Below are 168,994 nucleotides of genomic sequence, written 5' to 3'. Positions count from 1 at the left end.
TACTGACGAATGATTCATCTGTCCGAAGACAGAAAAACCTTCCTTTCATTACTGTGTGAGACTTGATACTTTTGCTTTGCAGCAGACCCCGAAAGATCCACTCGCATCGCGCATCAAGCGCCCACACTTATCGGCTGTTAATTTTTAAAGATCGATCCGCTCACAAAACTGCGCCCACTTCAACCACCCGGCACCGCTTCGTTCTGCGTCGCTGCGTCTGCAGCAGAGAAACGAGATTATGGCGATCGGACCGAACCCCGTCAACCCTCTTGTGCAATTATTTTCTAAAAAATACGAGCGCTATAAAAATAGGCACTTTCGCACCAATTGCAAATTAGTTAGTCATCCGACTCAATTTGAGATGCGCTGTTATAGCGTGCCTAAAACGACAGCACATCCGTAACGACATCCCGAGCATCGGGACATGGACACGTGGCCGACCGAGAATGAACGTCAGCCTCGTCACGAGTCCGGTCGGACGATGGCAGGTAGCTCAGGGCGCTCACGCCGTCTATATGTATAGAGATCGCCGCCGCTCCCACACGCAACTGCTATTTGTCCACCGCAGTCCGCAACCAATCCGCGCGCCGCGAACCAGGAGCCAAAGAGCACCACGGTCCCCAAATATTCGCCGCCTCAATTTTGACAAGCTATCATCCGGGAAAACCCGAACCCGCTGATGTGCTGCCCCACCCTTTGCAGCGCGTCCGGCGTGCCTGTTCGAGGTTATCGCCCGTCGTCGGACGGGGCTTTCAGCCGGTGATCCCGGCACGAGGGTCCAATCCGGCGATACAAAGGTGGCGGGTCCCGCGTGATCCGCCCTGCCGCGATCGGCCAAAAGCCGATGGCGGCCACTTAGCCTGGACATCATCGATCATGATTGCTGCCGCGTTTTCGCGCGTCGCCGACCGTCTGCTAGCCGCGGACCCCGGACTCGTGCGCCTCCACACCGCGCTGCGCGTCGCGCTTGCCTGCCTGCTGACTGGCGTGGCGAGCATCGCGTGGACCGTCGCCCATCGCCAACCCGTCATCCTCGCTGCGCCCGGCGTCCTGTTCGCGATGGTCGCGCCGCTGTTCCTGCGCGACGCCCGGCGCTCCGCCTGGTTCGCCACACTCGCTTACCTCTATCTGTGCGCTTGCGCGTGCTTCGCCGTCGCGGCCGTGCTGAGTCGCTACCCGTTGGCCGCCGACGCGGGCTTTCTGCTCGTGATGTTCATCGGCATGCTTTGCCAGGCCTGCGGCCCGCGTGCGCTGGGTTGCGCGATGCTGGGCGTCGTGTGTTTCTACCTCGGCCTGTATCTACATCCGTCGATCGCGCATCTCACGCAATCGCTGATGTTGTCCGCCTTCGGCCCGTTGATGGTCGTGCTGATCGGCCGCGTGGTCTTGCCGCTGCGTCCTGCTGCCACGTTCCGGCTCGCCATTCACACGCTGACGCTGCGTGCGTCGCGTGTGCTCCATACGCCAGCCGCCGCCAATCTCTCCGCGTTGAACGAAGCCGCGCTGTCGCTGGAGGAGCAGCTCGCGTTGCTCAACCCATCCGACGCGGACACGGTTCGCGAGCGGATCGTCGAAGTCGAAGTGGCGGCCGGGCAGCATGCCTTCGCGTCGAGCCACGCCGCCAGGGACAACGCCCCGACCACGGCCGACATGCTTCGTCACGCGATGACGCGGCTCAGGGAACTGACGCATCGGCGCGCTTCGTTTGTGCCGGCCAGCAACAACGCGATCGCTTCGCCGTTCTCCCGACGCCTCGCCGACATGCGCGCCAAACTCTGCTGGCTGCCTGCCACACGCGCCACGACTGCGGCGTTTCTGGCGATGCTGATCGGCCATTCGCTCTCCCCCGAGCGCTGGTTCTGGGCCGTCATCACGACATTCGTCGTGTTTCTCGGTACGCGATCTCGCGCCGATACGGTCTATCGCGGCGCGCAGCGTCTGGTCGGCACGCTGGCTGGCGCGCTGGTCAGCGTCATGCTGGTCGCGCCGCTGCACGACTCGCCGACACTATTAGTGGCAGCGATGGTGCTCTGCGTGTTCGGTTGGGCGTACTTCATCCTCAGCGCTTACGCGCCGGGGGTGTTCTTCATTACCGTGCTCGTGGGGTTGGTCTACGGCGAACTGGGTTTCGCCATGGGACCGCTGGTCGAGTTGCGGATCGAGGAAGTGCTGGTGGGCTGCATCGTGTCGTTCGCCGTCGCCATTCTGATGATGCCGCTTTCGGCCACCCGTCATGTCGAGGTTCGGTTGGGCGCTGTGCTCGGAGCGCTGCGCGAGGTGGTCCGGCTTGCGGCAGGTGCTGGTGCTGGTGCTGGTGCTGGTGGTGCTGCTAGCGTGAGCGCGTCTGAAACGCGTGCTGCCATGCGTCGGCTGGATCGTGGCTGGCACGATCTTCGGATTGCATTAAAGCCGCTGCAAACCCAGCGTGTAGTGACGTGGAATCCCGATGTCGAACTAGCCACGGGTTCGCTGCTGTGCTGCCTGCATTGGGCGCGGGTGTTGAGCGATCCGGCGCGGCGCGGGACGCCGTCTAACGAGGAAGCGGCGGCGCTCAATGCGGCGGATATCAGCGCGGCCCATGTCGAATCGATCGTGGCGCGACTGGACTCGCTGATCGCCCGATACAACGGACAGCCGAGCGGTTCGGCGCGTGATGCAACGAACGAGCGTGCGTCGGCTGCAGTGGGGATCGAGGTCGATCCAGCAAAATCACCGGCGCTGGCTCAACTGGATGGCGCGGTCTCACAACTGTTCGACCGGTTGACGCAGCCGGCCGGGAAAGCGCGACGCGTGTTCAACTGGGCGCTGCGAGGAAAAGGGGTGTGAAACGAGGGCGAGTTGCCGCGTCTGCGTGCTTATCGCGGCAATTCGCGGCAACTACGGAGACGAATACAGGAACAACGACCGGCCAACAGGAGAAACCCGTCGAACTTGTCCACAGAAAATGTTCGCAAGCCTGTGGATAACCTATCCACAACCGGGTCAAGTCCTTGATAGCAAACCAAAGTCGAGCCTTGCGCACCTGGCGCGACCGCTTGCACAGTCGCGCCGTAAGCACCGGAGCGCCAGTAGTACCGACAAGCGCCCCAGAGCCAAGCCAGCCTCAAGCCGACTTCGCCACGCCACGCACATTCAGCCGTGCGAAATCGCTGCGCTCGACCAGCGCGCCGAACAGCAACCCGATCGTCGTCCACATGATGACCTGCATGCCGATCGCGGCCACCCGGAACTTCCACAGCAGCACCGCCGGGAAAGCCGCCGGCACTTCGTTGATGACCGGCATCGACAACTGCACCGCCGCGATGATCACGATAAACACCAGTCCCGCGACAATCGAGCCGTTCCACGCGCCCAGCTTCAGCACCGCGCGGCGTCGCACCTTCAGCGAGAACACCATCGCGGCGATCGAGATCGCGATCATCAGAAAGAACAGGCCCGTGCGCATCCCGATCGTCTCGGGGTCGCCTACCGATGGCGGATTAGCCGGGTACTTGATATTGGGCACGATCACCAGCGCAATGAACGCCGCCAGCGCGAGCCACGCGGACAACGCGCGCACGCCCAGCACGCCGACACGTCCGTACGCATACGCGAACACCAGCGAGAACAGACCGCCGACCGCCGCGCCGAACGTCACCACGCCGGTCAGCAATCCGAGGCCCGCCTGGGTCTCGCGGCTCACGAGTTCAGGCTCGGGCGCTTCGCCTTTGGCGGCGTCTGCCTTTTCTTCGAACGAAATGGCCTGATCGACCTGCGGCTCGCCTACCAGTCGTGCGAAGCCGAACGTGAGCAGTCCCGCGGCGATGCCGGCGAGCATCCCGCGTACCAACAATTTACCAACCATGTCCGGCTCCGTTAGTGGCAGGGAAAGCCGAGCAGATGGCGACCGTCGTGCACGAATTCATGCACGTACATGCCGGGCACCAGCGACGTGGCACCTTCTTCTGCACCAACGAAGTAAATCGCGAGCAATAACAGCAAGCCGCCGAATACGACCCAAGGCAGCAACTCACGCAACGGGATAGGCGTGGGTTGCGCAACGGGCTGGGTCGCGGAATTGAAAACGGTGTCGTTCATAGTGACATCTCCTGGGGGTAGCGCGCCCCGAAAGTCGATTGCAAAGGAATAGTGCGAAGCTCAGGTCTGGCTTTCGGCTTGTGATGCCGATTACAGTGGCGCGACCGCGCCGGGCTCTCACCGGCTTCCGTGCTTCGCAGTCCCGCTATTCTACGCGCTAAACTCGGGCCTCCGCGACCCTGGACGTGCCGTCCGCGCCGCGTTTCGGCATCGTTTGAACGGAAATGAAAAGAATGGACCTACGACTGTTACTGGTCAGCCACGCGTCGACGGCCGCGCAGCGCGCAGGCCGCTTTCCCATCGACGACGACGCGCTCGACGCCCGTAGCATCGGCGAAACGGAAGCTGTGCGGGCGCGTATGGCCTTTTCCGGCGATGCCGCCGCGTTCGTCAGCCCGGCGGTTTGCGCGCGCGAAACGGCTTCGGCGTTGGGACTGGCCGCAACGGTCGACGAAGCTCTGGCGGATATAAATTACGGCAGATGGCGTGGCCAGCGGCTCATCGACATAGCCAACGAAGCGCCCCAGGAACTCGCCGCATGGACACGCGATCCCGACGCCGCGCCGCCCGGAGGCGAGTCGTTCGCTGCGCTCGTGAAGCGGGTGGGAGCGTGGCTCGACGCGTTGAACCCTACGACTGCGGATCACGCATCGAACCATCCGCGCCATGTCGTTGCCGTCACGCATGCCCCGCTGCTGCGGGCCGCGATTGTGCATGCGCTGGGGGCATCGCCCGAGATATTTGCGCGGATTGAAATCGCGCCGCTGTCGCTGGTCGAATTGCGGCGCTCGTCGCGCGGCTGGACATGGCGGCCGTCGGCGAGCTGACTGTCGCCGCCGTTCAACTTCAATTTATCGGGACACAGCAGCTACTCATTAACTAGCCCGCCGGTCACTGACCCGATACCACCAGCCGCAGTTTGTTCGAACCCGTGGGCGTCAGCGTGATGCCGGTCCGCTTGCCTTTATCGCCGACATAAAAGTGCTGGCGTCCCGGTGAATTCTGATCGTGAGTCGCTTCGGGCAGACACGACGCGATGTCGGCTGCGACCGCCTGCAACGCGGCGGCATTCGAACCGGCGTCGTGATGCGGCGTCCACGTGCACTGGTAGCTGCCTGGGCTCGCAGCACATTGGGCATCGTCGCCGTAGGGTTGCGCGATGCCTTTGCCATCCTCGGGTGTCATTGAAGCCAGGCCGCCCGGCGCCGCCGCCACGATTCGTTTGAGCGACGCGCACGGGCTGGGGGCATCGTCGGCCTGTGCGCTGCAGGGCAACAGCGCACCTAGCGATGCAGCGGCAAGCGCAGTGGCGAGTATTCGGGTTTTAGTCATGTCGACACGCTCCTCGGACGGTGGCGTGCGGATCATCAACATCGATCCGCGTGGTCACTGCTGCGGTAGCAGGCTTTGTGCCCATGCTGGCCCGACCGACGTGATCGCCAAGGCTCGTCGCGAACACCGTCAGACGCCAAATACCGCCGCCAGCCCCTGCTCAGAAGCAAACATCCCGTTCGCATCGTGCCCGACGCCATCGATCACGAACGTCCGGTGGGTCGCCAATCCTTGCGGATGCCGCAACGCCATATACCGCGCGTACGCGAGCCCACGCTCAAGCCGGTTCGTGCCCTGGGTCATCGCTGCACATGAGCGGTCGAGCGCGGGATGCTGCGGATCGCAATCCGCGCCGCCCAGCAGCACGGTGACATCGGAGCGCGCATAGCGTGCTTCGAGCCCGTCGGCGGATGCCGAGCCATCTTCGCCACGCGTGTAAGCGGGCAAATCTTCGAGCCCATATTTCCAGCGATTGAACGACGGACACCGAGCCGCATCGAACGCAGCGAACTCGCCGGATGCCGTCGGACGCATTGCATCGAAATACACATACGACGACGGATTCGCGACCACATACCGCAGCCCGACACCCCGCGCGGCCAGCGACGCCTGCTCGCGCGCCACCACCGCATAGCGATGCACGACCTGCGCGCCGCCCGAATGCCCCGCGATCACGACCTCGGTCAGCGATGCAAACCGGTCGTCCGAAGCGAGCGTCTGCACGATGGCGTCGAGCACGTCGAACGAACTGAGCGGCGCCGGACCTTCGGCCTCGCCACCGCCCATCCAGCTGGTCCACTCCCAATGCAAGGTGGATGGCGGGACATCGTGCGCGGCCACATCGGCGGTCGCGAGAAACTGCGGCACGATCAGCAGCGTATCGGCGGCGCTACCGCCCGCCAGCGCACAGGCCCGCTGTGCGAGGTCGAAATACGTATCGGCATTGCGCAGGCGGCCGTGAATCAGAATCACCGCGCGTTCGATGCCGCGCGCGGGGAGAAGCCAGTCGCCGTTCGCGAACACCGGCACGGTGCCGCTGCCCGCATCGGTCGTGACAGTCAGATGCCGGTTCGCGACGACCGCCACCGGACGTTCATTGGGCGCGCGCTCGTCGTCTGTAATCAAAGGCTGGGTCATGCAATAAGCTCGTGGTTAATCTGCCAGGCGGCGCCGCGCGCCACCGTGCTAATGAGCGGCGGGTCGCGCCGCCGTGCCGCGCGGCTCGCGTCCCGAGCGCGTGAAGTACACCATCGCGAGCGAAACGAAGCCGGCAAAAATCAGGTAGAACGCGGGCGTGAGACTGCTGCCGGTCACGCGCGTCAGACCGGTGATGGTGAGCGGCGCCATGCCGCCGAACAGCGTCACCGCGATGTTGTACGACAGCGCCACGCCCGCCGAGCGGCTGCGCACCGGGAACAGCGTCGCGAGCATGCCGGGATGCGAGCCGGACATCGCCGCGAGAAACACCGTGGCAACGAGTTGCGCGATGAACAGATGCCCCGGCGTCGGATTCGTCACGACGAACTGATACAGCGGATACACGCAGACCATCCACGCAATCACGATCGGATAGAACAGACGGTAAGCGCCGTAGCGGTCGGCAAGCTTGCCCGACAGCGGGAACAGGAACAGATTCAGCACGCCCGACACGAACGCGCCGAGCAGCGCGGTGGATAACGGCAAATGCAATTGCCGCTCGACATACACCGACAGATACGAGTGCCACACGTAATTCGTCGCCGCGCCGACGATGATCACGCCCATCGCGCAGATCGCCGCATCGCCGTTGTCGCGGAAAAACTGCCGGACGGTGACGCGCGGCGGCTTGTCCTTGCTATCGCGCAGGCGCTCGAATTCCGGCGACTCCGCCACGCGATGCCGGATATAAAACCCGAACGGCCCCGCCAGCGCGCCGAACAGAAACGGCAGACGCCATCCCCACGACACCAGTTGTTCATGCGTCAATTGCGTGGTCAGCAGGTAGCCGACGCCCGACGACAGCAGCAACGCAAACGCCTGCGCCGACATGTTGAAGCTGCAATAGAACATCTTCTTGTGCGGCGGGGCGTACTCGACCAGCATCGCCGACGCGGTCGCGAACTGTCCGCCGACCGACAGCCCTTGCAGCAGCCGCGCGAGCACCACCAGCAACGGCGCCGCGATACCGATGTGCGCGTAACCGGGCGTGAGGCCCATCAGCAGTGTGCTGGCGGCCATCGAGATGATCAGCAGCGACAGTGCCTTGCGACGCCCGGCGCGATCCGCGTAAATGCCGAGCAGAATGCCGCCGATCGGCCGCACGATGAAGCCGACCGCGAACGTGGCCAGCGTCAGCATGATCGACACGAAGCCGTTGCCGCCGGGAAAGAACACCTGCGCGATGATCTTCGCGAAGTAGCCGTAGATCAGAAAGTCGAACCACTCGAGCCCGTTGCCGAGCACTGACGCGAAGATCGCGCGCCGCACCATCGCCGGACTCAAAGCGTTTGGCGTGTGATCGTTGGCGGAGCTTGCGCCTTCGCGTCGATGGAAAGTCGCTTCGCTCATGGCTCGCATCCTTGGGTATCGAACATCGCCGCGAGTGCGCAGACCGACGTCAGCATCCGCGCGCCGTTGTGGCCGACGCCCGGCACGATATGAAAACTCTGTTGCAGATGATCCGTATGACGCGCGCGGATATAACGGTAATACGCTTCGGCACGCGCGACGCGCTGCGGCCCCTGCGCCTCGGCGGCACAGGTTTTATCGAGCGCGCTTTGCTGCGGATCGTCATCGTCGCCGCCGACCAGATAATCGATCCGGCGCGCGGCGTAGGCCGCTTCGAGTTGCGCGGGCGAGCGGTCGTCGAGATACGGCGGCCGCTGGTCCATGCCGTATTTCCATTGATTGAAATCGGGGCACTGTGCTGCATCGAACGGCGCGGCGACGCCTTGCGCGTTGGGCCGCTGCGCATCGAAATACGCATACGTGGACGGGCTCGCCACCACATAACGCACGTCGATGCCCTCATCGGTCAGCGCGGCGATGTTGCGTGCGGCGACCGCGTAGCGCTGCACGACCTGCGCGCCGCCCGAGTGTCCGGCGAACACGACGTGCCGCAGATTCGGGAACAGCTTCCGATCGGCGAGACGCGTGACGATCGCGTCGAGCACGTCGTACGAACTGATCGACACAGGCGCTTGCGCCGCTTCGCCGCCCATCCAGCCGTTGCCGCTCCAGCGCAGCAGATCGGCGGGCTCGTCGTGAATGCGCAGATCGAGCGTGGCGAGAAATTGCGGCGCGATCAGCAACGTCGCGTCGGGGTCCGCGTGCGCCGCGTCGCGGGCCTTCTGCGCGGTGCGGAAATACACGTCCGCATTGCGCAACTTGCCGTGAATCACGATCACCGCGCGTGTTATTTGCGGCTGCGCGACGCTCCAGTCTTTCGACAGATACAACGGAAATTCGGCGTGCCCTTGCGGTGTGTCGAGCGTGAAGCGCGTGTCCGCGATCGTCGCCACCGGCTTCAGATGCGGCTCGTACGCATGCACCGCAAGTGCAGGCTGCGCGAACGACAGCAGCATCGCGCCGCTCGCCGACGCAGCCGCGCACAGTCGCGCGAGATATCGAGAGAAATTGATAATCATCCAGCCTGACTCCTGATCACCGTGCAGTGGGTTAAACGCAGCGCGTCGCCGAATCCGTCTATGGAAACGAAAGTTAGAAACGATGCCGGATGCCGAGCGTCACGCCGGTCTGATCCGGACCGAACGCGGTGTCGCTCGTCACGCCGACCGGCGTGTACTGGCCATCGGCATAACGGGTGGCCGCGGCGTAGGCGACGGTCGCGTACACGTCGGTTCGTTTCGACAGAATATAGTCCGCGCCCAGCACGCCCATCAGCGCGTTCGACACGTTGTCCGCCTTGTTGCTCTGGTAGTAAGCGGCCAGCGTCACGCGCAGTTCCGGCTTGACCAGATAACGCACGCCGCCAAACCACAATGCCGACGACACAGACTTGCCTTTAGTCGGGTTATACAGATAGTGCTCGTAGCCGCCCATCAGCGTCGCGTCGCCGATCTGCTCGCGAGCCGACGCGCTCCAGTTGCGCGATTTGGTCCACAGGTTGCTCGAATTGATCGCGCCGTTGCGGTAGTCGTACGCGAGCGCCGCCGCGAAGCTGCCGATGTTGTAGTCGAGCGCGCCGCCATACGCGGCACTGCTCTGAAACGAATCCGCCGAGCCGCCGAAACTGTAGACGCCGGTCGCCGTCAATCCGCCGAAGTGGCCTACATACTTGACCGAATTGTTCACGCGCGCCTTGAACGAAAAGCTGTCCGACAGGCCGGTGCTCGGCATCCACGTGTATTGCTGGCCGAACACCATCGGATCGTATTTGATCAGCGTGTCGTACATGGCTGTGTACTGCAAACCCGCCGACACCGCGCCGTACGCATTCGCCAACCCGACCGCTGCCGTCCGGTTGAACAGCACGCCGGCGCTCGCATTGGTGCCGTCGTTGCCGTTGAATCCCCCTTCGAGAATGAAGAACGCGCGATTGCCGCCGCCGAGATCTTCGTCGCCCCGGAAGCCGAAGCGCGAATTGCTCAGGCCGCCGGAATTCTGACGCACCAGCGAGCCCCCGTCCGCGCCCGCATGGTTGAGAAATTCGAGGTTGGTGTCGATTACGCCGTACAACGTCACCGACGACTGCGCGTGCGCGCCTGCGCAACTCACCATGGCCAGCGCGGCCGCTGCATATTGTTTTTTCACCGAGGTCGTCTCCATTTCGTTTTGTTCTTCGCATGTCGCAGCGATCCCCCTGGAAGGGCTGGATCGATGCGATGGACGAGATCGTAGGAGCGCCGCTGGTAAATGTAAAATACCTGTTTTATGCACTGTCCATATTTATTAGATATGGCATTGAGTCGTGTCGAAACGGACGACGGCCTCTGCCAGCAAGGAGACGGAACGCCATGGAACTGCGGCATCTTCGCTACTTTTTGACGGTCGCCGAAGAAGGCCAGTTCACGCGCGCCGCCGAACGGCTGTCGATGCAACAGCCGCCGCTTTCGCAACAGATCCGCGCGCTGGAAGAAGAGATCGGCTTCGAGCTGTTTATCCGCATGCCGCGCGGCGTGACGCTCACACCGGCAGGCCACGCATTCGCGGACGACGCGCAACGTCTGCTGCAAAACCTGCAAGCCTCGGTCGACAAAGCCAGCCGGATCGCGCGCGGCGAACTCGGCACGATCTCTATCGGGTTGACCAGTTCCGCTGCGTTCCATCCGTTCACGACTGAAGTCATCCGCGAGTTCCGGGCCGTGTGTCCCGAGGTGTCGGTGGAACTCGCCGAACTCAACGCGGCGGAGATTATCGAGCGCCTCGCGGCGGGCCAGATTCAGGCGGCGTTTCTGCGCAAACCGGTCGATGTGCGCGAGGGCGTCGCGTTCGAACTGTTGCTCGACGAACCGATGGTCGTCGTGCTGCCGGTCGGGCATCCGCTGCTCAAAGGCCGCGGGAAAGACGGCAGGAAGCCGCCGCAAATTTCGCTGAAGGCGCTCGCGCACGAAGACTTCATTCTCGTGAGACGCCCCGGCGCGCCAGGCATGTACGCGGATATCCTCGCCGCGTGCCGGCAGGCGGGGTTCGTCCCGCGAGTCGCGCGCGAGGTGCCGCGCATGGTGTCGGGTATCAACCTCGTCGCGACGGGCATGGGCGTGACGCTGGTGCCCGCGTCGATGCAACGTTACGACCAGCTCGGCACCGTGTATTGCACGCTGACCAACCCGTCCGGGTTGAGCGCGCCGCTGCATCTCGCTTACCCCGAAGCGCTGCACAACAGCGCGGCGACGCGGTTTATCCAGTTAGTTCAGGAGCGCGTTCGCAGTTGAATGGCACGTAAATTGCAATCTCGCCGTACCGGACGGGCAAACGCCCGCCATTCCAATACGACGCAGACCGCTACGCCATGTCAAACAAACCTGCCGCTGGTACGCCCGGCCGCCTTTCCTCCGGAATCGACGGGATCGATAACATTCTGGGCGGGGGCCTGACACCTCGTCGCATGTACCTCGTGGAAGGGGCGCCCGGCACCGGCAAAACTACCCTCGCGTTGCAATTCTTACTTAAAGGTGTCGAGGAAGGACAGCGCGGCCTCTATATCACGCTGTCGGAGACACGCTCCGAGTTGATCGCGGTCGGCGAAAGTCATGGCTGGGACGTCAGCCGCTTCACGATTCTCGAACTGCTTTCGGACGAAGGCCTCGATCCGCAGTACGAGCAGACCGTGCTGCATCCGGCCGAGGTCGAACTCGGCGAGACCGTGCGCAACGTGATCAAGCAGGTCGACGACCTCAAGCCCACGCGGATCGTGCTGGACAGCCTGTCGGAATTGCGGCTGCTGTCGCAGAATCCGTTGCGGTATCGCCGGCAGATTCTCGCGCTCAAGCGCTATTTCGCGACCCGCGAATGCACGGTCCTGCTGCTCGACGACAACTCGTCCGAGCCCGGCGACGTGCAGTTGCACAGCATCGCGCATGGTGTCATCAGCCTCGACAACATCGCCCACGATTACGGCGGCAACCGGCGCCGCGCGCGCATCGCGAAGATGCGCGGCATCAAGTTCCGCGAGGGCTACCACGACTTCACGCTCGACACGGGCGGCATCAATGTCTATCCACGCCTGGTGGCGGCGGAGCATCACGCCGAGTTCGACACGCAAGTCGTCAGCACCGGCACCGACGGACTCGATGCGCTGCTTGGCGGCGGCCTGATTCCGGGCACCAACGCGCTGATGATCGGCCCGTCGGGGGTCGGCAAGACGACCACCGTGGTGTCCTGCCTGATCGCCGCGCTCGAACGCGGCGAACGCTGCGCTTACTACGTGTTCGACGAAACGCTCACCACACTGATGATCCGCTGCTCGACACTCGGCATGCAGCTCGCGCCGCACGTCGAAAGCGGCTTGCTGACGCTGCGCCAGATCGATCCCGCCGAGATTTCGCCGGGCGAGTTCGCGAGCAACGTGCGCACCGCGGTTGAGAAAGACAACGTGCGCTACGTCGCGATCGACAGTCTCAACGCCTATCTGCAGGCGATGCCCGGCGAGCGCTACCTGCTGCTGCAGATGCATGAACTGCTCGGCTATCTGAACCAGCAAGGCGTGATCACAATGCTCGTGCTGGGGCAGCACGGCATCATCGGCGAAGTGCAGAACGATATCGACATCAGTTACCTCAGCGACGTGGTCGTGCTGTTCCGCTACTTCGAACACCACGGCGAAGTGCTGACCGCCGTCACCGCCGTGAAAAGCCGCGCCAATGCGCACGAGCGCTCGATCCGCCAGTTCCGTCTGGGCGTGCGGGGCGTGGAGGTCGGCGAAGCGTTGCGCGACTTCGAAGGCGTGCTGTCCGGACTGCCTTCGTATCGCGGCAGCACTGCGCTGCTCGGCGCGACGGAGCGTGTCATCGAAACGGTCCGGCAGTAATGGCGATGGAGCAACGCGTCCTCATCCTGGCGCCGTTCGGCCGCGACGCCGATGTGATTGCCGAAGTGCTGCAAAAGGACTCGCGGATCTGCGTGACCTGCCGCGACGCCGACGCGCTTTCCGAGGCGCTCGACGTCGGTGCGGGTGCCGCGCTGATCGCCGAGGAAGCGCTTGCGGGCAATCATGCGTCGCGTCTGTTCGCGTGGCTCAGGCAGCAGCCGGCATGGTCCGATTTTCCGTTCATCCTGCTCGCCGCGTCGCGGCTCGGGCATCGTTCGGCGAGCGGACTCGACGTGCTCGAACAGCTCGGCAACGTGGTCGTGCTCGAACGTCCGCTGAATTCGGAGACGCTGCGGCGCGCGGTGGCGTCGTCGCTGCGGGCGCGCGCGCGGCAGTACCAGTCGCGCCGCCATCTCGCGGAGCGGATCGAGGCGCAAGAGGCGCTGGTGCAGTTGAACGATTCGCTCGAAAGCCGCATTGCCGAACGCACGCACGAACTCGCATCCGCGAACAACCGTCTGATGATGGAGATTCACGAGCGTGCCAAGGTGCAGGCGGTGCTGGTGCAGTCGCAGAAGATGGAAGCGCTTGGGCAGCTCACCGGCGGCATCGCGCACGACTTCAACAACCTGTTGAACGTGATCATGGTCAACTCGGAGTTGATCGCGCGGGTCAGCAGCGATGAGCGGATTCGCGGCATGGCCGCCACCGTCAAGCGCGCGACCGAACGCGGCGCGAAGCTTACCGGCCAGTTGCTGACGTTCTCGCGCAATAGCAATCTCGATCTGAAAGCGGTCAACGTGGTGGCGCTGCTGCAAGGCATGCGCGACATCATCACGGTGTCGCTGGGGTCGAGCATTCGCTACGCCAACGAATTCGACGCTGACGAAATGTGGACCCAGGCCGACGCCAACCAGCTCGAACTGGCGATCCTCAATCTGGCGATCAACGCACGCGACGCGATGCCGGGCGGCGGTCAGCTCGGCATCCGCGTGAAGGAGCGCACCGCGCCCGATCAGACACTTGCGGATGGCCAGTACGTCGTGCTCGAAGTCGCCGACACCGGTACGGGGGTGCCGCCCGACGTAGTGTCGCGCGTGTTCGACCCGTTTTTCACGACCAAGCCGATCGGCAAGGGCACGGGCCTCGGTTTGAGCCAGGTCTACGGAATCGCGCGGCAGGCGGGCGGCACCGCGCGCCTTTTCAGCGAGGAAGGCGCGGGCACCACTGTCGAAATCTGGCTGCCGTTGCGCGAACCGGTCGCGCCGCAAGCCGAAGCGGCGTCCGACGCCGAGGCGAACGCGGTCGGCGAAAAGCGCGTGCTGGTCGTCGAGGACGACGGCGAGGTGCGGGCGATGCTGGTTGAGTCGCTGAGAATGCTCGGCTACACGGTGACCGAGGCAGCGGACGGCCAGTCGGGCTTGAACCGCCTGAAAGACGACAAGCCGGATCTGCTGATGGTCGACTTCGCGATGCCGGGGATGAATGGCATCGACGTGATCGCCGAGGCGCGCAAGATGCGTGAGGATCTGCCGGTGATTCTGGCAACCGGTTACGCCGATGTCGACATTTCAGGCCTGGCAGTGAAACGCTGCACGATTCTGCGCAAGCCTTTCCAGCTCGACGATCTGGCGCGTACGGTGCGGTTGGGGCTGGCGGCCTGATTTGCGTTGGGCCGCGGGCTTTTGGCGGGCAAAGGCGGGCGCGCCTGTCACTGACAGTTAGTTGCATCATTGACGGCGCCCAGCTTTGCGTTGCTCATCACTTCGCGCGTGACACACGTCGCGCTGTCAAATTCCGCAGTCACACTGCCTTCCAAATCCCGTCGATCCCCAAAGTCGCGTAATTCAATACGCATGCGGCCACCGGCTTGTCATGCGTGCGGCGTCATGTCCATCTGAATGCCGTTGTTGCGTTCCCGCCGCATCCCGTCGCCGTCACACAAAAATTTCCAATTCAATAGCTTGCTAACGAATCTTTTGGAAATACAATACCGGCCATGCCGAACCTCGATACCCTGCGCCGGACTGTCAGCAGCACCCTGGTCGTCGCTGCCAGAAAATGGCGGCGCACGAGCCATGGCGTGCTGGCGGCTTTCAATGTGTCAGAAGCGTGCGCCACCCCGCTGCTCACCGCCAGCCGCCTCGGCTCGGCGGTGCGCCAGGTTACGCTGGCCGATCACGTCGGCATCGAGGGGCCGTCGCTCGTGCGTCTGCTCGATCAACTGTGCGCGGCCGGCCTGATGCGTCGTGACGAAGATCCCGAAGACCGTCGCGCGAAAACCGTGGTGCTGACCGACGAAGGCCGCGCCGTCACCGCGAAAATGGAAGAAGAACTCGTCACGTTGCGCGCGCAAGCTTTGAAAGACGTGTCGCGTAGCGATCTCGAAGCGGCGCTGCGCGTGCTGGCGGCGTTCACCGCAGACCATGCCGAGACTGGCCGTGCCGATACTGGCCGTGCCGATCCGGGCAGCGTAGAACGCGAGCCACGTCAGCCACGCAGTCAGACGCATGACCGGCGCACGGAGCGCACTGAACGCAGCGCCCCCGCCAAAATCACACGAGCCGCCAAAGCGCGAAACAATCAACGCGACGCAGACAAAGCGGCGCCGCAAGACGCCGACGATCCGGCGTAACGGTTTATGGTCTATCCCACCCTTCGCGACTGGCTGTTCTCCGTCAAGACCTTCGCTGCGGCGATGATCGCGCTCTACATCGGCCTCTATTTCGAACTGCCGCGTCCGTATTGGGCGATGGCCACCGTCTACATCGTGTCGAATCCGTTCGTCGGCGCGACCCGCTCGAAGGCGCTGTACCGGGCGCTGGGTACGGCCCTCGGCGCATCGGCGGCGGTGTTGCTGGTGCCGCCGTTTGTCGAATCGCCGTATCTGTTCAGCGTGATCGTCGCGCTGTGGACCGGCACGCTGCTGTATCTGGCCGTGTCGGACCGCACTGCGCGGAGTTACGTGTTCATGCTGGCCGGCTACACGATGCCGATCATCGCGCTGCCGTCGGTCACCAATCCGGCCGGCGTGTTCGATCTCGCCGTCAGCCGTACCGAGGAGATTCTGGTCGGCATCGTGTGCGCGAGCGTGGTGGGGAGTGTGCTGTTGCCGAGCCGGCTGGCACCGACCATCATCGAGCGGACCGATGCGTGGTTTCGCGACGCCGCGTTCTACGCCACCGAAACGCTGTCCGGCCGGATCGCCGGCTCGGCGATTTCCGGTGCGCGGCAACGGCTGGCGGGCATCATCAACGGTCTGGAGCTGCTGCTGAGCCAGCTCGCCTACGACCACACGCGACCCGACGTAGTGGGGCGCGCGCACGAATTGCGCGGGCGCATGCAGCTGTTTCTGCCAATCATGTCGTCGCTGGCCGATCCGCTGGTGGCGCTTTACAACAGCGGCCGGCAGACCTGGCCGGAAGGTCTCGAAGCGCTGCTCAACGATGTGATCAAGTGGTTCGGGCAGCCGCTGCCCGCGCCCAGTCAGGGCTATCACGCCGACGAAACCGCCAACGCATTGCGCGCCCGCATCGCGGCGATGAAGCCGCCCGCCGCCGCGCTGACCAGCTGGGACGGCGCGCTCCTGTCGAACGCGCTGTGGCGCATGAGACAGGTGATCGACGTGTGGCAGGACTGCCGCTCGCTGCGCGTCATCATCACGCGCGAAGAGGGTTCGTGGCGGCCGCATTTCCGTCATTGGCGGCTGGGCGGCACCGAACGTTTCTACGATCGCGGCATCATGCTGTTCTCGACCGGCTCGGCGGCGGCGGCGGTGATACTCGCGTGCAGCATCTGGATCAGCTCCGGCTGGAACGACGGCGCGGGCGCGGTGACCCTGGCCGCCGTGGCCGTCTGCTTCTTCGCCGCGCTCGACGAACCCGCGCCGATGGTGATGCGCTTTTTCCTCGCGACCGGCATCAGCGTGGTCGCGGCGGGTATCTATCTGTTTGCGGTGCTGCCGCACGTGCACGACTTCCCGATGCTGGTGATCCTGTTCGCCGCGCCGTTCATCCTGGTCGGCACGCTGATTCCGCGTCCGCAGTTCAATATGGCGACGGTGCTGGTCGCGGTGAACACCGCCACCTTCATCAGCATTCAGGACGCGTACGACGCCAACTTCCTCGTGTTCATGAACAGCAATCTCGCGGGCCTGGCCGGGTTGCTGTACGCGTATCTGTGGACCCGTGTGACGCGCCCGTTCGGCGCAGAACTCGCGGCGTCGCGTCTGTTGCGCTCCAGCTGGGCGGACGTGGCGCTCACGGCCTCGACGTCGCCGATCGAAGATCCGCGCAATCTGGCCGCGCGCATGCTCGACCGCCTGATGCAGCTGATCCCGCGCCTCGCCGCCACCGACGACCACCGCCATCCGTCGATCGAAAGCTTTCGCGATCTGCGCATTGCCTTCAATGCGCTTGATCTGCGGCGACTGACCCGCAAGCTCGGCGGCGAATCGCCGGCCGCGATCGCCAACGTGCTGGATGGAGTGCGTATTTACTACGAAGACTGCGTCAACGACCGCAAGCGTGTCACAGTGCCGGAAAGTTTGATGACGTCAATCGACACCGCGCTCGCGCGCGTCGTCTCGCAAGGGCTCGCCAACGCCGCCGCGCCGACCGCGACGTCGCCCACCTCGGCGCGGCTGTTGCGCGAGGCGCTGCATGCGCTGGTCGGCTTGCGTCTTTCGCTGTTTCCGGCCACGCTGGTAAAACCGACGCCGCCCGAACCGGAGGCCGCTGCCTGATGCACGCAACCCGCCCCCGCTCCCCCCTCTTTTCCAGTTATCGCGATGATCGGTGAAATCGATATCTTCGGCGTGTTCGTACCGGCCATTCTCGTGCTGATGCTGATCGCCTATCTGATCAACCTGGTTATCCGCACGGTGCTGGCGCGCGTCGGTTTCTACCGGCTCGTCTGGCATCGCTCCATCTTCGATCTCGGCATCTATGTGCTGGTGCTGGGCCTTGTCGTTGTTGTTTCGCACAGACTAATAACGTGAAAAAAACCTGGTTCTCTCTCGGTCAGATTCTGCTGACGCTGATCGTCGTCGTGGTGGCAGCCCTCGTGCTGTGGAAGCTGGTCGCCTATTACATGTTCGCGCCGTGGACCCGCGACGGACACGTCCGAGCCGACGTCATCCAGGTCGCGCCGGATATCTCGGGGCTGATCTCGTCGGTCGAAGTGGTCGACAATCAGCAGGTCAGGCAGGGCCAGGTGCTGTTCGTCATCGATCAGGCGCGCTACACGCTGGCGCTGCGCCAGGCGCAGGCCACCGCGCAGCAGCGTCGCGCGACGCTCGATCAGGCGCGTCGTGAAGATGCGCGTAACCGCAAGCTCGGCAACCTGGTCGCCGCCGAAGTCGCGGAAGAAAGCCGCTCGCGTGTCGAAGCCGGTGAAGCCGCGCTCGCCGACGCCAACGTCGCGATCGACACCGCGAAACTGAACCTGCAGCGCGCGACGATCATGAGTCCGGTCGACGGCTATCTGAACGATCGTGCGCCGCGTGCGGGCGAATTCGTGTCGGCGGGACGCGCGGTGGTCGCGGTCGTGGACATGCATTCGTTCCGCGTCGACGGGTATTTCGAGGAAACCAAGTTGCGCGGCATCGATATCGGCCAGCCGGTCGATATCTCGGTGATGGGCGAGCCGACGCCGCTGCGCGGGCACGTGCAGAGCATCGTCGCCGGTATCGAAGACCGTGACCGGACGCAGGGCACGAATCTGCTGCCGAACGTGAATCCGGCGTTCAGCTGGGTGCGGCTCGCGCAACGGATTCCGGTGCGGGTCGCGCTCGACGAAGTGCCGGCCGACTTCCGGATGATCGCCGGACGCACGGCGACGGTGTCGGTGCGAGATCTGTCGCCGGTGAAACGGCGGGCGACGCCGGAGGCGTTGGGCACAGTGGATGCGTCGGGGGCGTCGGCTGCTGCTTCAGGGTCGTCAGCAGGTTCGGCTTCGGCTAGCCCGGTGACTCCTTCGGCCTCCTCCGCGCAGCCTGCTTCGGCAGCTACCGTTACTTCGGGCGCATCGCAATGAAGCTGTCGCGCTCCCTGCCCTCATTGCCGTGGCTGCCGCTTCTGCCACTTTTGCCGCTGGCCGTTGCGCTGAACGGCTGCACGACCGTCGGCCCGAACTACGCGCTGCCGCAGCAGGCGCTGATCAACGCGCCGCTCGCCAACGGCCCGATCGACGGCGCCGACACCGCGCTGACTTCGCACGCGAACGTGCCGGCCGTCTGGTGGAAGATGTACGACGATCCGGTGCTGAACAGTCTCGTCGACGAGGCGCTGCAATCGAACACCGACCTGCGCGTCGCCGCCGCGAATCTCGCGCGCTCGCGTGAGGCGCTGGGTGTTGCGCAGGCGCAGGGCGGCTTTTCCGGCAGCGCGTCGGCGGCGGTCGAGCGCGCGCAGGAATCGGCGGAACAATACCTGTTGTTCGAGAAGCTGCCGGTCGCCAACGAAGGCAACTTCGGCATCAGCATCTCGTACGAATTCGATCTGTTCGGCAAGCTGCGGCGCGGCGTAGAAGCGGCGCAGGCGGACACCGAATCGGTCCAGGCCGCGGGCGATCTCGCGCGAATCACCGTGGTCGCGGACGTGGTGCGCTCTTACGTCGAGGAATGTTCGGCTGCCGAAGAACTGCGGATCGCGCAGCAATCGCTCGCGTTGCAGAAGCAGCGCGTGGATGTGTCGCGCCGTCTGCGGGATGCGGGCCGTGGCAATCAGCCCGACGTGACGCGCGGCCAGACTCAGGTCGATACCTTGACCGCCGATATTCCGCGCTACACGGCACGCCGCAAGATCGCGCAATACCGGCTCGCCGCGCTGCTCGCACGCGCGCCGTCGAGCCTGCCGCCGGCCGTGCTGGCTTGCGACCGGCTGCCGCAAATTCATCAGCCGATTCCGGTCGGCGACGGTGCCGGGCTGCTCAAGCGCCGTCCGGACGTGCGCGAGGCCGAGCGCCAACTGGCGGCGTCGACGGCACGCATTGGCGTGGCGACTGGCGCGCTGTATCCGACCATCAGCTTCGGGGCATCGGCGGGATATACGGGGATTCTCGAAGACATCCCGACCTTGCCGACCGCGCGCTGGGCGTTCGGTCCGCTGCTCAACTGGAATTTCCCGACCAACGGCGCGCGCGGCCGCGTGCGCGAGGCGGAGGCGTCGAGCAACGTCGCGCTCGCCAAGTTCGACGGCGTGGTGTTGACCGCACTGCGCGAAACCGAAACCAATCTCGCCACTTACGCATCCGACTATGCGCGCGCCGAATCGCTGCGCGCGGCGGTGAAGTCGGCGAGTGAATCGGCGGATGAAACGCACCGGCTGTATCTGGCGGGACGCGAGTCGTTCATCTCCGATCTGGACGCGACGCGCACGCTGACATCGGCGAAATCGCAAGTGGCGGCAGCGGAAGGCCAGGTGGCGGTCGATCAGGTGAATCTGTTCCTCGCGCTGGGTGGCGGCTGGGAGACGGATGCGCAGGGTGCGGCGGCGGCTTCCGCGAAGAGTGTTCCGGCTTCGGCTTCAATTTCGTCGCCGACGACAACACCGCCAACCGCGCCAACCACAGCAGCCGCGACACCCGCAAAAGCGCCCTGACTGGCCGACAAATTGTTTTTGAAAAGCTTTCTTTTAGCTTTCAATTCCGATTAAATACGAGCCACCAATCACGCACTTTCGGGGGCACGTATGTCGGATTTCATGCGCGGCGTAGTTTCTTTGGGCGGCTGCATCGGCATCTTCACAGCGGTGGTTGCTGTCGTGGAAATGCTGGCGAATTGAGCGGGTTTAGCCGGGCGGCCGATTCCCCGCCGCCTGGTGAATCGCCGCCCGCACTCGCGGATACGTGCCGCAACGGCACACAATATGGCTCATGGCCGCGTCGATATCCGCGTCAGTGGGATGCGGTTTTTGTTTGAGCAGCGCGCTCGCCGCCATCAGTTGAGCGCTCTGGCAATAGCCGCACTGCACCACGTCGAGGTCGATCCACGCGGCTTTGAGCGCCTGTGCTTCAGGGCCCTGTACGCCTTCGATGGTCGTGATCTTCTGCGTATGCAGACTCGACATCAGCGTCTGACAGGCGAGGCACGCGGCGCCGTCCAGATGAATCGTGCACGCGCCGCAAATCCCCACGCCGCAGCCGAACTTGGTGCCGGTCATGCCGAGGTCGCAACGCAGCACCCATAACAGCGGCATGTCCGGGTCGGCCTGCACGGCGACGGCCCGTCCGTTGATATTGAGCGATCCCATGCTTGTCTCCTGAGTGGCTATTTTTCAGTCGCCTTGAATCTTCCAGCGCTTATGCAAGCTTCAGCGGCAAGCTGCGCAAGCGCTTGCCCGTCAGCGCGAATACCGCGTTCGCAACCGCTGGCGCAACCGGCGGCACGCCCGGTTCGCCGACACCCTGCGGATGCATCTGACTCGGCATGATGTCGGTTTCGATCACCGGACAATCGTTCATGCGCACGACCGGGAAATCCACGAAGTTTTTCTGCTGCACCTGGCCGCCGACAATCGTGATTTCATCCTGCAGCGCGGTCGAAAGACCGAACACGATCCCGCTCTCCATCTGCTGCCGGATCAGGTTCGGATTCACCGGCAAACCGCAATCGATCACGCACACGACCCGGTGCACGCGAATCTTCTTATCCGGCCCGATCGACACTTCCGCCACCTGCGCGACGACGCTGCCGAACGCCTCGTGCAGCGCAACACCGCGCGCTCGCGGAGCGCCGTCGGCGGCATGCGTCAACGGATGCCCCCAGCCCGACAGCGCAGCAACACGCTTTAACACCGCCACATGCCGCGGATGCTGCGCGAGTAGCGCCACGCGAAACGCAATCGGATCCTGGCCGGTCGCGACGGCGAGTTCATCGGTGAAACTCTCGGTGAAAAACGCCTGGTGCGAATGGCCGACCGAGCGCCAGAAACCGACCGGCACCGGCAATTCGACGATCTTGTGCGCAACCCGCGCGGCGGGCCATTCGTACGGTTGATCGAATGCGCCTTCGCAGGTGGTTTTGTCGATCGGAATGCGCGGCACGCCGTAATAGCGCGCGAGCGCTTCCGGCACGATCGCCTGACTCGCCGACGTGCTGCGCCACGCAACCAGCTTGCCGCCCGCATCGAACCCCGCCGTCAGCCTCGACACGCAGGCGGGACGGTAAAAGTCATGAGTGAAATCCTGCGCCCGCGACCAGATGGTCTGCACCGGACGGCCGCCGCCCTCGCGCGCAATCACCGCAGCCTGCGCGATGAAATCGAGTTCCAGCCGACGCCCGAACGCACCGCCCAACAATTGCGTTTGCACGTCGACCTTATCGGCGTCGATGTCCAGCGCTTTCGCCACATGCTGACGCGCGAGCGCGGGCACTTGCGTCGACACCCAGACCGTCGCCGCGCCGTCCGCGACCTGCACCGTGCAATTGACCGGCTCGACCGCGCCATGCGCGAGGTACGGCGCGTGATAGTCGGCGGTGACGGTACGCGCCGCGCCGGTCATCGCGGCATCGACATTGCCCCGATGAAAGTACGCGTGACCGTCGTTGTCGTCGAGCGCCCTGGTGAGCCGCTGATCCACGTCCGCGCTCGATACTGCCGACGCCGCGCCGTTCGCCCACTCCACGTTGATCGCGCTGACGGCGTTCATCGCGCGAAACGGGTTGTCCGCAATGACCGCGACGCCGCCCGTTCCGCCACCGAACGGCGGCACGGCGAACGCCTTGATGAAACCCGGCAGCGCGGCAGCCGGTATCGCGTCGAAATGCGCGACCGCGCCGCCCAAGGTCGGGCACATCACGACGCTGGCATACAGCAGCCCATCGGGCAGCACGTCGATGCCGAAACGCGCCGTGCCGTTGATCTTCGACGCCGCTTCGAGGCGGCGCACCGGCTTGCCGATCAGCTTGAAATCGGCGGGATTTTTCAGCGTGACGTGGCGCGGCAGTGCCTGTTGCGCGGCCATCGACGACAACTCGCCGAAGCTCGCTTTGTGGCCCGACGCATGCAATACGTGGCCGCTTTCGGCGCGGCATTCGTCGGCGCGTACGTGCCATTGCTCGGCCGCCGCGCCGATCAGCATTGCGCGCGCCGACGCGCCGGCTTCGCGCATCGGCGTCCACAGATCGTTGATGCTCGACGACCCGCCGGTCATCATCGTGCCCGCCTCGCGCACGGCTTTGCGGGTGAACCAGACCGTCGTGCGCTTGACCAGGCTGTCGTCGTCGGGACGAAACGGCAGGTCGTCGATAATGCTCTGCACGCTGTTGTAGATATTGTCGATCGGCGAATCTTCGACGCGCACCTGCGACCAGTCCGCGTCCAGTTCCTCGGCGAGCAGCATGGCGAGCCCCGTGTGAATGCCCTGCCCCATTTCCGCCTTGCACATCATGATCGTCACGCTGTTGTCGGCGGCGATCTTGACCCAGCCGTTCAGCGCGGCCTGCGTGCCCTCTGCGGGCAGCGGCGTCGAGGTGGTCAAACGCTGACCCGGCGGCAGCACCGACCAGCCGACCAGCAGCGCGCCTAAAGCGCCGGCGCCGCCGAGCAGGAGAGTTCTGCGCTTCAACATGACGTGACTCGATCCGCTTTCGCGAGAGCAGGAAAGCTGTGCCAGGCGCGCGCAATGAATTGCGTCGCGCTGTTTCTTCGGAATGGTAATAAGACGGCTGAAGGCGCGGGAGACTTAAATTCGCGCGCTCAGGCCGAGCGGGCTTGGGACGGGGGATGAGGCGATTGGTGCGGAAGGACTTAAATCGCGGGGCGTTTCATTAAATCGCGCGGTGCGTCGGCCCCGGTTTCGTGCCAACGCACCGTCGTTTACTTCATTCGATCAGCGGCGGTTCGATCCCGACACGACGTCGATCCACACGGCCAGCACGAGAATGCCGCCCTTCACGATCATCTGCCAGTACGCGTCGACGTCGAGCATCGACATGCCGTTGTCGAGGCTCGCCATCACCAGCGCGCCGATCAGCGCCCCGTACACGGTGCCGGAGCCGCCGCGCATCGAGGTTCCGCCGATAAAGCACGCGGCGATGGCATCGAGTTCGCCCATCGATCCCGCCGACGGCGAGCCGGCCGCGAGCCGCGCCGTGTTGATGATCCCGGCGAACGCGCACATCAGCCCCATCAGCGCGAAGATCGCGAGCTTCACGCGGTTCGTGTTGACGCCCGACAGACGCGTCGCTTCGAGATTGGAACCGACCGCGTAAATGCGGCGGCCGAACACGGTTTGCGTCGCGATCCACGTGAAAATACCGAGCAGTGCGAGCAGCAGCAGAACCGGCACGGGAATGCCGCCGTAACGGTCAAGCGTCGCGACGAAGCCCGCCAGAATCGCGCCCGCGCCGACCACTTTCGCGACGTCCTGCCAGACCGGCACCACGCGCAATTGATAACGCTCGCGGTTTTGCCGCTGACGTACCGTCAGGAACGCGAGCAGCAGGAACAACACGACCGCCAGCGAATCGCCCGCGAGACGCGGCAGGTAGCCTTGTCCGATGAATACGAAATCGTCCGAGACCGGCGCGATCGTCGAACCGCCGGTCACGCCGAGCAGAATGCCGCGATACGCGAGCATGCCGCCGAGCCCGACGATGAACGACGGTACGCGGCGGTAGGTCGACCACCACCCGTTGAACATGCCGACCAGCACGCCGAGCAGCATCACGACAGGCACCGTGACGCCGATCGGCCAGTGCCGGTTCACATCGAGAATCGCCGCGACGCCGCCGAGCAGACCGAGCAGCGAGCCGACGGAGAGATCGATTTCGCCCGCGATGATCACGAACACCATGCCGCACGCGAGCATGCCGGTGATCGACATTTGCCGCAGCAGGTTCGACAGATTGCGCGGCGTGACGAACGCGCCATGCGTCAGCGCGGAAAAGAAAATCCAGATCACGGCCACGGCGATCAAGAGCGCGAGAATCTTGTAGCGCGCGAACAGTTGCTGGATGCGCTGCGAACTGCCGAATGCGCCTCGGGGAGCAGTCGCGTCGGCGCGTTGGGTAGTAACGTCGGGGGTCATGCGGCACTCGCTGCGGTTGGGTTCGGGAATGGCTGCACGGGGCGGATTGCCGCGCTGAGAATGTCCTCTTGCGTGAGGCCGTCGTTGGCGAAGTCACCGCGCAATTCGCCCTCGCCGATCACCAGCACGCGATCGCTGATGCCGAGCACTTCGGGCAATTCGGACGACACCATCACGATCGACATGCCGCGCTGTGCCAGCTGGAAAATCAGTTTGTAGATTTCATACTTTGCGCCGACATCGACGCCGCGTGTAGGCTCGTCGAGGATCAGCACCTTCGGATCGGTCAGCAGCATGCGGGTCAGCACGGCCTTCTGCTGATTGCCGCCCGACAGGCTCGCAATCGACAGCATCGGTGTTGCGGCGCGCACCGACAGCCGCTTCATTTCCGTGTGAATCGTGTCGAGTTCGGCGGCGGAGTCGATCCGTCCACCTTTCGCAAAACGCTGCAACACCGCCAGCGTGATGTTGTGCCCGACGCTCAGGCCCGGCACGATGCCATGACGTTTGCGATCTTCCGGCACCATGCCGATGCCCGCGCGAATCGCGTCGATCGGCGCGCGAATTTTTTGCGGCTTGCCTTCCAGCACGACCGTCGCTTCGCTCACACCGGGATACGCGCCGAAGATCGCCTGCATCAGTTCCGTGCGACCCGCGCCGACCAGACCGGCGACACCCAGAATCTCGCCGCGCCGCAGCGAGAACGACACATCGTTCACGCGCTTGCGGCGCGGATTGGTGACGTCGAAACAGGTGACGTTGCGCGCTTCGAAGATCACGTCGCCGATCGGATGCGGCTCACGTGGGAACAGGTTCTTGATTTCGCGGCCCACCATCAGCGAGATGATGCGGTCGGTTGTGAGCGAGTGCATGGGTTCGGTCGCGACATGCCGGCCGTCGCGAATCACGCTGATCGTGTCGCACACGGCGGCCACTTCGTCGAGCTTGTGCGAGATATACACGCACGCCACGCCGCGCCGCTTCAGATCGCGCACGATGTCCAGCAGAATGGCGATCTCCGACGACGTCAGCGACGACGACGGCTCATCGAGAATCAGCAGTTTGGCGCGCTTGTTCAGCGCTTTGGCGATCTCGATCAACTGCTGATGACCGCCGCCGTAGTTCATCACCGGCTGCGCGGCATTGATGCCGCTGATACCGAGTTCGCGCAGCAATTCGTCGGCGCGCTGATACATCGCGGCGTAATTCATCCGGCCGCCCGGCAGCGTGATTTCATTGCCGAGAAAAATGTTCTCCGCGACCGACAACTCCGGCACCAGCATCAATTCCTGGTGAATGATGATGATCCCGGCACGCTCGGTGTCGCGTACGCTGGAGGCTTTTAATGTTTCGCCTTCCCAGGTTATTTCGCCATCCCAGGTACCGTGCGGGTACACGCCGGACAGCACTTTCATCAACGTCGATTTGCCTGCGCCGTTCTCGCCGCACAAGCCGACGCACTCGCCCGGCGCGACCGTCAGGTCGATGCCGTCGAGCGCTTTCACGCCTGAAAAAGTTTTGACGATGCCACGCATCGTCAACAGAGGTTGCGTCATTCGAAGTGCCTCGCTGCAAGGCGCGCGATCGATTGCGACAGATCGCAATATGCCGCGATACGCGTAGTGCGTATCGCGGCTGATCGCACGCGCGTTACGGTTACTGGCTCGCGAGCTGGGCCTGGGTGTAGAAACCGTCCTTGACGACGATATCGGCGTTGGCCTTGGTCAGCAACGTAGGTTGCAGCAGAACCGTGTCGACCTTCTTCTTGCCGTTGTCGTATTGCGCATTGAAGTTAGGCTTTTCGCCCTTGGCAAGCGCCACCGAGAGTTTCGCCGCTTCGCCGGCGATCAGCTTCAGCGGTTTGTACACGGTCATCGTCTGGGTCCCGGCGATCACGCGCTTGACGGCCGCGAGGTCCGCGTCCTGACCCGAAACCGGCACCTTGCCCGCCAGATGCTGCGCGGCCAGCGCCTGGATCGCGCCGCCCGCCGTGCCGTCGTTCGACGCGACGATGGCGTCGATCTTGTTGTTGTTCGCGGTCAGTGCATCTTCGGCGATGCGCAGCGCCGTCGATGCGCTCCATTCAGGCACCCACTGCTGGCCGACCACTTTGATGTCGCCCTTGTCGATAGCCGGTTGCAGAATCTTCAACTGGCCTGCGCGCAGCATCTTCGCGTTGTTGTCGGTCGGTGCGCCGCCTAGCAGGAAGTAGTTGCCCTTCGGCTGTACGTTGTACACGCCTTGTGCCTGCATTTCGCCGACCTTTTCGTTGTCGAACGAGATATACGCGTCGACATCGGCGTCGAGAATCAGGCGGTCGTACGACACCACCTTGATGCCCGCCTTCTTCGCTTCGGCGACCACATTGCCGAGTGCTTTCGAATTGAACGGCACGATCACGATCACGTCGACGCCGCGCGAGATCAGGTTCTCGATCTGCGAAACCTGACGCTCTTCGCTCGCGTCGGCGGATTGCACCGACACCTTCGCGCCGAGCTTTTCCGCTGCGGCGACGAAATAGTCACGATCGCGCGACCAGCGCTCGACGCGCAGATCGTCGATACAGAAGCCGATTTCCGGATGGTCCTTGCTCGCATGCGCGAGCGGCGCGGCAAGGCTCAGGCTCGCGAGCACGGCACCGCTCACGAGAGTACTCAGTACGGCACGACGTTTTGCAAATTTCATGTCTCTCTCCATTTTCTAATAGCCGGAATACCGGATTGGACGGCCTGGGCATCAAGCCACAAACCGGACAGGCGACAACCCCAAACTTCTCGTTTCACGCGATCAACGTGTCCGCGTGCTTTCTTGTGGTGCTTCGTTTTTATTACGCACGCTGCGTGTTCTCAGCGTCCGCTATAAATAGCCTGATTCACGATGTTTTCCATCCGCTCCTGCTGACCGCTGACATGCTGCGGACTGATACCGCGCGCCAATGTTTCGGTTGCGAGCGTGGACAACGAATAGTCGCCGGACATGATCTGGCGGCCGAACTCCGCATCCCAGCCTGCATATCGCTGACGTTTGAACCGGTCGAGCCGGTCGCTTTCGATCAATACCGCAGCGCGCTCGACTGCTAGCGCGAGGTTATCGATTGCACCCACATGGCCGTAGAACAGATCTTCCGGATCGACGCTCTGGCGCCGTACTTTCGAATCGAAGTTCATGCCGCCCGTGGTAAACCCGCCGTGCCGGAGAATCTCGTAGAAAGCCAGTGTGAGTTCTTCGACACTATTTGGGAATTGATCCGTATCCCAGCCGTTTTGCGGATCGCCGCGATTCGCATCGATGCTTCCGAATATACCCAGCGCATAAGCAGTGGCAATTTCGTGATGGAAGGAGTGTCCAGCAAGTGTCGCGTGATTGGCTTCGATGTTTACCCGAATGTCTTTCTCGAGTCCGTATTGCAATAGAAAGCCATGCACACTCGCGACGTCGTAATCGTATTGATGCTTGGTCGGTTCCTGCGGTTTCGGCTCGATCAATAGCGAGCCTTTGAAGCCGATCTTGTGCGCGTGCTCGACGACCATATGCAGGAAGCGCGCGAGTTGATTGCGCTCGCGCACGAGGTCGGTATTGAGCAGCGTGTCATAACCTTCGCGACCGCCCCACAACACATAATTCGCGCCGCCGAGTTGCTGTGTCGCTTCAAGTGCGTGACGCACCTGGGTCGCTGCGTAAGCGAAAATTTCCGGGTCGGGACTGGTCGCCGCGCCAGCCGCATACCGTGGATGTGAAAACAGATTAGCCGTGCCCCATAGCAGTTTTATGCCGGTCTCCTGCTGCTTGCGATCAAGGTAGTCGGTCACGCGCAGGAAGTTCTCGCTATAGTCTCTCAGGTTCGTGCCTTCGGGCGCGACATCGGTATCGTGAAACGTGTAGAACGGTGCACCGAGCTTCGAGAAGAACTCGAACGCGGCATCGGCTTTTTGCAGCGCGCGCTCCATCGCATCGCCGGGTTGCTGCCAGGGTCGTGTGAAGGTTCCGTGACCGAAGATATCGACACCCGGCCACACGAACGTATGCCAGTAGCACACGGCAATCCGCAAATGTTCTTCGAGCGTCTTGCCGAGTACCCGTTTGTTTTTGTCGTAATGACGATACGCAAGCGGGTTATCCGATTGCGGACCTTCGTAACGAATCTCGGGAATGTGCTCGAAGTAGGACATGGGCGTCTCCGTTTATGTCGACGGGAGTTAGCGCTTTAGCGCTTACTGCCGTCCCATGCAAAGCTGTCGACGGGAGTTAGCGCTTTAGCGCTTACTGCCGTCCCATGCAAGGCTGTCGACGCGAGTTAGCGCTTTCTGCCGGTCCCATGCTGCACCGCAACTCGCGCGATAAAGATCGTACCGGTCGACAAGGTGACGCCATGCTGCCGCTTGCCAGATGCATAGGCAATTGCGAAATTGCGCAGCACGCTTGATGTTTCTTACCGCCCGCGCGTTTGTTTCGTCCCGTCGCGCGATTCGCAGCCTAGAATAACCGGACGCTTAAAAAACGGTGCTGCGTAAAGCGCCACCAACAGGAGACACAGGCGCTCGGGTTTGTACTGACTGTCAGTACGCGCCGCGCGCCGCCCATCGCCATGACCCGCCCGCCAACTCCACAGACGACCCACCGGATCGCGCTGCTGTTCAACGCGAACAAAGTCTACGACCGCGAGATCATCGCCGGCATCGGCAACTACCTGCTGTCGACGCGCGTGGCATGGGACCTTTTTCTCGAAGAAGATTTCCGTTGCCGGCTGGCCGGTATCGAGCGTTTCGACGGCGACGGGATCATCGCGGATTTCGACGATCCCGCCGTGGGCGAAGCGCTGCGCGATTGCCGCTTGCCGGTGGTCGCAGTGGGTTCGTCGTTTGAGGATCCGGCGCACTATCCCCCGGATTTACCCTATATCGCCACCGATAACAGCAAGCTCGTTTCACTCGCCTATACGCATCTGATCGGCGCGGGTCTCGAGCATTTCGCTTTGTACAGCTTGCCGCAGGCGCAGGAAAACCGTTGGGCACAACAGCGTGAACTCGCATTCGCGCACTTGCGCCGCGCCGATGGACGCAGCGCCGCGCAAATCGACGCCGAGGTCTATCGCGGCCTGTCGACCAGCGCGCCGTCGTGGAACCAGGCAATTGAACAGCTCACCGCATGGTTGCAGCAATTGCCCAAGCCCGTCGGCATCATCGCGGTGACCGACGCGCGTGCGCGGCATCTGCTGCAGGCGTGCTTGATGGCGGGCATTTCCGTACCGGAAGAAGTCGCGATTATCGGCATCGACAACGACCCGCTTACGCGCACGCTCACCCGTATTCCGGTTTCGTCGGTGATTCAGGGGACCGGCGAAATGGGCCGCACCGCTGCGCACATCCTGCATCAGATGCTGCACGGCGCGCGCTTTCCGGGGCGGCGCATTCTGGTGCCGCCGGTCGGCATCAACGTGCTCGAATCGACTCAGCATCAGCCGCTGACGAGTCCGTATGTGATGCGCGCGCGGCATTTCATCCGCCAGTACGCGTGTCAGGGCATTCGCACCGAACAGGTAGCGGATTACGTGGGCGTGTCGCGTTCATCGCTCGAAGAGTACTTCCGGCGCGAACGCAAGTGCACCGTGCATCAGGAAATCCTGCGCCATAAGCTCGACGTCGCGAAGGCGCTACTCGCGAAGCGCGATGCGTCGAGTGCCGAAGTGGCGATTCGTTGCGGCTTCACGTCGCTGCAATACATGTACGCGGTATTTCGCCGCGAACTGGGTTGTACGCCGCGCGAATATCAGGAGCGCGCGAACGCCCCTGCAACGCCGACGACGCCCGCGACACCCGCAGCGCCCACACCCGGTTAAGCCTGCCCTTTCTCTTTTAATCCCACCGACGACATGATCAGCATCGCACAACTATCTTCCGAGCCGTGGGGCACATTGCATGGCGGCGATCGCGTCCGCCTCTATACGCTGCGTAATGCGCACGGGATGAAAGTCGCCATCAGCGACCTCGGCGCGACGCTGGTTTCATGGCACGCGCCGGATCGTGCGGGACGTCTCGGCGATATTCTGCTCGGCCACGACACGCCCGCCGACTACGTGGCGGCGACCACTTACATGGGCGGCCTGATCGGCCGCTGGGCGAACCGCATTGCCAATGCACGCTTCCGGCTCGACGGCATCGAATACACGCTCGACCGCAACGAAGGCACCAACCTGCTGCACGGCGGCACGGTGGGTTTTCATCGTGCGCTGTGGGACGTGAGCGAAGATAACGGCGCGTTGGTGATGCGGCTGGAGTCGCCCGAAGGCGACGCGGGTTTTCCGGGCAACGTCACCACCCAGGTCCGTTATTCGCTCGATGACGACGGCACGCTGACCATCGAATACGAAGCGATCACCGACGCCGCGACGCCGCTCAATCTGACCAATCATGCGTACTTCAACCTGACGGGGCGGCCGGGCGCGGACGTGCGCGGCCATATGTTGTCGATCGACGCCGACCGGTTCTACGAGGTCGACGCCACGATGATCCCGTGCAACCTGGCCGAAGTCACGGGCACCGCTTTCGATTTCCGGCAGAGCGCGCCAATCGGCGCGAGGCTCGACTGGCCGCATTCGCAACTGGCGCGAGCCGGCGGCTTCGATCATTGTTATGTGCTGCGCGAGGCGTCCGGTGCGACGGGTGCGGAAAGCTCGCCATCGGTGCGCGAAGTCGCGCGCGCTTACGATCCGGGCAGCGGCCGCGAATTGACGGTGCTCACCGATCAGCGCGGCTTACAGTTTTACTCCGGTAACTTCCTGAACGGCGACGCGGGACGCGGCGGCATCAAGTACCAGACACATGCCGGTTTGTGCCTTGAAGCAGGCGGATTTCCGAATCAGATCAATATGGACGGGCAGGAAGAGGTGATCGTACGTCCCGGCGATACGTACCGCCAGGTCACGGCCTACCGCGTCGACGTGCGCAAAGGCGTTTAACGCGATTCGTCGTATTTTTACAGCGCACATTACATCGCCCCGACTTACTGTTTGAAGCAATACTGAATTAGCTGACCAATGGTTTCCCCCAACTCGCACACTTCCTAGACTCCGTAAACAGGTACTGGAAAGTGTCGCAGTGCCGGACAAAACAATCCCGGAGGGAAGCATCATGAAATCGTTGATCAAAGCAGTAGCGCTAGCTGTCGTTGTCATGGCGCCGGTAGTGTCGTTTGCACAATCGGAGCAGCCGCTCACGCGTGCACAGGTCACGGCTCAGTTAAAGCAACTCGAAGACGTGGGCTACAAGCCCGCTGTCGCGACGGATGCAGTCTATCCCGCCGACATCCAGGCAGCCGAAGCGCGCGTCGCGGCGAAAAACGCGGCACAAGCGGATACAACTGGCTATGGGACGACGGCGACCGGGTCGTCGCAAACGGGTGGTAATGGCGCCGCAAGTCCGGCTCAATAACGGGCGGTTGATCGACAGTTCATCGTTTCGCGATGGTGCGGCGAGTGCGGGTTTTCAGCCCTGCACTCGCTTCTGTTTTTTTGGAGCATGTTTTTTCGGCATGCTTTCTGACGACTCTTTTCACGTATCTCCCCGCTTTAAGCCCCTCTTTTTGCACCCTCTGCTGCTGCGCGTTCAACTCTTTTACAGTGCAAAATTCCCTCCTCGCGCGGGTGGTTTTTAATCGCCCGAAAATGGTTCGATGAGAACATCGTCGAATTCATCACGCTGAACGCGCATTACACGACGGCGATTTTCATCAACCATTGCGTTCGATACGAAAATAGACTTCCCAGTGGTCAATACCGCAGTTGCCTGATCCACGCGGAGCGTCGCCTCCGCCCATACCAGGAGACACGTCATGTCCCGCACCACCGCCGAGAAACGCGCCGCTTTCCGTGAATTGCATCGTGCCGGTTGTTTCGTGCTGCCCAATCCGTGGGATGCGGGCAGCGCCCGCTATCTGGAATCCCTCGGCTTCAAGGCGCTTGCCACCACCAGTTCCGGCTTTGCATGGTCCACCGGACACGCGGACAACTCGCTGCCCCGCGAAGCCATCCTCGCGCATCTGCGCGAGCTGGTCGAAGCGACCGACCTGCCGGTCAATGCCGACTTCGAGAACGGCTTCGGCCGCGATCCTGCGGAGGTCGCCGAAAGCGTCAAGCTGGCAGTCGGAACCGGCGTGGCGGGTTTGTCGATCGAAGACTCGACCGGTGACGCCGACGCTCCGCTTTTCCCGATCGATGTCGCGGTTGCGCGGCTCGGCGCGGCACGCCGTGCGATCGACGAAACCGGCGGCGATACGTTGCTGGTGGGTCGGGCGGAGAATTTCGTCGCCGGCCGCCCGGATCTGGAAGACGCGATTGCGCGGCTCAAGGCCTATGCCGAAGCCGGTGCCGATTGCCTCTACGCGCCCGGCATCCAGACCCGCGAGCAGATCGAGGCGGTGGTGGCGGCGGTCGCGCCCAAGCCGGTCAACCTGTTGCTCGGCTCGTCATCGACATTCACGTTGCAGGACGTGGCCGCGCTCGGCGTACGGCGGATCAGCGTCGGCGGCGCGCTGGCCCGCGCGGCGTGGGGCGGCTTCATACAGGCTGCGAAAGTGCTGGCCGAAGGCCGCTTTGACGGTTTCGACGGCGCGGCGCCCGGCTCACAACTGAACGATCTGTTCAAGGACCACGCGTGAGGAGCGGTGTCCTTTTAGTGCTCGCCGCGGCGCACACGCGCGGATCTTCGTGAACGTGCCGGCATAGCGGAGACGAGTAAAGCGGTAAACGTTTCCGATGAGAGAAAAGCGCGTGGTCGCTGCAGGTCCGAACCACGCCTTTTCTCGCCTCCTGCAGAGATTCAATCGCGATGGCCGATGTTATTATCGGAAACACAATCCGCCATCGAAAAAGCGCGTACTGGACAAGCAGCAAACCCCATGGACACCCACCTCACGAAGCCCGCCGAGCCCTCGACCACCGACCTCGGCCGCCGCGTGCGCGCCGCGCGCCAGGCGCAGGATCTGACGCTGGAGACCGCAAGCCGCCTGTGCGGCGTCTCGCGCTCCACGCTCTCGAAAGTCGAAAACGGCCTGATGTCCCCCACTTTCGACGTGCTGCAGAAAATCGTCCTCGGATTGAAGATCGAAATTGGCGAGTTGTTCGGCTCCACGCCTAAAGTCAGCGCGAATGGACGCCGCGCGCTGACCCGCAAAAACGAAGGTCAACGCCACGCGTACCGCGGCTATCAGATGGAATTGCTGGCGACCGATCTCGCGCACAAGGCAATGCTGCCGTTTCGCATCCGCATTTCCGCGCACACGCTAGACGCATTCGACGACTGGGGCCGCCACGAAGGCGAAGAATTTCTATATGTGATCAGCGGCAGCGTGTGTCTTTATTCGGAGCTATATGCGCCGACCCATCTGAACGCGGGAGACAGCCTGTACTTCGACAGCCGCACCGGGCATGCGGCCGTTTCAACCAGCGAAGAAGACGCCGAAGTATTGTGGATGGCGACCAGCGCGGACATTCCGCAAGTGCCCGCCACGGGCGCGGTCGAGTCGTCGAAGAAATAACGCGGGCGCGGGCTGCAGCGTATGCATGCAGCCCTGTGTTTCCGACTCAGGTCCCGGTCTGTTCGCGGGCTCGCGCCAACGCGCTCAGATTGCCTTCGCCAAACCCATGATGTCCTTTGCGTTGCACGATCTCAAAGAAGATCTCGCCGGTTCCGCGGCGCACGAAGGTCTGGAAAAACAGTAACGGCGCGCCGTCCGCGCCAATTTCGCCATCCACCAGCACGTGTGTGCGCTTGAGCCGTTCCACGTCGAGTCCGTGACCCGGCAGACGCGCGTCGAGTTGCTCGTAATAACGCGGCGGCGGCTCGACGAACTGGACGCCGTTCGCGAGTAGCTGCTCGACACACGCGAAGATGTCGTCGGTGGCTAGCGCGATGTGCTGCACGCCTTCGCCCGGATGATCCGGCAAATACTCGTGCATCAGACTGGTCCGGCGCGTGCCCTCTTCATAGAGCGGCACGCGAATCGCGCCGCACGGTGACACCATCACCCGCGATTCCGCCGATACATGCCAGTTCGCGTGCAACTCGTGAATCTCGCGGAAATTGAGCAGGTCGCGATAGAAGTCGATCCATTCCTGCATCCGGCCTTCGCCGACCGTTTGCGTCAGATGATCGACCGCAATGAGGCCGTTGCCCGCATGACTCAGATCGGCGTGCGCCGTGTCGATTTCGATGGGCCGGAAATCGATGTCGAAGATCGAGATATCGCCGAGCCCGCCGCGCTGGCCGCCACGGCCGCGCCAACGGTCGACGAAATAGATGTGCGAATCGCCAATGCCCTGGATCGCCGGAATCAGCAACTCGCCTATGCCGAGTTTCTCGCCTTCGAACGCCCACGCGCCGAGTTCGATCGCGCGGTCGAACGCGCGCTGCGCGTCGGCCACCCGAATGCCGATTGCACAAATGCCGGCGCCGTATTCCTCTGCATAGCGCGCGGCGAACGAGTCGGGTTCCGCGTTGAGCAGGAACTGCATCTCGCCCTGCCGGTAGAGCGTGACGTCCTTGCTGATATGACGTGCGACCGCCTTGAAGCCGAGCTTGGCGAAGGTTTCGCCGAGCGCCTGCGGATCGCGCGCGGCAAACTCCACGAATTCGAGGCCGGCAGTGCCGAGCGGATTGTGCTCAGGCGCCGACACGGCGCGCAGCGCGGCGTCTGGTGTGGGCAAGTCGCTGGGCATGGCAATCTCCTTGTACAGTCTTTCGACGCTAAATCCGGTGTTTCCGATGATCGGTGCGTACCGTCGATCTACCTGCCCTACGGCAGTTCACGCATGGTGTGCCGCAGCAAACGCGGCTACCGACGGCTTTTGCACCGTGTTTGTACACCGGGTAGCAGGGCATTCGCAACTTTCATTTTGTACTGAATGGTTCATGCGTGATGAATCGGACGCGCTGGCGCACACGCACCACCGCTGTCTACTTCAACTACTCGCCGACCTGGCCCGGCTGCGCTTGCGCTGATCTTTCCCGGCAACCTTGCCTGCCATCTTGCCCGCGATGGCCGCCATCCGCTGCTGCGCGACCTCGCGCACCGCGTCGATAAAAGCCCGTCCCACCGGAGACGGTTGCGTGTCCGAGCGCCGGATCAGCCCGACCGGCTCGCCAGTACCGGCAAAGGGCAGCGGCAAACGCACCAGCATGCCGTGCGCCAGCTCATATTCGACCGCGCTCAACGGCACGAACCAGACCGCGCCGTTTTCGAGCGTCAGCGCCCGCCCTGTGGAAACCGACAACACTTCGACGAACGCCGACAACGGCGGCACGCCCCACGCACTCAGCAAACTCTCCGCCGACTGCCGGATCAGCGTGCCGAACGGCGGCAGAACGACCGGAAAATCTTCCAGCGACGTCGCCGGCAAGCTGAGACCCTGCGTCAGCGGATGCCCCGCTCTCACCACCGCGATCATCGGCTCGGTAAACAACTGTTCGAAGCTGAGGCCGACCATGCGCTCGGGATCGGCCAGACGCCCGACCGCGAATTCGATCGTGCCTGCTTTCAGACGCTCGAGCAATTCCGGATTCGCGCCGGTCGCGAGGCGCACGATCACGCGCGGCCACAGCGTGGCGAACTGCTTCAGCACCGGCGGGATCAGCGCGGCCGCGACGGTCGGCAAAATGCCGACCTCCAGCGTGGCGGCCGCCGCGCCTTCCGCGCGCGCCAGCAGATCGACGCCCTGGCGTAGCGCGCTGACGCAAGCGCTTGCGTGCGGCATGAAAAGCTGACCCTCGCGGGTCGGCACGGCGCCGTGCCGGCCGCGCTCGAACAGCTTCACGCCGAGAATCGCTTCGAGTTCCGCGACCGTCTTGGAGACGGCGGGCTGGGTGATGGACAGACTGTCGGCCGCCCGCTGGACGCTGCCGAACTGGGCGACGGCCAGAAAGCACTGGAGATGGCGAAATTTGACGCGGCTATCCGCGAGACTGCGTTGCATAACGGAAGGTTATATGAAACGGGCGAAAACGTCATTTTTCATAACCGCGCAGGTTAGATACAGTCGCAGCCATAACGCCTTATCCCACAATTCCTCGAAGGAGACACTGATGGACGATTCCTTGCTCAGTCCGCGCGACTTCCCATCCCACCCCGACTACGTCTATCCCAGCTACGGTTCTTCGGCCAAACGCGGCCCGAAACTGCCGCTGATCCCCCTGAAAGAGAAACTGCGCGACCAGCGCGTGCCCGTCTACGGCACCGACGACCTCGGCGCGCTCGACCACGATCTGACGAAAAACGCCGTGCGTAACGGCGAGCCGCTCGGCGAGCGCATCATCGTGACGGGCCGCGTGCTCGACGAAAACGCCCGCCCGGTGCGCAATACGCTGGTCGAAATCTGGCAGGCGAATGCAGCCGGCCGCTATGTGCACAAGGCCGACCAGCACGACGCGCCGCTCGACCCGAACTTCCTCGGCGCGGGCCGCTGCATCACCGACAACGAAGGCCGCTACCGCTTCCTGACGATCAAGCCGGGTGCATATCCGTGGGGCAATCATCCGAATGCATGGCGCCCGAACCATATTCACTTCTCGCTGTTCGGCGATCACTTCGGCTCGCGTCTCGTCACGCAGATGTATTTCCCCGGCGACCCGCTGCTCGCGTTCGACCCGATTTATCAGGGCACGCCGGAAGGCGCGCGTGAACGCATGATCGCGAATTTCTCGCTCGACACCACGCAAGAGGCCTATGCGCTCGGCTACGATTTCGACATCGTGCTGCGCGGCCCGAACGAAACGCCGATGGAGCGCTAAGCCATGACCACTCTCAAGCAAACGCCTTCGCAAACGGTTGGACCGTACTTCGCTTACGGTCTGTGCCCGCAGCAATACGATTTCGACTACAAGAGCCTGTTCACGTCCGTTCTGGCCGACCGCGAAGCGGCTGGCGAGCATATTTCGATCGTCGGTCAGGTGTTCGACGGTGACGGCAAGGTGATTGGCGACGCGATGATCGAGATGTCGCAAGTGGACGCCAACGGCCACTATCCGCAGTCGCGCGAGGAAATCCTGAAGACCGGTTTTCACGGCTTCGCGCGCATGGGCACGGGCACGGACCCGCACAAGCGCTTCATCATCGAAACGGTGAAGCCTGGCCGCGCGAACCCGGACGAAGCGCCGCACATCAACGTGATCCTGACGATGCGCGGCATGCTGCTGCATACGTTTACGCGCATCTACTTCGACGACGAAACCTCGGCGAACGAGCAGGACCCGGTGCTGGCAGCGGTTCCGGCGGAACGTCGCGGCACGCTGATCGCGCGTCGCGAGCCGGACAGCGCCAACGTGTATCGCTTCGATATCCACATGCAGGGCGACAAGGAAACCGTTTTCTTCGACCTGTGATGTGAAGCCGGCGAAAGCTATTCCGGGTATTTCTATACTTTCATATAGCTTTCACATACACTGGCTACGATTCAGTTTAGCGACTGGATCGCGATACTCCGAGTAGAGTAGTTAAGCCCGCCTCGCGCGGGCTTTTTTTTGCGCTTTTTCCGCTCAATGTGCCAGTGAGCAGCGCAGCCAGCCGCGAATCCTGATCACGTCGGCAATGTGGTCGTGCGGCCCCGGCGCGCCGAGCACGACGATATCGATCGGCCTGCCGTGCACGATCATCCGCATGACGACACAATGTCCCGCCTCGTTGATGAAGCCGGTTTTCTGCAACACGATAGACCGGTCGCCGCCTCGCACCAGCGCGTCCGAATTGTGATAACTCAGGCTCGCGCGGCGTCCGCCGGGGAACACGATCTGCGAGCGGTCCGTCGAATAAGCACGAATCAGCGGATAGCGACTGGCCGCCGCAACCAGCAATGAGAGATCCTTCGCGGTCGACACATTCTGCGCAGACAACCCCGTGCCGTTGACAAACGACGTTCGGCGCATGCCCAGCGCACGCGCTTTCGCATTCATCGCCGCGACGAAGCCAGGCCGCCCGCCCGCGTAATCCCGGCTGAGCGCGGCGGCCGCGCGATTTTCCGACGACATCAGCGCAATGTGCAGCATGTCGTGACGCGACAATCGCGAGCCGACACTCAGCCGTGAGCCGGTGAATTTGTCGAAATCCTGATCCTGGACGGTGACGTCGAGCGGCGCGTTCAGCGCATGCTTTGCATCGAGCGAAACGACCGCCGTCATTAGTTTGGATATCGAAGCAATTGGTACTATCTGCTCGGCCTGCTTTTCGGTAAGCACGGTGCGCGTGCGTGCATCGACGACATACACAGATCGCGCGCGGAGCAAGGCGCGCGATTGCCGCGTATAACCGCAGCGCGCCAGCAGACGAAGCCCCGAAGCACGCGACGCCGCTGCTGGCTGCCGCGCAACACGTTGCGCACTGCCCGGCTCCTTTATCGAACGTGCGCCGCGTGACCCGTTGACCATGCGCGCAGCCTGACGACGATGTTTCGGCGTGATCTTGCTGTGATGCATGGGCTGTACCGCACTCGTCGCGCGCTTGCGTTTGTGCGCGACACGACGCCGCGCTTTGCCGACGCCAGGCCGTTTCGCTTTACCGTGTGCCTCGATTTTTGCTCGCGACTTACGCGCAACAGATGGCGTAACCTGTCTGCCAACGCGCGCGGAAGATTGCCGCGCCGTCTCGTGAGTCGCACCAGAAGACTCGCCGATAGTCAGCCACAGCAGGCCGAATATCGCGATATAGCGAAGCCACGTGAAGAGGTGATGAGCAGGAAATTCAGATGGAGAAATTCGACGACCGTACGGCATGCAGTTTCCAGTTCTGTGCCGCGCGAGTTCGAAAATAATGGGCACCGCGTCGGCAACGACCCGCCGATGTTAAGACAGAACCTGCATACGATCAACGCAGAACGGACCTCGAGAATGATGGACAGACCATCCGTCTGCAACAGAAAACCCGCGAAAAAACCGCTTTAGCAACGGAAGAAATCGAGGTTCTGCCCGGCGTGAATCGCGCGCGCGAGCCAGTCGGGTTTATCGCCATGACCGTCCCACGAATTCCCGTACGCATCGCGATACATCACGGCACGGACGGCGTTCGCATCGGCTTCGAGCGAGTCTGCGAGTGCCTCGAGCGTGATGCCGTAGTCGTCCATACGCCGGCGTATCCACGCGACCAGACGCTCACGCGCATTGCCATCGAAATCGAGCAACCCTTGTTCTTCTCGCACTTTCATAACGTACCGGTATCGCTGCTATTTATGTTCGCGTTAGACAAACGAATACTTCGCTAAACGACGCGAAGCTCATGCGATGATTCATCGGAATAGATTGCGATTCGAACCCGCGATATGACTCCCGATGCGTAAAACTTGCACCCGGATATCAGGCCTGGTCAATCTTGGATTAAAGAGAATTCTAAGGCGACTGGCTCGAATCGCTTCTGCTGCCAGCCTCTCCGCATGCTGTGTTCATGCTGCCAGGAGGCATCGGCTTCAGCGTATGGAAAGTAATTCTAGCATTCAATTTATTCTGTTTGCAGCGAGGGGACGCTGAATGACAAATTGGGGTTTTCCGTTCGTATTCCTTTATCGGCGTACCGGCTAGGCGATAGAACGGGCACTAACTGTCAACGGAAGAAGCAGGACAAAGCCTTCTGCTGCAATCCTGTGTTCTGCTGCGTCATACTTCTACATACACTACGCAAACATCACCCCCATACACGCGCATAGGAGACACGACCATGCCCGCCTCAACCGCCATCCTTACCATTCTGGCTGCGCTCCTGCTCGGCGCCATGAGTCCGGGTCCGAGCTTCGTAATCGTCGCCCGCAACGCGATCGGACTGTCGCGCCGCGACGGGCTCGCTACGGCGCTTGGCATGGGCATCGGCGGCGTGTTCTTTAGCGGCATCGCGCTGCTCGGCCTCTATACGTTGCTGGCCACGGTCGAGTGGCTCTATGTCGGCCTGAAGATCGCGGGCGGTATCTATCTGGTCTACCTGGCGTCGAAAATCTGGCGCGGCGCAGCCAAGCCGCTCGCTTTCGATGCTGCGCAGGCCTCCGCTGCGAATCCGCGCAAATCGTTCTGGATCGGCTTGAGTACGCAACTCAGCAATCCAAAGACGGCTGTTTACTACGGCAGCATTTTCGCAGCGCTGCTTCCGCAGCATCCGCCGATGTGGTGCTACTTTGCGTTGCCCCCGGCAATTTTCGCGATCGAAGCCGGCTGGTACACGATTGTCGCGCTGTGCTTTTCGAGCAAACGTCCGCGTGAGGTCTATCTGCAATGGAAAGCGTGGATCGATCGGCTCGCGGCAAGCGCGGTTGCCGCGCTCGGATTACGCCTGATCCTGACTGCACACAAAGTGGGCATCTGAAAATAACGCTGCGCTGTGATTTGCCTTCAGCGTGCCTCGCCGCCGAACACGGCGAGGCGACGCAACGCGCGCTGGTAAAGGATTGGCACTTCCAACCAACACCCTCCAAACCTGACCGATCCGCCGCTCCTCGCAAAACAGTTACAAGTTAACTGTTGACGCTGATATGCCCTCGCGGTTAATGTGGCACCCGAAGTTCAAGAAGTTCGATTGCTGTTCATCAATGTCTCGCTCCCTCAGCGGTATTCGTTGTCCTCTCCCTTCCTTGACGCTTCAAGCGCTCTTTCACCGAGCAAACTCTTCAATTTTTACCTCAAGGATTCTTCATGGATACCGGTACCGTTAAGTGGTTCAACGACAGCAAAGGCTTTGGCTTCATCACCCCGGACAAGGGCGGCGACGACCTGTTCGCGCATTTCTCGGAAATTCGCAGCGACGGTTTCAAGACGCTGGCTGAAAACCAGAAGGTGAGCTTCGAAACGAAGCAAGGCCCGAAGGGTCTGCAAGCGGCTAACATCAAGCCGCTGTAAGTTTGAAGGGCTCGGTGTCCGGCAACGGACATCGGGCTGCAGCGACACCCTCGCGGAGCTTTTGTCTCCCACAGTTGGCGCGATTCGCTTTTTGGCTGCACGTATTCAAGCAGCTAGCCCAAGCGCCAAACGCCTCGTTGCACCTCATTCTCCCCTCCGGCTTTAACGCCCTTTTTTCGCTTTCCGACTGCGTTTCGATTCGGCTCGCAATGGCTCGAATCAGCTCGTCCGCGATACTCGTTTTACGGGTTCGAACGGCCGGCTCGCACTCGAATAATCATTAAAATATAAAATGACAAACAAACATATTCATCATTACAACGGCTATGCCGTCAAACCCTCGGCGCATCGTTTGCCCGACGGTAGCTTTTCATCCAACCTGCTGCTCGAACGCGCAGATAGCGCACGCACCGAAGGGCGCTACCAGTTCTATTCGCTCGACTATTTCCCGAACGAAGAACAGGCATTGCGACACTCGGCGCATTGGGCGCATCACTGGGTCGACACACGCGGTTAAGCGTGCGGCTCTGCGAAATAACGCGTAATTAATTCGGTGGAATCTGCCCGCGCATCTTGCGACGCTGGGCAGAACATAAAAGCATTAGCTTTATTTATTAGCGTTGGTAGCGCGCCATCAGGCGCGCTACATAAAAACGTGCCCTATTCGCTTCGTTCCGCCTTGATTCGCGCACGTAGTTCGAACTTCTGAATTTTCCCCGTCGACGTCTTCGGCAATTCGCCAAAGCGCACCGCTTTCGGCAACTTATATCCCGCCAGAAACAGCCGGCAGTGAGCGATGATCTCTTCCTCGCTAACCTGCGCGCCTTCCCTGAGTTCGATGAACGCGCACGGCACTTCGCCCCACTTCGGATCGGCCATCGCCACCACGGCCGCTACCGATACCGCCGGGTGACGATACAGCGTGTCCTCGACCTCGATACTCGAGATGTTCTCACCGCCCGAAATAATGATGTCCTTGCTGCGGTCGCGAATACGGATATAGCCGTCGGGCATCCGCACGCCGAGGTCGCCGGTGTGGAACCAGCCGCCGCGGAAGGTCGCTTCGGTCGCGCGCGAATTCTTCAAGTAGCCCTTCATGCAGATATTGCCGCGGAACATGATCTCGCCGAGCGTTTCGCCGTCGGCTGGAACGGGCGCGAGCGTGTCGGGATCGAGCACGGTTACCGCAGCCTGCAAGTGATAACGCACGCCTTGGCGCGCGTTCAATTCGGCACGCGCGCTGTCATCGAGAGATTCCCACGATTCCTGTTTTGCGCAGACGGCCGCCGGCCCGTAGGTTTCGGTCAACCCGTACACATGTGTCAGATCGAAGCCAATTTCCTTCATTTTCGCGATCACCGCAGGCGGAGGCGCTGCGCCCGCCACCATCGTCGAGACGCGGTGCGTGATGCCCTCGCGCCATTCGGCGGGCGCATTCGCGAGCGCGCTCTGCACGATCGGCGCGCCGCAATAGTGCGTGATGCCTTCGCGACGAATCAGTTCGAACACGGTCTTCGCATCGAACTTTCGCAGACACACATTAACGCCGGCGCGCGCGGCGACGGTCCACGGAAAACACCAGCCGTTGCAGTGAAATAACGGCAAGGTCCATAGGTAGACCGCGTGTTTGGGCATGTCCCATTCGAGGATATTGCTCAGCGCATTCAGATACGCGCCACGATGATGGTAGACGACGCCCTTCGGATCGCCGGTCGTGCCCGACGTGTAATTCAGCGCGATGGCGTCCCACTCGTCGGCCGGTTGAGTCCATGCGAACTCCGGGTCACCCGATTGGAGGAACGCTTCGTAGTCGGTTGCGCCGATGAATTGCGCGGCGTCGGCGGGCATCGCATCGGCCACGCTGATCACGCGCAGGCCGGGAAATTCCAGCGCGGCCCGATGCGCGAACTCGCCGTATTCGGTGTCGACGATCAGCGCCTTCGCCTCGCCATGACGCAGCATGAACAGCAGCGACGACACATCGAGTCGCGTATTCAACGTATTGAGCACAGCGCCGGCCATCGGCACGCCGAAATGCGCTTCGATCATCGGCGGAATATTCGGCAGCAATGCCGCGACGGTATCGCCACGCTCGATCCCAACCTGCCGCAGCGCGCTGGCCAGGCGCCGCGCGCGCTCATACGTCTCGCGCCAGTTGCGGCGGATGTCCCCATGGATGACCGCCGGCCGCTCGCCGTAGACTTGCGCCGCGCGGACGATGAAATCGACCGGCGTCAGCGGGACATAATTGGCCTCGCGGCGCTCCAGGCCTTCCTCGAACATGTGCTTCATCGCGTTGTCTCCTATGGCGCCGGGCGCGACGCCGCCTGTTTTCGTCGATTATTCTGATGGGTAAGCTAGCCTAGCAATTGTGATGCTGAACTGTCTGTCATTCAAATGACAGAGTGGCGCGGCTGCAATTTCCTGCCCCGGCATTAGCCTGACGCATTCTTCGACTATTTATGAACGACACACTGCTGACTGCCTCTGCCGACGCCCGCTCCACTCAGCCCGCGCGGGTAGCAAGCGCCGACCTGGCGCGGCTTTTCGCCACCTGCGCGTGGTTTCGGGCGCTCAGCGCCGAGCATCAGGCGATGGTCCTCGCCAGTGCGCACGCGGAGCATCTGGAAGGCGGAGCATGGATTGCGCGCCGTCAGGAGCCATCGGACTACTGGATCGGAGTCCATTCCGGCCTGATCAAACTCGCGATTTACAACGCGTCCGGGCGGAGCTGCACGCTGTCCGGCGTGCCGCCAGGCGGCTGGTTCGGCGAAGGTAGCGTGATCAAGCGCGAATTGCGCAAATACGACGTGGCCGCGATCCAGCCGTCACTCGTGATGTTCGTGCCGTCCGCCACGTTCCATGCGCTGCTCGAGTCGAGCCTGCCGTTCACGGGCTTCGTGATCCGGCAACTGAATAACCGCATGGGCGAGTTCATCGCGTCGATCCAGAACAGCCGGCTGCTCAACGTGGATGCGCGCGTGGCGCAATCTCTCGCGCAGTTGTTCAATCCCGATCTGTATCCCGACACCGGTCGGACGCTCGCCATTTCACAGGAGGAAGTCGGGCTTCTGGCGGGGGTGTCGCGTCAGCGAATCAATCAGGCGCTGCAAAATCTCGAGCGGTTGCAGATTTTGCGTCTGTCGTACAACCAGATCGACGTGCTCGACCTCGAACGTTTGAGCGCGTTTGGTCAGGAGCAGATCTAGCGCTTCGCTTTACAGCGCGCGCGTATCGCTCTTACGCGTGATGCGGCGCTCCAGCATCGCGTCGGTGTTGAACAGCGCGAGCACGACACGGCCCAGCACGCCTGAACGCTTCCAGCGCAGGTAATAACGGTGGGCAGTCTGATAGGGCACGTGGCGCCTGGGCATCGCGCTCCACGGCTCGCACGTGCGCAGAACCCACATCACGCTGTTCAACACCCGGCGCGGGTCCATCGTAGGACGACCACGTCGGGGAGCGTGCTCCAGCACTTCAGGTAGCAACGGTGCAATGCGCTTCCATTGTTCGTCAGTCAGATCCTGGATCGGATCCTGGCGGGGCGGAGGCATAACAACGAAAATATTCATGGAGTAATGGCGTGCACGTACAGCAAATGCGCTGGCGTCATCGCGAAGAAAGAGTCTATGAATTAGGGCATTTTCAGATTACCCGAAGAGCGCTCGCGTGAAAGTTAACTCTTGTTAGACGTGTCGGTGCGAGTGTTAGAGATCGCAATAGATTGATGGCGGAGAGAAGGCGGCTGTCTGTCATCCGCGAGTCCGCGCTTAGGCTCGCCTCGCACGTCGCGGTTGAATGAAAGGGCTTCGAACTGCGAAGTGAGTTGGCGGATATCGCTACACGTTCATAGCGCGCGCTGCCGAAGCGCACCGAGATCGGACGGCGCGATCGATTCCGACAAGGTGTTTAACGCGGGATCGGTCGAATTGCCGGAGCACCGAATCGCAACAATCAGACCGGCATTGCACTCGGTCTGCGGACGATTTTCTCAATCGCCGATTCTGGCAAGGCCAGCGAAGTTTTTACCGCCGGACGCGCGACATCCGAATCTTGCGCCCATAAAAAAAGGTGCCGCAAGCGGCACCTTTTTCATACTGCAACCAGCTTAAGCCGAAGCTTAGAAGCGGTGACGCAGACCGATCGTAGCAGCCGTCTGGTTCTTCGACGACGACGGCGAAACCGTGTTGTCGCCGCTGTAGATCGAAGCAACACCGCCGTCGCCCATTGCGTGTTGGTACACGGCTTCAGCGTAGACGTCCGTACGACGCGACAGCGAGTAGTCAGCCTGAACGCCGATCTGGTGGTAGCGGGTCTTCATTTCGCTGCCGTCGCCGTTCGAGCCGTAGCCCTTCGCGTCCGTGAACGTGTAAGCAACGCCCAGGCCCAGAGCCGGGGTCAGGTTGTACTTACCGTTGACTTCGTAGTTGTTCGAACGACCCGGGCGTTGACCAGCTTCTGCGCCGACCAGGTTGTCAACACGCGATTGCGTGAATGCTGCGCCGACCGTTGCCGGGCCGAACGAGTACGAAGCGCCTGCGCCGAATTGACGTTGACGGAAGTCGCCCGTCATTTCGCCGCCGATGTTCGCCAGCGTGCCGCTCGAAGCGCCGCTCGTGTTTGCAGCCGGGTTGTTTTGCTGTGCGTAAGCAGCGCCCAGGTGCAGGCCTTGCCACTGGTATGCAGCACCGATGCTGTACTGGCGGTTGTCAGCGAATGCACCAGCCTGGTTCGAGAAGCCGTACGTGCCGCCGAACGTGAAGCCAGCGTAGTTAGCGCTCGAGTACTTGATCGAGTTGTTGACCGACTGACCACCGTTGGTGTTCAGGTTGTCGTTGTTGTACGGGTGCGCGAAGAACGTGCCGCCCCAGCTGCCCGTTGCCGTCAGCGGTGCGAGGTAGTCTTGAGCTGCGTCGTATTGACGGCCCAGCGTAACCGTACCGAATTGCGCGCTCGACAGGCCGACGAAGGCTTGACGGTTGAACAGGCCACCGTTGTTACCCAGCGTGCCGTTGTTGATGCCGAAGCCGCTTTCCAACGTGAAGATTGCCTTCAGACCGCCGCCCAGATCTTCCGAGCCACGCAGACCGAACATGCTTTGATTGATGCCGCCGCTACCGGCTGCCCACTTCGAGTTGCCAGCAACGTTGCTGGTGTACGTCAGACCTGCGTCGAGCAGACCATACAGGGTAACGCTGCTTTGTGCGTGAGCGACGGATGCGAACGATGCGGCAACCGCGACGACGATGAGACTCTTCTTCATGTGGGACTCCTGTTCGGAAAATTTACGCAGGGAGCGGGACCTGCCTCAGCAGCGCATGAAAGCATGGGCTGCTGCCCTGTTCGCCGACCATTCCGGATCGGCCTTGGGCACCCTTGAAACGAAGCGTGAGTGTAGGGGGACACCCTAGTTGCGACGGGCGCAATTTCCACAACAGGATTTTTCAGAATCAGCAACAATCCAAATGGCAATTGTATTAAGTCGTTGTTTTATAGGAATTTATCGCGATTTTCCGGACCTGATTCACCTGCTCTGGTCATAAGTAATTTGCAACGTCTCAATATTCAAAGTTGTGCGTATGCAACAGTGCTTTAATACGCCTGACGTAATCGGGTCGGAACAATTACGGAATATGGAATTTCTGCATTGCCAGGAATAGAGGCAATGAAATGAAGCGTAATCGAGCGGTTGTAAATTTATTTAAGAAAACCGGGAACTTTGATGGACTAATAATGTCACTCGCGTGATGGCAAATTAATCCGCTTATCCAATTGCCGATTAACTCATTTTCGAATTAAGTTGAATTGTTGGTTCTGAGATATGTCGTCTCGCCGGAGATCGGTTGCGCGGCGCACGTCTGGATCTGTGCAACAGCACGCCCGCGTAAGGGACTAACGTGAAGGTCTAACGTGAAAAAACCGCCATAAGGCGGTTTTTCTTTTCGTGCGGCAACTGCTGGCTTCGGCAACCTCCAAGCCTCGCCGCACTTCATGTACCGCAATCGCTGCGACGTCGACGAAAAGGGAAAGCCTTCAGCACGGGTATTGCCCGGAGGTGAATTGCGGCGCCGACCGACGCGTGACAAGACCCGAGCTGAAAGCGGATGGCATGCATCGAACAGCCTTCCTTACTCATTTAACGGCGTAGCCGTCCCCGTTTTTACACGGAGTTTCCCTAATTTCTGCAGAAGTGGCGTTTATGGCCAGCCTATTTGCGCCTAAGCGCCGCCTCGTCCTGCGGCGATGAGTCCGGCGTAAGCGGATTGGTATCCGGCGGAGTGCTGGGACTTGGCGAAGGTTGCTCGGTGGGCACCTCGAGAGGTGGGTCGGGCGGATCCGCAATCGGGTCGACGGTGGGAACGGTCTGCATGATAAGCGCCTTGTCGGATGGGAAAGTCTCCCGCCGTCAGGCGCGCAACAGCTATTCCCGGCAATCGACGAGAGGGGACGCCGATTCTTTTAGTCTTCGAGGACGCCGCAATCGCCCCGCCGATGTCGCTGCCGCTCTGTAGAAATTTCGCCGACTCGCTGGCGAAACTTTCAATGACCATCCGGAGGACGCCATGGCCGCAGCAAGACGGCTCAGGTCAGTGGATCAGTAATGGCGATCGAGCGTCGACCGCGGAGCATCGTCAGCGTAACCCGTCAGGAAAGCCTCCAAACCGAACAGCCACGCAAAGCAGAACGTGACTCGCGTCAACAAGCGCATTGGCTCTTGCGACGTGATTTCGTCAGCAGCTTGCAGCGGCGTGGCAAGCACGGGTTGAGGTTGAGGCTGGGCAAACTCGGCAGCGGTGTGGTCGGAGCGCATGGTGGTCTCTTTATTAATATGGTCTGGAAGCCGAGCATACGCAAACGACGTGCCACTCCCAGACGATGAACTGCGGACCAGCTGACGACCAGCCTAGCGGCGAGTCCCCGCTCACTCTGTGCGGCAGACCGCCAACGGAGAGCACGCCCGCGCCAGAGGAATCACCATGGAAAGAAGATTAAGCGGCGGGGATTTTGCGATTCAGGTGTCGGCGAGAATGACGCGATTGAGACGGACGGAACGTCCTCGATTATCGCCATCGGATCGCACGCGAGAGGCGAATATAAAGCGCCGACGAATTCACCAGAGTGGACGATATGAGCGGCCCAACTAAATCAGCCGAACTTCCCGTCGAACGAATTAATCACGCGGCACAAGCGCCATATTGTCGCATCCAATAAATCCCCTTTGTCTTCTTTCATGTCGATAACCGAAACGGTTTCGAAACATTTCAGCGGCGACTCAATCAGCTCAGCAGATAGCGCGGCTCTGCATCACTCGAAATCAAAACGGGGGGAATCACGTCCGCGATCGAAGGGGCAGCTAGGGAAGGGCCAACGAACTGGCGCTGATCGCCGAGTCAGAATGGACGCAAACGAAGGGTAACGAATGATCCGGCCAGTCGAGGCCGGAGATATCAGACAGCCGAATTGCGGAACGATCCAGCTTTTGCGGAACAATAGTGAAGTTTCAAAAACTGCTGAAACCTTTGGTGGGCCGGGTCGGATTCGAACCGACGATGTCCTTTCGGAGGCGGATTATGAGTCCGCTGCCTGCAACCAGCACGGCGTCCGGCCCAAGAAAAAAGACCCGGTCGTGAAGGCCGGGCCCATTCGCTGATTGGCCGACATACTACACGAAAAAGGGGCCTCCGCGAAACAACGAGGAGGCCCCTTCAAACTACTGCATTACCTGTTACCCAACAGTCGCAACGATCAATTCCCTTCGAGGAACGACTTGAGCTTGTCCGACCGGCTCGGGTGACGCAGCTTGCGCAGCGCCTTCGCCTCGATCTGACGGATCCGCTCACGCGTGACGTCGAACTGCTTGCCGACTTCTTCGAGCGTGTGATCGGTGCTCATCTCGATGCCGAAGCGCATGCGTAACACCTTCGCTTCGCGCGGCGTCAACGAGTCGAGCACGTCTTTCACGACATCGCGCATGCTTGCATGCAGAGCCGCGTCGGCCGGCGCAACCGTGTTGTTGTCTTCGATGAAGTCGCCGAGATGCGAATCGTCGTCGTCACCGATCGGCGTTTCCATCGAGATCGGCTCCTTCGCGATCTTCATGATCTTGCGGATCTTGTCTTCCGGCATTTCCATCTTCTCGGCCAGCGTCGCCGGGTCCGGTTCGAGTCCGGTTTCCTGCAGAATCTGCCGCGAAATACGGTTCATTTTGTTGATCGTTTCGATCATGTGAACCGGAATCCGGATGGTGCGCGCCTGGTCGGCAATCGAACGCGTGATGGCCTGGCGAATCCACCACGTGGCATACGTGGAAAACTTATAGCCGCGACGATATTCGAACTTGTCCACCGCCTTCATCAGACCGATGTTGCCTTCCTGGATCAGGTCGAGAAACTGCAGACCACGGTTCGTGTACTTCTTCGCGATCGAGATCACGAGACGCAAGTTAGCCTCGGTCATCTCGCGCTTTGCCTGACGCGCCTTCAGTTCACCGGCCGCCATCTGACGGTTGGTTTCCTTCAGGTCTTTCAGCGGCAACACCACACGAGCCTGCAAATCGAGCAGACGTTGCTGCTGTTCACGAATGGCCGGAATGTTCCGCGTGAGGATCGCGCTGTATGCGTGACCTTCGCCGACGATCTTGTCCGCCCACTCCAGATCCGTCTCGCTGCCCGGGAAACGCGCGATAAATTCCGCACGCGGCATGCCGCATTTGTCGACCACGGTATGCAGAATCTGACGCTCGACCTGACGCACTTCGTCCACCTGCGCGCGCAACGTATCGCACAAACGCTCGACGGTACGCGCGGTGAAGCGGATCGTCATCAGTTCGTTCTGAATCGTTTCCTGCGCCTTCAGATACGACTTCGACTTGTAGCCTTCCTTCTCGAACGCACGACGCATCTTGTCGAACCACTCGCTGATCATCGCGAATTTTTCGAGCGACGCACGCTTGAGCGCTTCCATCTGCGCCGCGTTGGCGGTGGCTTGCGCCGCGCCGTCGTCCTCTTCTTCGTCGTCGTCGCTTTCTTCTTCGACTTCTTCGTCTTCGCTTTCGATCGCTTCCGCTTCCTGTTCGGAGAAGCCATCGGCGTCTTCAGCGTTTGAGTCGATCAACCCGTCGACTAGTTCGTCGATGCGGATCTCTTCGTTCGCGACGCGCTCGGCCATCGCGAGGATGTCGGCGATCGTGGTCGGGCACGCGGAGATGGCCATCACCATGTGCTTGAGGCCGTCTTCGATTCGCTTCGCGATCTCGATTTCGCCTTCGCGTGTGAGCAGTTCGACCGTACCCATCTCGCGCATGTACATGCGGACGGGGTCGGTGGTGCGGCCAAATTCGGAGTCGACGGTGGACAGCGCAACTTCCGCCTCTTCTTCCACTTCGTCGTCTGACGAAGCGGCGGGCGCGTTGTCGTTCAGCAGCAGCGTTTCAGCGTCGGGGGCCTGTTCGTAGACCGCCACGCCCATGTCGTTGAACGTGCTGATGATGCCTTCGATCGCCTCGGTTTCGGTGAAGTTGTCCGGAAGGTGATCGTTGATTTCAGCGTAGGTGAGGAAGCCGCGCTCCTTGCCGAGCTTGATCAGCGCGCGCAGTTTCGAACGGCGCTCCTCGAGCTCCTCGACCGTGCCCGGCTGCGACGACGCGAATGCATCTTTCAGCAGCGCTTTTTCCTTGGCACGACGGTCACGAGCCTTGACCTTTTCGACCTTGCCAGGAGGCGCGGCAGGAGTCTCTTCGGTCTGGGGTGCTTCGTCATCGACGGATACTTCAGTCAGCTTTTTCGTCATGGAGTTCGCCGTACCGGCTGTAGTCTCGACTCGCGGCTGTTGGACAACAGCCGGTTGAACCGTGGATACTGGAATCTCACGCGCCGCCACCTCGTCCTGCACAGCAGGCGCTTCCCTTTCGCTTCTGACACCTGACCCCGTAGCGGCCGGTTGTGGTGCAGCTTTCGCTGCCCTGACCGGATCCGCGCGCGCGGCCGAAGTGGTCGATGAGTTCTTCCCGGCAACTGGCGTAACGCTGACGGTAGACGTTTTTCTGGCGGAAGAAACTAACTTGGCCTCGGTGACCTTTCTGGTCGGCTCCGTGGAGCCTGTGCCTGTCGCTTTATTTCCGCCCGTAGTCTTTGCCATCGCATCGCCTTTTCGCCTTTGCTAGGAAAACCCTTGAAAAACAAACCGCTGGAAACCCTCAATTATAGCACTTGGGTTTTTTGTCAACCTTTTTGTGATTCCTTTGTCAGTCCTTCCGCCAAGCCCTTTACAGGCCTAGCTGACGCTTCATGTCAGCCCGCTTTCTGTTCAGTTCCGAGAGCTCCGCGAACTCTTCCGGCGTGTGCCGGGATTGCCGCGAAAGTTGCTCGAGACGCTCGCAGTAAGCGTCATACCGCATCTTCAGGATCGCGGCCGTCAGTTCCTCACCCACGATCCGTTCCTGCTCCCGCCGCTCCTCGATAACAGTCGCATCCTCGGGATCTTTTAGCAGCAAATCCCGGACATTTTCATCATAGTCCAGAATTTTGCGAAAGATTTCCTCGAAAGTTGGGGCGTTTGCGCCGTTTCGCAATAGGTCGGACAACAACTGAAACTCCGCCGAATCGCCGAGTGCACGTGCGTGCGTCGTCACTTCCTCGAACAGTTCGCCGTGCCGGGTCACGCTCAGAAGCGCCTGTTCGGCGTCTTCGTCGAGCACGGCCACCGTGCGCGGATACATCACCAGATTGCGCAGGGTCTTTTCCTCGATTCCCGTGACACTGCGTCGATCCTTGCGAGCGGGCGCCTGGCGCGCAGCCGCTGCGATTCGCGAATCGACTTCGCAAAGAGCGGCAACTTCGTCGAACGGCACGTCGAGCCGGTCGGCGAACATATGCATGATCTGCGCGCGCAACGCGTTGGCCGGCAAGGCCTGCAACAGCGGCTTGGCGTCGAACAGCGCGCGGGCACGGCCTTCCGGCTGATCCAACTCCTTGCCCGTGAGCACTTCGTTCAGCATGAATTGCGACAGCGGCATCGCGCGTTCGACCTGTTCGGCAAATGCCTCCGTGCCGAATTCGCGCACATAGCTGTCGGGGTCGTGCTCGGACGGCAGGAACAGGAAGCGGATGGTCCGGTTGTCCGCCGCATGCGGCAGGCAGGCGTCCAGCGCGCGACGGGCGGCGCGACGGCCGGCCGAATCGCCGTCGAAACTGAAGATGACCGTGTCGGTCTGGCGCATCAGTTTCTGGACGTGAATCGGTGTGCAGGCCGTACCGAGCGTGGCAACCGCGTTCTGAAACCCCAACTGGGCCAGCGCAACCACGTCCATGTAGCCTTCGACCACGAGCACGTAATGTTGCTCGCGAATCGCTAGCCGCGCCTCGAACAGGCCGTATAGCTCGCTGCCTTTGTTAAATAGCGGCGTTTCAGGCGAATTCAAATACTTGGGCTCGCCGCCGTCCAGCACGCGGCCGCCGAAGCCGATCACCTGCCCTTTGACATTGCGGATCGGGAACATGATCCGCTCTCGAAAACGGTCATAACGGCGGTTCTGCCCTTGCGCATCCGACTTTTCGCTGACGATAACCAGCCCCGATTCGACCAGTGAATCGTCCCGGTAATTGGGAAATGCGGGCTCGAGATTCTGCCAGCCGTCCGGCGCATAGCCGAGGCCGAAACGGGCCGCGATTTCGCCGGTCAAGCCGCGTTTCTTCAGATACTGGATGGCATTGGGCGCGCTGCGCAGCTGCTTGCGGTAGTAATCGCAGGCGGTTTGCATGACGTCGGACAGCGCGGTCGTGACGGCTTTGGACGCCCCCGACGAATAACCGCCGGAACCGCCCGAGCCACCGCCATATCCCGGCGACGGTTCGTTCGGCACGGTCAAGCCGACCGATTGCGCCAGATCGTTGACCGCCTCGGGAAACGAGGAACCGACGTGCTCCATCAGGAAGCCGATGGCCGTGCCATGCGCGCCGCAGCCGAAGCAGTGATAGAACTGTTTAGTCGGACTAACCGTAAACGAAGGGCTTTTCTCGTTGTGGAACGGACAAAGCCCCATGAAGTTCGCGCCGCCCTTTTTCAACTGCACGTACCGGCCGACCACGTCGACGATATCGACGCGGTTGAGCAGGTCCTGCAGGAATGACGGTGGAATCACAGTAAATGACGCTACCTTAAAAGCTCAACACTGCGCGCGCCGCCGTCGGGCGGCGTGGCGCGCAGGCCGGGGTCAAACAGAAATTACTTCGAGAGCGCAGCTTTGACCTGCGCCGAAACCGCAGTCATATCGGCGCGGCCGGCCAGCTTCGGCTTGAGCACGCCCATCACCTTGCCCATGTCCTGCGGACCGGCTGCGCCGGTTTGTGCGACCGCTGCCTGAACTTCGGCAACGATTTCCGCTTCGGACATCTGCTCCGGCATGTACGCAGCGAGGATGGCCAGCTCGGCCTTTTCCTTGTCGGCGAGATCCGTGCGGGCGGCGGCTTCGAACTGGCTGATCGAATCCTTGCGCTGCTTGATCATCTTGTCGACGACCGCCGTGATCGCGGTGTCGTCGAGCGTCACGCGCTCATCGACTTCGCGTTGCTTGATGGCGGCGAGCAGCAGACGGATCGTGCCGAGACGCTCGGTCTCGCGCGCCCGCATGGCAGCTTTCATATCGTCGTTGATCCGGTCCTTGAGAGTCATCACTCACCTGAATGCGTTGAAAAATTTGAAAAACCGGCGGGGCGGACACCACTCCGCTGCATCAACACGAATACCCGCTTGGGGACTGCTTCCTCAAGCGGGTTGGCGCAATATGCGTAGTGGATGCGACCCTGCCGGCTGGCCCGAAGGGCCGTGTTTCCGTGATGGCACCTGCTGTGCCGCCACCGGTTGGATGTCGCCGCTCCGTTCAGACGGAACCGCGGCAACGCCAGAATCAGTAGAACTTCTTTGGCAGCATCTGACCACGCAGACGCTTGAAATGACGCTTCACCGCAGCCGCCTTCCTGCGCTTGCGCTCAGCCGTAGGTTTTTTGCAAAACCCGCGAGCGCGAAGCTCGGTCAGCAAGCCGTTTTTCTCCGCGGTGCGCCTGAAACGGCGCATGGCGACTTAAAGCGGCTCGTTGTCTGCTCGTTGCCTTTCACGCGGATTATCGTCATTTTTCAACAACGAAACCCCGCAGAGGTTCAGGAGTATAGCAGAGCTTTCTCACAAAGCTAATGCGCCGTCAAGCCCTTTATGCTGCCCGCGCGAACTCGGCGGCGGCCTGCCCGGCAGCCACGCCAGAGGCCCATGCCCACTGGAAATTGTAGCCGCCGAGCCAGCCGGTCACATCGACCGCCTCGCCGATGAAATACAGGCCTGGCGTGCGTTCGCTCATCATCGTCGACGACGACAAACCGCGCGTATCGACACCGCCGCGCGTAACTTCCGCTTTGCGATAGCCCTCGGTGCCGTTCGGCGTCAGCGTCCAGCGCGACAGCGCGTCGCCGACTCGCCGCAGCGTCTTGTCCGGCAGATCCGCCACGCGCGCCTCAGCGGGAATCTGGTGGGTGTCGAGCCAGACGTGCGCGAGCCGCTGCGGCACCCACTCGGACAGCAGGTTGGCGATCTGGCGTTTGGTGCCCGTTTTCGCCTCCAGCAGGTCGGCGGTGGCGTCGCGTTCAGGCAGCAGATTGATATGAATCGGCTCGCCAGGCTGCCAGTAGCTCGAAATCTGCAGCACGCCTGGGCCAGACAAACCACGGTGAGTGAGCAGCAGGTCTTCGTTGAATTCGGCGCCCGTTTTCTTGTTGCCGGTCGCCAGTTGCACGTCGAGCGAGACGCCCGAAAGCGCCGCAAACGGCTCCCAGTCGGCTGCGGCGAAAGTCAGCGGAACCAGCGCCGGGCGCGTGTCGATCAGCTTGTGACCAAACTGCTTGGCGAGCCGATAAGCAAAATCGGTCGCGCCGATCTTCGGAATCGACAGGCCGCCGGTCGCCACCACCAGCGCACTCGCGGTGATCGGACCCGACGGGGTGTCCAGTGTGAAGCGGCCTTGCGCGTCCTGACGCACCTCTTCCACCGACAGCGGCGTGCGCCACGCAATCCGGCCCGCATCGCACTCGGCCTTCAGCACGTTGATGATCGCGTCGCTCGACTGGTCGCAGAAAAGCTGCCCCTTGTGCTTCTCGTGCCACGTCACGTGATGCCGCTTGAGCAGCGCCATGAAGTCGCGCGGCGTGTAGCGAGCCAGCGCCGAACGGCAGAAATGCGGATTCGCCGACAAATAATTATTCGGCCCCGCGTAAAGATTCGTGAAATTGCACCGGCCGCCGCCGGAAATGCGGATTTTTTCCGCGAGACGCTGCGAGTGGTCGATCAGCACCACGCGGCGGCCAAGTTGCCCGGCCACGGCCGCGCACATCATGCCGGCCGCGCCCGCGCCGATCACTGCGATATCGAAGGATTCCATGGGGCCGCATTGTACCCGCGCGTCTGCGGGCGCTTACCCACGCTGCTATACTTTCAGGCTTACCTTTTTCTTTCGGACGCGCGCACGGTCACCACTTTTGCGCCGTTCAAACCACCCATCATGCTCGTTCTCGGCATCGAAAGCTCCTGCGACGAAACCGGTCTCGCGCTCTACGACACGGAGCGCGGCCTGCTCGCGCACGCGCTGCACTCGCAAATCGCGATGCATCGGGAGTACGGCGGCGTCGTGCCGGAACTGGCGTCGCGCGATCACATCCGGCGCGCGCTGCCGTTGCTCGAAGAGGTGATGGAACGCGCGGGCACCGTGCGCAGCGACATCGACGCGATCGCCTACACGCAAGGGCCGGGGCTCGCGGGCGCGCTGCTGGTCGGCGCGAGCGTCGCCAATTCGCTGGCGATGGCGTGGGACAAGCCGACCATCGGCATCCATCACCTTGAAGGCCATTTGCTGTCGCCGCTGCTCGTGGATGAACCGCCGCCGTTCCCGTTCGTTGCGTTGCTGGTGTCCGGCGGACATACGCAATTGATGCGCGTGACTGACGTGGGCGTCTACGAGACGCTCGGCGAAACGCTCGACGACGCCGCCGGCGAAGCCTTCGACAAAACCGCGAAGCTGCTCGGCCTCGGCTACCCAGGCGGCCCGGAAGTCTCGCGCATGGCCGAATTCGGCACACCGGGCGCCGTGGTTCTGCCGCGCCCGATGCTGCATTCCGGCGACCTCGATTTCAGCTTCAGCGGCCTGAAAACGGCAGTGCTGACGAACGCCAAAAAGCTCGGCGGCGCGAACATCTGCGAACAGGCGAAAGCCGATCTGGCGCGAGGTTTCGTCGATGCAGCGGTAGACGTGCTGGCCGCCAAATCGCTGGCTGCACTGAAGAAGACGAAGCTCAACCGGCTGGTCGTTGCGGGCGGCGTGGGCGCGAACCGTCAACTGCGCGAAGCGCTCTCCGCTGCCGCGAAGAAGCGCAATTTCTACGTGCATTACCCCGACCTGTCGCTGTGCACGGACAACGGCGCGATGATCGCGCTGGCCGGCGCGTTGCGCTTGCAGCGTTGGCCGGATCAGTCGGGCAAGGATTACGCGTTCACCGTGAAGCCGCGCTGGGATCTGACGTCGCTCGCGCGCTAGGCTGCGCATCCGGGCCTACCCGGGCAACTCGAACCGTAAAAAAAGCCGCTTGAAAAGCGGCTTTTTTCTTGCGCTGCCGAGGCAGTGCGCTGCGTGACGGTCAGGCCACCCGCTTGTCCCGCTCGATCACCGCATATGCGCTGTGATTGTGGATCGACTCGAAGTTCTCGGCTTCGAGCGAATACGCGACAATCCGCTCGTCCGCATTCAGACGTTGCGCGACGTCGCGCACGAGGTCTTCGACGAACTTCGGATTTTCATACGCGCGCTCGGTGACGAACTTCTCGTCCGGGCGCTTGAGCAGGCCCCACAGTTCGCACGACGCCTCTTCTTCGGCGATCCGCACCAGTTCTTCCACCGCCACATCGCCGGTGAGTTCGGCGTTGATCGTGACGTGCGAGCGCTGGTTATGCGCGCCGTACTGCGAGATTTTCTTCGAACACGGGCACAGGCTCGTGACCGGCACCAGCACTTTCAGGAACAGACGCGTCGCGCCGTTGCGCGCGTCGCCGGTCAACGTGACCTCATAGTCGAGCAGACTTTGCACGCCCGACACCGGCGCGGTCTTGTTCACGAAGTACGGGAAAGACACTTCGATACGGCCCGCTTCGGCTTCGAGCTTGTCGAGCATCGCCGCGAGCATCGTGCGGAACGTGGCCGATTCGAGCGGCGTCTTGCTCTCTTCGAGCAACGCGACGAAACGCGACATGTGCGTGCCCTTCTGCTCAGCCGGCAGATGCACGTCGAGGTTCCACGTGCCGACCGTCGGCTGCACTTCGCCGCTTTGCGTGCGCACCGTCAACGGATGACGCACGCCCTTGACGCCGACTCGTTGAATCGGAATTTGACGCGTATCGGGCGTGCTTTGCACGTCGGGCATCACAAAGGCGGGATTCATCTGGTTCATTTTTTTGTCCTTTCAGGAGACGCCGGGCCGCCCAGGTTGTCCGCGCCCGACGATCCCGTTGGGGATCGAGGGCTGTCGCGAGTCGACCGGATGGGGTGCTCGGCGGCCGTGCGAATCAGGATGCGCAACGGCGAACGCCGGCCTGGGCCGGCGTTTGAAGATGGGCCAGAGGCTCACCGATTCAAGTGGGAAACCGCCATGGCCGTGCTGACACAGCGGCAACATGGCAAACGGCAGCGCAATTAAGCGACGCGCTTCACCGAAGATTGACCGCCGACCGCGCCGCTCGACAGAAAGCGCTCGCGAATCGACTTGGCGATGCCCGTAGCGTCGAGACCGCACGCGGCGAGCAGCTTGGCCGGATCCCCATGATCGATGAACTGGTCGGGGAGGCCCAATTGTAGTACGGGACGAATAACCCCACTTTCAAGCAGGGCTTCGACGCAAGCCGAACCTGCACCGCCCATCACACAGCCTTCTTCGACGGTGACGATGGCGTCGTGCGTTTCGGCCAGCTGGCGGACCAGTTCGGCGTCGAGCGGCTTGACGAAGCGCATGTTCGCGACTGTCGCGTCCAGTTGCTCAGCGGCTGCGAGCGACGGCGCGACCATCGTGCCGAACGCCAGAATCGCAATGCGCTTGCCGGCCGGCTGCGAGGTTTCGCGACGCACTTCGCCCTTGCCGATCGGCAACGCCGCCATCTGCTTGACGGTGGCGACACCCGTACCCGCACCGCGCGGATAACGCACCGCCGTCGGATTCGGTTGCTGCAACGCCGTGTACAACATCTGACGGCATTCGTTTTCGTCCGACGCAGCCATCACCGTCATGTTCGGGATGCAGCGCAGGAACGCGAGATCGTAAGCGCCTGCGTGCGTGGCGCCGTCCGCGCCGACCAGACCCGCGCGGTCGATCGCGAACACCACTGGCAGATTTTGCAGCGCGACGTCGTGGATCAACTGATCGTACGCACGTTGCAGGAAGGTCGAGTAGATCGCCACGACCGGCTTCATGCCGTCCGCAGCCAGACCGCCCGCGAAGGTCACGGCGTGCTGCTCGGCAATGCCGACGTCGAAGTAACGCTCCGGGAAGCGCTTCTCGAACTCGACCATGCCCGAACCTTCGCGCATGGCCGGCGTGATACCGACGACGCGCGCGTCCAGCTCGGCCGCGTCGCACAGCCATTCGCCGAACACCTGCGTGTAGGTCTTCTTCGACGGCGTGGTGGCCGGCTTGATGCCTTCCGCCGGGTTGAACTTGCCCGGGCCGTGGTACAGCACCGGATCGGCCTCGGCCAGCTTGTAGCCCTGACCTTTCTTCGTGACGACGTGCAGGAATTGCGGACCGCGCAGTTCCTTGATGTTCTGCAGCGTCGGGATCAGCGAATCGAGGTCGTGACCGTCGATCGGGCCGATGTAGTTGAAGCCGAACTCTTCGAACAGCGTGGCCGGCACGATCATGCCCTTCGCGTGCTCTTCGAGCTTGCGAGCCAGGTCGAGCATCGGCGGCGCGACGCGCAGCACGCGTTCGACGCCTGCACGCGCGGCAGCGTAGAAACGGCCCGACATCAGGCGCGCGAGATGGCGATTCAGCGCGCCGACCGGCGGCGAAATCGACATGTCGTTGTCGTTCAGGATGACCAGCAGCGGCACGTCGTCTTCGACACCGGCGTTGTTCATCGCCTCGAAAGCCATGCCAGCCGTCATGGCGCCGTCGCCGATCACGGCGATGCCCATGCGGTTATCGCCCTGCAGCTTGCTCGCGACCGCCATGCCGAGCGCAGCCGAAATGGACGTGCTGGAGTGCGCGGTGCCGAACGTGTCGTATTCCGACTCGTCGCGCTTCGGGAAGCCCGAAATCCCGTCGAGCTGACGCAGCGTGTGCATCTTGTCGCGGCGACCCGTCAGGATCTTGTGCGGGTACGTTTGATGACCGACGTCCCAGACAATCCGGTCGCGCGGTGTGTCGAACACATAGTGCAGAGCAATGGTCAACTCGACCGTGCCGAGGTTGGACGAAAGATGGCCGCCCGTCTGCGATACGCTGTCGAGCACAAAGGCACGCAACTCGTCTGCAAGCGGTTGCAACTGGCGGCGATCAAGGCGGCGCAAGGCTGCCGGGTCGTCAATGGTTTTCAGCAAGTCGTACATCGTCGTTCCATTGTAGGAAAACTTACGCGCCCGCACTTCATACATGCACCCGGGGATAAAGGTGCGCGGCGGCGGGCTTTCGCGTTCAGCTAACCCGGTTCACTACCAGGTCGGCCAATTCGGCAAGACGCTGCGCGCGTGCGCCGAACGGCGCAATCGCGGCGTGGGCGTCGCTGCGCAGTTGCGCTGCGAGCGCACGGGAAGCGTCAAGGCCAATAATCGACACGTAGGTCGGCTTGCCGTCCTTCGCGTCTTTGCCTGCGGTCTTGCCGAGCGTCGCGGAGTCGGTCGTGACGTCGAGAATGTCGTCGACGACCTGAAACGCGAGGCCGACAGCGGCCGAATAGGCGTCGAGTGCACGCATGGCTTCCGCGTCCGGCATTTCGCCCGCCAGTGCGCCCATGCGCACCGCGGCGCGCAGCAATGCACCGGTTTTCAGCCGATGCATGGTTTCCAGTTGCGGACGCGTCAGCGTGTGGCCGACGCTAGCAAGATCGATTGCCTGACCGCCGCACATGCCGATCGAGCCGCTCGCCAACGCCAGTTCACGCACCAGCGAAGCCTGCTGCGCCGGCGCCAGAACCTCGGACGTCAGCGCAACGAAAGCTTGCGATTGCAGCGCGTCGCCGACCAGCAATGCCGTCGCTTCGTCATATTTGACGTGTACCGTCGGCTTGCCCCGACGCAACGCGTCGTCGTCCATACAGGGCATGTCGTCGTGCACGAGCGAGTACACGTGGATCATTTCCAGCGCTGCCGCTGCCGCATCCAGGCATTCGGCGCGCGCGCCGGTCAGCTCACCGGCCGCATGGCACAGCAGCGGGCGAACCCGCTTGCCGCCGCCCAGCACCGCATAGCGCATGGCCTCGTGCAGTTTCGCGGGCTCGGTCGCCTCGGTCGGCAGATAGTGTTCAAGTGCCGTTTCGACGCGTTCGAGTACCGAGCGCGTCCATTGTTCGAATGTCATAGGTCGTCCCCGCTTTCAGTAGCGGCTGTGCCTGCGGTATTCATGGGCAGAGGCTTGAGCGTCTCGCCATCGAGCACGCGGACCTGCTGCTCGACCTTTTCGAGCTGCTGCTGACAAAACGCCACCAGAGCCGCACCGCGCCGGTAGGCGGTGAGCGACTCTTCGAGACTCAGGCTGCCGCCTTCCATGCGCGCAACCAGCTCTTCCAGCTCTGCCTGCGCGGCCTCGTAGTTGCCGGGCAACGGCGTGTTATCGACGCCTTCAGCAGGCGCGGCTGCAGGTTCTTTCGACGCGGTCTTCGCCATGAATAGTCGCAAAATTAAAACAAGTCGGACATTCTACGGCAAAAGCGACAATTCCGATCCGCTCGCCGCCTTCCCTCTCACCCGTGAATCCCGCGCCGCCCCAGCAGTCTCGCAGAAAAAAAACGATCAGTCTGCGGCTAAAAGGTCGAACTTTCATGACTTTTTTGACCCAAATCAGGCACTTAAGCGCCCCAGACATGGCGAAACTGTTATAATCGCAGGCTCCCTAAATCGAATCTATCGATGGTTGGGTTGTTCACTGCTTTCACGTCTTCACGGGAGTGGGAATGTCCAATCTGAGCAATGCATTGCAGTTGCGGTCTATTCACAGCCAGCTGCCAGTCACGGCTTACTTTGACGAAGCGCTCCTTACGCGCGAAATCGAAACCCTTTTCAAGAAAGGTCCTCGTTACATCGGCCACGATCTCATGGTGCCCGAAGCGGGGAATTATTTTGCCTTGCCCAGCGAAAGCGAGGGGCGCGTGCTCGTCCGCAACCAGCAGTCGCAGGTCGAATTGCTGTCGAACGTGTGCCGCCACCGGCAGGCCATCATGCTCAATGGTCGCGGCCAGACGGAGAACATCGTCTGCCCGTTGCATCGCTGGACCTACGATCTCAAAGGCGAGCTTCTCGGCGCGCCGCATTTCGCAGACAACCCCTGCCTGAATCTCGGCGCCACGCCGTTGCAGAACTGGCAAGGGCTGCTGTTCGAAGCGCAGGGCCGCGACGTCGCGCGCGATCTGGCTCGTCTGGGCACCAAACAGCACTTCGATTTTTCGGGCTTCATGTTCGATCACGTCGAGGTGCACGAGTGCAACTACAACTGGAAGACCTTCATCGAGGTCTATCTGGAGGACTATCACGTCGCGCCGTTCCATCCGGGCCTCGGCAGTTTCGTCAATTGCGACGATCTGACCTGGGAGTTCGGCGACTGGTACAGCGTCCAGACAGTTGGCGTGCACAAGGATCTGGAACAGCCGGGCAGCCCGACGTACCGCAAGTGGCACGACCAGGTGCTGCGTTTCCGTGACGGCAATCCGCCGGAATTCGGCGCGATCTGGATGGTTTACTACCCCGGCATCATGATCGAGTGGTATCCGCATGTGCTGGTGGTGTCGTGGCTGATTCCGCGCGGTCCGCAGAAAACCACCAATGTGGTGGAGTTCTATTACCCTGAGGAAATCGCGCTGTTCGAACGCGATTTCGTCGAGGCCGAACGCGCCGCCTATATGGAAACCGCCCGTGAGGACGACGAGATTGCCGAACGCATGGACGCCGGCCGTCGCGCGCTGATGAATCGCGGCGAATCGCAGGTCGGTCCTTATCAAAGTCCGATGGAAGACGGCATGCAGCACTTCCACGAATTTTTGCGGCGCGAACTGGGCGAGATCTGATCCGTTGCGGGAGTTTTTTCAACGCCACGGCCTTGTGCCGTTCGCGTTTGATCCGCTTCTCCGGCAGACAAATTCTTCGCGGCAAAATCTCGCACGAGATCGGAGCAAATGCTCACGCATTACCTTCGGGCAGCACAAGAAAGACGGGCTTCGGCCCGTCTTTTTTTGTTTAGACTAGCGGGATCGGCCATCCGTTTACGCGCCTGAACATCAGTACGCCGGAACGGAGCCGCCATCGCCCGATTCGAGCTTTCATGGAACCATAGCCAGGCGCTAAAGTGCCAACTCTGGTCGACAGGAGACGTCATGCCCCACACTCACTACACCACACTGATATCCGCGGCGAATCTCGCGGAACGGCTCGCGGCCGCGCCAGGCAGCGTGTTCGTCATCGACTGCCGGTTCGATCTTGCCGACCCGGAAGCGGGAGAGAAAGCGTATCTGGCCGGGCATCTGCCGGGCGCGCATTATCTGCATCTCGATCGGGATCTGTCGGGACCGAAAACCGGTACGAATGGCCGGCATCCATTGCCGGATCGCGCGCGGCTCGTGGAAACGCTGGAGTCGCGCGGGCTCAAGCAAGGTCAGCAAGTGATCGCTTATGACGCACAAGGCGGTATGTACGCCGCCCGCGCCTGGTGGCTGTTGCGCTGGCTCGGGCACGACGCGGTGGCTCTGCTCGACGGCGGATTGCAGGCATGGCAGGCCGCCGGCCAATCGTTGACGCAGGACGTCCCCGCACAGAACACCGGCGACTTCAAGGCTGGCGCGCCGCTCGCCGTGACGGTCGACGCACAGGCCGTGGAACGCAATATCGGCTCTAAAGAACGCGTGGTGGTCGACGCCCGCGCGGCCGATCGCTATCGCGGCGAGAACGAGACACTGGACCGCGTCGGCGGCCATATTCCCGGCGCGCTGAACCGCTTCTTCAAGGACAACCTCACCGCCGACGGCCGCTTCAAGCCCGCGCACACGTTGCGCGAGGAGTTTCACGCGCTGCTGGCCGACACGCCGCCGGAGCATGTGGTCCTGCAATGCGGCTCGGGCGTGACGGCTTGCGTCAATGCCCTGGCGATGGAAGTCGCCGGCCTGCACGGCGCTGCGTTGTATGCGGGCTCATGGAGCGAGTGGAGTTCGGATTCGAAGCGGCCGGTGGCGACGGGTCCTAATCCGTAAGCGCGGGCAGCTGTAAGTCGAAGGAAAATCAAAAGGCCGTTGCCGCGGACATGCGGCAACGGCCTTTTTTTATCTCAAGCAAAGGGCGCCGGCTATTGCAGCGCGTGTCCAGCCGCGCCCCGCATCAACTCACACGCCGTGCTGCTTGAACCACACCAACGCCCGACGCCAGCCATCCTCGGCATCGGCCTTCTTGTAGCTCGGCCGATAATCCGCGAAAAACGCGTGGCCCGCGTCGTCGTACACGACGAACTGCGAGCCGCGCCCCGCCTCCGGACCCTGAGCGATCGCCTGCTTCATCTGCTCGAGAGTGTCTTGCGGGATACTTTGATCCTGACGCCCATACAGACCGAGAACCGGCGCATGCAATTGCGCCACTTCGTCGAGCGGATTGGCGGGGGTGTTGGCGGTTTTCTGTCCCGTGACACGCCCGTACCACGCCACGCCCGCCTTCAGACGCGGGTTGTGCTCGGCGTACAGCCACGCGATCCGCCCGCCCCAGCAGAAGCCATTCACGCCGAGCCGGTTCAGATCGCCGCCGTTCTCGCCGGCCCAGGCGACCGTTGCGTCGAGGTCGGCCAGCACCTGCTCGTCCGGCACCTTGCTGACCAGTTGTTCGTTGAGCTGCTGCATGCTTGTGTAGACGGTCGGATCACCCTCGCGCTCGTACAGATTCGGCGCAATCGCCAGATAACCCTGCTTGGCGAAGCGGCGGCACACATCGGCGATATGTTCGTGCACGCCGAAAATCTCATGCACAACGATGATCACCGGCAAGTGCGTCTTGCCCTTCGGTTGCGCGCGATAGGCGGGCACCAGCGTGCCGCCCGAATGCACGGCGATTTCGCCGGCTTCGAGGCCGTCGCTATCGGTATGGATGGTTTGCGCCGACACCGGCAGCACCGCCGCCGCAAAACCAGTGCCGAGCGCCGCCTTGATGAAGGTACGGCGGTTGAATGGGACGTGTGGAACCAGGCTATCGATTTCGGGTTTCAGCATCCAGCGCTCCTAGATAGATTATTTGATGCAACAGGATACGCCGGACGCGCATCCTGTTGCAGAAGCAACCGTCCGCGAGCGCTCAGTGCAGCTTGACGCGCGGCAGCGTGGAGCGGCGCAGCCAGTGCGCGAAGGTATCGAGCACCATCCGCGCATAGCCGTGCAGCGCCGCAATGTGCAGCCGGTACAGCGACATATACATAAAGCGCGCGAACAGCCCCTCGATCAGCATATTTCCGCCGATCACCCCGCCCATCAGATTGCCGACCGCGCTGAAATGCCCGAGCGACACCAGCGAGCCGAAGTCGCGATAGGTGAATTCCGGCAGCGGCTGGTTGCCGAGCCGCGCCGCCAGCGCTTTCATCAGGAAACTGGCCTGCTGATGCGCGGCCTGCGCACGCGGCGGCACATTGCGCTCGTTGCCGGGCCACGGGCAGGCGGCGCAATCGCCGAGCGCGAAAATGTCGTCGTCGATTTCGGTTTGCAGTGTGCGGCGCACGACGAGTTGACCGAGCCGGTTGACCGGCAGGCCGTCGAGCTGGCTGAGAATCGGCGGCGCCTTGATGCCCGCCGCCCACACGGTCAGATCGGCGCGCACCGTATGGCCGCTTGCCGTGCGGATAATGCCCGGCGCGACTTCCGCCACCGTCTCGCCAATCATCAGCTTCACGCCGAGTTTGGTAAGCAGTTCGGCGGTGGCGGTGGACACGCGTTCCTGCAACGCCGGCAAAATGCGCGGCCCCGCCTCGATCAGCACGATGCCCACATCGTGCCGCGGATCAAGCTTGTGCAACCCATACGCGGACAGCACCTGCGCGGTGTTGCGCAATTCCGCCGACAGTTCAACACCCGTCGCCCCGCCGCCGACAATCGCCACCTGAATGCGCGGCTCACTGGCCGTCGACGTGCCCGGCCCCGGTCGCGATTCGACCGGCTCATGCACCTGATGCTCGGCGCGCATGCATGCTGCGATCAGGCGTTTGCGGAAGCGCTCGGCCTGGCCGACTGTATCGAGTGCGAGGGAGAACTCGGGTGCGCCTTTCACGCCGAAGAACGCCGTGGTGCTGCCAATCGCAATCACCAGCGTGTCGTATTCGAGTACGCGTTCGGGGAGCAGTTCGGCGCCATCGTCGTCGAGCACGATACCCAGTGTGAGACGCTTGTTCGTTCGATCGAGCCCGGTCAGATCGCCCTGTTGAAACTCAAAGCCGTGCCAGCGGGCTTGCGCGGCATATTCGAGTTCCTGCGTGAACGGGTCCATGCTGCCGGCTGCGACTTCATGCAGCAGCGGTTTCCAGATGTGCGTGGGATTGCGGTCGACCAGCGTGACCAGCGCGCGCTCGCCGCGCTTCTTGCCGGAGCCATAGCGGTCGCCAAGACGCGTGGCCAGTTCCAGCCCCCCTGCTCCCCCGCCAACGACGATAAATCGATGCATTGCACTCTCCGTGTTTGCCGATGAATTATCCGTCGTGACGACGCGCCTGGGCGCGCCGCCTTCCAGCGATTGTCCGCGAGCAGCACGGGTTGTCACAAGCCGTCAGTGCACATGTGTGACATGCGCACGACGTTATCGCGTGTGGCTACCTGCGCATCAATGCGCTTCTTCCCAGTTCAGACCGGCGCCCACGTCGGCGACCAGCGGCACTTTCAGCTGGGCGACACCGCACATCAGTTCCGGCAGACGCTTGCGCACTTCAGACAATTCCGCGTCCGGCACTTCGAGGATCAATTCGTCGTGCACCTGCATGATCATGCGCGTGCCGATCTTCGATTCTTCGATCCACTTCTGTACCGCGATCATCGACAGCTTGATCAGATCGGCGGCCGTGCCTTGCATCGGCGCGTTGATTGCTGCGCGCTCTGCGCCCTGACGACGCGGGCCGTTACCGCCGTTGATCTCCGGCAGCCACAAGCGGCGGCCAAACACCGTTTCGACATAGCCCTTCGCCTTCGCGCTCAAACGCGTTTCTTCCATATATCGCGCGACACCCGGATAACGCGCGAAATAGCGGTCGATATACATCTTCGCCGCGTCGCGCGTGATGCCGAGATTCGCCGCGAGGCCAAACGCGCTCATGCCGTAGATCAGGCCGAAGTTGATGACCTTCGCCACCCGGCGCTGATCGTTCGACACTTCGAGCGGCGTCACGCTGAAAATTTCCGCAGCCGTTGCACGGTGAATGTCCTCGCCTTGCGAGAACGAGCGCAGCAACGATTCGTCGCCGGAAATATGCGCCATGATCCGCAATTCGATTTGCGAGTAATCGGCGGACACCAGCTTATGTCCTGGCGGTGCAATGAACGCCTCACGAATGCGGCGGCCTTCGCCGGTACGCACGGGAATGTTCTGCAAATTCGGATCGTTCGATGCGAGACGCCCCGTGACCGCAACGGCTTGCGCATAGTTCGTATGCACACGTCCGGTCTGCGCGTTGACCATGCGCGGCAGCTTGTCGGTGTAGGTCGACTTCAGCTTCGACAAACCACGATGTTCGAGCAGGATCTTCGGCAGCGGATAGTCTTCGGCGAGCTTCTGCAGCACTTCTTCGTCGGTGGACGGTGCGCCGCTCGGGGTCTTCTTGACGACCGGCAACTCCAGCTTCTCGAAGAAAATCTGTCCGATCTGCTTCGGCGAACCCAGATTGAATTCGCCGCCGGCCAGCACGTACGCTTCGCTTTCCAGCTGGATCAGACGCGTGGCGATTTCGCTGCTTTGCGCGCGCAGTTTGTCGGCGTCGATCAGCACGCCGGTGCGTTCCATCTTGCGCAATACGCGTGACGTCGGCACCTCGATCGCCTTGTACACGTGATCGAGCGCCTTCTCGGCCGCCACTTGCGGATACATCGCCAGATGCAGACGCAACGTGATGTCGGCGTCTTCCGCTGCGTATTCGGCCGCCTGTTCGAGCGCGACTTCGTCGAAGCCGATTTGTGACGCGCCCTTGCCCGCGACCTCTTCGTACTTGATCGTCTTCATGCCGAGATGGCGCAGCGCGAGGCTGTCCATGTCATGCGTGCGATGCGATTCGAGCACGTACGATTGCAGCAGCGTGTCGTGTTCGATACCGCGCATTTCGATGCCGTAATTCGCCAGCACCTGCTCGTCGTATTTCAGATGCTGACCGACCTTCTTGCGGTCGCCGCTTTCGAGCCACGGTTTGAGCTTCGCGAGCACTTCGTCGCGCGGAAGCTGCACGGGCGCGTCAGGACCGCGGTGCGCAACCGGCACGTAACAGGCACGGCCCGGCTCGACGGAGAACGACAGGCCCACGATCTGCGCGGTCATCGGATCGAGCGACGTGGTTTCGGTGTCGAACGAAGTCAGCTCGGCCGCGTTGATTTTCTCGAGCCACGCGTCGAATTGCTCCCACGTCTGCACGGTGTCGTAATGCTTCTCGTGATCCACCGACAATGCGGGCGGCACATCCGTTTCAGGACCTTCGACCGCGTCGGCGATTTCGACTTCGCGCAGCCAGGTCTTGAAGCCGTGGCGGGTGAACACGTCGCGCAATTCCTCGCGCGATTCGGGCCGGCTTTGCAGGCTTTCCTCAATCGACACGATATGGTCGGTCAAACTGCAATTGCGCTCGACGGTGACGAGTTTGCGCGCCATCGGCAGAAAGTCGAGAGCCCGCCGCAAATTGTCTCCTACCGCACCTTTGATCTCGTCCGCGTGTGCGACGATGCCATCTAGCGAGTCGAATTGCGTGAGCCATTTGAGCGCGGTTTTCGGCCCGCACTTATCGACGCCCGGCACGTTGTCGACGGTATCGCCGATCAGCGACAGGTAGTCGATGATGCGCTCCGGCGGCACGCCGAATTTGGCGATCACGCCGGCGCGGTCGAGCTTTTCGTTCGTCATCGTATTGATGAGGGTGACATGATCCGACACGAGCTGCGCCAGATCCTTGTCCCCAGTCGACACGATCACGTTCATGCCGCGCTTCTCGGCTTCGGTGCTGAGCGTACCGATCACGTCGTCGGCTTCGACGCCTTCGATCATCAGCAACGGCCAGCCGAGCGCGCGCACGGCCACGTGAATCGGCTCGATCTGACGCGACAGATCGTCGGGCATCGACGGACGATTCGCCTTGTAGTCGGGATACCAGTCGTCGCGAAATGTTTTGCCCTTGGCGTCGAACACGCACGCGCTATACTCTGCTGTGACTTCCTTGCGCATGCGCCGCAGCATGTTGATCATTCCGTAGAGCGCACCCGTTGGACCACCATCGGGGCCGCGGAGATCCGGCATCGCATGGTAGGCCCGGTACAGATAACTCGAACCGTCGACCAATAGCAGGGTCTTACCTTCAAGGCTTCGTTCTTCAGGCATTATGACTAAGAGAAAAGTGATTCCGAGCCTGCGATCACTCGCAGATCAAGAGCGCGCAACGGCCAAGAAGGCCCGCGCATCGTGGCAGATGTTCACGATTATGGCAGAGTTTATCGAGGCGACCGAGTACCTCTCGGAGATTCGCCCGGCCGTCAGCATCTACGGTTCGGCGCGCCTGAAACCGAACTCGCCATACTACAAACTCGCCACGCAAATCGCGCGCAAGTTGTCGGACGCGGGCTTCGCGGTTATCTCGGGTGGCGGCCCCGGCATCATGGAAGCGGCCAACAAGGGTGCGCATGCGGGCAAGGCGCCGTCGGTCGGTCTGAATATCGAACTGCCGCACGAGCAATCGGGCAATCAGTGGCAGGACATCTCGCTGCGCTTCCGCCATTTCTTCACGCGCAAGGTCACGTTCGTGAAGAACTCGGACGCGGTCATCGTGATGCCGGGCGGCTTCGGCACGCTCGACGAACTCGCCGAAGTGCTCACGCTGATTCAAACCAAGAAGTCGCGCCACGTGCCGATCATTCTGGTCGGCGCGGAGTTCTGGGAAGGCCTGCTCGCGTGGTTCAAGAATTCGCTCACGCCAATGGGCCTGATCAATCCGACCGACATGGATCTGATGCAGGTGATCGACGATCCGGATCAGGTGCTCGAAGCGGTGCTGAAGTTTTATGAAGACCGTGAAGAGACAGAACCGCATCCGGCGAAATCGGATGAAGACCGGATGTTTTATCTGTGAGGTCGAGGCTGGTGCTGTGCGTTACTTTGCGTCCAACAGGCGCGAAGTGAGTATGCGGTAGCGCGGCACATGACCTTTAGCGGGCAGCCAGAATCTGGCTGCCCGTTTTCGTTTCATCGACTGGACAGTCGCGACGAAACGGCCGTGCATTACGGCTTGCAAGGCAGGCAGAATCGCAGCACGGCGCGCAAAAAATCCTTCCGCTCGCCGCCCGTTCGGCGCTAACCTGCTGAGCTTGAACCGGAAGCTCAGCGACATGAATCACGATCTCACTTCGACCGAACCCGCGCTCGCGCCTACGCCCACATTACGGCAAATCTTCGGCGGCTTTCTCGGGCTCGGGCTGATTTCTTTTGGCGGCGCACTGCCGCTCGCACGCCGCGCGCTGGTCGAACAACGCCGCTGGCTGAGTGCCGACGATTTCACCGATCTGCTCGGCTTATGCCAATTTTTGCCGGGCGGCAACGTGATCAATCTGTCGGTGGCAATGGGCATGCGCTTTCGCGGCGTACCCGGCGCATTGGCCGGTTTGCTGGGCCTGATCGCGGGGCCATCGCTCGTTGTGATCGGACTGGGCGTGCTCTATGAGCGCACGCAAAACGATCCGCATATTCGCCATCTGTTTGCAGGACTTGCCGCTGCCGCAGCGGGCCTGCTCATCTCAATGGCCGTCAAAATCGTGCTGCCGTTGCGCAATAAACCGATGGCCGCACTCATCGCCGTGCTCGGCTTCGTCGCGATTGCTGTTTTGCGATTACCGCTTCTGCCCACCATGCTCGTATTGACACCGCTCAGCATCTATATCGCATCGAGGAGCGCGCGATGAACGACACGCTCATTTCGCTTGCGGTTATTTTCAGCCAGCTTTCGCTGCTCGCGTTCGGCGGCGGCAATACGATTCTCCCGGAGATGCAACGTCAGGTCGTAGACGTGCATCACTGGATGCCGGCCAGCGAATTCAGCGCGTTGTTCGCGCTTGCGCAGGCCGCGCCAGGACCGAATCTGATGATCGTCACGCTGATCGGCTGGCATGTGGCCGGGTGGGCCGGAATGCTGGTGACGTCGATTGCGAAGTTCGGGCCGTCGTCGATCGTGACGATTCTCGCGCTGCATGCGTGGGAGCGGTTCAAGGACCGTCCGTGGCGGCGCTACGCGCAGCTGGGTTTGGTGCCGGTGACGGCCGGCATCGTCGCGGCGAGTGCGGCGTTGATCGCCCGCGCGTCGGACCCGACGGCGATTGCGTGGGCAATCACCGCGTTCACCGCCGTGATGGCGATGAAAACGCGGATTCATCCGTTGTGGCTGCTGGCAGCGGGGAGCCTGATCGGGTTGACGGGTTTCGGGCAGCTATGACGTTGAAGCGGTTTGCAGGCGCACGTTTTTTTTTCGCACGCCCGCAAACCTGACCAGCGCTTACTGGAACGCCACTTCCGCAAAACTCCGCAGTTTCCGGCTATGCAGACGATGCAGCCCATTCATCCGCAGCAACTCCATCGCCTTCACGCCGATCTGCAAATGCTGGTCGACCTGCGCGCGATAAAACTGATCCGCCATGCCTGGCAATTTCAGTTCGCCATGCAAAGGCTTGTCCGACACGCAGAGTAAGGTGCCGTAAGGCACGCGGAAACGGAACCCGTTCGCGGCGATCGTCGCGCTTTCCATATCGAGCGCGACCGCGCGGCTTTGCGACAGCCGCTGCACCGGCTCACGATGATCGCGCAACTCCCAGTTGCGGTTATCGACACTCGCGACCGTGCCCGTACGCATCACGCGCTTCAACTCGACGCCGTCCAGTTGCGTAACCTGCGCGACCGCACGCTCCAGCGCAACCTGCACTTCGGCGAGCGCCGGAATCGGCACCCACAGCGGCAAATCGTCGTCGAGTACGTGGTCTTCACGCACGTAGCCGTGTGCGAGCACGTAGTCGCCGAGACGCTGCGTATTGCGCAGACCCGCGCAGTGGCCGAGCATGATCCACGCGTGCGGACGCAGCACGGCGATGTGATCGGTGATCGTCTTCGCGTTCGACGGTCCCACGCCGATGTTGACCATCGTGATGCCGCTGCCGTCCGCGCGCTTCAGGTGATACGCAGGCATTTGCGGCAAACGCGGCGGCGCCGTGCCTTCCTGCGATTGCTCGCCGAGATTCTCGTTGTACGTGACCACATCGCCCGGTTCGACAAACGACGTGTATTCGCTGCGATACGCGCGCAATTCGGCGTCGTCGGTATGGGCCATCATCGTGCGGCCGAGTTTGACGAACTCGTCGATATAGAACTGGTAGTTCGTGTACAGCACGTAATTCTGGCAATGCGTGGGCGACGTAGCGGTGTAATGCTTCAGCCGATGCAGCGAGAAATCGACCCGCGCCGCCGTGAACAGCGCGAGCGGATGTGGCTCGCCCGGCCCCGGTTCATACGTGCCGTTCACAATGCGGTCGTCGAGCAGCGCGAGGTCGGGTGTGTCGAACACGTCGCGCATCAGGAACAGACGCTCGCGGTCGAGATCGCCTTCCAGATGAATGCCTTCGGCGAACGCGAAGTGAATCGGAATCGGCTGATCCGACACGCCCACTTCGATCTTCACATGATGGTTTTTCGCCAGCAGACGCAACTGTTCGCGGTAGTAATCGCCGAACAGATCGGGGCGCGTCACGGTTGTTTCGAACTCGCCCGGGCCGGCCACGAAACCATACGAGCGACGCGAGTCGATATGCGTGTTGACCTCGGTACACACGCGTACAAACGGATAACACGCGCGCACGCGGCTTTCGAACGACTCGTTCCTGCGATAGCGCGCGAAGGCGTCGCGCAAAAACGAAGTGTTCGCTTCGTAGATCGCCGAGAGACGCGTGACGGCGTCGGTCGCGTCATCGAACGATTCGGTTGGGAAGGTGTTGGCAGGAGTTTGCACTGCACGTTGATTGGTATCGTTCTTCATCTTCATGTGCCCCTATTGATGAGACGACATTACCACGGAACCCGTGATAGCCAAATGACCTGGCGGCGTTGCAACACATGTCGCCGCGCCCCGGCGGGATTGCGGGCAGATCGCGTGAAAGCGGCGCAAAATAAGGCGATCGCGCCCCGTACGCCAGACTGGATTTGCTAGAATCGGGGACCATTTTGGAGAATCACCATGAAGCCGCTCCTTCCCGTCGCCGTTGCACTGGCCCTCGCCTTTGGCAACGCCGCGATGGCTGCCCAGCCTGTCGACGACACCCCTTCGCCAGACGCGCCTCAGTCCGCCAACGAGCGGGCCGGTCTGCCCGACCTGGCGAAGATCAATCGTCCGGCCGCCGAGGTCAGCTCGAAGGTCGAAATCAATGTCCCGCGTACGCCGAGCTTTCAGGAAACCAGCCCGAACGGCACTGAAATCACCGAATACCGCGACAAGGGCAAGCCGGTGGAAATCAACGTAAGGTCGAACTTCGGCACGCGTTACCAGATGAGCGCGCCTGCCGACACGTCGCCTACGGTGCGTGACAATGGCCGCGCGAGCACGCGCTTGCCGTCGGTCCATTTGAGCTATTGATTCGTGCCTGGGTGGCTGCCGGGCGTGGTTGCCGTCCAGGTTTTGTGAGGGTGGACGCGAAGCGGCCTCCGGGTTGTTCAACCGGTTTGCACGGCGTCAGTTCGGCGGGGTGAGGTGGAAATATCGCGCTCGCCAGCCGGCACCGTAATCGGGCGTCCGCTCGACAGCGTTTTCCTCGCCATATTGCCGGAATGTCGCCGAGGTGCCGCCCATGTATCACCGCTGCATTTGCCTACCGTACCGGTTAGCGGCATCTGCCAGAAGTTGTTTGCCACCGAATTTGCCGTAAATCGCACTGGCCGCACCGCGCCAGCCCGACCAACCTGATCCGACGTTCCCCGCATGGCTGTCTTCACCGCTGTCAACGAATCCCAACTAGCAGAATGGATGCGTCACTACGATCTCGGCGATGTCGTCGAGTTTCGCGGCATCTCATCCGGTATTGAAAACAGCAACTTCTTTCTGACGACGACGCGCGGCGAATACGTCCTGACGATTTTCGAAAAGCTGACGGCTGAACAACTGCCCTTCTACCTCGATCTGATGCGTCATCTGGCCGCGCATCGGGTGCCGGTGCCCGATCCGATGCCGCGCGAAGACGGCGCGCTGTTCGGCATGCTGCTCGGCAAGCCCGCCGCGATCGTCACCAAGCTCGAAGGCGCGCCGGAAATGGCGCCGGGCGTCGAGCACTGCATTGAAGTCGGACAGATGCTGGCGCGCATGCATCTCGCCGGGCGCGATTACACCGGTTATCAGCCGAATTTGCGCAGCCTGCCGTGGTGGCGCGAAACCGTGCCGACCGTTCTGCCGTTTCTGGAAGGCGCGCAACGCGAGTTGCTGTCGTCCGAACTGGCGCATCAGGAAGCCTTTTTCGCCTCCGCCGACTACGCCGCATTGCCCGCAGGCCCGTGCCACGCCGACCTGTTCCGCGACAACGCAATGTTCGCGCATGCCGCGCCGGAAACGGGCCACGAAGTACGCCTGGGCGGCTTCTTCGACTTCTATTTCGCGGGCTGCGACAAGTGGCTGTTCGACGTCGCGGTGACGGTCAACGACTGGTGCGTCGACCTCGCCACCGGCAAGCTCGACGAGTCGCGCACCGAAGCAATGCTGCGCGCGTACCAGACCGTGCGCCCGTTCACCGCCGAAGAAAACCGCCACTGGGGCGATATGCTGCGAGCAGGCGCGTACCGCTTCTGGGTTTCGCGCCTGTATGACTTTCACCTGCCGCGTGCGGCCGAGTTGCTCAAACCGCACGATCCGGGCCATTTCGAGCGCATTCTGCGCGAACGCCTTGCCGGCGTTCCACATCCAGGCACCCACACTCCATGCAACTGATCGAAGTCCCGGCGAAAACCGGCTATGTGTGGTTCCGCCAGGGTATCTGGCTGTTCCGCAAGAACCCGCTCGCGTTTCTAACACTGTTTTTCACCTACCTGCTGGTGATGACGCTGGTCGCGCAGATTCCGGTGGTCGGTGGCGTATTGCCGCTGGCGTTTATTCCGGGCGTCGCGGTCGGCTTCATGGCGGCGTGCCGCAATACGATCGCGGGCAAACCGGTGTTCCCGACCATTCTGGTGGATGGCTTTCACTCTTACGGCCCGGTGGTCGCGAAACGCCTGCTGGTGCTCGGAGTGGCGTATGTCGTCGCGATGGGCCTGGTGCTGGCCGGATCGGCGCTCGCCGACGGCGGCATGCTGCTCAAGGTGATGCTCGGCGGCGCGACGATGGATCAGGACACGATTGCCAACAGCAACATTTCGCTGGCGGTCATCACGGCCTTCGCTTTTTATATCCCGGTGGCGATGATTTTCTGGTTTTCGCCGATTCTCACCGCTTGGCACGACGTGCCGCCGGTCAAGGCGATGTTCTTCAGCATCGTCAGTTGCTGGCGTAATCGCGGCGCGTTCATCGTGTTCGGCGCGTTGTGGTTTGCGGTGGCGATGATTGTGTCGCTCGGTTTGTCCACGCTGCTGCAGGCGCTCGGCGCGGGCGACTTCGCGTTCGCGATCCTGATGCCCGCGACGATGATCGTCACGACGATGCTGTACTGCTCGTTTTACGCAACGTATCGCGGCTGCTTCGGCGTCCAGACGCCCGAAACGCCGGATCTGCCGACCACCCCGGCGGCTTAAGCATTACCTGTGGCGGACGCCGGTCTGGCGTCCGTCTTTCCGTCTCCCGTGGCAACCTCAGCCACATCCCATCTCCCGTCCCCCTCGCTGCACTCTCGTCAACCCACGCCGATTTGCGGCACAATAGTTTGCGCGCAATCCATTTGCACGCTCTTTCATACGAGATGCATCATGACCCAGCGCCCCGTCACCCTGCCCTTCACGCTCGACGAGCAACTCTGCTTCGCCCTCTACTCGACCTCGCTCGCGATGACGAAGGCGTACAAGCCCTTGCTCGAGAAATTGGGACTCACGTATCCCCAATATCTGACCATGCTGGTGCTGTGGGAAACCGACGACGTCACCGTCAAGGACATGGCGGCGCGCCTGAATCTCGACTCGGCCACCGTCACGCCGCTGCTCAAACGCCTGGAAGCACAGGGACTGCTGGAGCGCGTACGCGGTGTCGACGACGAGCGCCTGGTCTATATCCGCCTCACTAAAGCCGGCTCGGCTCTCAAACGCCAGGCGCGTGAAGTGCCCGCGGAAATCTTCTGCGCGACCCAGCAGTCGCCGGAATTCCTGCTGCGCCTACGGGACGATCTGACCCGCCTGCGCGCCACGCTCAACGATTACATGGATCACCCGGACGACTGACGGACAGCCTGCAAACCAGCGGCTATCACACCTATCTAAAAAATCATTTGCACACAAATGATTTGTACACTATCTTAACGACATGCCGCTTCGATAGCGCTCCGCCAGAACGGCGGCCTCAATGGCGGCAAGCATGCAAATCCTGACAATCCAGATTAAGGAGCAGCACCATGAACATCCTCTACAAGGCAACTGCAACGAGTACCGGTGGCCGTGATGGCCGTGCTGTGTCGTCGGACAATGCACTGGACGTGAAATTGGCCGCACCGCGCGAACTGGGCGGCACGGGCGCTGCGGGCACTAACCCGGAACAGCTTTTCGCCGCCGGCTACTCGGCGTGTTTCCTGAGCGCGATGAAATTCATCGCCGGCCAGCGCAAGCAGACTTTGCCCGCCGACACACAAGTGACGGCAGAGGTTGGCATCGGTCCGAACGACAAGGGCGGCTTCGCGCTCGACATCGATCTGCGCGTGTCGCTGCCGGGCCTCGCCGCCGACGCCGCCAAGGAACTGGTCGACGCAGCGCATCAGGTCTGCCCGTACTCGAACGCCACGCGCAACAACGTCGAAGTTCGTCTGCAAGTCGCGTAAGCTGCGGCGTCGGCGCATGCCGAAAAGTCTGCAATGAGTTGCAAACGGCGGCGCGGCACAACCGCGTCACCATGAACAGCGCCCGCCCTTTCACCATTGGGGCGGGCGCTGTTCCGTTTTGCGGACGCGGCATGTAATCTGCAACGCCAGTCGTGTGCCGCCGCGCCACGGCTTTGCATGAACGCCCTTTCACCTTCGACCCACGCCTAAATGACACGCGCCCGACGCCTGAACGACTCCTTCGACACCGGTCTGGTCTGGTTCCGCCGCGACCTGCGTCACACGGACAACGCCGCGCTCTACTACGCGCTCAAGCACTGCGAGCGCGTCTGGTGCGCATTCGTGTTCGATACGACGATCCTGCAACCGCTGCTGGAAACCTGGCAGGCCCGTCACCCCGATGAGCAGGTGCAGGATCGGCGGATCGAGATCATTCTCGCCGCACTCGGCGAACTGGACGACGCGCTGCGCGCGAAAGGCGGCGGCCTGATCGTGCTGTACGGCGATCCGGCCGATCTGATTCCGAAGCTTGCCGCCGAACTCGGCGTCGACGCGGTGTTCACGAATCACGATTACGAGCCGGTCGCGATCGAGCGCGACGAAAAGGTGGGCGAGCAACTCACCGAAGCCGGCCGACAGTGGCTGACCTTCAAGGATCAGGTGATTTTCGAGCGCGACGAGGTGCTGACCGGCCAGAACAAGCCGTTCACCGTGTTCACCCCGTACAAGAATGCGTGGCTCAAACAGCTGACGGCGTTCGATCTGAAGCCGTATCCCGTCGAAAAGTACGCGAAACATCTGGCTGTGGTGCCGAAAAAGCTGCATCGCGAGTTGCCGACGCTCAAGCAACTCGGCTTCGCACCGAGCAACCTCGCGGAACTGAAGCTGCCCACGGGCATGAGCGGCGCGCAAAGTCTGCTCGACGACTTCATGAGCCGCATCGACAGTTATGCGGATCGGCGCGATTTTCCCGCCGCCAAAGGCCCCAGCTATCTGTCGATGCATTTGCGCTTCGGCACCGTATCGATCCGCACGCTCGCGCGAATCGCGCACGAGATGTCGTTGCAACCCGACGGCAAGGGCTCGGCCACGTGGCTGTCGGAGCTCATCTGGCGGGACTTCTACTTCATGATCCTGTCGCATCATCAGCGGCTGGCGAGCGGGGCGTCGTTCAAGGAGGAATATGACCGGCTTCGCTGGGAACGCGGCTCCGAAGCCGACGAAGCGTTTTCCGCCTGGTGCGACGGCCGCACCGGCTACCCGCTGATCGACGCGGCGATGCTGCAACTGAACCGCACCGGCTACATGCACAATCGCTTGCGCATGGTGACGGCGAGTTTTCTGGTCAAGGATCTAGGCGTGGACTGGCGGCTCGGCGAGCGCTATTTCGCCGACCTGCTGAACGATTTTGACTTTTCGGCGAATAACGGCGGCTGGCAATGGGCGGCATCCACGGGATGCGACGCGCAGCCGTATTTCCGGATCTTCAATCCCATCACGCAATCGGAAAAATTCGACGCGGAGGGCCGCTTTATCAAGCGCTATCTGCCGCAGCTGGAAAAAGTCCCGGCCAAGTGGATTCACGCGCCGTGGCTGGCGGGTCGGGAGCGCCTCGCGGAATTCGGGGTCGTGCTGGGCAAGGATTATCCCGAGCCGATTGTCGACCATGCGGAAGCACGCGCGCGCACGCTGGCCCGTTTCGGCAAGTGAGTACCCGCTTACATCGAATTGATGGATGACGCTTGAAGGAGGTGAAGCATGCGCCGTTTGCCGTCGCTGCTGGTATTTCTGCTATTGACGCTGGCCGCTGCTCTGGTGGCGAGCCGCTTTCTGCCCGACGCATGGTACGCAGGACTGCAAAAGCCCGCGTTTAATCCACCGAACTGGGTGTTCCCGCCAGCATGGACGGTACTGTACGTGCTGATGGCGATTTCCGCGTGGCGCGTGTGGAAACGCGACGGCCTGAGTGCGGCGATCGTTTTATGGGTGGTTCAGTTGCTGTTCAACGCAGCGTGGATGTGGCTCTTCTTCGGTCTGCATCAAGCAGGAGCCGCATTGGCCGACATCGTAATTCTGCTGGTTCTGATCGTCGCGCTAACTTTCGCGTTCTGGCGACGGGACCGCTGGGCAGGAGGACTACTGGTGCCTTACGTCGCCTGGGTGGCGTTCGCCGCGGTTTTGAATCACGCGTTGTGGCAATTGAATCCGGCTGTGTGAGCCTGCGTCAGTTCGACTTCGACTGAGCGGTCGAAAACAGCGTGGGGAGATTGACCTACCCCGAACACCGGCGTCTCACGACCCGCCGATGCTTTGTACTACGCAAAGACTCGAGCTTAGTGCTGGCTCATCCACGACGGCTGGCGGACATTCGCTTCACGGTCCAGCTTGCGCATACGGAATTCCAGGTCGTACAGGTCCGTAGCTTCGGCGAGGAATGCGTCCGCGCGTTCTTTCGCGAGTTGGTCGGGCGATTTGGTCAGAAACAGGAAAAGGCGGCTAAGCAGGTACATGGTCTACCTCGGCAATGAGTTTAGGCGTTAACGCCTAGGGGATAACCCGTATTATAGGGAAAACCCTAGTGTTGCGCCACTGCTCATTTTCGAAGTGTTGCTCAAAACTCACCGATCGGCTGAAGAGCCCGTCGTGGCGGCGGTTTCCGCGATCTGGCCCGCGCCCGTGCGACGTTGATGCTTGAAAAATTCCCAGATCATGGCGCTTGCATCCGGGCCTTTGGCGGAATGGAACGGCACGGCCTCGTCGCCCCCGCTCCACGCGTGCGCCAGACCTTGCACCCGGCAAACCCGCACGACACGCCGGCCGCTGCGAACGTAATCGCGCATTACTACGCCGCCTTTGCGCTCCTCGCGAACTTCGCCGGATTTACGCGCACCGTTTGCGTCGACCATGCGGTTCAGGCGGAGAAACTGCTCGCCCAGTTGGTCTGCGTTAACCGGCGCGACCACATGATCGAAATCGCCGTGGATCACGATCGCCGGCATGCCGGGATAGCGGGCCACATTGGTCACTTCGTCGACCAGTTGAGCCGGATCGCGGCGCGCGCCGCGGCGCATCACGTCCATGGCGGTAATGCCCGAACGTGCCTCGCCGAACGCAGGGCCGGAATGCAGCGCCACTGCGGCGAAATGTCCCGGATAGTTGACCGCCAGCAACGCCGTCAAACCCGCACCAGCGGAAATGCCCGCCACATAAACGCGCTCGGGGTCAAAACCGTGCTGCGCGACCAGCGCATCCACTAGCGACACCACCGCGCGCGCCTCCGCCCCACCCGCGCTGTCGCTGGCGTCATACCAGTGCCAGCAGCGGTGCGAGTGCACATGCTTCGATTGCTCGGGATACACCACGGCAAAGCCAAAGCGGTCAGCGAGCACGTTCATGCGCGTGCCCTCGGCGAATTCGTCGATTGACTGAGTGCAGCCGTGCAGCATCACGAGCAGCGGCATGGACTCGAGCGCATGTCCCGAAGGAACATACAAACCGTATTGCAGATGATTGACGAGCCGCCCCGGCGCGGCAGGCGCCGAGTGGAACGAGCGCGTCCACGAACCGCTCGCCCACGCGGACGCGCGCGGACGAACCCGCGACTCGCGCGCCGCCGGGCGTGGCGCTTCGCGCTTGGCGGATGCGCGAACCGTGGCAGCGGGCTTCAGCGGACGCGCCTTGGCGGACGGCTTGGGCGTGGCAGCCCGCGCCGGGCGTGCCGTCGTGCGCTTGGTGGTCTTCTGAGCGTGCTCGGTTTGAATGGCGAGCAGCCGCTTAAGACCGCGCAGCCAGATTTTCGATAGACTTTTTGCCATCGGCGGAAAACCTCGCAAAAAGGGACAGGTGCCGCACGATAAAAACCCCGAACGACATATCTTGTGCAATGCACAATAACATCATTCTTCGGGCCATGCTGGAGGCTGGCGCACTCATTGGCCGTCGAAATTTCTGATCGGCGAACCTTGGCGCGAGCCTGGCGTCAAACCGCTGCGTCACCTGTTCGGCAGCCCACGAGCGAAGGCCAAAATGCGCCGCGCATGGCAAGACCGCGCTGCAACACCCGTCTATACTGACGCTTAATCAACGTGTTTCGCAGATTTTTCCCGCGTCGGCGATTTGCACCGCTCGCGCGTTGAATCTTTATCAGCCCGACTTTTTTGCGAATTTTGCCAACCCGATTCCGCGCGGCCTGAGCCGCTAACCTGCCATGCCCGATTTACCAGTCCATCTGTGGTACGCCATCACCAGCCTCGGCGGCGCCGGCATGACGCTGCCGCTCGCGTTCGCCATCGCGATCTGGCTGGCGGTCGGCTACTCGTGGCGCATGGCCGCCGGCTGGCTGGTGCTGCTCGGCGCGGCAATCGGCGTGGTAACGGTGACCAAGCTGGCCTTCCTCGGCTGGGGGGTCGGCGTGAAGGAGCTGGATTTCACCGGCGTCAGCGGTCATGCCATGCTGTCTACCGCCGTTTATCCAGTGTCCCTGTTCCTGCTGCTTCTGCCGGCGCGTCCCGCGATCCGGCTGATCGGTGTTCTGGCCGGGTTCGCGGCAGGTATCGCGGTCGGTTTGTCGCGCGTCGTGCTGAGCGCGCATTCGCCGTCCGAAGCCGTCACCGGATGTCTGGTCGGCGCACTCGCCGCGCTGCTGTTCGTGCGCATGGCGTGGAATGCGGAGCCGGGGCGTCTGTCGGTGCTGCCTGTGACCGTCAGCATGCTGGTGCTGGCGGTATTGATGCACGGCGTGCATGTGCCGACCCAGCGCTGGGTCACCGACATCGCGCTGAAAGTGTCCGGCCGTGACCGGCCGTATATCCGCGCAAAGTGGAAGGCGGTGCGCGATGTGCGTCCGTCCATCGCGCCGTTGTCGCAAACGCTCAATACGCTCGCGCCGCATTCGTCGTCCGACGCCTGAGCATTTCCTCGCCGCTTCACAAGCCGCTTCACAAGCCGCTTCACAAGCCGCTTCACAGGCCGCTTCATGCTCGTGGCCGAATAATTGTCATGGTGTCCGTTATATCCTTTCATATATTACGATAGCGGTTTAACCCTTCGTTCCGGTTCCTCACCGGACTTCAGGCCATCATGACCCTGTCCCGCCGCCTTCTGAAAAATGCGCTGTTTATCGCCAGCACGCTCTCCGTGGCCGTCAGCGTGCAGGCTCGCGCCGACGAGCTGGTGGTCTCCGCCGCCGCGAGCCTGACCAACGCGTTCAAGGCAGTCAGCGACGCCTTCGAGCAGCAGCGACCGGGCACCAAGGTGCTGCTGAACTTCGGCGCGTCCGACGTGTTGATGCAGCAAATCGTCAAGGGCGCGCCCGCCGACGTGTTTGCCTCCGCGGATCAGAAAGCGATGGACAAAGCCGCCGCCGAAAAAGTGATCGTGCCCGCCACGCGCCGCGACTTCGCTGCCAACTCGCTGGTGTTGATCGTGCCAGCCGACAGCCGTTTCGCACCCGCCGCGCTGAACGATCTGACCGCGGCCACCGTAAAACGCGTCGCGTTCGGCGATCCGGCTTCCGTGCCGGTCGGCCGCTATACGCAGGGCGCGTTGCAGGCGGCGGGCGTGTGGGACGCGGTGTCGGCCAAAGCGGTGCTGGCGTCGAATGTGAGACAAAGCCTCGACTACGTGGCGCGCGGCGAAGTCGACGCCGGTTTCGTGTTCGGCACCGACGCCGCGATCATGCCCGACAAGGTCAAGGTCGCGCTGAACGTGCCGACGCAAACGCCGATCACCTACCCGATCGCGCAGGTCGAAGGCAGCCGCCACGCGGCCGACGCTCAGGCCTTCACGAACTTCGTACTGTCGCCGGCCGGCCAGGCCGTGCTCGCGAAGTACGGCTTCAAGCCCGCGCACTGATTCCGCTCGCGATAAAAAGCCGCCCATGGAACACGCCTGGATTCCGCTGCTCCTGTCGCTGAAAGTGGCGGGCTGGGCGACCGCGCTCAATCTGGTGTTCGGCGTCGCGGCGGGTTTCGGTTTGTCGCGCTGGCGCTCCGGAGCGCGCGATCTGGTCGATTCGCTGCTGACGCTGCCGCTCGTCATGCCGCCGACCGTGCTCGGCTACTACCTGCTCGTGCTGTTCGGACGGCGCGGCGTGATCGGCGCATGGCTCGACCGATTCGATATCCAGCTGGTATTCACCTGGCAGGGCGCGGTGATCGCATCGACCATGGTGGCTTTTCCGCTCGTATTGAAGTCGGCGCGCGCCGCATTCGAAGCCGTCGATCCGCAACTCGAACGCGCCGCGCGCACACTCGGCGTCAGCGAGACTGCGGTGTTTTTTCGCGTGACCTTGCCGCTGGCTTCGCGCGGCATTCTCGCGGGCGGTCTGCTGGCCTTTGCCCGCGCGCTCGGCGAATTCGGCGCGACGCTGATGATCGCGGGCAACCTGCCTGGACGCACGCAAACGCTCTCCGTCGCGGTCTACGCCGCCGTACAGGCCGGCGACGACAGCACCGCGAATTTCCTCGTGCTCGTAACCTCGGTGACGTGCGTCGTGATCCTGTTGCTCGCGGGCCGGCTGGTGCCGCAGCACACGCTTCTGACCTCGCGCTGACATGTTGCTCGCCGTCGATATCCGCAAGACCTTCGTGAGCGCCGAGCGGCATTTCCTGCTTGACGTGTCGTTCCGCGCGACCTCGCAGCGCGTCGTGCTGTTCGGGCCGTCCGGCGCGGGCAAGAGTCTGACCTTGCAGGCGATTGCCGGCCTGCTGCGCCCCGACGAAGGCGCGATCACGCTGCACGGCAACGCGCTGTTCGACAGCGCGCGAGGCATCGATCTGAAACCGCAAGCTCGCAAGATCGCGTTTCTGTTTCAGGACTACGCGCTATTTCCGCATCTGAACGTGCGGCAGAACATTGGCTTTGGCTTGCAGCAGGGCTGGTTGAATCCGGGTGCGCGGCGGGCGCATCCGCAGGTCGATTACTGGCTCGACGCATTGGAATTGCGGAGCGTAGCGGGCAACCATCCGGCGCAGCTTTCGGGTGGACAGAAGCAGCGCGTGGCGTTGGCGCGGGCGCTGGTTGCGCAACCGCGCCTGCTGTTGCTGGACGAGCCCTTTTCCGCACTCGATAGCGCGTTGCGTCAGCGGATGCGGCGCGAGTTGCTGGATCTGCAAACGCGGCTCGATATACCGATGGTGCTCATCACGCACGATCCCGACGATGTCGCCGCATTCGGCGATCAGGTGGTGCAGGTCAGCGATGGTTGTGTGCGCGAGAATCCGACCTTCACGGGTTATGCGCGCAGTGGGTCATAAAGCGCGTCTTCACGGGACGCCTAGTCTTTCACGCCGAGTATCACGCTCGACGCCTTGAACACGGCAACCGCGCTGCCGCCTTCCACGAGACCGAGCGTTTCGGCGCTCTCGTTGGTGACGACCGCCGTCACGACCGCGCCGCCTTCCAGTCCCAATGACACCTCGGCATTCACCGCGCCGCGCTTCACGCTCAACACCGTGCCGCGCAATTGATTGCGCGCCGATAGCTTGAGCGGTGCGCCGTTTTCGCCGTCGACGAACAGCACGACCCACGACGCCTTGATCAGCGCAAACGCCGCCACGCCTTCAGCGAGGCCCAACGTCTCGGTGCTTTCGTGCGTGAGCACGGAGACGATCGTATGGCCGCCGGGGAGTGTGAGCACGACTTCGTCGTTGACCGTGCCGCGCGTGATCGACGACACCGTGCCGTAGAACTGATTGCGCGCACTCGTCTTCACGCCGATGCGGCCAATCAGATCCCAATCCGTTTCGAAGCCCTCGATCGCCGCGCCCGCCCGTTCGAGAAAACGCCGATGCTCGCGCTCGACCGCGCGAAACGTGTCGATCAGCTTGATCGCGCGCGGTGTCAGCGTGGTGCCGCCACCGCCTTTGCCGCCGGTCAGACGCACGACGAGCGGCTCGCCCGCGAGGTTGTTCATGGTATCGACGGCATCCCACGCGCCCTTGTAGCTCATGCCGACCGCTTTCGCCGCGCTCGTGATCGAGCCGGTCTCGCCGATCGCCGCCAGCAGCGCAATTCGCGACGCGCCGCCGAGCGTGTGTCCGCCGGACTGAAACCAGACGGAGCCGCTGAGTTCGAGTGATTCGCGGGAAGGGTCGATGCGGTCGGATGTCATGGCTGGAAACGTGGAGCGAGGCTGGAGGGGACGGGCAGAAGAGCGTCGGGTAAAGGACGGCGAATCATTATAACGACGCGGCATCACGCGAATGCGTGCTGGAATCTGCGCCGACCGCGAAAGAGGATCGATGAGATATTTTCCGTTCGACGCTTCGCAAGCTCCGCACGCCGTGAACGCTTAGAACGTCTTGCGAGCACTCCGCGCTTTGCATTTTCCGGCATGCCCCACACGTGTCCCAGGTTGATGCTACTGCCACCGAATTCGTGCGCGAGCATCGCAGCAGTTCGATCATCCAGCGGGCGGCAATCACTGAAGAGGCCGCGAATAATGGTGGTGTACGTATGCTCGCCGCAGGCCTCGGCGACTAAGCGCGCGGCGCTGCGGGCCGACGACGGAGTGAGCGATGCGATCGCCTGATTGCCGGCTGGGTCGATTGACATTGCATTGGCGATCGATCGGCCCAGCGACTGGCTTTTCTATAGGGCCGTCACGCTCAAACCGCGTACTGCGCGATCCCATTGCCGAACGACCAGTTCTCCTTCGCGACTTCGACGAGGCTGATGAAAACATCCTCTCGCCGCACGCCCGGCGACTCCGCCAGTTCGTCGACGATCCGCTTGTACAGCGCCTTCTTCTGCTCGAGCGTGCGCGAATTCGTCACCGTCAGCTGGATCGCGACGAAATCGTCGCTTCGCTCGATATTCAGATACTGCCTGTCATAGATCAGATTGGCGGCGTCATGCTCGGTGATCAGCATGAAAACGTCGTCCTTCGGCACGTTGAAAATGTCGACCAGCGAGCGCTGGATGCCTTCGGTCAACTGCTTCCGGTATTCGGCGGACTTGCCTGCGCGTAGTGAAATTCGGCTAAGCGGCATGATGAAACTCCTTTGTTTGCTGGGTGGGTGAACACAGCTTAGGCTCGCTCAGTCATAATAAACAGACATCACTGGCTATTTCATCCATATTCAAATGAAATGAAAGTTCTCGATCTCGATGCAGTTCGGGCCTTCGTGCTGGTCGCCGATCTGCGCAGTTTCACGCGCGCCGCCGATGCGCTCGACACCACGCAATCGGCAGTAAGCCTGAAGCTGAAGCGGCTGGAAGCCCATCTGGGCAAGCAATTGCTGGAGCGCACGCCGCGCGTGGTCCGGCTTTCCGTCGATGGAAACGCTTTTCTCGGCGCGGCGCGCGATCTGCTGAATGCGCATGAGCGCGCGTTGGGGGCGCTGTCGGTGGAGCGTCGGCGGCTCGCGCTGGGGTTGAGCGAGCACGTCGCGGGACCGGATCTGCCGCAGTTGCTCGGCAGGCTCAATGCGCACGATCCGCGGCTGGTGGTGGAGTTGCATCTGGGTTCGTCGTCCACGCTGCTCGCGCAATTCGACGAGCGCCGGCTCGATGCGGTGATCGTCCGTTATGGCGTCGACGAACCGCCGCGTGACGATACGCAAGTGTTGTTCAGCGAGCCGCTCGTCTGGCTGGCGGCGGCTGCCTGGTTGCCGCGGGTCGGCGAGCCGTTGCCGCTGGCGTTGTTGAGCCCGCCGTGCAACGTCCGCGATATCGCGCTGCGCACGCTCACCGAAAACGGGGTGGCGTGGCAGGAGGTGTTCGTCGGCGGCGGGGTGGCTGCCGTTGGCGCGGCGGTGGCGGCGGGTTTGGCGGTGTCGCCGCTGGCGCGTCGGGTGGCGCCGCGCGGGCTGGTCGATGTCGGCGCGCGGCTGGGTTTGCCGACGCTGCCGGAGTCTCGCGTGACGCTGCATTCGCGGGTGCGCGACCGGCAGTCGGTGGAGACGCTGAGGCTGGTGGCGAATGGGCTGGCGTCGCAGTAACGGGGCGACCGAGCGGAGGCCGGGCCGATCTGGCGAGCAGGCCCAGTTCAACCTTAAAAAAAGCGGGATGGAGAAATGGCGCGGCTTGCGTTCGACGCGCAGTGATGCCGCCAAAGTGAAGCCGAAGCGATGGCGGTCCGCGCCATCAGGCCACGTCAATCTGCCGGAATCTGAAGCAACGCCCGGCGGCAAGAAAGGCGCCGTTAACGGTAGCGCCTTATGGCCGGGGCTCGAATCGCAGATGTCAGGTCAGACGGCTTTACATGCGCCGCACGGGTGTCACCCCGTCGCCCGCGCATGAGCCTCAATCAATGAATGATCGGCGGCAACGAACCGCTGCTCGCGGTGGCCGGATTCGTCGATGCATCCGCTGAACCGCTGTTGAAGTTCGCGGACGCAACCGGCAAAGCCGAATGCGACACCACCGGTTTCGCAGCGGCGCTTTTCGCCGCCACGCTAACGGCATGCGGACGAACCGGATGCATCAGATCAGCGCGAACGACCTTGCCCTGCCCCGCTTTAGCGTGAACGAGTTGCGCGTGCGGCTTTTTGCTTTGCGCGACCACGGCGGTTTTCGGCCGGGCCTTGCCTGCACTGACGGCCGCCGGCTTGACGCCGCCCTTCGTCCCCTTGGCCGCGACTGTCTTCACGTTGCCGCGCGCCGCTGTTTTCTCGCCGATGTGCGTCGTTGCCGATGCACCGCGCGCCGCCTTCCGAGGCGCATGCCCGGCCCCCTTGAGACTCGCGCCAGCTTTGGCCTTAACCGCCGTCGGTTTCTTCTTCGCGCTCTTCGGCGCCGCATGCCCGCTCGCTTCCGGCGGATTCCACACTTCCGTGTACCCCGCAGCCATTGCCGCGCCGGATACAGCCCAAACGGCCAACGCCGCTGCTACTGCTCGAAACCACATCACCTGCTTCTCCTGATCTTTCGACTACTTAACGAGCCAGGATTATATTCTCTTGCATTAATCTATATATGGACTAATATCGTCAACAAGTACAAATTAGGACCAACCTATTCATGGCTCACGCTGCCCGCCTTTCCACGCCTGAAGAGCCGATTCGACGGCCCGCTTCGGAACCTACGCTGACTGAAATGTCCGCAGCAGGTTTGCGCGCTTTCTTCAACATTGCGCGCGACTGGGATCTGAACGCGGAGGAGCAGATCGTGCTGCTCGGCTCGCCGGGCCGCTCCACTTACTTCAAATGGAAGTCGTCGCCCGAGACCGCCCGGCTGGGGCGCGACACGCTGGAGCGGCTGTCGCTGCTGCTCGGCATCTACAAGGCGCTGCAAATCCTGCTGCCGCAACCCAATGCCGCCGACACCTGGGTCAAGCGCCCGAACAGCGCGCCGCCGTTCGGCGGCCGCCGCGCGCTCGACCGTATGCTGGCGGGCAATATCAGCGATCTCGTGGCCGTGCGCCAGTATCTCGACGCGATGCGAGGCGGCTGGGCGTGACAAAACCGCATTGGCAGGACCGCTGGCCCGTTGCGCCGCTCGACTGGTCGCCCGCATACCGGGTGATTCCCACGCGCTTTCCAGCTGTGAATCTATTCGACCGCGTGGCGTCGCCCGAAGATTTCGACGCGCTGTACGCGCTCGAAGCGATGACCAACGACCGCCTGCGCACCGAAGTCGGCGAACTCGATCTGGTGCCGCGCGACGAGCGCCGCTTTGGTCCGGGTTACGGCCCGATCATGGCCGCGCTGACGCATCTGAATCCGCTCGGCAGCCGCTTTTCCGACGGCACCTACGGCGTGTTCTATTGCGCCCGTTCGCGCGCCACGGCGATTGCCGAAACGCGTTATCACACGGGCAAGTTTCTGGAGGCGACCGCCCAGCCGCCCATGCGTCAGCAGATGCGGCTTTATACGGTGGTCGCGCAAGGCAAGGTGGTCGATATTCGCGACGATCCTTCGCTCGATCTCGCGGTGTTGTCGCCGGACGATTATCTGGCGGGTCAGACGCTCGGACGTGCGGTGCGCGAAGCGGATGCGCCCGGCATCGTGTACCGGTCGGTGCGGGATAGCGAAGGCGAATGTCTGGCCGCGTTCCGCACCACGCTGTTGCGCGACTGCCATCACGCGGCATATCTGGAATACAACTGGAACGGCACGACCGTCGATATGGTGTTCGAACTGAATCAGGTCGGGTAATTCGACATGATCAAAGGCGGCGAAGCGCGGAGGCGCGCGCCATCACGGCAACGCCAAAGCCGCCGCGCCTTCCGCGCGCGCTTCGTCGACTGAAATCGACCAGCGGCGCAATGCCTGCGGTTGCACGATGGTCAGCTTGCCGTCCGGGCTGAATGCGCCGGTATCGATGAACACTTGCGAGCCGGTCTGCTTGATATCCTGCATCGGCGTATGGCCGCAATAGGTCAGCGAGAGACCGCGTTGGCGCTGCGGATCGGCGTTGCCCAGCGCCAGTTCGCGACCCCACAGTAATTGCTGGCGAGTCGTGTCGGAGAAATTGCCTGCGTCGAGATCGGCGTCCGAACCGAAGAATTCGGCATGCAGAATATTGAAGCGCTCCTTGCCGCTGCCCACCACACGCACGAGCGGCAGCGTCCGCAGCCGTTGCGCGTAGTGCTTCAGGCGCTCGTCGGGCAAATCCATCGCCCACATGCCGCCGATTCCATACCACCACTGCGGTCGCAAACGTCCTTCGGCGACCGCGCACAGCGTGTCTTCGTGATTGCCGAGCACGCAATAGAACCAGGGCTTGTCGAGCAACGCCAGCGCCTGCTCGGAATGCTCGCCGCGATCCACGAGATCGCCGACCGAAAAGAGCCGGTCGCGCGTCGGATCGAACGCGATCACGCGTAGCAGGAAACGCAAGGCATCCATGCAGCCGTGCAGATCGCCGACCACGAAATCGCGGCCGTTCTCGTTGGCGGCATGATGCTCGACAGGGTTGACGGTGACGGAAGCCATGCGTCAATGATAGTGCCGCTCACACAGGGCCGTATGCGCGGTGCCTATCGTATCTGGACGCGTCGTTGGACGAAAATGACCAGAAATGACGCAAAAATGGCGTATTTCGGGGATGCCTCACCAATCGGCCGGCTACCGATAGTCACTCTTGCCGCGCACACCGCGCGCTGAAACGAAACAGAAAGCCTGCCGATGGCGAACCCGAAACCCGATTGAAAGCGTCGCGCAAGAAGCCTCGAAAGACTCTCGCCAGCGCGACGCCAGAGAGCGCGATATAGGGCAAACAATCGTCGCAGCGCGAGTAGAATCCGCGACACTATCGGCCTCAAATCTGACTCCATGCTCATCAAATATTATCCGCAGGTTCTCCGCAACCGGCCGCGCACGGTGATCGGTCTCGCGATCGGCATCGTGGTCGCGCTGCTGATTCCCATGCACACCACGACGATGGCGCGGGTGCTGATCGGCTGGGACGCTGCCGTCTGGAGCTACCTGGTGATGATCTGGATCCACATGGCCGTCGCCGATGAACACCTGGTCCGCGAATACGCCGTACGCGACGATGAAAACGCGGGCGTCGTGTTGTTCGTGATCTGCGTGGCGACTATCGCGAGTGTTGCGGCGATCGTGCTCGAACTGGCATCGGCAAAAGGCGCGGGCGGCGCAACGGGCCTCTGGCACTATCTGCTGACCGGCTTCACGCTGATCGGCGCGTGGTTCCTTATACCGACCATCTTCACGCTGCATTACGCGCGTCTCTACTACGACACCGACGCGAAGGAAACCGCGCTGCTGTTCCCCGATCACAAGCTCGAACCGAACTACTGGGACTTCCTGTATTTCTCGTTCACGATTGCAGTCGCTTCGCAAACCTCGGACGTGGTGCTGCGTTCGCGCACGATCCGCCGCGCCGGGCTCGCGCAATCCATTCTGTCGTTCTATTTCAACGTCGCGGTGCTCGGCCTGTGCGTGAACATCGCGGCAGGACTGCTGGGTTCGTGAACCAGCTTCGTCACCTCGCTGACACAGCGAATAAACGCGGCTGACACAATCTCCATCTGCCCCAACCCGCCGCAACGAATTCGCCTTTTGCGGTAATAACATCGCCTTCCTCGCGCCCCGTGTAAAACCCGGACGACCTCCACCCGTTTTACATGCGCGGCGCGAGAATCCCGCTCTCGCCCTGCCTCGCCGCTTTGCCGCGCATCCTCCTGCGGGGCACCCGCTTCCCCCTCCGCCGATCCTGCGCCGACCTCACTGGCACAACGTTTGCTGCGTCTTGCGAATAGTTCTGGCGAGCCGCGTGCTGCCGATGTCTGGCGTCTAAGCACCTGCGACTGGCCAGCGGCGTGACGATCTTTGCACTACATTGACCTGTGCGCGCCTTCGCTTCGGCATCGCGCGCCAACCGGCTCTGGAAGCCCAATGAGCGCTGTGATCGCATGCCAATTGCATCCACACCGCAGCAGGACGAATCTGGAAACCACCGATGGAATCTCCAAACGGGTACGCGCCGCGGATTTACTTTTTTCATTCACTCCTCGTTGGGCCGCTCGATGCCTGGCCCGCGCAGTTCGCACATGCGGGCTCGCTCGGCTTCGATCACGCGTTGATCGGCGGATTGTTCGAACCTGGCCAGGCGGGACACGGCCAGGTGGTCGGCAATCACGCCAGGCTGCATCCGGTGTTCGAGACGCAGCAGCCGGCGTCCGAAGCGATCCGCACGCTGGCCGGCGCGGCAAAGCAGAACGGATTGACCTTGCTGGCCGACTTGGTGATCGACCGGATGGCCGCCGACGGCGCGCTCTACGCCGACCATGCCGACTGGTTTCATCCGTCCGAATCGGACGAGGCGCGGCTCGATCCGCGCCATGTGCATCGCGAAGACAACGTCGCGTATGCCAACTTCGACGACCCGGGTAGCCGTGCCGCGCTCGTCGGTTGGTGGACGCAGCAGTTGCTGGCGCTCGCCGACGCGGGCATCGGCGGATTCCGCTTCGATTCACCGCATCGCGTTCCCGCCGACGTCTGGCGGCAACTCTTCGACGCAGTGCGCGCGAAACATCCCGAAGTGCGCTTTCTGGCCGCGACGCCGGGCCTTTCTCGCGGCGACCTGCCGGGACTCGAAGGCGCGGGCTTCGACAGCGCGTTTTCGTCGGTGCGCTGGTGGGATTTCCGTGCGAGCTGGATGGTCGAGGAACACGCCGCGCTCGCTCGCATCGGCGCGCCGATTGCATTCCCCGAAGCGCCGTATGGCACCCGACTCGCCGCCGAACTGACCGATGTCCACGATGCCGCGATTGTCGAGCGCGCCTATCGCCGCGCGCTGTTCACGTCGGCGGTGATCGGCACGGGCTGGATGATGCCGATGGGATTCGAATACGGCATCACCGAACCGATGTCGCAAACGCGCGGCGACGCCGCGCAATTCGCGCTCGCCGCCCAGGCGAAAAAGTTCGACCTCACGGCCGCCGTCACGCATGTGAACGAAGTCGCGAGCCAACTGAAGACACTGCACGCGAACGGGGAATTGCGCCCGCTCAGCGGCCCCGGTGCACCCGCAGCGGTCCTGCTGCGCGCGGACCAAGCCGACCTGCGCGACGCCGACGAGTCGATCCTGATCGTCGTCAATCCCGAACTCGGCGCGCCGGTGCGCGTCGATCCCGCGCGCTTCCTCGCGGGCGTGCCCGGCAACTTCACGCGCTTCGTGCCGCTCGACGCACCGGCCGGCACGTCGCCGACCACGCTGACGCCGTTCACGCTGGCAGCAGGCGCCGTGCGGCTGTTCCGCGCGGTCACCGAAAAGCCGATCCGGCTCGCGCCTCCCATCGACAAAGCCAACAGCAAGCGCAGCGGCCGCAAGACCGTGGTCGAAGCGATTGCCGCGCCGCGCGTGGCGATCGAAAGCGTGATGCCCTCGTTCGATAACGGCCGCTTTCCGGTCAAGCGCAATGTGGGCGAGCACACTGAAATCAGCGCGGCGATTTTCGCCGAAGGTCACGACAAGATCGCCGCCGCCGTGATCTGGCGAGCCGCCGACGAAACCGCTTGGCACGAAGTGCTGATGGCCCCAGCCCAACCCGCCGGGCTCGATATCTGGAAAGCGCGGATTCCGCTCGAACGCATGGGCCGTCACGAATTCACCGTGATCGCGTGGCGCGACGATTTCGCGTCGCTGGTCGAGCACGTTCAGAAGAAGCTGAAGGCGGGGCAAACCGTCGAACTCGAACTGGACGAAGCGTCGCATCTCTTCGCGCTGGTGCTGGCCGAGGTCGAGACAGTGGAAGGCGCAGTGACCGCGCCGCTCGAACATATCGTGAAGGAGTTCACGAAGTCCGACGCGGCGACGAAGCTCGCGTTGCTGCTCGCGCCGACCACCGCGAAGGCGATGACCGCCGCGCGTCATCGTCCGTTCCTGAGCCGCGATCCGGTGATCTACCGGATCGACGCCGAGCGCACCGCCGCGCGCTTCGCGAGCTGGTACGAAATCTTCCCGCGTTCGATGAGCGACGACGAATCGCGCCACGGCACCTTCGCGGACGTGATCACGAAACTGCCGCGCATCCGCGATATGGGTTTCGACGTGCTGTATTTCCCGCCGATTCACCCGATTGGCGTCGCGAATCGCAAGGGCCGCAATAACACGCTCACTGCGCAACCAGGCGATGTGGGCAGCCCGTATGCCATCGGCGGCGCGGAAGGCGGACACACCGCCGTGCATCCGCAACTCGGCACGCTCGACGACTTCAAGGCAATGCTCGCCGCCGCACATGCGCACGGCCTCGAAATCGCGCTCGATTTCGCGGTGCAGTGCTCGCCGGATCATCCGTGGCTGAAGGAGCATCCGACGTGGTTCGCGTGGCGTCCCGACGGCACGCTGCGCTACGCGGAAAATCCGCCGAAGAAGTATCAGGACATCGTCAACCCCGACTTCTACGCGCACGACGCAAAGCCCGACCTGTGGCTCGCGTTGCGCGACGTGTTCCTGTTCTGGATCGACGCGGGCGTGCATATTTTCCGCATCGACAATCCGCACACGAAGCCACTGCCGTTCTGGGAATGGGTGATCGGCGACGTGCGTGCGCGCTTCCCCGACACGATTTTCCTCGCCGAAGCCTTCACGCGTCCGCGCATGATGAACCGGCTCGGCAAGATCGGCTTCTCGCAGTCGTACACGTATTTCACGTGGCGCGAATCGAAGCGCGATTTCATCGAGTACATGAGCGAACTTACGCAGACCAGCGCGCGTGATTTCTATCGGCCGAACTTCTTCGTGAATACGCCCGATATCAACCCGCGCCATCTGCAATCACAAGGGCGTTCGGGCTTCCTGATTCGCGCGGCGCTCGCGTCGACACTCGCCGGTTTGTGGGGCGTGTATAGCGGATTCGAGTTATGCGAGGCCGCCGCGCTGCCCAACAGCGAAGAATATCTGGACTCCGAGAAATACCAGTTGCGCGCGTGGGACTGGAACCGGCCCGGCAACATCACCGGCGAAATTACCGCGCTGAATCGCATTCGCCGCGCGAACCCCGCGCTGCAGACGCATCTCGGCCTTACGTTCCTGACGGCGCACAACGACAACATCCTGTTCTTTGAGAAGGCGACGGAATCGCGCGACAACGTGATCGTCGTCGCCATCAATCTCGATGCGTTCAACGAACAGGGCGCGGATATTGAATTGTCGTGGGAGACTTTCCAGAAATGGAATCTTCACGATCATGGCGCGCTGGAAGTGACCGATCAGATGACCGGCGCGCGCTTCGAATGGCATGGCCGCTGGCAGCACGTTCAACTCGGGTCCGGTCAGCCGTTCTCGATCTGGCGCATCGCGCCGCTCGGCGGTTTGCCTGCCGAACGTCCCGATGAAAGCGACAGCGACTCCAACAGCGCTCTTCACGCCGACGCTGGCAACCCAACCCCTACGGAAGGTGCGATATGAAGCGTGACGATCCAGCCCAAACCACAGTGCAGTCGCCGGTGGGCAACGCTCCCGGCAATACGGCCAAAGCACGCCCGAACCGGCGCGGCAAACCCGCGGCACTGAGCGACGATCCGCTCTGGTACAAGGACGCGATCATTTATCAGGTGCACATCAAGTCGTTTTTCGATGCGAATAACGACGGCGTAGGCGACTTTCCCGGCCTGATCGCGAAGCTCGACTACATCGCCGAACTCGGTGTGAACGCGATCTGGCTGCTGCCGTTCTATCCGTCGCCACGGCGCGACGATGGTTACGACATCGCCGATTATCGCAACGTGCATCCCGACTACGGTCAGCTTTCCGACGTGAAGCGCTTCATTCAGGAAGCGCACGCGCGCGGCATTCGCGTGATCACCGAACTGGTGATCAACCACACGTCGGATCAGCATCCGTGGTTTCAGCGCGCACGCCGCGCGAAGCCGGGTTCGAATCATCGCAACTTCTATGTGTGGTCCGATACCGATCAGAAGTACGAGGAAACGCGGATCATCTTCATCGATTCGGAACCGTCGAACTGGTCGCACGATCCGGTAGCGGGCGCCTATTACTGGCACCGTTTTTACTCGCATCAGCCCGATCTGAACTTCGACAATCCGGCCGTGCTGAAGGAAGTGCTGCAGGTGATGCGCTTCTGGCTCGACATGGGAATCGACGGGCTGCGGCTCGACGCGGTGCCGTACCTGGTCGAACGCGAAGGCACGAACAACGAGAACCTGCCGGAAACGCACGCGATCCTGAAGAAGATTCGCGCGACCATCGACGCCGAATATCCGAACCGGATGCTGCTCGCCGAAGCGAATCAGTGGCCGGAAGACGTGAAGGAATATTTCGGCGACGAAGACGAATGCCACATGGCATTCCACTTTCCGCTGATGCCGCGTATCTACATGTCGATTGCGAGCGAGGACCGCTTCCCGATCACCGATATCATGCGGCAGACGCCGGATCTCGCATCGACGAACCAGTGGGCGATTTTCCTGCGCAATCACGACGAACTCACGCTCGAAATGGTCACCGATTCCGAGCGCGACTACTTGTGGAACACCTACGCAAGCGACCGCCGCGCCCGCCTGAATCTCGGTATTCGTCGCCGTCTCGCCCCGCTGATGGAACGCGACCGCCGCCGCATCGAGTTGATCAATTCGCTGCTGCTGTCGATGCCCGGCACGCCCGTGATCTACTACGGCGACGAACTCGGTATGGGCGACAACATCCACCTCGGCGACCGCGACGGCGTGCGTACGCCGATGCAATGGTCGTCGGATCGTAACGGCGGTTTTTCGCGCGCCGATCCCGAGCAACTGGTGCTGCCGCCGGTGATGGGCTCGCTCTACGGCTTCGATGCGGTCAATGTCGAAGCGCAAAGCCGCGATCCACATTCGCTGCTGAACTGGACGCGCCGCATGCTTGCCACGCGTCGCGCGAAGCAGACGTTCGGGCGCGGCACGATCCGCTTCCTGAAGCCCGAAAACCGCAAGATTCTCGCGTATCTGCGGGAAATGCCGGGCGAGCCGCCGATTCTGTGCGTCGCGAATCTGTCGCGCGCGCCGCAGGCGGTCGAACTCGATCTGTCCGAATTCAACGGCTCCGTGCCGATTGAAATGACCGCCGATTCGGTGTTCCCCGCGATCGGCCAGCTCACCTATCTGCTGACGTTCCCGCCGTACGGCTTCCTGTGGTTCATGCTGTGTCCGGGCGGCCAGCGTCCGACGTGGGCGCAGGCGCATTCGGAACCGCTGCCGGAGTTCGTCACGATCGTGATTCGCGAAGGACAAGCTGGGCCGACGCCGGAGAATGTGCGCCTGCTTGAATCGGAAGTGCTGCCGTCATGGCTTAGCCGGCGCCGCTGGTTTGCGTCGAAGGATCAGAAGATGCATGCGGTGCGGCTCGCCGCGCTGACGACGATCCCGAACGGCGGCTTTGCGTTCACCGAAATCGAAGTGGACGTGGGTGACCATACCGAGCGTTACGTGGTGCCGATTGCGATCACGTGGGGCGGTGAAACCACCACGCCGCTGTTCATGCAACTGGCGCTCGCGCGCGTGCGGCGCGGCCGCAATGTCGGTCATCTGACCGACGCGTTTGCGTTGCCGATCTTCGCCCACAACGTGATGCGCAAGCTGCGCGAACGCGCCGTGGTGCCGACCGTGCAGAAGAGCGAAATCAAGTTCCTGCCGACCGAGCGTTTCGCCGAACTCGACAATCTCGGCGATCGTCCGGAAATCCGCTGGCTCGCTGCCGAACAGAGCAACAGTTCGCTGATCATCGCCGACGCTGCGGTGCTGAAACTCGTGCGCCGGCTCGTGAGCGGCATCCACCCGGAAGCCGAAATCAGCCGCTATCTGACGCATCTCGGTTATGCGAACACCGCGCCGCTGTATGGCGAAGTGGTGCGCGTCGATCCCGAAGGCGTGCCGCATACGCTGTGCATTCTGCAAGGCTTTATCGACAACCAGGGCGATGCGTGGAACTGGTCGCTGGATACGCTGCGCCGCTCGGTCGACGAACTCGCGATTGCCGTCGATACCGAGAAAAACGAAGCGATTCTGCTCGAAGGCTATAGCGAACTGGCGGGCATTATCGGCAGACGGCTCGGCGAATTGCACGTCGCGCTCGCGTCGCCGACCGACGATCCCGCGTTCTCTCCCGAACCCGCCGACGCGGCCCAGGTGCAGGCATGGGTCGACGGTACGCAGTCGATGCTCGCGAGCGCGCTCGATCTTCTCGCGCCGCGTATCGAGCAGATGAGCGACCCGGAGACGAAGGCGCTCGCGCAGAGCCTGATCGATCGTCGCGAGGCGCTTGTCGCTGCGGTCGACCAACTCGTTTCCGCCGACTCGCAGGCGCTGCGCATCCGCATTCACGGCGACTTCCACCTCGGCCAGGTGCTGGTCGCGCAGGGCGACGCGTATCTGATCGACTTCGAAGGCGAACCGGCGCGTTCGCTGGAAGAACGCCGGCAGAAGTCGAGCCCGCTGCGTGATGTGGCCGGGCTGATGCGCTCGCTGTCGTATGCGAGCGCGGCGGCGCAGTCCACCACCGAAGCGGCGCCGCAGCAAACCGCCGATCGCAAGCGCGCGTTGTTCGACCGCTTCCGCGTCCACGCAACCGAGGCGTTTTTGCAGCAGTACCGTGCCGCCATCGCGGAGTCGCCGACGCCGCTGGTCGCACCCGAAGCGGAGCAGGCACTGCTCGATCTGTTCCTGATCGAAAAGGCCGCGTACGAAATCCGCTACGAAGCGGCCAACCGTCCGACGTGGCTCGGCTTGCCGGTGCGCGGGCTGGCCGCGCTCGCCAGCCGTCTGCTCGGCGATACGGGCAGCACAGCGTCGCAAACCCCATCCACCCCGGCGCCTGGCGCCGACACACCGCCTAACCCGGCCGAGGGCGATTATGAGTGAGCACGATCCGGCCGTTGGCCTTCAACCTGTCGAGATCGACGCGCTCGTCGAAGCGCGTCACCCCGATCCTTTTTCGCAACTCGGGCTGCATCAGACGGACATTGGTCCGGTGGTGCGCGCGCTGTTGCCGAATGCCGCGCACGTCACGGTGATTTCGCGTGCGGACGGTGCGACGCTCGGCGAACTGGAGCAACTGCGGCCGGGGCTGTTCGCTGGCCGCGTGACGTCGGCTGCGCCGTATCGTTTGCGGATCGACTGGCATGGCGTGATTCAGGAAGTCGAGGATACCTATTCATTCGGCCCCGTTCTCGGCGACGAACCGCTAGGCCGTCTTGCCAACGGCGATCCATACGCGGTGCTCGAACTGCTCGGCTCGCGTCCGATGGAAGTCGACGGTGTGCCGGGCGTGCGCTTTGCCGTGTGGGCGCCAAATGCGCGGCGCGTGTCGGTGGTTGGCGACTTCAACGCGTGGGACGGGCGGCGTCATCCGATGCGGTTGCGTCATCAGGCGGGCGTGTGGGAACTGTTCGTGCCGCGCGTCGGTGCGGGCACGCGCTACAAGTACGAACTGCTGTCGCGCGATGGCCATCCGCTGCCGCTCAAGGCCGATCCGTGCGCGATGCAAACGGAGAAGCCGCCGGGCACGGCGTCGGTGGTTGCGCATGTCGACGAGATCGAGCAGTTTCCGTGGACCGATCACGACTGGATTCAGTCGCGCGCTGAAAAGCAGACCCCGCGCTCGCCGATCACGATCTACGAGGTCCACGCTGAATCGTGGATTCGTGTCGCCGAAGAAGGTCAGCGCGGCCTCAACTGGGAAGAACTCGCCGACCGGCTGATTCCGTACGTGAAAAGCATGGGCTTCACGCACGTCGAGTTCATGCCGATCGCGGAACATCCGTTTGGCGGATCGTGGGGTTATCAGCCGCTTGGGCAGTTCGCACCGTCCGCGCGGTTCGGCAAGCCGGAGCAGTTCGCGCTGTTCGTCGACCGCGCGCACGAAGCCGGACTCGGCGTGATTCTCGACTGGGTGCCCGCGCATTTTCCAAACGACGCACACGGCCTGATCGACTTCGACGGCACGCCGCTCTACGAGCACGCGGACCCGCGCGAAGGCTATCACCAGGACTGGAACACGATGATCTACAACCTCGGCCGCAACGAGGTGAGCGCGTTCCTGGTCGCGTCGGGGCTCGCGTGGTTGAAGCGCTATCACGTCGACGGCCTGCGCGTCGACGCAGTCGCGTCGATGCTGTATCGCGACTATTCGCGCGCCGCCAACGAGTGGGTGCCGAACATTTACGGCGGACGTGAAAACCTCGAATCGATTGCATTCCTGAAGCGGCTGAATCACGAAGTCGGCTATGTGCCGGGCGTGCCGGGCGCGATCACGATTGCCGAGGAATCGACGGCGTGGCCGGGCGTGACAGCGAGCGTCGAAGACGGCGGACTCGGCTTCCAGTTCAAGTGGAACATGGGCTGGATGCACGACACGCTGCACTACATGGAAGAAGACCCGGTGTATCGCCAGTACCATCATCACCAGATGACATTCGGGATGGTGTACGCGTACTCGGAGCGCTTCGTCCTGCCGCTTTCACACGATGAAGTCGTGCACGGCAAAGGCTCGCTGCTCGGCAAGATGCCCGGCGACACATGGCAGCGCTTTGCGAATCTACGCGCGTACTTCGGCTTCATGTGGACGCATCCGGGGAAGAAGCTGCTGTTCATGGGCGGCGAATTCGGCCAGATGGCGGAATTCAACCACGACACATCGCCGCATTGGCATCTGCTCGACGATCCGAATCATCATGGCGTGCAGAAACTCGTCCGCGACCTCAACCATCTGTACAGCAGCGAGCCCGCGTTGCATCTGCTCGACAGCGAACCGGGCGGCTTCGACTGGTTGATCGGCGACGACAGCGGCAACAGCGTCTACGCGTATCGACGCACCGACGGCGCAGGCCGGGAAGTAGTCGTCGTCTGCAATATGACGCCGGTGCCGCGCGTGGGCTACCGGATCGGCATGCCGCGCGGCGGACGCTGGGCCGAAGTGCTGAATACCGACGCAGGCGTGTACGGCGGGTCGAACATGGGCAACGGCGGCCTGATTCATACCGACGAAATATCGAGCCACGGCAGACCGCATTCCGCGTCACTCGTTTTGCCGCCGCTCGCCACGATCGTATTGCGCGCAGAATGAGCCGTCGATTGAAAAGAGTGCTGTAAAGCGGATCGCGCGGCCTTGGCTCCGCGCGGTCCGCTGCATGAAGACCCAAACGAGCGTTCACAAACTAGAACAGGAAGGGGAATCATGTCGCATGCAATGCCCGACCGGCTGTTGCCGGGCTCGCCGTATCCGCTCGGTGCCAGCTGGGATGGACTGGGCGTCAACTTCGCCGTGTTCTCGGCGAATGCGCAGAAAATCGAGCTTTGCCTGTTCGACCCCACGGGCCGCAAGGAAATCAGGCGCTACACGCTGCCCGAATGTACCGACGAAGTCTGGCACGGCTATCTGCCGAATGCGCACCCGGGCACCGCTTACGGTTTTCGCGCGCACGGGCCGTATCTGCCGCATCAGGGACATCGTTTCAATCCGCACAAGCTGTTGCTCGATCCGTATGCGCGCAAGCTCGTCGGCCAGTTTCGCTGGTCGGATGCGCTGTTCGGTTATCGCGTGCATTCGAATCGCGCGGACCTTTCCATCGACCGGCGCGATTCCGCGCCTGCGATGCCGAAGTGCGTGGTGATCGACGAAGCGTTCGACTGGTCGCACGATAAACGCCCGAACGTGCCGTGGGGCGAAACGGTGATTTACGAAACGCATGTGCGCGGCGCGTCGATGTTGCGCGCCGATTTGCGTCAGCACGAGCGCGGCACGTTCGCGGCGCTGTCGTCGCCGGAGTTCATCGAGCATCTGCTGAAGCTCGGCGTGACCGCCGTCGAACTGTTGCCGGTCCATGCGTTTCTGAACGACCGCTTTCTGGTGGAGCGCGGCCTGCGCAATTACTGGGGCTACAACACCGCCGCGTTTTTCGCGCCCGAGCCGTCTTATCTGAGCACGCACCGGCTCGACGAAATGCGCATCGCCGTGCGCCAGTTGCACGCGGCCGGCATCGAGGTGTTTCTCGACGTGGTCTACAACCACACTTGCGAAGGCAGCGAAATGGGGCCGACCATCTCGTGGCGCGGACTCGACAATGCCAGCTATTACCGCCTTATTCCAGGCGATGAACGTCACCATATTAACGACACCGGTTGTGGCGATACGCTGAACCTGCCGCATCCGCGCGTATTGCAGATGGTGATGGATTCGCTGCGTTACTGGTCGACGGCGTTCAACATCGACGGCTTCCGTTTCGATCTCGGCGTGACGCTCGGCCGTGAACAGCACGGTTTCGATCCCGGTTCGGGTTTCTTCGACGCGCTGCGCCAGGACCCCGTTCTGTCGCAGCGCAAGCTGATTTCCGAACCGTGGGACATCGGGCCTGGCGGTTATCAGCTAGGCAATCATCCGCCAGGATTCAGCGAATGGAACGACCGTTTTCGCGACACCGTGCGCCGTTTCTGGCGCGGCGACGCAGGCTTGCGGCCAGACCTCGCCGCGCGTCTGACGGGCTCGGCGGATCTGTTCAACCGGCGCTTCAGAAAACCGTGGGCGTCGATCAACTTCGTCACGTCACACGACGGCTTTACGTTAGCGGATGTCACTGCGTACGAGCAGAAGCACAACGAAGCAAATCGCGAAGACAACAACGACGGGCATAACGAGAATTGCAGCCGCAACTGGGGCGTCGAAGGTCCGACCGATGATCCCGCGATTCTCGCCACGCGCAAACGCGTCGCCCGTTCGCTGATCGCCACGCTGCTGATGGCGCTCGGCACGCCGATGGTGCTGGCCGGCGACGAATCGCTGCGAACGCAGAACGGCAACAACAACGCGTACTGCCAGGACAACGACATATCGTGGATCGACTGGGAGCGCGCGGATTCACCCGACGGCCGTCAGATGACCGACTTCGTCGCGCGCGTGATCGCGCTGCGCAAGCAGCATCCGCTGCTGCGCGAAACGCGTTTTCTGTTCGGCGACCGCGAAGTACTGCCGGGATTATTCGATGTCGGCTGGTTCGACGAACATGGCGATCCGCTCACTATCGAAGCATGGCAGGACCCCGAAGGCCGCGCGTTCACGCTGCGTCGCGCGGGGCCCGGTTCGAACGGCGAAACCGAAGTATTGTTGATGATGCTCAACGCAAACGAGGAAACGCTGCGATTCACGCCTCCCGCGCCGCACCTGGAATGGCACGTGCTGTTAGATACGGCTGAACCGGCCAACGCGCCGTACCGGCTGGCGGCGGCGGACGTGGAAGTGGCCGCGCACGGTCTGGTGATGCTGGCCGCGCAACCGGTCGGCGAAGCGGACTGGCAGGCCGGATGGATGGCCGGCGCGCAGCACGGGCCACGGCTTCTGACTGCGCTGCCGCCCGATCCCGGTGCGCATCCGCCCGGTAGCGACACGTCGCCGAGCACCTAGACGGCGCGGCGCGCAGCGCGCCATGACGGTATGCGCGGAATCGTTGGCATGACCTACGTGTAAAACGCGGCTCGACAGCACATTCGAATGGTGAAGAATCATGTCCGAAAGTCCGATTGATCCTCATGCGCATCATCACGCGCATTGCCTGCCCTTCAGCGCGCAGTTACTCGGCGCGACAGGCACGAAGCCGCGCACGCGGTTCCGTTTCTGGGCTCCCTCGTGCAAGACCGTGCAGATCGCGATAGAGAACGGCGCGGCGCAGGGTACGCACGATATGACGCCCACCGGCAACGGCTGGTTCGAAGCGACCGTCGATTGCGGCGCGGGTACGTTGTATCGCTTCCGTCTCGACGGCGAGCAGACGGTGCCGGACCCGGCATCGCGTTTTCAGCCGCAGGACGTGCACGGGCCGAGCGAAGTGATCGACCCGCGCGCGTATCGATGGGAAAACACCGGATGGCACGGCCGGCCGTGGGAAGAAACGGTGTTGTACGAATTGCACGTCGGCGCGATGGGCGGCTATGCGGGCGTGCAGAAGCGCCTGCCCAAACTCGCCGCGCTCGGCGTGACTGCCATCGAGTTGATGCCGTTGAACGACTTTCCCGGCAAGCACAACTGGGGCTATGACGGCGTGCTGCCGTATGCCCCCGATTCCGCGTATGGCCGCCCGGAAGAACTCAAAGCGCTGATCGACGCCGCGCACGGTCTCGGCCTGATGGTGTTCCTCGATGTGGTCTACAACCACTTCGGTCCCGACGGCAATTATCTGCACGCCTACGCGCGTTCGTTTTTCCGCGAGGGCACGCATACGCCGTGGGGTCCGGCAATCGATTTCAATCGCAGTGAAGTGAGCGATTTTTTCACCGATAACGCGATCTACTGGATCAACGAATACCGGATCGACGGGCTGCGTTTCGACGCCGTGCATGCGATCGACAATCACGAATGGCTGCGCAAATTGTCCGACCATATCCGCGCGGGCGTGCAGCATGGACGGCACGTGCATCTGGTGCTCGAAAACGAGCACAACAGCGCGAGCCTGCTGGACACGCATTTCGACGCGCAATGGAACGACGACGCGCACAACACGCTGCACGTTCTGCTGACCGGTGAAACGGAAGGCTACTACCACGCGTACGAAGATCAGCCGATCCGCCGTCTCGCGCGCGTGTTGTCGGAAGGCTTCGCGTATCAGGGCGACCCCTCGCCGATTCATGACGGTGCGCCGCGTGGCGAATCGAGCGGACATTTGCCGCCTACTTCGTTCGTGATGTTTTTGCAGAACCACGATCAGATCGGCAATCGCGCTTTCGGCGAACGTCTGCGCAAGCTGACTTCGGACGACGCCTTGCGCGCCGCCACCGGTCTGCTGCTGTTGTCGCCGCAAATCCCGTTGCTGTTCATGGACGAGGAATACGGTTCGACCCAGCCCTTCCTCTTCTTCACCGATTACACCGGCGATCTCGCCAACGCCGTGCGCGAAGGAAGGCGCCGCGAATTCGCGCGCTTCTCGTCGTTCAGCGACGAAAAGAAGCGCGCGCAGATTCCCGATCCGAACGACGTGAAGACGTTTAACGCATCGTCGCCGCCCGCGCCTCACAAAGCGCGCGCCGCCGACGACGACGCGCAGGCGAAAGACCGCCTCGACTGGATGCACTTCTACAAATCCGCGCTCGCCGTGCGCGCAAAGCTGATCACGCCGCGCCTGAAGCACGGCAAGGCGCTCGGTGCGAGCGTGCTCGCCGCAGCCAATGGCGGCGACGCGAACGCACTGATTGCGCGCTGGAAAATGGGCGACGGCGAGACGTTGTCGATGGCGCTGAATCTGTCGAAGGACAACGTGGCGTTGGAGCGCGTGCCCGACGGCAAGGTGATTTTCGAAACGCCGCCGCGCGTGCGCGAGCAGGCCGCCGCCGGCACGTTGCCGCCAAACGCGTTCGTCGCGTGGATGACCGGCGACGTCAGCGACTACGCGATCGGCCACGATGCGCGCATCGCAGGAAAACAGGAGCGCAACGCGTGACGACACGAGTAACCAACCGCCGTCCTAACGAAACCATCGTCACCCTCGCCGCCCGCGCGGGTTTCGAGGTGGAGTGGCAGGACGCGCATCACACGACGCAGCAGGTGCCCGAAAGCACGCTCGCGGTGCTGCTCGAACGAATGGGTTTGCCGTGCGGCAACGCCACGCAGATCCGGCAAAGCGCTGCGGCTCTCGAAGCCGAATTGTCGGGCAAGAAAATGCCGCCGCTGATGACGGCCGAAGTCGGGCGCGGCATTGCGTTGCCGATGGCCGCCGTGAAGTCGGGCAGCCATTACCGGATCGAACTGGAGAGCGGCTCGATCATCGACGGACGCTTTACCTCGCCGAAAGGCGAAGAAGCGCTGCTCGCGCCGATCGACGAACCCGGCTATCACACGCTCGTGATCAACGAGCAACGCGTGACGCTGGCCGTCGCACCGCATCGCTGCTACACCGTCGACGACGCGTGGCGCACGCTGCATCCCGAAGGCGCGAAGAAAACGCCGCCGCTGTGGGGCGTCGCCGCGCAACTGTACGGCCTGCGCCGGTCCGGCGACGGCGGCATCGGCGATTACTCGGCGCTCGCGCAAGTCGCCGTCGAGAGCGGGAAACGCGGTGCGCACGCGCTCGCCGTCAGCCCGACTCACGCGATGTTCAGCGCGGAGCCGAATCGCTTCAGCCCGTATTCGCCGTCGTCGCGTTTGTGGCTGAACGTCACGCATATCGATCCCGCTGCGGTGTTCGGCGCCGACGCCGCGCGCGATGCGCTTAATGCCGCGCAAGCCGCGGACGCCTGGTCGCGACTCGAAGACCTGCAGCTGATCGACTGGCCGAACGCGGTCGTCTTGAAGCTGAAGGTGCTGCGCACGCTGTACGAGCATTTCAGCGAACACGAACGCCCGCAGCACACGCCGCGCGCGCTGGAATTTCACGGCTTCTGCGAACGCGCCGGCCGTGCTCTCGAAGACCACGCGCGATTCGAAGCGCTGCAGGCGGCGCAACTGTCGCAGGAAGGCGGCCACGGACATTGGCGCGACTGGCCCGAGGCATTGCGCGATCCGCGCAGCCCGGAGGTCGACGCGTTCGCCGACGCGAATCGTCACGAAGTCGACTTCCACCTGTTTCTGCAATGGCTTGCCGCGAAAGGTTTGTCGCACGCGCAGCAAGCCGCGCACGACGCGGGCATGGCGGTCGGCCTGATCGCCGATCTCGCAGTGGGTTGCGACAGCGCGGGCAGTCACGCGTGGTCGTATCGCGACGACATGCTGCAAGGCGTGTCGGTTGGCGCGCCGCCCGACCTGTTCAATCAGGCCGGTCAGGCGTGGGGGCTCACCACCTTCTCGCCGCGCGCGATGCGCACGCAAGGCTTCTCCGCGTTCATCGACATGCTGCGCGCCGCGTTCGCGCATGCGGGCGGCATCCGCATCGATCACATTCTCGGCTTGCGGCGGCTATGGCTCGTGCCCGAAGGCGAGAGCGCGCGCAACGGCGCGTATCTGCGCTATCCGCTCGAAGACCTGCTGCGGCTGATTGCGCTGGAATCGTGGCGACATCGCTCGATTGTGATCGGTGAAGACCTTGGCACCGTGCCGCCCGGTTTTCGCGAACGGCTCGACGAACACGGCATCGCCGGTATTCGCGTGTTGTGGTTCGAGGGCGCGCACGACGGCCCCGGTTTCAAGCCGCCGCGCGAGTGGGATCGCAATGCCGTCGGCACCACGACCACGCACGATCTGCCGACCGTGACCGGCTGGTGGCGCGGCAGCGACATCACATGGCGCAACAAAATCGGACAGACGATGGCGCGCGCCGACGGCCGTGATCCCGAAGAAGCCGCGCAGGAGGAACGCGCGAAGGAACGCGTCGAGTTGTGGCGCGCGTTCCAGCAGGCGGGCGAGGCTGCACCGGGTGTGAGCGCGCCGCCCGCCGACAGCGCGCCCGTGGACGAGGCGCTGGCCTTTGTCGCCGCAACCCCGGGCCCGCTCGTCACGTTTCCGCTCGAAGATCTGCTTGCGCTGGTCGATCAGCCGAATCTGCCCGGCTCGATCGACGAGCACCCGAACTGGCGGCGTCGTCTGAGCCTGCCGGTCGACGAACTGTTCAACGACGAGGCCTTCTGCGATCGCCTGCTCGCCGTCGATCGCGCGCGCCGCGCCGCCCAGGTTGCCACTCCCTCTTCCAACGCTTCTTCGGAGCCTGATACGCCATGACCGTCCCGCGCTCCACGCTTCGCCTCCAGTTCCACCGTGGCTTCACTTTCGACGACGCCGCGAAGCACGTCGACTACTTCGCCGCGCTCGGCATCAGCCATCTGTACGCATCGCCTATCACGACCGCCGAGCCCGGCTCGATGCACGGCTACGACACCGTCGACTACACCCAGGTCAGCGCCGAATGCGGCGGCGAGGCGGCCCTCAAGCGCCTCGTCGACAAACTGCGCGCGCACAACATGGGGCTGATCGTCGACATGGTGCCGAACCACATGGGCGTCGGCGGATCGAGCAACGCGTGGTGGCTCGATATCCTCGAATGGGGACGCCATAGCGCGTATGCCCGCCATTTCGACGTGGACTGGCATTCACCCGATCCGGCCTTGCGCGGCAAGGTGCTGCAGCCCACGCTCGGCGCGCCCTACGGTGAGGAACTCGCGGCGGGCCGCATCGCGCTGCATTTCGCCGCCGACACCGGCCGCTTTTACATCGGCTATGGCCCGCATGTGTTCCCCATCTGCCCGATCGATTACGCGTCAATCCTGCAAAGCGCGGACCGCGCCGATCTCAGCGCGCTCGCCGAGCGTTTCCAGGGACTGACGACGCAACCGACCGACCAGCCGCGCGCCGCCGAAGCGCGTAATGCTTTGCGCGAGTTCGTCGCGCAACACGGCGGCTCGGCGATCGAGCTCGTGCTGCAAGCGTACGCGCCCGACGATCCGGTGACGCGCGACCGCTTGCATCGGCTGATCGAGCGGCAGCACTTCCGCCTCGCGTGGTGGCGCACCGCATCCGATGAAGTGAACTGGCGGCGCTTCTTCGATATCTCGACGCTGGCCGGCGTGCGCGTCGAGCGGCCCGAAGTATTCGACGCCGTGCATGCGCTGGTTTTCCGGCTGTATCAGGAAGGCGTGGTGGACGGCCTGCGGATCGATCACGTCGATGGACTCGCGGAACCGCGCGAATACTGTCAGCGCTTGCGGCAGCGGCTCACGGAATTGCGCGACACGGCGCCGTATGTCGTGGTTGAAAAGATTCTCGGTCGGGGCGAGCCGTTGCGCGACGACTGGCCCGTGGACGGCACCACGGGCTACGACTTCATGAGCGACGTCGGCGCGCTGCTGCACGACCCGGCCGGCGCGGAACCGCTCGCGCGCACGTGGACCGAACTGACCGGCCGCAGTCCGCGTTTCGAAGACGAAGCACTGGCCGCGCGTCGCAAGATTCTCGCGGAAAACCTGTCGGCGGAACTGGATCGCGCGGCGCGCGCATTGCATCGCATCGCACGCGATTCGCTGACGACGCGTGACTTCACGTTCACCACGCTGCGCCGCGTGCTGACCGAACTGGTCGTGCATTTTCCGGTGTACCGGATTTATCCGCAGAACGGCTTGCGCAGCGCGACCGACAACCTTTATTTCGATCAGGCTCTGGCGGGCGCGAAGGCAACATTGTCGCGCGCGGATCACGTCGTGCTGGAGCGCGTAAATGCGTGGCTCGGCGGCAGCGCGGAAGAAATGCCGAACCCACGACCCGGCGCGCAACCGCAGCAGCCGGGTCAGAGTGGCGGACCGCCGCCGCATGCAGGCTCGTCACGCCGCACCGCGCAGACGCTATTTTCGCAACTGACCGCGCCGGTCGCTGCGAAGGCGGTTGAAGATACAGCGTGTTATCGCTATGGACGGTTGTTGTCGCGTAACGAGGTCGGCTCCGATCCGGGCGAATTCGCTTTGTCGGTCGAGCAATTTCACGCGGCCAATCTGGAACGTTCGCAGCGGTTTCCGCACGCGTTGCTGGCTACTGCCACACACGATCACAAGCGCGGCGAGGACGTGCGTGCGCGGCTCGCGGTGCTGAGCGAAATCGCGGACGACTGGAGCGCGACGTTGCGCGCGTGGTCGACGCTGAATGCGCCGCATCGTCGTGCGCTCGATGGCGAGCCGATTAGCAGCGTGAGTCAGGACCGCAGCGACGACTGGGCGCCCGGCGCGGCGGCCGAAGCGATGCTGTATCAGACGCTGGTGGGGTGCTGGCCACCCGATCTGCAGCCGGACGACGAAGCGGGCGTCAAGGAACTGGCCGAGCGCGTCGCGCAATGGCAGCTGAAGGCGCTGCGGGAAGCGAAGCTGCAAACCAACTGGCTCGCGCCCGACGAAGCCTACGAGGCGGGCTGCCGCGATTTCCTGTTCGACATACTCGCGCCGCAGCGGCGCGATGGCTTCCTGAAGGAACTGGCGGCGTTTGTCGCGCGAATCGGCCGGGCGGGCGCGCTGAACAGCTTGCAGCAGACGGTGTTGCGGCTCGCATCGCCTGGGATTCCCGACCTTTACCAAGGCACCGAACTGTGGGACTTCAGCCTCGTCGATCCCGACAATCGGCGTCCCGTAGATTTCGCGAAGCGCGAGGCGTTACTGGTTCAGACGCCGCCGTCGGAATTTCTATCCACCTGGCACGACGGACGTGTGAAGCTGGCGGTCGTCCAACGTGTGCTTGCGTTGCGCGAGCATCTGCCGGAGTTGCTGAGTCAAAGCACCTATTTGCCGCTGACGGTGCGCGGCACGCATGCGTCGAGCGTGATTGCGTTTGCGCGGCGTCACGGCAACGCGTGGGCAGTGGTGGTGGCGAGCCGGCTGGCCGCGGGGCTACTCGGCGACAACGGCGAACTGCCGCTGGTGGACGCCGCGAAGTGGGGGGACACGGCCGTGGAAGTGCCGTCGGATCTATCGTCGCGGGCGCTGTTCGACTGGCTGAGCCCTGCCGCGCCGAAGGTCGACGAAAACGGCCTGCTGTATTTGCGCGATGCGCTGGCGGCGATGCCGATTGCCGTGCTGGTCGAGGACGGTGTGCCGCGCAGTTGAGGACTCGCCCGCGCTGGCTCCGGGCGACCCTTGAAATAAAAAGAGCACGCGTGGTTTGCGTGCTCTTTTCTTACTGGACTGTGCGTTGCGCGTTGCGGTTCGATCAACCGCCTTCGTCGTCGAAGGTTCGCGGATACACGCGCACGAGCACGATACGCGGCCCCTTCATTTTCTTGACCACCACGTCGAAGCGATCGAACTCCACCCGCTGTCCTTCCGACGGCAGATCGTTGAGCGCCTGAATCACCAGCCCGCCAACCGATTCGGCTTTCCCCTCGTCGATATCGATCCCCAACGCGCGTTCCAGCGACACCACCGGCAAACTGCCTTTGCCCATCAACGTGCCGTCGTCCATGCGAGTCCAGTCGGCGTCGCCCTGACGGAACTCGTCGTGAATCTGGCCGACCAGCGCGCCGAGCAGGTTGTCGAGCGTCAGGAAACCGATTGGCTTCGCGTTCTTATGCCCCACCAGCGCGAGGTGCGGCGCGCCTTTACGGAAGCGCCGGAACAGTTCGAGCGCCGGCATTTCAGGCTTCACGTATTGAACCGGCCGCGCATATTTCGACAGGTCGTCAAGCGTGCTGCCCGCGTGACGCGCGAGCAGCAGATCCTTCAAATGGATCATGCCGGTCACCCGTTCACCGGACGCATCGTCGAACAGCGGATAACGGCTGAAACGATGCTGCGCGACGATCTGCATGTTCTCGCGCAACGGCAGGTCGCGCCGCAAGCCGACCATCTCGAACGCGGGGCGCATCAGGTCCGACACGGTCATACGCGAGAAATCTAGCGAGTGCGCAATCGTGTTCCACTCGTCCTGGCTATACGCGTCTGCGGGCGAACCGAGTTCAGTCGCCACGTTCGCGCGACGTCCGCGCAGAATCAGCTTCAGTTCTTCGGTCGAATAATGCGAATCGTGGCCGTGATCGGCGTCCAGACCCGCCATTCTCAGCACAGCATTGGCGCTCGAATTGAGCACCCAGATGAACGGATACATCGCCCAGTAGAAACCGTAGAGCGGCATGGCCGCCCACAGCGACACCTTCTCCGCCTCGCGAATGGCCAGCGACTTCGGCGCGAGTTCACCCACCACGATATGCAGGAACGAAATGCACGAGAACGCGAAGAACAGCGAGATACCGTGAATCAGCCGTTCCGACTCGACGCCGACCAGTTTGAAAAGCGGCGTGATCAACTCGGCAAATGCCGGTTCGCCGATCCAGCCCAACCCGAGCGATGCAAGCGTGATACCCAGCTGGCACGCGGACAGATAAGCGTCGAGACGCCCATGGACCTTCGCGAGCAAACGTCCGCGCAAACCGTGCCGCGTGGCGAGGCTTTGCACGCGCGTTTGCCGGAGTTTGACCAGGCCGAATTCAGCGGCGACAAAAAAACCGTTGAGGGCAACGAGAAGCAACGCACCAATGAGAGCGACAACCTGGATCAAAGCAAAGGGCTCCGGCAACAAAAGTTGTCAGTATAGAGGGTGAAAGCTCGATGAAAAGTTACGCGCGCACGAGATGCCGCAATGGCGCGCGTCACTTCGGTCCGACCGCGCTCAGCGGAACACGTAACGAAAGCGTGACCGGCTCGCCGCCGCTCGAATCGCTTTGCTCGAAATTGCCGCCATGCGCTTCCGCGACCCGTTTACACAGCGCAAAGACCCACGCGATCCGCTTCGCTTCGCGCGGCTCGCCGGCCTGCTTGCGCGCGAATGCTTCGAGCAGATGAGGCAGCGCCGGATCGTTCAGCGCGGTTTCGTTCGAAACGTAGGTGACGGTGGCGTGCCACGCGCCGCTGTCCGCGCGCGCAGACAGCGTGACGGCCGCGCCTTCGGCGCTCGCTTCGACCGCGAACGCGAGCATGACCCACAGCGCGGCAGCGAGGCGTTCGCGGTCGCCATTGAGTTGTTCGGTGGCGAGTTGCGAGTCGACCGCGACTTCGACGCCGCGCGAACGGGCGAGGCCGGAGCGGACCTCCTCCGCAGTTTCGTCGAGCAGCGGATGCAGCGGGAACGGCGCGTATGCGAGCGCCAGCGATTTGGTCTCGGCGCGCGTCGCGTCGACGATGGTTTCCAGCAGTTTCACCTGCTGGTCAACGCCATTGCGAATACCGGTTACCGCGCGTTGCGCGTTGGGATCGTTCGCGTCGAGTTTGCGCTCGAGCACATACGCCCAGCTATGGATGGCATTCAACGGGCCGCGCAGGTCGTGCGACACCAGTGACAGCACATGATCGCGCATGAACAGTGCGGTTTCTGCCCGAAGATGGGCCGTGCGTTCGGATACGGCGAAGCCGGAAGAAGACACCGGCGATGCGCCAGCAGCGCCGGTTGAAGACGTTGTCACAATCGAGCCCTCTCAGGCAGTGCATGATGATTGAAATAAGCCCCATTATAGGCACGGCGTCCGGCACGACCAGCCTGGCCGGATGGCTAATTGCCATGCTGGCGTCACGCAATCCGCGTGCCACGCGGCATTCGTCGGCAATCGTGGCCGGCAAGCCGTCAACACGCCTACAATGTCGGTTTTTACGAATTGATCAAGGAGCGACACATGTCGACTGTGACTACCGAATCCGGCCTGAAGTACGAAGACATCGTTGAAGGCAGCGGCGCTGAAGCCGTCGCGGGCAAGACTGTCAGCGTGCACTACACCGGCTGGCTGACCGACGGCCAGAAGTTCGACTCGAGCAAGGACCGCAACGACCCATTCGCGTTCGTGCTGGGCGGCGGCATGGTCATCAAGGGCTGGGACGAAGGCGTGCAAGGCATGAAGGTCGGCGGCACCCGCAAGCTGACCATTCCGCCGCAACTCGGCTACGGTGTGCGCGGCGCGGGCGGCGTGATTCCGCCGAATGCGACGCTCGTGTTCGAAGTCGAATTGCTCGACGTTTAAGTTTTTCGCTGTTTTCGGTTTTGCGCATTGCGCTGAACTGAAGCCGAAGCTGAAGCACGCGAATGAGCCACGCTGCCGTCACTGCCCCTAGCGTTTCGTTGCGCCGTTACGGCGCGATCGAAGCGTCGGACGTGCACGACTTTCACCAGGTCGTGCTCGGGCTGGACGGCGCGATGGTGATGGCGGTAGACGGCGTCGCGCAGCAAATCGACGCCGGCTCGGCGTGGCTGATTCCGGCCGGCGCGCGGCACGACTATGCGGGTGTCGGCGAAAACCGGCAGTTGGTGCTGGATTTACCGGCGACTTCGCTGGCCGTGCCGGAACGTTTATTCGACCGCGCACGCGCCGTGACGGTCGATACATCGCTTGCGCAACTCGTGCATCGGATCGCGGCGCACGCCACCGGCGGCGCACAGGGCGACGACCTCGACAGCCGGCGTTTTCATTGGGATGCAGCGGCCCGCCTGGGCGCTGCGTTGATCGCCGATGCGGGCACGACGGCCGGCATGCAGGCAACCGGCGCGGGGCTCGACTTCGCGCGCATCGACCGCTGGCTGCGCGCACATCTGTCGGAGCCATTACGTATCGCCGATCTCGCCGCGCATTGCGGCTTCGGCATGCGGCGCTTTCATCAGCTTTTTATCGACGCTTTCGGCGAAACACCGCATCGCTATTTGCAGCGGCTGCGCCTGGACACGTCGATCACGCTACTCGCAGACCCGCGTCTTTCGTTGACCGATATCGCGCTAGACATCGGTTTCGGCGATCAGAGCGCGTACACGCACGCATTCACGCGGCGTTTCGGGCTCGCGCCCGGGCAGTGGCGCGCGTTGCGTCATTGAGTCTGACGAGAGTTGGATGGCGCGAGCCGCCCGGAACAGAACGGCCCGCTTTTGTAGCTTCGATTCCTGCTTCAATGAGTGCCGGGGCCCGCTGAACCATCGGGCGCAGAAACCCGCGCCCGCCCCTACTCCGCAGATCAACCCGCCAGACCGCGCTCCAGATCGCCGCGAATATCGCCGGGATGTTCCAGACCCACGGCCAGCCGGATCAAACCTTCGCTGATACCCGCCGCTGCACGCGCTTCCGGCGTCACACGGCCGTGCGTGGTCGTGGCCGGATGCGTGATGGTCGTGCGCGTATCGCCGAGATTGCCGGTAATCGAGCAGATCTTCGTGCTGTCGATCACGCGCCATGCATTCGCGCGCATTTGCTCCGGCGTGTCGCCCTTCAATTCGAACGACAGAATCGCGCCGCCCGACTTCTGCTGACGCATCGCCAACTCATGCTGCGGATGCGATTCCAGTCCCGGATAAAACACACGATTCACGGCCGGATGCGTCTCTAACCAGCGCGCGATTTCGAGCGCATTCGCCGACTGTTTATCGACGCGCAACGACAGCGTTTCCATGCCCTTGAGCAGTACCCACGCGTTGAACGCGGACAGCGTCGGCCCGGCGCTGCGCACGAACGGAAACACCTTTTCCATGATGAATTTCTTCGAGCCGACCAGCGCGCCGCCCAACACGCGGCCCTGACCGTCGAGGAACTTGGTGGCCGAATGCATCACGACGTCCGCGCCGAGCTTCAGCGGCTGTTGCAGCGCTGGGCTGCAAAAGCAGTTGTCGACTACGAACACCGCGTTCGCCGCTTTCGCGATCTTGCTGATTGCGGCGATGTCGGACACTTCGGTCAGCGGATTCGACGGCGTTTCGAGGAAGAACATCTTCGTCTCGGGACGCACTGCGTTTTGCCACGCGTCCAGATCGGTGGGATCGACGAAGGTGGTCGTAATGCCGAACTTGCTGAAGATCTGCGAGAACATGCCGAGCGTCGAGCCGAACAGCGCCTGCGAGCTGACCAGATGGTCGCCGGCCTGCAACGTGGACATCACCACCGACATGATCGCGGCCATGCCCGACGCCGTCGCCATACACGCCTCGCCGCCTTCGAGCGCGGCCAGCCGGTCCTGGAACATCGACACAGTCGGGTTCGTGAAACGCGAGTAGGTGAAGTTGTCTTCGGAGTTCTTGAAGCGTTCGGCTGCGTCCGCGGCGCTCTCGAACACGAAGCTCGAGGTCAGGAAAATCGCTTCCGAGTGCTCGTTGAAGTCGCTGCGCGCTGTACCCGAGCGGATTGCCAGCGTATCGAAATTCAGGGAGTCGTCCATGTTGGTTCTGGTTTCCAATGTTCGATGGCTGCGTCCGGTGCGCCTCGGCAAACCAGGCGCGACCACGAACGGCAGCAACAAAAAAGCCCGCTTTTGCGTCGGCATAAGCGGGCTTCATGTGCGGGAAAGCTGGAGCGGAGGCGGATGATTGCGGCTGTTCCACCTTTCGCTTTAGCTGTTTCGGGTTGCCCCGCGTCCGCAAGCTGAGATCAAATCGACGCAAGCCGTCATGCTAACACGCTCGCGATGTGGCGTGCAGCGGGCCACGTCGCGAGCGGTGACGGGCGTTTAGCCCACCGACAATTGCAGATGCAGTTGCGAACGCGCCGGGGCGCCACCGTCGATCGCTTCGCTCGCCGCGTCGCGATCCGATTGCGACGAAGGTGCAAGACGCGCGGTTTCGATCCGGTCGAGGTACTCGGTCGTAATATCGCCGGTCACGTAGTTGCCGTCGAAACACGACGCTTCGAATTCCTTCAGCGCCGGGTTCGTGTCGCGCACAGCCTGCTTCAGCGCTTCGACGTCCTGGTACACGAGGTGATCCGCGCCGATCATGCGCGCAACTTCTTCGTCCGTGCGGCCGTGGGCGACGAGTTCGCCGCGCGTCGGCATGTCGATACCGTAGACGTTCGGGAATTTCACCGGCGGCGCCGCCGACGCAAAAATCACCTTGTTCGCGCCTGCATCGCGCGCCATCTGCACGATTTCATGCGAGGTCGTGCCGCGCACGATCGAGTCGTCGACGATCAGCACGTTCTTGCCCTTGAACTCGATGCCCATTGCGTTCAGCTTCTGACGCACCGACTTCTTCCGCACTGCCTGTCCCGGCATGATGAAGGTACGGCCGACGTAACGGTTCTTGAAGAAACCCTCGCGATACTCGACGCCCAGCTTCTTCGCGACCTGCATCGCGGCCGGACGGGACGAATCGGGAATCGGCATCACAACGTCGATTGTGACATCGGGCAGCTCGCGCTTGATCTTCTCGGCGAGGTAGTCGCCCATGCGCAGACGCACGTTGTAGACCGGCACGCCGTCGAGCACCGAGTCCGGACGCGCGAGATACACGAGTTCGAAAATGCACGGGTTCAGGCTCGGGTTCGTCGCGCATTGCTGCGAGTGCAGATTGCCTTCGATGTCGATGAAAATCGCTTCGCCCGGCTCGATATCGCGCACGAATTCGAAGCCGATACCTTCGATCGCGACCGATTCCGACGCCAGAATCCATTCGACGCCCTCAGCCGTTTCCTGCTTGCCGAGGCACAGCGGACGGATACCAAACGGGTCGCGGAAGCCGAGCAGTCCGTAACCGGCGATCAGCGAAACAATCGCGTACGAGCCCCGCACCCGGCGATGCACGCCCGACACCGCCTTGAACAGCGCGGCCGGATCGAGTTGCAGACCCGAACTGGACAGCTGCAATTCGTGCGCGAGCACGTTGAGCATGACTTCGGTGTCGGAATTCGTGTTGATGTGGCGGCGATCGATGCGGAACATCTCATCTTTCAGCTGCTGCCAGTTGGTCAGATTGCCGTTGTGCGCGAGGATGATGCCGAACGGCGCGTTCACGTAGAACGGCTGGGCCTCTTCTTCGCTCGATGCAGAACCGGCAGTCGGGTAACGGACCTGGCCGATACCGGTCGTGCCAGGCAAACTGCGCATGTTGCGCGTGCGGAACACGTCGCGCACCATGCCGTTCGCCTTATGCATGTGGAAATTGCTGCCGTCCGCTGTCGCGATACCGGCGGCATCCTGACCGCGATGCTGCAGGAGCAGCAGGCTGTCATAGATCAGCTGATTGACCGGGGAGTGGGAAACTACGCCTACGATGCCGCACATGGCATGTCCTTCAAAGGTACGAAATTCGTCATGGCGTCCGGTGCCTGCGATGAGGGTCGCGAAGTCATGTGACGAAGCGCGGTGTTACGCGCGTTGTCGCATCAAGGCAGCCGGCTGCGCCGGAGTCCTGCTATGTTCCTCCGACCGCTCACCTGATCGTCACACTCGGACGTAGGCAGCAAGCGTCTCGGGAAGCAGCGGTTTCATTACGTGCACGCCCTCGACCGCATAGGGCCGAAGCAGGGCGTTGCGCCAGAAATCCTGTTCCGGGAGTTCGGTCAAGCCAGCAAGGGCGACCAGAATCAGCACCAGAATCACCCCGCGTACGAGGCCGAACATCAAACCGAGCGAGCGGTCCACGCCGCTCAAGCCGGTTGCCTGCACGATGCGGCTCAGCAGCGCATTCAGCACGCCCACTACCAGCACCACACCGATCACCACCAGCGCGAAAGCGACCAGCCACTGGGTCAACGCGCCGCCGGGCCACGTGGACGGGATATGCGGCACCACGTAACCGACAAAGCGGCAGGCAATGAAAAACGCCGCTATCCAGCCGATCAGCCCAAATATCTCAGACAAAAACCCGCGCCACGTGCCGCGCAACGCCGACAAACCGATCACCGCCATTACAGCGTAGTCGAAGGCAGTGAACATCGCTGGCTTACTGTGCCGTGCCGCTGTTCGAGCCCGACGTCAAGCCGGCCGCACGAACCTTCTGAATCGCGGCGGTGGCCGCTGCACGGTCGGCAAACGGGCCGGCGCGCAACAACGTGAGCGTTGTGCCGTCAGCCTGCTTTCGATGTTCGGTATATGCGGGCACGCCCGCCGCTTTCAACCTGCTTGCCCAGTTACGCGCATTGGATTCGTCGGCAAAAGCACCCAGTTGAACCGCGAAACGGCTGCCAGGAGGCGATGCCGGCGTGCCGGAGTTCGCAATTGCGCTAGCGGCGGCTGTGTTGGTGTCCTCGTCGCCGGCGGTGGCTGCGCTTTCGGTATTACGCGCTGACGATTGCGTGGACGGCGTTCTGGCCGCCGGCTTGACTGCCGCGACAGGCGCAGCCGGTGCGGCATTGACTGCGGTTGCCGGTGCCTGCGGTTTCGCCGCCGCTGGCTTCGTTGCTGGCGTCGAGGCCGCTGCCGTGGTGTCCGTGCCCTGCTTTGTCGAGCTCTTGCCCGAGTTCGCCGCCGTTGCCGGCGCCAGCGCGGACGCGGCGAGGCCTGCGTCAGGCGTTGGGTTGTCGGGCGCTACGCCAGCCTGCGTGTCTTCGACCGCGCGTGAGACTTTTGGCGCAGGGCGGCTGGGGATGTCGATGGAGATGTCGTCTGTGACGGGCTTCGGATGCGAGTCCAACACCATCGGCAGAATGATGACGGCCGCCACGACCAGCGCGATCGCGCCAACGAGCCGGCGCCGCGCACGCTGCTTTTCCGGCAACGTGGGGTCGAGCAGCATCGCGTCTGCGTCGACGGGGCGCTCGGTGCGGCGGGTTCGCCGCTCCACGCGCTCACCACGGGCAGCCCGATTGGAACTGGTGTTTGCGCCGCGCCGGGTAGGTGCGTCGTCTTTCTTGCCGAACGAGAAAATTCCCATGAATCGCTTGGTTCGAGCCTGGCGCCCGTTCAGTGTTGCTGCGATTTACGGTAGGCCATCACGCCTGCTACCGTGTAGAAGCTGCCGAAAACCACGATTCTATCATTCTCTGACGCTCGTTTTAGCGCGTCTTGGAAAGCCTCTGCAGGTGTTGCGTAGCGCGTGACGCTGCTGTCGGCGCCGTCTTCGATACCCTGCTCGCGCAACGCCGCAGCAAGTTCTTCTGCCGATGCCGCTCGCGGAGTAGGCAGGTCGGCCACGCACCAATGGTCGATTTCGCCCTTCAGATGCGTCAGCACGCCGGCGATGTCCTTATCGCGCATCGCGCCGAATACTGCGTAGGTGTACGGGAAAAAACCCATGTTGCCGAGGTTTTGCGACAACACCGCGGCGGCGTGCGGGTTGTGGCCGACGTCCAGCACGATCGCCGGTTTGCCGGGCAGCACCTGGAAACGTCCGGGCAATTCCACGTTGGCGAGACCGAGGCGGATATCCTGCGCCGACACGGGCAAACGGTCGCGCAATGCCTCGAGCCCCGCCAATGCCGCCGACGTATTGATCAACTGATTCGCGCCGCGCAATGCCGGGTAGGCGAGTGCCGAGCGACGCATGGTCGGGCCGACGTAACTCCATTGCTGGCGCTCGCTGCCCGCCTGGCCTTCGTAGCGGAAATCGCGGCCAAATAACCACAATTCGGCGCCAATTTTCTCCGCATGGTCGATCAACGATTGCGGTGGTACCGGATCGGCGCAGATCGCCGGCTTGCCCGGACGGAAAATGCCTGCTTTTTCGAACGCGATTTTCTCGCGCGTATCACCGAGATATTCCGTGTGATCGATATCGATGCTCGTGATGATCGCGCAATCCGTATCGAGGATATTCACCGCGTCGAGCCGGCCGCCTAGGCCCACCTCGAAAATCACTGCGTCCAGTCCGCGCGATGCGAACAGGCTCATGATCGCCAAGGTTGTGAATTCGAAATAAGTCAGCGAAACCGGCTCGGCGACGCTGAGGCGCGCAGTTTCGACCGCTTCGAAGTGCAGCAGCAGTTCGGCGTCGGTCGCCATGGTGCCGTTCACCCTCGCCCGCTCGTTAAACGTCAGCAGATGCGGCGACGTGTGGCAACCTACCGTGAAACCGGCGCGCAGCAGAATGGATTCGAGGATCGCGCACGTCGAGCCCTTGCCGTTCGTCCCGCCGACCGTGATGACCGGGCACGCGAACGACAGTTGCATCGCGTCGCGTACCTGGCTAATGCGTCCCAAACCCATGTCGATGCCGACAGGATGCGCGGATTCAAGGTGCGTGAGCCACGCGTCGAGGGAGGGGAATGTGGTCATCGAGTGAATCGCGAGTAAATCGGTTAGGCGTTGGTACGGATGCGCGCGGGGCGGTCCGGCTTTGACCCTGGAGCGACGCCTGACGCAGACTTTATGCGCACAAAGCCACGCTCAAGCTACTGGGACAACTCCGCCGCGTTGCGAGACCGTGATTATCCCGGAAATGACAGCGCGCCGCTTGATCACTCACGCGGCGCGCTATTTTTAACTACTTTTCCTGCCTGAGAGGGCCGCGCTTCAGCAGCGGACCACTGTCAATTTCCGTGCGATCGAATGTTTAAGCGACCGCGTCGGCCGGTTGATGGCTCAACAACGCCATCAATTGGGCAATCTCTTCCCGCAGCTTGCGACGGTCGACGATCATATCGACCGCACCCTTCGTCAGCAGGAACTCGGCGCGCTGGAAGCCTTCCGGCAGCTTTTCGCGCACAGTCTGCTCGATCACGCGCGGGCCGGCGAAACCGATCAGCGCCTTCGGCTCGGCAATCACCACGTCGCCGAGGAACGCGAAACTCGCGGACACACCGCCCATCGTCGGATCGGTCAACACGGAGATGAACGGCAGCTTGGCTTCGGCGAGCTTCGTCAGCATGGCCGTGGTCTTCGCCATCTGCATCAGCGAGAGCAGGCTTTCCTGCATCCGCGCGCCGCCCGAAGCGGTGAAGCAGATAAACGGCACTTTCTGTTCGAGCGCGTTCTGTGCGCCGCGCGCAAAGCGCTCGCCGACTACCGAGCCCATCGAGCCGCCCATGAACGAGAACTCGAAGCACGCCACCACCACTGGAATCGTGTGGATCGCACCGCCCATCACGACCATCGCGTCGGTTTCGTCGGTGTCGTCCATTGCTTCTTTCAGACGATCCGGGTACTTACGGCTGTCCTTGAACTTCAGCGCATCGACCGGAACGATTTCCTGGCCGATTTCGTAGCGCCCTTCCGGATCGAGCAGGCCGTCGAGCCGCTCGCGCGCACCAATCCGCATGTGATGGTCGCACTTCGGGCAAACATGCAAGTTCGCCTCGACGTCGTTGCGATACAGCACGGCTTCGCATGACGGACACTTGATCCACAAGCCTTCCGGAATCCCCTTGCGGTTCTTCGGGTCGGTTTGTTTGATTTTTGGCGGCAGCAGCTTATCGAGCCAGCTCATATTGAATCCTTCTGGGGTCAACAGTCGTGCAAACGGCGGGATAAACCCGCCGCACACACTACAGCGACAAAATAACTGTTATCGGGCAGTCGCGACGCTATCGAGCGCCTCGCGCACTTCAGCGATGAAACGCGTGAGCGTTTCGGCGGCGGTTTCGGGAGCCGCCTGTTCGAGCAATTGGACGATACGGCTGCCGATCACGACGGCATCGGACACTTCGGCCACCGAACGCGCCGTTTGCGCGTCACGAATGCCAAAACCGACGCCCACCGGCAGGGGTACGCGCGACTTGATGGCCGGGATTTTACTCGCGATGCTGGAAACGTCCAGATTTGCCGATCCGGTCACGCCTTTCAGCGACACATAGTAGACATAGCCGCTGGCGATTTTACCAACTTCGGCAATACGCTCGTCCGTCGAGGTCGGCGCAAGCAGGAAGATCGGATCAATCCCCGCAGATCGCATCTGATCAGCGAAGTTAGTACATTCTTCCGGCGGGTAATCGACAACCAGCACGCCATCGACGCCAGCATCCTGCGCGGCTTTCGCGAAGGCTTCGGCGCCCATCCGCTCGATGGGATTGGCATAACCCATCAGCACGACTGGAGTCTTGTCGTTTGTTTCACGGAATCGCTTGACGTCGGCGAGTACGTGACGCAACGACACGCCATGCGCCAAAGCGCGTTCGGACGACTGCTGGATCACCGGACCATCGGCCATCGGGTCGGAAAACGGCACACCGAGCTCGATCACATCCGCGCCGCCAGCGGCGAGCGCGTGCATGAATTCGACCGTGCGAGCTGGGTCAGGGTCGCCGGCCGTCATGAACGGAATCAGGCCTTTCTTACCTTCAGCGGACAACGCGGCAAACGTGTTCTTGATACGGGACATGGAATTTTCTCGAATTTTGGCTACTGCGCGTGACTTGCGCGCGCTGACTTAAGCAGCGCTTCGCTCACTGGACTTCGGCTTGCCGGGCCGCCTTGCCTTTGGCACGGCGAGCCACGGGAGGAGCAGCGGCGGCGCTGACGCGCTCGCGCGCTATCGCGCAGTAACTTTCATTGATCTCATAGCCGACGAATTCGCGCTGATGACGGACGCAAGCGACGGCGGTAGTGCCGCTGCCCATGAACGGGTCGAGCACGCGCCCGCCCTTCGGACAACTGGACAACACCATTCGCTCGACGATTTCCAGCGGCTTCTGGGTCGGATGCGCGACGCGCTCGGCGTGTTGCCGATGCAGCCGCGATATCGACCAGAGGTCCTTTGGATTATAGCCAAGCTCCAACCACTTGCTTCCCTCAAACAACTTACGCGAACGCGCCTTCTTCGTGACTGCATCGTACGGGATGCGGACGGGGTCGAGATCGAAGAAATAATCCTTCGATACCGCGAAAAAGCCGATGTTGTCGTGCACCGAAGTAAATCGGCGCACCGTTCCGCCCATGCTCGGCACGCGCCGGTCCCAGATGATCTCGTTGACCATCACGAGTTTGGTCTTCAGGAAACTGAAGATTTCCGGCGAATACTGCCAGGTGCAGAAAATGTAGAGCGAGCCGGACGGCTTGAGCTTCGGAACCGCCAGCTCGAGCCAGGCACGCGTCCATGCGAGAAAATCCTCGCCGGTGCGCATGTCGGAGTCGTTGCCGTAGTCCTTGCCCAATCCGTAAGGCGGGTCGCAGACGATCAGATCGATCGACCCGTCCGGAATGTTCGCCACATCGGTCAGAAAATCGCGGTTCAACAGCTGAATGCCGGCAGGCACCTGCGCCAGCAAAGGCGCGGGCGCCTCGGCCACCGCTACACCGGTGGCCGGACTCGTCGTTTCAATCGCCTGCTGCGGCTCGTCGAACTCGTCACGCATCGTCGCGGCGCTCAGAACTGAATGCCCGATCGCTCGGCGACCGTATGCATGTCCTTGTCGCCACGGCCCGACAAATTGACCAGAAGGACCTTGTCCTTCGGCAGCGTCGGCGCGAGCTTCGCGGCGTACGCCAGCGCGTGGCTGGACTCGAGCGCCGGAATAATGCCTTCGATGCGACAGCAGTCGTGAAACGCTTTAAGCGCTTCTTCGTCGGTGATGCTGACGTATTCAGCGCGTTTGCTGTCTTTTAGCCACGCATGCTCGGGACCCACGCCCGGGTAGTCGAGACCAGCGGACACCGAGTGCGTCTCCATGATTTGACCGTTTTCGTCCTGAAGGAGATAGGTGCGGTTACCGTGCAGCACGCCAGGTGTGCCGCCAAGAAGCGACGCCGCGTGACGGCCGGTTTCAATGCCGTCGCCAGCTGGCTCGACGCCGATCAACCTCACCGAACTGTCGTCAATGTACGGGTAAAAGATGCCCATTGCGTTCGAACCGCCGCCAACGCACGCGATCACGGCGTCTGGCTGACGACCCACCATTTCCGGCATCTGCACCTTGCATTCGTCACCGATCACGCGCTGGAAGTCGCGCACCATCATCGGATAAGGATGCGGACCAGCCACCGTGCCGATGATGTAGAACGTGCTTTCGACGTTCGTCACCCAGTCGCGCATGGCTTCGTTCAGCGCGTCTTTCAGCGTACGCGAGCCCGATTCGACCGGCACGACAGTGGCGCCGAGCAGCTTCATCCGGTACACGTTGGCGGCCTGACGGCGCACATCTTCCGCACCCATGTAGACCACGCATTCCATGCCGAAACGCGCGGCAATGGTAGCCGTCGCCACACCATGCTGACCCGCGCCCGTTTCCGCGATCACGCGCGGCTTGCCCATGCGCTTCGCCAGCAATGCCTGGCCGATCACGTTGTTGATCTTGTGGGCGCCGGTGTGGTTCAGGTCTTCGCGCTTCAGAAAAATCTGCGCGCCGCCGACCATTTCGCTCCAGCGCTTCGCGTGATAAATCGGCGACGGACGGCCGACGAAATGCTTCAACTCGCGCTCGTATTCCGCGACGAACTCAGGATCTTTCTGGAATTTCTCGTACGCTTCACGCAGCTCGGTAAGTGCGTGCACAAGCGTTTCAGCGACGAACACGCCGCCATATTGGCCGAAATGGCCTCTTTCGTCAGGCAAGTTATACATGGTGATCACTCTTATCAGTGTGGCGCCAGGTTTTCGCAGGAGGAAAACCGGCCGCCTGAATCATTCGGCGTCTGCCGCGCGCACTGCGCGTACAAACGCTGCCATCCGGGCGTGATCTTTCACGCCCTTGGCGCCCTCTACTTCGATGCCGCTCGAGACATCGACCGCGTACGGGCGCACGCGATGGATCGCATCACTGACGTTTTGCGCGTTCAACCCACCACTCAAAACGGCCCGACGCGCGAGCTCTGCTGGAATAAGTGACCAATCGAAAACCTTCCCGCCGCCGCCATAGCCTTCGACATGGGTGTCGAACAGGAGGCCGCTGGCTGCTGAATAGTTGGAAGCTGATTTTACCAAATCAGCCGACTGAGTATCCGCCGCAACCCGCAACGCACGCAACCAAGGCAAACCCGCAACGCTGGCGAGCGCTTCGCACTGCTCCGGCGTCTCGTCGCCGTGGAACTGCAACAACGTGAGCCCGACATTGCTGACCACCTCGCTGATCCACTCCGGCGTCGCGTTGACGAACAGGCCGACCACCGACACGAACGGCGGCACATCGTGCACCAGTTCGACCGCCTGCGCGACACTCACCGAGCGCGGGCTCGGCGGATAGAACACGAGGCCGATCGCGTCGGCGCCAAGATCGATCGCGTGTGCGACATCTTCCGGCTTCGACAGCCCGCACAATTTGATTCGCGTGCGATGCGGCGCGCGCTGCTGCGGCGCGGCGGCATCGGCGGAATTCACCAGATTTTCGGTTGCTTTCATGTTTGCGCCTGCTCGGTCCATACAGTGCTCCATGGCACGCTGCCAGTCTGCGGCGCGGGCACGGCGAATTGCTCAGGATAGCCCACCTGCGCCAGATACAACCCATCCGGCATAAACGTCGGCGCGGCGCAATCACGGCTACGAGCCGCGAGCACCTCGGCCATCCATTCGGGCGGGTAATTGCCTCGTCCGATACTGACAAGGCAGCCCATCAGGTTACGCACCATATGATGCAAAAAAGCATTCGCCCTGAAGCGGAAGTGGATGAAATCGCCCTGCTGCCTGACGTCGATCTGATACAGATGTTTGATCGGCGTTTTCGACTGACATTGCGACGAACGGAACGACGAAAAATCGTGCTCGCCGATCAGATACGCCGCGCCCGCACGCATCGCGTCGACATCGAGCGGGGTGTGCACCCAGCCGGCCCGCGTCGCCAGCATCGGCGAGCGCACGGGGTTGACGTAGAGCACGTAGTAATAGGTTCGCTCGAACGCCGAAAAGCGCGCGTGAAATTCATCCGGCATGGGCTTGGCCCATTGCACGGCGATCGTTTTCGGCAGGAACGCATTCGTGCCGCGAACCCACGAACTGTCGGCGCGGTCGAGTTCGGTGTCGAAATGCACGACCTGCCCGATTCCATGCACGCCCGCATCCGTGCGACCCGCCACCACCGTGCGCACGGGCGTCCGCGCGAACTCGGCCAACGCGTGTTCGAGCACGTTCTGCACGGTATTGCCGTGCGGCTGCATCTGCCAGCCGCCGAATGCCGCGCCGTCGTACTGGACGCCTAATGCAACCCGCTTCACGACAACGGGGCGAGAGTCGAGAGCAACGCGCGAGCCTCGGTGCGAGTGGCCGGATCGTTCGCCTCGATCACTTCGTTGATAAGCGTGCGCGCGCCGGACAGGTCGCCGAGTTCGATGTACTCGGAGGCCAGATCGAGCTTGTTGCGGGCGATACGGATCAGATCGGTCGGGGTGAATGCCGGCCAGGGCTGCGCCGGGCTCGGCGGCAACTCCAGATCGAAGTCGAGCTTCAGCGCGCCGAAACCGGCTGCACCGAGGCCCGCGACAGCAGCCGGGCCTGCGGTACCGGCGGCGATTTCATCGGCGATATGGGGGGCGTCGTCCTCGCGCGGCGCGAATGCCTGTTGGGCGGTCGTTTCCGGCGACACAACCGGCTGGGTCGTCAGCGAGACGGGTGCGCGGATGTCGTCCGCCTTCGATTCGATACGCGGCGGCAGCGGCATGTCGAGGCTGCTGAAGGCATCGATGGCATCGGCCGGGAATTCGGTCGGCACCGGCGGTATCGACATGACGGGAGCCGAAGGCACCGGCACGTCGTTCGCTTCGTCGGCGTCGGCGTGATTTGCGTCATTGAACGGCTGACCGGGCGGCACGATTGCATGCGGCTCGGCGTGTTGTTGCGGAAAATCGATCACAGGTGGTGGTACGTTCTGATTGTTTTGCGGCTCTGCCGATAGTTCTTGTTGTTCGGTCGACGCCCCCGGCGCCGGCTCGTCATTCCATTGCAAGCGGCGAGCGAGTTCCTCTTGCTGGATGGGTTCATCGATTGGTTCGAGTGCGGTCAGCGGCAAAGCTTCGGCGCCGAGTTCTGCCGCGGCAGCGAGGCTCGCTGCGGTGGTCGCCCCATCGATATGGTCGTGGTGATGCTCAGGTAGAGGTTCCGGGCTGAAATCGAGGTCGACCGGCGGCGGGGTAGTCGGGTTTAGCCCGGAAACCGGTTCGGCCGATGCGGGCGTCGTAGCACGCGACTCCTCCCAGACATTGCTGGACGCGGCCAGGTTGGCCTCTTGCGAGAGCGCATCAGCTTGTGACGGGTGATTTGTGGCTTCGTGCTCTGCTACTTGTTTTGCTTCGTGTTCTGCTTGCTGAGCGCGTGCGTGATCGGCTGCGGCTTGTTCTGCCGCCACGCGTTCTGCCGTGGCACGCTCGGCTGCGGCGTGTTCTGCTGCGGCCTGTTCTGCTGCCGCGCGCGCGGCCGCCGCCTGCGAGGCCGCGTGACGGGCTTCCGCCTCGCGCTCCGCAGCCTCACGCTCCGCTGTTTCCCGTTGCGCAGCCTCGCCCTCAGCCGCCTCGCGTTCAGCGGCAGCCAGCGCTGCTGCCGAGATGACGGCCGCGTCCTTGTCGTCAGATGCGTCGGACACCGACGTCTCGTCGGGAGTCGCAACGATGGCCGGCGATTCGCCCTCTCGCGCCGCCGCTTCGCGATCTGCCGCCGCCGCTTGCGCCGCCGCGACGTTTTCGCGCTTACGCCGACGGATACGCAATGCCGTCAGCAGCACGACCAGCGCAGCGCCGATCGCTGCCGCAATGCTCAGATTCTGTTGCGACACCCCGCCAATATTCGACGTGGGAGCCATCGCGGCACCATGACCAGGCACAACCGGGGTTGCCGCGGACGCGCCAGCCGCCGACGCCACGCCGCTAGTCGCCACCGCCCCACCCGCCGCCGGAGCGCCGCCGATGCCGTGTTTCTGCAACTCCATGAGCACCCGGTTTTTCAGCGCGAGCAACTGCTGCAAACTGGAGACTTTCGGCTGCGATGCCGGCAATGGAGCAGCCGACACCGGCGCGGCAGCAGTAGCCGGCGGTTGTGCCGCGGCAACGGGTTCGCTCGCTGACGGTTGAACCGACCCGGACCACGCGCGTGTGTCGCTAGCAGACACAGCGGCCGGCTGCGACCCTGCTGCTGGCGCCGACGAAATCGCACCGCTCGCAGCTGCACCCGCCTGCGCCGGGGAGCTTGCCTCAGTGGTCGCGCTTGCCGTCCCTGAAACCGTTGCGGGCGTTACAGCGCTTGCCGCGCTGCTCGCCGCCGCATTGGCCTGCGTCGCGCCAGTCGTCGCCGTAGCCGCCCCAGAAGCCGAGGCCGCCGACGAAGCCGAAGCCGCCAACGCACCCGTTGCATCCAGCGCCGGCACCGTCAACGCCGCCCCGACCCGCATCCGGCTCGGATCGTGGCTCATGAACGCATTCGGGTTCGCGTCGAACAATGCGTGCGACGCCCGCGCGAGCGTCGCCTTGTCGTGTGACTGCGTGACGGCGATCGCCACGTCATTCAGCGACTGTCCGGGCTTCACCGTGTATTGACTGCCCGCCGCATACGACACCGAAGCGGCATCGGGCGCGCTCGCGGTCGAATCCGGCGCGGCAAGCGCGTTGCCCAGCCCCGCGCCGGTTAGCGCCAAAGCCAGTGCAGCCGCAGCCGTCAGACGGCCCTTACGTCGATGAATGAACATGGCCCGAAGGGACGAGAGTCGAAGGGTCATCGGGACTCCTGCCGCGTCAGCGCGCAGCCCTTTTTTGCGATTGGAAAGAGACAAGATTTTCGGAGCACACAATGAAAAAAGCGCCGCGCAAGCGCGACGCTTCTTGAGTTTTCTACGCGTCGTGAGCGCGTAGTTTACTTTACTTGTCGAGCACAATGCGAAGCATGCGACGCAGCGGTTCCGCAGCGCCCCACAGCAGCTGATCGCCAACCGTGAATGCCGACAGATATTCACCGCCCATCGCGAGCTTGCGCACGCGGCCGACCGGCACCGTCAGCGTGCCCGTGACCACAGCCGGGGACAGATCGCGCACGGTGGCTTCGCGCTCGTTCGGCACGACCTTGACCCAGTCGTTGCCCGACGCGAGGATGCTGTTCACTTCGTCCAGCGGCACGTCCTTATTCAGCTTGATAGTCAGTGCCTGCGAGTGGCAGCGCATTGCGCCGATCCGCACGCACAGGCCGTCGACGGGGATCGAGCCCGGCGTGCCCATGGCTGGCTTACCGAGAATCTTGTTGGTTTCAGCGCCGCCCTTCCACTCTTCCTTCGACATGCCGTTGCCGAGATCCTTGTCGATCCACGGAATCAGCGAGCCGGCGAGCGGCACGCCGAAGTTGTCGGTCGGCATGCGGTCGCTGTTCATTGCAGCCAGCACGCGACGGTCGATATCGAGAATCGCCGACGACGGATCAGCCAGGTCTTCCTTGGCTGCACCGTACAGCGTGCCCATCTGTTGCAGCAGTTCGCGCATGTTCTGCGCGCCCGCGCCCGAAGCGGCCTGATACGTCATAGCCGTGATCCAGTCGACGAGGCCTTCGCGGAACAAGCCGCCGAGCGCCATCAGCATCAGGCTGACCGTGCAATTGCCGCCGATGAAATTCTTCTGGCCCTTGACCAGCGCATTCTTGATCACGTCGAGGTTGACCGGATCGAGAATGATGACCGCGTCGTCCTTCATGCGCAGCGACGAAGCCGCGTCGATCCAGTAACCGTTCCAGCCCGCTGCGCGCAGCTTCGGGAACACGTCGTTCGTGTAGTCGCCACCCTGGCACGAGATGATCGCGTCGCACTTCTTCAGGTCGTCGATGCTTGTCGCATCTTTGAGCTTGGTCTCGTTTTTGGCGAACGACGGCGCGTTGCCGCCCGCGTTGCTGGTGCTGAAAAACACCGGTTCGATCAAGTCGAAATCGCCTTCCTGCTGCATGCGTTGCATCAGGACGCTGCCGACCATGCCGCGCCAACCTACGAGACCTACGTTCATGACTTCATACCCTTCGAATGGAAACTTCCCCGCATCTTTGCCCGCAGTGACCGCGCGGGGAAGATGAGCGGGCACGACGGACGATCAGCGTTTCGTGATCGTTTTCGGGGTAATCGTTTTGATGGTGGTAATGGCGAGTTCAACCGCACGGGCCGTTTTGCCGTGAAGTTTGGAAATCGAGGAGATTTTTGAGATCTGCGCCATCGTCACAATATACACGAAAACCGGGATCTGGCGACGTCGTTCGCCGCTTCAGCCCGTCGCTGTTGTCTGTTTTACGCGTAAATTGGCCTCTAAAGAGGCCAATTTACGTTTTAAAGGCCGTTGCCAGCCCTGCTTACCGTTGATGCTTCGACGCGCTTTACAGCGCCGCCACAACGGCGTCGCCCATCGCGACCGTGCCGACCTGCTTGCAACCCGGCGTGAGAATGTCGCCCGTACGATAGCCCTGCTCAAGCACCTTCTTCACCGCGTTTTCGATGCGGTCCGCCTGCTCTGCCTTGTTCAGCGAGTAACGCAGCATCATGGCGGCCGACAGAATGGTCGCCAGCGGATTCGCCACGCCCTTGCCGGCGATATCCGGCGCGGAACCGTGCGACGGCTCGTACAAGCCCTTGTTGTTCTTGTCGAGCGAGGCCGACGGCAGCATGCCGATCGAACCCGTCAGCATCGCGGCTTCGTCGGAGAGGATGTCGCCGAACATGTTGCCGGTGACCACCACGTCGAATGCCTTGGGCGCCTTCACGAGTTGCATGGCCGCGTTGTCGACGTACATGTGCGACAACTCGACGTCCGCGTATTCCTTCGACACGTCGATCATCACGTCACGCCAGAATTGCGACGTTTCGAGCACGTTGGATTTGTCGACCGAAGTCAGCTTCTTGTCACGCTTTTGCGCGGCCTGGAACGCGACGTGCGCGATGCGGCGCACTTCGGGTTCCGAATAGCGCATCGTGTCGAAGCCTTCCTTCGAGCCCGCAAACAGGCCGTCCGGCGCTTCACGCACGCCGCGCGGCGCGCCGAAGTAAATGTCGCCGTTCAATTCGCGCACGATCAGGATGTCGAGACCCGACACGATCTCTTCCTTCAGCGACGATGCACCCGTGAGTTGCGGATAACAGATAGCCGGACGGAAATTCGCGAACAGTTGCAGATGCTTGCGCAGACCCAGAATAGCCTGCTCCGGACGCAGAGCGCGTTCGAGCTTGTCGTACTTCCAGTCGCCGACTGCGCCGAACAGGATCGCATCGGCTTCTTTCGCCAGCGCCAGAGTCGCATCGGGCAGCGGGTGGCCGCTTGCTTCGTAGCCCGCGCCGCCAACCGGCGCTTCCTCGAGTTCGAACTTTTCGCCGAGTACGTTCAGGACCTTGACAGCCTCCTTGATGATTTCGGGACCGATGCCGTCGCCCGGCAACACTGCGATCTTCATGCGAATTCCTTGATGATTTTCTTCGGGACTTTTCAAACGCGAATCAGCGAACGGGCCCCAAAAGGCCCGCATACCTTTAACCGACGATGCGGTGATTCAACCACGGCTGCTTTGCCAGGCGTTCTGCTTCGAACTGACGAATCTTGTCCGCGTGACGCAGCGTGAGGCCGATGTCGTCGAAACCGTTCAGCAGACAGTACTTGCGGAAACCGGCGACTTCGAACGGATATTCAGCGCTGCCGTCGGACGTGCGCACGACTTGCGCTTCGAGGTCGACGATCAGCTGATAGCCGTTGAACGCGTACGTTTCGTTGAACAGGTGATCGACCTGCTGCTCAGTCAGCACAATCGGCAGCACGCCGTTCTTGAAGCAGTTGTTGTAGAAAATGTCGGCGAAGCTCGGCGCGATCAGCGCGCGGAAACCGTATTGCTGCAACGCCCACGGCGCGTGCTCACGCGAGCTGCCGCAACCGAAGTTCTTGCGCGCCAGCAACACCGAAGCGCCCTGATAACGCGGCTGATTCAGCACGAAATCCGGATTCAGCGGGCGCTTCGAATTGTCCTGACCCGGCTCGCCGTGATCGAGATAACGCCATTCGTCGAACGCGTTCGGGCCGAACCCCGTGCGTTTGATCGACTTCAGGAACTGCTTCGGAATGATCGCGTCTGTGTCGACGTTCTCGCGATCGAGCGGCGCCACGAGGCCAGTGTGTACGATGAATTTATCCATGATTTACCCGAGCTTCCGAATATCGACGAAGTGACCTTCGATTGCCGCAGCCGCTGCCATTGCAGGGCTCACGAGGTGCGTGCGGCCACCTGCGCCTTGACGGCCTTCGAAGTTGCGATTCGACGTGGACGCGCAACGCTCGCCCGGATCGAGGCGGTCGGCGTTCATCGCGAGGCACATCGAGCAACCCGGCTCGCGCCATTCGAAACCGGCGTCGGTGAAGACCTTGTCGAGACCTTCGCGTTCGGCTTGCGCCTTCACGAGACCCGAACCCGGCACCACCATGGCCAGACGGATATTCGGTGCAACACGGCGGCCGAGCTTGCGCACGACATAAGCCGCGGCGCGAATGTCTTCGATACGCGCGTTCGTGCACGAACCGATGAAAATCTTGTCCGGCTTGATCGACTCGATCGGCGCATTCGGTTCGAGCGCCATGTACTTCAATGCACGTTCCATCGCGTCGCGCTTGACCGGATCTTTTTCGCGTTCCGGATCGGGCACGCGGCCGTCAACAGCCGTGACCATTTCCGGCGACGTGCCCCACGTGACTTGCGGCACGATTTCAGCGGCGTTTAATTCGACTATGCGATCGAAATGCGCGCCGTCGTCGGACTTGAACTGCTTCCAGTATTCGACCGCGTGATCCCACTCGACGCCTTCCGGCGAGAACGGACGGCCCTTCAGGTATTCGACCGTGGTGTCGTCCACGGCGACCATGCCGGCGCGCGCGCCTGCTTCGATCGCCATGTTGCAGACCGTCATACGGCCTTCCATCGACAGCGAACGGATGGTCGACCCGCCGAATTCGATGGCATAACCCGTGCCGCCCGCCGTGCCGATCTTGCCGATGATCGCGAGCACGATGTCCTTCGCGGTACAGCCGCGCGGCAACGGACCCTCGACCTTCACCAGCATGTTCTTGCTCTTCTTCTGCAAGAGCGTTTGCGTGGCCAGCACGTGCTCGACTTCCGACGTGCCGATGCCATGCGCGAGCGCGCCGAACGCGCCGTGCGTGGACGTGTGCGAGTCGCCGCAGACGATCGTCATGCCCGGCAGCGTAGCGCCCTGCTCCGGCCCGATGATGTGCACGATGCCTTGACGCAGATCGTTCATCTTGAACTGCGTGATGCCATAGGCGTCGCAGTTCGAATCGAGCGTGTCGACTTGCAGCTTCGAGACAGGATCGGCGATGCCGTGCGTGCGGTCGGTAGTCGGGACGTTGTGGTCCGACACGGCCAGGTTCGCGCTGATGCGCCACACGGGACGCTCAGCCAGCTTCAGGCCTTCGAACGCCTGCGGGCTGGTCACTTCGTGCAGCAGGTGACGGTCGATATAAAGAATCGAAGTACCGTCTTCTTCCGTGTGGATCACGTGCGTGTTCCACAATTTGTCGTAGAGAGTCTGTGCCATGGTATGCGGGGTAGTAATAGCTTTCGGGCTGACTGTGTCAGTCGATTATGCCACGCAGAACCTTGCCACGCGACCCTCCATCAGCGGAAAAACCGATAAAAAACAGGGAGTTGGGTGGTAGTGACGATACCTGTATCGATGACACCCGGAAAGAGTGAGCATACCGGCGAGTGCATGCGCCGGCATGCGGCTAATTCGTATGAAGCGCTTTGAAACAGCTGGAGCGGTTTCTATCGAACGCAACGACTCCAAGGCACTTTGGTCTCGCCCAACGCGCCATCTGCAATTGCGTCGTGCTTGTAGGTGCACGCCCTTTTGCGAACGATCAAGAAAAGTGAGCCCGTCTCCCGCGCAAAAAAACAAAACGCCCCAACGGATAAATCCCGTTGGGGCGTCTTTCAATCATCATCGGATTGCGAAACTGCTTTTGCCCACAGCAAACTGCTGCTACGAACTAAACAACTTCCAACCGGATCAACGTTGCGCGATCGGCTTGGCTTCGCGCTGCGTGTCGCCGATGAACAGCTGACGCGGACGGCCAATCTTCTGTTCCGGATCGGCGATCATTTCGTTCCACTGCGCAATCCAGCCGACCGTACGTGCCATCGCGAAAATACACGTGAACATCGACGTCGGGATGCCCAGTGCGCGCTGCACGATGCCCGAGTAGAAGTCGACGTTCGGGTACAGCTTGCGCGACACAAAGTATTCGTCTTCCAGTGCGATCTTTTCCAGTGCCATGGCGAGCTTGAACAGCGGGTCGTCGTGCAGACCCAGCTCTTCCAGCACTTCGTGGCAGGTTTCGCGCATCAGCTTCGCACGCGGATCGTAATTCTTGTACACGCGGTGACCGAAGCCCATCAGCTTCACGCCCGAGTTCTTGTCCTTCACCTGCTTGATGAACTCAGGAATGTTGTCGACCGAGCCGATTTCTTCCAGCATGTTCAGCGCGGCTTCGTTCGCACCGCCGTGCGCCGGGCCCCACAGACAGGCGATACCTGCTGCGATACACGCGAACGGGTTCGCGCCCGACGAACCGGCGAGACGCACGGTCGAGGTCGAAGCGTTCTGTTCGTGGTCTGCGTGCAGGATCAGGATGCGGTCGAGCGCGCGCACCAGCACGTCGTTGACCTTGTACTCTTCGCACGGGTTCGAGAACATCATGTGCATGAAGTTCGCGCTGTACGACAGGTCGTTCTTCGGGTACGCAAACGGCTGGCCGATGCTGTACTTGTACGCCATTGCGACCAGCGTCGGCAGCTTCGCGATCATGCGGATTGCCGACACTTCACGGTGACGCGGGTTATTGATGTCGAGCGAGTCGTGATAGAACGCCGACAGCGCGCCGACAGCAGCCACCAGAATCGCCATCGGGTGCGCGTCGCGACGGAAGCCGCGGAAAAAGAAGTGCATTTGCTCGTGCACCATCGTGTGATTCGTCACGGTCTTGACGAACTCTTCCTTCTGCTTCTCGTTCGGCAGCTCGCCCTTCAGCAGCAGGTAGCAGCTTTCGAGGAAGTCTGCGTTTTCAGCGAGGTTGTCGATCGGGTAGCCGCGGTACAGCAGCTCGCCCTTGTCGCCGTCGATGTAGGTGATTGCGGAATTGCACGCCGCCGTCGACATGAAGCCCGGGTCGTACGTGAACTTGCCGGTCTGGCCGTACAGTTTGCGAATGTCGATTACGTCCGGGCCCAGAGTGCCCTTGTAAATCGGCATTTCAACGCTCGGCGAATTGTCGCTGAACGATAGCGTGGCTTTAACATCTGACGGGGTCATAGCACATCCTCAATCGAAGTATGGAAACAGGGTTTCGATAATTGCACGCCTGGAACAACAGGCTGGCGGCGCTCAAGCGTTGCGCAGCAGCTCCAGAACACGGATTACATCCGGGTCGGCAAGCTCGCCCTCCGGTTCCTTGCGCACAAGCAGCAAGTCCATCAGGTCGTTATCGCTCAGCTCGAGCAGGCGCGTAAGTGCGCCTACGTCGGCATCGCTGAGGTCATGCTCATATCGGCTGAAAAAACGTTCGAAGATCAGATCGTTTTCCAGCAGGCCCCGCCGGGCACGCCAACGAAGGCGCGCCCGGCGGAGAGGGTCGGACTGATGCGATGTTTCGTCCATCTCAGACCGCGCGGCGAACCATCAATTCCTTGATCTTGCCAATCGCCTTGGTCGGGTTCAGGCCCTTCGGGCAAACGTCGACGCAATTCATGATGGTATGGCAACGGAACAGACGGTACGGATCTTCCAGGTTGTCGAGGCGTTCACCCGTCGCTTCGTCGCGGCTGTCCGCAATGAAGCGATAGGCTTGCAGCAGGCCAGCCGGGCCGACGAACTTGTCCGGATTCCACCAGAAGCTCGGGCACGACGTCGAGCAGCTCGCGCACAGAATACATTCGTACAGGCCGTCGAGCTCGTCGCGTTCTTCCGGCGACTGCAGACGTTCCTTTTCCGGCGGCGGCGTATCGTTGATCAGGTACGGCTTGATCGAGTGATACTGGTTGAAGAAGTTGGTCATGTCGACGATCAGGTCGCGAATGACCGGCAGGCCCGGCAGCGGACGCAGCACGATCTTTTGCGGCAGATCGTTCAGGTTCGTCAGACACGCCAGACCATTCTTGCCGTTGATGTTCATTGCGTCCGAACCGCACACGCCTTCACGGCACGAGCGACGGAACGACAAGGTCTCGTCCACGGCCTTCAGCTTCAGGAGCGCGTCGAGCAGCATGCGTTCGTGCGAATCGATGTCGATCTCGTACGTTTGCATGCGCGGTGCTGCATCCTTGTCCGGGTCGTAGCGGTAGATTTCAAATATACGCTTTGCCATTTCTGAATTCCTTTGACTGGTGCCTTAGAAGGTACGCGCTTTCGGCGGCACGGATTCGACGGTCAGCGGTTGCATGTGAACCGGCTTGTAGTCGAGGCGGTCGCCTTCGCTGAACCACAACGTATGGCGCAGCCAGTTTTCGTCGTCGCGATGTTCGAAGTCGTTCTGCGCGTGCGCGCCACGGCTTTCCTTGCGCGCTTCGGCCGAGACCATCGTGGCGCGTGCCACTTCGATCAGGTTCGCCACTTCCAGCGCTTCGACGCGGGCCGTGTTGAACACCTTCGACTTGTCCTTCAGATGGATGTTGTCGACACGTCCAGCCACTTCGCGAATAGCCTCGACGCCCTTCGCCAGCAACTCCGACGTACGGAACACGCCGGCGTGAGCCTGCATCGTGCTGCGGATGTCGTTCGCGACGTCCTGCGCGTACTCGCCCGACGACGACTTGTCGAGCTTGTCCAGACGCGACAGCGCGAAGTCGGCAGCATCGGCCGGCAGCGGCTTGTGCTCTTTCATGCTCTGCACGTGCTTGACGATGTGGTTGCCAGCCGCGCGGCCGAACACCACGAGGTCGAGCAGCGAGTTCGTGCCGAGACGGTTTGCACCGTGCACCGACACGCACGAGCATTCGCCCACTGCGTAGAAACCGTTGACGACTTCTTCGTGGCCGCGCGCCGTACCGACGACCTGACCATTGATGTTCGTCGGGATACCGCCCATCTGATAGTGAATGGTCGGCACAACCGGAATCGGCTCTTTAATGCAATCGACGTTCGCGAACTTCATCGCGATTTCGCGGATCGACGGCAGACGCTTCATGATCGTCTCTGCGCCGATGTGCGACAGGTCGAGCAGCACGTGGTCCTTGTTCGGACCCACGCCGCGGCCTTCCTTGATTTCCTGATCCATCGAACGCGAAACGAAGTCGCGCGGTGCCAGATCCTTCAGCGTCGGCGCGTAGCGTTCCATGAAACGCTCGCCGTTCGAGTTACGCAGGATGCCGCCTTCGCCGCGCACGCCTTCGGTAATCAGCACGCCCGCGCCGGCCACGCCGGTCGGGTGGAATTGCCAGAATTCCATGTCCTGCAGCGCGATATTCGAACGCGCAGCCATGCCGAGGCCGTCACCGGTGTTGATGAACGCGTTGGTCGATGCCGCGAAGATCCGGCCTGCGCCGCCCGTTGCGAACAGCGTGGTCTTGCCTTCGAGGATGTAGACGTCGCCGGTTTCCATTTCCAGCGCGGTCACGCCGAGCACATCGCCGTCGGCGTCGCGGATCAGATCCAGCGCCATCCATTCGACGAAGAACTGCGTCTTTGCTTCGACGTTCTGCTGATACAGCGTGTGCAGCAGCGCGTGACCGGTACGGTCAGCCGCCGCGCAGGCGCGTTGCACCGGCTTTTCGCCGTAGTTGGCGGTGTGGCCGCCGAACGGGCGCTGATAAATCGTGCCGTCTGCGTTACGGTCGAACGGCATGCCCATGTGTTCGAGTTCGTAGACTGCGTTCGGTGCTTCACGGCACATGAACTCGATCGCGTCCTGGTCGCCGAGCCAGTCGGAACCCTTGATCGTGTCGTAGAAGTGATAGTGCCAGTTGTCTTCGCTCATGTTGCCGAGCGATGCGCCGATGCCGCCTTGAGCCGCGACCGTGTGCGAACGCGTCGGGAACACCTTGGACAGCACGCAGACCGACAGACCGGCGCGCGCGAGTTGCAGCGAAGCGCGCATTCCCGAGCCGCCTGCGCCGACGATGACCACGTCAAACTTGCGACGCGGCAGAGAATTCTTGATTGCAGCCATTCTTTTACACTCTCCAGAGAATCTGCGCAGCGTAGCCCGCACATGCGAGCAGCCAGACGATCGTCAGCACCTGAAGGGTCAGGCGCACGCCAACGGGCTTCACGTAGTCCATCCAGATATCGCGGATACCAACCCACGCGTGGTAGAACAGTGCAAGCAGCGTGACGAACGTAGCGAGCTTCATCCATTGCGTCGCGAAGATCGAGGCCCAGCCGTCGTACGAGAAATCGCGCGCGCCGAAGAACCAGGCGAGCAGGATAACCGTGTAGACCGCCATGATCGTGGCGGTGATGCGTTGCGCGAGCCAGTCGCGCAGACCGTAATGCGCGCCGACAACGAGACGCTTCGAACCGATCCGGTTATTTGATGACATTTTTTAGAATGCTCCGAACAGTTTCGCCGCGAATGCGATGGTGAGCAGCGACGACACGACGATAACGACGATGGAGGTCGACTTGCCTTTTTCCTTCGTCACGGAGTCGTGATTGGTGTCCATCATCAGATGGCGGACGCCGGCGCAGAAGTGGAACAGGAAACCCCACGCCAGAACGAGCGTGATGAGCTTGACGATGATATTGGAGAGGAAACCTTTGAAGCCTTCGAAACTCAATTCGGAAGTCAGGCTCTGATCAAAGAGGTACAGCAGGAACGGAAGGAAAACAAACAAAAGACCACCGCTCACGCGGTGCAAGATCGACACGCGCCCCGCGAGCGGGAGACGGTATGCCGTCAATATCTGCCCAATACCGATATTCCGGAATTCCGGCCTCGGTTTTTTTACGGCTTCTGCCATGCTAGACCCCTACTATGTAGTCACACTAATCCGCAATTTTAGCGCCTTTTTATATCGCGCTGCAGCGAAAACCACTACAGGTCCGTTACAGCACACGCGATAAAGACGCCGTCAAACAGGCGCGCGTGTGGGACGCCGCGCCTTCATTCAGCCCGACTCAACTCAGATCGTTCTGATAGTAATACCCGGTTGTGACATACCAACCTCGCCGGACTTCAACCGGCCGGTCCCCATAGGTATAGGACACGCGTTCGACCGACAGCAACGGAAAACCCGCGGGCACATGCAGCAGGTCGGCCACAGAAGGATCCGCTGCGACCGCGCGGATTTTCTCCGTGGCGCGAATCATGCGGGTGCCGAATTCCGTCTCGAACATCGCGTAGAGGGGACCCTTGTACTCCGACAGCCGTTCGAGCGTCAGTCCGCGAAACACGGCGCCAGGCAGCCAGATTTCATCGAGGACCGTGACTTCGCCGTCGAACTGCAGCAAACGCTTGATCAGCACCACCGGGTCGGCTGGCTTCAGATCGAGTTGACGGGCAATGTCGGCGGAAGCGCGCAAACGGCGGCATTCAAGCAGGCGGCTGACGTGCGGATGCTCCGCGCCGTCATCGGCCAGTAATCTGAGGAAGCGAAACTGGGCGCGATCTTCGTTGTGCGTCGCAACAAAAGTGCCCTTGCCCTGGCGGCGCACCAGCAGGTTGTCGGCGGCCAGTTCGTCGATGGCTTTGCGCACCGTCCCCTGACTGACCTTGTATCTTGCCGCCAATTCGACTTCACTAGGAATGATCTCGCCCGGCTTCCATTCACCGCTTTCGAGGCTCTGCGTAATCAGCCCTTTGATCTGCTGATACAGGGGGCTAAAAGTAGGCGACGAGGCGGGAGTGCTGGCGGGTACACCCTCGCCCGCGGCCCCTTGGCCGCTCGGGTTCGTGGTATTCGCCGGGTTCGAATTCATGCGCGCATTTCATCATAAAGGGCTGGGGTGCGTCTAGGGTTTTCCCCGCAATAGATGTGTCTTATATAAGACATAAGATAATGTTGACTTTGTGCATGACGACTCCTACACTCCTTGGCGAGCAAGGGTTTGCGGGTTTTTCGGCAGCTGTTCTGACACAGCGCCGCGACGCTTCGGCAGCCACTGCGCACCATGCAGTTCCCTCGCAGTTCAGGTTTCGATTCGCCGCCATTCGTTGGTCAGACGCTTGCCGAAACGCGCTGTTTGCAGGAGCCCGCACCGTGCAGCGGCTACCTCGGCGCCACCTTATTCCGCCCCCGCTCAGTAAAGGTTTCCGGCACGGCGATCTTGCCGCAACGCGCCGCCTGGCCCCGTCGAATTACAGGGCCGCACGCGAACAGTGAATTCCGCCGTGTTTCATAACGCTTCGCTGAACGCGCATATAGAATGGCGTTTTCCCTAGCGTCTAACGCATCGTCCTGGAGATTTCTCAATGGCTAAGCCCGCAAAGCGCGTTGCCGTCACCGGCGCCGCAGGTCAAATCGCTTACTCCCTGCTGTTCCGCATCGCCAATGGCGATCTGCTCGGCAAGGACCAGCCGGTTGTCCTGCAACTGCTCGACCTCCCGCAAGCGCAAGGCGCCGTCAAAGGCGTCGTGATGGAACTGGATGATTGCGCATTCCCGCTGCTGTCGGGTGTCGTGATCACTGACGACCCGAAAGTTGCATTCAAGGATGCAGACGTGGCCCTGCTGGTCGGCGCACGCCCGCGTTCAAAAGGCATGGAGCGTAAGGACCTGCTGTCGGCAAACGCCGAAATCTTCACGGTTCAGGGCAAGGCGCTGAACGAAGTCGCCAGCCGCGACGTGAAGGTTCTGGTGGTCGGCAACCCGGCTAACACCAACGCATACATCGCGATGAAGTCGGCGCCGGATCTGCCGAAGAAGAACTTCACCGCCATGCTGCGTCTGGACCACAACCGCGCGTTGTCGCAACTGGCTGCCAAGTCGGGCAAGCCGGTCGCGTCGATCGAAAAGCTGGCTGTGTGGGGCAACCACTCGCCGACCATGTACCCGGACTTCCGCGTTGCAACGGCTGAAGGTCAGGACCTGACCAAGCTGATCAACGACGAAGAATGGAACCGCAACACGTTCATCCCGACCGTCGGCAAGCGCGGCGCAGCGATCATCGAAGCGCGCGGCCTGTCGTCGGCGGCGTCGGCGGCTAATGCTGCAATCGACCACGTGCGTGACTGGGTTCTGGGCACGAACGGCAAGTGGGTCACGATGGGTATTCCGTCGGACGGCTCGTACGGCATCCCGGAAGACATCATCTACGGTGTGCCGGTTACGTGCGAAAACGGCGAGTACAAGCGCGTCGAAGGTCTGGAAATCGACGCGTTCTCGCGCGAAAAGATGGACGGCACGCTGCAGGAATTGCTGGAAGAGCGCGACGGCGTTCAACAACTGCTCGGCTAAGCCCCTGATGCAGATAAACCGGAACTCCGTAGCTTCACCGCGGCGGGTTCCGGTTTTTTCGTGCGAATGCCGGAATTTATGCAATTCCGGTCATTCGCATCTGATCCGAATGCGCTTTGCAATCACCTGATAGCAGTCACGCTCAGGCAGAGTTCATCCGAATCATATTTTCACTAAACAACCCCACGCCCCTGACGCCGACGATGCGCGCCCTCACCCCCGCCGAAGTGCTGTTTGACGGCGAAGTGCCGCCGCTTGTGCTACCTGCCTGCGATCACTACGCCGGCAGCGAAAAGCTGATGCTGAAGTCCCTCGCGCTGCAGCAGCAACTCGGCCCGGTGTTCGACATCACGCTCGATTGCGAAGACGGTGCGCAAGTCGGCCGCGAAGCGGAACACGCGGAACTGGTCGCGTCGCTTCTGGGCAGCGAGCATGACCGTTTCGGGCGCGTCGGCGTACGGATTCACGACTTCGATCACGCGCACTGGCGCGACGACGTCCGTCTCATTCTGCGTGCCGCGAAGCGCGCGCCGGCTTACATTACCCTTCCGAAAATCCGCAACGTTCCCGATGCCGCCGAAATGGTCGCGTTCATCGAGGCGACGCGGCGCGAGCTCGGCATCACGCAGCCGGTGCCGGTGCAACTGCTGGTCGAAACCCACGGTGCGCTCACGCGCGTGTTCGATCTGGCCGCGCTGCCGGGCGTCGAAGCATTGAGCTTCGGCTTGATGGACTTCGTCTCCGCGCACAACGGCGCGATTCCCGATACGGCCATGCGCTCGCCCGGTCAGTTCGATCATCCTCTGGTGCGTCGCGCGAAACTGGAAATTTCGGCGGCCTGTCATGCATACGGCAAGGTGCCGTCGCATAACGTCAGCACCGAAGTGCGCGACATGAGCGTGGTCGCGAACGACGCCGCGCGGGCCCGCAACGAGTTCGGCTACACGCGCATGTGGAGCATTCACCCGGCGCAGATCGAGGCGATCGTCGCCGCATTTGCTCCGCGCGACGAAGAGATCGCTACGGCCACCGAAATCCTGCTGGCCGCGCAGTCGGCGCAATGGGGGCCGACGCGCTATCACGACACGCTGCACGATCGCGCGAGCTATCGCTATTACTGGTCGGTGCTGCGCCGTGCGCAAGCGACGGGCCGCGCGGTTCCGCAAGACGCCGCGCCGCTTTTCGCAGAAGTGGGCGCTAACGGACAAGCTGCGTCGTGAGCGTTCGGGGCATGCGATCGCGCCCGGTGCGCGCTGCCTTGATCACAGCACAGGCCATCGCGGCGATGAAAAACCGGCGTCGAACATACGGCTGGCGCAGCAGCAGTACGTAGGGAAAAAGCTCGCAGGACCAACGCACGCAAGCTCAAGGGAGATGGCGGGAGATGAGTGAGACGACGCAATCCACAGACGCACAAGGCGGCAGCACCCCACAAAGCGGTTTCAAGCCCAAAAAATCCGTCGCCCTGTCCGGCGTGACGGCGGGCAATACCGCGCTGTGCACGGTCGGCAAGACCGGCAACGATCTGCACTATCGCGGCTACGACATTCTCGACATCGCGAGCGCGTGCGAATTCGAAGAAATCGCGTATCTGCTGGTCCACGAAAAGCTACCGACGCAGGCCGAGCTTCAGGCGTATAAAACCAGACTCAAAGGCATGCGCGGGCTGCCCGCCAACGTCAAGGCCGCGCTCGAATGGATTCCTGCCGCCGCGCATCCGATGGACGTGATGCGCACCGGCGTGTCCGTGCTCGGCACCGTGCTGCCGGAGAAGGACGACCACAATCTGCCGGGCGCGCGCGATATCGCCGACAAGCTGATGGCGTCGCTCGGTTCGATGCTGCTGTACTGGTATCACTACTCGCACAACGGCAAGCGCATCGAGGTCGAAACCGACGACGATTCGATCGGCGGCCACTTCCTGCATCTGCTGCATGGCGTCGAGCCGTCGAAGGCGTGGGTCGATGCGATGCATGTGTCGCTGAACCTGTATGCCGAGCATGAATTCAACGCGTCGACCTTCACGGGGCGCGTGATTGCAGGCACGGGGTCCGACATTTACTCGGCGATCACCGGTGCGATCGGCGCGTTGCGTGGCCCGAAACACGGCGGCGCCAACGAAGTCGCGTTCGAAATCCAGTCGCGCTATCAGACGCCCGACGAAGCGGAAGCCGATATCCGCAGGCGCGTCGAGAACAAGGAAGTGGTGATCGGCTTCGGCCATCCGGTGTACACGATCTCCGATCCGCGTAACGTGGTCATCAAGGACGTGGCGAAGAAGCTGTCGAAGGAAGCGGGGAATACGAAGCTGTTCAACATCGCCGAGCGGCTCGAATCGGTGATGTGGGACGCGAAGAAGATGTTCCCGAATCTCGACTGGTTCAGCGCGGTGTCGTATCACATGATGGGCGTGCCGACGGCGATGTTCACGCCGATTTTCGTGATCGCGCGCACGGCAGGGTGGAGCGCGCACATCATCGAGCAGCGGGTCGACAACAAGATCATCCGACCCAGCGCGAACTACACCGGACCTGAGAATTTGAAGTACCTGCCGCTAAATAGGAGAAAATAGCGGTCGCTGTGCGCTTTCAAAGCGCGTGCAGTTCAACCCACGCGGTCGCCAGGACCGGTAGCCCGCGTAATGTTTAACTGAAACTAGATAGAAAGGTTTTCTCCATGAAAAAGCTGATGATCGCCGCCGTGATTGGCGCCCTGTCCACGACGATGCTGACCCTGTCGACGGAAGCCGCCGCACAAACAGCGACCACCACCAAGCCGGCAGCGAAGAAGGCCGTGGCAAAGCGCCCGGAACCGCGTCGCCTGATCAAGCGCAAAGCTAACCCGGCCAAGGAAGCGAAGGTCGATCCGGTACCGGACGGCTCGGAAAAGTGGTCGTGCGCCGAAGGTCTGGCTTTCGACCTGAAGGGCGACATGAAGCGTGACCAGATCGTCACGGTTCACTGGGCCAACAAAAATTACAATCTGCCGCGCGAAGCGACCACCACGGGCGCAGACCGCTTCCACGACGCCGCAACGGGCATGGATCTGGTCGTGATCCCGACCAAGGCAATGCTGTTCCAGGACAAGGACAGCTCGCGCCTCGCCGACGAATGCAAGACGGCAGCGATGACGCAAGGCGCGCCGGCTCCGACGCAATCGAACGCGATCAACCGGACCACCAACTAAACAACGTCGTCAGGAACGCTCCCCGATGTCCGCTCCGATTTCCAACGTACGACCCGACCCGGATTCCGTCCTGGTCGATATCGTCGACTACGTTCTGGATTTCACGATCGACGGCAAGCTCGCGCTGGAAACCGCGCGCCATTGCCTGATCGATACGCTCGGCTGTGGACTCGAGGCGCTCTCCTACCCGGCCTGCACCAAGCTGATGGGACCGATCGTGCCGGGCACGATCGTCCCCAACGGCGCCAAGGTGCCAGGCACATCGTTCCAGCTCGACCCGGTTCAGGCGGCCTTCAACATCGGCGCAATGATTCGCTGGCTCGACTTCAACGACACGTGGCTCGCCGCCGAATGGGGGCATCCGTCGGATAACCTCGGCGGAATTCTCGCGACAGCCGACTGGCTCTCGCGCACGGCCATCGCAGCGGGCAAAGCACCGCTGACGATGCAAGACGTGTTGATCGCCATGATCAAGGCGCACGAAATTCAAGGTTGTATCGCGCTCGAAAACTCCTTCAACAAGGTCGGGCTCGATCACGTATTGCTGGTGAAAGTGGCGTCGACAGCGGTGGTCGGTCAAATGATCGGCCTGTCGCGCGACGAGCTGATCAACGCGGTGTCGCAGGCTTTTGTCGACGGGCACGCTCTGCGCACGTATCGCCATGCACCGAACACGGGTTCGCGCAAATCGTGGGCGGCAGGCGACGCGACGTCGCGCGCCGTACGTCTGGCGCTGATGTCGAAAACCGGCGAGATGGGCTATCCGTCGGTGCTCACGGCGAAGACGTGGGGCTTTTACGACGTGCTGTTCAACGGCAATGCGTTCAGATTCCAGCGTCCGTATGGCTCGTACGTGATGGAAAACGTACTCTTCAAGATTTCTTTTCCGGCAGAATTCCATGCGCAAACTGCGGTGGAAGCAGCGCTCGCATTGAACGCGCAACTCGCGGCGCAGGGCCGGACGGTGGACGAGATCAGCAGGATCACGATTCGCACGCACGAGGCCGCGATCCGCATCATCGACAAGAAGGGCCCGCTGGACAACCCGGCCGATCGCGATCATTGCATTCAGTACATGATCGCCGTGCCGCTGACCCACGGTCGCCTGACGGCCGCGGATTACGAAGATTCGGTCGCGCAGGACGCGCGTATCGATGTGTTGCGCGCCAGGATGGAATGTGTCGAAGACGCGCAGTTCACGCAGGATTACCACGATCCCGAGAAGCGTTCGATCGCCAACGCACTGACGGTCGAATTCAACGATGGATCAAGGTTCGACGAAGTCGTAGTCGAATACCCAATCGGTCATAAGCGCCGTCGTGAAGACGGGATTCCGTTGCTGGTCGAGAAGTTCAGGACCAACCTCGCGCGGCGCTTTCCGGTCAGGCAACAACTGGCGATTCTCGACGTGTCGCTCGATCAGACAAGGCTCGAAGCCATGCCGGTCAATGAATATGTCGATCTTTACGTCATCTAGTTCAGTACTGTAGTTCCGCGATCAAACCAAGGAAAACACCATGGCCCACAACCTCCACAAAACGCTCAAGGAATTCGACAGCGGTTCCGGCAAAGGCAAGTTCTACTCCCTGCCGCAACTCGGCAAGGCACTGAACATCAAGATCGACCGTCTGCCGGTTTCGATCCGTCTCGTGCTGGAATCGGTGCTGCGTAACTACGACGGCAAGAAAGTCAACGAAGAACACATCAAGCAACTGGCGAACTGGGACCCGACCGGCGCACGCGTCGACGAAATCCCGTTTGTCGTGGCGCGTGTCGTGCTGCAAGACTTCACCGGTGTGCCGCTGCTGGCCGACATCGCTGCCATGCGCGGTGTCGCGCAGCGCGTCGGCAAGGACCCGAAATCGATCGAACCGCTGGTCCCGGTCGATCTGGTTGTCGATCACTCGGTCACGATCGATCACTTCCGCGAAAAGAACGCGCTCGATCTGAACATGAAACTGGAATTCCAGCGCAACAACGAGCGCTACCAGTTCATGAAGTGGGGCATGCAGGCATTCGACACGTTCAAGGTCGTGCCGCCGGGCGTCGGTATCGTTCACCAGGTGAACCTGGAATACCTCGCACGCGGCGTGCACAAGAAGGCCGAAGGCGCGGACACCGTGTACTACCCGGACACGCTGGTCGGCACCGACAGCCACACGACGATGATCAACGGTATCGGCGTGGTGGGCTGGGGCGTGGGCGGCATCGAAGCGGAAGCCGGCATGCTCGGCCAGCCGGTGTACTTCCTGACGCCGGACGTGGTCGGCGTGAACCTGAAGGGCAAGCTGCGCGAAGGCGTGACGGCAACCGACCTGGTTCTGACCATCACCGAATTGCTGCGCAAGGAAAAGGTTGTCGGCAAGTTCGTCGAATTCTTCGGCGAAGGCACGCGCACGCTGTCGCTGCCGGACCGCGCGACGATCGGCAACATGGCGCCGGAATACGGCGCGACCATGGGCTTCTTCCCGGTCGACGAAAAGACGATCGACTACTTCAAGGGCACGGGCCGCACGGACGCAGAAATCTCGGCGTTCGAAAACTACTTCAAGGCGCAGAACCTGTTCGGCGTTCCGAAGGACGGCGACATCGACTTCACGAAGGTCGTGACGCTGGATCTGGGCACGGTGGCTCCGTCGCTGGCAGGCCCGAAGCGTCCGCAAGACCGTATCGAAATCGGCAATGTGAAGTCGACCTTCGGCGACCTGTTCTCGAAGCCGGTCGCGGAAAACGGTTTCGCGAAGAAGGCTGAAGACCTCGACGCGCAATACACGACGACCAACGGCGTCGACGTGAAGAACGGCGACATCCTGATCGCCGCGATCACGTCGTGCACGAACACGTCGAACCCGAGCGTGCTGCTGGCCGCTGGCCTGCTGGCGAAGAAGGCTGTCGAAGCCGGCCTGACGGTCGCTCCGCACATCAAGACTTCGCTGGCCCCTGGATCGCGTATCGTCACCGAGTACCTGACGAAGACCAACCTGCTGAAGTACCTCGACAAGCTGGGCTTCACGCTGGCCGCTTACGGCTGCACGACCTGTATCGGCAACGCGGGCGACCTGACGCCGGAACTGAACGAAGCGATCACGAAGAACGACATCGTCGCGGCAGCGGTTCTGTCGGGCAACCGTAACTTCGAAGCGCGTATTCACCCGAACATCCGCGCGAACTTCCTGGCTTCGCCGCCGCTGGTCGTCGCTTACGCAATCGCCGGCAACATCACGCGCGACCTGATGACCGAACCGGTCGGCAAGGGCAAGGGCGGAAAGGACATCTACCTGGGCGACATCTGGCCGACCAGCGAAGAAGTCAACGAACTGCTCAAGTTCGCGCTGGACGCCGACGCGTTCCGCAAGAACTACGCGTCGCTGACCAAGAAGGGCGACCTGTGGAGCAAGATCGAAGGCGAAGAAGGTCAGGTCTACGACTGGCCGAAGTCGACGTACATCGCTGAGCCGCCGTTCTTCGGCAACGACTTCTCGATGACGCCGGCCGACAGCATCGCTCCGGTCAGGAATGCACGCGCACTGGGCATTTTCGGTGACTCGGTCACGACCGACCACATCAGCCCGGCTGGCTCGATCAAGGAAGACTCGCCGGCAGGCCGCTGGCTGAAGGAAAACGGCGTGCAGAAGGCCGATTTCAACAGCTACGGCTCGCGTCGCGGCAACCACGACGTGATGATGCGTGGCACGTTCGCGAACGTCCGGATCAAGAACCTGATGATCCCGGCGAAGGCAGACGGCTCGCGCGTCGAAGGCGGCCTGACGATTCATCAGCCGAGCGGCGAACAGGAATCGATCTACGACGCAGCGATGAAGTACATCGCCGCGGATACCCCGACTGTCGTGTTCGCGGGCGAAGAGTACGGCACGGGTTCGTCGCGTGACTGGGCAGCAAAGGGCACGCAACTGCTGGGCGTGAAGGCTGTGGTCGCACGCAGCTTCGAGCGGATTCACCGTTCGAACCTGGTCGGCATGGGCGTTCTGCCGCTGCAGTTCAAGGGCTCGGATAGCGTGCAATCGCTCGGTATCACCGGCGAAGAAACGTACGACGTCGAAGGCCTGGGTTCGGACTTCAAGCCGCAGCAGGAAGTGACGCTGGTGATTCGCGGCAAGGACGGCAGCGAGAAGCGCGTGCCGGTGCTGCTGCGTATCGACACGCCGATCGAAGTCGACTACTACAAGCACGGCGGTATTCTGCCGTTCGTTCTGCGTTCGCTGCTGGCTGCTTAAGCTCGACTCAGTTCAGCCCGGCCTCACGGTCGGGCTAACGGCATGGCTGTTTTGCAGGGGCTGCGTCCTGTGGAGGGCGCAGCCGACTTTGAAGCCCGACCTTTTGGTCGGGCTTTTTTTGTTTACCGTTGGGATGTGTTGGCGCTGAACGCGCCAGGGTTGTCCGTGACCCGGCGCTGAGTCATGCGGGCGTTCCATGTGACGTCGGCCGGTGTCGCCGACGCGTGGGCTGGAGTTATCGTAGTCGACGCAGCAACCGCCGAGGTGCGCCGCTGCTGGGCGGCCCAGTTGAGCAATGCGGCCTGCTCGGGTGCCGCATCGGTTGAAGGCACGCGTGCGGTCCACTCGGGTTGCGCCGATGTTGAAGCTTGTGCGGACGGATCTGCTGAGCGACTTAGTGTCAGGCGATCGTCGATCGGCGTCTTGCCCAGATGCAAGCTCGGCGCGCTGGGCCTGGTGCCGATGCTAGCGTTGACGCTCGCACTGGCGCGGCGAGTAGCGGCGTCGGAAGCCAGAGTTCTCGTGATCTTGTACGACCCGGTATGCCGCGACGATGCCGCAAGTTCGACCGGAAGCGCAGCCTGACGCGATGGTTTGGACTCAACCGGACGCACGGCAAGAGGCACCGGTTTCGCCATCGAAGCCGCATTCTGCACAACCGTCGGGGCAACCTTGACCACCGCTTCAGCCTGCAAGGCCGTTTCTTCCGAATGAACCACGGCGGGACGCGCTATCAGCGTCGCGTCGGCTTTTTCAGCGTCACGCATTGCGGTGGTTGTCAGCAACCAGGCCAGCGCGATACCCGTAGCCGCGAAGATACCCGCCCCCAGCACGTAATCTCTGCGCGACGAACGCACAAGTGTTTTACCGGCTTCGAGGTAGTACCTCGCTTCGTCCAGTTGTGCCTGGATATGAGCGGAATAGTCGCGTGGCGTTCGCACCTTGTAAAAAAAGCGAAACATGGTGCCCGGCGGAAGCGGCTTTCGACGCACCGGCGTCTTGTGCCTCGCGGCTGTCCGGATCGCCTCTTGTGCTGCGGCAGCCGCTACTCGCTCCGCGTCGCGTTGCGCAGTGGAGCGCGCTGGCTGTGGGCGCAAACCGAACGGCGGCGGCAAGCTACTCAGCAGCCGCGCGTCTGGGAGCGCGAGATCGCCTTCAATCAGCGCCAACGGTCTGGTCATCTTCAGGTGCTCCCCGGTGCTGCGGGCCGCGCTTCGAGTTGCATCGCAAGGTTCCTCGCCCGTTCAATCAACGACTCAATCGAAATCGTGCTTTGCTCCAGCGGCGAGACACTCGCCCGCCGCAACGCTTCCATCAGGCTGCGCGCGCCGACGAGGCCAACAGCGCCGCTCAACCGGTGCAACACGCTACGCAGATGATCAGGCTCACCCTGACGCCACAACACGCCGAGGCGTGCCACGTCGTCGGCCATTGCTCGTCGCCAGCCGTCCAGAAAGATGGAAAGATTGACCCCTTCTTCGGACAGCGAATCCAGAAAACGATGATCGAATGGCTCGTAGGAGCCGCTGACTGAGTCAGCCGGTAGTCCCGTCGCGATGAAGGAAGCGGAGGTTTGCACGTCGTCACAAACCGGTCTTGCTAACGACCGCTTCTCCACGACGGCAAACTGCGCCTCGAAGCTGACGCTAGCGATTGCGTCCATCCCGCGCGAGACTGAAAGTTCACCCTGCATGCGCTGTGCAAGCGCCTGACACAGTGGCAGACAGGCATCCGTTTCGTCGGACCGCTTGCCGGCCATATCTGGCTGACACAGGATGCAATCGGCCTGCGGACGTCGCTCAGCCGGCGCGCTTTTCTCACCCGCCTCCATCAAGCCGATCAGGATTCGCTGCGAACCCGCATTCAAAGGCTCAGCGCCCACCATGAGCACGATCTCCTGATGCCGGCTGAGTTGAATCGCGCGGCCCAGCAGATGAAAACAGAGTTGGCCGACGCGCGCATGGTCGGCCAGAATCGTCTCCGCCACGGCGGGATCGACATTCACGCTGATACGCACACCCTGGTTCGCTGCATACGGTGCCAACAACACGACGACTCCATCTGCGAGTTCACGCAGATTCGTCTCGCTTTCGTCGATAACCAGAGTGCGCGATTCCAGCGGAGACTTGTCGAGCAGATCGCGGAGCGTTTGACTCCACGTCCGCAACGCGTATTGGATCGTGGCCAGTGGCGGTGAAGGCCTGGATGGCGCGGCAGGTACGTTGAAACAATCGAGCAGATTCGCCACTGCGAGCAAGGGTGCCTCGACAAGAAAATGTGTCGCACCGGAAAGCCCGAACGAATTAGAAGTATCAACCGCGTACGGATTGCCGTGCGCTTGCGCGTGATTCCATCCGTGGATTTGCGCGGTCCGCCATCGCGCGTCTGCGGCCTCATAACGACGAGCCCACTGGCCGGCCACCTGTTTCTGCTTTTCAACCAGCCGCCGTGTTGCAGACCGGGACAGAAACGCGCCAATTAGCGCAACGCTCACACCAACCGCTAGCGACAAAGCGAGCGCCAACCCCAGCGTGATCGACCAAGTAGGCCTCGCGAATGCATCGTCCTGTGCGGTTTCAGCGAGCGCGGATCCGTCACCGCTCGCCATGGTAGCGAGAGGGGGGCCGGAGCTGCCCCCTTCATGTGCGTCGATGTCGTCAAGCGGTTGCGGCAACGGGATGACTGCGCCGTGCTGGTTCGCTTCAACTGCGGGACTGGAGTTTCCGTTGAGTACCGGCGTTGACGCGGCGCCAACTCGCGAAGCCGCATTGGCCTGCGCCGGAAACATACACAACAGCAGTGCAAACGCAATTAAACATCCCGACAACGTCGCGAAACGGATCGACATGCGCCGCGCCTTTTGAGCGCACGGGCACCGGAAGTCGAAGATAAACCGCGCCATGGTCACGTTATTCATAAACCGCAAAACTCAATCGATCAGCTTATGCAACGAAGCAAACTCGATCAGCGCGGCCAGCGACGACAGTCCAAGCTTTTCCTGAATACGGCTCTTGTAAGTGCTCACGGTTTTGTCGCTGATAAACAGCGCGTCGCCGATAGCCTTGTTCGACATGCCTTTCGACAGCATCTGCAAGATCACGAGCTCCTTGTCGGACAGCATGCGCACGCGGTCTTCTTCGTGTTCGGTGCTGATGTTGGGCGTCGCGCCGCCGCCGGCTGTGACCGGGAACACCGTGTAACCCGCCAGCACCGCCTCCACGCCTCGCATGATCTCCTTCATTTCCTGCGACTTGCCGACAAAGCCGTGAACGCCCGAACGCATTGCGCGCGGGGCAAACGTGGCGGGATCGTGACCGGACAGCACCAGAACGCGAATGGGCGGATGAGCAAGCTTGAGCCGTGGAATCACATCGAGTCCGCTGATACGCGGAATATCCAGATCCAGAATGGCGAGTTTCGGCGTGAACTGCCGGGCCATTTCAACGGCGGTCTGGCCGTTGTCCGCTTCGATTACCTCTTCGATGCCCAGCAACTGCTGGAGCTGCATTTTGATGATCATTCGGAATGCGGGATGGTCATCGATAATCAGAGTTGTTGACATGGTTTTTTATCCTCGTGAAAACGCTCACTGTTGTTTATTGGCGCTGCATGCCGCCCCGATGCAAAAGCGCTGCTGACTAGTCAGCGCCTGCAAATTCCAGCTCGACGCGGCGATTCGGTGCGAGGCATTGCACCAGTTCGTCGCGTTGTGTTTGCCGGCAATCCACCTTCTGATTCTCACTGCCCCGGCCTTGCACCTTGATCGGCAATGTCACGCCGCGTCCGCGTAGATATTGTTCGACAGTGTGTGCGCGTTGCAGCGACAGGTGCCGGTTATAGGCGTTGCCGCCGAGCCGGTCGGTATAGCCGGTAATTTTCAGTTTGCTCGTGACAGAAGCTGTCTTGAGTTGCGCCGCCATAGCGTCCAGTTCAAGCTTGCCGGCGGCAAGCATGGCGCTGTTGTCGGCGCCGCCGAAACGGAACAGCGAGTCGGCGCGCAACGTCATTTTTTGTGGCGACGATTCAGCCGGCGTTGACGTTCGCTGCGGCATCGCCGTCTTGCATTGCAGGGTCAATTCCGCCGATTCGCGCAGATTCTGCTGAATCTGCGGCAAGCGCTTTTCGGCAGTGGCGAAGCTGCGGCTCCACGCATCGTGACCGGCCTGCATCAACTCGACTTCGGCGCAGGCGAGCAGCGGTTGCGCTTCTGGACAACCGGCTACGGCCGCATCCGTCTTGATTGCGTTGACGATTTCCCACAGGTCGGGCCGCACCGTGGACACGGTACGTAGCGCAGGATTCGCAGCAGAAATCGGCTCGCCTCGCTCGAGGCTCATCGTGATCTCAGCCGCCTGGCCGATGGCCTCTTCGACGAAACCCCAATCGTCGTTTGCGTCGCGCGTTTGCCTGGCGGTGTCGATCCAGCATTGCGCTTTGGCGTGGAAGTAGTTGTCTTTGTCGCCCGGCAACTGATCGAGACGCTTTTGCAACGACGCCAATGCTTTGCGGCTACTGCCGATCGACGCGTAGGTGTTGACCCATTGAGAGTTGGCCGCGCCCGCCGCTTCACCCTGACTGGCGCCAATGCCGGTTTTCAGCACGCTCGCATCCTGGATGCCGAGCCGTTCACGCGCTGCATGGTCTGCACAGCCCGTTAAGGCTAAAGCGCATACCAGCGTCGTTAGCTGCAATGTCATTGCGGTTTGCGTCTAGCGCATCGTCCGGGAGAAGACTCCGAGTATGAATACGAGAAGACATGCAAGGAATGGGAGCAATCCTAGATTCCCATCAGACGCTTCGACCGCTTTCATGCGAATCGGATAGCGGCTGTCATCCGGCTGTATGACCAGCCACGATACAAGGTAAAAAAGTGGGCATATCGGCTTTGCATCGAGCGATAAAACGCGTGCGGCGAGGGTTGCCGCAAAGCGATGCATGGGAGGGGAAGAACAACAAGAAGGCAACGCGCTTTCGACACGCCTGCATGCCGCAGCGCGTACAACACGCTGCGGCATGCGCATTCAGAAAAGCCCTTATTTCAAGCCGAAATCGACGCGCGTGGTCGCGCCTTTGTCGTTGATGCCATCGGCGTTCAGCTTCGGCGCGACGACGAACACGCGGCTGCTGTCGATCTTGCCGTCCAGATACTGCTGCACGCTCTGCGCCCGCTGTTGCGCAAGCTCGCGCAGGTTGGCGTCGTTGATCGGCGCATTGGCCGCGAGCGCCGCCTTCATGTCGCTGTCCGGCACGCTCTTGGTCAGGCCGACAAAGTTATGCGGCTTCTTGAAGTCGGCGGACTTGTAGGCCTTGGTCAGGTACTTGTCGTAGTCCTTCGGATCGAGCGTGACGGTCGACAAATCCACGCTCTCGCCGTTGCCTACCACATCCTTGATCTTCTGCTGCTTGACGAGGCGGTCGACGTACAGCGTGCGCAACGCCGGTTCGTCGACAGCAGGATCGACACGGCCGATCAGGTCCATCTTCACCGACGATTTATCGGCGAGCGCCTTCACGATCGTGTCGAGTTTCTTGTTGTCGGCATCCGAGAGCGTCGCGGAACCCGGCTCGAATTCGACGTAGCCCAATTCCTCGCCATTGCCGCCGAACGCGTGAGCGATCAGCGAGAACGGTGCAGTCACCGCCTTTTGCAACAGGTTGAGCACGGCATGCCAGATCAACCCGCCCACGCTGAACTCAGGATTCGACAGCGAGCCCGACACCGGCAGATTCACGTCGATTTCACCGCGCGAATTCTTCAGCAGCGAGATAGCGAGGCGCACCGGCAGTTTGGTCGCCGTATCGTTGTCGATGTGATCGCCGAACGTGAGCTGATCGATGAACAGATGGTTGTCCGCATTCAGTTGATCGTTATCGAGCTTGTAATGCAGATCGACGTTCAGCTTGCCCTTGGTGATCGGATAGCCGGCATATTTCGACGAATACGGCGTGAGGTTGGTCAGCTCGATATCGTGCGCGCTCGCGGTCAAATCGAGCGCCGGTTTGGCGATCAGCGGATTGATCGTGCCGCGTATCGACAGCGGACCGTTGGCCGCGAGCTTTGCGGCGATATCGACCGGCGCGGGCGTGGTGGACTGCGTGCCGAACGCGCCCACCGTACCCTGAATGTTGACCAGGTTCGCGCTGTAATTCGGCTTGATGAAGTTGTCCGTGTACGTCACGCGGCCCTGTTGCAGCACCAGTTGGCCGAAGTGCATCCTGACCGGGCTTTGCGGCGGCGTCGCCGCGGTGACCATGGCGGGCGAGGCCGCCACGGGCGCGGACGCAACCACCGCCGCCGACGCCGCAGGCGGCGTCAACGGCACGGGTTCGGTGCCCCCTTTGGTTCGTGTGAGCGATTGCGCCGCGCCGCTTTCATGCGCGACGACGTCCTTCAGATTCAGCTTGCCTTGTGCGTCGAGCAGCACGCTCCCGTAAAACTTCGTGAAGGTGACGCGGCCCGCGTCCACGACCGTGCCATGTTCGTCGTAATCGGCCTTCAGGTTGGACAGCGCGAGCGAGCCCCAACCCGCGAACGGGTCCGAAGTCGCCTTGTCGAGCATACGCACGTCGACGAGCGCCACGTCGCCGCGGTAGTTCGCTTTCAGCGACTTCGCCTGGCTCAGCGTGAGATCGCCGTTTGCGTTGAGCAGCGCGCTCGCGATCACGGCATTCAGCTTGCTGCCGAAGTAAGGTTCGAGCGCCGCCACGTCGAGCCGGTTCGCGTTCACCTTGACGGCCACCTTGAGCGGCGTCGCCGTGACGTCGCCCTTCACGCCGAGCGTGCCTTTTTTGTTCAGCGTGGCTTGCAGATCGACCGGCAGCGGACGGCTCAGGTCGTCGCTGATCTGCTGCACTTTCAGTTGCAGCGGCGTGATGCTCAGCTTGACCGGACGCGGCGTGGTGCTGTCGGTGAAATCGACGGTGGCGTCTTTCAGGTTCAACTCGCCGATCTTGTAGTGCCACGCCGGCCCTTCTTCGTGCGCCTTTTTCGCCGCGTGGATCGCGGTGCGCTGCTGCGCGGTTTCGTGCGGCCCGGCGAGCGAACTCAGGTTGATGCTGCCGTCTTTCAGACGCTGCGCATCCACCGTGAGACCAGTGGTGGCAACGCTGGTTATGTCGGCCGTACGCGCCGCCACGTCCACCTGCTTGACCGCCACCTGGCCCTGCGCGAGCGCGATCACCGGCGCTTTATTGTCGCGCGAGGCGAGCTTCAGCGACTGCACGTCCAGTTGCGTATCGGCGACCGTCAACGCGACCGGCGACTTAGACCAGTTCGCGTCGATATTGACCGTCGCCGACAGCGCGCCGTCGGTCACCTGAGCCGCCGTTGCGGTATCGATATAGGGCTGCAGGACCGGCAGCTTCAGCGACTTCAGATCGAGTTTCGCGCTGGCCGTCTTCGCCACGAGGCCCACTGCACCCTCGGCGCCGAGCGAACCGCCGTCGCCCAGTTCCGTGTTCAGCGTGTAGTGCGCGGGCGTGGTGGCGAGCGTCGAAAAATCGGTGAGCGTGACTGCGAGCTTTTGCAGACCGAGGTCGACCGGGCGCGAGGCCGCCTCGTCGTGGACCTTGACGGTGCCGTCGGCAAGCGCGAAGCGTTTGATCGATAGATCGAGAGGCGGAGCGGCCTTTTCTTCGGCTTTAGTGTTGGCGGCAGGCGCTGCGCCCGACGCAGCGACCGGCGCGGACGCGCTCGCCGATGCCTGCGCATTCTGCGCAGCAGGCGCTGGCGCAAACATCCGCTCGACACTCAGCACGCCGTCTTTGTCGCGCGCGAGATTGGCGCTGGGCGCGTCGATACGGATATCGTCGAAGTGGTAAAGACTTTTCAGCGGTTCAAGCGACGCCGCCGCCACGTGCACCGCGCGCGCCGCGAAGAACGGCGCTTTGTTGCGGTCCTGCACATCCACGTCGTTCAGATCGACGGTGCCCGCGACGCGCAACGAAGGCGCGTCGTTCGACATCACGAAATTGAGCTTGAGATCGGTAGAGAGCTTGCCCGACTGCACGACGATCGGCAGCGTAGTAGGTGCGTACGAGATCAGACGCGGCACATCGAGCCCGTCGAAACGCAGCGACACTTCCGACTCGCGCGACGCCGCGAACGGCTTGGTCCGGCCGTCGATAGCAAGCGGACTGCCGTCGATCCGCGCACGCAGCAGCGGCTCGACGAAAATATCGGTTTTCGAAGGCAGCGTGGCGATAAACGGGATGCCGAGCTTCCACTGGTCGATCACATGGGTCGCGCCGAGCAGTTTGTCGTCGAACGTAATCTGGCCGTTTTCGACGCGAATATTCGACACCGAGAAAAGCGTCGGCTTGCTGTCGGGCTTGGCGGGCTGCTTCGAAAACTTCTCGATCAGATCGGTGAAATTGAAGCGCTGCGCGTCGTATCGAACGATATGAAAGCGTGGCGAGTCGACCTGCACTTCATCGACGATCGGCGCGCCGCGAAACAGCGAACTCCACGACGGCTTCACGATCAGCCGCGAAATATCGATGAAATCGCCCGCGCCGCCGCGTTCGCCGATATGCACGTTGTCGGCTTCGAGGCGGAGCGTATAAGGATTGAGCGCGATGCGGCCAATCGAGGCGGGCCGGTCGAGCTGCTTGCTGAGTTGTTGCGCGGCGATGTGGCGGATCAGCGGGGGCGCCGCAAAAAAGCCGAGCAGACCGAACAATACGAGAAAGATCAGCAGACCTATCAGGACCCGCCGCGTGCGACGTGACTGCGCAACCTCGCGCACGGTCTGCATGGAAGAAGCTAGTGATGCTTTATTAAGGCTTGCCATCTCGGTCTTGGGTAATGCGGCGGCAAGCCCGCCGCGAAAACGAAAATCCCGCAAGCGGCAGTATAAAACGTGAATCTCGTGGGGGATAGAAATGTCGAGCGCGGTTTTACAAACATCCGCGTGACGGAGCGGTTTATCCGCCGCCACCAGGCAACGAATAAACCACGATTCAAGGTGTTATTGACAGCGCGTTGTCATCTCGCTGACGTACTTCGCAGGACGCAATGTCTTGCGCGACGCGATGCATCGGTGATCCGTTCACCGACGCATCGCATCGACTCACATCATTGACGCACGACGGCGGGCGGTTGCCAGCTTCCGTCGGTGGCCTGCGGTTTCGGTGCGTACAGACGCAGCACCAGTTGCAGATCGCTGCGCGGCGCGGGCAGCCAGTTGCCGCTCCTGCTGCGCGTCGACGAAACGGTCACGTCGAGCGAGCCGTCGCGATTGCGGCGCGCGCCGTTACGATCGCCGACCGCCAGGCGCGCAGGCGCACTTTCACCCAATGCGCCATCTTTCGTGTACGCGGTGATCGACCAGAAGCCGCGCACCGGCGGCAACTGGTTCGGCGCAAAGTGAATCACGTAGCGGTTCGCGCCGTTCAGCGCGTGACCGTCGCTGTCCTGGGTGACGACCGCGCGTACTTCGTCGTCCTTCGTGCCGATGCCCGGCTGAGTGCTCGCTGCGTAAGCGCGCAAGGCGTAGTCGGGGCCGTAGTTGCCCACGCCGTCGCCGAACCAGCTCCAGCCGTTGGCGCTCAGCACGTTGGTCGGCGGCGTGGCGACGCGCTCGTGGCCGTCCGCGAGACCTGCGTTGACGACGGCGGTTGCGTTCGGCAGCTTCACCGGTTCGCCGGGTATCACACCGAAATCCGAGAGGATTTTCAGCGCGTGCGGATCGGCTGGTGTCGGCGGATTGTCAGGCAGCGCATCGGCGAGGCGGCTGAAAAAACCGTTCGCGTCGAGCGCGGCGACCTGCGCGGCCGGAGTCGTAGCGGTGGCGCTGGCGGTGTCGGCGGAATTGCTGCGGGGCGGCGCAACCTGGGCCGCATGCGTGTCGCCGACGTAGACGCTCAGCGGCACGACCCGGATGGCGCGTTGCAGCTTGCGCACCGCCGTCAGATCACGCGTGCCGTTCGACTGGATGCGCACGCTCACCCACGCGTTGTGGGTCGGCACGTCGACTCGCGTCACGTTCTTCGGCAAATCGCCCTTCCAGTCCGGGCTGACGAACGCAATGCTTTGCGCCTTGATGCCCGCCGCGCGCGTGGCGAACTGGGAACTGGTCGACCACACCACGTTGGTCCACATGTCGAGCACGCGGGCGTCGACATAGCGGCCGTGCGAATCGGGCAACGAGATGATCACCGGTTCGGCGCCGACGTCGAGCCAGCCGGTCGAGTCGAGCGTGTCGAGACTGGGGCGCGTCGGATTGGCCGCGCCGATCGGCGGCAGCGCCTGCGCGTGGCGCAGCGTATTAATTGGAGCCTGCCCCGGCTCGGTGCCGACCGCCGCGTCGCGCGCGACGCCCATCAGCACCAGCGGATAACCGAAGACGTACGAATCGGCGACTTCGTCCTTGATCCAGCCAGTCTTGTTGGGCGTCACGGACGGGCTGGACGAAGCGCAACCAGCCAGAAATGCGAGGCCTGCGAGCGATGCGCAGGTCCAATGAAACGAAAACGGTTCTCGGCGATTTTTTATCATTCGTTGAGGTGGCGGAACGTGCGGTCCTATGGGAGAGGCCGGCGCGCAGCGATACGTGTTTGCGTGGTCTCCCAAAGCCCAGCGCAGCCTGTCTGCGGATCGCAATGCCGACAACTTCGGGTTGTATCGTATCCTTGCCTGTCAGGCAAGCGCAAAGGCAAGAAATGCGCGTGATAACGCGTCAGGGCGCGTCATTTGCGGTACGGTCGATGGTTTTCGCGACACTTATGCCAGCCAGCGAGTCACGGGTCGTTTTTACGCGCTGGCTTTCCGGCGCTTTATTTAGCTTTTATTTTCATTTTTTCGTCCCCCTATTTTTCGTATCCGGAGCGTTTCATGTACATGCCCGCCCATTTCGAAGAGAACCGTCCAGAGGTTCTCCACCGTCTGATCGCCGAGCAGCCGTTCGGCGCGTTGATCACGAATGGGCCGAACGGGCTCGACGCGAACCATTTGCCGTTCGAGGCCGAAGCGATTTCCGCAGCGGGCGACGCGACGGCATCGGCTGAAAACCGCCTGATTCTGCGTGCGCACGTCGCCCGCGCGAACCCTGTCTGGCAGGAAGCAGCGACGAATCCCGACGCGCTCGTGATCTTTCAGGGGCCGGCTGCCTACATTTCGCCGACGTGGTACCCGAGCAAACACGACACGCATCGGCAGGTGCCTACGTATAACTACATCGTTGTGCACGCGCATGGGCGGATCGTCGTGCGCGATGACGAAGCTTTCGTGCGCGGGCTGGTCGCGAGGCTGACGCGCAAGATGGAAGCCGGCGAAGCGGTGCCATGGAAAATGGGCGACGCGCCCGCTGACTTCATCAAGCAGATGCTTGGGGCGATTGTCGGGATCGAGATCGAGGTGACGCGGCTGGTCGGCAAGTGGAAGCTCGGGCAGAACAAGGAAGCTGCGGACCGGCGCGGGGCGGCCGACACTTTGCTGGACCGCGCATCGGACGAACAGAAGGCCGTCGGGCAGGCAATGCTCGATGCGCCGCCGGCTTTCTGAGGCCGAACTTGCCGTGGAGCGGCTCGCCACACAATCCGTCCTTGACCTTCCCATCATAGGAAGGTCGATACTGGGTTCACGATGCGGCCCCATGCCGTTGCGAGCCTTACCTACCATGACCGAACTTGCCAACACGCAGCGCCCCGCAGGCGCTGCCCTCTCTCAACTCCCCGGCCGCACCACCGAACTGGACATCGGCGGGATGACCTGCGCGTCTTGCGCGATGCGCGTCGAGAAGGCGCTGGCGAAAGTGCCGGGCGTGACGCGTGCGTCGGTGAATCTCGCCACCGAGCAGGCGCGTATCGAAAGCGATAACACCGTCGATCCCGAAACACTCGCCAATGCCGTGCGCAAGGCGGGCTACGACGCCACGCCATCCGCTTCCGCCGAACCAGCGCCGTCTCACGTTGCGCAGGCGACGGAACTCGCGATCGGCGGCATGACCTGCGCATCGTGCGCGATGCGTGTCGAAAAAGCGCTGGCGAAAGTGCCGGGCGTCGCGAGCGCATCGGTGAATCTGGCGACCGAAACGGCCACCGTCACCGTGAACGATGCGACGCCGGACGCCGCCTTGCTGATCGCCGCCGTCAGGAAAGCCGGCTACGAAGCCGAGCCAATCGCGCCGCCCGCTGCACCTGTCGCCGCGGACGCCGCCGACAAAGCCGCCCCCGCCGACCGCAAGCGCGATCAGGCACGCCAGGACCTCGTCGCCGTCATCGTGTGCGCTTTGCTGACATTGCCGCTGGTCGCGCCGATGGTCGGCGAATGGTTAGGCATCCACGCGATGCTGCCGCCGTGGCTGCAATTCGCGCTTGCGTCGATCGTGCAATTCGGCTTCGGCGCGCGCTTCTATCGCGCGGCCTATCGGGCGATACGCGCAGGCGCGGGCAATATGGACCTGCTGGTCGCGCTCGGTACGTCGGCGGCTTATGGCATCAGCGTGTACGAATTGCTGGGGCATCCGGGCGACACGCTGCATCTGTATTTCGAGGCGTCGGCGGTCGTGATTACGCTGGTGCGCTTCGGCAAATGGCTCGAAGCGCGCGCGAAGCGTCAGACGACCGACGCCATCCGCGCGCTCAACGCGCTGCGTCCCGATCGCGCGCGGATTCGCGTCGGCCGCGAGGAACGCGACGTGCCGCTCGCGCAGGTACGCGTCGGCACCGTCGTGATCGTGCGTCCCGGCGAACGCGTACCGGTCGACGGCGCGGTGCTCGAAGGCCGCACGCATATCGACGAATCGCTGATCACCGGTGAAAGCCTGCCGGTGCCGAAGCAGGCGCCCGATGCGGTCACAGCGGGTTCGATCAACGGCGAGGGCGCGATTGCGGTCACGACCACGGCGATCGGCGCGGAGACGACACTCGCGCGGATCATCCGCCTCGTCGAAAGCGCGCAGGCTGAGAAAGCGCCGATCCAGCGACTGGTGGACCGCGTCAGCGAAATCTTCGTGCCGGCAATTCTGGCGATTGCGGCGCTCACTCTGGTCGGCTGGCTGCTTGCCGGGGCGGGCGGCGAAACGGCGATTCTGAACGCGGTCGCCGTGCTGGTGATCGCCTGCCCGTGCGCGCTCGGCCTGGCGACGCCCGCCGCGATCATGGCCGGCACCGGCGTCGCAGCGCGGCACGGCGTGCTGATCAAGGACGCCGAGGCGCTGGAAACGGCGCATCGGGTGAACATCGTCGCCTTCGACAAAACCGGCACGCTGACGCTCGGCCGGCCATCGGTGACCGCATTTGAGCCAATCGGCCAGATTACGCGCGACGAGGCGTTGCGATTGGCGGCGGCCGTGCAGCGGCACAGCGATCATCCGTTGGCGCGTGCGGTGGTCGGTGCTTATGCAGCGGTGGCGGCTGACACGGCCGGAGCGGACGAGCGTGGCGAACTAGCGGAAACGCAAAATCCGGCGCTTGCTGCGTTCATCGCGCGCGGAGTCGGCAACTCCCACGTGGGGGCTGCGACAGATCCAACATTGGCGGCGGCCATGCAAACGGGTGTGCAGGTTGCATCCGCTGCGCAAGCCAAGATCCAGTCCGATAAACAAGCCATCCCAACCGGCTCTGCCGCTCGCGCCATCGCCGGTCGAGGTGTCGAAGCGAACGTCGACGGCAGGACGCTGGCGCTCGGCAGCACTCGCTGGCTCAACGAACTCGGCATCGAACTCACGCCTGAATCGGCCGCGCGCGCCAGCGAACTCGAAGCCGCCGGCAACACCGTTTCCTGGCTGATGCAGCGCAGCCCCGGCAACGTCGCCGCGCTCGCCCTCATCGCATTCGGCGATACCGTGAAGCCCACCGCCCGCGCCGCCGTCGAGCGGCTCGCGCAAATGGGCATCAAAAGCGTGCTGATTACCGGCGACAACCACGGCAGCGCGGCGAGCGTCGCCCACGCGCTCGGCATCGACGAATTCCACGCCGAAGTTCTCCCGGACGATAAAGCCCGCGTGATCCGCGACCTGAAGATCCGCTGCGCTGGCATCGTCGCGATGGCGGGCGACGGCATCAACGACGCCCCCGCGCTCGCCGCCGCCGACATCGGCATTGCGATGGCAACCGGCACCGATGTCGCCATGCACGCGGCCGGCATCACGCTGATGCGCGGCGATCCGGCGCTGGTGGCCGACGCCATCGACATCTCGCGCAAGACCTGGCGCAAGATCCAGCAGAACCTGTTCTGGGCGTTCGTGTACAACCTGATCGGCATTCCGCTGGCTGCATTGGGCTTGTTGAATCCGATGCTGGCGGGCGCGGCGATGGCGTTTTCGAGCGTCAGCGTGGTGACGAACGCATTGCTGCTGCGGACGTGGCGCGGGGCGCGCTGACCTGAGCTGCCCCATTTGCTCCGCAGATCTGGCACGGCTTGCTGAAGCCGACACTGGCTGAGCCAGCGATGACGCGTACAAAAGGCAGCGTGGTGGCAATCGCGTGGGGTGGGGTGGCGTGACGAGAAATTCCGCCACTCCTACGCACGTCACGTCATTCGTAAAACGATAAAGCGCTGGCGTTCACACAAGCTGCGTGGCAAGCACCCCCGCGCCGCACCCAACCCGCAACAAACCCACGCCCAATTACAAAACCCTTTCGCGCCACTAAAGCCAACCACCTTCGCGGCCGTTAACCAGACATCGACGCCAGCCATGCCCGCGCATGGTCCGCGTATCCGCCTGTCCCCTATTACTCCGCGATTGCCAATGGATTTTCTCTCTCTTCGCCGCGCCAGCGTTGGCGCCCGGCTCGCCGTACTGTCGTGCGCGCTGGTAGCGTTGATTTTCGCCGCCTTCACGTGGGCGCTCACCCGTTCCGCCAGCCAGCAGGTCCGTGACCAGGTTCTTCAACGGATTGCCGAAAAGGACCGCTCGATCGCCGCGATGATCACGCTGTTCGACAAGGCGCTGTCGGCGGAAGTCGATCGCTCGATGTCGCTGTTCGCCAGTTTCCTGCCCACCAGTTACACGCTCGACGAAACGCAAAAAGTCGACATCGGCGGAATCGCGACGCCCACCCTCAAGGCCGGCGACAAGGTTCTGAATCTGGATTTCACGATCCCCGACCTGTTCCTCGAACGCAGCGGCGCGGTGGCCACGGTGTTTGCGCGCACGGGTGACGATTTCGTCCGCGTGACGACGTCGCTGAAAAAACAGGACGGCAGCCGCGCGATCGGCACGCTGCTCGACCGCAAGGCACCGGCTTACGCGCGGCTGCTCGCAAACCAGTCTTACACGGGACTGGCCGCGCTTTTTGGCAAACGTTTAACTACGCAATATCGGCCGATTACCGACGCGAGCGGCCGCGTGATCGGCGCGCTGTTCGTCGGCGTGAACGTGGACAAGGAGATTCAATCGGTCGAAGACGGCATCCGCAATCTGAAGATCGGCGATAGCGGTTACTACTTTGTCGTCGATGCGTCGAAGGGCGCGGACCGCGGCAAGCTGATCGTCCATCCGGCCGCCGCCGGTCAGAAAGCGGACGACGCAAACGCCCCGTATCAGCAGATGCTGGACCTGAAACAGGGCGAACTCGACTACCGTTCCGCCGACAGCACGCTCAGCGAGCCCACCGCGCGCGACAAGTTCGTATCGTTCGTGACCGTGCCGGAATGGCAATGGCTGGTCGGCGGCATCGCGCCGCGCGACGAGGTGCTGGCCGAGGTCGTCAAGACCCGCAATCAGTTCCTGCTGCTCGGCTTCGCATTGGTCGGCGGCTTCGCGGTGCTGTTCCTGATCGCGGTCAGGCGTCTCGTGAGCCGTCCGCTCGACGAAGCCGCCAACGCGTCCGAGCGCTTCGCGTCGGGCGATCTGTCCGTGCGCGTCGCGAAACACGGCAACGCGCGCGCCGACGAAATCGGCCGGCTGATGCAGTCGATCGACGGCATCGGCGAAGGCCTCGCGCGGATCGTTGCACAGGTGCGCCATGCATCGGCGGATATGTCGCACGGCACCGAAAAGATCGCCACAGGCAGCGGCAACATCGCCATGCGGATCGCGACGCAGGCGAGCAGCCTGGAGGAAACGGCGGCGAGCATGGAGCAGATGACGTCGACCGTGCAGCAGAACGCGGACAACGCCACGCAAGCCAACACGCTCGTCACGCGCGCCGCCGACGCCGCGCTCGAAGGCGGCCGCGCGGTCGAACGCGTGGTGTCGACGATGGGCAAAATCAGCCGCTCGTCGCAGAAGATCGCCGAGATCACGACGGTGATCGAAAGCATCGCATTCCAGACCAACATCCTCGCGCTGAACGCGGCTGTCGAAGCCGCGCGCGCGGGCGAGCACGGCAAGGGCTTCGCGGTGGTCGCATCCGAAGTGCGCGCGCTCGCACAACGCAGCGCGGCCTCGGTGAAGGAGATCGAAAGTCTGATCGCGACGTCGACGGCGACCGTGGCAAGCGGCTTCAAGATTGCCGAACACGCCAGCGCGACCATGCAGGGCATCGTCGAACAGGTCGGGCAGGTGCGCGCGATCATGGGTGAAATCAGCGTCGCGTCGCGCGAACAATCGGGCGGCATCGAACAGATCAACCTGGCCGTCACGCAGATCGGCGAGGCCACCCAGCAAAACGCGACGATGGTCGGCGAAGCGGAAATCGCGGCGGCCGAGTTGCGCGATCAGGCTGCGCGTCTTGCGCAGGTGGTCAGCGTGTTCAAGCTCGATAACGCGCGCGATTGATTTGTAGTGTTACGGAAGCCGCTGCTGGCGCAGTGTGTCTCAATGCACCCACGCCGGCAGCGCAACGGCGTCAGAACTCGACATCCAGTTCGTCGATCTCCTCGGCTTCCTGCTGCGCATCGGCGATCCATTCCTGCATCTCGGGCAGCGCCATGATCCGCTGCCCGTATTCGACGATCTCAGGGTCGAGCTTCACGTCGTAAGTCACGAAACGCGTCACCACCGGCGCGTACATCGCATCCGCCGCCGTCCGTTCGCCGAACAGGAACGGGCCGCCGTACTGCTTCAGACAATCCCCCCAGATCGACACGATCCGGTCGATATCGGACTGCGCGCGCGCCCAGACCTTGAAGCCCGGAAAGTGCGCCTTCAGGTTCATCGGCAGCGCCGAGCGCAGCGAGCCGAAACCCGAATGCATCTCGCCGCAAATCGAGCGGCAATGCGCACGCGCGCGAATGTCCTTCGGCAACAGCGCCGCCTCGGGCTTCAATTCGTTCAGATACTCGGCGATTGCCAGCGTGTCCCAGATCTTGATGCCGTCGTGAACGAGGCACGGCACCAGAATCGACGGCGACAGCAGCAGCAATTCGGCGCGCGCCGCCGGGTCGTCGATCGGCATCACGATTTCGTCGAACGGCAGGCCGCTGAATTTCGTCAAGAGCCAGCCGCGCAGCGACCACGACGAATAATTCTTGCTGCTGATCGTGAGCGTGGTCAGCGAGGTTTGCGGGGTATTGGCCATACGTTTCTCCTCCAGATGAGGCGTTCGACCGACGCCTGACGGCCGCCATGCACGCCGTCGTGCGCGCACGCACCAAAGCGCGGCAATTCCGGCCCATCCGACTGACGCGCGCAAATGCTATGCCAGTGCGCACCACGCCCTGTCAGTGCGTATGCATGCATGGCACATGACTTGCCTCTGTTTGAACTCCTTCCTTTCCTGCACTCGTGCGAAGGTTATGAACCTGTTCGCATATCCGGCCTATCAGGCCTTCGCCGACATGATGCTGCCGCTGCGGCACAGCGCGGCGCTGATGAATCACTCGCTCGATGCGTGGCCCGCGTTCGGCGACTCGCCGCATGGCCGCTCGATCCGCGCGTCCTGCGAATTGCTGACGCTCGCGGGACTGACTCCCGTGCGGCCGCCGTTCGGGATCGACAGCGTGGTGAGCGACGGCAAGCCGGTAGCGATCGTCGAAGAAGTCGCCGCCCGCACGCCGTTCTGCTCGCTGCTGCATTTCCGCAAGGCGAGCGTGCCTGCCACGCCGCAGCCGCGCGTGCTCGTCATCGCGCCGATGTCCGGCCACTTCGCGACGCTGCTGCGCGGCACCGTGCGCACGATGCTCGCCGAACACGACGTGTACATCACCGACTGGCACAATCCGCGCGACGTGCCGCTCAGCCAGGGCCGCTTCGGTTTCGACGAATTCGTGCAGCACGTGATCGACTTCACGGAGAAGATCGGACCCGGCTCGCATCTGCTGGCCGTGTGTCAGCCGACCGTGGCCGCACTGGCCGCCGTCGCGCTGATGGCCGCCGACGATCATCCCGCACAACCGGCCAGCATGACGCTGATGGCCGGCCCGCTCGACACGCGGATCAATCCAACGCGCGTCAACGATCTGGCGAAGAGCAAGCCGCTCGACTGGTTCGAGCGGAATCTGATCAGCGCGGTGCCGTTCGGTTTTGCGGGCGCGCATCGGCGGGTGTATCCGGGGTTCGTGCAACTGACCGCGTTCATGGCGATGAATCTGAACCGCCATTTCGATTCGTTCGAAACGATGTACTACGAACGCGCGAAGGGCGATCCCGCGAAAGCCGACACGATTCACACGTTCTACGAAGAATATTTCGCGACGATGGATCTGACCGCCGACTTCTATCTGGAAACCGTCGACACGGTTTTTCAGCGGCATGCGCTGCCGTTGCACGAACTCGAAGTGCAAGGGCGTCTGGTCGAGCCGTCGAAGATACGGCGCACTGCGTTGCTCACCGTCGAAGGCGAGAAGGACGACATCTGCGCAGTCGGGCAGACGCTCGCCGCGCAGGACATGTGCGACAAACTCAGGCCGTATCTGAAGACGCATCATGTGCAAACCGGCGTCGGCCACTACGGCGTATTCAACGGACGACGCTGGGAGCGGCAGATTTATCCGCGTGTGCGGGCCGTGATTTACGACAACGAACCGCGCGCGGTACTGGTGAGTTCGCGCGCGCGGACGATTCAGCCGGTGTCTGTGCCGGTAGCTACGGCCGTCGAGGTTGCGCCTGCGGCGCCGGCCGCCGCAGCGGTGGTCGATGTCGTGGTGGAGGCGGCTGCGTCGAATGGGTCTTCTGCCGCGAGAGTCAACGGCAGCGGGGCTTCTACGACGAAGACAAAGCCGCAGTCGACAACGCGAGCGACGCGCAGGCGGCCACCGGCTGCGCAGTGAACAGGTTCGGTTTCTACGAACGCGCGGCGGACCCTTTTCTCGGGTTCGCGCCGCGCCCGTCGAACAGTTTGCGCCAGAGCGCGAAGTTGGCCGCGCTCCTGCCTCTACGCTTCATGCCGTGACTTTCAGGCTCCGACTTCAAGCCGCCACGCTCTTCCACGGCGTCACGCCCGGCACTTCGCACGGTCCTTCCGCATCGATCGATTTGAAATCGGCAGGCGATACTATTTCGATGTACTCCATATCCGGCGAGTAATCGAACAGGTAGTGGACGATGCCCGGCGCCTGGTGCACGCAATCGCCGGCGGCGACGAGCGTCTCCTTGTCGCCGTACATGAAGCGCGCCCAGCCCTTCAGCATGATCACAATGTGGAAATCGGCCTCATGACGGTGCCAGCCGGTGCCTTGCTCTGGTGCGTGATTCGCCTTGACGAGTTGCGCGAGGACCTTGCCGCCGGTCGCCTCTGCGATGCCCAGATCGCGGTAGAGAAAGAAGTCCCGCAAGCCCTGATCCACGTAGGACGTGTCTTGCGGACGGACATGACTGAATTGCGTAGCGAGTTCGGTGGACATGATCGCGCTCCTGGAGAGTGAGCCGGCAGTTGAAAACGACGCGTTGGAGCGTCGGTTGCAAGCATCAAGCGGGCCAGTGAGCGCGACTGCTGCGGAAGGCTAGGCGGTTGGGCGGAACATCTGGAACATCTCGCCGATTTCCGCGTAGTCGGCGCGATAACCCGCCCGCATGATCGGCTGCGCGGCGTGGGTGTCGAACAGACCGTCTTTCAGATACGCCTCGTTGATATGCACGCCGACCACCTGCCCCAGCGACAGATAGTTGTCCATCGGCGTGCCGTCGAGCGTATGCAGACGCACCACTTGCAGCAATTTGCATTCGAGCGCGGCCGGCGACTCGGCCACGTGCGGAACGGACACATTACGGCCAGGCGCAGGCGTCAGCCCCGCGAGTTCGAATTCGTCGACATGCGGCGCGACCGGCGCGGACGAGCGGTTCATCTGCTCGGCTAGCGGCCTGCTCGCCAGATTCCACACGAATTCACCGGTGGCCTCGATGTTCGACACGCTGTCTTTGCGCCCTTCGCTGCAAAAACCGATGATCGCCGGAAACGTGGCGAACGCGCCGAAGAAGCTGTACGGCGCGAGATTCAACGTGCCGTCGGTCGCGCGTGACGAAATCCAGCCGATCAGACGCGGCGCGACGATGGCCTTGAACGGATCGTGCGGCAGGCCGTGACCGGCGACGGGGTCGTAGAAGTAGTGGGACATGAGCGTGGTTTTGAAAATTCGGTGGATGAGGCGGGACGGCTAGTTATACCGCAGCGCGGCGGCGCATGCCGGCATGCCCTGGTGCGAAGCCGCGTGCGTGGAGCATCGAGGTTTCAACGCATGCGGCATCGCACCGGTTTTAGCGCTGCATCAGCCCCGGCTGATCAGGCTCTTACGCCCCGCCCTGACCTGCGCGAGATGCGCGTCGTCCCATTCGTAGAAGCCCGCGCCGCTGCGCACACCGACACGCCCCGCCTCCACCTGCTTGCGCAGCAGA

The 168,994-nt window shown here is 62.4% G+C and carries 136 protein-coding genes, 1 tRNA gene, 2 pseudogenes and 1 riboswitch (1 of these 140 running past the window's edge); of the genes and pseudogenes, 62 read left to right on the top strand and 77 right to left on the bottom strand.

The features are described from left to right. Nucleotides 1-876 precede the first annotated feature (876 nt). Entirely contained in the window at nt 877-2,826 is a 1,950-nt protein-coding gene (locus tag ABH945_RS22155; RefSeq protein ID WP_429251904.1) for an FUSC family protein, read from the top strand. Between the two features lie 277 nt (nt 2,827-3,103). Here ABH945_RS22155 and ABH945_RS22150 read toward each other — a convergent pair whose 3' ends face one another. Further along, the gene (locus ABH945_RS22150) at nt 3,104-3,844 is read right to left on the bottom strand and encodes a CbtA family protein (RefSeq protein WP_074766998.1); all 741 of its coding nucleotides are present in this window, start codon (nt 3,842-3,844) and stop codon (nt 3,104-3,106) included. 11 nt (nt 3,845-3,855) lie between these two features. Continuing rightward, nucleotides 3,856-4,077 carry a CbtB domain-containing protein gene (locus ABH945_RS22145; protein WP_074766996.1) on the bottom strand — a complete coding sequence of 74 codons (222 nt, stop codon included), beginning with the start codon at nt 4,075-4,077 and terminating at the stop codon, nt 3,856-3,858. A gap of 52 nt (nt 4,078-4,129) precedes the next feature. Continuing rightward, nucleotides 4,130-4,216: riboswitch (adenosylcobalamin (AdoCbl) riboswitch) on the bottom strand. A 94-nt stretch (nt 4,217-4,310) separates the two neighbouring features. Between ABH945_RS22145 and ABH945_RS22140 the strand changes: the two genes are divergently transcribed. Then, nucleotides 4,311-4,904 (top strand): histidine phosphatase family protein, encoded by a 594-nt coding sequence (locus ABH945_RS22140; protein ID WP_074766994.1) that lies wholly within the window; start codon nt 4,311-4,313, stop codon nt 4,902-4,904. Between the two features lie 64 nt (nt 4,905-4,968). Here ABH945_RS22140 and ABH945_RS22135 read toward each other — a convergent pair whose 3' ends face one another. The 5 genes from ABH945_RS22135 to ABH945_RS22115 form a co-directional block, all read right to left on the bottom strand. Next, the gene (locus ABH945_RS22135) at nt 4,969-5,409 is read right to left on the bottom strand and encodes a hypothetical protein (protein ID WP_429251903.1); all 441 of its coding nucleotides are present in this window, start codon (nt 5,407-5,409) and stop codon (nt 4,969-4,971) included. 129 nt (nt 5,410-5,538) lie between these two features. Then, nucleotides 5,539-6,546 (bottom strand): alpha/beta hydrolase, encoded by a 1,008-nt coding sequence (locus tag ABH945_RS22130; protein WP_429251902.1) that lies wholly within the window; start codon nt 6,544-6,546, stop codon nt 5,539-5,541. 48 nt (nt 6,547-6,594) lie between these two features. After that, nucleotides 6,595-7,878, bottom strand: a complete 1,284-nt coding sequence (locus ABH945_RS22125; RefSeq protein ID WP_429251934.1) for an MFS transporter — start codon at nt 7,876-7,878, stop codon at nt 6,595-6,597. 74 nt (nt 7,879-7,952) lie between these two features. Next, nucleotides 7,953-9,035: an alpha/beta hydrolase gene (locus tag ABH945_RS22120; protein WP_429251901.1), complete on the bottom strand. Its 1,083-nt coding sequence runs from the start codon at nt 9,033-9,035 to the stop codon at nt 7,953-7,955. Between the two features lie 73 nt (nt 9,036-9,108). Next, entirely contained in the window at nt 9,109-10,161 is a 1,053-nt protein-coding gene (locus ABH945_RS22115; RefSeq protein WP_074771004.1) for a porin, read from the bottom strand. Nucleotides 10,162-10,364: 203 nt separating this feature from the next. Here ABH945_RS22115 and ABH945_RS22110 point away from each other — a divergent pair, with 203 nt between their 5' ends. From ABH945_RS22110 to ABH945_RS22075, 8 genes are all read left to right on the top strand, one after another. Beyond that, a complete protein-coding gene (locus tag ABH945_RS22110; protein WP_429251900.1) occupies nt 10,365-11,282 on the top strand; it encodes a LysR family transcriptional regulator in 918 nt (305 codons plus the stop codon). Nucleotides 11,283-11,359: 77 nt separating this feature from the next. Beyond that, the gene (locus tag ABH945_RS22105; protein ID WP_429251899.1) at nt 11,360-12,877 is read left to right on the top strand and encodes an ATPase domain-containing protein; all 1,518 of its coding nucleotides are present in this window, start codon (nt 11,360-11,362) and stop codon (nt 12,875-12,877) included. Between the two features lie 5 nt (nt 12,878-12,882). Continuing rightward, nucleotides 12,883-14,541, top strand: coding sequence for an ATP-binding protein (locus tag ABH945_RS22100; RefSeq protein ID WP_074771003.1), 1,659 nt, complete (start codon nt 12,883-12,885; stop codon nt 14,539-14,541). Between the two features lie 335 nt (nt 14,542-14,876). Further along, complete coding sequence (locus ABH945_RS22095; protein ID WP_429251898.1) at nt 14,877-15,512, top strand: MarR family winged helix-turn-helix transcriptional regulator; 636 nt, start codon at nt 14,877-14,879, stop codon at nt 15,510-15,512. Between the two features lie 6 nt (nt 15,513-15,518). Then, nucleotides 15,519-17,621, top strand: coding sequence for an FUSC family protein (locus ABH945_RS22090; RefSeq protein WP_074766982.1), 2,103 nt, complete (start codon nt 15,519-15,521; stop codon nt 17,619-17,621). 45 nt (nt 17,622-17,666) lie between these two features. Next, nucleotides 17,667-17,876, top strand: a complete 210-nt coding sequence (locus tag ABH945_RS22085; protein WP_074766980.1) for a DUF1656 domain-containing protein — start codon at nt 17,667-17,669, stop codon at nt 17,874-17,876. Beyond that, nucleotides 17,873-18,913 (top strand): efflux RND transporter periplasmic adaptor subunit, encoded by a 1,041-nt coding sequence (locus tag ABH945_RS22080; RefSeq protein ID WP_074766978.1) that lies wholly within the window; start codon nt 17,873-17,875, stop codon nt 18,911-18,913. Before ABH945_RS22085 ends, ABH945_RS22080 begins: the two co-directional genes overlap by 4 nt. Beyond that, nucleotides 18,910-20,478, top strand: coding sequence for an efflux transporter outer membrane subunit (locus ABH945_RS22075; protein WP_429251897.1), 1,569 nt, complete (start codon nt 18,910-18,912; stop codon nt 20,476-20,478). Before ABH945_RS22080 ends, ABH945_RS22075 begins: the two co-directional genes overlap by 4 nt. A gap of 189 nt (nt 20,479-20,667) precedes the next feature. Here the strand turns inward: ABH945_RS22075 and ABH945_RS22070 are convergent, their stop codons facing one another. The 6 genes from ABH945_RS22070 to xylA form a co-directional block, all read right to left on the bottom strand. After that, the gene (locus ABH945_RS22070; protein ID WP_429251896.1) at nt 20,668-21,129 is read right to left on the bottom strand and encodes a (2Fe-2S)-binding protein; all 462 of its coding nucleotides are present in this window, start codon (nt 21,127-21,129) and stop codon (nt 20,668-20,670) included. 49 nt (nt 21,130-21,178) lie between these two features. After that, a complete protein-coding gene (locus ABH945_RS22065) occupies nt 21,179-23,449 on the bottom strand; it encodes a molybdopterin cofactor-binding domain-containing protein (protein ID WP_429251895.1) in 2,271 nt (756 codons plus the stop codon). A 261-nt stretch (nt 23,450-23,710) separates the two neighbouring features. Beyond that, nucleotides 23,711-24,910 (bottom strand): sugar ABC transporter permease, encoded by a 1,200-nt coding sequence (locus tag ABH945_RS22060; protein ID WP_074766970.1) that lies wholly within the window; start codon nt 24,908-24,910, stop codon nt 23,711-23,713. Continuing rightward, nucleotides 24,907-26,466 (bottom strand): D-xylose ABC transporter ATP-binding protein, encoded by a 1,560-nt coding sequence (xylG, locus tag ABH945_RS22055; protein WP_429251894.1) that lies wholly within the window; start codon nt 26,464-26,466, stop codon nt 24,907-24,909. The genes ABH945_RS22060 and xylG overlap by 4 nt, the downstream gene beginning before the upstream one ends. Before the next feature lie 100 nt (nt 26,467-26,566). Further along, nucleotides 26,567-27,595, bottom strand: a complete 1,029-nt coding sequence (xylF, locus tag ABH945_RS22050) for a D-xylose ABC transporter substrate-binding protein (RefSeq protein WP_074766966.1) — start codon at nt 27,593-27,595, stop codon at nt 26,567-26,569. 161 nt (nt 27,596-27,756) lie between these two features. Further along, nucleotides 27,757-29,079 (bottom strand): xylose isomerase, encoded by a 1,323-nt coding sequence (gene xylA / locus ABH945_RS22045; protein WP_429251893.1) that lies wholly within the window; start codon nt 29,077-29,079, stop codon nt 27,757-27,759. Between the two features lie 416 nt (nt 29,080-29,495). Here xylA and ABH945_RS22040 point away from each other — a divergent pair, with 416 nt between their 5' ends. The 3 genes from ABH945_RS22040 to ABH945_RS22030 all read left to right on the top strand — a co-directional run bounded on the left by ABH945_RS22040 (nt 29,496) and on the right by ABH945_RS22030 (nt 32,337). After that, on the top strand, nt 29,496-30,746 hold the full coding sequence (locus tag ABH945_RS22040) for a XylR family transcriptional regulator (RefSeq protein WP_429251892.1): 1,251 nt from the start codon (nt 29,496-29,498) through the stop codon (nt 30,744-30,746). A 33-nt stretch (nt 30,747-30,779) separates the two neighbouring features. After that, entirely contained in the window at nt 30,780-31,865 is a 1,086-nt protein-coding gene (locus ABH945_RS22035; protein WP_429251891.1) for an aldose epimerase family protein, read from the top strand. Nucleotides 31,866-32,037: 172 nt separating this feature from the next. Next, nucleotides 32,038-32,337 (top strand): DUF4148 domain-containing protein, encoded by a 300-nt coding sequence (locus ABH945_RS22030; protein WP_429251890.1) that lies wholly within the window; start codon nt 32,038-32,040, stop codon nt 32,335-32,337. A 219-nt stretch (nt 32,338-32,556) separates the two neighbouring features. On the opposite strand, the gene ABH945_RS22025 is transcribed toward ABH945_RS22030, so the two are convergent. Further along, nucleotides 32,557-32,700 carry a hypothetical protein gene (locus ABH945_RS22025; RefSeq protein ID WP_429251889.1) on the bottom strand — a complete coding sequence of 48 codons (144 nt, stop codon included), beginning with the start codon at nt 32,698-32,700 and terminating at the stop codon, nt 32,557-32,559. A gap of 37 nt (nt 32,701-32,737) precedes the next feature. On the opposite strand from ABH945_RS22025, the gene ABH945_RS22020 reads away from it, so the two are divergent. Together ABH945_RS22020 and ABH945_RS22015 are read left to right on the top strand one after the other, a co-directional pair. After that, on the top strand, nt 32,738-33,562 hold the full coding sequence (locus ABH945_RS22020; protein ID WP_429251888.1) for an isocitrate lyase/PEP mutase family protein: 825 nt from the start codon (nt 32,738-32,740) through the stop codon (nt 33,560-33,562). A 240-nt stretch (nt 33,563-33,802) separates the two neighbouring features. Then, a complete protein-coding gene (locus ABH945_RS22015) occupies nt 33,803-34,441 on the top strand; it encodes a helix-turn-helix domain-containing protein (protein ID WP_429251887.1) in 639 nt (212 codons plus the stop codon). Between the two features lie 46 nt (nt 34,442-34,487). Here the strand turns inward: ABH945_RS22015 and hppD are convergent, their stop codons facing one another. Both hppD and pcaQ read right to left on the bottom strand, forming a co-directional pair. Continuing rightward, nucleotides 34,488-35,621 (bottom strand): 4-hydroxyphenylpyruvate dioxygenase, encoded by a 1,134-nt coding sequence (gene hppD, locus ABH945_RS22010; protein WP_429251886.1) that lies wholly within the window; start codon nt 35,619-35,621, stop codon nt 34,488-34,490. 243 nt (nt 35,622-35,864) lie between these two features. After that, nucleotides 35,865-36,875 (bottom strand): pca operon transcription factor PcaQ, encoded by a 1,011-nt coding sequence (gene pcaQ, locus ABH945_RS22005; protein WP_074766949.1) that lies wholly within the window; start codon nt 36,873-36,875, stop codon nt 35,865-35,867. Between the two features lie 109 nt (nt 36,876-36,984). Between pcaQ and pcaH the strand changes: the two genes are divergently transcribed. Then, nucleotides 36,985-37,689: a protocatechuate 3,4-dioxygenase subunit beta gene (pcaH, locus tag ABH945_RS22000; protein WP_074766947.1), complete on the top strand. Its 705-nt coding sequence runs from the start codon at nt 36,985-36,987 to the stop codon at nt 37,687-37,689. Nucleotides 37,690-37,692: 3 nt separating this feature from the next. Beyond that, nucleotides 37,693-38,280 carry a protocatechuate 3,4-dioxygenase subunit alpha gene (gene pcaG / locus ABH945_RS21995; RefSeq protein ID WP_074766945.1) on the top strand — a complete coding sequence of 196 codons (588 nt, stop codon included), beginning with the start codon at nt 37,693-37,695 and terminating at the stop codon, nt 38,278-38,280. A gap of 153 nt (nt 38,281-38,433) precedes the next feature. Here pcaG and ABH945_RS21990 read toward each other — a convergent pair whose 3' ends face one another. Both ABH945_RS21990 and ABH945_RS21985 read right to left on the bottom strand, forming a co-directional pair. Next, nucleotides 38,434-39,663: a serine hydrolase gene (locus ABH945_RS21990; RefSeq protein WP_429251885.1), complete on the bottom strand. Its 1,230-nt coding sequence runs from the start codon at nt 39,661-39,663 to the stop codon at nt 38,434-38,436. Between the two features lie 164 nt (nt 39,664-39,827). Continuing rightward, nucleotides 39,828-40,091 (bottom strand): H-NS family nucleoid-associated regulatory protein, encoded by a 264-nt coding sequence (locus tag ABH945_RS21985; protein WP_074766940.1) that lies wholly within the window; start codon nt 40,089-40,091, stop codon nt 39,828-39,830. A 506-nt stretch (nt 40,092-40,597) separates the two neighbouring features. Between ABH945_RS21985 and ABH945_RS21980 the strand changes: the two genes are divergently transcribed. From ABH945_RS21980 to ABH945_RS21970, 3 genes are all read left to right on the top strand, one after another. Continuing rightward, the gene (locus ABH945_RS21980) at nt 40,598-41,233 is read left to right on the top strand and encodes a LysE family translocator (protein ID WP_429251884.1); all 636 of its coding nucleotides are present in this window, start codon (nt 40,598-40,600) and stop codon (nt 41,231-41,233) included. A gap of 326 nt (nt 41,234-41,559) precedes the next feature. Next, a complete protein-coding gene (locus ABH945_RS21975) occupies nt 41,560-41,763 on the top strand; it encodes a cold-shock protein (protein ID WP_028225987.1) in 204 nt (67 codons plus the stop codon). A gap of 292 nt (nt 41,764-42,055) precedes the next feature. Then, on the top strand, nt 42,056-42,280 hold the full coding sequence (locus ABH945_RS21970; RefSeq protein WP_074766934.1) for a hypothetical protein: 225 nt from the start codon (nt 42,056-42,058) through the stop codon (nt 42,278-42,280). Nucleotides 42,281-42,423: 143 nt separating this feature from the next. Here ABH945_RS21970 and ABH945_RS21965 read toward each other — a convergent pair whose 3' ends face one another. Continuing rightward, complete coding sequence (locus ABH945_RS21965) at nt 42,424-44,055, bottom strand: acyl-CoA synthetase (protein WP_429251883.1); 1,632 nt, start codon at nt 44,053-44,055, stop codon at nt 42,424-42,426. 170 nt (nt 44,056-44,225) lie between these two features. On the opposite strand from ABH945_RS21965, the gene ABH945_RS21960 reads away from it, so the two are divergent. Then, nucleotides 44,226-44,972: a Crp/Fnr family transcriptional regulator gene (locus ABH945_RS21960; RefSeq protein WP_429251882.1), complete on the top strand. Its 747-nt coding sequence runs from the start codon at nt 44,226-44,228 to the stop codon at nt 44,970-44,972. A gap of 9 nt (nt 44,973-44,981) precedes the next feature. On the opposite strand, the gene ABH945_RS21955 is transcribed toward ABH945_RS21960, so the two are convergent. From ABH945_RS21955 to ABH945_RS21915, 9 genes and pseudogenes are all read right to left on the bottom strand, one after another. Continuing rightward, a complete protein-coding gene (locus tag ABH945_RS21955) occupies nt 44,982-45,317 on the bottom strand; it encodes a transposase (protein ID WP_429251881.1) in 336 nt (111 codons plus the stop codon). A 566-nt stretch (nt 45,318-45,883) separates the two neighbouring features. Beyond that, complete coding sequence (locus ABH945_RS21950; protein ID WP_429251880.1) at nt 45,884-47,026, bottom strand: porin; 1,143 nt, start codon at nt 47,024-47,026, stop codon at nt 45,884-45,886. A gap of 1,332 nt (nt 47,027-48,358) precedes the next feature. Then, a complete protein-coding gene (locus ABH945_RS21945; RefSeq protein ID WP_074766925.1) occupies nt 48,359-48,574 on the bottom strand; it encodes a hypothetical protein in 216 nt (71 codons plus the stop codon). Nucleotides 48,575-49,284: 710 nt separating this feature from the next. Next, nucleotides 49,285-49,372, bottom strand: a tRNA-Ile gene (locus tag ABH945_RS21940). Between the two features lie 137 nt (nt 49,373-49,509). Beyond that, nucleotides 49,510-51,900, bottom strand: coding sequence for an RNA polymerase sigma factor RpoD (gene rpoD / locus ABH945_RS21935; protein ID WP_429251879.1), 2,391 nt, complete (start codon nt 51,898-51,900; stop codon nt 49,510-49,512). A 127-nt stretch (nt 51,901-52,027) separates the two neighbouring features. Continuing rightward, nucleotides 52,028-53,902 (bottom strand): DNA primase, encoded by a 1,875-nt coding sequence (gene dnaG, locus ABH945_RS21930; RefSeq protein WP_429251878.1) that lies wholly within the window; start codon nt 53,900-53,902, stop codon nt 52,028-52,030. An 83-nt stretch (nt 53,903-53,985) separates the two neighbouring features. Beyond that, on the bottom strand, nt 53,986-54,432 hold the full coding sequence (locus tag ABH945_RS21925; RefSeq protein ID WP_074766790.1) for a GatB/YqeY domain-containing protein: 447 nt from the start codon (nt 54,430-54,432) through the stop codon (nt 53,986-53,988). A 235-nt stretch (nt 54,433-54,667) separates the two neighbouring features. Continuing rightward, nucleotides 54,668-54,891: pseudogene (rpsU, locus tag ABH945_RS21920) on the bottom strand (30S ribosomal protein S21). Nucleotides 54,892-54,968: 77 nt separating this feature from the next. Further along, nucleotides 54,969-56,186, bottom strand: coding sequence for an NAD(P)/FAD-dependent oxidoreductase (locus tag ABH945_RS21915; RefSeq protein WP_429251877.1), 1,218 nt, complete (start codon nt 56,184-56,186; stop codon nt 54,969-54,971). 120 nt (nt 56,187-56,306) lie between these two features. Here ABH945_RS21915 and tsaD point away from each other — a divergent pair, with 120 nt between their 5' ends. Beyond that, on the top strand, nt 56,307-57,335 hold the full coding sequence (gene tsaD, locus ABH945_RS21910; RefSeq protein ID WP_074771000.1) for a tRNA (adenosine(37)-N6)-threonylcarbamoyltransferase complex transferase subunit TsaD: 1,029 nt from the start codon (nt 56,307-56,309) through the stop codon (nt 57,333-57,335). Nucleotides 57,336-57,435: 100 nt separating this feature from the next. On the opposite strand, the gene folE2 is transcribed toward tsaD, so the two are convergent. The 4 genes from folE2 to ABH945_RS21890 all read right to left on the bottom strand — a co-directional run bounded on the left by folE2 (nt 57,436) and on the right by ABH945_RS21890 (nt 61,664). Then, nucleotides 57,436-58,242, bottom strand: a complete 807-nt coding sequence (gene folE2, locus ABH945_RS21905; protein ID WP_429251876.1) for a GTP cyclohydrolase FolE2 — start codon at nt 58,240-58,242, stop codon at nt 57,436-57,438. 242 nt (nt 58,243-58,484) lie between these two features. Beyond that, on the bottom strand, nt 58,485-60,392 hold the full coding sequence (gene dxs / locus ABH945_RS21900) for a 1-deoxy-D-xylulose-5-phosphate synthase (RefSeq protein WP_074770999.1): 1,908 nt from the start codon (nt 60,390-60,392) through the stop codon (nt 58,485-58,487). 85 nt (nt 60,393-60,477) lie between these two features. Beyond that, a complete protein-coding gene (locus ABH945_RS21895) occupies nt 60,478-61,359 on the bottom strand; it encodes a polyprenyl synthetase family protein (RefSeq protein WP_429251875.1) in 882 nt (293 codons plus the stop codon). Further along, nucleotides 61,356-61,664, bottom strand: a complete 309-nt coding sequence (locus ABH945_RS21890; RefSeq protein ID WP_074766779.1) for an exodeoxyribonuclease VII small subunit — start codon at nt 61,662-61,664, stop codon at nt 61,356-61,358. The genes ABH945_RS21895 and ABH945_RS21890 overlap by 4 nt, the downstream gene beginning before the upstream one ends. A 287-nt stretch (nt 61,665-61,951) precedes the next feature. Here ABH945_RS21890 and ABH945_RS21885 point away from each other — a divergent pair, with 287 nt between their 5' ends. Both ABH945_RS21885 and ABH945_RS21880 read left to right on the top strand, forming a co-directional pair. Beyond that, entirely contained in the window at nt 61,952-63,058 is a 1,107-nt protein-coding gene (locus ABH945_RS21885; protein WP_074766777.1) for an aromatic ring-hydroxylating oxygenase subunit alpha, read from the top strand. 306 nt (nt 63,059-63,364) lie between these two features. Further along, nucleotides 63,365-64,234, top strand: coding sequence for a sulfurtransferase (locus ABH945_RS21880; RefSeq protein WP_429251874.1), 870 nt, complete (start codon nt 63,365-63,367; stop codon nt 64,232-64,234). A 129-nt stretch (nt 64,235-64,363) separates the two neighbouring features. Here ABH945_RS21880 and ABH945_RS21875 read toward each other — a convergent pair whose 3' ends face one another. The 3 genes from ABH945_RS21875 to polA form a co-directional block, all read right to left on the bottom strand. Beyond that, nucleotides 64,364-65,233 (bottom strand): dienelactone hydrolase family protein, encoded by an 870-nt coding sequence (locus ABH945_RS21875; RefSeq protein WP_074766772.1) that lies wholly within the window; start codon nt 65,231-65,233, stop codon nt 64,364-64,366. An 82-nt stretch (nt 65,234-65,315) separates the two neighbouring features. Next, nucleotides 65,316-66,668 (bottom strand): NAD(P)/FAD-dependent oxidoreductase, encoded by a 1,353-nt coding sequence (locus ABH945_RS21870; protein WP_074766770.1) that lies wholly within the window; start codon nt 66,666-66,668, stop codon nt 65,316-65,318. A gap of 156 nt (nt 66,669-66,824) precedes the next feature. Further along, complete coding sequence (gene polA, locus ABH945_RS21865) at nt 66,825-69,566, bottom strand: DNA polymerase I (RefSeq protein WP_429251873.1); 2,742 nt, start codon at nt 69,564-69,566, stop codon at nt 66,825-66,827. Between the two features lies 1 nt (nt 69,567). Here polA and ABH945_RS21860 point away from each other — a divergent pair, with 1 nt between their 5' ends. From ABH945_RS21860 to ABH945_RS21850, 3 genes are all read left to right on the top strand, one after another. Then, nucleotides 69,568-70,311, top strand: a complete 744-nt coding sequence (locus tag ABH945_RS21860) for a TIGR00730 family Rossman fold protein (protein WP_074766765.1) — start codon at nt 69,568-69,570, stop codon at nt 70,309-70,311. Between the two features lie 256 nt (nt 70,312-70,567). Then, the gene (locus ABH945_RS21855; protein WP_429251872.1) at nt 70,568-71,137 is read left to right on the top strand and encodes a chromate transporter; all 570 of its coding nucleotides are present in this window, start codon (nt 70,568-70,570) and stop codon (nt 71,135-71,137) included. Beyond that, on the top strand, nt 71,134-71,664 hold the full coding sequence (locus ABH945_RS21850; protein WP_074766761.1) for a chromate transporter: 531 nt from the start codon (nt 71,134-71,136) through the stop codon (nt 71,662-71,664). Before ABH945_RS21855 ends, ABH945_RS21850 begins: the two co-directional genes overlap by 4 nt. 60 nt (nt 71,665-71,724) lie before the next feature. Here ABH945_RS21850 and ABH945_RS21845 read toward each other — a convergent pair whose 3' ends face one another. Further along, nucleotides 71,725-73,251 carry an AMP nucleosidase gene (locus ABH945_RS21845; RefSeq protein WP_074766759.1) on the bottom strand — a complete coding sequence of 509 codons (1,527 nt, stop codon included), beginning with the start codon at nt 73,249-73,251 and terminating at the stop codon, nt 71,725-71,727. 198 nt (nt 73,252-73,449) lie between these two features. Between ABH945_RS21845 and ABH945_RS21840 the strand changes: the two genes are divergently transcribed. The 7 genes from ABH945_RS21840 (at nt 73,450) to ABH945_RS21810 (ending at nt 79,423) form a co-directional block, all read left to right on the top strand. After that, nucleotides 73,450-73,845, top strand: coding sequence for a hypothetical protein (locus ABH945_RS21840; protein WP_074766757.1), 396 nt, complete (start codon nt 73,450-73,452; stop codon nt 73,843-73,845). Nucleotides 73,846-74,187: 342 nt separating this feature from the next. Further along, on the top strand, nt 74,188-75,183 hold the full coding sequence (locus ABH945_RS21835; protein WP_429251871.1) for a homoserine kinase: 996 nt from the start codon (nt 74,188-74,190) through the stop codon (nt 75,181-75,183). Further along, nucleotides 75,174-75,980, top strand: coding sequence for a BPSS1780 family membrane protein (locus tag ABH945_RS21830; RefSeq protein ID WP_074766754.1), 807 nt, complete (start codon nt 75,174-75,176; stop codon nt 75,978-75,980). The genes ABH945_RS21835 and ABH945_RS21830 overlap by 10 nt, the downstream gene beginning before the upstream one ends. Nucleotides 75,981-76,151: 171 nt before the next feature. After that, on the top strand, nt 76,152-76,616 hold the full coding sequence (locus ABH945_RS21825) for a MarR family winged helix-turn-helix transcriptional regulator (RefSeq protein ID WP_074766752.1): 465 nt from the start codon (nt 76,152-76,154) through the stop codon (nt 76,614-76,616). Between the two features lie 170 nt (nt 76,617-76,786). Continuing rightward, the gene (locus ABH945_RS21820; RefSeq protein WP_074766750.1) at nt 76,787-77,206 is read left to right on the top strand and encodes an organic hydroperoxide resistance protein; all 420 of its coding nucleotides are present in this window, start codon (nt 76,787-76,789) and stop codon (nt 77,204-77,206) included. Nucleotides 77,207-77,416: 210 nt separating this feature from the next. Further along, nucleotides 77,417-78,916, top strand: coding sequence for a cryptochrome/photolyase family protein (locus ABH945_RS21815; protein ID WP_429251870.1), 1,500 nt, complete (start codon nt 77,417-77,419; stop codon nt 78,914-78,916). Between the two features lie 48 nt (nt 78,917-78,964). Next, nucleotides 78,965-79,423, top strand: a complete 459-nt coding sequence (locus ABH945_RS21810; RefSeq protein WP_074766746.1) for a TspO/MBR family protein — start codon at nt 78,965-78,967, stop codon at nt 79,421-79,423. A gap of 116 nt (nt 79,424-79,539) precedes the next feature. Here ABH945_RS21810 and ABH945_RS21805 read toward each other — a convergent pair whose 3' ends face one another. After that, nucleotides 79,540-79,716, bottom strand: a complete 177-nt coding sequence (locus ABH945_RS21805) for a DUF3563 family protein (protein ID WP_074766744.1) — start codon at nt 79,714-79,716, stop codon at nt 79,540-79,542. 108 nt (nt 79,717-79,824) lie between these two features. After that, entirely contained in the window at nt 79,825-81,021 is a 1,197-nt protein-coding gene (locus ABH945_RS21800) for an extracellular catalytic domain type 1 short-chain-length polyhydroxyalkanoate depolymerase (RefSeq protein WP_429251869.1), read from the bottom strand. Between the two features lie 392 nt (nt 81,022-81,413). On the opposite strand from ABH945_RS21800, the gene ABH945_RS21795 reads away from it, so the two are divergent. The 4 genes from ABH945_RS21795 to ABH945_RS21780 all read left to right on the top strand — a co-directional run bounded on the left by ABH945_RS21795 (nt 81,414) and on the right by ABH945_RS21780 (nt 84,462). After that, nucleotides 81,414-82,115 carry a phosphatase PAP2 family protein gene (locus ABH945_RS21795; protein WP_429251868.1) on the top strand — a complete coding sequence of 234 codons (702 nt, stop codon included), beginning with the start codon at nt 81,414-81,416 and terminating at the stop codon, nt 82,113-82,115. 170 nt (nt 82,116-82,285) lie between these two features. Then, complete coding sequence (modA, locus tag ABH945_RS21790; RefSeq protein ID WP_429251867.1) at nt 82,286-83,059, top strand: molybdate ABC transporter substrate-binding protein; 774 nt, start codon at nt 82,286-82,288, stop codon at nt 83,057-83,059. Nucleotides 83,060-83,084: 25 nt separating this feature from the next. After that, entirely contained in the window at nt 83,085-83,759 is a 675-nt protein-coding gene (gene modB, locus ABH945_RS21785; protein ID WP_429251866.1) for a molybdate ABC transporter permease subunit, read from the top strand. A 1-nt stretch (nt 83,760) separates the two neighbouring features. Next, complete coding sequence (locus tag ABH945_RS21780; RefSeq protein WP_429251865.1) at nt 83,761-84,462, top strand: sulfate/molybdate ABC transporter ATP-binding protein; 702 nt, start codon at nt 83,761-83,763, stop codon at nt 84,460-84,462. 20 nt (nt 84,463-84,482) lie between these two features. On the opposite strand, the gene ABH945_RS21775 is transcribed toward ABH945_RS21780, so the two are convergent. After that, complete coding sequence (locus tag ABH945_RS21775; RefSeq protein WP_074766732.1) at nt 84,483-85,319, bottom strand: TOBE domain-containing protein; 837 nt, start codon at nt 85,317-85,319, stop codon at nt 84,483-84,485. Nucleotides 85,320-85,573: 254 nt separating this feature from the next. Here ABH945_RS21775 and ABH945_RS21770 point away from each other — a divergent pair. After that, nucleotides 85,574-85,739, top strand: a pseudogene (locus tag ABH945_RS21770) (oxidoreductase); the annotation flags it as partial. A 76-nt stretch (nt 85,740-85,815) separates the two neighbouring features. Here the strand turns inward: ABH945_RS21770 and ABH945_RS21765 are convergent. Next, nucleotides 85,816-86,199 carry a tautomerase family protein gene (locus ABH945_RS21765; protein ID WP_074766730.1) on the bottom strand — a complete coding sequence of 128 codons (384 nt, stop codon included), beginning with the start codon at nt 86,197-86,199 and terminating at the stop codon, nt 85,816-85,818. A 99-nt stretch (nt 86,200-86,298) separates the two neighbouring features. Here ABH945_RS21765 and ABH945_RS21760 point away from each other — a divergent pair, with 99 nt between their 5' ends. After that, nucleotides 86,299-87,150: a LysR family transcriptional regulator gene (locus ABH945_RS21760; protein WP_074766728.1), complete on the top strand. Its 852-nt coding sequence runs from the start codon at nt 86,299-86,301 to the stop codon at nt 87,148-87,150. A gap of 308 nt (nt 87,151-87,458) precedes the next feature. Here ABH945_RS21760 and ABH945_RS21755 read toward each other — a convergent pair whose 3' ends face one another. Further along, complete coding sequence (locus ABH945_RS21755) at nt 87,459-88,058, bottom strand: hypothetical protein (RefSeq protein ID WP_429251864.1); 600 nt, start codon at nt 88,056-88,058, stop codon at nt 87,459-87,461. A 113-nt stretch (nt 88,059-88,171) separates the two neighbouring features. Here ABH945_RS21755 and ABH945_RS21750 point away from each other — a divergent pair, with 113 nt between their 5' ends. Beyond that, nucleotides 88,172-88,609, top strand: coding sequence for an MbcA/ParS/Xre antitoxin family protein (locus tag ABH945_RS21750; RefSeq protein WP_074766724.1), 438 nt, complete (start codon nt 88,172-88,174; stop codon nt 88,607-88,609). After that, nucleotides 88,606-89,307, top strand: coding sequence for an RES family NAD+ phosphorylase (locus ABH945_RS21745; protein WP_429251863.1), 702 nt, complete (start codon nt 88,606-88,608; stop codon nt 89,305-89,307). The genes ABH945_RS21750 and ABH945_RS21745 overlap by 4 nt, the downstream gene beginning before the upstream one ends. Before the next feature lie 42 nt (nt 89,308-89,349). Here ABH945_RS21745 and ABH945_RS21740 read toward each other — a convergent pair whose 3' ends face one another. After that, entirely contained in the window at nt 89,350-90,087 is a 738-nt protein-coding gene (locus tag ABH945_RS21740) for a metallophosphoesterase (RefSeq protein ID WP_074766721.1), read from the bottom strand. Nucleotides 90,088-90,426: 339 nt separating this feature from the next. Here ABH945_RS21740 and ABH945_RS21735 point away from each other — a divergent pair, with 339 nt between their 5' ends. From ABH945_RS21735 to treY, 8 genes are all read left to right on the top strand, one after another. Further along, the gene (locus tag ABH945_RS21735; protein ID WP_429251862.1) at nt 90,427-91,089 is read left to right on the top strand and encodes a DUF1345 domain-containing protein; all 663 of its coding nucleotides are present in this window, start codon (nt 90,427-90,429) and stop codon (nt 91,087-91,089) included. 487 nt (nt 91,090-91,576) lie between these two features. Then, entirely contained in the window at nt 91,577-95,029 is a 3,453-nt protein-coding gene (locus ABH945_RS21730; protein WP_429251861.1) for a maltotransferase domain-containing protein, read from the top strand. Further along, nucleotides 95,026-98,472 (top strand): maltose alpha-D-glucosyltransferase, encoded by a 3,447-nt coding sequence (gene treS, locus ABH945_RS21725; protein ID WP_429251860.1) that lies wholly within the window; start codon nt 95,026-95,028, stop codon nt 98,470-98,472. The genes ABH945_RS21730 and treS overlap by 4 nt, the downstream gene beginning before the upstream one ends. Further along, nucleotides 98,465-100,675: a 1,4-alpha-glucan branching protein GlgB gene (gene glgB, locus ABH945_RS21720; protein WP_074766713.1), complete on the top strand. Its 2,211-nt coding sequence runs from the start codon at nt 98,465-98,467 to the stop codon at nt 100,673-100,675. Before treS ends, glgB begins: the two co-directional genes overlap by 8 nt. Before the next feature lie 111 nt (nt 100,676-100,786). Next, nucleotides 100,787-103,006 carry a glycogen debranching protein GlgX gene (gene glgX / locus ABH945_RS21715; protein ID WP_429251859.1) on the top strand — a complete coding sequence of 740 codons (2,220 nt, stop codon included), beginning with the start codon at nt 100,787-100,789 and terminating at the stop codon, nt 103,004-103,006. A 100-nt stretch (nt 103,007-103,106) separates the two neighbouring features. Beyond that, nucleotides 103,107-105,032 (top strand): malto-oligosyltrehalose trehalohydrolase, encoded by a 1,926-nt coding sequence (gene treZ, locus ABH945_RS21710; protein ID WP_429251858.1) that lies wholly within the window; start codon nt 103,107-103,109, stop codon nt 105,030-105,032. Further along, the gene (gene malQ / locus ABH945_RS21705) at nt 105,029-107,242 is read left to right on the top strand and encodes a 4-alpha-glucanotransferase (RefSeq protein WP_429251857.1); all 2,214 of its coding nucleotides are present in this window, start codon (nt 105,029-105,031) and stop codon (nt 107,240-107,242) included. Before treZ ends, malQ begins: the two co-directional genes overlap by 4 nt. Then, nucleotides 107,239-110,100 (top strand): malto-oligosyltrehalose synthase, encoded by a 2,862-nt coding sequence (treY, locus tag ABH945_RS21700; RefSeq protein ID WP_429251856.1) that lies wholly within the window; start codon nt 107,239-107,241, stop codon nt 110,098-110,100. The genes malQ and treY overlap by 4 nt, the downstream gene beginning before the upstream one ends. Nucleotides 110,101-110,203: 103 nt before the next feature. Here the strand turns inward: treY and ABH945_RS21695 are convergent, their stop codons facing one another. Both ABH945_RS21695 and ABH945_RS21690 read right to left on the bottom strand, forming a co-directional pair. Continuing rightward, nucleotides 110,204-111,547, bottom strand: coding sequence for a hemolysin family protein (locus ABH945_RS21695; protein WP_074766703.1), 1,344 nt, complete (start codon nt 111,545-111,547; stop codon nt 110,204-110,206). Between the two features lie 91 nt (nt 111,548-111,638). Further along, a complete protein-coding gene (locus ABH945_RS21690; RefSeq protein WP_074766701.1) occupies nt 111,639-112,448 on the bottom strand; it encodes a sensor histidine kinase in 810 nt (269 codons plus the stop codon). A 207-nt stretch (nt 112,449-112,655) separates the two neighbouring features. Here ABH945_RS21690 and ABH945_RS21685 point away from each other — a divergent pair, with 207 nt between their 5' ends. Next, the gene (locus ABH945_RS21685) at nt 112,656-112,997 is read left to right on the top strand and encodes an FKBP-type peptidyl-prolyl cis-trans isomerase (RefSeq protein ID WP_074770998.1); all 342 of its coding nucleotides are present in this window, start codon (nt 112,656-112,658) and stop codon (nt 112,995-112,997) included. Between the two features lie 62 nt (nt 112,998-113,059). Beyond that, nucleotides 113,060-113,839 carry a helix-turn-helix domain-containing protein gene (locus ABH945_RS21680; RefSeq protein WP_429251855.1) on the top strand — a complete coding sequence of 260 codons (780 nt, stop codon included), beginning with the start codon at nt 113,060-113,062 and terminating at the stop codon, nt 113,837-113,839. A gap of 137 nt (nt 113,840-113,976) precedes the next feature. On the opposite strand, the gene ABH945_RS21675 is transcribed toward ABH945_RS21680, so the two are convergent. From ABH945_RS21675 to ABH945_RS21565, 23 genes are all read right to left on the bottom strand, one after another. Beyond that, complete coding sequence (locus tag ABH945_RS21675; protein WP_074770997.1) at nt 113,977-115,167, bottom strand: O-succinylhomoserine sulfhydrylase; 1,191 nt, start codon at nt 115,165-115,167, stop codon at nt 113,977-113,979. Between the two features lie 288 nt (nt 115,168-115,455). Then, on the bottom strand, nt 115,456-117,006 hold the full coding sequence (gene purF, locus ABH945_RS21670; protein ID WP_074766697.1) for an amidophosphoribosyltransferase: 1,551 nt from the start codon (nt 117,004-117,006) through the stop codon (nt 115,456-115,458). 159 nt (nt 117,007-117,165) lie between these two features. After that, nucleotides 117,166-117,660 carry a CvpA family protein gene (locus tag ABH945_RS21665; RefSeq protein ID WP_074766695.1) on the bottom strand — a complete coding sequence of 165 codons (495 nt, stop codon included), beginning with the start codon at nt 117,658-117,660 and terminating at the stop codon, nt 117,166-117,168. Between the two features lie 7 nt (nt 117,661-117,667). Further along, nucleotides 117,668-118,597, bottom strand: coding sequence for an SPOR domain-containing protein (locus ABH945_RS21660; protein WP_429251854.1), 930 nt, complete (start codon nt 118,595-118,597; stop codon nt 117,668-117,670). A gap of 29 nt (nt 118,598-118,626) precedes the next feature. Beyond that, on the bottom strand, nt 118,627-119,937 hold the full coding sequence (gene folC / locus ABH945_RS21655) for a bifunctional tetrahydrofolate synthase/dihydrofolate synthase (RefSeq protein ID WP_429251853.1): 1,311 nt from the start codon (nt 119,935-119,937) through the stop codon (nt 118,627-118,629). 277 nt (nt 119,938-120,214) lie between these two features. Beyond that, nucleotides 120,215-121,087 (bottom strand): acetyl-CoA carboxylase, carboxyltransferase subunit beta, encoded by an 873-nt coding sequence (gene accD / locus ABH945_RS21650; protein WP_074766688.1) that lies wholly within the window; start codon nt 121,085-121,087, stop codon nt 120,215-120,217. A gap of 78 nt (nt 121,088-121,165) precedes the next feature. Continuing rightward, a complete protein-coding gene (gene trpA / locus ABH945_RS21645) occupies nt 121,166-121,978 on the bottom strand; it encodes a tryptophan synthase subunit alpha (protein ID WP_429251852.1) in 813 nt (270 codons plus the stop codon). Nucleotides 121,979-122,042: 64 nt separating this feature from the next. Then, a complete protein-coding gene (locus ABH945_RS21640) occupies nt 122,043-122,951 on the bottom strand; it encodes a DNA-methyltransferase (protein ID WP_429251851.1) in 909 nt (302 codons plus the stop codon). Between the two features lie 11 nt (nt 122,952-122,962). Further along, nucleotides 122,963-124,156: a tryptophan synthase subunit beta gene (gene trpB / locus ABH945_RS21635; protein WP_429251850.1), complete on the bottom strand. Its 1,194-nt coding sequence runs from the start codon at nt 124,154-124,156 to the stop codon at nt 122,963-122,965. Nucleotides 124,157-124,216: 60 nt separating this feature from the next. Further along, nucleotides 124,217-124,930 carry a phosphoribosylanthranilate isomerase gene (locus ABH945_RS21630; protein WP_429251849.1) on the bottom strand — a complete coding sequence of 238 codons (714 nt, stop codon included), beginning with the start codon at nt 124,928-124,930 and terminating at the stop codon, nt 124,217-124,219. Beyond that, nucleotides 124,927-125,739 (bottom strand): tRNA pseudouridine(38-40) synthase TruA, encoded by an 813-nt coding sequence (gene truA, locus ABH945_RS21625; RefSeq protein WP_074766678.1) that lies wholly within the window; start codon nt 125,737-125,739, stop codon nt 124,927-124,929. The genes ABH945_RS21630 and truA overlap by 4 nt, the downstream gene beginning before the upstream one ends. Further along, entirely contained in the window at nt 125,736-128,225 is a 2,490-nt protein-coding gene (locus ABH945_RS21620) for a FimV/HubP family polar landmark protein (protein WP_429251848.1), read from the bottom strand. The genes truA and ABH945_RS21620 overlap by 4 nt, the downstream gene beginning before the upstream one ends. A gap of 139 nt (nt 128,226-128,364) precedes the next feature. Continuing rightward, nucleotides 128,365-129,486, bottom strand: coding sequence for an aspartate-semialdehyde dehydrogenase (gene asd / locus ABH945_RS21615; RefSeq protein WP_074766674.1), 1,122 nt, complete (start codon nt 129,484-129,486; stop codon nt 128,365-128,367). Between the two features lie 361 nt (nt 129,487-129,847). After that, nucleotides 129,848-130,915, bottom strand: coding sequence for a 3-isopropylmalate dehydrogenase (gene leuB, locus ABH945_RS21610; protein WP_429251847.1), 1,068 nt, complete (start codon nt 130,913-130,915; stop codon nt 129,848-129,850). A gap of 76 nt (nt 130,916-130,991) precedes the next feature. Then, the gene (leuD, locus tag ABH945_RS21605; protein WP_074766670.1) at nt 130,992-131,645 is read right to left on the bottom strand and encodes a 3-isopropylmalate dehydratase small subunit; all 654 of its coding nucleotides are present in this window, start codon (nt 131,643-131,645) and stop codon (nt 130,992-130,994) included. A 3-nt stretch (nt 131,646-131,648) separates the two neighbouring features. Continuing rightward, nucleotides 131,649-133,058 (bottom strand): 3-isopropylmalate dehydratase large subunit, encoded by a 1,410-nt coding sequence (leuC, locus tag ABH945_RS21600; protein ID WP_429251846.1) that lies wholly within the window; start codon nt 133,056-133,058, stop codon nt 131,649-131,651. Between the two features lie 474 nt (nt 133,059-133,532). Next, the gene (gene gltA, locus ABH945_RS21595) at nt 133,533-134,834 is read right to left on the bottom strand and encodes a citrate synthase (RefSeq protein ID WP_074766666.1); all 1,302 of its coding nucleotides are present in this window, start codon (nt 134,832-134,834) and stop codon (nt 133,533-133,535) included. 72 nt (nt 134,835-134,906) lie between these two features. Further along, nucleotides 134,907-135,179, bottom strand: a complete 273-nt coding sequence (locus ABH945_RS21590; RefSeq protein WP_074766664.1) for a succinate dehydrogenase assembly factor 2 — start codon at nt 135,177-135,179, stop codon at nt 134,907-134,909. Nucleotide 135,180: 1 nt separating this feature from the next. Beyond that, nucleotides 135,181-135,885, bottom strand: a complete 705-nt coding sequence (locus tag ABH945_RS21585) for a succinate dehydrogenase iron-sulfur subunit (protein WP_074766662.1) — start codon at nt 135,883-135,885, stop codon at nt 135,181-135,183. 24 nt (nt 135,886-135,909) lie between these two features. Then, nucleotides 135,910-137,685, bottom strand: a complete 1,776-nt coding sequence (sdhA, locus tag ABH945_RS21580) for a succinate dehydrogenase flavoprotein subunit (protein WP_074766660.1) — start codon at nt 137,683-137,685, stop codon at nt 135,910-135,912. A gap of 4 nt (nt 137,686-137,689) precedes the next feature. Then, nucleotides 137,690-138,058 carry a succinate dehydrogenase, hydrophobic membrane anchor protein gene (gene sdhD, locus ABH945_RS21575; RefSeq protein ID WP_074766658.1) on the bottom strand — a complete coding sequence of 123 codons (369 nt, stop codon included), beginning with the start codon at nt 138,056-138,058 and terminating at the stop codon, nt 137,690-137,692. Between the two features lie 3 nt (nt 138,059-138,061). Next, the gene (gene sdhC, locus ABH945_RS21570; RefSeq protein WP_074766656.1) at nt 138,062-138,478 is read right to left on the bottom strand and encodes a succinate dehydrogenase, cytochrome b556 subunit; all 417 of its coding nucleotides are present in this window, start codon (nt 138,476-138,478) and stop codon (nt 138,062-138,064) included. 157 nt (nt 138,479-138,635) lie between these two features. Then, nucleotides 138,636-139,436: a GntR family transcriptional regulator gene (locus ABH945_RS21565; protein WP_074766654.1), complete on the bottom strand. Its 801-nt coding sequence runs from the start codon at nt 139,434-139,436 to the stop codon at nt 138,636-138,638. 493 nt (nt 139,437-139,929) lie between these two features. On the opposite strand from ABH945_RS21565, the gene ABH945_RS21560 reads away from it, so the two are divergent. The 6 genes from ABH945_RS21560 (at nt 139,930) to acnA (ending at nt 148,334) form a co-directional block, all read left to right on the top strand. Next, on the top strand, nt 139,930-140,913 hold the full coding sequence (locus tag ABH945_RS21560; RefSeq protein WP_429251845.1) for a malate dehydrogenase: 984 nt from the start codon (nt 139,930-139,932) through the stop codon (nt 140,911-140,913). 203 nt (nt 140,914-141,116) lie between these two features. Then, the gene (locus ABH945_RS21555) at nt 141,117-142,133 is read left to right on the top strand and encodes an HpcH/HpaI aldolase/citrate lyase family protein (RefSeq protein ID WP_429251844.1); all 1,017 of its coding nucleotides are present in this window, start codon (nt 141,117-141,119) and stop codon (nt 142,131-142,133) included. A gap of 164 nt (nt 142,134-142,297) precedes the next feature. Further along, nucleotides 142,298-143,485, top strand: coding sequence for a bifunctional 2-methylcitrate synthase/citrate synthase (gene prpC / locus ABH945_RS21550; RefSeq protein ID WP_429251843.1), 1,188 nt, complete (start codon nt 142,298-142,300; stop codon nt 143,483-143,485). Nucleotides 143,486-143,589: 104 nt separating this feature from the next. Next, nucleotides 143,590-144,099, top strand: coding sequence for a hypothetical protein (locus tag ABH945_RS21545; protein WP_074766647.1), 510 nt, complete (start codon nt 143,590-143,592; stop codon nt 144,097-144,099). Nucleotides 144,100-144,124: 25 nt separating this feature from the next. Continuing rightward, the gene (locus ABH945_RS21540; RefSeq protein WP_429251842.1) at nt 144,125-145,576 is read left to right on the top strand and encodes a bifunctional 2-methylcitrate dehydratase/aconitate hydratase; all 1,452 of its coding nucleotides are present in this window, start codon (nt 144,125-144,127) and stop codon (nt 145,574-145,576) included. Between the two features lie 40 nt (nt 145,577-145,616). Then, on the top strand, nt 145,617-148,334 hold the full coding sequence (gene acnA / locus ABH945_RS21535) for an aconitate hydratase AcnA (RefSeq protein WP_074766643.1): 2,718 nt from the start codon (nt 145,617-145,619) through the stop codon (nt 148,332-148,334). A gap of 122 nt (nt 148,335-148,456) precedes the next feature. Here the strand turns inward: acnA and ABH945_RS21530 are convergent, their stop codons facing one another. From ABH945_RS21530 to ABH945_RS21505, 6 genes are all read right to left on the bottom strand, one after another. Beyond that, a complete protein-coding gene (locus ABH945_RS21530; protein WP_429251841.1) occupies nt 148,457-149,515 on the bottom strand; it encodes a hypothetical protein in 1,059 nt (352 codons plus the stop codon). A gap of 2 nt (nt 149,516-149,517) precedes the next feature. Then, nucleotides 149,518-151,182: a sensor histidine kinase gene (locus tag ABH945_RS21525; protein ID WP_429251840.1), complete on the bottom strand. Its 1,665-nt coding sequence runs from the start codon at nt 151,180-151,182 to the stop codon at nt 149,518-149,520. A gap of 81 nt (nt 151,183-151,263) precedes the next feature. Next, nucleotides 151,264-151,896 carry a response regulator transcription factor gene (locus tag ABH945_RS21520; protein WP_074766639.1) on the bottom strand — a complete coding sequence of 211 codons (633 nt, stop codon included), beginning with the start codon at nt 151,894-151,896 and terminating at the stop codon, nt 151,264-151,266. A gap of 76 nt (nt 151,897-151,972) precedes the next feature. After that, the gene (locus ABH945_RS21515; protein WP_429251839.1) at nt 151,973-153,031 is read right to left on the bottom strand and encodes an OmpA family protein; all 1,059 of its coding nucleotides are present in this window, start codon (nt 153,029-153,031) and stop codon (nt 151,973-151,975) included. Nucleotides 153,032-153,367: 336 nt separating this feature from the next. Continuing rightward, nucleotides 153,368-157,126, bottom strand: coding sequence for a DUF748 domain-containing protein (locus ABH945_RS21510; RefSeq protein WP_429251838.1), 3,759 nt, complete (start codon nt 157,124-157,126; stop codon nt 153,368-153,370). A 284-nt stretch (nt 157,127-157,410) separates the two neighbouring features. Further along, entirely contained in the window at nt 157,411-158,832 is a 1,422-nt protein-coding gene (locus ABH945_RS21505; protein ID WP_074766632.1) for a DUF1254 domain-containing protein, read from the bottom strand. 336 nt (nt 158,833-159,168) lie between these two features. Here ABH945_RS21505 and ABH945_RS21500 point away from each other — a divergent pair, with 336 nt between their 5' ends. From ABH945_RS21500 to ABH945_RS21490, 3 genes are all read left to right on the top strand, one after another. Beyond that, entirely contained in the window at nt 159,169-159,837 is a 669-nt protein-coding gene (locus ABH945_RS21500) for an FMN-binding negative transcriptional regulator (protein WP_429251837.1), read from the top strand. A 115-nt stretch (nt 159,838-159,952) separates the two neighbouring features. Further along, nucleotides 159,953-162,658 (top strand): heavy metal translocating P-type ATPase, encoded by a 2,706-nt coding sequence (locus ABH945_RS21495; RefSeq protein WP_429251836.1) that lies wholly within the window; start codon nt 159,953-159,955, stop codon nt 162,656-162,658. A 369-nt stretch (nt 162,659-163,027) separates the two neighbouring features. Then, nucleotides 163,028-165,001 carry a methyl-accepting chemotaxis protein gene (locus ABH945_RS21490; RefSeq protein ID WP_429251835.1) on the top strand — a complete coding sequence of 658 codons (1,974 nt, stop codon included), beginning with the start codon at nt 163,028-163,030 and terminating at the stop codon, nt 164,999-165,001. A 70-nt stretch (nt 165,002-165,071) separates the two neighbouring features. Here ABH945_RS21490 and ABH945_RS21485 read toward each other — a convergent pair whose 3' ends face one another. Then, nucleotides 165,072-165,743, bottom strand: a complete 672-nt coding sequence (locus ABH945_RS21485; RefSeq protein WP_074766623.1) for a glutathione S-transferase family protein — start codon at nt 165,741-165,743, stop codon at nt 165,072-165,074. 217 nt (nt 165,744-165,960) lie between these two features. On the opposite strand from ABH945_RS21485, the gene ABH945_RS21480 reads away from it, so the two are divergent. Then, on the top strand, nt 165,961-167,433 hold the full coding sequence (locus ABH945_RS21480) for a polyhydroxyalkanoate depolymerase (RefSeq protein WP_074766620.1): 1,473 nt from the start codon (nt 165,961-165,963) through the stop codon (nt 167,431-167,433). 138 nt (nt 167,434-167,571) lie between these two features. On the opposite strand, the gene ABH945_RS21475 is transcribed toward ABH945_RS21480, so the two are convergent. From ABH945_RS21475 to ABH945_RS21465, 3 genes are all read right to left on the bottom strand, one after another. Further along, nucleotides 167,572-168,006 carry a cupin domain-containing protein gene (locus ABH945_RS21475; protein WP_074766618.1) on the bottom strand — a complete coding sequence of 145 codons (435 nt, stop codon included), beginning with the start codon at nt 168,004-168,006 and terminating at the stop codon, nt 167,572-167,574. A 99-nt stretch (nt 168,007-168,105) separates the two neighbouring features. After that, on the bottom strand, nt 168,106-168,717 hold the full coding sequence (locus ABH945_RS21470) for a flavin reductase family protein (protein WP_429251834.1): 612 nt from the start codon (nt 168,715-168,717) through the stop codon (nt 168,106-168,108). A gap of 150 nt (nt 168,718-168,867) precedes the next feature. Then, on the bottom strand, nt 168,868-168,994 hold the end of the coding sequence (locus ABH945_RS21465) for a 3-hydroxyacyl-CoA dehydrogenase family protein (protein WP_429251833.1). Its footprint extends 788 nt past the window's final position; the window shows 127 of its 915 coding nt (coding positions 789-915); its start codon lies beyond the right edge, outside the window; it ends in the stop codon at nt 168,868-168,870.

The organism is Paraburkholderia sp. GAS333, assembly GCF_050435665.1.
In the GTDB taxonomy this organism is placed as follows: domain Bacteria; phylum Pseudomonadota; class Gammaproteobacteria; order Burkholderiales; family Burkholderiaceae; genus Paraburkholderia; species Paraburkholderia fungorum_A.
Note: the sequence above shows the minus strand (reverse complement) of the source record. Positions and strands in the feature narration are given on the sequence as shown.

Excerpts from the sequence above, each read along its gene's own strand:
- ABH945_RS22155 (WP_429251904.1), top strand. The coding sequence starts at position 877 with ATGATTGCTGCCGCGTTTTCGCGCGTCGCCGACCGTCTGCTAGCCGCG.
- ABH945_RS22150 (WP_074766998.1), bottom strand. The coding sequence starts at position 3,844 with ATGGTTGGTAAATTGTTGGTACGCGGGATGCTCGCCGGCATCGCCGCG.
- ABH945_RS22145 (WP_074766996.1), bottom strand. The coding sequence starts at position 4,077 with ATGAACGACACCGTTTTCAATTCCGCGACCCAGCCCGTTGCGCAACCC.
- ABH945_RS22140 (WP_074766994.1), top strand. The coding sequence starts at position 4,311 with ATGGACCTACGACTGTTACTGGTCAGCCACGCGTCGACGGCCGCGCAG.
- ABH945_RS22135 (WP_429251903.1), bottom strand. The coding sequence starts at position 5,409 with ATGACTAAAACCCGAATACTCGCCACTGCGCTTGCCGCTGCATCGCTA.
- ABH945_RS22130 (WP_429251902.1), bottom strand. The coding sequence starts at position 6,546 with ATGACCCAGCCTTTGATTACAGACGACGAGCGCGCGCCCAATGAACGT.
- ABH945_RS22125 (WP_429251934.1), bottom strand. The coding sequence starts at position 7,878 with ATGGTGCGGCGCGCGATCTTCGCGTCAGTGCTCGGCAACGGGCTCGAG.
- ABH945_RS22120 (WP_429251901.1), bottom strand. The coding sequence starts at position 9,035 with ATGATTATCAATTTCTCTCGATATCTCGCGCGACTGTGCGCGGCTGCG.
- ABH945_RS22110 (WP_429251900.1), top strand. The coding sequence starts at position 10,365 with ATGGAACTGCGGCATCTTCGCTACTTTTTGACGGTCGCCGAAGAAGGC.
- ABH945_RS22105 (WP_429251899.1), top strand. The coding sequence starts at position 11,360 with ATGTCAAACAAACCTGCCGCTGGTACGCCCGGCCGCCTTTCCTCCGGA.
- ABH945_RS22100 (WP_074771003.1), top strand. The coding sequence starts at position 12,883 with ATGGAGCAACGCGTCCTCATCCTGGCGCCGTTCGGCCGCGACGCCGAT.
- ABH945_RS22095 (WP_429251898.1), top strand. The coding sequence starts at position 14,877 with ATGCCGAACCTCGATACCCTGCGCCGGACTGTCAGCAGCACCCTGGTC.
- ABH945_RS22090 (WP_074766982.1), top strand. The coding sequence starts at position 15,519 with ATGGTCTATCCCACCCTTCGCGACTGGCTGTTCTCCGTCAAGACCTTC.
- ABH945_RS22085 (WP_074766980.1), top strand. The coding sequence starts at position 17,667 with ATGATCGGTGAAATCGATATCTTCGGCGTGTTCGTACCGGCCATTCTC.
- ABH945_RS22075 (WP_429251897.1), top strand. The coding sequence starts at position 18,910 with ATGAAGCTGTCGCGCTCCCTGCCCTCATTGCCGTGGCTGCCGCTTCTG.
- ABH945_RS22070 (WP_429251896.1), bottom strand. The coding sequence starts at position 21,129 with ATGGGATCGCTCAATATCAACGGACGGGCCGTCGCCGTGCAGGCCGAC.
- ABH945_RS22065 (WP_429251895.1), bottom strand. The coding sequence starts at position 23,449 with ATGTTGAAGCGCAGAACTCTCCTGCTCGGCGGCGCCGGCGCTTTAGGC.
- ABH945_RS22060 (WP_074766970.1), bottom strand. The coding sequence starts at position 24,910 with ATGACCCCCGACGTTACTACCCAACGCGCCGACGCGACTGCTCCCCGA.
- xylG (WP_429251894.1), bottom strand. The coding sequence starts at position 26,466 with ATGACGCAACCTCTGTTGACGATGCGTGGCATCGTCAAAACTTTTTCA.
- xylF (WP_074766966.1), bottom strand. The coding sequence starts at position 27,595 with ATGAAATTTGCAAAACGTCGTGCCGTACTGAGTACTCTCGTGAGCGGT.
- xylA (WP_429251893.1), bottom strand. The coding sequence starts at position 29,079 with ATGTCCTACTTCGAGCACATTCCCGAGATTCGTTACGAAGGTCCGCAA.
- ABH945_RS22040 (WP_429251892.1), top strand. The coding sequence starts at position 29,496 with ATGACCCGCCCGCCAACTCCACAGACGACCCACCGGATCGCGCTGCTG.
- ABH945_RS22035 (WP_429251891.1), top strand. The coding sequence starts at position 30,780 with ATGATCAGCATCGCACAACTATCTTCCGAGCCGTGGGGCACATTGCAT.
- ABH945_RS22030 (WP_429251890.1), top strand. The coding sequence starts at position 32,038 with ATGAAATCGTTGATCAAAGCAGTAGCGCTAGCTGTCGTTGTCATGGCG.
- ABH945_RS22020 (WP_429251888.1), top strand. The coding sequence starts at position 32,738 with ATGTCCCGCACCACCGCCGAGAAACGCGCCGCTTTCCGTGAATTGCAT.
- ABH945_RS22015 (WP_429251887.1), top strand. The coding sequence starts at position 33,803 with ATGGACACCCACCTCACGAAGCCCGCCGAGCCCTCGACCACCGACCTC.
- hppD (WP_429251886.1), bottom strand. The coding sequence starts at position 35,621 with ATGCCCAGCGACTTGCCCACACCAGACGCCGCGCTGCGCGCCGTGTCG.
- pcaQ (WP_074766949.1), bottom strand. The coding sequence starts at position 36,875 with ATGCAACGCAGTCTCGCGGATAGCCGCGTCAAATTTCGCCATCTCCAG.
- pcaH (WP_074766947.1), top strand. The coding sequence starts at position 36,985 with ATGGACGATTCCTTGCTCAGTCCGCGCGACTTCCCATCCCACCCCGAC.
- pcaG (WP_074766945.1), top strand. The coding sequence starts at position 37,693 with ATGACCACTCTCAAGCAAACGCCTTCGCAAACGGTTGGACCGTACTTC.
- ABH945_RS21990 (WP_429251885.1), bottom strand. The coding sequence starts at position 39,663 with ATGCCGTACGGTCGTCGAATTTCTCCATCTGAATTTCCTGCTCATCAC.
- ABH945_RS21985 (WP_074766940.1), bottom strand. The coding sequence starts at position 40,091 with ATGAAAGTGCGAGAAGAACAAGGGTTGCTCGATTTCGATGGCAATGCG.
- ABH945_RS21980 (WP_429251884.1), top strand. The coding sequence starts at position 40,598 with ATGCCCGCCTCAACCGCCATCCTTACCATTCTGGCTGCGCTCCTGCTC.
- ABH945_RS21975 (WP_028225987.1), top strand. The coding sequence starts at position 41,560 with ATGGATACCGGTACCGTTAAGTGGTTCAACGACAGCAAAGGCTTTGGC.
- ABH945_RS21970 (WP_074766934.1), top strand. The coding sequence starts at position 42,056 with ATGACAAACAAACATATTCATCATTACAACGGCTATGCCGTCAAACCC.
- ABH945_RS21965 (WP_429251883.1), bottom strand. The coding sequence starts at position 44,055 with ATGAAGCACATGTTCGAGGAAGGCCTGGAGCGCCGCGAGGCCAATTAT.
- ABH945_RS21960 (WP_429251882.1), top strand. The coding sequence starts at position 44,226 with ATGAACGACACACTGCTGACTGCCTCTGCCGACGCCCGCTCCACTCAG.
- ABH945_RS21955 (WP_429251881.1), bottom strand. The coding sequence starts at position 45,317 with ATGCCTCCGCCCCGCCAGGATCCGATCCAGGATCTGACTGACGAACAA.
- ABH945_RS21950 (WP_429251880.1), bottom strand. The coding sequence starts at position 47,026 with ATGAAGAAGAGTCTCATCGTCGTCGCGGTTGCCGCATCGTTCGCATCC.
- ABH945_RS21945 (WP_074766925.1), bottom strand. The coding sequence starts at position 48,574 with ATGCGCTCCGACCACACCGCTGCCGAGTTTGCCCAGCCTCAACCTCAA.
- rpoD (WP_429251879.1), bottom strand. The coding sequence starts at position 51,900 with ATGGCAAAGACTACGGGCGGAAATAAAGCGACAGGCACAGGCTCCACG.
- ABH945_RS21925 (WP_074766790.1), bottom strand. The coding sequence starts at position 54,432 with ATGACTCTCAAGGACCGGATCAACGACGATATGAAAGCTGCCATGCGG.
- ABH945_RS21915 (WP_429251877.1), bottom strand. The coding sequence starts at position 56,186 with ATGGAATCCTTCGATATCGCAGTGATCGGCGCGGGCGCGGCCGGCATG.
- tsaD (WP_074771000.1), top strand. The coding sequence starts at position 56,307 with ATGCTCGTTCTCGGCATCGAAAGCTCCTGCGACGAAACCGGTCTCGCG.
- folE2 (WP_429251876.1), bottom strand. The coding sequence starts at position 58,242 with ATGAACCAGATGAATCCCGCCTTTGTGATGCCCGACGTGCAAAGCACG.
- dxs (WP_074770999.1), bottom strand. The coding sequence starts at position 60,392 with ATGTACGACTTGCTGAAAACCATTGACGACCCGGCAGCCTTGCGCCGC.
- ABH945_RS21895 (WP_429251875.1), bottom strand. The coding sequence starts at position 61,359 with ATGACATTCGAACAATGGACGCGCTCGGTACTCGAACGCGTCGAAACG.
- ABH945_RS21890 (WP_074766779.1), bottom strand. The coding sequence starts at position 61,664 with ATGGCGAAGACCGCGTCGAAAGAACCTGCAGCCGCGCCTGCTGAAGGC.
- ABH945_RS21885 (WP_074766777.1), top strand. The coding sequence starts at position 61,952 with ATGTCCAATCTGAGCAATGCATTGCAGTTGCGGTCTATTCACAGCCAG.
- ABH945_RS21880 (WP_429251874.1), top strand. The coding sequence starts at position 63,365 with ATGCCCCACACTCACTACACCACACTGATATCCGCGGCGAATCTCGCG.
- ABH945_RS21875 (WP_074766772.1), bottom strand. The coding sequence starts at position 65,233 with ATGCTGAAACCCGAAATCGATAGCCTGGTTCCACACGTCCCATTCAAC.
- ABH945_RS21870 (WP_074766770.1), bottom strand. The coding sequence starts at position 66,668 with ATGCATCGATTTATCGTCGTTGGCGGGGGAGCAGGGGGGCTGGAACTG.
- polA (WP_429251873.1), bottom strand. The coding sequence starts at position 69,566 with ATGCCTGAAGAACGAAGCCTTGAAGGTAAGACCCTGCTATTGGTCGAC.
- ABH945_RS21860 (WP_074766765.1), top strand. The coding sequence starts at position 69,568 with ATGACTAAGAGAAAAGTGATTCCGAGCCTGCGATCACTCGCAGATCAA.
- ABH945_RS21855 (WP_429251872.1), top strand. The coding sequence starts at position 70,568 with ATGAATCACGATCTCACTTCGACCGAACCCGCGCTCGCGCCTACGCCC.
- ABH945_RS21850 (WP_074766761.1), top strand. The coding sequence starts at position 71,134 with ATGAACGACACGCTCATTTCGCTTGCGGTTATTTTCAGCCAGCTTTCG.
- ABH945_RS21845 (WP_074766759.1), bottom strand. The coding sequence starts at position 73,251 with ATGAAGAACGATACCAATCAACGTGCAGTGCAAACTCCTGCCAACACC.
- ABH945_RS21840 (WP_074766757.1), top strand. The coding sequence starts at position 73,450 with ATGAAGCCGCTCCTTCCCGTCGCCGTTGCACTGGCCCTCGCCTTTGGC.
- ABH945_RS21835 (WP_429251871.1), top strand. The coding sequence starts at position 74,188 with ATGGCTGTCTTCACCGCTGTCAACGAATCCCAACTAGCAGAATGGATG.
- ABH945_RS21830 (WP_074766754.1), top strand. The coding sequence starts at position 75,174 with ATGCAACTGATCGAAGTCCCGGCGAAAACCGGCTATGTGTGGTTCCGC.
- ABH945_RS21825 (WP_074766752.1), top strand. The coding sequence starts at position 76,152 with ATGACCCAGCGCCCCGTCACCCTGCCCTTCACGCTCGACGAGCAACTC.
- ABH945_RS21820 (WP_074766750.1), top strand. The coding sequence starts at position 76,787 with ATGAACATCCTCTACAAGGCAACTGCAACGAGTACCGGTGGCCGTGAT.
- ABH945_RS21815 (WP_429251870.1), top strand. The coding sequence starts at position 77,417 with ATGACACGCGCCCGACGCCTGAACGACTCCTTCGACACCGGTCTGGTC.
- ABH945_RS21810 (WP_074766746.1), top strand. The coding sequence starts at position 78,965 with ATGCGCCGTTTGCCGTCGCTGCTGGTATTTCTGCTATTGACGCTGGCC.
- ABH945_RS21805 (WP_074766744.1), bottom strand. The coding sequence starts at position 79,716 with ATGTACCTGCTTAGCCGCCTTTTCCTGTTTCTGACCAAATCGCCCGAC.
- ABH945_RS21800 (WP_429251869.1), bottom strand. The coding sequence starts at position 81,021 with ATGGCAAAAAGTCTATCGAAAATCTGGCTGCGCGGTCTTAAGCGGCTG.
- ABH945_RS21795 (WP_429251868.1), top strand. The coding sequence starts at position 81,414 with ATGCCCGATTTACCAGTCCATCTGTGGTACGCCATCACCAGCCTCGGC.
- modA (WP_429251867.1), top strand. The coding sequence starts at position 82,286 with ATGACCCTGTCCCGCCGCCTTCTGAAAAATGCGCTGTTTATCGCCAGC.
- modB (WP_429251866.1), top strand. The coding sequence starts at position 83,085 with ATGGAACACGCCTGGATTCCGCTGCTCCTGTCGCTGAAAGTGGCGGGC.
- ABH945_RS21780 (WP_429251865.1), top strand. The coding sequence starts at position 83,761 with ATGTTGCTCGCCGTCGATATCCGCAAGACCTTCGTGAGCGCCGAGCGG.
- ABH945_RS21775 (WP_074766732.1), bottom strand. The coding sequence starts at position 85,319 with ATGACATCCGACCGCATCGACCCTTCCCGCGAATCACTCGAACTCAGC.
- ABH945_RS21765 (WP_074766730.1), bottom strand. The coding sequence starts at position 86,199 with ATGCCGCTTAGCCGAATTTCACTACGCGCAGGCAAGTCCGCCGAATAC.
- ABH945_RS21760 (WP_074766728.1), top strand. The coding sequence starts at position 86,299 with ATGAAAGTTCTCGATCTCGATGCAGTTCGGGCCTTCGTGCTGGTCGCC.
- ABH945_RS21755 (WP_429251864.1), bottom strand. The coding sequence starts at position 88,058 with ATGTGGTTTCGAGCAGTAGCAGCGGCGTTGGCCGTTTGGGCTGTATCC.
- ABH945_RS21750 (WP_074766724.1), top strand. The coding sequence starts at position 88,172 with ATGGCTCACGCTGCCCGCCTTTCCACGCCTGAAGAGCCGATTCGACGG.
- ABH945_RS21740 (WP_074766721.1), bottom strand. The coding sequence starts at position 90,087 with ATGGCTTCCGTCACCGTCAACCCTGTCGAGCATCATGCCGCCAACGAG.
- ABH945_RS21735 (WP_429251862.1), top strand. The coding sequence starts at position 90,427 with ATGCTCATCAAATATTATCCGCAGGTTCTCCGCAACCGGCCGCGCACG.
- ABH945_RS21730 (WP_429251861.1), top strand. The coding sequence starts at position 91,577 with ATGGAATCTCCAAACGGGTACGCGCCGCGGATTTACTTTTTTCATTCA.
- treS (WP_429251860.1), top strand. The coding sequence starts at position 95,026 with ATGAAGCGTGACGATCCAGCCCAAACCACAGTGCAGTCGCCGGTGGGC.
- glgB (WP_074766713.1), top strand. The coding sequence starts at position 98,465 with ATGAGTGAGCACGATCCGGCCGTTGGCCTTCAACCTGTCGAGATCGAC.
- glgX (WP_429251859.1), top strand. The coding sequence starts at position 100,787 with ATGTCGCATGCAATGCCCGACCGGCTGTTGCCGGGCTCGCCGTATCCG.
- treZ (WP_429251858.1), top strand. The coding sequence starts at position 103,107 with ATGTCCGAAAGTCCGATTGATCCTCATGCGCATCATCACGCGCATTGC.
- treY (WP_429251856.1), top strand. The coding sequence starts at position 107,239 with ATGACCGTCCCGCGCTCCACGCTTCGCCTCCAGTTCCACCGTGGCTTC.
- ABH945_RS21685 (WP_074770998.1), top strand. The coding sequence starts at position 112,656 with ATGTCGACTGTGACTACCGAATCCGGCCTGAAGTACGAAGACATCGTT.
- ABH945_RS21680 (WP_429251855.1), top strand. The coding sequence starts at position 113,060 with ATGAGCCACGCTGCCGTCACTGCCCCTAGCGTTTCGTTGCGCCGTTAC.
- ABH945_RS21675 (WP_074770997.1), bottom strand. The coding sequence starts at position 115,167 with ATGGACGACTCCCTGAATTTCGATACGCTGGCAATCCGCTCGGGTACA.
- purF (WP_074766697.1), bottom strand. The coding sequence starts at position 117,006 with ATGTGCGGCATCGTAGGCGTAGTTTCCCACTCCCCGGTCAATCAGCTG.
- ABH945_RS21665 (WP_074766695.1), bottom strand. The coding sequence starts at position 117,660 with ATGTTCACTGCCTTCGACTACGCTGTAATGGCGGTGATCGGTTTGTCG.
- ABH945_RS21660 (WP_429251854.1), bottom strand. The coding sequence starts at position 118,597 with ATGGGAATTTTCTCGTTCGGCAAGAAAGACGACGCACCTACCCGGCGC.
- folC (WP_429251853.1), bottom strand. The coding sequence starts at position 119,937 with ATGACCACATTCCCCTCCCTCGACGCGTGGCTCACGCACCTTGAATCC.
- accD (WP_074766688.1), bottom strand. The coding sequence starts at position 121,087 with ATGAGCTGGCTCGATAAGCTGCTGCCGCCAAAAATCAAACAAACCGAC.
- trpA (WP_429251852.1), bottom strand. The coding sequence starts at position 121,978 with ATGTCCCGTATCAAGAACACGTTTGCCGCGTTGTCCGCTGAAGGTAAG.
- ABH945_RS21640 (WP_429251851.1), bottom strand. The coding sequence starts at position 122,951 with ATGCGTGACGAGTTCGACGAGCCGCAGCAGGCGATTGAAACGACGAGT.
- trpB (WP_429251850.1), bottom strand. The coding sequence starts at position 124,156 with ATGTATAACTTGCCTGACGAAAGAGGCCATTTCGGCCAATATGGCGGC.
- ABH945_RS21630 (WP_429251849.1), bottom strand. The coding sequence starts at position 124,930 with ATGAAAGCAACCGAAAATCTGGTGAATTCCGCCGATGCCGCCGCGCCG.
- ABH945_RS21620 (WP_429251848.1), bottom strand. The coding sequence starts at position 128,225 with ATGACCCTTCGACTCTCGTCCCTTCGGGCCATGTTCATTCATCGACGT.
- asd (WP_074766674.1), bottom strand. The coding sequence starts at position 129,486 with ATGAACGTAGGTCTCGTAGGTTGGCGCGGCATGGTCGGCAGCGTCCTG.
- leuB (WP_429251847.1), bottom strand. The coding sequence starts at position 130,915 with ATGAAGATCGCAGTGTTGCCGGGCGACGGCATCGGTCCCGAAATCATC.
- leuD (WP_074766670.1), bottom strand. The coding sequence starts at position 131,645 with ATGGATAAATTCATCGTACACACTGGCCTCGTGGCGCCGCTCGATCGC.
- leuC (WP_429251846.1), bottom strand. The coding sequence starts at position 133,058 with ATGGCACAGACTCTCTACGACAAATTGTGGAACACGCACGTGATCCAC.
- gltA (WP_074766666.1), bottom strand. The coding sequence starts at position 134,834 with ATGACCCCGTCAGATGTTAAAGCCACGCTATCGTTCAGCGACAATTCG.
- ABH945_RS21590 (WP_074766664.1), bottom strand. The coding sequence starts at position 135,179 with ATGGACGAAACATCGCATCAGTCCGACCCTCTCCGCCGGGCGCGCCTT.
- ABH945_RS21585 (WP_074766662.1), bottom strand. The coding sequence starts at position 135,885 with ATGGCAAAGCGTATATTTGAAATCTACCGCTACGACCCGGACAAGGAT.
- sdhA (WP_074766660.1), bottom strand. The coding sequence starts at position 137,685 with ATGGCTGCAATCAAGAATTCTCTGCCGCGTCGCAAGTTTGACGTGGTC.
- sdhD (WP_074766658.1), bottom strand. The coding sequence starts at position 138,058 with ATGTCATCAAATAACCGGATCGGTTCGAAGCGTCTCGTTGTCGGCGCG.
- sdhC (WP_074766656.1), bottom strand. The coding sequence starts at position 138,478 with ATGGCAGAAGCCGTAAAAAAACCGAGGCCGGAATTCCGGAATATCGGT.
- ABH945_RS21565 (WP_074766654.1), bottom strand. The coding sequence starts at position 139,436 with ATGAATTCGAACCCGGCGAATACCACGAACCCGAGCGGCCAAGGGGCC.
- ABH945_RS21560 (WP_429251845.1), top strand. The coding sequence starts at position 139,930 with ATGGCTAAGCCCGCAAAGCGCGTTGCCGTCACCGGCGCCGCAGGTCAA.
- ABH945_RS21555 (WP_429251844.1), top strand. The coding sequence starts at position 141,117 with ATGCGCGCCCTCACCCCCGCCGAAGTGCTGTTTGACGGCGAAGTGCCG.
- prpC (WP_429251843.1), top strand. The coding sequence starts at position 142,298 with ATGAGTGAGACGACGCAATCCACAGACGCACAAGGCGGCAGCACCCCA.
- ABH945_RS21545 (WP_074766647.1), top strand. The coding sequence starts at position 143,590 with ATGAAAAAGCTGATGATCGCCGCCGTGATTGGCGCCCTGTCCACGACG.
- ABH945_RS21540 (WP_429251842.1), top strand. The coding sequence starts at position 144,125 with ATGTCCGCTCCGATTTCCAACGTACGACCCGACCCGGATTCCGTCCTG.
- acnA (WP_074766643.1), top strand. The coding sequence starts at position 145,617 with ATGGCCCACAACCTCCACAAAACGCTCAAGGAATTCGACAGCGGTTCC.
- ABH945_RS21530 (WP_429251841.1), bottom strand. The coding sequence starts at position 149,515 with ATGACCAGACCGTTGGCGCTGATTGAAGGCGATCTCGCGCTCCCAGAC.
- ABH945_RS21525 (WP_429251840.1), bottom strand. The coding sequence starts at position 151,182 with ATGTCGATCCGTTTCGCGACGTTGTCGGGATGTTTAATTGCGTTTGCA.
- ABH945_RS21520 (WP_074766639.1), bottom strand. The coding sequence starts at position 151,896 with ATGTCAACAACTCTGATTATCGATGACCATCCCGCATTCCGAATGATC.
- ABH945_RS21515 (WP_429251839.1), bottom strand. The coding sequence starts at position 153,031 with ATGACATTGCAGCTAACGACGCTGGTATGCGCTTTAGCCTTAACGGGC.
- ABH945_RS21510 (WP_429251838.1), bottom strand. The coding sequence starts at position 157,126 with ATGGCAAGCCTTAATAAAGCATCACTAGCTTCTTCCATGCAGACCGTG.
- ABH945_RS21505 (WP_074766632.1), bottom strand. The coding sequence starts at position 158,832 with ATGATAAAAAATCGCCGAGAACCGTTTTCGTTTCATTGGACCTGCGCA.
- ABH945_RS21500 (WP_429251837.1), top strand. The coding sequence starts at position 159,169 with ATGTACATGCCCGCCCATTTCGAAGAGAACCGTCCAGAGGTTCTCCAC.
- ABH945_RS21495 (WP_429251836.1), top strand. The coding sequence starts at position 159,953 with ATGACCGAACTTGCCAACACGCAGCGCCCCGCAGGCGCTGCCCTCTCT.
- ABH945_RS21490 (WP_429251835.1), top strand. The coding sequence starts at position 163,028 with ATGGATTTTCTCTCTCTTCGCCGCGCCAGCGTTGGCGCCCGGCTCGCC.
- ABH945_RS21485 (WP_074766623.1), bottom strand. The coding sequence starts at position 165,743 with ATGGCCAATACCCCGCAAACCTCGCTGACCACGCTCACGATCAGCAGC.
- ABH945_RS21480 (WP_074766620.1), top strand. The coding sequence starts at position 165,961 with ATGAACCTGTTCGCATATCCGGCCTATCAGGCCTTCGCCGACATGATG.
- ABH945_RS21475 (WP_074766618.1), bottom strand. The coding sequence starts at position 168,006 with ATGTCCACCGAACTCGCTACGCAATTCAGTCATGTCCGTCCGCAAGAC.
- ABH945_RS21470 (WP_429251834.1), bottom strand. The coding sequence starts at position 168,717 with ATGTCCCACTACTTCTACGACCCCGTCGCCGGTCACGGCCTGCCGCAC.